Source organism: Arenibacter flavimaris, from assembly GCF_030291335.1.
Lineage (GTDB): Bacteria > Bacteroidota > Bacteroidia > Flavobacteriales > Flavobacteriaceae > Arenibacter.
On sequence record NZ_JASWIM010000003.1, the window covers coordinates 57,672 to 274,139 of the forward strand.

Annotated in this window: 192 protein-coding genes, 1 tRNA gene and 1 pseudogene (1 of these 194 cut by a window edge); 84 read left to right on the forward strand and 110 right to left on the reverse strand. The window is 40.4% G+C overall.

Features of this window, described 5'->3' with window-relative positions:
• The 4 genes in view from lptC to QSE00_RS03595 are tightly spaced (at most 38 nt apart) and all read right to left on the reverse strand, a layout consistent with a single transcriptional unit that may run on beyond the window.
• A protein-coding gene (gene lptC / locus QSE00_RS03580) for an LPS export ABC transporter periplasmic protein LptC (protein WP_110354635.1) crosses the window boundary here: on the reverse strand, window positions 1–452 show its 5' portion. The gene continues 163 nt to the left of window position 1, outside the view; the window shows 452 of its 615 coding nt (coding positions 1–452); its start codon is at window positions 450–452; its stop codon lies beyond the left edge, outside the window.
• A 1-nt stretch (window position 453) separates the two neighbouring features.
• Window positions 454–1,824, reverse strand: a complete 1,371-nt coding sequence (locus QSE00_RS03585; protein ID WP_110354634.1) for a tetratricopeptide repeat protein — start codon at window positions 1,822–1,824, stop codon at window positions 454–456.
• Window positions 1,825–1,862: 38 nt separating this feature from the next.
• Window positions 1,863–3,125 carry a hypothetical protein gene (locus QSE00_RS03590; RefSeq protein ID WP_110354633.1) on the reverse strand — a complete coding sequence of 421 codons (1,263 nt, stop codon included), beginning with the start codon at window positions 3,123–3,125 and terminating at the stop codon, window positions 1,863–1,865.
• A complete protein-coding gene (locus QSE00_RS03595) occupies window positions 3,126–3,854 on the reverse strand; it encodes a type III pantothenate kinase (RefSeq protein ID WP_110354632.1) in 729 nt (242 codons plus the stop codon).
• Between the two features lie 101 nt (window positions 3,855–3,955).
• On the opposite strand from QSE00_RS03595, the gene QSE00_RS03600 reads away from it, so the two are divergent.
• A tRNA-Phe gene (locus tag QSE00_RS03600) sits at window positions 3,956–4,028 on the forward strand.
• Between the two features lie 96 nt (window positions 4,029–4,124).
• Here the strand turns inward: QSE00_RS03600 and QSE00_RS03605 are convergent.
• From QSE00_RS03605 to QSE00_RS03640, 8 genes are all read right to left on the reverse strand, one after another.
• A complete protein-coding gene (locus QSE00_RS03605) occupies window positions 4,125–5,285 on the reverse strand; it encodes a sialidase family protein (RefSeq protein WP_286104887.1) in 1,161 nt (386 codons plus the stop codon).
• Window positions 5,286–5,352: 67 nt separating this feature from the next.
• A complete protein-coding gene (locus QSE00_RS03610; protein WP_286104888.1) occupies window positions 5,353–7,023 on the reverse strand; it encodes an FAD-dependent oxidoreductase in 1,671 nt (556 codons plus the stop codon).
• Window positions 7,024–7,063: 40 nt separating this feature from the next.
• On the reverse strand, window positions 7,064–8,788 hold the full coding sequence (locus tag QSE00_RS03615; protein ID WP_286104889.1) for an FAD-dependent oxidoreductase: 1,725 nt from the start codon (window positions 8,786–8,788) through the stop codon (window positions 7,064–7,066).
• A gap of 60 nt (window positions 8,789–8,848) precedes the next feature.
• Window positions 8,849–9,874, reverse strand: a complete 1,026-nt coding sequence (locus tag QSE00_RS03620; protein WP_286104890.1) for a metallophosphoesterase family protein — start codon at window positions 9,872–9,874, stop codon at window positions 8,849–8,851.
• A 109-nt stretch (window positions 9,875–9,983) separates the two neighbouring features.
• Window positions 9,984–11,294, reverse strand: a complete 1,311-nt coding sequence (locus QSE00_RS03625; RefSeq protein ID WP_110354630.1) for a TolC family protein — start codon at window positions 11,292–11,294, stop codon at window positions 9,984–9,986.
• 1 nt (window position 11,295) lies between these two features.
• Window positions 11,296–14,376, reverse strand: a complete 3,081-nt coding sequence (locus tag QSE00_RS03630; protein WP_286104892.1) for an efflux RND transporter permease subunit — start codon at window positions 14,374–14,376, stop codon at window positions 11,296–11,298.
• Window positions 14,373–15,455: an efflux RND transporter periplasmic adaptor subunit gene (locus QSE00_RS03635; RefSeq protein WP_286104893.1), complete on the reverse strand. Its 1,083-nt coding sequence runs from the start codon at window positions 15,453–15,455 to the stop codon at window positions 14,373–14,375. Before QSE00_RS03635 ends, QSE00_RS03630 begins: the two co-directional genes overlap by 4 nt.
• A 258-nt stretch (window positions 15,456–15,713) precedes the next feature.
• Window positions 15,714–17,264 carry a glycoside hydrolase family 32 protein gene (locus tag QSE00_RS03640; protein WP_286104895.1) on the reverse strand — a complete coding sequence of 517 codons (1,551 nt, stop codon included), beginning with the start codon at window positions 17,262–17,264 and terminating at the stop codon, window positions 15,714–15,716.
• Between the two features lie 364 nt (window positions 17,265–17,628).
• On the opposite strand from QSE00_RS03640, the gene QSE00_RS03645 reads away from it, so the two are divergent.
• Window positions 17,629–18,354, forward strand: a complete 726-nt coding sequence (locus QSE00_RS03645) for an energy transducer TonB (protein WP_110354626.1) — start codon at window positions 17,629–17,631, stop codon at window positions 18,352–18,354.
• Between the two features lie 56 nt (window positions 18,355–18,410).
• Here the strand turns inward: QSE00_RS03645 and QSE00_RS03650 are convergent, their stop codons facing one another.
• Entirely contained in the window at window positions 18,411–19,313 is a 903-nt protein-coding gene (locus QSE00_RS03650) for a metallophosphoesterase family protein (protein WP_286104896.1), read from the reverse strand.
• Window positions 19,314–19,521: 208 nt separating this feature from the next.
• Here QSE00_RS03650 and QSE00_RS03655 point away from each other — a divergent pair, with 208 nt between their 5' ends.
• Window positions 19,522–21,891 (forward strand): GAF domain-containing protein, encoded by a 2,370-nt coding sequence (locus QSE00_RS03655; RefSeq protein ID WP_286104897.1) that lies wholly within the window; start codon window positions 19,522–19,524, stop codon window positions 21,889–21,891.
• 17 nt (window positions 21,892–21,908) lie between these two features.
• On the opposite strand, the gene QSE00_RS03660 is transcribed toward QSE00_RS03655, so the two are convergent.
• Window positions 21,909–23,099 (reverse strand): Pycsar system effector family protein, encoded by a 1,191-nt coding sequence (locus QSE00_RS03660; RefSeq protein ID WP_110354623.1) that lies wholly within the window; start codon window positions 23,097–23,099, stop codon window positions 21,909–21,911.
• Window positions 23,100–23,153: 54 nt separating this feature from the next.
• Between QSE00_RS03660 and QSE00_RS03665 the strand changes: the two genes are divergently transcribed.
• Complete coding sequence (locus tag QSE00_RS03665; protein WP_286104898.1) at window positions 23,154–26,858, forward strand: metallophosphoesterase; 3,705 nt, start codon at window positions 23,154–23,156, stop codon at window positions 26,856–26,858.
• A gap of 28 nt (window positions 26,859–26,886) precedes the next feature.
• Here QSE00_RS03665 and QSE00_RS03670 read toward each other — a convergent pair whose 3' ends face one another.
• From QSE00_RS03670 to QSE00_RS03695, 6 genes are all read right to left on the reverse strand, one after another.
• The gene (locus QSE00_RS03670; RefSeq protein ID WP_110354621.1) at window positions 26,887–27,747 is read right to left on the reverse strand and encodes a hypothetical protein; all 861 of its coding nucleotides are present in this window, start codon (window positions 27,745–27,747) and stop codon (window positions 26,887–26,889) included.
• Window positions 27,748–27,813: 66 nt separating this feature from the next.
• Window positions 27,814–28,710 (reverse strand): AraC family transcriptional regulator, encoded by an 897-nt coding sequence (locus tag QSE00_RS03675; protein ID WP_286104899.1) that lies wholly within the window; start codon window positions 28,708–28,710, stop codon window positions 27,814–27,816.
• A 53-nt stretch (window positions 28,711–28,763) separates the two neighbouring features.
• Window positions 28,764–30,110: a vanadium-dependent haloperoxidase gene (locus tag QSE00_RS03680; RefSeq protein WP_286104900.1), complete on the reverse strand. Its 1,347-nt coding sequence runs from the start codon at window positions 30,108–30,110 to the stop codon at window positions 28,764–28,766.
• Window positions 30,111–30,190: 80 nt separating this feature from the next.
• A complete protein-coding gene (locus QSE00_RS03685; RefSeq protein WP_286104901.1) occupies window positions 30,191–33,439 on the reverse strand; it encodes a VCBS repeat-containing protein in 3,249 nt (1,082 codons plus the stop codon).
• Window positions 33,432–36,788, reverse strand: a complete 3,357-nt coding sequence (locus QSE00_RS03690) for a VCBS repeat-containing protein (protein ID WP_286104902.1) — start codon at window positions 36,786–36,788, stop codon at window positions 33,432–33,434. The genes QSE00_RS03685 and QSE00_RS03690 overlap by 8 nt, the downstream gene beginning before the upstream one ends.
• A gap of 48 nt (window positions 36,789–36,836) precedes the next feature.
• The gene (locus QSE00_RS03695) at window positions 36,837–37,187 is read right to left on the reverse strand and encodes a hypothetical protein (protein ID WP_286104903.1); all 351 of its coding nucleotides are present in this window, start codon (window positions 37,185–37,187) and stop codon (window positions 36,837–36,839) included.
• A 7-nt stretch (window positions 37,188–37,194) separates the two neighbouring features.
• Here QSE00_RS03695 and QSE00_RS03700 point away from each other — a divergent pair, with 7 nt between their 5' ends.
• The gene (locus QSE00_RS03700) at window positions 37,195–38,847 is read left to right on the forward strand and encodes a solute:sodium symporter family transporter (RefSeq protein ID WP_110354804.1); all 1,653 of its coding nucleotides are present in this window, start codon (window positions 37,195–37,197) and stop codon (window positions 38,845–38,847) included.
• 93 nt (window positions 38,848–38,940) lie between these two features.
• Here the strand turns inward: QSE00_RS03700 and QSE00_RS03705 are convergent, their stop codons facing one another.
• Entirely contained in the window at window positions 38,941–40,497 is a 1,557-nt protein-coding gene (locus tag QSE00_RS03705) for a RagB/SusD family nutrient uptake outer membrane protein (protein WP_286104904.1), read from the reverse strand.
• Between the two features lie 10 nt (window positions 40,498–40,507).
• A complete protein-coding gene (locus QSE00_RS03710) occupies window positions 40,508–43,636 on the reverse strand; it encodes a SusC/RagA family TonB-linked outer membrane protein (RefSeq protein WP_286104905.1) in 3,129 nt (1,042 codons plus the stop codon).
• 459 nt (window positions 43,637–44,095) lie between these two features.
• Here QSE00_RS03710 and QSE00_RS03715 point away from each other — a divergent pair, with 459 nt between their 5' ends.
• From QSE00_RS03715 to QSE00_RS03740, 6 genes are all read left to right on the forward strand, one after another.
• Window positions 44,096–45,115 (forward strand): LacI family DNA-binding transcriptional regulator, encoded by a 1,020-nt coding sequence (locus tag QSE00_RS03715; protein WP_110354803.1) that lies wholly within the window; start codon window positions 44,096–44,098, stop codon window positions 45,113–45,115.
• Window positions 45,116–45,261: 146 nt separating this feature from the next.
• Window positions 45,262–45,915 (forward strand): beta-phosphoglucomutase, encoded by a 654-nt coding sequence (gene pgmB / locus QSE00_RS03720; RefSeq protein WP_286104906.1) that lies wholly within the window; start codon window positions 45,262–45,264, stop codon window positions 45,913–45,915.
• 110 nt (window positions 45,916–46,025) lie between these two features.
• The gene (locus tag QSE00_RS03725; RefSeq protein WP_110354613.1) at window positions 46,026–48,341 is read left to right on the forward strand and encodes a glycoside hydrolase family 65 protein; all 2,316 of its coding nucleotides are present in this window, start codon (window positions 46,026–46,028) and stop codon (window positions 48,339–48,341) included.
• Between the two features lie 207 nt (window positions 48,342–48,548).
• Window positions 48,549–50,339: an alpha-amylase family protein gene (locus QSE00_RS03730; RefSeq protein ID WP_286104907.1), complete on the forward strand. Its 1,791-nt coding sequence runs from the start codon at window positions 48,549–48,551 to the stop codon at window positions 50,337–50,339.
• Between the two features lie 80 nt (window positions 50,340–50,419).
• Window positions 50,420–51,109: a glycerophosphodiester phosphodiesterase gene (locus QSE00_RS03735; protein ID WP_258364752.1), complete on the forward strand. Its 690-nt coding sequence runs from the start codon at window positions 50,420–50,422 to the stop codon at window positions 51,107–51,109.
• Window positions 51,109–52,395: a BaiN/RdsA family NAD(P)/FAD-dependent oxidoreductase gene (locus QSE00_RS03740; RefSeq protein WP_110354610.1), complete on the forward strand. Its 1,287-nt coding sequence runs from the start codon at window positions 51,109–51,111 to the stop codon at window positions 52,393–52,395. Before QSE00_RS03735 ends, QSE00_RS03740 begins: the two co-directional genes overlap by 1 nt.
• Before the next feature lie 7 nt (window positions 52,396–52,402).
• Here QSE00_RS03740 and QSE00_RS03745 read toward each other — a convergent pair whose 3' ends face one another.
• Both QSE00_RS03745 and glpK read right to left on the reverse strand, forming a co-directional pair.
• The gene (locus tag QSE00_RS03745) at window positions 52,403–53,134 is read right to left on the reverse strand and encodes an MIP/aquaporin family protein (RefSeq protein ID WP_286104908.1); all 732 of its coding nucleotides are present in this window, start codon (window positions 53,132–53,134) and stop codon (window positions 52,403–52,405) included.
• A gap of 18 nt (window positions 53,135–53,152) precedes the next feature.
• Window positions 53,153–54,652, reverse strand: a complete 1,500-nt coding sequence (gene glpK, locus QSE00_RS03750; RefSeq protein WP_286104909.1) for a glycerol kinase GlpK — start codon at window positions 54,650–54,652, stop codon at window positions 53,153–53,155.
• 246 nt (window positions 54,653–54,898) lie between these two features.
• On the opposite strand from glpK, the gene QSE00_RS03755 reads away from it, so the two are divergent.
• A complete protein-coding gene (locus QSE00_RS03755) occupies window positions 54,899–55,453 on the forward strand; it encodes a DUF1697 domain-containing protein (RefSeq protein WP_181422799.1) in 555 nt (184 codons plus the stop codon).
• Between the two features lie 399 nt (window positions 55,454–55,852).
• On the opposite strand, the gene QSE00_RS03760 is transcribed toward QSE00_RS03755, so the two are convergent.
• On the reverse strand, window positions 55,853–56,326 hold the full coding sequence (locus QSE00_RS03760) for a TspO/MBR family protein (protein WP_286104910.1): 474 nt from the start codon (window positions 56,324–56,326) through the stop codon (window positions 55,853–55,855).
• Window positions 56,327–56,420: 94 nt separating this feature from the next.
• On the opposite strand from QSE00_RS03760, the gene QSE00_RS03765 reads away from it, so the two are divergent.
• From QSE00_RS03765 to QSE00_RS03820, 12 genes are all read left to right on the forward strand, one after another.
• Window positions 56,421–57,503, forward strand: coding sequence for a diphosphomevalonate decarboxylase (locus tag QSE00_RS03765; protein WP_110354604.1), 1,083 nt, complete (start codon window positions 56,421–56,423; stop codon window positions 57,501–57,503).
• A 117-nt stretch (window positions 57,504–57,620) separates the two neighbouring features.
• A complete protein-coding gene (locus QSE00_RS03770) occupies window positions 57,621–58,559 on the forward strand; it encodes a mevalonate kinase family protein (protein WP_286104911.1) in 939 nt (312 codons plus the stop codon).
• Window positions 58,560–58,570: 11 nt separating this feature from the next.
• Window positions 58,571–59,476, forward strand: a complete 906-nt coding sequence (locus tag QSE00_RS03775; RefSeq protein ID WP_110354602.1) for a geranylgeranylglycerol-phosphate geranylgeranyltransferase — start codon at window positions 58,571–58,573, stop codon at window positions 59,474–59,476.
• Window positions 59,477–59,550: 74 nt separating this feature from the next.
• A complete protein-coding gene (locus QSE00_RS03780) occupies window positions 59,551–60,393 on the forward strand; it encodes a pseudouridine synthase (RefSeq protein WP_110354601.1) in 843 nt (280 codons plus the stop codon).
• Between the two features lie 596 nt (window positions 60,394–60,989).
• On the forward strand, window positions 60,990–61,586 hold the full coding sequence (locus tag QSE00_RS03785; RefSeq protein ID WP_286104912.1) for a helix-turn-helix domain-containing protein: 597 nt from the start codon (window positions 60,990–60,992) through the stop codon (window positions 61,584–61,586).
• Window positions 61,587–62,033: 447 nt separating this feature from the next.
• Window positions 62,034–62,483 carry a GNAT family N-acetyltransferase gene (locus tag QSE00_RS03790; RefSeq protein WP_286104913.1) on the forward strand — a complete coding sequence of 150 codons (450 nt, stop codon included), beginning with the start codon at window positions 62,034–62,036 and terminating at the stop codon, window positions 62,481–62,483.
• A gap of 6 nt (window positions 62,484–62,489) precedes the next feature.
• Window positions 62,490–63,902 carry a BNR-4 repeat-containing protein gene (locus QSE00_RS03795; RefSeq protein ID WP_286104914.1) on the forward strand — a complete coding sequence of 471 codons (1,413 nt, stop codon included), beginning with the start codon at window positions 62,490–62,492 and terminating at the stop codon, window positions 63,900–63,902.
• A gap of 26 nt (window positions 63,903–63,928) precedes the next feature.
• Window positions 63,929–64,903, forward strand: a complete 975-nt coding sequence (locus QSE00_RS03800) for an NAD(P)-dependent alcohol dehydrogenase (protein ID WP_286104915.1) — start codon at window positions 63,929–63,931, stop codon at window positions 64,901–64,903.
• A 12-nt stretch (window positions 64,904–64,915) separates the two neighbouring features.
• Window positions 64,916–65,452 carry a Crp/Fnr family transcriptional regulator gene (locus QSE00_RS03805; RefSeq protein ID WP_110354596.1) on the forward strand — a complete coding sequence of 179 codons (537 nt, stop codon included), beginning with the start codon at window positions 64,916–64,918 and terminating at the stop codon, window positions 65,450–65,452.
• A gap of 58 nt (window positions 65,453–65,510) precedes the next feature.
• Complete coding sequence (locus QSE00_RS03810) at window positions 65,511–66,071, forward strand: DinB family protein (protein ID WP_353477435.1); 561 nt, start codon at window positions 65,511–65,513, stop codon at window positions 66,069–66,071.
• A gap of 867 nt (window positions 66,072–66,938) precedes the next feature.
• Window positions 66,939–67,514 (forward strand): DJ-1/PfpI family protein, encoded by a 576-nt coding sequence (locus tag QSE00_RS03815; RefSeq protein WP_110354594.1) that lies wholly within the window; start codon window positions 66,939–66,941, stop codon window positions 67,512–67,514.
• A 150-nt stretch (window positions 67,515–67,664) separates the two neighbouring features.
• A complete protein-coding gene (locus QSE00_RS03820) occupies window positions 67,665–68,465 on the forward strand; it encodes a penicillin-binding transpeptidase domain-containing protein (protein ID WP_286104917.1) in 801 nt (266 codons plus the stop codon).
• A gap of 82 nt (window positions 68,466–68,547) precedes the next feature.
• Here the strand turns inward: QSE00_RS03820 and QSE00_RS03825 are convergent, their stop codons facing one another.
• A complete protein-coding gene (locus QSE00_RS03825) occupies window positions 68,548–69,534 on the reverse strand; it encodes a metallophosphoesterase family protein (protein WP_286104918.1) in 987 nt (328 codons plus the stop codon).
• A 487-nt stretch (window positions 69,535–70,021) separates the two neighbouring features.
• On the opposite strand from QSE00_RS03825, the gene aqpZ reads away from it, so the two are divergent.
• Complete coding sequence (gene aqpZ, locus QSE00_RS03830) at window positions 70,022–70,711, forward strand: aquaporin Z (protein ID WP_110354592.1); 690 nt, start codon at window positions 70,022–70,024, stop codon at window positions 70,709–70,711.
• Window positions 70,712–70,902: 191 nt separating this feature from the next.
• Here aqpZ and argH read toward each other — a convergent pair whose 3' ends face one another.
• From argH to QSE00_RS03925, 19 genes are all read right to left on the reverse strand, one after another.
• On the reverse strand, window positions 70,903–72,183 hold the full coding sequence (gene argH, locus QSE00_RS03835; RefSeq protein WP_110354591.1) for an argininosuccinate lyase: 1,281 nt from the start codon (window positions 72,181–72,183) through the stop codon (window positions 70,903–70,905).
• A gap of 156 nt (window positions 72,184–72,339) precedes the next feature.
• Window positions 72,340–73,407 (reverse strand): M20 family metallo-hydrolase, encoded by a 1,068-nt coding sequence (locus QSE00_RS03840; protein ID WP_286104919.1) that lies wholly within the window; start codon window positions 73,405–73,407, stop codon window positions 72,340–72,342.
• A 2-nt stretch (window positions 73,408–73,409) separates the two neighbouring features.
• On the reverse strand, window positions 73,410–74,189 hold the full coding sequence (gene argB, locus QSE00_RS03845; protein WP_110354589.1) for an acetylglutamate kinase: 780 nt from the start codon (window positions 74,187–74,189) through the stop codon (window positions 73,410–73,412).
• 206 nt (window positions 74,190–74,395) lie between these two features.
• Entirely contained in the window at window positions 74,396–74,524 is a 129-nt protein-coding gene (locus tag QSE00_RS03850) for a hypothetical protein (protein WP_286104921.1), read from the reverse strand.
• Between the two features lie 19 nt (window positions 74,525–74,543).
• Window positions 74,544–75,488, reverse strand: a complete 945-nt coding sequence (locus QSE00_RS03855; protein ID WP_110354588.1) for a Rossmann-fold NAD(P)-binding domain-containing protein — start codon at window positions 75,486–75,488, stop codon at window positions 74,544–74,546.
• 4 nt (window positions 75,489–75,492) lie between these two features.
• On the reverse strand, window positions 75,493–76,254 hold the full coding sequence (gene proB, locus QSE00_RS03860) for a glutamate 5-kinase (RefSeq protein WP_110354587.1): 762 nt from the start codon (window positions 76,252–76,254) through the stop codon (window positions 75,493–75,495).
• 35 nt (window positions 76,255–76,289) lie between these two features.
• The gene (locus QSE00_RS03865) at window positions 76,290–77,486 is read right to left on the reverse strand and encodes a glutamate-5-semialdehyde dehydrogenase (RefSeq protein WP_110354586.1); all 1,197 of its coding nucleotides are present in this window, start codon (window positions 77,484–77,486) and stop codon (window positions 76,290–76,292) included.
• On the reverse strand, window positions 77,483–78,610 hold the full coding sequence (locus tag QSE00_RS03870) for an aspartate aminotransferase family protein (protein WP_286104923.1): 1,128 nt from the start codon (window positions 78,608–78,610) through the stop codon (window positions 77,483–77,485). The genes QSE00_RS03865 and QSE00_RS03870 overlap by 4 nt, the downstream gene beginning before the upstream one ends.
• Window positions 78,611–78,669: 59 nt before the next feature.
• Complete coding sequence (proC, locus tag QSE00_RS03875) at window positions 78,670–79,464, reverse strand: pyrroline-5-carboxylate reductase (RefSeq protein ID WP_110354584.1); 795 nt, start codon at window positions 79,462–79,464, stop codon at window positions 78,670–78,672.
• A 108-nt stretch (window positions 79,465–79,572) separates the two neighbouring features.
• On the reverse strand, window positions 79,573–80,547 hold the full coding sequence (gene argC, locus QSE00_RS03880; RefSeq protein ID WP_110354583.1) for an N-acetyl-gamma-glutamyl-phosphate reductase: 975 nt from the start codon (window positions 80,545–80,547) through the stop codon (window positions 79,573–79,575).
• On the reverse strand, window positions 80,540–81,730 hold the full coding sequence (gene argG, locus QSE00_RS03885) for an argininosuccinate synthase (protein WP_110354582.1): 1,191 nt from the start codon (window positions 81,728–81,730) through the stop codon (window positions 80,540–80,542). The genes argC and argG overlap by 8 nt, the downstream gene beginning before the upstream one ends.
• Window positions 81,731–81,773: 43 nt before the next feature.
• Window positions 81,774–82,403, reverse strand: a complete 630-nt coding sequence (locus QSE00_RS03890) for a GNAT family N-acetyltransferase (protein WP_286104924.1) — start codon at window positions 82,401–82,403, stop codon at window positions 81,774–81,776.
• Between the two features lie 217 nt (window positions 82,404–82,620).
• A complete protein-coding gene (gene mptB, locus QSE00_RS03895) occupies window positions 82,621–84,006 on the reverse strand; it encodes a polyprenol phosphomannose-dependent alpha 1,6 mannosyltransferase MptB (protein WP_353477436.1) in 1,386 nt (461 codons plus the stop codon).
• A 265-nt stretch (window positions 84,007–84,271) separates the two neighbouring features.
• Window positions 84,272–85,756: a cellulose synthase family protein gene (locus QSE00_RS03900; RefSeq protein ID WP_110354579.1), complete on the reverse strand. Its 1,485-nt coding sequence runs from the start codon at window positions 85,754–85,756 to the stop codon at window positions 84,272–84,274.
• Between the two features lies 1 nt (window position 85,757).
• Complete coding sequence (locus QSE00_RS03905) at window positions 85,758–86,447, reverse strand: glycosyltransferase family 2 protein (protein ID WP_286104925.1); 690 nt, start codon at window positions 86,445–86,447, stop codon at window positions 85,758–85,760.
• Window positions 86,448–86,581: 134 nt separating this feature from the next.
• Window positions 86,582–88,162 carry a 4Fe-4S binding protein gene (locus tag QSE00_RS03910; protein WP_286104926.1) on the reverse strand — a complete coding sequence of 527 codons (1,581 nt, stop codon included), beginning with the start codon at window positions 88,160–88,162 and terminating at the stop codon, window positions 86,582–86,584.
• A gap of 9 nt (window positions 88,163–88,171) precedes the next feature.
• The gene (locus tag QSE00_RS03915; RefSeq protein ID WP_110354576.1) at window positions 88,172–89,518 is read right to left on the reverse strand and encodes an NAD(P)/FAD-dependent oxidoreductase; all 1,347 of its coding nucleotides are present in this window, start codon (window positions 89,516–89,518) and stop codon (window positions 88,172–88,174) included.
• 167 nt (window positions 89,519–89,685) lie between these two features.
• On the reverse strand, window positions 89,686–90,732 hold the full coding sequence (locus tag QSE00_RS03920; protein WP_110354575.1) for a sensor histidine kinase: 1,047 nt from the start codon (window positions 90,730–90,732) through the stop codon (window positions 89,686–89,688).
• Complete coding sequence (locus QSE00_RS03925; RefSeq protein ID WP_110354801.1) at window positions 90,732–91,418, reverse strand: response regulator transcription factor; 687 nt, start codon at window positions 91,416–91,418, stop codon at window positions 90,732–90,734. The genes QSE00_RS03920 and QSE00_RS03925 overlap by 1 nt, the downstream gene beginning before the upstream one ends.
• Before the next feature lie 326 nt (window positions 91,419–91,744).
• Between QSE00_RS03925 and QSE00_RS03930 the strand changes: the two genes are divergently transcribed.
• From QSE00_RS03930 to QSE00_RS03950, 5 genes are all read left to right on the forward strand, one after another.
• Entirely contained in the window at window positions 91,745–93,163 is a 1,419-nt protein-coding gene (locus QSE00_RS03930; protein WP_110354800.1) for a hypothetical protein, read from the forward strand.
• A gap of 94 nt (window positions 93,164–93,257) precedes the next feature.
• On the forward strand, window positions 93,258–96,086 hold the full coding sequence (locus QSE00_RS03935; RefSeq protein ID WP_286104927.1) for a TonB-dependent receptor: 2,829 nt from the start codon (window positions 93,258–93,260) through the stop codon (window positions 96,084–96,086).
• Between the two features lie 170 nt (window positions 96,087–96,256).
• On the forward strand, window positions 96,257–96,574 hold the full coding sequence (locus QSE00_RS03940) for a T9SS type A sorting domain-containing protein (protein ID WP_110354573.1): 318 nt from the start codon (window positions 96,257–96,259) through the stop codon (window positions 96,572–96,574).
• Between the two features lie 182 nt (window positions 96,575–96,756).
• A complete protein-coding gene (locus QSE00_RS03945; RefSeq protein WP_110354572.1) occupies window positions 96,757–97,080 on the forward strand; it encodes a T9SS type A sorting domain-containing protein in 324 nt (107 codons plus the stop codon).
• Window positions 97,081–98,810: 1,730 nt separating this feature from the next.
• On the forward strand, window positions 98,811–99,788 hold the full coding sequence (locus QSE00_RS03950) for a long-chain-fatty-acid--protein ligase (protein WP_286104928.1): 978 nt from the start codon (window positions 98,811–98,813) through the stop codon (window positions 99,786–99,788).
• Here the strand turns inward: QSE00_RS03950 and QSE00_RS03955 are convergent.
• From QSE00_RS03955 to tyrS, 4 genes are all read right to left on the reverse strand, one after another.
• On the reverse strand, window positions 99,783–100,313 hold the full coding sequence (locus QSE00_RS03955; protein WP_286104929.1) for a hypothetical protein: 531 nt from the start codon (window positions 100,311–100,313) through the stop codon (window positions 99,783–99,785). The two genes, QSE00_RS03950 and QSE00_RS03955, sit on opposite strands and share 6 nt — an antisense overlap.
• Before the next feature lie 69 nt (window positions 100,314–100,382).
• Window positions 100,383–100,589 carry a helix-turn-helix domain-containing protein gene (locus tag QSE00_RS03960; RefSeq protein ID WP_286104930.1) on the reverse strand — a complete coding sequence of 69 codons (207 nt, stop codon included), beginning with the start codon at window positions 100,587–100,589 and terminating at the stop codon, window positions 100,383–100,385.
• Between the two features lie 2 nt (window positions 100,590–100,591).
• Window positions 100,592–101,176: a DUF2975 domain-containing protein gene (locus QSE00_RS03965; RefSeq protein ID WP_286104931.1), complete on the reverse strand. Its 585-nt coding sequence runs from the start codon at window positions 101,174–101,176 to the stop codon at window positions 100,592–100,594.
• A 97-nt stretch (window positions 101,177–101,273) separates the two neighbouring features.
• Window positions 101,274–102,569, reverse strand: a complete 1,296-nt coding sequence (tyrS, locus tag QSE00_RS03970) for a tyrosine--tRNA ligase (protein ID WP_286104932.1) — start codon at window positions 102,567–102,569, stop codon at window positions 101,274–101,276.
• Between the two features lie 105 nt (window positions 102,570–102,674).
• Between tyrS and QSE00_RS03975 the strand changes: the two genes are divergently transcribed.
• Entirely contained in the window at window positions 102,675–103,682 is a 1,008-nt protein-coding gene (locus QSE00_RS03975) for an NAD-dependent epimerase/dehydratase family protein (protein ID WP_286104933.1), read from the forward strand.
• Here QSE00_RS03975 and QSE00_RS03980 read toward each other — a convergent pair.
• Genes QSE00_RS03980 through QSE00_RS03990 form a run of 3 tightly spaced genes read right to left on the reverse strand, consistent with a single transcriptional unit; the run spans window position 103,663 to window position 106,162 of the window.
• On the reverse strand, window positions 103,663–104,091 hold the full coding sequence (locus QSE00_RS03980) for a DUF4296 domain-containing protein (RefSeq protein WP_286104934.1): 429 nt from the start codon (window positions 104,089–104,091) through the stop codon (window positions 103,663–103,665). The two genes, QSE00_RS03975 and QSE00_RS03980, sit on opposite strands and share 20 nt — an antisense overlap.
• Entirely contained in the window at window positions 104,091–105,431 is a 1,341-nt protein-coding gene (locus tag QSE00_RS03985; protein ID WP_286104935.1) for a dihydroorotase, read from the reverse strand. Before QSE00_RS03985 ends, QSE00_RS03980 begins: the two co-directional genes overlap by 1 nt.
• 2 nt (window positions 105,432–105,433) lie before the next feature.
• On the reverse strand, window positions 105,434–106,162 hold the full coding sequence (locus tag QSE00_RS03990; RefSeq protein ID WP_110354565.1) for a polyprenol monophosphomannose synthase: 729 nt from the start codon (window positions 106,160–106,162) through the stop codon (window positions 105,434–105,436).
• A 544-nt stretch (window positions 106,163–106,706) separates the two neighbouring features.
• Between QSE00_RS03990 and QSE00_RS03995 the strand changes: the two genes are divergently transcribed.
• Both QSE00_RS03995 and QSE00_RS04000 read left to right on the forward strand, forming a co-directional pair.
• Entirely contained in the window at window positions 106,707–107,372 is a 666-nt protein-coding gene (locus tag QSE00_RS03995; RefSeq protein WP_110354564.1) for a DUF4271 domain-containing protein, read from the forward strand.
• Entirely contained in the window at window positions 107,369–108,115 is a 747-nt protein-coding gene (locus QSE00_RS04000; RefSeq protein WP_110354563.1) for a uroporphyrinogen-III synthase, read from the forward strand. The genes QSE00_RS03995 and QSE00_RS04000 overlap by 4 nt, the downstream gene beginning before the upstream one ends.
• Before the next feature lie 72 nt (window positions 108,116–108,187).
• Here QSE00_RS04000 and pckA read toward each other — a convergent pair whose 3' ends face one another.
• Window positions 108,188–109,804, reverse strand: a complete 1,617-nt coding sequence (gene pckA / locus QSE00_RS04005; protein ID WP_286104936.1) for a phosphoenolpyruvate carboxykinase (ATP) — start codon at window positions 109,802–109,804, stop codon at window positions 108,188–108,190.
• 51 nt (window positions 109,805–109,855) lie between these two features.
• Window positions 109,856–110,248 carry a DUF423 domain-containing protein gene (locus QSE00_RS04010; RefSeq protein ID WP_110354561.1) on the reverse strand — a complete coding sequence of 131 codons (393 nt, stop codon included), beginning with the start codon at window positions 110,246–110,248 and terminating at the stop codon, window positions 109,856–109,858.
• 77 nt (window positions 110,249–110,325) lie between these two features.
• On the opposite strand from QSE00_RS04010, the gene QSE00_RS04015 reads away from it, so the two are divergent.
• Together QSE00_RS04015 and QSE00_RS04020 are read left to right on the forward strand one after the other, a co-directional pair.
• The gene (locus QSE00_RS04015) at window positions 110,326–111,699 is read left to right on the forward strand and encodes a saccharopine dehydrogenase family protein (RefSeq protein WP_286104937.1); all 1,374 of its coding nucleotides are present in this window, start codon (window positions 110,326–110,328) and stop codon (window positions 111,697–111,699) included.
• A gap of 48 nt (window positions 111,700–111,747) precedes the next feature.
• A complete protein-coding gene (locus QSE00_RS04020) occupies window positions 111,748–112,218 on the forward strand; it encodes an Lrp/AsnC ligand binding domain-containing protein (protein WP_286104939.1) in 471 nt (156 codons plus the stop codon).
• 46 nt (window positions 112,219–112,264) lie between these two features.
• Here QSE00_RS04020 and QSE00_RS04025 read toward each other — a convergent pair whose 3' ends face one another.
• From QSE00_RS04025 to QSE00_RS04035, 3 genes are all read right to left on the reverse strand, one after another.
• On the reverse strand, window positions 112,265–112,960 hold the full coding sequence (locus QSE00_RS04025; protein ID WP_110354558.1) for a zinc metallopeptidase: 696 nt from the start codon (window positions 112,958–112,960) through the stop codon (window positions 112,265–112,267).
• Between the two features lie 154 nt (window positions 112,961–113,114).
• The gene (locus QSE00_RS04030; protein ID WP_286104940.1) at window positions 113,115–113,369 is read right to left on the reverse strand and encodes a SemiSWEET family sugar transporter; all 255 of its coding nucleotides are present in this window, start codon (window positions 113,367–113,369) and stop codon (window positions 113,115–113,117) included.
• Between the two features lie 90 nt (window positions 113,370–113,459).
• Window positions 113,460–116,870, reverse strand: a complete 3,411-nt coding sequence (locus QSE00_RS04035; RefSeq protein WP_286104941.1) for a leucine--tRNA ligase — start codon at window positions 116,868–116,870, stop codon at window positions 113,460–113,462.
• 212 nt (window positions 116,871–117,082) lie between these two features.
• On the opposite strand from QSE00_RS04035, the gene QSE00_RS04040 reads away from it, so the two are divergent.
• The 6 genes from QSE00_RS04040 to QSE00_RS04065 all read left to right on the forward strand — a co-directional run bounded on the left by QSE00_RS04040 (window position 117,083) and on the right by QSE00_RS04065 (window position 122,549).
• On the forward strand, window positions 117,083–118,960 hold the full coding sequence (locus QSE00_RS04040) for a T9SS type B sorting domain-containing protein (protein WP_286104942.1): 1,878 nt from the start codon (window positions 117,083–117,085) through the stop codon (window positions 118,958–118,960).
• A 135-nt stretch (window positions 118,961–119,095) separates the two neighbouring features.
• Complete coding sequence (locus tag QSE00_RS04045) at window positions 119,096–119,974, forward strand: cell division protein FtsX (protein WP_110354554.1); 879 nt, start codon at window positions 119,096–119,098, stop codon at window positions 119,972–119,974.
• A 9-nt stretch (window positions 119,975–119,983) separates the two neighbouring features.
• The gene (locus QSE00_RS04050) at window positions 119,984–120,250 is read left to right on the forward strand and encodes a DUF3098 domain-containing protein (protein WP_110354553.1); all 267 of its coding nucleotides are present in this window, start codon (window positions 119,984–119,986) and stop codon (window positions 120,248–120,250) included.
• A 3-nt stretch (window positions 120,251–120,253) separates the two neighbouring features.
• Window positions 120,254–121,039, forward strand: coding sequence for an undecaprenyl-diphosphate phosphatase (locus tag QSE00_RS04055; RefSeq protein WP_110354552.1), 786 nt, complete (start codon window positions 120,254–120,256; stop codon window positions 121,037–121,039).
• Entirely contained in the window at window positions 121,039–121,734 is a 696-nt protein-coding gene (gene truB / locus QSE00_RS04060) for a tRNA pseudouridine(55) synthase TruB (protein WP_110354551.1), read from the forward strand. Before QSE00_RS04055 ends, truB begins: the two co-directional genes overlap by 1 nt.
• A gap of 77 nt (window positions 121,735–121,811) precedes the next feature.
• Entirely contained in the window at window positions 121,812–122,549 is a 738-nt protein-coding gene (locus QSE00_RS04065; RefSeq protein ID WP_286104943.1) for a hypothetical protein, read from the forward strand.
• Here QSE00_RS04065 and QSE00_RS04070 read toward each other — a convergent pair.
• Together QSE00_RS04070 and QSE00_RS04075 are read right to left on the reverse strand one after the other, a co-directional pair.
• Window positions 122,526–123,149, reverse strand: a complete 624-nt coding sequence (locus QSE00_RS04070; protein ID WP_110354799.1) for a thioredoxin family protein — start codon at window positions 123,147–123,149, stop codon at window positions 122,526–122,528. The two genes, QSE00_RS04065 and QSE00_RS04070, sit on opposite strands and share 24 nt — an antisense overlap.
• Window positions 123,150–123,268: 119 nt before the next feature.
• Window positions 123,269–124,204 (reverse strand): YitT family protein, encoded by a 936-nt coding sequence (locus QSE00_RS04075; protein ID WP_110354549.1) that lies wholly within the window; start codon window positions 124,202–124,204, stop codon window positions 123,269–123,271.
• Window positions 124,205–124,450: 246 nt separating this feature from the next.
• Here QSE00_RS04075 and QSE00_RS04080 point away from each other — a divergent pair, with 246 nt between their 5' ends.
• From QSE00_RS04080 to QSE00_RS04105, 6 genes are all read left to right on the forward strand, one after another.
• Complete coding sequence (locus tag QSE00_RS04080) at window positions 124,451–124,954, forward strand: rhodanese-like domain-containing protein (protein ID WP_110354798.1); 504 nt, start codon at window positions 124,451–124,453, stop codon at window positions 124,952–124,954.
• A gap of 168 nt (window positions 124,955–125,122) precedes the next feature.
• Entirely contained in the window at window positions 125,123–125,734 is a 612-nt protein-coding gene (locus tag QSE00_RS04085; protein WP_286104944.1) for a TIGR04282 family arsenosugar biosynthesis glycosyltransferase, read from the forward strand.
• 6 nt (window positions 125,735–125,740) lie between these two features.
• A complete protein-coding gene (locus tag QSE00_RS04090) occupies window positions 125,741–126,556 on the forward strand; it encodes a purine-nucleoside phosphorylase (protein ID WP_286104945.1) in 816 nt (271 codons plus the stop codon).
• 60 nt (window positions 126,557–126,616) lie between these two features.
• Window positions 126,617–127,582: an arsenosugar biosynthesis arsenite methyltransferase ArsM gene (gene arsM, locus QSE00_RS04095; RefSeq protein ID WP_286104946.1), complete on the forward strand. Its 966-nt coding sequence runs from the start codon at window positions 126,617–126,619 to the stop codon at window positions 127,580–127,582.
• Window positions 127,583–127,643: 61 nt separating this feature from the next.
• Complete coding sequence (locus QSE00_RS04100) at window positions 127,644–128,399, forward strand: DUF547 domain-containing protein (RefSeq protein WP_286104947.1); 756 nt, start codon at window positions 127,644–127,646, stop codon at window positions 128,397–128,399.
• Window positions 128,386–129,093: a TIGR04283 family arsenosugar biosynthesis glycosyltransferase gene (locus tag QSE00_RS04105; RefSeq protein WP_286104948.1), complete on the forward strand. Its 708-nt coding sequence runs from the start codon at window positions 128,386–128,388 to the stop codon at window positions 129,091–129,093. The genes QSE00_RS04100 and QSE00_RS04105 overlap by 14 nt, the downstream gene beginning before the upstream one ends.
• Here the strand turns inward: QSE00_RS04105 and QSE00_RS04110 are convergent.
• Both QSE00_RS04110 and QSE00_RS04115 read right to left on the reverse strand, forming a co-directional pair.
• Window positions 129,090–130,136: an N-acetylmuramoyl-L-alanine amidase family protein gene (locus QSE00_RS04110; protein WP_353477437.1), complete on the reverse strand. Its 1,047-nt coding sequence runs from the start codon at window positions 130,134–130,136 to the stop codon at window positions 129,090–129,092. The two genes, QSE00_RS04105 and QSE00_RS04110, sit on opposite strands and share 4 nt — an antisense overlap.
• Window positions 130,137–130,289: 153 nt before the next feature.
• On the reverse strand, window positions 130,290–131,291 hold the full coding sequence (locus QSE00_RS04115) for a glycoside hydrolase family 113 (protein WP_286104949.1): 1,002 nt from the start codon (window positions 131,289–131,291) through the stop codon (window positions 130,290–130,292).
• 205 nt (window positions 131,292–131,496) lie between these two features.
• On the opposite strand from QSE00_RS04115, the gene trmB reads away from it, so the two are divergent.
• The 7 genes from trmB (at window position 131,497) to QSE00_RS04150 (ending at window position 136,217) form a co-directional block, all read left to right on the forward strand.
• Window positions 131,497–132,168, forward strand: coding sequence for a tRNA (guanosine(46)-N7)-methyltransferase TrmB (trmB, locus tag QSE00_RS04120; RefSeq protein ID WP_110354541.1), 672 nt, complete (start codon window positions 131,497–131,499; stop codon window positions 132,166–132,168).
• Between the two features lie 3 nt (window positions 132,169–132,171).
• Window positions 132,172–132,801, forward strand: a complete 630-nt coding sequence (locus QSE00_RS04125; protein ID WP_110354540.1) for a LysE family transporter — start codon at window positions 132,172–132,174, stop codon at window positions 132,799–132,801.
• Window positions 132,801–133,145, forward strand: coding sequence for an MGMT family protein (locus QSE00_RS04130; RefSeq protein ID WP_110354539.1), 345 nt, complete (start codon window positions 132,801–132,803; stop codon window positions 133,143–133,145). The genes QSE00_RS04125 and QSE00_RS04130 overlap by 1 nt, the downstream gene beginning before the upstream one ends.
• A gap of 157 nt (window positions 133,146–133,302) precedes the next feature.
• Complete coding sequence (locus tag QSE00_RS04135) at window positions 133,303–134,445, forward strand: Mrp/NBP35 family ATP-binding protein (RefSeq protein WP_110354538.1); 1,143 nt, start codon at window positions 133,303–133,305, stop codon at window positions 134,443–134,445.
• A gap of 2 nt (window positions 134,446–134,447) precedes the next feature.
• Window positions 134,448–134,690 carry a NifU family protein gene (locus tag QSE00_RS04140; protein ID WP_072860500.1) on the forward strand — a complete coding sequence of 81 codons (243 nt, stop codon included), beginning with the start codon at window positions 134,448–134,450 and terminating at the stop codon, window positions 134,688–134,690.
• 68 nt (window positions 134,691–134,758) lie between these two features.
• A complete protein-coding gene (locus QSE00_RS04145; RefSeq protein WP_286104950.1) occupies window positions 134,759–135,817 on the forward strand; it encodes an NAD(P)/FAD-dependent oxidoreductase in 1,059 nt (352 codons plus the stop codon).
• 70 nt (window positions 135,818–135,887) lie between these two features.
• Window positions 135,888–136,217: a 2Fe-2S iron-sulfur cluster-binding family protein gene (locus QSE00_RS04150; protein ID WP_110354536.1), complete on the forward strand. Its 330-nt coding sequence runs from the start codon at window positions 135,888–135,890 to the stop codon at window positions 136,215–136,217.
• Between the two features lie 51 nt (window positions 136,218–136,268).
• Here the strand turns inward: QSE00_RS04150 and QSE00_RS04155 are convergent, their stop codons facing one another.
• The 7 genes from QSE00_RS04155 to QSE00_RS04185 all read right to left on the reverse strand — a co-directional run bounded on the left by QSE00_RS04155 (window position 136,269) and on the right by QSE00_RS04185 (window position 144,867).
• Entirely contained in the window at window positions 136,269–138,059 is a 1,791-nt protein-coding gene (locus QSE00_RS04155) for a glycoside hydrolase family 9 protein (protein WP_286104951.1), read from the reverse strand.
• Between the two features lie 43 nt (window positions 138,060–138,102).
• Window positions 138,103–138,885 carry a polysaccharide deacetylase family protein gene (locus QSE00_RS04160; RefSeq protein ID WP_286104952.1) on the reverse strand — a complete coding sequence of 261 codons (783 nt, stop codon included), beginning with the start codon at window positions 138,883–138,885 and terminating at the stop codon, window positions 138,103–138,105.
• A gap of 18 nt (window positions 138,886–138,903) precedes the next feature.
• Window positions 138,904–140,640: an ABC transporter ATP-binding protein gene (locus tag QSE00_RS04165; protein ID WP_110354533.1), complete on the reverse strand. Its 1,737-nt coding sequence runs from the start codon at window positions 140,638–140,640 to the stop codon at window positions 138,904–138,906.
• A gap of 172 nt (window positions 140,641–140,812) precedes the next feature.
• Window positions 140,813–141,673 carry an SGNH/GDSL hydrolase family protein gene (locus tag QSE00_RS04170; protein WP_286104953.1) on the reverse strand — a complete coding sequence of 287 codons (861 nt, stop codon included), beginning with the start codon at window positions 141,671–141,673 and terminating at the stop codon, window positions 140,813–140,815.
• 494 nt (window positions 141,674–142,167) lie between these two features.
• Window positions 142,168–142,809 (reverse strand): hypothetical protein, encoded by a 642-nt coding sequence (locus QSE00_RS04175; RefSeq protein ID WP_286104954.1) that lies wholly within the window; start codon window positions 142,807–142,809, stop codon window positions 142,168–142,170.
• A gap of 142 nt (window positions 142,810–142,951) precedes the next feature.
• A complete protein-coding gene (locus QSE00_RS04180; protein WP_286104955.1) occupies window positions 142,952–143,326 on the reverse strand; it encodes a DUF779 domain-containing protein in 375 nt (124 codons plus the stop codon).
• 17 nt (window positions 143,327–143,343) lie between these two features.
• Window positions 143,344–144,867, reverse strand: coding sequence for an aldehyde dehydrogenase family protein (locus QSE00_RS04185; protein ID WP_110354529.1), 1,524 nt, complete (start codon window positions 144,865–144,867; stop codon window positions 143,344–143,346).
• Between the two features lie 247 nt (window positions 144,868–145,114).
• On the opposite strand from QSE00_RS04185, the gene QSE00_RS04190 reads away from it, so the two are divergent.
• Window positions 145,115–146,032, forward strand: coding sequence for an AraC family transcriptional regulator (locus tag QSE00_RS04190; protein WP_286104956.1), 918 nt, complete (start codon window positions 145,115–145,117; stop codon window positions 146,030–146,032).
• Window positions 146,033–146,054: 22 nt separating this feature from the next.
• Here QSE00_RS04190 and QSE00_RS04195 read toward each other — a convergent pair whose 3' ends face one another.
• From QSE00_RS04195 to QSE00_RS04210, 4 genes are all read right to left on the reverse strand, one after another.
• Window positions 146,055–147,119, reverse strand: coding sequence for a dipeptidase (locus QSE00_RS04195; protein ID WP_286104957.1), 1,065 nt, complete (start codon window positions 147,117–147,119; stop codon window positions 146,055–146,057).
• Between the two features lie 63 nt (window positions 147,120–147,182).
• The gene (locus QSE00_RS04200; protein WP_286104958.1) at window positions 147,183–148,292 is read right to left on the reverse strand and encodes a D-TA family PLP-dependent enzyme; all 1,110 of its coding nucleotides are present in this window, start codon (window positions 148,290–148,292) and stop codon (window positions 147,183–147,185) included.
• A gap of 19 nt (window positions 148,293–148,311) precedes the next feature.
• Window positions 148,312–148,776, reverse strand: coding sequence for a RidA family protein (locus tag QSE00_RS04205; RefSeq protein ID WP_110354525.1), 465 nt, complete (start codon window positions 148,774–148,776; stop codon window positions 148,312–148,314).
• A 14-nt stretch (window positions 148,777–148,790) separates the two neighbouring features.
• Window positions 148,791–150,098 carry a gluconate:H+ symporter gene (locus QSE00_RS04210; RefSeq protein ID WP_286104959.1) on the reverse strand — a complete coding sequence of 436 codons (1,308 nt, stop codon included), beginning with the start codon at window positions 150,096–150,098 and terminating at the stop codon, window positions 148,791–148,793.
• 541 nt (window positions 150,099–150,639) lie between these two features.
• Between QSE00_RS04210 and QSE00_RS04215 the strand changes: the two genes are divergently transcribed.
• The 3 genes from QSE00_RS04215 (at window position 150,640) to QSE00_RS04225 (ending at window position 152,576) form a co-directional block, all read left to right on the forward strand.
• The gene (locus tag QSE00_RS04215) at window positions 150,640–151,395 is read left to right on the forward strand and encodes a slipin family protein (RefSeq protein WP_110354523.1); all 756 of its coding nucleotides are present in this window, start codon (window positions 150,640–150,642) and stop codon (window positions 151,393–151,395) included.
• Window positions 151,396–151,456: 61 nt separating this feature from the next.
• Window positions 151,457–152,020, forward strand: a complete 564-nt coding sequence (locus QSE00_RS04220; RefSeq protein WP_286104960.1) for a DNA-3-methyladenine glycosylase I — start codon at window positions 151,457–151,459, stop codon at window positions 152,018–152,020.
• A complete protein-coding gene (locus tag QSE00_RS04225; protein WP_286104961.1) occupies window positions 152,010–152,576 on the forward strand; it encodes a hypothetical protein in 567 nt (188 codons plus the stop codon). The genes QSE00_RS04220 and QSE00_RS04225 overlap by 11 nt, the downstream gene beginning before the upstream one ends.
• Window positions 152,577–152,599: 23 nt before the next feature.
• Here the strand turns inward: QSE00_RS04225 and aat are convergent, their stop codons facing one another.
• The 3 genes from aat to QSE00_RS04240 form a co-directional block, all read right to left on the reverse strand.
• Window positions 152,600–153,235, reverse strand: a complete 636-nt coding sequence (gene aat, locus QSE00_RS04230) for a leucyl/phenylalanyl-tRNA--protein transferase (RefSeq protein WP_110354520.1) — start codon at window positions 153,233–153,235, stop codon at window positions 152,600–152,602.
• 132 nt (window positions 153,236–153,367) lie between these two features.
• Window positions 153,368–153,745 (reverse strand): DUF3127 domain-containing protein, encoded by a 378-nt coding sequence (locus QSE00_RS04235; RefSeq protein ID WP_286104962.1) that lies wholly within the window; start codon window positions 153,743–153,745, stop codon window positions 153,368–153,370.
• Window positions 153,746–153,944: 199 nt separating this feature from the next.
• Window positions 153,945–154,835 carry a flavin reductase family protein gene (locus QSE00_RS04240; RefSeq protein WP_459076831.1) on the reverse strand — a complete coding sequence of 297 codons (891 nt, stop codon included), beginning with the start codon at window positions 154,833–154,835 and terminating at the stop codon, window positions 153,945–153,947.
• Between the two features lie 109 nt (window positions 154,836–154,944).
• Here QSE00_RS04240 and QSE00_RS04245 point away from each other — a divergent pair, with 109 nt between their 5' ends.
• Window positions 154,945–156,093, forward strand: coding sequence for a sensor histidine kinase (locus tag QSE00_RS04245; protein WP_110354518.1), 1,149 nt, complete (start codon window positions 154,945–154,947; stop codon window positions 156,091–156,093).
• 4 nt (window positions 156,094–156,097) lie between these two features.
• On the forward strand, window positions 156,098–156,448 hold the full coding sequence (locus QSE00_RS04250) for a hypothetical protein (RefSeq protein ID WP_286104963.1): 351 nt from the start codon (window positions 156,098–156,100) through the stop codon (window positions 156,446–156,448).
• On the opposite strand, the gene QSE00_RS04255 is transcribed toward QSE00_RS04250, so the two are convergent.
• Together QSE00_RS04255 and greA are read right to left on the reverse strand one after the other, a co-directional pair.
• Complete coding sequence (locus tag QSE00_RS04255) at window positions 156,441–156,833, reverse strand: HIT family protein (RefSeq protein ID WP_286104964.1); 393 nt, start codon at window positions 156,831–156,833, stop codon at window positions 156,441–156,443. The two genes, QSE00_RS04250 and QSE00_RS04255, sit on opposite strands and share 8 nt — an antisense overlap.
• A 361-nt stretch (window positions 156,834–157,194) precedes the next feature.
• On the reverse strand, window positions 157,195–157,668 hold the full coding sequence (gene greA, locus QSE00_RS04260; protein WP_110354516.1) for a transcription elongation factor GreA: 474 nt from the start codon (window positions 157,666–157,668) through the stop codon (window positions 157,195–157,197).
• A 111-nt stretch (window positions 157,669–157,779) separates the two neighbouring features.
• Here greA and QSE00_RS04265 point away from each other — a divergent pair, with 111 nt between their 5' ends.
• Window positions 157,780–158,217, forward strand: coding sequence for a Rieske (2Fe-2S) protein (locus QSE00_RS04265; protein WP_286104965.1), 438 nt, complete (start codon window positions 157,780–157,782; stop codon window positions 158,215–158,217).
• Window positions 158,218–158,222: 5 nt separating this feature from the next.
• Here the strand turns inward: QSE00_RS04265 and QSE00_RS04270 are convergent, their stop codons facing one another.
• Entirely contained in the window at window positions 158,223–159,212 is a 990-nt protein-coding gene (locus QSE00_RS04270) for a Gfo/Idh/MocA family protein (RefSeq protein WP_286104966.1), read from the reverse strand.
• Between the two features lie 453 nt (window positions 159,213–159,665).
• On the opposite strand from QSE00_RS04270, the gene QSE00_RS04275 reads away from it, so the two are divergent.
• The 3 genes from QSE00_RS04275 to QSE00_RS04285 all read left to right on the forward strand — a co-directional run bounded on the left by QSE00_RS04275 (window position 159,666) and on the right by QSE00_RS04285 (window position 162,846).
• Window positions 159,666–160,262 carry a 3-keto-disaccharide hydrolase gene (locus QSE00_RS04275; protein WP_110354513.1) on the forward strand — a complete coding sequence of 199 codons (597 nt, stop codon included), beginning with the start codon at window positions 159,666–159,668 and terminating at the stop codon, window positions 160,260–160,262.
• Between the two features lie 49 nt (window positions 160,263–160,311).
• Window positions 160,312–161,406 (forward strand): DUF6807 domain-containing protein, encoded by a 1,095-nt coding sequence (locus tag QSE00_RS04280; protein WP_220020846.1) that lies wholly within the window; start codon window positions 160,312–160,314, stop codon window positions 161,404–161,406.
• 63 nt (window positions 161,407–161,469) lie between these two features.
• Complete coding sequence (locus QSE00_RS04285; RefSeq protein ID WP_110354512.1) at window positions 161,470–162,846, forward strand: Gfo/Idh/MocA family protein; 1,377 nt, start codon at window positions 161,470–161,472, stop codon at window positions 162,844–162,846.
• 143 nt (window positions 162,847–162,989) lie between these two features.
• Here the strand turns inward: QSE00_RS04285 and QSE00_RS04290 are convergent, their stop codons facing one another.
• Entirely contained in the window at window positions 162,990–165,161 is a 2,172-nt protein-coding gene (locus QSE00_RS04290) for a TonB-dependent receptor (RefSeq protein WP_286104967.1), read from the reverse strand.
• 328 nt (window positions 165,162–165,489) lie between these two features.
• On the opposite strand from QSE00_RS04290, the gene QSE00_RS04295 reads away from it, so the two are divergent.
• Window positions 165,490–167,961: a hybrid sensor histidine kinase/response regulator gene (locus QSE00_RS04295; protein ID WP_286104968.1), complete on the forward strand. Its 2,472-nt coding sequence runs from the start codon at window positions 165,490–165,492 to the stop codon at window positions 167,959–167,961.
• Here the strand turns inward: QSE00_RS04295 and QSE00_RS04300 are convergent.
• The 8 genes from QSE00_RS04300 to QSE00_RS04335 form a co-directional block, all read right to left on the reverse strand.
• Entirely contained in the window at window positions 167,936–169,294 is a 1,359-nt protein-coding gene (locus QSE00_RS04300) for a sigma-54-dependent transcriptional regulator (protein WP_286104969.1), read from the reverse strand. The two genes, QSE00_RS04295 and QSE00_RS04300, sit on opposite strands and share 26 nt — an antisense overlap.
• Window positions 169,295–169,444: 150 nt before the next feature.
• The gene (locus tag QSE00_RS04305; RefSeq protein ID WP_110354794.1) at window positions 169,445–169,747 is read right to left on the reverse strand and encodes a hypothetical protein; all 303 of its coding nucleotides are present in this window, start codon (window positions 169,745–169,747) and stop codon (window positions 169,445–169,447) included.
• A gap of 376 nt (window positions 169,748–170,123) precedes the next feature.
• A complete protein-coding gene (locus QSE00_RS04310; protein WP_286104970.1) occupies window positions 170,124–170,426 on the reverse strand; it encodes a hypothetical protein in 303 nt (100 codons plus the stop codon).
• Between the two features lie 418 nt (window positions 170,427–170,844).
• Window positions 170,845–171,156: a hypothetical protein gene (locus tag QSE00_RS04315; protein ID WP_258364749.1), complete on the reverse strand. Its 312-nt coding sequence runs from the start codon at window positions 171,154–171,156 to the stop codon at window positions 170,845–170,847.
• A gap of 275 nt (window positions 171,157–171,431) precedes the next feature.
• Window positions 171,432–172,970, reverse strand: a complete 1,539-nt coding sequence (locus tag QSE00_RS04320; protein WP_110354507.1) for a DUF4301 family protein — start codon at window positions 172,968–172,970, stop codon at window positions 171,432–171,434.
• The gene (locus QSE00_RS04325) at window positions 172,970–173,533 is read right to left on the reverse strand and encodes an AAA family ATPase (protein ID WP_110354506.1); all 564 of its coding nucleotides are present in this window, start codon (window positions 173,531–173,533) and stop codon (window positions 172,970–172,972) included. Before QSE00_RS04325 ends, QSE00_RS04320 begins: the two co-directional genes overlap by 1 nt.
• Window positions 173,488–174,126 (reverse strand): nicotinamide riboside transporter PnuC, encoded by a 639-nt coding sequence (pnuC, locus tag QSE00_RS04330; RefSeq protein ID WP_110354505.1) that lies wholly within the window; start codon window positions 174,124–174,126, stop codon window positions 173,488–173,490. The genes QSE00_RS04325 and pnuC overlap by 46 nt, the downstream gene beginning before the upstream one ends.
• Window positions 174,127–174,462: 336 nt before the next feature.
• Window positions 174,463–175,095, reverse strand: coding sequence for a 4'-phosphopantetheinyl transferase family protein (locus QSE00_RS04335; protein ID WP_110354504.1), 633 nt, complete (start codon window positions 175,093–175,095; stop codon window positions 174,463–174,465).
• 188 nt (window positions 175,096–175,283) lie between these two features.
• Here QSE00_RS04335 and ahcY point away from each other — a divergent pair, with 188 nt between their 5' ends.
• Entirely contained in the window at window positions 175,284–176,600 is a 1,317-nt protein-coding gene (ahcY, locus tag QSE00_RS04340) for an adenosylhomocysteinase (RefSeq protein WP_110354502.1), read from the forward strand.
• Window positions 176,601–176,708: 108 nt separating this feature from the next.
• Window positions 176,709–177,812, forward strand: coding sequence for an SDR family oxidoreductase (locus QSE00_RS04345; RefSeq protein ID WP_110354501.1), 1,104 nt, complete (start codon window positions 176,709–176,711; stop codon window positions 177,810–177,812).
• Between the two features lie 838 nt (window positions 177,813–178,650).
• On the opposite strand, the gene rpmA is transcribed toward QSE00_RS04345, so the two are convergent.
• From rpmA to QSE00_RS04360, 3 genes are all read right to left on the reverse strand, one after another.
• Window positions 178,651–178,911 carry a 50S ribosomal protein L27 gene (gene rpmA, locus QSE00_RS04350; RefSeq protein WP_110354500.1) on the reverse strand — a complete coding sequence of 87 codons (261 nt, stop codon included), beginning with the start codon at window positions 178,909–178,911 and terminating at the stop codon, window positions 178,651–178,653.
• 24 nt (window positions 178,912–178,935) lie between these two features.
• Window positions 178,936–179,469, reverse strand: coding sequence for a 50S ribosomal protein L21 (gene rplU, locus QSE00_RS04355; protein WP_286104971.1), 534 nt, complete (start codon window positions 179,467–179,469; stop codon window positions 178,936–178,938).
• A 101-nt stretch (window positions 179,470–179,570) separates the two neighbouring features.
• Window positions 179,571–180,026: a DUF4199 domain-containing protein gene (locus QSE00_RS04360; protein WP_110354498.1), complete on the reverse strand. Its 456-nt coding sequence runs from the start codon at window positions 180,024–180,026 to the stop codon at window positions 179,571–179,573.
• A gap of 1,076 nt (window positions 180,027–181,102) precedes the next feature.
• Between QSE00_RS04360 and QSE00_RS04365 the strand changes: the two genes are divergently transcribed.
• A complete protein-coding gene (locus QSE00_RS04365) occupies window positions 181,103–181,522 on the forward strand; it encodes a hypothetical protein (RefSeq protein ID WP_258364748.1) in 420 nt (139 codons plus the stop codon).
• Between the two features lie 7 nt (window positions 181,523–181,529).
• On the opposite strand, the gene gldD is transcribed toward QSE00_RS04365, so the two are convergent.
• From gldD to mutY, 4 genes are read right to left on the reverse strand one after another with little or no spacing between them, the layout of a single operon-like run.
• Window positions 181,530–182,084 carry a gliding motility lipoprotein GldD gene (gldD, locus tag QSE00_RS04370; protein ID WP_110354497.1) on the reverse strand — a complete coding sequence of 185 codons (555 nt, stop codon included), beginning with the start codon at window positions 182,082–182,084 and terminating at the stop codon, window positions 181,530–181,532.
• The gene (locus QSE00_RS04375) at window positions 182,074–183,402 is read right to left on the reverse strand and encodes a gliding motility-associated protein GldE (RefSeq protein WP_110354496.1); all 1,329 of its coding nucleotides are present in this window, start codon (window positions 183,400–183,402) and stop codon (window positions 182,074–182,076) included. The genes gldD and QSE00_RS04375 overlap by 11 nt, the downstream gene beginning before the upstream one ends.
• A 25-nt stretch (window positions 183,403–183,427) precedes the next feature.
• Window positions 183,428–183,895, reverse strand: coding sequence for a single-stranded DNA-binding protein (locus tag QSE00_RS04380; RefSeq protein WP_110354495.1), 468 nt, complete (start codon window positions 183,893–183,895; stop codon window positions 183,428–183,430).
• Window positions 183,896–183,919: 24 nt separating this feature from the next.
• Window positions 183,920–184,957, reverse strand: a complete 1,038-nt coding sequence (mutY, locus tag QSE00_RS04385) for an A/G-specific adenine glycosylase (protein WP_286104972.1) — start codon at window positions 184,955–184,957, stop codon at window positions 183,920–183,922.
• Window positions 184,958–185,087: 130 nt separating this feature from the next.
• On the opposite strand from mutY, the gene QSE00_RS04390 reads away from it, so the two are divergent.
• Window positions 185,088–185,378 carry an HU family DNA-binding protein gene (locus QSE00_RS04390; RefSeq protein ID WP_031445631.1) on the forward strand — a complete coding sequence of 97 codons (291 nt, stop codon included), beginning with the start codon at window positions 185,088–185,090 and terminating at the stop codon, window positions 185,376–185,378.
• 271 nt (window positions 185,379–185,649) lie between these two features.
• Complete coding sequence (locus tag QSE00_RS04395; protein WP_110354493.1) at window positions 185,650–187,197, forward strand: Rne/Rng family ribonuclease; 1,548 nt, start codon at window positions 185,650–185,652, stop codon at window positions 187,195–187,197.
• A 740-nt stretch (window positions 187,198–187,937) separates the two neighbouring features.
• Here QSE00_RS04395 and QSE00_RS04400 read toward each other — a convergent pair.
• Window positions 187,938–188,876 (reverse strand): 3-keto-disaccharide hydrolase, encoded by a 939-nt coding sequence (locus tag QSE00_RS04400; RefSeq protein WP_286104974.1) that lies wholly within the window; start codon window positions 188,874–188,876, stop codon window positions 187,938–187,940.
• A gap of 214 nt (window positions 188,877–189,090) precedes the next feature.
• Here QSE00_RS04400 and QSE00_RS04405 point away from each other — a divergent pair, with 214 nt between their 5' ends.
• Window positions 189,091–189,573: a regulatory protein RecX gene (locus QSE00_RS04405; RefSeq protein WP_110354491.1), complete on the forward strand. Its 483-nt coding sequence runs from the start codon at window positions 189,091–189,093 to the stop codon at window positions 189,571–189,573.
• A gap of 194 nt (window positions 189,574–189,767) precedes the next feature.
• Here QSE00_RS04405 and QSE00_RS04410 read toward each other — a convergent pair whose 3' ends face one another.
• The 3 genes from QSE00_RS04410 to bioB all read right to left on the reverse strand — a co-directional run bounded on the left by QSE00_RS04410 (window position 189,768) and on the right by bioB (window position 192,357).
• Window positions 189,768–190,277: a DUF6646 family protein gene (locus QSE00_RS04410; RefSeq protein ID WP_353477439.1), complete on the reverse strand. Its 510-nt coding sequence runs from the start codon at window positions 190,275–190,277 to the stop codon at window positions 189,768–189,770.
• Between the two features lie 52 nt (window positions 190,278–190,329).
• Window positions 190,330–191,187, reverse strand: coding sequence for a cupin-like domain-containing protein (locus QSE00_RS04415; RefSeq protein WP_110354489.1), 858 nt, complete (start codon window positions 191,185–191,187; stop codon window positions 190,330–190,332).
• 75 nt (window positions 191,188–191,262) lie between these two features.
• Window positions 191,263–192,357, reverse strand: a complete 1,095-nt coding sequence (bioB, locus tag QSE00_RS04420; protein WP_286104976.1) for a biotin synthase BioB — start codon at window positions 192,355–192,357, stop codon at window positions 191,263–191,265.
• Between the two features lie 563 nt (window positions 192,358–192,920).
• Here bioB and QSE00_RS04425 point away from each other — a divergent pair.
• A complete protein-coding gene (locus QSE00_RS04425; protein WP_181422797.1) occupies window positions 192,921–193,088 on the forward strand; it encodes a hypothetical protein in 168 nt (55 codons plus the stop codon).
• On the forward strand, window positions 193,088–193,378 hold the full coding sequence (locus QSE00_RS04430; protein ID WP_110354487.1) for a type II toxin-antitoxin system RelE/ParE family toxin: 291 nt from the start codon (window positions 193,088–193,090) through the stop codon (window positions 193,376–193,378). The genes QSE00_RS04425 and QSE00_RS04430 overlap by 1 nt, the downstream gene beginning before the upstream one ends.
• A gap of 200 nt (window positions 193,379–193,578) precedes the next feature.
• On the opposite strand, the gene QSE00_RS04435 is transcribed toward QSE00_RS04430, so the two are convergent.
• The 5 genes from QSE00_RS04435 to QSE00_RS04455 form a co-directional block, all read right to left on the reverse strand.
• Window positions 193,579–194,748 (reverse strand): beta-ketoacyl synthase N-terminal-like domain-containing protein, encoded by a 1,170-nt coding sequence (locus QSE00_RS04435; protein WP_286104977.1) that lies wholly within the window; start codon window positions 194,746–194,748, stop codon window positions 193,579–193,581.
• Between the two features lie 3 nt (window positions 194,749–194,751).
• A complete protein-coding gene (bioA, locus tag QSE00_RS04440) occupies window positions 194,752–196,020 on the reverse strand; it encodes an adenosylmethionine--8-amino-7-oxononanoate transaminase (protein ID WP_286104978.1) in 1,269 nt (422 codons plus the stop codon).
• Between the two features lie 139 nt (window positions 196,021–196,159).
• Window positions 196,160–196,771 (reverse strand): dethiobiotin synthase, encoded by a 612-nt coding sequence (gene bioD / locus QSE00_RS04445; RefSeq protein WP_110354484.1) that lies wholly within the window; start codon window positions 196,769–196,771, stop codon window positions 196,160–196,162.
• A gap of 213 nt (window positions 196,772–196,984) precedes the next feature.
• Window positions 196,985–197,275 (reverse strand): putative signal transducing protein, encoded by a 291-nt coding sequence (locus tag QSE00_RS04450; protein WP_286104979.1) that lies wholly within the window; start codon window positions 197,273–197,275, stop codon window positions 196,985–196,987.
• Window positions 197,276–197,278: 3 nt separating this feature from the next.
• Window positions 197,279–198,430, reverse strand: coding sequence for an aminotransferase class I/II-fold pyridoxal phosphate-dependent enzyme (locus tag QSE00_RS04455; RefSeq protein WP_286104980.1), 1,152 nt, complete (start codon window positions 198,428–198,430; stop codon window positions 197,279–197,281).
• A gap of 129 nt (window positions 198,431–198,559) precedes the next feature.
• Between QSE00_RS04455 and QSE00_RS04460 the strand changes: the two genes are divergently transcribed.
• The 8 genes from QSE00_RS04460 (at window position 198,560) to QSE00_RS04495 (ending at window position 206,358) form a co-directional block, all read left to right on the forward strand.
• A complete protein-coding gene (locus QSE00_RS04460) occupies window positions 198,560–200,368 on the forward strand; it encodes a M61 family metallopeptidase (RefSeq protein WP_286104981.1) in 1,809 nt (602 codons plus the stop codon).
• Entirely contained in the window at window positions 200,369–200,902 is a 534-nt protein-coding gene (locus QSE00_RS04465) for a GNAT family N-acetyltransferase (RefSeq protein ID WP_286104982.1), read from the forward strand. It begins immediately after the preceding gene.
• Window positions 200,903–201,062: 160 nt separating this feature from the next.
• Entirely contained in the window at window positions 201,063–201,308 is a 246-nt protein-coding gene (locus tag QSE00_RS04470; RefSeq protein WP_110354480.1) for a ribbon-helix-helix domain-containing protein, read from the forward strand.
• The gene (locus QSE00_RS04475; RefSeq protein ID WP_286104983.1) at window positions 201,295–201,585 is read left to right on the forward strand and encodes a type II toxin-antitoxin system RelE/ParE family toxin; all 291 of its coding nucleotides are present in this window, start codon (window positions 201,295–201,297) and stop codon (window positions 201,583–201,585) included. The genes QSE00_RS04470 and QSE00_RS04475 overlap by 14 nt, the downstream gene beginning before the upstream one ends.
• A gap of 251 nt (window positions 201,586–201,836) precedes the next feature.
• On the forward strand, window positions 201,837–203,489 hold the full coding sequence (locus QSE00_RS04480) for a hypothetical protein (protein ID WP_286104984.1): 1,653 nt from the start codon (window positions 201,837–201,839) through the stop codon (window positions 203,487–203,489).
• Between the two features lie 96 nt (window positions 203,490–203,585).
• The gene (locus tag QSE00_RS04485; protein WP_286104985.1) at window positions 203,586–203,885 is read left to right on the forward strand and encodes a type II toxin-antitoxin system RelE/ParE family toxin; all 300 of its coding nucleotides are present in this window, start codon (window positions 203,586–203,588) and stop codon (window positions 203,883–203,885) included.
• Window positions 203,886–203,888: 3 nt separating this feature from the next.
• Complete coding sequence (locus tag QSE00_RS04490; protein ID WP_286104986.1) at window positions 203,889–204,173, forward strand: addiction module antidote protein; 285 nt, start codon at window positions 203,889–203,891, stop codon at window positions 204,171–204,173.
• Window positions 204,174–205,248: 1,075 nt separating this feature from the next.
• Complete coding sequence (locus tag QSE00_RS04495; protein ID WP_286104987.1) at window positions 205,249–206,358, forward strand: nucleoside hydrolase-like domain-containing protein; 1,110 nt, start codon at window positions 205,249–205,251, stop codon at window positions 206,356–206,358.
• A 499-nt stretch (window positions 206,359–206,857) separates the two neighbouring features.
• On the opposite strand, the gene QSE00_RS04500 is transcribed toward QSE00_RS04495, so the two are convergent.
• The 5 genes and pseudogenes from QSE00_RS04500 to QSE00_RS04520 form a co-directional block, all read right to left on the reverse strand.
• Window positions 206,858–208,306, reverse strand: coding sequence for an ATP-binding protein (locus tag QSE00_RS04500; protein ID WP_286104988.1), 1,449 nt, complete (start codon window positions 208,304–208,306; stop codon window positions 206,858–206,860).
• 187 nt (window positions 208,307–208,493) lie between these two features.
• Complete coding sequence (locus tag QSE00_RS04505) at window positions 208,494–208,760, reverse strand: hypothetical protein (protein WP_286104989.1); 267 nt, start codon at window positions 208,758–208,760, stop codon at window positions 208,494–208,496.
• A gap of 198 nt (window positions 208,761–208,958) precedes the next feature.
• Complete coding sequence (locus tag QSE00_RS04510) at window positions 208,959–209,393, reverse strand: SRPBCC domain-containing protein (protein ID WP_286104990.1); 435 nt, start codon at window positions 209,391–209,393, stop codon at window positions 208,959–208,961.
• Window positions 209,394–209,397: 4 nt separating this feature from the next.
• On the reverse strand, window positions 209,398–209,808 hold the full coding sequence (locus QSE00_RS04515; protein ID WP_286104991.1) for a RidA family protein: 411 nt from the start codon (window positions 209,806–209,808) through the stop codon (window positions 209,398–209,400).
• A gap of 695 nt (window positions 209,809–210,503) precedes the next feature.
• A pseudogene (locus tag QSE00_RS04520) lies at window positions 210,504–210,641 on the reverse strand (type II toxin-antitoxin system ParD family antitoxin); the annotation flags it as partial.
• A 164-nt stretch (window positions 210,642–210,805) separates the two neighbouring features.
• Here QSE00_RS04520 and QSE00_RS04525 point away from each other — a divergent pair.
• The 3 genes from QSE00_RS04525 (at window position 210,806) to QSE00_RS04535 (ending at window position 213,143) form a co-directional block, all read left to right on the forward strand.
• Complete coding sequence (locus QSE00_RS04525) at window positions 210,806–211,117, forward strand: type II toxin-antitoxin system TacA family antitoxin (RefSeq protein WP_286104992.1); 312 nt, start codon at window positions 210,806–210,808, stop codon at window positions 211,115–211,117.
• The gene (locus tag QSE00_RS04530; RefSeq protein ID WP_286104994.1) at window positions 211,080–211,580 is read left to right on the forward strand and encodes a GNAT family N-acetyltransferase; all 501 of its coding nucleotides are present in this window, start codon (window positions 211,080–211,082) and stop codon (window positions 211,578–211,580) included. Before QSE00_RS04525 ends, QSE00_RS04530 begins: the two co-directional genes overlap by 38 nt.
• Window positions 211,581–211,895: 315 nt before the next feature.
• Entirely contained in the window at window positions 211,896–213,143 is a 1,248-nt protein-coding gene (locus QSE00_RS04535) for a DoxX family protein (protein WP_286104995.1), read from the forward strand.
• Window positions 213,144–213,693: 550 nt separating this feature from the next.
• On the opposite strand, the gene QSE00_RS04540 is transcribed toward QSE00_RS04535, so the two are convergent.
• The gene (locus QSE00_RS04540) at window positions 213,694–214,788 is read right to left on the reverse strand and encodes a serine hydrolase domain-containing protein (protein WP_286104996.1); all 1,095 of its coding nucleotides are present in this window, start codon (window positions 214,786–214,788) and stop codon (window positions 213,694–213,696) included.
• Window positions 214,789–215,995: 1,207 nt separating this feature from the next.
• On the reverse strand, window positions 215,996–216,340 hold the full coding sequence (locus QSE00_RS04545) for a hypothetical protein (protein WP_286104997.1): 345 nt from the start codon (window positions 216,338–216,340) through the stop codon (window positions 215,996–215,998).
• Window positions 216,341–216,468: the final 128 nt, after the last annotated feature.

The following is a 216,468-nucleotide window of genomic DNA, read 5'->3' on the forward strand; positions in this document are numbered from 1 at the left end:
TTGGCCCTATCCCAATATAATTGTGGTGCTTCCAGTTTTTTACCATCACTGGATTCCATCACCACATTACCTTGCAAATCTATTAAATTAGTACTGGAATAAATAATTCCATAATCTGCCGTAACCGTACTCTTTTCACCTTTTTCGTCAAAAAATTCCAAAACAAGTCCCTCGGGAAATGTTGTATAGGGAAAAGGCTGGTTATCAAACTCATTGCTGACCGGGCTTTTTAACACGGCAACAATATGTGCGGCAACTACCCCTTCATTTTTTTCAAGCTCATCGGTCTCCGTATAAGTTAGGGTAAAGTCCTCTGCAACCGCACTTGGAAATATCTTTTTAATTGCCTCGTCCCCAACTCTCTTATAATTATCGGCACAGGAAAAAAAAAGCATTGCCATAGATAAAACTATGGCAATGCTCCTTAAATTATATAAATTTCTTTTTTTCATCTTATAGGTTGGGCACTTTTACACTACCACCTACCCAACATGAGAAACTTACTGTTTTACCGGCCATACCGGAGTTAAATATATCCGTTTTGGACGGTGCCTTGGCTCTGTAACTTGCAGCAGCCTGACTTGCCCTGCCACTTAGGGCCGGATCCACACGACCTGCCTGTCGGGCCAAATCTTCAGCCTTCCAGTAGATAGCCCTTTTCTCGAAAGGGGTACTACCACATTCATTGGCACTACTGGCATACAAACTGGCAATCAACAAATAAGCCTTACCGTTGGAAGGATTGGCATCTATTGCTTTTTGCGCATAACTCCTAGCCGTAGACTTACTACCTCTTCTGTAGCTAGTAGCTATTTTATATGCGATGTTGGATTTTTTCTTGGAATCGGTTTCCAGCTCCAATGCCTTGTTAAAATCTGCAATGGCCCCACTGGTATCACCGGCATTATTCTTAAGTGCCCCACCATACATATATGCACTGGCTGATGGCTCCAAAGCCAACTGCACTTCAAAAAGTTGTTTGAACAATGGATCTTCAGTACACTCTTTACTGTACATTCTTCCTACAGCTCTCTTAATCCAGGTTATATCTCCTTTTTTAGATTCAAAATTCTTTTTGTACAAAGGAATTAAGTTTTCACAATTGGCCAAAGCACCCAATTTGCTATCAATACTTTCAGCTATTTTACCATAACTTTCAGAATAACTATTATAAGAGCTCAATTGTTTTTTCTCTTTTGAAGTCAAGGTACCCGCATCTTCTTTAGGAAGAAGTTTGGTTATAACCTCTGTAAGCTTTTCATTTTCTTCTTCAATTTTTTCGGTAATATTGTCATATTTCTCAAAAACTTCCTCCAAATCCCTTTTACCGGCACTGTTTAGATCTACCAAGCTGGAGAAATATAAGTATAGCGCCTTAGGGTTTTTAAAATTGGCCTTATCCTCTGTAAAAGCCTTGTCTAGTTGAGTATAGATTTCCTCATCGGTAATCATTTTTTCATCATACTTCAACAAAACCTTATCTATAATGGTCTCGGCAAGGTCTGTCTTGGCAGGGAAGTATTTTGCCCTATTATCATATAACTCTATTAAGGCCGTGATATTGGCCGTCTTATCTGCACCGGTAGATTTCCCTAACCTATCCTTTAATATTCGTTCCCCATATAAAATATTGGCCCAATTTAAGGTAGGACAATTTTCGTATACCATTTTCCATGGTGTATAGGCAGCCTCATAATTCTTAACTTTCACATGTTCGGTGTAAATGGAAAGATTGGTCATACACTCCGGATTTTGAGCTTGGGAAAGCCCTAAACCCACATATCCCATGGCGGCAATCGCTGTGATGTAGAGTTTCTTTTTCATCTGTCTGTTTATTTTTAAGGTGGTTAAAGTAATAATTTTTAATTAATTTTTCTCGGTATGAACCATTTATCGTTTAATGATAGGCCCACATTAACTTTGAAATAATTTTCCTCAACCAAGTCCCCATATTTGGTTCCTCTTTTTCCAAGTTCAAAGCCAAGGTTAATATTTGAAAGATTACGTCCCAGTGGTAAACCTATTCCAAAAGTTATGCCAAAATCATTAATCTCCTTATTATCTACCACTATTCCCGATTTGGAGGCCTTTGCTCCGGCCCTATAGGTAACCCTTTTCAAATAACTTGTAAATGAAGTGTAATCGGGGATATAATATCCTCCAAGCCGGTAAGTCTGGGCATTTTTGTATTCCAAATTACTGGAAGGCGAAAGCTCGTTCTCAAAAGAGCTCAATCCCTGAAAACTGTACTCGGCCCCCAAGAACCACTTTCTATCCTGGCCATAACCTAACCCCAATGTGGCGGTGGTTGGGATCTGCACCCCTGTACGCGCCAAACCCTGCGCTTCCAAATCCACTTCCAAAACTTCAATATCCCTACCACTAACAGTGGAAAAGGAACCTATGGTCCTAGTATTTTCGGAAACCAAATTGGCCTGGGTGTTTATTACAAGGCTGGTAAAAAGAGTATGTTTTTCGTCGATGGTCGGTGTAAAACTAGCTCCAAAATTAAAGTCGAAGCCCTTTATTCTAGATTCTATCCTATTGAAAGACCCTAACTGCACATCTTCAATAGTCTGATAGCTATTGGTATTCTGGTTCCCAAAATTAAAATTACTGGTAACTCCTATACTTAGGTTTTTGAAAAGTTCATATCCAACAGAGATATACACCCGGTTTAACCCTCCTTCACCGTTAAACGATTCCAATACCGATCCTTGGGAAGAAGTTCTTTCGGATTGAAAATTGTACCCTACGGATGAGTAGGGCATAATACCAAAGCCAAAACCAAAGCCCTTGCCCAGATTAAACCCTAAAGACAAATAGTCCAAATTTGAGATAGAGGCATTTTCCTTTAGATCATTACTTTCAAACCTGTAATTTTTTCGGGACATCCCTGCAGTATAGGTCGTCAACCTCAGCTTACTATATGCAGCGGGGTTATTAAGGCTAATGTGAATACTATCCGTATAAACACTCAACCCGCCCATCATTTGATTCTCCACTGTGCCTGTAGCCCTTAAATCCCCAACACCAAAATAGGAATAAGGGGAAGCAGTACTATTCTGAGCATATATGCTTACCGAAGTTATGCATAAAATTGCAATAATAATATTTTTGATCATCTAGCGCTTGTTGTATTCTAACAAATGGTATAACCCCAACAGGAGAAATTTAGAATGCGCAAATATGGTATTTTTTAATCGTTTTGACAAAAATTGAGCATCACCTCCTGTTAAAATAACTGTTAAATTGACAAATCTACCCCGATATTGATCAATAACCCCATCAATTTCATTGCAAATACCGTTGACTACACCACTATGCATGCTTGTTTCAGTAGTGTTTCCAATAAAATCCACAATGGCTTTTTTTTTCAACAAAGGCAATTTGGAAGTTTGTTCGTGCATGGCCTTGTATCTCATGGTTATTCCCGGTGATATGGCTCCGCCCAAATATTCTCCGTAGTCGTTAACTACATCATAGGTAACACAAGTGCCCGCATCTATGACCAAGGTGTTTCCTTTAGGGTTATGATAAAAGGCTGCTGTAGCCAGGGCAATCCGGTCTACACCTAAGGTCTGGGGAGTGGCATAGGAATTTTTAAAAGGGGTTTTGGAGGTGGAACTAAGGACATGAACTTTACAAAAGACGCATAACATGGCTATTTCCTCATGGCCAATTGCTCCTACGTTGGAAACAATGGCATTTTGTATGAGAAAGTACTCGGAAAAAATTGATTTCACATTTTTTGCAAAATCTGCCATTGGAATTTTTCGATAGGAAATGATTTTATCACTATCGAAAACCGCCATTTTTATTAGGGTATTACCCACATCTACAATCAAGTTCATACTGTAAAGATCAAAAAACTTAAAAAAACAAAAGCCTTTTTTTTCATTTTTGTTTGTATATCCTAAATTTGAATTTATATTTGCACCCGCTTACAGCGTTTGGTGCCTTAGCTCAGTTGGTAGAGCAATGGACTGAAAATCCATGTGTCCCTGGTTCGATTCCTGGAGGCACCACCTCAAAAGCCCTTGATTATCAAGGGCTTTTTTATTTTATCGTCTTTTTCAACTTTTCGTCAACCTTTGCTCTCCAATAGATCTGTCTTAAGGGCATTACTCCCCAAGGAGTTCCCTTATATTTACTGTCTCCCATATGATTCCCTGATAGGCACTGTCCCGCCCACCTTCGTACAAAATACCAAGACTTTCCCCATCCCTAGCTGTTAAATCCGAATAAGCCGAAGGGCCTGGGAATATTTGTTTTTCAATGGGCCAAGATTTTCCATCATCGCTACTAAGCCTCAGCGTCATATTTATTCTATTTTTAATATCGGCCGGATTGGTGAAAAGGATATAAACCTGACCCATAAAATCAAATCGCAAGGTACTGGCCTGACAAATTGGTTCTATCAAAGACTCATGATGGTACATATCCTTCCACGATTCCCCTCCGTCATCGCTATAGGCAAGTTGTCTGCTGCTCATCTGCCGATCATAATTACGCATATTGAGCAGGAGTCTGTGATCGGAAAGTTCCACTACCTCACATTCGTTTACCTGATCAAGGGGAGTACTTCCTCCCAACTCCCAGGTAGCACCGTGATCATCGGAAAAAATGGTATGTGAATAATACTTTTTGGTTACCGCCTCAATATGATCACTGGCTATCACCAACCTATCCTTATACTTGCCTCCAAGAATTTGAATACCCGACCCTGGTCCTGTAGCATACCATGTCCAATTGGGTAGTTTTACATCGGTAGTGATTTCCACAGGCCTACTCCAACTCTTACCGTCATTTTCAGATTTTAGCACAAATACCCTACGAGTGTCCTTGCTCTTTTGGGCTATAATTTCCGATTCATGGTCTTCTCCCAAATTCCAGGTAGACAATAAAAAAATATCCCCTGTTGTACGATCTACTACAGGTGAAGGGTTTCCGCAGGTATTTCCTTCATCGTGCCACAGTACTTCCAATTTACCCCAAGTTTCACCTCCATCTGTTGACCGCTTCATTACCAAATCGATACTTCCGGTATCGCTACAGCCATTTTTCCTACCCTCCGCAAAAGCCAAGATAGCACCCTTTACCGTAGTGACCACCGCAGGAATCCGAAAACACTGATAACCTTCTTTTCCTCCTTCAAAAATATAATTCAACATTTTTCCTCCCTCTTTTTCCCCTTTTGGGGTTTGGGAAGCAAGAGGAAATGTCAGAAGACCTACAATAGCGAATATAGAGGCATGCTTTAAAAATAATTTGGAATAAGTCATTTTGTTATTTCATTAATTTGGAGAAATTACTATTATAATTTTATACTACCATAAATATAAGACAACATCATTCCACAATTTGACCCTTAGCCTGCAAAACGTCTTTAAGCTTATGGTAATCAACATCCTGAACAGCAGTATTTTCATCAATTGCCAACACGGCCGCAGCAGCAGCCGATTGACCCAAAATCATAAATACAGGTTCCATTCTAATAGAGCCAAAGGCGATATGGCTCGAAGAAACGCAAACCGGCACCAGGAGGTTCTTACATTCTTCCTTCTTTGGCACCAAAGATCCATAAGAAATGGTGTAAGGACCATTGGTCCCCACCCCTATATCCCCTTCATTCTGTACAAAGCCCTCAGGTGTTACATAGCGTTGTACATTATGTGAATCCATGGTATAAGATCCCAAACCGATCGGATTGGGAGTGGGACTTTTCTTTAAAAGCTCCTTCTCTGTCATGACAAACTCCCCGACCATACGCCTGGCCTCCCTTACATATATCTGATGTGGCCAGTGGTCATTATCTATAAATTCATCCTTGGCCAAACCCCATTTTTGCATTTCGGTCCGTATATCTTCCGGTACCCTAGGGTCATTGGCAACAAACCAGAGCAATCCCTTTTGATAATTTTCATGCTCCTTTATGATCTCATTTCTTCTTTCATAAGTGGCCTCCGGATAGTCGTAATTCATACCAATGTTATCACTACTAAAAGGACCGTGGTTATTGGTATCGGTTTTGTGGTTTGGTATGGGATCAAACTTTTCGAACCAATCCTTTCTTCCCGTTTCCAAGACCCGGGCCAGGAGTTCATAATTCAAGGAATCGTAATCTTCTGGTTTTGGAAAAGGAATCCTATTTTCAGGATGATCTGTCATACACATTCTAAAACAATAGGCTTGGATCTTATCATCACCGCTGTGCCTTTCACCAGGATTCTCTCCTGACACCTTGGGCAAAAGACCACTGCTAGGGTCTCCTGGAACTACATAAGGGGAAATGTCCGATCGGAACCAATGCTTATGGTGCAAGACCCCGGTCTGCACCCCATTCCATTCTTCCCCATAAACTTCCCTGCCTTCCCTGCCCACATGATAACTAACGCCTGCTGCGGCCATTAGATCCCCTTCATAGGTAGTGTCCAAGAACATTTTACCTGAATACGTTTTTCCTGATAGGGTGGTAATTAAAACTATGTTTCCATCCTTCATCTTTACCCCGTTTTCCCTATCCAACCATTCATCACGATCTACCCTGATCTGTTCTTCCCGTACCAACTCCTCAAATACCTTTTCCGCCACATGTGGTTCAAAGATCCACATGGTCCTGTTCTCCCCGTCCATGGCAGGGGTACCTTGACCCTTATTGCCATATTCCTCTTTTTCTTGCCAGACCCAGGCCTCTTCCGTATTGTAATGTTGCCAGACCCTATGGTAGAACTCCCTGGCCAGCCCACCTATAACACTCTTATCCCCTGTGTCGGTAAAGCCCAGCCCACCCGAGGACAGTCCCCCCAAATGGGTATCGGGCGACACCACAACAACCGATTTCCCGGACCGCTTTGCTTCCACCGCCGCGGAAATAGCCGCGGAAGTACCACCGTAAATAATGATATCTGCCGTAGCTACCGTGCTACTCTTTTCTACGGACTGTTTGCACCCTGTGAGTCCAATCATTCCAACAAATACCAGGATAAGGGTAAAATTAAAAGGCTGTCTTTTTTGCTTCATTTTTTTGGTTGTTGAACTGGGTCTAGTGGGAAATTACAACTTATTTTATTCTTTGACCATCTTTAAGGAGTTGCTCCTTTAGTTTGGCATAGCGCACATCCTGAACATGGGTATTGCCATCTATGGCCAGAGCTGCTGCTGTAGCCGCCGATTGCCCCAGGACCATAAATACCGGCTCCATACGGATAGATCCAAAGGCAATGTGTGTGGAACTTACACAGACCGGTACAATTAGGTTGGTACATTCTTCCTTTTTGGGCACCAAGGACCTGTAGCTAATGGGATAGGGCTTAAAGCCATGTGCCTCTACATTGCCCTCATTTTGAACAAAACCATTGGCATCCACATATCGCTGTACATTATGGGAATCCATACCATAGGCGGCCAATCCTATGGCATCCTCGGCCACTACCAATGCCTCACAATTTTTTTGGGTCATCACGTAATCACTGATCATCCTCCTGGCTTCCCGTACATAAAGTTGTTGCTGCCACCCATCGGCCCTTTCAAATTCATCCTTGGTAGTACCCCATCTGGAAGCTTCTTCACGCACTTCTTCCGGAATTCTTGGATGATTGGCCAGAGTCCACATAAGCCCCATCTGGTAGTTCCTATGCTCCTCTATGATCTTTTCACGTTCCGCATAGGAGGCCTCTGGATAGTCATAGTTCCTGCCGATATAATCGGTAGAAAAGCCAAACTTGTTGTTCGTATCCGTTTTTCTATTGGGCATACTTGAGTTTATCCAAGGCAATAACGAACTTCCATAGCCATACATCTCCCTAATGGGACCCTTTCTGGCCTCGTAATTACGAAAAAGCAGTTCATAATTGACCTCATCATAATTTGCTGGCTTTTGGAAGGGGATGCGGTTTTCCGGATGATCGGTCAGGCACATCCTAAAGCAGTAGGCCTGAATCTTTTTATCGCCTTCGCCCTCCAAACCCGGTTTTTCATTGACATTTGGTAAAAGGCCACTTGTAGGATCCCCTTTTATGACATAGGGATCCACCCCGGGAATAAAATTGTGGTTGAAGGCATTTTTTGAAACAAGCCCAGTCAAGGAGGTATTTATGCTGTTGGCCTGTACCCCGTTCAAGGTCTCCCCATATTGCTCGTTGCTTTCCCTGCCCACGGCATAGGAAACCCCGGCAGAAGCCATAAGATCCCCTTCATAAGTGGTGTCCAAATACACCTTCCCCTTAAAGGTCTTGCCGCTTTCCATGGTGATCGACTCAATTTTGCCATCTACTTTTTTGACCCCCGTTTCCCGGTTCAACCGTTCGTTGTATACCATTTTTATTTTCTCATTGTCCATCAAGGCCCTATATACTTCAAGAGCTGCCGAAGGTTCAAAGGTCCACATGGTCGGTTCCCCCTCTTCGGTACGGGTCTGACCTCCATCCTTGTACTCCGATCTCCTCTCCCATTTCCAATTTTTGGGATTGTCGTAATATTTTTTGATGTTCTCATAAAATTCCCTGGAAATCCCACCAATGGCCTGCTTGTTCCCAATATCTGTCTGGCCAAGGCCCCCAGTGGTAAGACCTCCTATACGATTGGTAGGTTCTATAAGCACTACGGACTTGCCCATTCTACTACTCTGCAGGGCAGCGGCTACACCTGCGGAAGTTCCGCCATAAATAACAATATCGTATTTCTTGGTCTGACCATTTGCCATTAAAGTCACAAATCCCAGAGACAGACATAGGATTAACCTAATAGCATAATTTTTTACGTTCAATTGATGATAGATTCCAAACATTCTTTCTTTTTAACTATTATACATTCACTCTTCAAAACTTTAATTGCGATAATTTGAATCCTAAAAAATAAGAGACCGATCCTTTGGTTCCAAGGGCATAAAATTTACATCCAAATATCCTCCACTGGCATTATCATCGCTTACTATTTGAGGTTTTCCCTTTAGCGATTCCAATGAAAATCGATGAATATGTCCTGAAAATATACCCATGAGATTTGGTGCCGAAAACACTGCCTTATGAAAATTAAAGGTCGTCTTGGAATGTCCCGATTCTGGCCACCTAAGTCGTCCTTCCAACTCAAAATTTCTATCGGAAAAAGCTCCCCAATCCGGATTACCGCATCCAAAACCAATGGATTTCCCTGGAGCGTACATAGGTATATGCACCAAAAGTATCAAAGGAACATTGCTGGCAACATGTTCTTTAAAAAAATTCAACTGTTCCTTACTTATTTGATAGGTAGAATTGTCAATGGCCAAGAATCGAATTCCTTTGACATCATATGCCGCCATTAATGGATGATTGCCTTGATACAAGGAAAGCAATCTTTTATTTATCCATGTGTCCCTTAAATCTTCCAATGGACCTTCCATACCCTCATAATGCCAATCATGATTGCCAGCAACATAGATATAAGGAATACCCACTTCTTTAAGTTTAGCTGTTACCCATTCTATGGCTGCTTCGGATGGAAAACTAAAAATATCACCGATCAGGGTAATTAAGTCCGCTTGGGACTCCTTAGCAAAATTCAAGGCTGCCTCAAATGCCAATTCAGGGTTGATCAATTCCCCTGTTTTAAAATGCTTGGTCTGATTATAGGCTTTGGCCATACGCCCACTGTACCTCTTGTATGGAATTCCGCGATCATCGTCCCTAAAAAGATGGGTGTCGGCTATATGTACAATTTTTACGGGCTCTTTAATGGCATCCGAAAAAAACTGAAGTTTGTTTTCCTCTACCGTAACACAAAATTGAATGTCTTTTTCTGAGGAATTTGTGGTTGTTCCACTTGTTGAATACTTAGTTAGTCCCAACCCAATGGATGCTGAGGCGGCATTTTTGAAAAATAATCGGCGTTTCATCTGTTCATGTTTGTTGTTTACAAAAAACGAAATAAGCAAGGACGCCCCACTTAACCCAAATCTTGTGTTAAAATAGGACCAATAACCCTGGCCCCCGAATTTAAGAAAATTACAAGACTAAATTCCCTGCAAGCTGCTTAAGGATAATTTCTGACAACTTTGCCTGAAATTTGGCATTGCTATGGCGCACCTTTGCATTGATATAATTTAATTGGGCCGTCCTAAATTCAATGGTTGGGATGATACCGATTCTATATTTTTCCACAGTAATTTCCATATTCTCCTGTGCAATTGCCTCATTTTTTCCTTCCAATTCAATTAGGCTAATATTGGTCAGGTAGGTTTGATAGGTAGTGTTTACCACGGACATTAATTCCTGTTTTCGTTGGGCAATGGCCACCTCCGCATTTTCAATTTGAATCTTGGCTATTTTCTCATTGCGATTTTGATTAAATCCGTCGAAGACATTTAGACTTGCACCAAAACCATAGTTCCACCCTCTTGAATTTGAACTTGTAGTAAATCCCAAACTGGATTCCGAGCGTCCAAAATTATACCCAGTGCTTGCAAAGATTGTTGGGTAACGCAAGGCCTTGGTCTGTTTTAATTCCAATTCACTGATTCTCTTATTGATCAATTCTACTTGTATAGCTGGATTTTCCTTCTCTACTAGGGTTTCCAGTTCAGGCAACACCAATCCTTGGTCTACAAAAATTTCTGTGACTACCTCAAAATCAATTTTCAAATCCCTGGCGAGATACTGGTTCAATTTAACTTTTGTATTCACATATAATTCCTTCTGCCGTTGCATCAAGGTTTCATCCGTATTTAGATCCACCTGGGCATTCAACACCTCCAACTTGGAAGCTTTTCCTATTGTGAAACGGTTATATGCCAGATCAACCCGTTGTTTCGAAATAATAATGGTGCTATCCAATGCCATGAGTTGCTGTTTCTGCTGCACCAGGTCAAAATAAGTAATCATAACCTCACCCACCTTGTTAAGAATAACCTGTTTTAATTGGGCCTCCCCTAATTTATGGGTTTCCTTAAGTTGCTCATAGTCCGCGAACATCCTTAGCCCATCAAACAGCGTCCAGTCCATGGCCACACCATAGTTGAGGCTATTGTTCTTGGCATTATCCCTTTCCACCACGTTTCCGTCGGACCGGGTCTGAGTCAGATTTTGAATGCTATTATTGTCTGTTAGATTAAGCTTAACTTGAGGAAGCATCCCTGCATTGGCGGGACTTACAGAAATCCCATCTATTTGTAGTTCATTGGACGCAATCTTAATTTGATAATTGTTTTCCAATGCAATTTGTACGGCTTCCTCAACCCTAAGAATCTCCTGTGCACCCATTAAACTGGTTAAACCAAAGAAGGCAAAAAGTATGGCGGCGTAATTATAGTTGTTCATGTTAATGGGCTTCTAAGGCTTTAAACTCCGGATGCTGCTTTCTCTCCCTAGACCACAAGAAGTACAAAGCTGGAATAACAAATAAAGTTAGTACCAAAGAGAACATGGTTCCTCCAATTATAACTACCCCCATACCGATACGACTGGCAGAGGCAGCCCCTAAAGAAAGTGCAATTGGCATGGCTCCTAGGGCAATGGTTAGACTGGTCATAAGAATGGGCCGCAACCGGGATTCCGAGGCTTTTAAAATGGCCTCCATTTTAGACATACCCTCCTCCCTAAGTTGGTTGGCGAATTCCACGATTAAAATTCCGTTTTTGGTAACCAGGCCAATGAGCATAATGGTGCCTATTTGGCTGAAAATATTCCAAGTCTGTCCAAAAAGCCACAAGGAGAACATGGCCCCGGCTACCGCCATTGGAACCGTTAAAATTATAATTATAGGGTCTATAAAACTTTCAAATTGGGCGGCCAATATGAGAAAGATAAGCAAGAGGGCAAGACCGAATGCAAACAAGGTATTGGAACTGCTCTCTACAAAATCTCTGGATTCACCTCCTAAATCCGTAGTAAAGCTATCATCCAGTACTTTCTCCCTTATTTCTTCCATGGCATCTATGCCATCACTTAGACTCTTTCCTGGTGCCAAATTTGCAGAGACTGTTGCCGACATATACCTATTGTTGTGAAACAATTGGGGCGGACTACTGTGTTCCGTGGTCGATACCAGATTGTCCAATTGAATCAACAGGCCATCACTATTTTTTACAAAAATGGAAGTAAGGTCCAATGGGGCGTCTCGGTCCTTTTTATCGAATTGGCCTATAACCTGATATTGTTTCCCGTTCATTAAAAAATACCCAAACCTTTGACCGCTGAGGGACAATTGCAATGTTTGCGCTACATCCAAAACGGATACGCCCAGACTTTCCGCTTTTTCCCTATTGATGGTAACATAAAGTTCGGGCTTATCAAATTTCAGGTTTACGTCTGTAAAGGAAAAGGTTTCGTTTTTTTCGGCTTCCTGCATAAACTCAGGAATCTTCTCCTCCAGCTTTTTAAAATTTTGGGCTTGGATAATATACTGTATAGGAGGGCCTCCACGCCGATTTACAGCTATGGTGGGCCTTTCGGATACATTGGATTTGCCACCCACATAAGATTTGGCCCATATAGCAAGATCATCTGCAATTTCCTTTTGTGATCGATCCCGTTCCGTTGGGTCTACCAGAGCAATATTTGCTCTTCCGCTGTTCACGGCAGATGTACCAAAACCGGGAGACGTAAGTACCAAACTCACTTTCTTTTCCGGAACAGAATCGTTAATTAGATCGGTGATGTCATCCATTAAACGATCCATATATTCATAAGATGATCCTTCAGGGGCAGTTACACTGAGCCGAATAAAACTACGGTCGTCATAAGGCGCCGTTTCCTTTTGGAGTAGGCCATAGAAAAGGGCAATAAGCCCAATACATGCCAACAATATTGGAAAACTCAACAATTTTCTTTTCATAAAAACACGAAGTGAAGCCGCATAGGATTCATTCATTTTTACAAAATACCGTTCCGTAAAATTGTAAAATTTTGAATGGCTCTGCTTACCGGGTTTAATTAGATAGGCATTGAGCATTGGGGTCAGGGTCAGGGAAACAAATGCCGACACCAGTACTGCCGCTCCCAGGACAACCCCAAATTCCCTAAATAATCTCCCTACAAAACCTTCCAGAAAAATAACAGGAAGAAAAACCGCTGCGAGGGTAATGGATATTGAAATGACCGCAAAGAAAATTTCGTTGGATCCTTTTATAGCTGCCTCGATCGGACTCATCCCGGCCTCCACCTTTTTATATATATTTTCGGTTACCACAATTCCGTCGTCTACAACGAGCCCTGTAGCAAGCACGATGGCCAAAAGCGTTAGGACATTGATAGAAAATCCGAACAACCACATAATAAAGAATGTGGCTATCAAGGATACCGGTATATCCACCAATGGGCGTAGTGCCATTGACCAATTTCTAAAAAATAGGTAAATGACCAGGATAACCAAGATAATGGATATTAAAAGTGTTTCAGCAACCTCTGTAACCGCCTTTCTAACAAATACAGTGTCATCTATTACAATGTTTAATTTGAAACCTTCGGGCAGATCCTTTTTAAGCTTTTCGTACTCAAGGTAAAATCTATCGGCAATTTCAAGGTAATTTGTACCCGGCTGTGGCACTACCGCGATAGCGACCATGGGCTGACCTGAATCGCTCATCTTGGTTTCCATGTTCTCGCCCTCCAAAGAGGCCTTGCCTATATCGCTTAGCCGCACCAATTTTTCGCCATCGGCCCTGATAATAATATTGTTGAAACCGTCCTCAGTATTTAGGTTACCAATGGTTTTTACCGTTATTTCGGTATTATCACCTGTTAATTTGCCCGATGGCAGCTCTACGTTCTGGGCCAACAAGGCTTGGCGCACATCCGCAACCGTTAGACCGTAGGACGCCAGTTTAAAAGGGTCTATCCACAAACGCATTGCATACCGGCGCTGTCCCCATATTTGAACACTGCTTACCCCTGGTATGGTCTCTATTCTTTGGGATATCACATTTTCGGCATAATCCGAAAGTTCCAGTATGTTTTTTCCATCGCTCTGAATGGTCATCGAAAGAATTCTATCCGCATCGGCATCCGATTTTGAAACTACTGGAGGCGCATCCAGATCATCGGGCAGACTTCGTACGGCTTGTGAAACCTTATCGCGGACATCGTTGGCTGCATCTTCCAGGTTTTTATCAAGATTGAACTCTATACTTATGGAACTGGACCCCTGAATACTGGAGGATGTAAGGTTTCTTATACCGTCAATTGAATTAATAGCCTTTTCCAAGGGTTCGGTAATCTGCGATTCTATAATATCGGCATTTGCCCCTGAATAATTTGTACGAACCGATACTTGAGCTGGATCTATGGAAGGGAATTCCCGTACACCCAAATAATTGAAGCCAATAATTCCAAATAGAATTATTGTAAGATTCATCACTATAGTTAGTACCGGACGCTTTATGCTTATGGTTGATAGATTCATTGTGCCACAGTCATTGGTTCGTTTTCCTTTAACAGTACTTTTACGGGCGAACCATTCTTCAAGGCCATTACACCATACGTTAAGACAGTATCCCCAGCCTTTAACCCAGATACGATTCTTACAGAACTTCCCGTCCTAGCTCCTATTTCCACATCCATCTCCTTGGCCAGGCCATTCTCCACAATAAATATTTTCTTGCCATTCTGAACTGGAATCAAAGATTCACTGGGCACCAATAAGGCATCATTCACCGTTTCCAAGGGCAGTATTACATTGGCAAAAGCGCCTGGAAAAAGTTTACCCCCAGGATTTTCGGCCGTTGCCCTCATTTTTAAGGTTCTTGTGGCAACCTCTACTTCTGGTTCAATCGCATATATTTTTGCACTATATTCTTCCCTGAAATTGGCCGTTGTGAAAGTGAAGGAAGTACCCACTTTTATTTGTGCGGCGTATTTTTCAGGAATGGAAAACGTAATCTTTAGCTGGTCGGTATTCACCAATTTGGCTACGGCAGTTTCCGGACTAACATAGGTCCCTTTCGAAATGGAACGAAGTCCTATTATACCAGAAAACGGGGCACGAACCGTTGCTTTTGATAATTGTGCGGATATCAATTCCGATTCTGCACTGGCGGATTGGAAATCGGCGCTTGCAATATCATATTCCTCTTGGCTTATGGCCTGCTTTTCCAACAGAAGCTTTGCCCGTCTTTCATTTTCTGCGGCCAGTTTTTGGGCGGTCCGTACTTTGGACAATTGAGCCTGCAATTCAATATCGTTCACCCGGAACAACACCTGCCCTTGAGAAACCTTGCTACCTTCCACAAAATTGATGCTTTCAACAACACCGGACACCTCACTTCGTATCTCAATTTGCTCATTGGCCTCCAAGGTACCCGAAAGGGAAATATTATCATTAAACACTTGGGGACGAAGAATCATTCCAGAAACCATTGGGACCGTTCTATTGGTGGCCGCACTACTTGATTTACCTGCCTCACTATTTTGCATAATACGATAGGTTATCAAACCTCCCAAGCCAATTAGCATTATAGTATAAACGATGTATTTTATTTTCATAATTTTCTGGAGATAACAACCAATTGCAAAAACATTAACAAGACTCTAACAAATCTAATTCTTATGACTTATTTTTAAGAATAGTTAAACTTTATTTAACAGTGATTAACATAAAATCAAATAATTGTCCCTGATGTTTCCTATAAAACAAAAAAACACAAGGCGTGTTTATGATTAATAACAAGCGTTATTTCAAATCTATAAATATTGATATCATAGGCCAAAGGAAGGATCGGCACGGGAGTACTTTATGTGCCCCTACCAGATAGACTTTAAGGGGCTTATTGTAAATTCATCCAATTCCAATTCCATATCCGTTGGATTGGAGATCATCAAGGTCCGGTAAAATTCGTTTGGAAAGATCTGGGAGGTCATTACATATTGCCCACCGTTTATAAAAATTTCCACCGAGGACCAATCCATCAGGATACGTACTTCATAATCTTCACTAGGCATATCGGGGATTGGCATAGTCTGAACATTTTGGGCAAAATCCCCATCAAAATCAACTTTTCCAGATCGGGACCTATCTAAAATAAATTGTTGATTTTCAGCATCCAGGATCACATTAAAATTCTCGCCCAAACTATTTTGAAAGTCCAGCCTGAACGCTTTTGAACTGGTCTTGAATTTTACTTCGGAACTATCAAAATGATCAAAAGTTAGCGACTTATCCGATTGGGCATCTATAAAGATATCAACTTGGGTCCCTGAATCCCTGATTTTATCGACACTTTGCAGTGGATAGTTGAACAATTGAAACCCATCATTTATTTGGTGCAGACTAAGTTTTCTGGGCAGCGTCATGGCACTACGCCATTTTTCAGTAGGAGTCTCTTGGGCGTAGGCCCAATTGCTCATCCAACCAATAAAAATTCGGTCATTGTTGGGTGCATTGTTATAGGTTACCCCTGCATAATTATCCGCACCCCAATCTATCCATTTATGTTCCTTTTGGTCGCTAGTAAATACCCTACCATCAAAATCCCCAACAAAATATTGGGTTCCACTGCCTCCGTTGGGAGCCCCTGGGTTAATGCTGATCAGGAGTACCCATTTTTCCAAGTCAGTGCCTTCCACCTTTAATGGAAATAAATCCGGACATTCCCAAACTCCACCATGAGCGCCTTGTTCCTTCCCAAACTCACTCACCTTCTCCCAATCCTTTAGATCCGGGGATTGCCAAATTTGGAGATGGTCTCCCGCCACCAATAACATGGTCCAATTGCCCGTTTTATTATTCCAAAAGACTTTGGGATCTCTAAAATCCCTTATTCCTTCATTTTCTATAACGGGATTACCTTCATATTTAGACCAAGTTTCCCCATTATCCAAACTATAGGCAATCCCCTGGGTCTGAAAGTCATCTTTACCCGCTTTTTCACCTACCAGATCGTGATAGGTAAATACGGCCACCAAGGGAGGATTGCCCAAACTACCTAAACCGGAAGAATTATCGGTATCCACCACAGCACTTCCCGAGAAAATATAGCCGTGCTCATCAGGGAATAAAGCTATCGGCTTATTTTCCCAATACACCATATCCTTGCTTATTGCATGACCCCAATGCATGGGACCCCAAACAATATCTTCAGGATAATATTGATAAAATAGATGGTACACGCCTTGATTGTACACCAAACCATTAGGATCGTTCATCCATTTTTCCGCTGGTGTAAAATGAAATTGCGGACGATGGGCATCCTGATAAAGTCCCAATTCGGCCTCATCAACTATCACCGACCTTACCTTGTTCTCACCCTTGCACGACAAAAGTGCCAATCCCAAAACAACCCAAAACAACTTCATATTATATTTTTTCAATGCTACATTTTCATTAAAAATAACGAAAATATGCCCAACCTGAAACGTTCACTTCACAAATTTGTTCCCAGTACCCAACAAGGTGCCCGTTGGCACATGCAATCGCAAGTTGGGATAATTATTATTCCTGAGAAATGGTGAAAAATTTCTTCGTGACCAATTATCCAAGGCTTATTAAAACTCCCTATGGCCCAGGCAAAATAAAATAGCCTCTTAATAAGGGTCCATTTCACCCTTCGAACAATTCATTCAGCTACGAAAAATTGTATAGAAAAATATTGGCACAACTGATATAAGTCATATGAATTTACCTAATTACTGGTTAACTTATGTATTAAAATACTGTGTCATGGAACCAAAAAAATATCCTAGGGCAGATTTAAACAGAAAAAGTGGACTTTTCTTTGTAATTGGCCTTGTAATAGTACTATTTGTAGTATGGCGGGCGTTGGAGTTAAAAACGTACCCCAAAGAAAATACAGCCATTGAGCAGTTGACTGTAACAGATTATTTGGAGGAAAAAGTACCTGTTGTAGAAACCTCAAACTTACCTCCGCCCCCGCCCCCACCAGCAGCCCCAGAAGTTATTGAAATTGTAGAGGATGTGGCAGAAATAGAGGAAACGGTGATTCAAAGTACAGAAATAAATCAGGAAACAATAGTAGAGGAGGTTACCTTAATGGTCGAAGATATAGCAGTAGTGGAGGAAGAAGAGGAAGATATTGAAGTGCCCTTCGCCGTGATAGAAAACGTTCCCGTTTTTCCTGGATGTAAGGAAACCTCCAACGAAGCCCAGAAAGCTTGCTTTCAGAAAAAAATTCAAGAGCACATTATGAAACAATTTACCTATCCCGATGTTGCAGTGGAATTGGGTATTGAAGGCAAGGTATATGTACAATTTATTATAGACAATACCGGTTATATAACGAATATTAAAACCCGGGGGCCTGACAAAATGTTGGAAAAGGAAGCCCACCGGATAATAGCCGCCTTACCACAAATGACACCTGGCAAGCAAAGGGGAAGGGCTGTTAAGGTTCCCTATACAATCCCAATTACCTTTAGGCTACAATAATTGGGACATAGAACCTACCTTTATTTTATACACTAAATTCTATGGGAATAGATAGTTTAAGATTTCTCCATGGCATAATTGCTCAACTGTTGTGGTCCTTCCAGTAAAACCCTGACGATCTGCAAAGTTCCGTCATCCTTGGTAGCGATTTCCCATTTAATAAGGGCGATGGTCCCTTTCTGAATTTCCAGCCCTGTAATGCTACGGGGATGTACACAGCTTCCGTCATTAAAAAACGGAATATCGCCAGGGACGGGAAAACGTGGCCTGTGGGTATGGCCCACTATGGTCAACAACCCGTTATGCGCCACGATCCATTTTTTTATACGCCTTTCAATTTTGATAAGTTCCTTGTAATTTTTGGCAGGACTCGTAGGGTCCGCAATGCCCCATACCTGCAAAGGTTTCCAAAGTACACGTACCAGGAATCTGCCCCAACGCCAAAAGGTATAGTTCCACCAATCTGCCTGATGCCCATGGGTCAATAATAATTCTTGCCCGCTAACTTTATGTTTTAAAACTATAGCCTCGTGATAGTTAATATCCTCAAACAATTCCTTGTTGCAATCATCAATAGGTTCAAAATAGTATGACAAGTTGCTCTTTACATAAGCCGGGTCCTTGTATACCATGTCATGATTCCCCCATATCATATGGAGCCTTTTTTCCAAATGGAACTGCTTCAAAAGTTTATAAACATTTTTATGTGCCGCAAAAATGGAATCAAAGGAAAGATTTTCCCAAAGCTCATCACCGTCCCCCAATTCACAATACGTAAAGCCCTCATTAAGATAATGCCTTAATGCATGAAAATAAATATTTCGATTATTGGCAAATTCGTCCGCGAAACTACTATCGCCCCTATGGCAATCACTAAACATTATAATTTTGGAAGTATCGTCAAAAGGCAGGATTTTGGCATTCTTGTAGGCCCTGGATAATCTGGTAAATGAGGACATTTCTTTTTATATTAAGTTAAATATTTTATAGGTCTAGGAGGTCGGGATTACTCAAAACAACCTTGTGTATATTCCCAGAAAATTCATCCATCGGGAATTAAAAGGTTAAATATCCTAAAAAAAGAAGTCTTTTCCATAATTCACCAAAAAATGAAAGTAAGCATTTTCTTTTGTAATTTTACGTTCAATACTTGGACTAACAATAGCAATGAAGGGATTCACGGATAAAATATCACCGCTGGAACATCACATAAGCTTCGACAAATTGTTGAAGCAATATGATGAAATGGCAGAAAGCGAGGATTTATTTTCAGCCTCCAAAGCCAAGTATATATTAAATGCACAGGCACCTTTTCCTGAACTACGCAATGGTTTCACGGACATGTCGCTATTGGAAAAACACAAAGAAGTCATACAAATTATTTTACAGGATTTGTTTTCCTCGGTGCTTACCAACAATGAAATAAAAACAGCTACCACCCCTTATACCAACATCACCTTTAATTCCAGCAAACGTTTTGAACAAATTTTGGAAGCGGCAGGACCAAATTTTGCCCCGGAAATTAGGAACCAGGAAGAAGAAGTAAGTTATATCATGGCCTGTGTGGTAATCCTCAACTTTTATTACGGGTTTAAGTTCGATTTTAAAAGGCCGTTTTTTTATGATATTCCGGATGCCAAGGGAGTAATGAGACATTACAGGATTTTGTACAATGCCGATTTCATAGAAATCATACCCAATGGCAAGCCCCCTAAAATAACCGAGAAAGACGCCAATGAGCTTTTGGAGAATATAGAACATGTAGAACTCTGGAAACAAAAAATTCCACCCAACAGTTTCATCAGTAAGGGTTTCGTAATATCGAACATGTTCGATGTTACCGCGGAACATTCCATTTCGGAAATTAAATCGAGCCTCATAATCAATGACAAAAGTGAAGGTAACTTCATTATGGGAGTGGAGAACACCTTCAAATCGCTGTTTGGGATGCCCAATATGCGCATTGGTTTTTCCATTTATAATCCCCTTAAAAAGCAGTTTGAGGTTGTCCCTATAATGGGTATGCGAAGCTTTATTTTACAAAATAAATTGGTTGAGACCTGCAATGAATCCCTTTGTCAGGAATCCTATCGGAAACTCATTGATCAAAATAACTACTTTGTAATATCGGATGTAGATAAACATTATAAACTCTCTGGGGGCATGCCCCCTTACAAGGGTCTATATGAACAAAAGATTAAAAGTGCCCTTTTGGCACCCATTGCCAAGGAAGGTCAATTATTGGGGGTGTTGGAATTGGTCTCGGACAAGGCTAACGACTTTAATAGTGTTAGTGCCAAGAAATTGGATGACGTGGTCCCCTATATTGTTTCAGCGGTGTTGCGGTCCCATGAAGAGGAAGAAAATTTAATCGATGCGGTTATCCAGAACGAATGTACTTCGGTACATCCTTCCGTGTACTGGAAATTTAAGGAAGAGGCAAAGCGCTTTATAAAAGAAGACCAAGAAGGGTTGCAACCTTCCTTTAAAGAAATTGTCTTTGATGAAGTATATCCTTTGTACGGGCAGGTAGATATCCAAAACTCCTCTCAAGAAAGAAATTCCGCTATTCAAAGGGACCTCATGATCCAGTTGTCGGAAATTAAAAATATAATGACCGAGGTTTGGAAAAAATATAAATTGCCCATTTATGAAGAACTTATGTTCAGGGTGGACAACCACATTGATGAAATCAAAGAAATCCTACATACCAATAGCGAGCAAGCCATTTTCGATTTTGTAAAAGAAGAAATAAACCCTGTGTTCGCCCATATCAAAAAATCCGATACCAAAATTCAAAATCTAATTGCTTCCTATGAGGATAAAATAGATGTGACAACCGGTTCCTATTACGACCATAGAAAAAATTATGATCAAAGCGTTATGCTGATCAACAAAAAGTTGGCATCGGTGATAGACAGCAAACAGGAAGAGGCGCAAGATATGTATCCCCATTATTTTGAGCGGTACAAGACCGATGGCGTTGAACACAACATGTACATAGGTGATTCAATAACGGGAGAAAGGGCGTTCGATATACTATACCTCAACAATCTCCGATTATGGCAGTTGCAGGTTATCTGCGAAATGGAAAACAAGCATTACGACCTTAAATCCAAGTTACAGGTACAATTGAATGTGGCATCACTTATTCTGGTATATAACGGTTCATTATCCATTCGTTTTAGAATGGATGAAAAACGATTTGACGTAGACGGCACCTACAATGCCAGGTACGAGATTATAAAAAAACGAATTGATAAATCCTTCATTAAGGGTACCAATGAAAGATTGACCCAAGCGGGCAAAATTGCTATAGTTTATTCCCAGAAAAAGGATGAATTGGAATACCTACGTTATATTAAATTCCTAAAATCCAAAGGTTATTTTAGCGGAAAGGTAGAAATAGTTGAATTGGAAGGGCTTCAAGGGGTTTCGGGCCTAAAGGCCATTAGGGCTTCAATTCTGTACAAGTCCCACATAGAAAAGGGCAGAACCTATACCTACGAAGACTTAATGCAAGAGTTGAACAAGTAAGCCATTCTACTGTTTTGTCATATACCACGATCCGGGCCAAAGTACTTAAAAGCAACGACAAAGGCAATCACTGAAATAATCATTCCCAATATAAAAATAGAATAGGTCCATCTCAGGATCTTGTACTTTCTGTTCAAAACCAGTCCTAGATAATACAAATCTTTGGTCAAGGAGGAATAGATGTAATCCTTGTCCTGTACCAACTCGTTGATAGCCCATTGGTAATCCTCTAACTTCATTTTGTGAAAATTACCAAAGAACAATAAGTTTACTTTGCGTTGCCTTACATCTTCTTTGGTAAATTCACCTTGAGTAACATTGGGACGTGTGGCAAGAACAGCAAGTACCATGGACACTACACCAAAAACAACAAAGATTAAGGTAGGGTAGATTAGGTAATTATTGGAAGGATTATCCAGTTTGGTAATAAGATTGGATAACACCAAAGAAATAATAATGGCATTTACGGAAAGAAGGATATTGGCTTTGGTGTCAGCAATATCACTGAGCATTAAGTGATTTTTTAAAGTTACGCGAAACAAGGTCTGTATTCCCCTATCTGGACTTTCACTTTTATATTTAGCCTTTAATTTTTCTTTTTTGGCTAAATTTTCCTCCGCTTTTTTCCCTTTAATGAGCCTCCTAATATTCTTATTCTTTTCCTCTTGCCAATTCTGAAGGGCATAATCCGTATAAAATCGCTGTTCCGTTTGGAACATCTTTAGGTTTGCGTCACGCCAATCCTTTTGCGTATAGGTTGCCAACCCTAACATATCCAATTCTTCCCGTAGTAACTCCGAAGTTTCCATATAGCTCTTTTTCGCAAAATGGGAACAATCGGCATCCCTAATAATTTCCTCCAGTAGGTTTTGGGGCTCATAGAACCTCTTGGTTGCCATAATAAGGCCACAAATACCTTCTATCTTCTTCTTATCATAATTCTGGCTTGATAAAAACTCCCGGGCTATGCCACAACTAGTCTCCTCGTGATTCTCCGAACCTTTGGTATAGCCAGTATCATGTAACCAAGCTGCCAATAATAGCATTTCGGTTTCCTCCTCCCCCAAATTATAAAAATTCAATAATTCTTTAGTACTTTTAACAACCCGCTGGGTATGACTCAAATTGTGATATAAATAACTGGTGTCTAATTTATTAGCTAATAGATCGACAACAAAATTTTCAGTTTTCTTGAGGATTTCCGACATAAGAGTGAATTATAGTCCACAAATTACAAAATTTTGATTTCTAAACAGATGTACATGAGGAAACATTCCCTAATAATAGTAATACTTTTTCTATTGGTTGGCTGCGCCACATATAAAACAAAATATACGGAAGATGCCATTGGAAGGAATATTTCCAGCAACAGCGAATTACTACATACTTTTTATCTGATCGGGGATGCTGGGAAATCTGCCATGGATGACAAGAGCGAAGCTCTACAAGCTTTTCAAATAGCCTTAAAAAAGGCCAACAAGAATAGTACTGCACTCTTCTTGGGCGATAATATCTACCCTGCCGGAATGCCCAAAAAGGATTCCAGCAAAGCCTATCTGGAAGCTAAAAACAACATGGATGCACAACTGGAGACCTTGGCCCAATTTAAGGGGAACCCTATATTCATTCCTGGAAACCATGATTGGTACAGTGAAGGTTTGGAAGGCTTGGAAAGGCAACAAAAATATATTCAGAAAAAATTGGATAGCAAAGAGGTCTTTTTTCCTGAAGATGGGTGTCCTATAGAGAAAATAAACATCAATGACAAAATTGTCCTCATAGCCATTGATACGGAATGGTACTTGACCAATTGGGACAAACACCCCAATATGAACGACAAATGCGATATAAAGGATAGGGAAACATTTTTTGAGGAATTGGAAAGTCTTATCAAAAAAAACAGGGACAAGACTACCATTTTGGCCTTACATCATCCCATGTTCAGCTACGGGCCCCACGGCGGACAGTATTCGGCCAAACTTCATTTAAACCCTGCAGGCGGAAAATTTCCCTTCCCTGTTCTGGGTTCCTTTGCAAACCTAATTAGAAAAACCAGTGGTGCCTCCTATGCCGATCTACAGAATAAGAGATATATGGAATTAAGAAATCGTCTGGTCACCATAGCACAGTATTCGCAGAAAGTAATATTGACATCGGGACACGAACATACACTTCAATATATAGTGGAGGACAACACCCCCCAGATCATAAGTGGTTCAGGGGCCAAAGAAGGGGCTACCAGATTATTGAACGGCTCTAAATTCTCTACAGGAAGAATGGGTTTTGCAGAATTAAAGGTGTACAATGATGGCTCTTCCGAAGTAAATTATTTTGGAGTCGGGGAAAATAATAATCCCGACCTTCTATTTTCCACCCAGGTACTTCCCCCGGATAGAAAAGAGAATTACGTGTTTAACGAAAAAGATTTCCCAAAGGAGGTAAAAGCATCTGTTTACTCCAAGCAAGCCATTAAAAAAAGTAAATTTTTCAAAACTATTTGGGGCGATAGGTATAGGGATTACTACGCTAAGGAAGTGAATGCCCCTAGCCTTAGGCTGGATACTATGTACGGAGGGTTAAAACCTGTCCGTAAAGGCGGGGGCAACCAATCCAAATCCTTGAGATTATCCGATAAAAATGGGAAGGAATACGTAATGAGGGCCGTTAAAAAGAGTGCCGAGGTGTACCTACAGGCTATGGCTTTTAAAGAAAAATATGTAATTGGGGAATTCAAGGGAACTTATACGGAAGATCTTCTAATGGATTTTTATACCGGGGCCCTGCCGTATGGCCTTCTTACCGTGGGAGAACTTTCAGATGCAATAGATCTCTACCATACCAACCCCCAATTGTACTACATCCCAAAACAACAGGCCTTAGCAGAATTTAATGGGGAATTTGGGGATGAACTTTACATATTGGAAGAACAGGTAGGCGATGGTCATGGGGATTTGGGCAGTTTTGGTTATGCCAATAAAATTGAAAGTACCTGGGACATGATCGATAAAATTAAACGGGACGAAAAATATGTAGTCAATACTGATAGATACTTAAGGACCCGCTTGTTCGATATGGTAATGGGTGATTGGGATAGGCATGACGATCAATGGCGTTGGGGCGAAGTCAAGGATAAGGAAACGGGGAAGATAATTTTTGAGGCCATCCCTAGGGATAGGGACCAGGTGTATTCCATTTGGGGAGATGGGGCCCTGATGGGTATTGCCACAAGAATAATCCCAGCCCTACAAATGATGGAAGGTTTTAATAATGACATAAGAAATGTGGAGGCCTTTAACAAGAGTGCCTACGGACTGGATGTAACCTTATTGGCCGAAACCACAAAAGCAGATTGGGAAAAGGAGGTCCGTTTTATTCAGCAAAACCTAACCCCCGCTGCAATAGACAAAGCATTTAGGGCCATGCCCCAAGAAATCTTGGATGAAAATATTCTTGACTTAAAAAATATACTTATAGCCAGGATCAAGAACCTTCCGAAAATTGCAGATGATTACTTTTTGGCACTTAACAAATATGTTGTCATAAAAGGTACCGATAAGGACGATTGGTTCGAAATTAAAAATTTGTCCCAGCAAGAAGTGGAGATCAAGGCTTTTAGAAACATAGACGAAAAAAAAGCTAAGCTATTCTTTCATAAGAAATTCAACCACAGTATCACCAAGGAAATCTGGATTTACGGCCTGGATGACGATGATATTTTTGAAGTGGTCGGTACCAAGGGCAACAAGATCAAAATTAGACTTATCGGCGGACAAAACAACGATGTTTATGATATCACCGAGGGCAGCAATACTTGGATTTACGACCATAGATCCAAAAAAAACACGTTTAAGAATATTAAGGGAGCAAGGCTAAGACTTACCAACGATTACGAAACCAACACTTATCAACCGCTTAAGCTTAGGAACAGCACACGTCAGATAATACCTACCCTTGGATTTAATCCTGATGATGGAATGAAATTAGGTTTTAACGCTACCAACACCTTTTATGGATTACGACAAAACCCTTTTACAACCCAACACAATTACAATGCTGCCTATTATTTTGCCACCAACGGTTTCGAATTGGGCTACAAAGGAGAGTTTGCACACATTTTGGATAACTGGAATTTGGAATTGGCTGCCCGTTTTACCAGCCCCAATTTTAGCATTAACTTTTTTGGAATCGGGAATGAGACCGAAAATTTCGACGACACTTTGGAGATGGATTACAATAGGGTGAAAATTCAAAACCTACGTTTTTCGCCCTCCTTGATTTGGCGAGGACAGCTAGGGGCAAAATTCAGAACTGGCATTTCCTTGGAAAGTCTGGAAGTGGAAGAAACTGAAGATAGGTTTGTGAACACCTTCTACCAAGCCAATGGAGAAGAGAACAGAAACAGTTTTATTGGAGTAGATGCGGAATACAACTATGAAAATTTAGACAATGCCGCCTTCCCTACCATAGGAATGGCCACGGGATTACAGATGGGATACAAGGCCAGTTTGGAGAACAAGGGGCAGGCCTATGCCTATATTGTTCCATGTCTTTCCTTTGATCATAAATTAGTATCCAATGGCAAATTGGTCCTCGCCACTAGATGGAAAGCCCATTTTAATTTAGGGAACGATTACGAATTTTACCAAGCAGCCAGCATTGGCGGGATAGATGGGCTAAGAGGTTTTAGAAATCAACGATTTTCCGGCAAGACCAGTTATTACCAAAACACAGACTTAAGATATAGCCTTAAAAGTCTAAAAACAGGATTATTACCTGTTACCGTGGGGATATATGGTGGTTTTGATTATGGCAGGGTCTGGACCCCCAACGAAAATTCCGATCTATGGCACACCTCATACGGCGGAGGGGTTTTTCTTAACGGCGCGGATGTGATGACAGCAAGGGTAGCCTTGTTCAACAGTGTTGACGGCCCAAGATTTTCCTTCGGCCTTGGTTTTGGGTTCTAATGCAGTACTGTAAGTTTTTGCAATCGGTTTAGTTGTCCAACACAAAAGAATATAAATTTCTTCCAGTTTTCCCTGACTCCTCATCCGATAGCAGTATGGTGCCGTTATTGATAAAAGAAACGGATTCCAATTGCGTATAGACACCCAAGTCTATTGTTTTTAGCGTCCCACTATCAAAGAAATTATCCAAAACAAAATCTGTAAACACCCATAAAGTGCCATTGCCCAACAACACTATGGTCTTACCATCAGGAGAAATGTCGGCAGAGGTTATCTGCCCGTTTACTTTTCCTTTTGGAGGAACAAACGACCCTAAATATTGGGCTTTGTGTTTACCTTCCTCTGCAGGTACTTTGTACAATAAAGCTTCCCCGTTAAAAGGTTGCGTCCTATTCTTGGTTACGATATAGAAGTTGCTATCGCAATAAAAAAATGACTCTGCATCAAAGAGCAATTTGCTCTTTTTTGGAGGAAAGTCTTTTTGTTCAGGATAATTAAATTCAATCTTTACCGCTTCAATATTATCTCCCTCCTCGGCATTGGGATCGGGAATTTTATAAATGGCCAAATTCTTCCTGTCGTTGCTATTATTGCCAAAATCCCCTATAAATACATTGCCGTTTTCATCCCTAGCCATATCTTCCCAATCGTGATTTTTGGCATTCTTAACTTTTAATTCCCTTATTAGATCTCCCTCATAATTCACTTGATAAATTTTATCCGGATTACCTCTATCCAGGACGAACCAAACCGTTGAATCCTTGGCAGGGACCATACCCGAATTCTCCGTTAATTTATGGGGAAGTTTGGTTACATAGGTCAATTGTCCATAATTACTGGCACAGCTAACCATGGTTCCCCAAAGCAACAGTAACAGGTATTTTTTCATCCCAATAAAAATTTAATTATTTTGGTGGGCAGCCAGCATTTTAATCCTGCTCATCCTTATTTCCTTTTATTCTTTGAGGGGCATATAAATTTCGGCTATCCAGTCCAGTTCGTTTCCCCCAAAATTTGGATTGCTAAAAAATACTTCAACAGGTCTTTCCCACACCTCCATTCCTTTCCTTTTGGCGTAGTCCAATAAGGCGTACCATGCACGGTCAGAAGTAATATAATTTCCGTTATAAGTAGCTTTTAGCCCCCTTACTCCCTCAAATTTCTTATATTTTATTAAATCATTTTCCGGTAGGCTATCACTTTTGATAATTGGATAACAAAAATTATAGGAAACGCTGTCTACCTTTCTATTCCAGTTGGTAATTTCCAAAAATGGCCTACCATTTAATTCCACATTATTATCTACAAGCACAGTACTTAAAATGGGATAATTTTGCATCATTCCCTTTGCTTTTCCCAACTGTGAAACCTTTATTGGGATATAGGCACAATAGGTATCGGGAAGATGTTGTACAGAATCCAAAACGGTAACCTTAAATCTTTCCAAATGCTCCTTTAGCATATTGTTGAAGTCCAAAATGGTACTTTTGGTCCTTTTTTCAAAACCCGTATCGAAAAACGGAATTTTAATTCTATTCGCCACGCTATGATCTACATCCTTTATAAATACCTTTAACTTTGTGATAGAATCATTAAGTGGAGTTATTTTCCATTGATATTGAAATATAGAATCATTGAACTTTAATTGCTGATCAATATTCAAAAAATCCTGCTCCTGTAATAGCACAGTATTTTTATTGGTCTTGCCCCATAATTTTATACTCTGATTAATGGTACCGGGAAAGGTCTTGGATATAATGGATACCGAATAGTCATAAGGCTTTACAAACAGATACCAGAGCAATGGCCCCAGAAGAAGGAAAGCTGCGAAATAAACAATTTTGTTTCTCACTAATTGTAATTTTTTAAACCTGCAAAAAATTGCTGTGAACCGAGTCGAAAAAACTACTTGGACACCAAAGCTTTGTTCCCGGTCATTTCCAGTTTATTTACAATAAATTTGCCCAAATCCCTACCTTGTCCTACTCCTACTTCCACTGCTGCCCTATAATGAATACCTCCGTACATTCTACTTATGGCGGCTTCATCTGCAGCCTGGTTAAAGGAGGTAAAACTTCTTATAGGGAGGCCATAGGGTATTTCGGTATCGTCGTCAAACGCAAAACTATCCCCAAAAATACTTGTCAAGGCAGTAGCTGCCGCTCCTGAGACCACAGAATGTCCACTGGTGTACTCTGGAAATGGTGGTGTTTGCAACACTGGTGCCCAGTTTTCATCTATATACTGATTTATCACGGTTTCCGGACGTATTAAATTAGAGCGATATTTTTCGTCCCAACAGCTTATAAAGGCATCTGCTATGGCCATTGAAGTTTTGGTATAGGCAAATACTGTTTTGTCAAAATCCGAGTTTGTTTTCTCACAAGCAATTTTGGTAATCCCGATCCAATGGGCCCCTGGGGTAATCTTTTTGGTTGCGAACATTAAATGGCCCCTGGTCACTGAGACATAGGGATTACAATCCCAAAATTTTGCAATGGCTATCTCTTCCGAACTATCCCCCTTGGCGGTAATCTCTTGACTAATATCATACACCTCCTTTACTTCCCTGTAAAAATCAGATTCTTTATCCATGGAAAATACCGGAGGTGGAGCGGGCACAAATTGATTGGCCGAGTCGATAACAAAGGGCCTTATTTTACTCCAATGAGGCTCTATACCATCCATATATGCAGGCGGGGTGGGCTGCCAACGTGAATCATCGTCGGTATTAATGGTAAACTTGGGCATGGTTCTGGTCTGCTTGTAATTATCCTTGTCCAACCAATCCCCAATATGCTTTGCCACGGCCAAACCATATTCCTCCGAGTTCTTAAACATTGTCAAGTTTTTATCTTGCCAATTTGCATACAAACTATCTCTATGTACCTCCATCTTATCCTCGGAAAATATTAAACGCTTGCTAATTTCCATATGTGCAATTAGGGCCGCCATTTGATAATTGATAGGCTTATCCTCCGCTGGGAGCGGTATGGGGGTCAAATCGGTTACCTGCCCTACCAATGATTTATAATCACTATTGTTAAGGGCCACAATTTCATAGGCCGCTATATTGGGGTAGGCGAAAATTCTACTAGCTACCGGGGGTGAAAAAATATCGTGGATCATAACCTCCGTAACCTTATGGATAGACCCATGGAGATCTTGGGATGTAATAACTATTGGCTCCTCTTTTTCGTTACACGATATGACAACTGCAAATAATAGAAATAATCTTAAAAATAGTTTCATTTTAACTTTTTTGTCCATATAATACATAGATTGCTATTAATCCAAGGCCCACATAAAAAGGGATAGACCAATTTAAATTTTTATTCCCCAAATTCATACACCTGGGCCTTATCATTATTAAAAGTAACCAGGAGGTAGGTTTTACCGTTTAAATCTATCGTATTCAAATGTCTAACGGATTTAAGTTCCAATTCAAGGCCCAATTTATTACCCAAAATTACATTATTTTTATCCTTTATCAAGGCTCCGGAGAAAGAATCCAACCTCCCGTGATATGGCTTGATCCCAAAATAGTTCCCAGCTGCCAGAATTTCCGTATTCCCATCTTTATCAAAATCATACTCTATAAAGGCCTTTATTGGTGCAAGCTGTAATTCCGATTTGAAGGGAACAAATGAATATTTCCCTCCATTATTCTCTAAATATCCGGATTCTAGCGTATTTACTTCCAGAACGTCACAATTGGCAAGGGAATTTTTGTCTAGTATATTTTCTATAGATGTTCCTGCAAAGGATTTATAGGTCAAAAATTTCTTTCGTAAGCCAACCATTTGGGCCGATAATTCGTCCAATCCTTCCAAGGGATAATATTTGCCGTTTTTTTCAGTAGCTACGATAGTTTCTGTACTTCCATTCTGGTCAAAATCCGAATAGAACATTTTCATTGGATATTTATCCGAAGCCTTAAATTTGGTATTGTTCCCCCAATTCCCCAGTAAATAATCCAAGTCTCCGTCCTTATCGATATCAAAGGGTATTATACATTCCCAGAGTCCATTATAAGTTCGGTCCAAAAGTGAAACTTCCATTAATTGTCCTTTGTTGTTCTTAAAGAATTTTGGAGACATCCATTCCCCAACTACTATTAAATCCAAGACCCCGTCATTGTCAAAATCGGTCCAGACGGCATCGGTGACCATCCCTACCTTTTGCAGTTCCTTATTTTCTACCGCGGTGAACCTACCTTTGTCATTCCTTAACAAAAAGGAATTGGGGATATTACCAAAATCATTGGTTATGGCATTATTGCCAATAAACAAATCCAAATCCCCGTCATTGTCAAAATCACCTTCCCGTATTATGGCTGCATTTTCAAAATATCGGGGCAACATACCAGGCTCAAAACCTGTAGTGGTTTGAATGTAATAACTATCTGCCAAAGGAGGCATTTCGTCATAAAAATCCCCGCCTCCGGTTCCTATGGCAAGATCGGCCATCCCATCATTGTCCAGGTCGGCTATTACTGCAGTGACATCCTCCTTTATGGAATCGTTGGCAATAGTCGCTATTCTTTTTTCCAAATAGGTAGTATCGCCTTGTAAATATATTCTGGAGGGAATGTATTTGGACCCACCAAAGAAAATATCTTTTTTCCCATCGTTATTTAAGTCTCCAATGGCCAATGCCGGACCACGATCTGAGATTTGATAGGGAATCAATTTTTGCCTGTTGATATCCAGATAATTATCTTCCACATGAGTGAAATTTATTCCCAAGTTATCATCAAGCTTATTGAACATCTTCTTGGAAGAAGGCTTAAGGGAACTATAATTGAAGGGTTTTGTGTTTTCTGGGGAAATAACCAAGGTCTGATTGGTGGCCACTTCTTTTAAGACTTGAAAGGTTCTATTTGGCCAAATTATTTTTAGGGAATCTATTCTAATCTCCTCCCCAAAACCGAAATGGATTATAGGTTCGGAAGAGGCCTGGAATCCCCGAACGGTATAGAGTTCCTTGTACTGCAATTTCCCATTTACATAGGCAAAAGCTTTGGTGCCTATACCAAATTTGTTCTGCGCTGTATAATTAAACCTAAGCTTTAAATAATTGGCCTTGGTATCCGTTTTGTTGATGTACAGTGCCACTGCAGTATTAAGCGTATTGGTTACCAGATCCAAATCCCCATCATTGTCCAAATCGGCCATGGCCGTTGCGCCTGAAATTAGGGTATCCTTGACTGCCCAAATACCGGACATATCCTTATACTTCATATCCTCACCGCCTTTAAAAACATAATTATGCGTTACTCCGGAAGGCATCATATCTATGGCCTGCTGGTCCACAAGTTTGGTATTGTTGAGCTTATTTTTTATTTGTTCGTCCGAAGCGAATTTTATAAAATCCAGATCGTTGGGTCTTTTGGGTATACCATTGGAAATAAAAATATCCTGTTCCCCATCTTGGTCATAATCGCCGAAAAGTGCACTCCAACTCCAATCTGTAGCCGCAATTCCGCTTTGTATCGCTGTTTCGGAATAAGGTGCGTCATGCTGGTTTACAAACAACATGTTCCTGGAATACTGATAATGGTACCCAAAACGGGCTACCCGCAATATTTGGGTTTGGGTGAGATCATCGCCTTCGGAAGACTTCAGTACCTTTTCATCTTCAGGAAGCATATCCAAAGAAATGATATCTGGCCAACCATCATGGTTAATATCTGCTACGTCATTGCCCATGGAAAATTTGGTGGTATGTCCAAAAAAACTGCGCAATTGTTCTGAAAATGTACCGTCGCCATTGTTCGTGTAATAATAATCATCCTCATGAAAATCGTTCCCAACATAGATATCCGGATATCCATCCTGATTAAAATCGGCTATGGCAATGCCCAGTCCATATCCATTGGCGCCACCGTAAATACCTGCTTCTTCGCTAACATCTACAAAAACACCTCCATCATTCCGCAGTAGCCTGTCCCCAGACTGTGTATTTCTCTTTTTCCTTACTTCGGCCTTTCCGTAAGATTCTTGGGTATGTACGGCATGATTGAGTAGGTACATATCCAAATCCCCGTCCAAATCATAATCCAACAAGGCCGCGGAACTACTATACGTATCAAAATCCAATCCAAATTCGGCGGAGCTTTCCGTAAAAGTAGTATCCCCATTATTTATATAAAGCTCATTATGTCCATTAAAGCCATTAATCCCCACTACCGCACAGACGTAAATATCCATAAAACCGTCCCCATTTATATCGCCCATGATTGCTCCGGTATTCCAGGTACTTTCCCCAGCAATACCGGCAGTATCCGTAATTTCCCTAAATTTTAGGTTGCCCTCGTTAAGGTATAATTTATTCTCAACTTGGTTCCCGGAAAGAAAAATATCGGGCAATTCGTCCCCATTGATATCCCCAATAGCCACTCCACCTCCATTGTAGAAATACAGATAGTCCAGAATATTCAGGTCATCGGTTTCGGTAACGGTATTCTGAAAGTGGATCCCCGTTTCACTGGGCGATGGATTCCTAAAAATTTCACCCTCCTTTGGTCCACAACCCAAGAGGACTACGGCGACGAAAACATATAAATTACATCTACTCATCCAGCGCAAAAACTTTTGGTTTGTTATCATTAATGGCGGCTATTATGAACCGTTTGCCATGGCTATCCTGAAACTGTTCAATATGCTTCACTTCCTCTTTTATTAAAAACCCGCTTTCATCGTACGATTGCCATTTAAAATCCAATTTTTCATTTCCCAAAAGTACACTCCCAAAATGGGCATCCAGGCGAGAATATTGAGGCTTGAATTCAAAATTATTACCGCCCATAATAAGGTCTACATAGCCATCACCATTAACATCTGTGCAGGTGATTCCACAAACACAGGACAATTGTACACGTCCCGGTAATTTTTTGATGGTAAATTCCCCTCCCCCTTCATTTATTGCTATTACCGATTCCTGTATGGTACCTTCCTTTACTATGGATTTATTGAAAGTTTCGTCAGAAAACAATTCCCCTATCGTTCTTTTCGCATATTCCGAAGCTTTGAGGTTTTGTTTTTTCAAGGCCACCATTTGGGTCGTCAACTCCTTTTTTTGATGAATGGGGTAATCCTTGCCCTCAAAATTGCGAGTGGTAATTTGTTCAATGGTCCCATTATTATCAAAATCATTGACCCATAACTTCATTGGATTTTTCATGGAACAGGAATAGGGTACATTGCTCCCCTGATTTCCCAAAATCAAATCATAATCCCCATCATTGTCCAGGTCTTCTGCACTCACCACATTCCACCATCCGGTTAAACTATCCAATACAGTATTCATCTTGGACATTCTCTTACCGGAGTTCTTATAGATTACCGGTCTTCCCCAATCGGCTACGGTTATTAAATCTTTCTTCTGGTCACCATCCATATCTACCCAAATAGCATCCGTAACCATACCTGCCTGTTTGGTATCGTAAGCTAGACGTTCGGTAGCGTCCGTAAAAGTACCATCTCCGTTATTCTCCAGGAATAAATGGTCAGGATCCAAGCCATAGTTTCCTACAACACTCCTAGACCCAATAAATACGTCCATATCCCCATCATTATCAAAATCGTGGGGTGTAATTACGGCAATATTCTTAAAGGTACTGGGCAAAATTTCAGAGGAAGCTTCAAACCTTCCTTGACCATTATTAATATAGAGTCTTGCCCTATAGAGTTTCTCATCACCCACCTGATTTCCCCCATTACCTACCATAAGGTCCATATCACCATCACCGTCTACATCCAAAAAGGCTGCCGCTGTATCCTCAAGTGCCATATCCTTTTCAAAGGCCTTTTGAAGGGCAGTAGTTAATCTTCCATTGCCATTATGTAGATAGAGTACCCCGGCCTGATTGGCTCCGCCCCCTATAAAAATATCCTCATTACCATCAGCATTTACGTCGGCCACTGCCAAAGCCGGTCCTTCTTGGGATAGCATTTTGGAGATCAGCCCTTCGTAATCAAAATCATTGTAATTATTCTCTTTGTGCACTAAAAGCTTGGAATTGCTCAATTCTTTAAAAAGTGGGTTGGCAATGCTTTTATTATTCGGAACAAATATTTCCTGTGCCTCGGAATTTTTAAGGGTCAGGAACTGATTGGTTTTAATATCGCTGAATTTTTGCGTACGGTCGTCGGGCCAAACCACCTGTAGGGAATCAATGGTGTTATTCTTGCCAAGGCCTATGGTCATTATATAATCCACCGAGGATTGAAACCCTCTGGAAGGCATTAATTCCTGTACTATTACCTGCTTGTCAAAGTAAAGCTTCACGGTAGCTCCAATGGCAAATTTATTCCCATCCTTACCCTCAAACTTTAATTTAAGATAATTGTTCCCTGATTTTTTTTCGCTGTGGTTCTCATATACAAAGGCCTCCATATTAACATTGTTGACCACAATATCCAGATCACCATCATTATCCAAATCACCATATGCCGCTCCATTGGACATACTGGGCAATTCCAGTCCCCAATTTTTGGTTTCATTGGAAAAGGTAATGTCTCCATTGTTCCTATAAGCGTAATTAGGCTGGGGAGCAATGGGCATTTTAGCTATAATGGAATCTATGGATTGTTTCTCTCCTGTGAGTGCCATTTCCTGGATAATTTCATTGGCAAAAAAGTCAACAAAATCCAAGTCTGTCAAATCGTGGTTTATACCATTGGTTATGTAAATATCCTTTAGACCATCATTATCCATATCGAACAAGAGTCCGGCCCAACTCCAATCAGTCTTGGCCACCCCACTGTAATAAGCCACTTCGGAAAACGAATTGTTTCCATTATTCAACTGCAAGGTATTTTGAATATACTGTTGGTAAAAATCCTTGCTCTGTTTTAATTTAAAGACGTTGTAGCCTTCAAACTCCATAACCGATTTCACCCTTTGGTCCCCTTCCGGCAGCATGTCCGTAATAAAGATATCCGCATATCCGTCATTGTTTATATCGGCCATGTCTATACCCATTGCCGACAAACTAAGATGGGAGGTCCATTGTTCAATTTCCTCCTTAAAGGTGCCATCTTTTTGATTTATGTAGAGGTAATCCCTTTCGTAAAAATCATTTGAAACGTAGATATCCGGATATAGATCCCCATTAATATCACTGACCATTACCCCCAGTCCAAAGCCAATTAAACTTCCATAAATACCGGCCTTTTCACTTACATCCACGAAACTGCCGTTGTCATTTCTAAGAAGCATATCACCTACGCCTTTAAAGATATCCGGAACCCCTGCCCAATCCTGGGCCCTTACCTCACGTTGTTCCGCATAACCCAGACTACTTACGGGCACATTACTGTTATTCAGGATATAAGCATCCAGATCCCCGTCCTTATCATAGTCAAAAAACGTGGCATGGGTAGAAAATCCGGTCTTAGCCAAATTATATTCGGCTGCCTTCTCTGTAAAAGTAAGATCGCCATTATTGATATAGAGGTCATTATCATGGTTATTTCCCTCCATGTTACCCGCATTGCTAACATAAAGGTCCAATAATCCGTCGTTATTAATATCCACCATAGTTACCCCTGTAGACCAAGGTTTATTACCTTGCACACCTGCTTTTTCGGAAATATCCTCAAATTGGAGACCTCCTTTGTTCAAATAAAGCTTATTGGGAACCATGTTCCCGGTAAGGTATATATCGGGCAGACCATCGTTATTAATGTCGCCAATCGCCACTCCGCCGCCATTGTAAAAATTTCTATACTTAAAAATATTAAAGTTTTTCTGGTTTACTACCTCGTTAACAAAGTCGATTCCTGTTTTTTCGGAGGCCAATAAGGTGAATAAGGTATCCTCATTAAATTTGCCTTCTTTATCCATTTCCTTTTTGGGAGAACAAGACCCCAACAATAACACTCCCAATAAAATAAGGTTACCCCTTATCATAAATTTCCCCATATATCTTTGTGATTATTTTGAGACAGTCTTAAAATCCATTAAATGAATTTAAGCCCTTTTACTGTTTTTAATTTCAAACCATTTACCGATATTTTTTCCAGCCTGCCACGAAAGGTATGTTCCAAACTGCACAAGGCTTTTTTGAACCTCCATTCCCATGATTAAAAATCGCAATGGAAGCTGGTATCCGAAGGAAAAAACCACCCTTTGATATTCAAGGACAAGATAACTAAAGTTCAATAAATTACAGGTGTAGGCACTGTTAATAATTGATATTTTTTTGCTCTTTGCCGATAGAATTTTGATACACCCCCTAGGTGTTTTTGTGATAAAGTAAATATACATGCCAGATATTATAAATAATCCAATATATTTAGCCCTACAATCTATTAAATACAATCATAAAATGTTAGGAATTCTTTCTTTCGTAGGCTTTACCCTATTAGTGGCCCTAATTGCCTATTTGGCTACCCGAAAAACTGATGAAAGTTCCTCCGACGGCTACTTTTTGGGTGGTCGAAGTCTCACCGCTGGAGTAATCGCTGGTTCTTTACTTTTAACAAATCTTTCCACGGAACAAATAGTAGGTCTTAACGGCAGTGCCTATACCGATGGCCTATCGGTAATGGCCTGGGAGACATTGGCAGCAATTGCCATGGTAGTTACGGCGGTTTTTCTATTGCCAAGATATTTAAAGGGGGGGCTTACCACCATTCCCCAATTTTTGGCAAAAAGATTTGATGTAACTACCAAGACCATCACTTCAGGCCTGTTTTTAACTGGCTATGTGGTAGTACTTTTACCCGTTATTTTATATTCAGGATCGGTGGCCATCAGTGGTATGTTCAATGTTCCCGAACTTTTGGGCGTATCCGAAACTTCGGCCTTGGTAATTTGTATTTGGGGGATAGGAATCATAGGTTCCATATATGCGGTTTTTGGAGGTTTAAAGGCGGTGGCCGTTTCTGACAGTATTAATGCTGTTGGCCTAATCATTGGTGGAATCCTAATACCTATTTTTGGATTGATGGCCATTGGGGACGGCAATATGTTTACAGGTCTTGACAATTTAATTACATCGGATGCCGCACGATTTGACTCTACCGGTGAAGCGGGACAGGAAGTACCATTTTCAACCATTTTCACTGGGATGATGTTGGTACAACTTTTTTATTGGGGCACCAACCAACAAATTATACAAAGGGCCTTGGGGGCCAAAAATTTGGCCGAGGGCCAGAAGGGATTATTATTGGCCTCTTTTCTTAAGATTCTGGGACCCTTAATTTTAGTATTGCCAGGAATGATCGCCTATTATTATTTTGACGGCGGTTTGGCTTCAAGTGACCTTGCCTATCCAGAATTGGTCCGTGCCGTGTTGCCAAAACCTTTGGTCGGTTTTTTTGCAGCTGTATTGTTCGGGGCTATTTTAAGTTCCTTTAACAGTGTGCTCAACAGTTCGGTTACCTTGTTCGGAATTGATATATACAAACAGCACATAAATAAGGAGGCCTCTGAAAAAATAGTGGTTAAATACGGAAAGATTTTTGGCATTTGTTTGGCTTTGGCTGCCATGTTCATTGCTCCAATGATAGCCAATGCCGGAAGTTTGTTCAATTACCTGCAGGAGATAAACGGCATATACAGTATTCCAATTTTCACCATTATTGTAGTGGGGTATTTAACCAAGAGGGTCCCAGCCATTGCTGCTAAAATTGGCATCTTTTCCGGATCATTGTTATACATTCTAAGTCAGTTTGTTCTCAAGGGCCAGTTCGTAGAAAGTGCCTTGGAATCGGCCAAGGCCTCTGGCATTACGGACCCTGCCGCCTTGAAATTAATAGAAGCCGATGCGTATCCACACTTTTTGCACATCATGGCCATTCTGTTTGTAACCAATGCAGCCATCATGCTTCTAATTGGAAAGTTGTATCCTAGAAAAGAAGCCTTTGAATTGGAATACACCCAACAGGTTTCCATTGAACCTTATAAATATGTAAACCATATTGGGATTGCCATTTGTATTATAGTTGTTGGGATTTATATTTATTTTGCCAAATAATTATCATAACAATAGGGCTGAAACCTTTACCACATAAAAAGAGGGCTGTTCACTTGAACAGCCCTCTTTTATAAAAAAACCTAAACTAAATTTTTAATATCCCGGGTTCTGTACCAAATTAGGATTGGAAAGCAGTGCGGTTTCCGGTATTGGGAAAAGATTCATATTGGGATCCCCACTTACCTCCTTTAAGCCCCAAGGAGCCGTAAATTTATCAAATCGAACCAAATCGTTCCTTCTCCAAAATTCTATATAAAGCTCCCTTCCGCGCTCGGCCAGTAGTACGTCCTCCGTAACACTGGGCAAATCAGGGGTATTGGTCCTAGCTTGACGCAATTCATTGACCATTGAAGTAACATCCTCCCCCATACGCATCATGGCCTCGGCCTTCATCAAGTGGGCGTCGGAATATCTAAAAAGAATTTGGTGCTTTCTAAAGGAGTTAATTTCTCCCCCGTCATTTGGGTGGTATTTAAGAATTCTGACACCGTCAGCTTCGCCATTTCCTACCAAAGAGGTCAACTCTTTTTTCAATATTAGATCGCCTCCCTGCCTATTTTTCAATTTAGTACCGTCTTCATTGTACTGTTGATTGATTAAAAAGCCATACCCAAGACCTAAATTAATATTATCGGCATTGGAAGCATCCGGTACCCAACCTCTTCTTTCTTCCTGGCCATCGCCCACATAATTGCTATTGGGATCACCTTCAAAAGAGTCATAGAATTCGGCCAAGGTAGAAAATCCGTTCCAACCACCACCTGTATTATCGGGTGAGTTCATGTTGTAATGCAGACTATTCCAAATCCTCCCCCCAATATCACTGTTCAAATAGAAAATAGTCTCAATATCATCAGAGGATTCGAATATTTGAAAATACCCCGTCTCTATCCCAAAGCCCAAATCCGCTATATCGTCAACAGCATCTATTACCTTTTGCATATTGGCATTATCAACTGCACTACCATTATAGATATGGGAGTTTAAATATAATTTGGCCATAAGAAAATTAGCCGCCGCCTTTGTAGCAGTTCCCGTATTGGCAGTACCTGGGCTACCATCGGGCAAGCCCGGCAATGCTGCCAATAAATCTGACTCCACAAAGCTAAAAGCCTCACTCCTGGCCAATACCTTTGGATTAACTTCAGGGCCTTCATCCACTTCCCTAAAGGGAACGGATCCAAAAAAGTCCATTAAAAAAAACATATTGAAGGCCCTTAGATATTTGGCTTCCGCCATTACTGCGGCATCCGGATTACTCTCTATAATCTCCGAAGCCCTAAATACATTCTGATTTAAATTGTTCCAGGCATTTTTAATAAACAAATGCGCAGGGGTCCAAGTATGGGTATGCAACTGTCTCCAGATCCCATTATCGCCCCAGTCGGTTCCACGTGTGGGTATCAACAGCTCATCCGTAGTAACTTCGGACATTGCGTACATGTTTTCCTGAGATGCAAAATCGCCCCCCACTTTGTTATAAAGGTCACTAAGAGAGGAGGCCGGATTGGCCACTGGTGTAAAACCGCCACCGGTTGCCTTACTAATTATCGAATCCGTTTCTTCTATCTCCAGATTGGTACAGGCAACAAGACCTACCAGTACAAATACGGAGCCGAAAACGGGTTTCATATATTTTTGAATGTTCATAATGCTATGATTAAAAAGTTACGTTAAATCCTAATGTGTATGTTCTTGGTCTTGGAAAGGCGCTATAATCGATACCCGCTATAGGCAGACCATTTAATAGGGCAGCACTGGCCGGCGCCACACTTACCTCCGGATCAAGACCGGAATAATCCGTAATCACAAAAAGGTTCTGGCCTGTAAGACTAAGTCTCATTGACTTGAACAAGCCTTCTTTTAAAGGAACATTATAGGAAATGGATGCCGTTTGCAATCTTACAAAATCTCCTTTTTCCAAAAATCTGGTAGACACCGAAGCTTCGGCAAATCTACCTTCCTGTCCTGCCAAGTCCACCACATTCTGTGTTACATTATTACCACTTCCAATAGCACCTCCCGTAAAAAAGGCGTTGGCGGTATTATTGTAGATATAGTTACCAAATTGCCCATTGAAATACATAGAGGCAGACCAGTTTCTGTAACTGGCAGAGGTAGAGAAACCGCCCGTAAAATCCGGTAGGGCACTCTTACCTACAAACTGTTGATTATCCACACCACCCTCGTGCACAGGATTTCCACTGGCATCGAAACCGGTAAACTCCCTCAAATAAAAGGAATACAAAGGTTGTCCAGAGGCAAGGCGTTGGGCAAAAGCGTTGGACAGACCGGCACCCCGAATGGTCCCCGCTGCAATTTCCCCATCAAAATCGGTAATTTCATTTTTATTGTAGGCCACGTTAAAACCAGCGGTCCAGTCGAAATCCTCTCCTTGCAGAATATCATAATTCAAGGAGAACTCAGCCCCCTGGTTCAACACAATGGCATCCAAATTTTGGAAAAAGGTGGGTTGCGGAGAAGGCTGTGCTGCCTCAATATTAAGGAGTAAATCCCTAGTTTCCTTACGATACACATCTACCGAACCGCTAAAACGATCATTGGCAAACCCAAAATCCAAACCTACATTATATTGGGTAGTTTCCTCCCATTTTAAATCTGGGTTGGCAAATTCCACGGTTGTAATTCCAGGTACGTTAACGTCTCCACCATCACTAATATTGGGATCCCCATTTATGGCTGTGGAATATCGTTCCCTTCTCGCGAACCTTCCATACCCCAGTCCATCCTGGTTTCCGGTAATACCATAGCTCAACCTAAGTTTTAAGGTAGACATAGCATCTCCCATAAAATCTTCTTCATTGATCTTCCAAGCAAAAGCAGCAGAGGGAAAAATACCATATCGGTTATTTTCACCAAAACGCGATGAACCGTCGGCCCTTACCGTTGCAGTGAACAAATATTTATTTGCTATACTGTAATTGGCCCTGGCAAAAAAGGATTGTAACTCATCCGTATTGTCAAAAGTATTGGTGAAAATTGATTTCACAGGAATACTTACTTCCCCCAACAATTCAGTATCCGGTTCTGGATCTGAAAAAAGTCTGTTCACAAATAGATCGGCATCTCCCCCGGATGAGTAACCATACTGCTGGTATGAGCCTGTAATCATGGATTCGATCTTGCTCGCGGCATCGGTTAAATTCCTGGCCATAGAGTTTAAATTGGTTGTGGAATAACCCCAACCTTCCACATTTCTTCCTTTGGTATTGAAATCCTGATATGAGAAACCTCCCAAAACATCCAATACCGAATTATCGAACTCTTTTTTGTATGTCAAGGTAAGTTCCAACAATCGATTCTCCAAATCGAGGTCATTTAAGGTACCTCTACCATTACCGCCGGCACCACGGCCCACATTAAAGGATTTACTGCCCAATTCCGCTTCACGGGTAGAATTGGATTTATCGTAACCTACAGTAGCCTTGGCCGTTAAGTCTTGTACAATATCATATGAGGCCGAAAAATTGACCAGAAAACGATCGGTATAGGTTAAACTTTGCCAGTTCTCCAACAAGTTTAATGGGTTGATCCTATCCCCAGGATTAAACGTACTATTGGCTGGCCAGGTAGGATTGGCGGAATAAGCGGCACCCAACATATCCCCTGTAGATCCAGCACTACCACTTAATGGCGGCGCCTCATCATTTACTCTTGAAAGAGTAGTCTGCAAATCCAACCTCAATTTATCGTCAAATACTCTTTGGGAAAGATTAATTCTACCTGTGACCCTTTCCTGAGAAGATTTTGGTACAATCCCAAATTGTTTACCATAATTAAACGTGGCCCTTACGTTGCCCGATCCATAATTTTGGGAGTAGGCTAGGTTGTTATTGGTCGAGGATGAGTTTCTGGTTACCAATGATTGCCAATCCGTATCATTCCCTAAATCCGTTGCACTACCACCAAAGGCAGAAACAGCGGACAGGAATTCGCTCCTGTTCAACAAATCAAAATCATTGGCCGGTGATGAAAAACTTAGATCGGAAGAAAACTCCCAAGTACCTCCCTGTGCCCCGCCTTTACCACTCTTGGTAGTAATAATAACCACCCCATTGGCACCTCTGGAACCATAAATGGCGGTTGATGACGCATCCTTTAAGATACTCATACTTTCAATATCATTTGGATTCAAAAAGCTAAGTGGATTCCTAGCAGAACTAGATCCTACCCCTATATCCGTACCTTCAGAAGAACTACCTCCAGAAGGAAGGGGAACACCATCTACCACAAATAAGGGATCATTATTGGATCTTACCGAAGAAGTACCCCTTATCCTAATGGCAACACCAGAACCTGGTTCACCACTTCCTTGGGAAATTTGAACCCCAGCGGTTTTACCCTGGATCAATTGTTCGGGAGAAGAAATAACCCCTCCGTTAAAGTCCTCGGAAGTTACGGCCGAAACCGCACCGGTGGCGTCCTTTACAGTAGTGGTACCATAACCAATGATAACTACTTCGGCCAATGCCTGGGCATCCTCTTCCATCATAATATCAATAGTGGTCTGGTTACCTACCACCACCTCCTGTGTTTTATAGCCGATATAGCTAAAAACAAGGATGGAACCCGCATCCACATCACTAATGGTGAAAATCCCATCAAAATCCGTTTGTGCGCCATTGGTTGTTCCCTTGACCACTACACTGGCTCCCGGTAAGGGGCCACTAGCATCAGATACCGTACCTGATACTTCTTGAGCTGAAGCTAATCCAAAACACAAAAATGTTCCAAATAGCAAAAAGCTTTTAAGTAATTTAAGCTTCATACATCGTTAGTTTTAATTGAGTTAAAATTTGTTAGTTGTAATTGAGTTGAAAAAAGATATTTAAGTTTAATATTTCTTAAAATATTCCAATATATATGCGAATGTAAATAATAAAATACCTATTTATTGACATATCTCCATATTTAACGCCTAAAATGCAACTAAAACGTTTTCGTTAATTTACGTTAATTATAAGATGGCGTTAAACGGTCGAGTATCGGTTTCGGCATTTTTTACACTGTCCAACCCAATTCGTTTGTACGAAAATACATCATTTTTTTGTTTTGATGGTATTTTGATAAAAATATATACTTTTTAAACAATTCTTGAAAATAGATTTCACTCCTAACTTGAATATACTATTTTTACAGCCTGTCATTTAATAATCCAATTTGTGCCTAAACAGTACAATTGCTTTTATATTTTTAGTAGTATATTCACTTGAAAAAATATTCACCTTTGAAAAGAAAAATCACCCTCAAACACATTGCAAGGGAATTAGGGGTTTCCATTTCTACGGTTTCCAAAGCATTAAAAAATAGCGAGGAAATTGGATCGGACACCAAAGAGAAGGTCCAGGCTTTTGCTAAACTATACAATTACAAGCCAAACAATATTGCAATCAGTTTAAAAAATAAGCGCACTAAGAATATTGGGGTGATAATTCCGGACATCGTACATCATTTTTTCACCACAGTTTTCCGGGGAATTGAAAATTACGCCAATGCCAAAGGCTATAATGTTATTGTCTGTGTCTCGGACGAATCTTTCGACCGGGAGGTCATAAATATGGAATTGCTTGCCAATGGGAGTATAGACGGTTTTATTATGGCCATTTCCTCGGGCACTCAATTGAAGAACGACTACAACCATTTAAAGGAAGTTACGGAACAGGGCATACCCTTGGTTTTATTTGATCGTGTTGCCGAAGATATAAAATGCGACAAGGTAATTATCAATGACAGAAAGGGCGCTTATAATGCAGTAACCAAATTCATAAAAGACGGTAGAAAAAGAATAGCCCTGATTACCACGGAGGAATATATAAGTGTAAGCAGGGAAAGGGCTACAGGCTACAGGGATGCCTTATTGGACAATGGAATGGAATACAACGAAAATCTGATATTAAAATTCCCTTCCATGGAAATCAATGAACAGCTTATTGAGGATTTCTTTGCAAGGGAAAAAGTAGACGCTGTGTTGAGTGTAAACGAAATATTTGCCATTCACAGTATGCGCTACGTACAGGGAAAAGGTCTGAAAATTCCTGAGGATATTTCCTTTATAGGTTTTACAGACGGACTTCTATCCAAATACGCCTCTCCTGGCTTAACTGCTATTGCCCAACACGGTGAACAGATGGGAGAAATAGCGGCAGAAATACTAATTGAAAAGGTAGAAAATCATATGGAGGAGGAAACCTATGTAACAAGGGTTTTGGAACCCACCTTGATAGAGCGCGGATCCACTTTTAATTAGGAGTTGATCCACTTCATCTCAGGGACAAACTTGAGCCATTGCATAAGATTTCCTTCTTCCCAATACTACCACCTACAGAGTTGCTTTTCCAACAATAAATTCCCCGTTTTAAAGATTGGCCAAATTTTAATTAATATCTTAAACCTATGAAGAAAACCGGATTTATATTTGATTTGGATGGTGTTATTGTGGATACTGCCAAATATCATTACCTAGCTTGGAGAAAATTGGCCAACGAATTGGGATTTGAATTTACCCAAGAACAAAATGAACAATTTAAAGGGGTAAGTCGCAAAAGATGCCTGGAAATCCTATTGGAAATTGGGAACATAAAGGCATCCCAAGAACAGTTCAACCGATGGTTGATAGAGAAGAATGAGGATTATTTGTCCCTTATAGAAGAAATGGACGAATCGGAAATCTTACCAGATGTCCAAAAAGTACTGCAGTTTCTAAGAAAGTACCACATACCAATGGCATTGGGCTCTGCCAGTAAAAATGCCCGTCCAATTTTGGAAAAAGTAAACTTAACGGATTATTTTAAAGTCATTGTGGACGGTAACCAGGTAACCAAAGCCAAGCCAGATCCCGAAGTATTTTTGTTGGCCGCCGAGCAGATGGGCGTACGACCCAAGGAATGTGTAGTGTTTGAAGATGCTGTGGCCGGTATAGAGGCCGCCAACAATGCGGGAATGTTGAGCATTGGGATCGGGGAAAAAAAAGTGCTTTCAGAGGCAAAATTTGTTTTTGCAAATTTCACGGAAATAGATGATAAATTCCTAAAACGCTTAATAGGATAAACTCCTTGGCGAACATTGATAATAATTATTTAAATTGGCATCTATCTTTCCATTTGGAATCTGATATTTATCATCAAAACCCCATTGCGATAACCTAGAAACACTAGCAAATGAACCAAGATTATATAAAGCCGGATAACTGGTCTATCATAGAAGAAGGATTTGAAAGGGAAAGAGTAAAATCCTCGGAAAGTTTATTCAGTTTGGGAAATGGTGCCATGGGCCAACGCGCCAATTTTGAGGAAAAATATACCGGCCCCACTTTTCAAGGAAGTTATATTGGAGGGGTATATTACCCGGACAAAACACGTGTGGGCTGGTGGAAGAACGGTTATCCAGAATATTTTGCCAAGGTATTGAACGCCCCTAACTGGATTGGGATCAATGTTCTCATTAACGGGGTAAATTTGGATCTGAATACCTGTAAAAACATACAGAGCTTTCGCAGGGAATTAAATATGCAGGAAGGTTGGTATTCCAGGAGTTTTATTGCTACACTACAAAATGACGCCGAAATTGAGGTAAGGATTATCCGCTTCCTAAGTTTGGATTATGATGAAGTAGGTGCCATAAAATATGAAATCAAGTCCATTAACCAGGATTGCTCCGTTGCCTTTCATCCCTATCTTGATAGTGGCATCACCAATGAGGACACCAATTGGGACGACCAATTTTGGAACACTACAGAGGTCACAACAAATGGTTTCCAAGCCTTTATCGAGGCACATACCATGAAGACCAACTTTGCTACCTGTACTTTTATGGAATCCAAATTGTACCATAATAATACATTGGTCATTGAAAAACCTTTGGATGCTTTATCCGATACTAGCGTAGTACATCATTTTAAAAAGGACATTAAAAAAGGGGACATCCTTTCACTCATCAAATTTGGCGGATATACGGTGTCTACAAACCATAAGGCCAACGAACTGAAATCGGCTGCCAAAAAGGTTTTGCAAAAGGTAACCGAAATAGGCTTTGAGCCTCTGTTGGAGCTACAAAAAAAATCATGGTCCAAAATATGGGAAATGAGCGATATTACCATTGAAGGGGATGTTAAGGCACAACAGGGAATTCGCTTCAATATTTTTCATTTAAACCAAACTTACTTGGGCAAAGATTCCAGGCTCAATATTGGCCCCAAGGGGTTCACAGGGGAAAAATACGGCGGTAGTACCTATTGGGATACCGAGGCCTACTGTATTCCCTTTTATATGGCCACCAAGAATAAAAAAGTGGCAAGGAACCTCTTGACCTATAGGTACAACCATTTGGAAAAGGCCATTGAAAATGCCCGAAAATTAGGTTTTGTAAATGGTGCCGCCCTATATCCCATGGTAACCATGAATGGGGAAGAGTGTCATAACGAATGGGAAATAACCTTTGAGGAAATTCATCGCAATGGCGCTATTGCCTTTGCCATCTACAATTATTACCGATTTACAAGCGATTATACCTATATCCCGGAAATGGGATTGGAGGTTTTAATCGGGATTGCCCGCTTTTGGCATCAAAGAGCCACATTTTCTACCCAAAAGAACCAATATGTAATTTTAGGGGTCACTGGTCCCAATGAATATGAAAACAATGTAAACAATAACTTTTACACCAACTATATTGCCAAATGGTGCATTAACTATACACTTCAGGAGCTGCAAAAAGTCAAGGACGGCTATCCGGATGATTATCATAGAATTATAGGGGTAACCAAACTTTCGGAAAATGAGACGAAGGCCTGGGCCAAGGTGGCCAAAAAAATGTACTTCCCCTTTGATGAAAAATTGGGTATTTATTTACAACAAGATGGCTTTTTGGACAAGGAACTGATCCCTGTCAAGGAATTAAACCCCAAAGAACGTCCCATAAACCAAAAATGGAGTTGGGACAGGATCTTAAGGTCGCCCTACATTAAACAGGCAGATACCCTTCAAGGGTTTTATTTCTTTGAAGACCATTTTACTACAGAAGAATTGGAAAGGCATTTCGATTTTTACGAACCCTATACCGTCCATGAATCTTCCTTATCCCCATGCGTACACAGTATTCAGGCGGCCAAACTGAACAGAATGGACCAGGCCTATGCTTTTTATCTCCGTACTTCCCGATTGGATTTGGACGATTATAATAAGGAAGTAAAGGAAGGATTGCACATTACTTCCATGGCCGGTACCTGGATGAGCATAGTGGAAGGTTTTGGGGGTATGCGGATATTGGAAGACAAACTATCCTTTACCCCAAGAATACCAAAACAATGGAAATCCTACTCCTTCAAGGTTAATTTCAGAAATAGAATTCTAAAGGTTAAGGTTACCGAAAACGAAACCACATTTGACCTGGAAGGCACGGATGAAATGTCTATTCGGGTAAACGGAAAACGAGTGGTTTTAACCGCTGGCAAGAAAACCCATTTCCAGATCAACTAAATATTCACTAATAACAGCAAACCCAAAACAATTGGAAGATGAAAGAGTTGGTTCATTAATTTAAAAACCCTAAAAGTTAACCAAATGTTACGCCCAAAATAAAAATTTTGAAAAAATAGCCTCTAAATCCAAAAACAAGTACCATTATTGCACCGTAAAGCCAAGCAATACATAGTTAGGCCTTTTGTTCCGAAAAGAAAGCACCAAATGAAAGAGACCACTGAAATTCGAAAAACAGTAGTTTACCAAGTATTTACCAGATTGTTCGGAAATACCAATACCACCAATAAGCCTTGGGGGACCATAGAGGAAAATGGTGTGGGCAAATTTAGCGACTTTACGGAAAAGGCCCTAAAAGAAATAAAGGGTCTGGGGGTAAGCCATATTTGGTATACGGGTATTCCCCATCACGCCCTCATAAGGGATTATACCGCTTACAACATTTCCAATGACGACCCGGATATAGTTAAGGGCAGGGCGGGTTCGCCATATGCCGTAAAGGATTATTACAGTGTTAGCCCAGATTTGGCCAATGACCCCAACCATAGAAATTTGGAGTTCAAGGAGCTGTTGGACAGGAGTCACAAAGCAGGTCTAAGGGTTATCATTGATATCGTTCCCAACCATATTGCCCGAAAATATGAAGGTAAAAACAATCCGAAAGGGGTGGTGGATTTTGGAATCAACGACGACACCACTGTAGTCTATGCCAAGGACAACAATTTTTATTACAATCCCGGGGAATCTTTCTCTGTCCCGGATTGGCGGGATGGCTACTTACCCTTGGGAGGGGAAAAAACTAACATGGCCGATGGTAAATTTGTTGAATCCCCCGCAAAATGGACTGGAAATGGATCCCGTTTGTCCAAACCCGATTTTAATGATTGGTATGAGACCGTAAAAATTAATTATGGAATTAGTCCGGACGGACACAGGGATTTTGCAACCTTGCCAGAAGATTTTGGCCATAAACATTTTTCCGAACATTTTGAATTCTGGAAAAATCAAGCCGTTCCCGATTCCTGGATAAAATTTAGGGATATTGCCCTCTTTTGGTTAGATCAGGGAGTGGACGGGTTTCGTTATGATATGGCCGAAATGGTTCCCGTAGAATTCTGGAGCTTTATGAATTCGTCCATAAAAATGAAAAATCCTGAGGCGTTTTTAATGGCAGAGGTCTACAACCCCAACCTTTACAGGGAGTATATCTTTAAAGGGAAAATGGACTACCTCTATGACAAGGTTGAGTTCTATGACTCCTTAAAACATATCATGCAGGGCCATGGGTGGACAGACCATATACCTGTAGTCCAAAACGGACTCATGGATATTGAACATCAAATGCTTCACTTTCTGGAGAATCATGACGAGCTGCGTATTGCCTCTCCGGAATTTTTGGGTAATGCCGAAAAAGCCAAGCCTGGCATGGTGGTTTCCGCTACTATAAGTACCTCACCCACCATGATCTACTTTGGGCAGGAAGTAGGTGAACCAGCCAGTGAAAGTCCTGGATTTGGATCTCCAGGTAGAACCTCCATCTTCGATTATGTTGGGGTTCCCCATTTTCAACGCTGGGTTAACAATAAGAAATTTGACGGAGGCCAATTAGCCCCAAATGAAAAAGAGTTAAGGACATTTTACAGGAACTTGCTCAATTTCACCATTAACAGTAGCGCTTTAATGGGAAAATACAAGGATATTCATTTTTATAACAAAGATCATACAGAATATTATAATCATCGGGTTTTATCCTTTGTTAGATGGTCTAAGAACGAAAAACTCATAATTATTGCTAATTTTGATAGTGGCCAGGCTTTTGGATTTGATCTAAAGCTGCCAAGGGAAGTCATCAGGGAATGGGGGCTACAAAATATTACCTACCCTGTAAAAGACCAATTGTTCAAGAAAAAGGAGTTATCCTTACATGTAGAAAACGAAATTGGCCATATAAGAATAGATATACAACCCTTGGAATCCTTAATTTTAAGTTTAAATTAAATTTATAGCATTGCATTATGAAAACACCATCATTAGTTGGCTCTTTTTTCTTGTTTCTATTAATTATAAGTTGTGACAATATGAATAAACCCTTGGTTATTGGCCACAGAGGTGCCATGGGGCATGAAACGGAAAACACCTTGGCATCCATTCAAAAAGCAATAGATCTGGGTGTTGACATGATTGAAATTGATGTATTTAAAATAAAAAGCGGTGAAACAGTAGTCTTCCACGATAAGGATGTGGAAAGACTTACGGATAGTATTGGGAATATCGAAGATTATAATTTTGAAGACCTACAGAAATTAACTTTGATAGGCAACCATAAAATACCAACTTTACAGGAGGTTCTAAATGTAATAGACAAAAAAGTTCAGTTAAATATTGAGCTCAAAGGGTCCAATACAGCCGATAGGGTAAACTTTATAATAAACTACTACATAAAGGAAAAGGGTTGGTCCATGGATAAATTTATAATCTCCAGCTTCAAATGGGAGGAACTTAAGACCATGCGTGCTCTGAATGCGGAAGTCCCCATTGCCATCCTTATAAGCGGTGATCCATTAAAAGCCTTGGATATTGCCCAAGAATTGCACGCCGCGGCCATTAATCCGTATTTTGAGGACCTCACTTTGGAGAACGTCAATGAAATTAAAAAGGCCGGATTCAAAATTTATCCCTGGACGGTAAATGAACCAGAAGAAATTGAAGCTGTAGAGAGATTGGGAGTGGATGGCATAATCACCAATTATCCAGAACGCATCAATTAATGTTCGATGTTATTGTGTTAGGAGGTGGTGCCGCAGGTTTCTATGGTGCCATTCATATAATGGAACGCAATCCCAAGTTAAGGGTAGCCATTTTGGAACGCGGCAAAGAGGTACTGACCAAGGTAAAAGTATCCGGGGGAGGGCGATGTAACGTTACCCATGCCGAATTTGACCCCAAAGAACTTACCAAGAATTATCCCAGGGGAGAAAGGGAATTGGTGGGGCCATTTCACACTTATTGCACTGGAGATACCATGTCTTTTTTTGAAAAAAGGGGTGTGGCATTGAACATTGAAGCCGATGGAAGAATGTTCCCCTCCTCCAATTCTTCCCAAACCATTATAGATTGTTTTCTTAAAGAAACCGACCGTTTGGGAATCAAAGTCCTTAAGAACAGTTCCATTGTGGGGATAACATCGCAGTACGAAAATGTGGAAAAAGGGAATTACCCCTGGGAAATCAAAACAATTCGCAACACCTACCAAGCCAAAAAAATATTGGTTGCCACGGGCAGCAATCCCAAAATTTGGGATCTTTTAAAACAAATGGGACATACAATAATTCCCCCTGTTCCCTCACTTTTCACTTTTAATATTAAGGATGAAAGAATAACTGGAATACAAGGTGTTAGCACCAATGCCAATATCAAAATAATTCCTTCCCAGGTCAACAACAGCAAATTTAAGTCGGCCTTAAAAAAATATTCCATCCAGCCCTCCGATCTGGAATCCGAAGGCCCTCTATTAATTACACATTGGGGAATGAGCGGTCCGGGCATCCTAAGGTTATCTGCCTGGGGGGCACGGATATTGAATGATTTGAATTATAAGTTTTCAATTCAAATAAACTGGCTACCTGCCTATCATGAGGAAGGCCTACAGAGACAACTTCAACAAATCAAGGAGGTTGAAGGCAAGAAAACCATACTGCGCACCAAAGCTTTTGACATACCAAAACGGTTGTGGGGCAGTATGGTTAGGGCAGCGCAAATTTCGGACACCGATAAATGGGCCGATATCTCCAAAATACAACTACAAAACTTAGCAAAGCAATTAACGGGTTCGGTATTCAGGGTAGATGGAAAAAGTACGTTTAAGGAGGAATTTGTTACTGCCGGTGGGGTGCACTTAAAGGAAATAAATTTTAAAACCTATGAAAGTAAAATTTTACCCGGACTCTATTTTGCCGGGGAAGTGTTAAATGTGGATGCCATTACGGGCGGCTTTAACTTTCAAAATGCCTGGACAGGGGCCTATATTGCCGCTCAGGCAATTGCCAAACATTAATGATGGGCTAACTACCCAACAATATCATTAGCAAGGCCGCCGAAATTGCCCCGATCACTGGTCCTACAATGGGAATCCAGGCATAACCCCAGTCGCTCCCACCCTTTCCCTTAATAGGCATTATAGCGTGCATTATTCGTGGACCCAGATCTCTGGCCGGGTTTATGGCATAACCCGTGGTACCTCCCAAGGAAAGCCCAATTACCCACACCAAAAATGCAACGGGCAGGGCTCCCAAAGACCCTAGTCCAATAACGGTATCCGTATCGGTTATTGAGGCATCGGTAAAATAGAGCACTACAAACACCAAGGTAAAAGTACCTACTATTTCACTAAATAGATTATTAATGGGATTTCTTATGGCGGGAGCTGTACAAAATACCGCTTTTTTAGTGTCCTGGTCCTCAGTTGCATCAAAATGATCTTTGTAGAAGAGCCAAACGACCAAGGCACCCAACATGGCCCCTATAAATTGTCCCAAGGCATAAGTGGGCACCAAAGCCCATTCAAATCTTTCGGCCATAGCAAGGCCTATGCTTACGGCCGGATTTAAATGTGCCCCGCTATAGGGTGCGGCCACTGCCACCCCAACGTATACGGCCAGACCCCAAGCAGTGGTAATGACCATCCAGCCCGAATCGTTGGATTTGGTTTTGTTCAGGATTACATTGGCAACAACCCCGCCCCCCAAGAGGATCAGGAAAAAAGTACCTATAATTTCAGCAATAAAAGGAGTCATAGTTGGTTGGTTTTATATTTAATCGTTTAGTTTGGACCAATATTCTACAGCATCAATGGCCCTGTACCAGCCTTTAATATTTTTCTCTATTTCTTTTCTCTCGGTTGTGGGATCAAAATTTACATCAGTTTGCCAAATTTCCTGTATCTCTTCCAAACTTTCCCAAAATCCGACCGCCAAACCTGCCAAATAAGCTGCTCCCATAACCGTTGTCTCTATCACTTTTGGCCGTACGGTGGAAGTATTCAACACATCGGCCTGAAACTGCATCAATAAATTATTGACCGTAGCGCCCCCATCGACCCTTAATTCTTTTATGGAAATTTTAGAATCGGCCTCCATCGCCTTTAAGACATCCATGGTCTGAAATGCAATTGATTCCAGAGATGCCCTGGCAATATGGGCATCCGTACTCCCTCTTGTGAGCCCAAAAATCGTTCCCTGCGCATGTTGGTTCCAGTAGGGCGCGCCCAAGCCTGCAAAGGCAGGTACAAAATAAACCCCATCGGTACTCTCTACAGAACCGGCCAATTTCTCCACATCTTCGGACCGTTTTATAATTTTTAAGCTATCCCTCAACCATTGTACAACGGCACCAGCAATAAAAATACTTCCTTCCAGGGCATATTGGGTTTTGCCATTTATGGTCCATGCTACCGTGGTTAGAAGGTTATTTTCAGAAACAATGGGTTTTTCCCCAATGTTCATTAGCATAAAACAACCCGTTCCATAGGTATTTTTAACCATGCCAGGTTTTGTGCACATTTGGCCGAATAATGCCGCCTGTTGATCACCTGCGATTCCGGCAATAGGTATTTTACTTGCAAAGAAATTTGGATTGGTATTACCATATACCTCACTGGACTGTTTCACTTTGGGCAACATACTCCTTGGAATGGTAAAAAGCTCCAATAACTCATCATCCCATTCCAAGGTGTTTATATTGAAAAGCAATGTTCTGGATGCATTGGTAACATCCGTGATATGAAGTTCCCCCTTGGTCATATTCCAAATTAACCAAGAATCTATGGTCCCCATAACCAAGTCTCCTGCTTCCGCCCTTTCCCTGGCCCCTTCCACATTATCCAAAATCCATTTCACCTTGGTTCCCGAAAAGTAGGAGTCGATGACCAAACCGGTTTTTTCCCTTATAAGTTTGGATTTTCCCTGGCCCTTTAATTCATCGCAATAGTTGGAGGTCCTTTTATCCTGCCAAACAATGGCATTATACACAGGCTTTCCTGTGTTCCTATCCCAAACTACTACCGTTTCCCTTTGGTTCGTTATCCCGATTGCAGCTATATCCGCTCCGTAAATTCCCTTTTTTGTGGTGGACTCTGCTGCGGTGCTCACCTGGGAGGACCAAATTTCCAAGGGGTCGTGCTCTACCCATCCCGGTTTTGGAAAATATTGCGTAAACTCCTTTTGGGCGACCGAAATTATATTGCCTTTTTTATCAAAAACAACGGAACGGGAGCTCGTGGTACCTTGATCCAACGCTAGTATATATTTTTCCATAAGGGTGGTATATTTTTAAAATGGGTATCAAGATAACAAAATATGGGCACTAATTTTGAAAAATTAATAATCAGGTTCCCAAGATTATAACAATAATCCCTGCTCCCTTGCATACCTCCAGGTTTACTTATAATCAGTCTTAAATTATCGCATCCAAAGAAGAAATTAATTGATAATAAAACATAATTATTTCCACAGAGCACTTTTATTCTTAATTTTATGAGCCTCTCCCAATACTGGACCACCATGACGACGTATATTATTTTACTAAGGGGAATCAATGTTGGCGGCCACAAGAAAGTTTTAATGTCCAATTTAAGGGCCATGCTCCATGATCTGGATTTTAAAATGGTAAGAACCTACATACAAAGCGGCAATATTGTTTTAAAAAGTGATGTAGATTCGAACACAGAAGTATCACAAATAATCAAAGAGGGTATCTGCGACACCTTTGGCTATGATGTTCCCGTATTGGCCAGGACATACATAGAATGGAAAAAAATTATGGAGCAATCCCCTTATGATGAACCTAACGACTTGAAAACTAAAAAATGGTACTATGTACTGTTACAGGAAACTCCCAAGCTTGCATTGATCAATAGTTTGCAACAAGAACAATTCAACAACGAACGGTTTATAATTTCCCATAGTTGTGTCTACCTATGCACGGACCAAGGTTATGGCAAAACAAAATGCGATAATAATTTTTTTGAAAAAAAACTTAAAGTGCAGGCTACTACCAGAAATCACAGGACCATGATGAAGTTGTTGGAAATGGGGGAACAAATTAGTAAACAGTAATCAGTAATCAGTAATTAAATAATCCTTCTCAAAAGTTTTGTGCGAATTAGAAATAGCTAGAGTAAACTGCCCAAAAGTTCGGGTCTGTTCATTTTTTGCATCGCCCAAATGCGTAGCATTCATGAATACCATTAAATATCAATAGACCAGCCGATGAATAAAAACGACCAGGGCCTCATAACCAAGGTGCGGTGTACCTTGGTTATGAGGAGCCAGTTGTATCCGAGGCCAGGCTGATTCTTTTTCCGTCGTAGAGATGATATGGCCGTAAAGAATTATTGAAGCCTTGGAAATAATTTAGGCCATGGCATCGGTCCATAAAATCCCGAGATTTTAGGGACCACCTAGTGAAGAAGGGTCTTTTCTCTTACCACTTTCAATATAAGGCTAAGAAAAAAATTAATTCAATTCCCAAATCTTATAATTCAGGGCCGTGGCAAAACACACCCACAGTAGATAAGGAATCAATAAATAGGCTGCAGTCGTGCTCACCACCTTAAACCATTTTATGGTAAAGATCAACAATATTAACAAGGTGAGAATAACGAGTAAGGCGGCGAACGGATTCTTAAATCCAAAGAAAATTATACTCCATAGCGCATTGAACAACAACTGTATCCCGAAATGGTACAAGGCCGTTTTTACCCAAATATGATAAAACCCCTTTGCCCAGACAATCCCCGCTGCAACCCCCATCATTATATAAAGTACGGTCCAGACTGGGGCAAAAATCCAATTAGGCGGATTAAAACTTGGTTTATTCAGTTCCAAAAACCAACTATTTACCGAGGATTGCGTTGCAAAACTTGATAAAAACCCAATGGTTAAACATACGGCTACTGAAATTGTGATATAGGTAAGTTGCTTTTTCAAAGGTTGGTTGTTTACGCCCTAAATTAACAATTTATTTTAACAGGATCTATAGTAAAACCACTTAAAAGCTATCTTTGTACAAATTGATTGCAATATGACCGATAAAGACTTTATACCTTCCTCTTATACTACAGACAAAATGGAAGGAAAAGTTACTTATAAATCGCCCAGTAATATTGCCTTGGTAAAATACTGGGGGAAAAAGGAACATCAGATTCCCGCCAACCCATCCATCAGCTTTACCCTGGACACTTGCGCTACCACAACAACCATTACCTACAAAAAATTAAAAAATAAGGCCTTGGACTTTTCTTTTGACCTTTTTTTTGACGGGAAGCCCAAAGAAGATTTTAAACCAAAAATAAATACGTTCTTAAAGAGGACGGAGCCCTATCTGCCCTTCTTAAAAGCCTATCATTTTACGATAGAAACTTCCAATTCCTTTCCCCACAGCAGTGGTATTGCCTCATCGGCCAGTGGCATGTCTGCCCTAGCACTTTGCCTTATACAACTGGAAAGGGAGTTAAATCCAACAATGAACCCTGATTTCTTTAAAAAGAAAGCCTCTTTTATAGCCCGATTGGGATCTGGAAGCGCTTGCCGTAGTATTGAAGGGGATTTAATGCAGTGGGGGGCACATAAGGACACCTTGGACAGCACCGATCTTTATGCCATAAAATATCCCTATAAAGTGCATCCGATTTTTAAGAATTATCAGGATACCATTCTTTTGGTAGACAAGGGATCCAAACAGGTAAGCAGTAGCCTTGGCCATAATTTAATGCACGATCATCCTTTTGCGGAACAACGGTTCGACCAAGCGCATAAAAATCTGTCTAAATTAAAAAGGATTTTTGAAGAAGGAAATTTATTGGAGTTTATTAAAATCGTAGAAAGCGAAGCACTGACCTTGCATGCCATGATGATGACCAGTATGCCCTATTTTATGTTGATGAAGCCCAACACCCTGGAGATCATTAATAAAATATGGACCTTTAGGGAATCGTCCAAAACCCACCTCTGTTTTACATTGGATGCTGGGGCCAATGTGCATGTGCTATATCCGGAAAGCGAAAAAGAAGAAGTTTATCAATTTATTAATAATGAGTTGGTTGTATATTGCGAAAACGGGCAGTATATTTGCGATCAAATTGGAAAAGGGGCAAGAAAGCTATAATTTTCAAACGGAAAGTGAATAATTAATTGTGGGATATTACGTTAATCATTCAGTTGCATCTTTTGTTATTTTAATGTCTTTGAAAGAATTTAAATTATTTATAGTTATCTTAAAGAAATGAAAGGACCGCTATTTTACTCTAAAATTTTACTTTTTGGGGAATATGGAATCATAAAGGATTCCAAAGGGCTTTCCATACCCTATAATTTTTTTAAGGGAGCTCTAAAATCAAAAAACAAGAATTCTGAGGCGGCAAAGAAGTCGAACGCCAGCCTTAGGGCCTTTGCAGAATATTTAAAAGACCTGCAGCAGAAAGACCATGAATTGGTGACTTTTGACCTGAAGGCCTTGAATAAGGATATAGCCGACGGAATGTATTTTGACAGTTCCATTCCGCAAGGATACGGCGTAGGTAGTAGCGGCGCCTTGGTGGCGGCCATTTACGATAAATATGCCATTGAAAAAATTACCGTATTAGAGAATCTTACAAGGGAAAAATTATTAAAACTGAAGACCATTTTCGGAAAAATGGAATCATTTTTCCATGGTAAATCCTCCGGATTGGACCCCTTGAACAGCTATTTAAGTCTGCCAATACTCATAAATTCCAAGGACAATATAGAATCTACCAGCATTCCGTCACAAAATTTGGATGGCAAGGGTGCTGTATTCCTTTTGGACAGTGGTAGCACTGGGGAAACTGCTCCGATGGTACATTTGTTTATGGAGCAAATGAAACACGAAGGTTTTCGGGCGATGCTAAAGGATCAGTTTATTAAGCACACCGATGCTTGTGTGGAAGATTTTATAAATGGGAACGTAAAATCCCTGTTTGGGAATTTAAAGCAGTTGTCCCATGTAGTCCTGGATAATTTTAAGCCTATGATCCCCGTGGAATTCCACAAACTATGGAAGCAGGGGATAGATACCAATGACTATTATCTAAAACTCTGTGGCTCTGGCGGCGGTGGCTATATTTTGGGATTTACCGAAGACTTCAACAAGGCAAAAAAGGCCCTGAAAGGCTATAATTTGGAAGTGGTTTATAACTTCTAAATCCAACCCCTATGCTTAGTAGAAAAAACAAGCTCTTGCTATTAAAGTTCCTGAGCCTGTTTTCTGTGGTCAGAGGTTACAACATTCTTATGATTACCTTGGCACAGTACTTGGCCTCCATTTATATTTTAGCTCCCCATTTACCACTGCGAAAAGTTGTTTTTGATGGCAACCTATTCGTTATTGTTCTCAGTTCGGCCTTGGTAATCGCAGCAGGTTATATCATCAATAATTTTTACGATGCGGAAAAAGACCTGATCAATAAACCTCGTAAGAGTATGCTGGATCGTTTGGTTAGTCAGCGCACCAAACTCACCACCTATTTTGTGCTGAATTTTCTTTCCGTATTCTTTGCCAGTTATGTCTCCTTTAGGGCCGTAGTGTTCTTTTCGGCCTATATTTTTGGAATATGGTTTTATTCCCACAAGTTAAAGAAGGTCCCTTTTTTGGGAAATTTCGTTTCGGCCACCCTGGCCATTGCCCCCTTTTTTGCTGTTTTTGTGTATTACAAGAATTTTGATACCGTAATTTTTGTCCATGCACTTTTTCTTTTCCTGTTGATATTGGCCCGGGAAATGATCAAAGACCTGGAAAACATGGCAGGGGATATGGCCCAGAACTACAAGACCATTCCCATATTGTACGGAGCAAAATTTTCCAAGACCTGTATCGCTATTTTGATCGGCCTAACGTTGCTCCCCTCCTACCTTCTGATAGAATATTTTGATGTGGGCTATATGTACCTTTATTTTATAGGCTGTATTTTTTTGTTGATGGGATTTCTAGTCCTTTTGGTAAAATCGAACAGCAAAAAACACTATGTATGGCTGCACAATATTCTAAAACTGATCATCATACTGGGAGTATTCAGTATTTTATTGATCAATATAGATCTGGTATTGAATAGAATTCTCTAAGAATTACTAATAACCCCTACAATATCCTATACATACGATTTCCTTTGCTACCTTTGCAATAAATTATAGTACATATGAGTAGGTCAGATTCCAATAATGACAAGAAAGCATCAGGAAGACAAGGGGGCACTTTTAGAAAAAAGAGCCATGCACGGGGCAATGCGCCTATAAGAAAGAGAACGGAAGCAAAACCACCTTCCGACCCCAATGTAATGCGTTTAAATCGTTATGTAGCCAACTCTGGCGTATGTTCACGTAGGGATGCCGATATTTATATCTCTGCAGGAAACGTCACCGTAAACGGCAAGCCAATTACCGAAATGGGCTACAAGGTAAAACTGACCGATGAAGTAAAGTTTGACGGCCGTTTGCTAAATCCCGAGAAAAAGGAATACGTACTACTGAACAAACCCAAGGATTTTGTTACCTCGCCAAAGGATGAGCACGGAAAAAGAACGGTAGCCTCCCTTATTTCCAATGCTTCCAAATCCAAACTCTCGGTGGTAGGGAGAATGGACAAGAACACCACTGGTTTACTGTTATTTACGAATGATGGGGAAATGACAAAGCGACTTACAAAACCGAAAAACGGACTTCGCAAAATATATCATGTTGAGCTGAACAAAAACCTAAGGGGCGAAGACCTTATTAAGATCAAGGAAGGCATATCTATAGACGACAGCGTGGTTAGGGTAGATGATGTTAGTTTTATTGAAAATGCCCCTAAACGAGAGGTAGGAATAGAACTTAAAAGTACCCGTAACAAAATTGTGAGGCGTATTTTTGAAGAACTGGAATACGAGGTCGTAAAATTGGATAGGGTAGTCTATGCCGGACTCACCAAAAAAGATCTTCCCCGTGGACACTGGAGACATCTTACCGAACAGGAAGTCATTAATCTGGGGATGATCAAATAAGGCTTAAAAATCTTTTGCCTTTCATTAACAACTGGCTTAGTTATCTTATTTGGACACATCCCTTTTTTAAAGGAGAGTATTGTTTCGTCACGACAGTACCCACACTGCCAATCCACTTAGTATGACAGAGTCCGTTTTTCATGGACCCCCGACGCCTATCGGGAGAGAAGTCGCACACCATTGGTTCCTCCCCCTATCCCCCTCAACAAACCTATCCTTAAATAGAATATTAGAACTAAAGTATTACCAATACTTTGGTCAATGCAGCAATGTCTTGAGCCTTCAATCCCTACTGTCTTCTCCTCCTCTAGTCGGAGAAGCCACCTTGTCCTCCGGCGGAAAACGCGGGACAGGCTTAGCCAAGGGAAGGAGCCTGTTCTTAACGTTACTGCAAGTTTAATAAGACTCGGTTTTATAATAAGTGATACAAAGATTGAATTTGATTATTTTTGGATTATACAGAAATATAATTATCCATTCCCGTTTACTGCCCCTGGAATAAGGGGTTGACATTAATGACGCAAACATGTCGTATAGGAGACGTTATTGAAACTGGCAACCTGAATTACTTTTACATCAAACAAAAATCATAATAAGTGAGCAATTTGAGTTTATCACAGCGAGTTAAGGAACTGAGGTGTAGAAAAGGGATGTCCCAAGAATTACTGGCCGAAGAATCCGGTTTGAGTCTAAGGACTGTTCAAAGAATAGAGAATAGCGAATCTGCACCTAGAGGGGATACACTAAAAAGACTGGCACTAGCATTGGATACTTCTCCCGATGAAATGTTGGATTGGACAATTCTCGAGGACAAAGGATATTTGACACTTATGAGTTTATCGGCATTGGGATTTTTATTCTTTCCAATTTTAGGGATTATTCTTCCCCTAATTTTTTGGATCCTGAAAAAGGATAAATATAAGGGTGTAAGTGAACTAGGCATGTCTATTTTAAATTTCGAAATTACCTGGTGCCTACTTCTTTTCTCCTATTTTATTATACTATTTTCTGGATTTTTAGGCGTAATAATGGGGTATTTTGGGACCATCGTAGGACCGGCAAGTCTCTTAAAATTATATATTCCGGTAATAGTCCTATACATCTATAATATTACCATAATAATTGTAAACGCCATCAAAGTGTTTAAGAACAAAAGACCTCGCTATATACCTGCCCTTAAAATATTCAAATAATGCAAATATCCAAAAACTTAACAACCTTTGATCTGCTAGGCAAAGTGAGACTATTTTTTCTTTTGTAATAGGAGCTTCCTTCATCATCATAGCTCCTTTTCTACCTATAGGCAGGCTCCCAACGACCAATTCTTTTAGCTCCCCTCTTGGAACGAAGAGGGGAATGAATTGTGCAAAGTCTTGCCACTTCGCACTTCATAAACCCATTCACGTAAAACAACTAGCTTTGCGTTTCAATCCCTTCCGTCTTCTCTTCCTATAGTCGGAGAAGCCACCTTGTCCTCCCGCGAAAAACGCAAGACAGGCTTCGCCAAGGGAAGGAGCTATTGTTTTGTCATCCCCATATCAATCTTGAATTTTAAACAAATAATAGGTAGTAAAAAGGAATTGTTATCTTAGGCTATTATAGGGACTTTATTCCTCAAAGCAAGGTCTATTAAAGAAACAATGATCAAAAAAATAACCCATTCAGAAATTTCCAATGCGGAAAAACTCCACACGCTTTTTCAAGAATCCTACCGCATCGAGGCAGACTTACTGGGGGTCTCGGATTTTCCTCCTTTGCAAAGGACTACTTCCGATTTTCAAAATAGGAACACCCAATTTTATGGTGTATGGAAAGGTGAAGTTTTGGCTGCTGCAGTTGAAATAAACCAACTTAAAAATACGCTTGAAATCTGTAGCCTGGTAGTACATCCAAAATATTTTAGGCAGGGAATTGCCCGTAAGCTCTTATTGTTCGTGGAAGATTATGACAATTCTGAGACCCTTATTGTAGAAACTGGTTGGGCCAATGCCCCAGCAATAAACTTATATGAGAAGTTTGGGTTTCAAGAGACAGGTGAATATATTGGTCCGGGGGGCATCAAAAAAAAATGCTTTAGTAAAACAAAATAGGAAAAAATGCAACGTATTAAAGCTCAAACGAACTTCAACTTAATGCCCCTTCTTTTTATTATTTTTTTTGCTGGAAATGCCTTTGGACAAAGCTTGACCAATACAAAAATCAACGGCTACAGGGGCATTTGGTTCCAATTAAATCAGAAGTACGAGTATGGAGACAAATACTCAGGAGCATTAGGAACCTACACCGCAAAACATGTTCCCCTAGCCATATACGCCCCCGAAGTTAAAAAAACCTTTTTTGTATATGGGGGAACACCCTCTGCAGACCAACGTCACCTGCTCTGTATGATCGGGGAGTTCGACCATAAAACGGGAATGGTCTCACGACCCACCATAGTCTATGACAAAAATGGGGTAGACGACCCACATGACAATCCCTCCATATTGCTAGATGGCGCTGGTTACATTTGGGTGTTTATCAGTGGGCGGGGTGCTAAAAGACCAGGTTATAAATACAAAAGTAAGACGCCCTATTCCATTAAGGAATTTGTACAGATTACGGAAGAGGAAATGACCTACCCACAACCCCGGTATACCAATTTTGGCTTCTTTCAATTTTTCACAAAATACACCGGCGTACGCCAACTCTATTTTGAAACCAGCAAGGACGGCATCTCTTGGACCAATGATAAATTGCTTGCCGCCATCCCTGAAATGGAAGGTGAAAAATCTGGGCATTACCAGACCAGCGACCTATATGACGGCAAGGTGCTAGGAACGTTTTTTAACCGACACCCCAATGGAAATGTGGACAAAAGGACGGATCTATACTATATACAATCGGGCGACTTTGGCGCCACATGGACAACCGTTGATGGCGTAAAAACACCTCTTCCGGTGATAGACCTGAACAGTCGCTCCAAAGTGATGGATTACGCCTCCCAGGAAAAAAATGTGTACCTAAAAGATATGGGCTTTGATGCCATGGGTAATCCAACCTGCCTATATATTAGAAGTAATGGCCACGAACCCGGTCCTGTGAGCGCTCCGTACGAGTGGTGTATTACCAAATGGAACGGCACGGAATGGCAAACTACCGTGGTAACTACCTCGGACCATAATTATGATATGGGGAGTCTCTTTATAACCCAAGACGATTGGAAGATTGTTGGACCTACCGAAAAAGGGGACCAGGATTGGGGCGTAGGTGGGGAACTGGCCATTTGGCAATCCAAGGATAAGGGAGAAACATGGGAAAAGGTAAAAGCCATAACAGAGCATAGTCCCTTTAGCCATTCCTATGTACGAAGACCCGTAAATTATAAAGACCCATTTTGTTTTTTCTGGGCCGATGGAGACTCGCACCAGTTCAGCAAATCCGAACTTTATTTTGGAAATTTTGAAGGTGACATTTGGAAAATGCCCTATAACATGACCGAAGATTATGAAATGCCCATTAAGATCAAATGATTAAATTAGGACATCAATAGAACCCAATGAAAACTATTACATGTAAATCCTATGGTCCGCCCGAAAAGGTGGTTAAGATAACCGAAATTGCACTCCCCTCCCCTAAGGACAATGAGGTACTAATAAAGATCCATGCCACTAGCGTAAACGATTACGACTGGAGCCTAGTCAGGGGAAAACCCTATTTGTACCGATTATTATTTGGCCTGTTTAAACCTAAGCATGGCCTTTTGGGAATGGAATTATCGGGTACCGTTGCTGCTCTGGGGGCTAAGGCCACAAAATTCAAGGTCGGGGATATGGTCATGGGCGACACCTCTAATTTTGGCTTTGGCACCTTTGCAGAATATATCAACATTGACGAAAAGGCGGTCATCCGGAAACCCGAGGCCCTAAGTTTTGAGGAAGCAGCAGCCATTCCACATGCCTCCTGTCTGGCGTTACAGGCCCTAAAGGACATAGGGCACATAAAAAAGGGACAAAAAATTCTGATCAACGGTGGCGGTGGTGGCGTGGGTACTATTGGGCTACAGTTGGCCAAACTCCATAATTGTGAAGTAACCGGAGTGGATTCCCAAGAAAAACTGCCCATGATGACCTCCCTAGGGTTTGATCAGGTAATCGACTATAAAAAGACAAATTTCACTAGGATTGGGAAACGGTATGACCTCATCCTGGATTGTAAGTCCAACAAAGCTTCTCTTTCCTATCTCAAAGCCTTAAATCGCAAGGGGCGGTATGTAAGTATAGGCGGCAGCCCTTTCAATCTTATTGGATTGTTACTATGGGGTAAACTGGTTCCCCTGTTCAGCACTAAAAGATTAAAGATACTCGCCCTAAAATCAAATATTGGGTTGGATTATATCTGTGACCTGATAGTACAGCAGAAAATTCGATGCCATATAGATGGCCCATATCCCTTGGAAGATGCAGGGCGCTTGATCCAGTATTTTGGCGAGGGAAAACATAAAGGGAAAATTGTTATGAGCATTAAAACCTAATCAGCTAGACATATGAATCCCATTACCCACCTAAAGGAACAAATAGACCGGAAAGGTTTATGGAGCTCAGATCTGGAATTGGGCCGGAACGAATATGTAAAAGTACAGGGGAGCTTGGACACCAACCTCTACTGGGTAGCAAAGGGGAGTTTAAGAATTTTTGTGGTATCGGAAAATGAGGAACACACCATCAGATTTGGCTATAAAGACAACTTTATAGCTGCCTTGGATTCCTTTCTAAATGAAAAGCCTTCCGACTTGTATATACAGGCACTAAAAAAAACCAAACTAAAAGTCATTGGCAAATCGGCCTTCACCAATTATATTAAATCCTCTCCTGAAAATATGGAAAAATGGCAACTTATTTTAGAGCAATTGGTATTGCAACAGATGGAAAGGGAGCGGGATATTTTAACCGTGTCTCCCGTGGAACGGTATAGGAGAGTCCTAATGCGCAGTCCCCAACTCTTTCAGGAAATACCCAGCAAATACATAGCCTCCTATTTACGAATGACCCCTGAAACACTTTCCAGGATTAAAAAATCTTAATCTCAATCAATGTTTTAAATGCTAAAAGCAGCGAATTTTGCCCTAAAAAACAATGGAAATGACCTCTAAGGATTTATTACAGGATTTATTGGAGCGTACCCAGGAAAACAAAAGCAAGGTCGAGCACTTTAAAACCTTGCCATTGGAAACCTTGAATTGGAAAGCCTCTCCTGAGAGTTGGAGTATTTTGGAATGTTTGGAACACTTAAACCGGTATGGGGATTTTTATATTCCTGAAATTGAAAAACAGCTAAAAACCTCCCAACATCGACCTTCCGAAACATTCAAAAGCGGCTGGTTGGGCAATTATTTTGCCAAGACCATGCTCCCCAAGAAAAAGCTGAACAAGATGAAAACTTTTAAGTCCATGGATCCCATAGGCAGTAATCTTAACATGGACACGATCGAGAAGTTTTTGGACCAACAACAGGTTATGTTCAACCTATTGAACAATTCCAATGAAGTAAACCTCATCAAGACCAAAACGGGCATTTCCATTTCAAAATGGATCAAGCTTAGATTGGGCGATACGTTTAGGGTGGTCATCTATCACAATCAGAGACACTTGGCCCAAGCGGAAAGAGCATTAAAGGAGGCTGGTAGGCTGTCATCTGTTTAAATTAATCTATCGCATTAGGTCTTGACTGCATCTTCCCGTGGCACTTCATAAACCCTTTCGCGAAAACATCTAGCTTTTCGTTCCAATCCCTTTCGTTTCCTGTTTTCATGGCGAACAATGTGTAGCAATCTGTTTTTTGAGGAAAGAGATTGCTTTGTCGCCAAAGCTCCCTCGCAATGACGTATTAGTTTTAGCTCCCATCTTGGAACGAAGAGGGGAATGAATTTCCTGTCTTAAGGCAGGAAAGAAAGGGGAGCCTGCCTTGGCGTCAGGCAGGTTTGAAATCCCTAGCTTTTTCGTAAATCTCTCATTTGGTTATTACCAAAGTCTTGGGCTTCCCGAACCATCCGTCTTCGCTTATGGCGAAGCCACCTCCCTTTGGCTAAAGGGAGGAGCTTTTTATTTACTCCCCGCTGCTGGCGCAAGCTTCACGCTGAGCAAAGCCTCCTGACATAGCACTTCATAAAACCTTTCGTATAAAACACCTAGCCTTGAGTTTCAATCCCTTCCGTCTTCTCCTCCTTTGGTCGGAGAATCCACCTTCCCTTGCCAAGGGAAGGAGCTCTTGTTTTTTCATCCCCACATGAACCTTGAACCTTGACCACAGTGACCCTATAATGCCAACAAAACAACAAAAATGTATTAAAAGAAGGTTAATTTTTGAAAAACCAAATGATTTTAAATACTTCAAAAACAGTGCATTACCCACTTATACCAAACTCTTAGGAAAATAACTATGACTTATGCAAACCAAATATTTACTAACTTGAAGGGTGAATTTTAAGTACAGGGCAACCAGCCTTCTTCCTTAGGATTTTAAACACCAATTAAACAGCACAAATAAATTTTTAACCATAAATAATAACAATGAAAAAAGTATTGTTTTTAACTGGAGATTTCACTGAAGATTATGAAACCATGGTTCCATTTCAAATGCTGGAAATGGTCGGATACACGGTACATACCGTTTGCCCGGACAAGAAAAAGGGGGACATCGTTAAAACGGCCATACACGACTTTGAGGGCGACCAGACCTACACTGAAAAGCCTGGTCATAATTTTGCCTTGAACTACAGCTTTGTAGATGTGAATGCGTCCGACTATGATGGTTTGGTGATTGCAGGAGGAAGGGCTCCTGAATATTTGCGATTGAACAAAAAGGTGCTCGAAATAGTACAACACTTTTTCAACACCAACAAACCTGTTGCCGCCATCTGCCATGGCATTCAAATTTTAACTGCTGCAGGAGTTGTAAAAGGAAGAAAACTCACGGCCTATCCAGCAGTGGGGCCGGAAGTAACCTTGGCTGGAGGGGAATTTCAATCCATTCCCGTAGATGGGGCCTTTGTAGATGGCAACTTGGTTACCTCCCCCGCCTGGCCTGCACATCCTAGTTTTATAAGGGAATTTTTAAAAGTGATGGGCGCTAAGATCCAATTGTAAAGAATATAAAAAATGGTGACCTAGATCCAAAGTATTTAGGACCTGTCGTATGCTGAATATCCAATAGGCCCACTTAAATAAGTGGGCCTTGCGGATTTAAGAAAATGAGTGTACAAAATCCCTTTCAACACATTTATTTATAAGGAAATAATGAAGAGAATAGTATTTGTGGCCGCTGTTTTAAATTGCAGTTTTTTCTATTTGTTCAGCCAAGAGGACCTGTCCAAACCTTTTAGCGACTGCAATATAAAAGGAAGTACAACAATTTATGATTACCATGCCAAAAAATGGATTTCAAGTGATATTGAGGACAGCCACAAAGGCACTTTGCCCGCTTCCACTTTTAAAATCATCAACACCTTGATCGCCTTAGAGACGGGGGTGGTTAAAACTGAAAATGACATAATTAATTGGCCGGGGGCCACGGATACCATTAAATACGGTTATCGCCCCAATATTTATCACAATATGTCCATGAAAGAGGCATTTACAACCTCGGCGGGCTGGGTATATGTTGAGTTGGCAAAAAAAATTGGAAAAGAAAAATACAAGCCATATTTGCAGGCCTCCAATTATGGCAACACCGACCTGTCCATAAACGATGACGATTTCTGGAATTTTGGAAATTTGGCCATTTCCCCAGCCAATCAAGTAGCTATTTTAATTGGGGTATATGAAGAAACCCTACCCTTTAAAAAGACTTCCTTTCAGATCCTAAAAGATATGATAGTCCAAGAGCAGACGGCAGATTATACATTACGGGCCAAGACTGGTTGGACCAGGGACGGCGGTAAAGATACCGGTTGGTGGGTAGGTTATTTGGAACGAAGTGATAATGTTTATTTTTTCGCTACCAGATTGATCAAAAATAGGGCCGATAAAAATCCCGATTTTGGCGCCTGTAGAAAAGAAATCACCAAGAACATCCTTCGGCAATTGAATATGTTATAATAAATCTCTCATGATAGCCATTGGGACGCTCAACCTGAAATTTTATGGTCATTGCGGGAGGGTAGGGGGGAGTTCCACCCATCTATTCCACAAATGAATCTGGCCAAGTGCAGGGATAGACTTTTTTGCCGTTAACCTCCCGTATCCAAGTGTCAAAGCTACGTTTCCCCTCTTTTAAAACAATTATTCTTCCACCTTCTATAGGAGCTTTGTTATAGGTTTTTGTTTTGGTAACCCTACCATATGCCAAGGCCATATTGTAATGCACCCCAATGTAATCGTTATTGTGATCATGACCTACAAAAGTGCCCATGACATCCTTGGCTTCCAACATGGCGGCAAACATACCCGTATTAATTTCCGGACCACATTCCTGTTCTTTGCGTTTCCCTATGGCCTTTACTTTTTTGTTCTTCCATGCCTGGTAATACTCAGGTAACGGAATATGAAAAAAGGCAATGGCCGGTAAGGGTCGGTTGTTGTTTAATTGGGTGAATTCCCTGCTTTTTTCCTTGTACCAGCTTACTTGACTATTATCAAACCAGCCCCACCCATCCACTTCAGGTTTTAAGGTACTGTAGGCATTGGAATCCATGACATAAATAAGCGCTTTGTTCTTATTATCGGTACTGCGAACAGGATAAACAAAGTTGGAGTGGCCATAAGTCTCTCCCTGGTCATTGTTTAGACAGTAATTTAAATTCTGAAGAAAGTCGGCCACTTCTTTCCTTGAAAGATCGGCTTGGGAATCGTGATTTCCCAGGGTAACGATCCATGGCATTTTGGCTTCGGTAAAAATAGCTTCAAATTCTTTATAAGTCTTTTCCGGATTGCCATCGGTAGCTACATCGCCCGTTAAGACTACTAAATCCGGTTTTTCTATGGCCATGATTTTTTTAATGGTGGTAAAGGCATCCACGTTTTTACCACTCTCTACATTAACATGGGTATCCGTAAACTGCAGCACTTTAAACTCCTTGTTCCCATTAAAGTATAATTGGGAAATGTCTTGGGACTGTACAGAGGGAGATAAAAATAGTGCAAACAATAAAATAAATCTGAACTTCATAGGTACTGATAGTAATTGTGGTTAACAGTTTACAATAATAAGAAAGTAATTTCCGCTGTGCAAAGTCTCCTGCTGTGCAAAGTCTCCTGACTTCGCACTTCACAAGCCCTATCTCACTAAACAACCATGCTTGAACTTACAATCCCTTCCGTCTTCTCCTCCTATTGTCGGAGAATCCACCTTCCCTTACTAAGGGAAGGAGCTCTTTTTTTCCGTATTAGTTCGTAGATCAACTGCCAGCTTTGCTAAGTCTCCTGACTTCACACTTTATAAATCCTTTCGTTCAAAATATTTAACCTGCTGTGCAAAGTCTCCTGACTTCGCACTTTATAAATCCTTTCGTTCAAAATATCTAAGCCTGGACTTACAAGCCATTTTAGATATTCCTAAACCTTATTATTTGAAAATTAGAGTGTTAAATAAAAAAGGAGCGCAAGTATTTGTTATATTAGGGATATCAATTGTAACCACCAAAACAAAATAAAGTATGAAAAAATTAGTCGCAGAATTTATTGGAACCTTATGGTTAGTATTAGGAGGGTGTGGAAGTGCTGTATTGGCCGCTGCCTATCCGGAATTGGGAATTGGCTTCGTAGGCGTAGCCATGGCCTTTGGATTAACCGTACTTACCATGGCCTATGCCATTGGGCATATTTCGGGATGTCATTTAAATCCGGCCGTATCCATTGGACTATGGATAGGCGGCAGGTTCGACAAAAAAGAACTGCTTCCCTATATTGTGGCCCAGGTTCTGGGGGGAATTGCAGGAGCCAGTATTTTATATCTTATTGCCAGCGGAAAAGCCGGATTTGAAATTGGAGGGTTTGCCGCCAATGGATATGGGGATCATTCTCCGGACGGTTATAATATGATGTCCGCCTTAATTACGGAAGTTGTTATGACCTTTATGTTCTTGATCATCATCTTGGGAGCTACGCACTCCAAAGCCCCTAAGGGTTTTGCGGGACTGGCCATAGGTTTGGGCTTGACGCTCATACATTTAATAAGCATCCCGGTAACCAATACTTCGGTAAACCCAGCAAGAAGTACTAGTCAGGCTATATTTGCAGGGGACTGGGCCATGGGCCAACTATGGTTATTTTGGGTGGCCCCAATAGTAGGTGCCATTTTAGCTGGATTGGTGTACAAGTATATTTCTCCTGAAAAAACAGCTTAGCACATTTTCTGCCAAGTAGGTGTTAACCTTTTTAAAGTAAAAAAGATAGAATGAATAGGTGAGTTGCTCCCGGTAGAAATATCGGGACAGTTCACTTGATTTTGGCAATCCCTGTTTTGCAAAGTTTCCGCTGTGCTAAGTCTCCCGACTTCGCACTTTATAACCCTATCTCACTAACAACTGTTCACTGTTTAAGAAATCTTGTCCATTTTCTTTCTGATCTCTGCCAGGCATAGATTGCCAAAACTGCCTTCATGGGTGTGTCTAATATCTCTTTTGGGCGTAAATGTACCCTCATTGATCTCCTTGCCCATTTTCTTATAGGCATCACGGAAAGGCGTGCCGGTCAATACCAGTTCGTTCAAGGTATCCACACTAAACAGGTAGTCGTATTTGGGATCGTCCAAAATATTTTCGTTTACCCGTATTTCCTTTAAACTAAAGGTCATTATTTCCAAACAGGCCTTTAAGTCCTGTATGGCTGGTACGATCACCTCTTTTACCAATTGCAGGTCCCGGTGATAGCCACTGGGAAGGTTGTTGGTAATCAAGATCAATTGGTTGGGTACGGTCTGGAGTCGGTTACACTTACCGCGTACCAGCTCAAACACATCCGGATTTTTCTTATGGGGCATTATACTGGACCCTGTGGTTAGCTCATCTGGAAAAGAGACAAAATTAAAGTTCTGGCTCATATACAGGCAAATGTCCATCGCCATTTTAGACAGGGTGGCGGCAATGCTGCCCATCCCAAAGGCGGCTGCCTTTTCTACTTTGCCACGGCCCATTTGGGCGGCCACCACATTGTATTTCATAGTTTCAAAGCCCATTTCTTCTGTAGTAAAACTGCGGTCTATAGGGAAGGAACTTCCATAACCCGCGGCACTACCCAAGGGGTTTTGGTCCGCTACCTTATAGGCGGCATCCACAAAATAAAGATCGTCTACCAAACTTTCGGCATAGGCGGAAAACCAGAGTCCAAAAGAAGATGGCATAGCTACCTGTAAATGGGTATAGCCGGGCAACATCACATTCTTGTGCTTGTCTGCCAAGTTCAAGAGCAGGTGGAACAACTCCTTGGTCTGATCTTTAATCTCTGTTAATTCGTTCTTTAGGTACAAATGCATGGCCACCAAAACCTGATCGTTCCTGGAACGTGCAGTGTGAATCTTTTTACCTGCATCGCCCAACCTAAGGGTGAGAAGGAATTCAATTTTGGAATGCATATCCTCAAAACTGTCCTCTATGGTAAAGGTGCCGTTTTCTATGGTCTTGGCTATATTGTCCAGCTCATGTACCAAGGATTCGGTTTCCTTAAGGGTCAACAGACCAATTTTGCCCAGCATTTTGGCATGTGCCTTGGAGGCGATTACGTCGTATTTTGCCAAAAGCAAATCCAGTTCCCTATCATTGCCCACCGTAAAATGGTCTATTTTCTTGTCGGTGCTAAATCCTTTGTCCCAAAGTTTCATTTGTCGTTTTTATTTATTTTTTTAAAGGTCAAATGTAGTTCGCCTTTAAACCTCTCTTATAAATAAACAGGTTCGTTCCGGCTCGGTTCATTTGATATTTTTTTATTGTTTTTTTTATAGGTCAATTACAATGAACAAACCAACATTGTTTATTGTTTATTGTTTCAAAAATCCTTGCAAGATCTTAATATACAAATCTATTCCCTCTTCTACTTCCGCCACATAAATAAATTCGTCAGCAGAGTGACTACGGGTGCTATCGCCAGGCCCCAATTTTAAGGACTGACAATAGAGGGCCGCCTGATCGGATAGGGTTGGGGAGCCGTAGCTACTTCTGCCCAAGGCCAAGCCCGACTGTACCAAAGCGTGATCCTTATTGATCGAGGATGAGTTTAGTCGTAACGAACGGGGCTTTACCTCACAGGGTGCTTCGGCAGTAAGTATGTCCGCTATTTCCTTGTTAGAATAGCAATCGTTTACCCGTACATCGATCACCAGATCCACATGACCAGGCACAACGTTGTGCTGGTTACCGGCATTCATCTGGGTTACCGTAAGCTTTACCTCGCCGAGCACTTCCGATACCTTTGGAAACTTATAATCCTTAAACCACTGCAATACTTCAATGGTATTGTAAATGGCATTATTATCGTTGGGGTGGGCGGCATGGGAGGGCGTTCCACTTACCTTGCCTTCAAACACCACCAAACCTTTTTCGGCAATGGCCAAATTCATCAGGGTAGGTTCCCCCACTATGGCCACATCAATTTTTGGTAGGATCGGCAACATACTGTTAAGACCGTTGGGACCGGAGCTTTCCTCTTCCGCAGAGGCCACGATCACTACATTATGGCTCAGGTTTTCCTGAGCGTAAAAATAGGTAAAGGTAGCGATCAGGGATACCAGGCATCCGCCGGCATCGTTACTGCCCAGTCCAAACAATTTTCCGTCCTCAATATGTGGATGAAAGGGATCTTTGGTATAGGCCGAATTGGGTTTTACCGTATCGTGATGGGAGTTGAGCAGCAGCAAAGGCTTGCTCTCGTCATAGTATTTGTTAAAGGCATATATATTGTTCTTCTCCCTTTTAAAAGGGATGTCGAAATGTGTAAACCATGCCTCAATGGCATCTGCCGTCTTATCTTCTTCGGAGGAAAACGACTGAATTGAAATCAATTTCTGTAACAGCTCAATAGCCTTTTCCGTAAGTTTTTGTTGATCCATGTTTATAAGGTAATAGTGGTAAATAAGGTAGCATTAGGGTTTAACATATCCAAGTCCCCAATACAGACCTTGCCCACATTTTTATGAAGCGCATGAAAGCAATTTTCCAATTTTGGCAGCATGCCATCCGCTATAATCTTCTTTTCCAATAATTCTTGGTAATTCTTAGGCTCCAGGTGTTTTACCACAGAGGTTTCGTCTGCAATATCCATCAACACCCCTTTCTTTTCAAAACAATAGTAGAGGGTGGTGTCATAATCCCCGCTCATTCCAATGGCCACTTCCGAAGCAATGGTATCGGCATTGGTGTTCAGCAACTGCCCTTCTTTGTTATGCGTGATGGCACAGAACACTGGAACAAATTTGGCCTGCAACAATTTGCCGATAGCCGCTGCATTTACTTCCTCTACATCTCCCGCAAATCCGTAATCGATTTGCCGTACCGGTCTTTTCACGGCCCGGATGGTATTGCCATCGGCCCCACTAAGCCCTATGGCGTTGGTACCTCTGGCCTGCAATTGGGCCACTATATTTTTATTGGCCAATCCACCATAGACCATGGTAATTACTTTTAGTCCCTCTTCATCGGTAATGCGTCTTCCTCCCACCAATTTGGATTCTATCCCCAATTTTTCAGCGATCTGGGTAGCCAGTTTGCCCCCGCCGTGGACCAATATTTTAGGTCCTTGCATAGCGGCAAAGGAATCTAGGAATTTGTTGAGTTCCACTTCGTTCTCAATAACGTTCCCTCCAATTTTTATTATCGATAGTTTTTGTTTCATGTCTTTTTATACTTCCTGCTTAGGTCTCTGTTTTTTCTGACCAGCTGTTTCAGTCCTTTCATTGAGGTCTCTACTCCGCTGTTGTGCAAAGTCTCCCGACTTCGCACTTTATAACCCTATCACACTAAACAACTAGTCTCTTGTTACCATTCAAAGTCTACTTCTCGGTATAATTTTATTTCGTTTCACTACATAAAATCATCTACCTACGTTTTCCATCCCTTCCGTCCTCTCCTCCTATCGTCGGAGAAGCCACCTTCCCTTGCCAAGGGAAGGAACCCTTTCTTATCGTCATTGTTCGATTGCCATTGTTCACTACCCAACTGTTTACTCATTACTGATAACTGTTCACTTTTAACCCTCCAAGCTCTCCAGCAACTTCTTCAGCACAATTTGTGCGGAATAGGTCCTATTATTGGCCTGTTGTATGGTCAAGGAATTATTGCCATCCAAAACCTCATCGGCTACCACTACATTACGTCTTACCGGTAAACAATGCATAAACTTGGCTTTGCCCAACTTTTTATTGGTCATGGTCCAATCCCTGTCCTGACTCACCACCTTCCCATAATCCTGGTAGCTGCTCCAGTTTTTTACATAAACAAAATCGGCATCTTCCAAGGCCTTGTCCTGATCGTACTCTATTTTGGTGCCCTTGGTCACCTCCGGATTTAAATCATATCCTTTGGGATGGGTAATTACAAAATCGGCATCCTGCAAATGCATCATTTCCACAAAGGAATTGGCCACCGCATGCGGCAATGCCTTCGGGTGTGGTGCCCAGGACAGGACCACTTTGGGTCTCTTCTTGGTGTTATTCTCTGCCAAGGTTATGGCATCTGCCAACGCCTGTAATGGGTGGCCCACAGAGCTTTCCATATTCACCACCGGAATACCGGCGTATTTTTTAAAACCGTTCATGACCACTTCTGCCTCATCCTGCTCCTTATCGGTCAAGGAGGCAAAGGCCCTAATGGCGACTATATCACAATATTGTGCCACTACCTGGGCCGCTTCCTTAATGTGTTCGGAGGTACCTTGGTCCATGATGGTACCATCTCCGTACTCCAAAGCCCATCCTTCACTTCCAAAGTTCATCACAATAACCTCCATCCCCAAGTTCATGGCCGCTTTTTGTGTACTTAAACGGGTTCTAAGGCTGTTATTGAAAAATAATAAACATATGGTCTTAGCCTGTCCCAAGGCTTTGAATTGAAGCGGATTCGCCTTTAATGATCTAGCTTCTTCTACCCATTGCGGTAGGGAATCGATATCTTTTAAGGATAAATAGTGTTGCATTTCTTTATTTTATGGTTGTAAAAGCAGTTTTGTTTTCTAGGGCATCAATAATAAAATTGTCCTTTAGGCCGTTCACGATCCAGGTTTCCACATGGGCCTGTCTGGCTATGTTGGCCGCCTCTATCTTGGATTCCATTCCCCCGGTACCATGGGAAGATTTGGAGCTACTGACCTCCTTTTGCAGCTCTATCAAATCGCCCACTAGTCGAATGGTTTCGGGCTTCTTATTAATGAACGATTCCTTGGTGTATATACCATTGGTATTGGTTGCAATGATCAACAGATCTGCCTTCATCAAGGCTGCGGTCAATGCTGCTAATTTATCATTGTCCCCAAATTGGATCTCATCGGTAGCTACCGTATCGTTCTCATTGATAATGGGAATAAAATTATTGGCCACCAGTACATTGATGGTATTGCAGATGTTTTCTTTGGAAACTTCCTTTTCAAAATCGGAATAGGACAAGAGACATTGGGAGGTAAACAAGCCCAATTCCCTAAAATTCTCTTGAAAAATTCGCATTAAATGGGGCTGACCAATGGAGGCCAAAGCTTGTTTAACGGTTATTTCCTGTCCGTTGTGTTCCAGTTTTACAAACTGTTTGGCAGCGGCTATGGCCCCCGAACTTACGATGATGAATTCGTAACTATCCTTTAGTTTCGCAATCTGCCTCCCTATATCCTCAATTTTCCCCCTGGAAATATGGTCCGTTTCCTTGGTGAGGGTGTTGGATCCTATTTTTAATAATATTCTTTTCTTCTGCATGTGCTTTTTTTTAGACCTAATGAAAGGTCCGGCTACTATCTTATTTGACCATCCCCCTTAATATACCATTTGTTGGTCACCAAATGTTGTAGCCCTATGGGGCCCCTTTGGTGCAATTTATCCGTGCTAATGGCCAATTCACCGCCCAGGCCAAATTGTCCACCATCGGTAAAACGGGTGGAAACATTGTGATATACCGCTGCGGAATCCACGGAATTCATAAAAAAATCGGCTCCTTGTTCTTCTTCGGTTACGATTACCGAGGAATGACCTCCACCATAGGTATTGATCTTTTCAACCGCTTCCTCCGTGCTTCCCACTTCCCCTATAAGGATCTTATAATCCAAAAATTCTTCATACCAGCTGTCCTCTGCAATAATCTCCGTAGTATCCACTGTACTGGCAAGGCTACTATCAACCAAGACCTCTACTTTTTTCACTTTTAATTCTGCTATCAAATCTTTTATAAATGCCTCCTTGTTGGGCAGTGCGCTATCTATCAATACCTTGTCCAAGGCATTACAGGCCGAGATCTTTGTGGTCTTGGCATTTAAGATAATAGACATAGCCTTTTTAAGGTCGGCCTTGGGGTGCACATAGAGGAAGTTATTTCCCCTTCCGCTGACGATTACGGGACAGGTGGCGTGTTTTTTGGTAAAAGCGATCAGTTTTTCCCCTCCTCTAGGAACTATAAGGTCTAACTTTTGGGTCGGTTTTTCCAAAAATGCTTGGGTCTGCGCCCGATCAAATTCCAAATAAGTGACCCAATCCTTGGAAATACCGTGTTGCTCCAAAGATTTATGCCAAAAATTGACCAATACCAAATTGCTTTGTAGCGATTCCTTTCCGCCTTTCAATAAAATTCTGTTACCGGATTTAAAGGCAATGGCTGCTGCCTCTATGGTAACATCGGGCCTGGACTCATAAATTATAAGAACGGTTCCAAAAGGGGCCGTTTTATTGCTTACGCGCATCCCATTGTCGTGGATGAAATTAAAACGTTCCAAACCCAAGGGATCATCCTGTCCCGCCAACTGCCGCAAGGATAGGATCATGCCATCTATTTTGGCTTCGTCCACCTTGAGCCGGTCATACATCGCCAAATCATCGCCATTATAGGCCTCGAGGTCTTTTTTATTGACCTCAAGGATAGTTTTTCGTTCCCCATCGATAAGCTGTGCCATGGTATTGAGCACCGCATTTCTTTGGGATATGTCTAAATTTAAACTCATGCCAATTCCTTTTTTAGGGCATCAAAAAATTGATCCAAATTTTCTTTGGTAATATTCAATGCAGGTAATACTCTCAAAACGTGTTTGTCACTGGCGCCACCGGTGAACATATGCTGATTATGGATAAGCTTCTTGCGTAGCTCCGCTACTTCAAAATCGAATTCCAGCCCCAGCATAAGACCCATTCCCTTTACCCTTTTTACTTGTGGAATGCTGGCCGCCTTTTCCTTAAAATACTCAAAAAGGTCCGCGGCATTTTCAATTAAATTCTCATTTTCGATCACTTCCAAAACCGCCAATCCAGCGGCACAGGCCAAATGATTCCCGCCAAAAGTGGTTCCCAACATTCCGTAAGAAGCTTTAATGCTCTCGTGGATAAGCACCCCGCCAATAGGAAATCCGTTCCCCATTCCCTTGGCTACCGTAATAATATCCGGTTTAATCCCGTAATGCTGAAAGGCAAAGAACTTACCACTTCTTCCATAACCACATTGCACCTCATCTGCTATAAGCAAGGCACCATTTTCCTTACAAAGTGCGGCTATATTTTGATAAAATTCTTGGGAAGGCCGATCTAGACCCCCTACCCCTTGAATGGTTTCTATAATTACACAACAGACATCCCCTTTTGAAATCTCAGTTTTAAAAGTGGCCAAATCCTCGAAAGGAAGTATGGTTACTTTTTGTTGCTTGTTGATAGGTGCGTTTATTTTTTCATTATCGGTAGCGGCCACAGCGGCAGAAGTCCTTCCATGGAATCCATGTTTAAAGGATATTACACGCGACTTACCTGTTTGGAACGATGCCAACTTTAGGGCATTTTCGTTGGCCTCCGCCCCTGAATTGCACAGGAAAAGGTTGTAATCTTCACAAGCGGAAAGTTCCCCTAATTTATGCGCCAAGGCTTCTTGGACGGGGTTCTGTACGGCATTGCTATAAAAACCGATCTTATCCAACTGATCCTTCAATCTTTTTACATAATGTGGATGGGAATGTCCAATCGAAATTACAGCATGTCCTCCGTAAAAATCCAAATACTCCTGTCCTTTGTCATCGGTGACTACGATTCCCTGTGCCGAAACGGGAGTAACCTTATATAATGGGTATACATCAAATAATTCCATCTTCTATATTGTATTATGAACCTCCATTGTCTTATAACCTTGTAGGTTTACGATAGAGGTTATCCTTTTTTTATTTCGTTTATCTTGTCAAATGAGGCCACTATTCCCCTGATCAGGGAGGAGCTTAATCCTTGGTGTTCCATTTCGTTCAATCCGGAAATAGTACATCCCCTTGGGGTGGTAACCTTATCTATTTCATTTTCTGGGTGACTGTCAGATTCTATCAACAAACTGGCAGCCCCGTTACAGGTATGCATGGCCAATTCCTGTGCTTCCTTGGCATCGAATCCCAATTGAATGGCCCCTTGTGTGGTAGCTCTTATCAATCGCATCCAAAACGCAATTCCACTGGCACAAATAACGGTAGCGGCCTGCATCTGGTCTTCCGGAATTTGCATGGAATGCCCCATACGGTTAAAGATGGCCTTGGCCAGGTCTACCCTTTTGGCCCCTTTCTCATTGCTGCAGATACAGGTCATGGATTTCCCCACGGAAATAGCTGTATTGGGCATGGCTCGAATAATATAATGATCTGGCCCTATAACTTCTTCCATTCGGGCAATACTAAAACCGGTAATGGTTGAAATAATAACATGTTTCTCCGTAAGGATGTCCTTCACCTCTCCCAATATTTTTACAAATTGGCCAGGCTGTACCGCAAAAATCAGGATATCGGATTTGGCCACCGCCTCCCTATTATCCGTAGTAGTGGTGACAATTCCATAATTTTCAATCTCCTTAAGTCCATTAAGACTTCTCTTGGTCAGGACCATGGAAGTGGCCCCATTGGTGCTCAAAATACCTTTGGCTATGGATAGACCTAAATTACCTGCTCCAATAATAGCTATTTTCATTCCTTATTTGTTATTTGTTTCATTCCCTAAACCAAGAGAATCCAATGGTTGATCAATTTGTTTGTCGGTCGGTCATAATATCACCATCAACCCCAGGGGGCAACGATTTTAAAATACGCCTGCTTTCAACTGCAGGCCTTCCGTTTCCTTAAATCCGAACGCCAAGTTCATGTTCTGCACTGCCTGCCCTGATGCCCCTTTCAATAGATTGTCTATGGCAGAGGTGATCAGCAGTATATTGTTATGCTTGTGCAAATGAATATGACATTGGTTGGTATTCACCACCTGTTTTAGGTTGATGTCCTCCTCTGTTACCTGGGTAAAGGCCGCATCCTTGTAAAACTCCCTGTACAGTTCATAGGCTTCTTCCAAACTCCCATCAAATTCGGTATAGGCCGTGGCCAATATCCCTCGGGTAAAATTCCCCCTATTGGGAAGAAAAAATAGTTCCCCGGTATTTTCCTGAAGACTGTGCAAGCTTTCATTAATTTCCCCTAGGTGCTGGTGCGTGAAGGGCTTGTACCAGGATACGTTATTGTTCCTCCAGCTAAAATGTGAGGTTGCCGAAAGGCTAACTCCTGCCCCTGTACTTCCAGTAACAGCATTGATATGTACCGGTTTATCCAACTTATGGGCTTTTGCCAACGGCAATAACCCCAACTGAATAGAGGTAGCAAAGCAACCTGGATTGGCAATATAGTTCGCTTTTTTTATTTCTTCCTTTTTTAGTTCCGGCAAGCCGTAGACAAAAGCCTTTCCATCCAGAACGGCATCGGCCTCCAACCTAAAATCATTACTTAAATCAATGATTCTTGTGTCCTTGGAAAACTCGTTTTCCTTTAAAAAACTCGTGGAATTGCCATGACCCAGACAAAGAAATACGACATCCACATCTTTGTTTACCTTTCCTGTAAAAACCAAATCGGTAACCCCCAACAGGTCTGGATGTGCCGTGGTAATCTTTTTACCTGCCCTTGTAGTACTAAAAACAAAATCTATGGTTGTATTAGGGTGGTTCAGGAGAATTCTAATGAGTTCCCCACCAGTATATCCTGACCCTCCTATAATTCCTACCTTAATCATTATGCTGGTTTACGTGATTATATATTTTTCCCGAATTGGAAAGTATCTTAATAAATCCTTTGGCATCATCTGCAGTCCATCCTTTGTTCATCTCTCCATAACTACCAAAAGAGGCGTTCATCAAATCGTGCGAAGAGGATATCCCGTCCAATTCAAATCGATAAGGGTGCAGGCTTACAAAGACATCACCACTAACGTTCTTTTGGGTATCGGTCAGGAAGGCCTCAATATTTCGCATTACCTCATCCAAATAATTTCCTTCATGCAACAACATACCATAGAAATTGCCCTGCATTTCCTTCTGATACTGTTGCCATTTGGTAAGGGTATGTTTTTCCAATAAATGGTGGGCTTTGATAATGATCAGGGAAGCAGGTGCCTCAAACCCTACCCTACCTTTAATTCCAATAATAGTATCGCCAACGTGTATATCCCTACCAATGGCATATTTGGAAGCTATTGCCTCCAATTTTATGATGTTGTTCACCGGGGTATCGTTATCGCCATCCACAGCAATTAATTCCCCCTTGTGGAAAGTAAGTTTCAACTGGGTGGGTTCCGTCTCCTGCAATTGGCTTGGATAAGCAGAGTCCGGTAAGGATTTGTGCGAGGTAAGTGTTTCCTCACCCCCTACGGAAGTTCCCCACAAACCTCTATTGATAGAGTATTTTGCCTTCTCCCATGGGTAATCTACCCCATTCTGTTTCAAATATTCAATTTCTACCTCCCGGGCCAATTTATTATCGCGAATGGGGGTAATAATTTCAATTTCCGGTGCAATGATCTGGAAGATCATATCAAACCTAACCTGATCGTTCCCGGCCCCTGTACTACCGTGGGCTATATATTTGGCACCTACTTTTTTGGCGTAATTAACAATTTCAATGGCCTGAACAATTCGCTCCGCACTAACCGATAAGGGATAGGTATTGTTCTTTAAAACATTTCCGAAAATTAAATACTTTACTACTTTTTCATAAAAGGTGTTTACAGCATCTATGGAAGTGTAGGTAGTAGCCCCCAATTCCAAGGCTTTTTTGTGAATGCTCTCTATTTCCTCCTTTGAAAACCCACCGGTATTTACACTAACGGCATGTACTTCAAAACCTTGATCCTTTGACAAATACTTTGCGCAATAGGAAGTGTCCAATCCACCACTATATGCTAATACTAATTTTTTCATGCTAAACTTATCTTATTGTTATATTCACAGTAGTATTGATCCACTACTTTGTTTTCTTATTCAGGAACAGACTTTCCTTTATACTTTTTAATCGTTGAAAAGCCTTGGAATTCAATTTTTCCTTCGGCTCCTGTTTAATCTCCTTGACTTTGGTTTCGGGGTCGTACAACATTCCGGTACAAAGGCACATTTTTTGTTCTGTCCTAGTAAGGATATCGAAATTTTTACAGGTCTGACAGCCCTTCCAAAACTCTGGATCAGTGGTAAGTTCCGAAAAAGTTACCGGTTTATAGCCCAGTTCATAGTTCATCTTCATCACTGCCAAGCCTGTAGTAATCCCAAATATTTTGGCATCGGGAAACTTACTTCTGGAAAGGTTGAAAATCTCCTTTTTTATTTGCTTGGCCAAACCCTGATTCCTGTAATCCGGATGTACTATAAGGCCCGAATTGGCTACAAATTTTTCATGTCCCCATACCTCAATATAACAGAATCCTGCAAATTTATCGCCGTCCAAGGCAATAATGGCATTGCCATTATGCAGTCTTTTTTGAATATATTCAGGAGTACGCTTGGCAATCCCGGTGCCGCGCACTTTGGCCGATTCCGCAATGGTATCACAGATGATCTCGGCATATTTAAAATGGGAATCGTTAGCAATAACAATCTTCATTGAATGTTGCTTTTAAAATTAAAATTATAATTTATTTTTTTTGAGAGGGAAATGGACTCACCTATTTCCATAAAAGAAGCGCACCCTTACGGGCGACGACGTGTAGGCGTAAATGAATATGCAAGGTTGGAAACCCTGTTTACGTTTAGTATGTAATATAAGTTATTCATTCTACCATCAAAAGTACAAATAAAAATGAATTTATGTGATTGATGTGCTAATTTTTACTAAATAGTATCTTTTTGTTATGTAATCTAACAATTTCATAAAACATAAATCCATATACTGCAATATATTCAACGGCCAACAGCCAATAATTCTCCCTAAACCCTTCATTGGAATAGGCCCAGTAGCTCAATACGATACTCAGGGACCAAACCATAGGGAACCTAAACTCTGTAAACAAGCTTAAAGTCAATAAGAAAATAATATACCATGGATGCACCGTTGCGGACAAAAAATAATATAAGGTAAGCACCCACAACATAGAGGTCAGCAAACTTGACATCTTTTTATTGTTCCTAAAAAACGTAAACAGGGCTACTGAGGCAATAACGATTATCGGGGTAATCTTTCCATAATCCTTGATAAGTTCCCAAGGCTTGACATCGAAATTTAGGGCCACTTTCTTTATGGCGTTGTACAGCCCTGCATTGAATTCAAAATTGGAGAACCACAGCCCTACCGTCTGCAAGTAATTATTTGCAAATTCCTGGGAATAGAACGGGAGTATTAAAAGGACCGTTGTTAAACCCACAACCGCATAGAATGGAATACTTTTCTTAAACCCGAAATACTTTAAGAACAAGGGCAGAAATAGCAATGGGACCAATTTAATAGAGATGGATAGCGCGTATACAACAGCTGCCAACAACCATTTCTTATTGAAGAGAAGACAAATAGCCCAGACAAAAAAGAACAACATCACCCCTTCAAAATGCAGATTCCCCGTTAGTTCCAAAACAACCAAGGGATTTAAGAAATACCAAAAGATCAGATGGGTGGATTTATTAAGCTTTTGCAGTAATTTTCGACCGAAATACAGGATTCCCAAATCGGCCAAAATTATAATGGTTCTCATGACCAATACGCTGCCCACTATACTCTTTCCCGACAACCAGGTGGACAACGCAAAAATAAACTGATTCAATGGAGGATAATTACTGTAATTTGATGCACTGAGGCTGCCCATGCCACTCACCAATTCTGCGGCATTGTGCATGAGGTGGCCGTTTTGAATTATCAAGTCCTTAGGAAGATGAAGGTAGGGACTTATCCCAATATTGATCAATTGCCCGTCCCAGATAAATCTATAAAAATCCTGTGAAAGATTAGGTTCTGCAAAAAGTAGCAACAACCGGAAAAGTGTCCCGGAAATAGCCAGAAACTTAAAGTTCCATTTTTCAAATTGTATCAGCTTATAGCATAAAAAAAACAACCCCAAATAAAGACTCAGCAGCTTCATAAAATCGGGCCGGTCCAAATGGTAACCAAAGGAAATATAGAAGAGGATGCTAAGCAGCACCATTAAAATTGGAATCCTATGGAGTTTCCAATAAGAAATGGCCCTTTGGATCATGGTCGTCTGGTGGTTTTTGGTCACTTTATTAATTCAGCAATCTCCCAAATTTAAATGAAATTATCAAATAACTATACTTCCAATTTTGATTTTGGCAATAGAAAGCTGATTTTTTTAAAATTCAGGAATGACGACAAACAAGATCATTGCTCCAACATCGGCGCAAAAGAAATCCTATTTATTTCTTAACTAAGGGTTTAGGAACATAAATCCGATGAATAATTTCAAAAGTAAAAAAGCCCTTTCTTTAACAAGAACAGGGCTTTTGAAAAACGTTTATAAATATTATTTATGCCCTTGCCATAAGGGATTTGAAGAATACATAACCGAAGCCCAAAAATAACATAAAGTGAAATGGGAAAAGTCCAAAATCATTCAAAGGAATGGCACTGTACATTCCAAAAAGGAAGTAAAGCATTAAGGCCGCTTCCAAAATCATATTGGGAGAAAGCTTGGTAGCCAGATATTTATTCCCCTTCCAGCTGTCCTTTATACTGTTCAAATTAAATTTTGGGGTCCTGACAAACTCAGATCTTTTACCCATATGACCTTCCAGGACTGCAATGGAGTTGTGCAATGAAAATCCAAGGGCCACAGAGAAAAAGGTAAAAAAGATTTTTATATAGTCTACAAAATTATCAAAACTACTACCCTGTATACTCTTATAGGTAAACCAATAACAAACGAAAAGGATAATAGTACTTAAAATAAAAAACTTGGTGGCTTCAAAAATCCACCCCAAGTGATCATAAGTATTTTTAATGTACATCATGGGAATGCTCAGCAATGCCACCAAAAATACACAAAGGAACATGGAGCTATTCAACAAGTGCATCACCCCGTGAAATTTGGTCTTGAACGAGATGTTCTTAGCGGAAATAACACTCCAAACCGTTTTTCTAAAGTTTTCGGCCCCACCTTTGTTCCAACGAAATTGCTGGGAACGGGCAGCACTGATTACTACAGGAAGTTCTGCAGGCGTCTCTACATCCTCCAAATATTTAAATTTCCAATTCTTTAATTGGGCACGGTAGCTAAGATCCAAGTCCTCGGTCAGGGTATCTCCTTCCCAATTTCCGGCATCCAAAATACATTCTTTTCTCCAAATACCTGCCGTACCATTAAAGTTTATAAAATGGCCCTTGGCATTACGTCCTACCTGTTCCAACGTAAAGTGGGCATCCAAAGCAAAAGCCTGTATACGGGTCAGAGTAGAATATTCCCTATTGATATGTCCCCATCTTGTCTGAACAACACCAATTTCCCTATCTTTAAAATAAATAACGGTTTTCTTTAACCAATCACTGGAAGGCAAGAAATCTGCATCGAAAATGGCAATAAATTCTCCTTTAGCCTTATCCAGTCCTTCTTTTAAAGCACCTGCCTTATAGCCTTGCCTATTGGACCTTCTAATATGTTGTATATCCAAGCCAGTCTCCTGAAGGGCTTTTATTCTCTTGGCAGTGTCCAGTACGGATTCGTCCGTTGAATCGTCCAATACCTGAATTTCCAATTTACTCAAAGGATATTCTATTTTCGAAATATTGTCCAACAAACGCTCCACTACGTATTCCTCATTATAAATTGGAAGTTGTATGGTTACAAATGGTATTTCTTTTGGATCCAATAAATTGAATTTTGGAGCCTCCTTATTTCTCCTTTTATAACCCAGATAGTTGACCAATAAATTAAGCTGGGCCAAGCTATAAAAAAATATTAATAATAAGGATATACTGTAAATCGCAATGATAAAGTAAGTAATTGTTAGTCCCATTTTATTTTAAACTATATTTAAATATCCAACCCAGGATTTTTATGCCTGCAAATATACTACCTTTTACAGTACCTGATACTTTTGATATGCCAATTCTTTTTTTATAACGCACTGGTACTTCGGTATATGTAAACTCTTTTTTTAGAACTTTCAACTGCATTTCCACGGTCCATCCGTAAGTCTTATCCTCCATTTCCAACGCCAAAAGCTTATTGTACTTTATGGCCCTAAACGGACCCAAATCAGTATAAGAAGCTCCAAAGAACCATTTCATTAAAGTGGTGGCCAATGCATTGCCAAAAACCTGTTGTGGCGTCATGGATCCTTCTTCCCTCAGGCTCTTTGTTCTGGCACCGATAACAAAATCCAAATTGTTTTCCAGTATAGGCTTTACCACTTTGGAGAGTTCCTCGGGATAATCCGAATAGTCTCCGTCCATAAATACGATAATATCGGGTGTTTTGGATTGTTTGGAAATATAATTAATTCCCCTTAGGCAGGCATAGCCATATCCCATCCTATCCTCGGTGAGGACAGTGGCCCCGGCCTCCTTGGCATTAAGGGCCGTATCGTCTGTAGAATTATTGTTTACAACAATTATTTCAGAAACAATTTTAGGAATTTCCTTTATAACGTTCGCAATGGAATCAGCTTCATTATAGGCAGGGATAATTACTTTTATATCGGTCATTAGCGTAGTTGAAGGGTCATTCTTATTTATCCATGGTTACCCATTGTTTTGATAGCGCAAAGGTATCAATACTTTGATCAATCCATGGAGCTACCCCAAGGTTTGCAACAATTATTTCTACCTCCACCAAATGCCTATTTATTATTGACCAACTCCATTAGATCAACATCGTTCCCCAAAAGCACTTCCGTGGGATTTATTCTTCCCTTGAGCGGTCCATTTTCCAATTTTAAGACCCCCCTAGGACAAACGGCGGAACAAATGCCACAGCCCACACAGCTGGACCTGACAATGTTTTCACCTTTTTGGGCGTATGCCCTGACGTCTATGCCCTGCTCACAATAGGTAGAACAATTGCCACAGGAGATACATTGACCGCCGTTGGTGGTAATCCTAAAGCGCGATTTGAACCGCTGTACAAATCCCAAATAGGCCGCCAAGGGACAACCAAACCTACACCATACCCTATTCCCAAAAATGGGGTAAAATCCGGTACCGATTACTCCTGCAAAAAATGCTCCGATCAGAAGACTATAGGTATTTTGCACACTTTGTGTTTTTAAACCCAAGACGGTGCCAGACTCGGTGAAGAAACTGTAGAGTGTCATCATGGTCATTCCCACGGCAAAGACCAATACCCCGTGCACCAACCATCTTTCCACTTTCCAAGAAAAAAGCGACTTGCTCGAATGCTGTCTATAGGGATCTCCCAGAGTCTCTGCCAATCCACCACAACCACAGACCCAGGAACAGTACCATCGCTTTCCAAAAAAGTAGACCATAACGGGCACAATTACCAAAGTAAGCACTATGCCCCAAACTAAAATAAAAAGTCCTATACCCCCACTGTTCAATAAGGATTTTAAATTCCATTGGAAGAAGAAATCATAGTCTAACGGAAATGCATTTTTAAAATCGTAATACGGCATCTGCAGCCGTACCATTATTTCTGGAATAAGAAAGGCAAAGACAATTTGAAAGAACAATACAGAGGTGGTCCGTACCATCTGGTACATATTGTACCTGTATTTAATATACATTCTTACGGCCATAACCGTCATTACCGTACAATACATAAAGCCGTACACAAACCAATGTCCGGCAGGATTTCCACTTAGAAACCCACTGATAGGATCCACTAGGTAAGTCCAATTTACGGCAAATTCCGAGCGGAAATAAAGTACCAAATAAAAGGAAACCAGAAAAACGAAGACCAACCAGGCAATCCATCCCCTATTGGTGGCATTTTCATGGTAGATCCCATTATTTTTTATTCCCTTTTGCCCTAACAAAACCACATTGGGAACAATAAAAAGTAAAGCCCCTATAATTCCCAGACCAAAGGTCAGAAACCACATTAATCCCTTGTTTTCCACTATAAACCCACTCCCAGAGGCCTTGCCCACCGTGGCAGCCAAATCATGCGGCCCCGTATAGATAATCTTTTTATATTCCTTGTTTTTTCTATGTTGTGCATTGGCGGCCTCCAGTGCCTGAGTTATTTTGGGCGATAATGAAAGCATTCCTTGAAACTGTTTGCCAACCACATTTTCTTGCATCCGGTCTATAAAAAATTCGCTTGAAATTCCTTTTTCCCGAATTATTTGATCCATTGTCGCAGGGGTCACCTTAAATTCCCCGATAAAGGGTAGAATGGTAAATACGGTAAGGACTATCAAAAAAATGAAGAGTCCTATTTTTTTTATTATTTGCATCTTAAGACTTTATACGTTGCTAAAAATTCGTTTCCAACTTTTCTTTTTGGGCCTTATGTTCGTACCATAATGGGAGTTATAGCAGGATATAATGGCTTGCTCATATTCCGCGTAGAATTCAGGGTCAAAATTGGCATCCTTTAAATATTCCAACACATAGGATACACTTCTTTTCTCTGTAAGCCATCGGTCCAAAATCTCGTGGCGCATTCGAATTCCAAAGGTATTGATCCCCAAAAACAGTTTAGTATCCCTGTGGAAGGCGATGGTGACACATATTTTCTCCTTGGGATGCCGCCAATGAAAATGCTGTTCATGGTCTTTTTTGGCTCTTTCGCTAAATACCCATCCATAAGTTTGATACTCTATATCCAAAAATTTTGCGGAATTGAACCAATGGCCAGGATTATAGGCCGTTTTGTTACCGCAAATTGTCTGGGCCAACGTTTCCCCCATCATTCTTCCCGTATACCAAACGGCCTCCACCGGCCTGCGGTTGCCTATGGATTCATGTTGTTCGGCACAGTCCCCTATAGCATAGACATCGGTTATATTGGTTTCCAAGAAGTTATTGACCTTTACTCCTTTACCTAGCTCAATTCCAGAGCCTTTTAGAAAATCAATGTTTGGAGCAACCCCTGCGGTTAGCCCCACCACCGTACATGGGATCATCTCCCCCTTATCCGTAACCACTGCCTTTGCCCAACCATTTTCATCCGCAATAATCTCCTTTAGATTGGTGCCCAATTTTAGATCTATATGATGTTCCAAAATGTGTTCATTGATCATTTGGGATTCACCTTCGGGCAGGACTCCGTTCCAAAAGCTGTCCTCACGGACTAAAAAAGTAACAGGGATATCCCTACTCCTAAGCATTTCCGCCAATTCGATCCCGATTAATCCGCCCCCAACGATTACTGCCCTCTTACAAACTTCATTGTTTGGCGCATTGGTCTCCAACAATTCCAAATCCTGTTTGGAATACAATCCCTGTACCCCCTTCAAATCCTGTCCTGGCCACCCAAACTTATTGGGTTTGGAACCTGTGGCAATAATGAGTTTATCATATCCCATTTCCTCGGAACCATTTAATATTAGCTTTTTATTGGCCGTATCTACTTGGGTTACATAACCATGAACCAGATTCAATCGGTTTTTTTTCCAGAACCAATTTTCGTAAGGCTGGGTATGCTCAAACTTCATATGGCCCATATAAACATACATCAAAGCCGTTCTAGAGAAAAAATAATCGCTCTCAGCTGAAATAATGGTGATTTTTTTGTCGGATAGTTTTCGGATATGGCGCGCCGCCGTAATACCGGAGATTCCATTACCAATAATAACAATATGTTCCATAAGGTTTAGGTTGATAACTATTAGGTCGTATCTAAAGATAATAACTTAATCGTTCCCCATTAATTTAGAATTATTCAAGGTAACGGTAAATTGCTTTAATGAAGTCATTGGAAAGGACCAGAGGTTGGCATTGAATAGAGAAATCCGTACAATAGTGCCGCTCAGGATTATTTGGTGGTCTTTTCCAAAGTAAAAGAAAATTCGGACCCTATATCGATTACACTTTCCACATAGATCTTCTCATTGTGGGCCTCTATGATATGTTTTACAATTGCCAATCCCAAGCCAGACCCACCTTCGGCCCTACTCCCACTTTTATCGACCCTGTAAAATCTTTCGAAAATTCGGGCAAGGTTTTGTTTGGAAATGCCCTCACCATTGTCGGTCACCCGGATAATCACCTTATTTTTGATTAAATTCTCCACACTCACTTCGGTAGTACCGTTCTGCTGCCCATATTTAATGGAATTGACCACCAAATTTGTAATGACCTGTTGTATTTTTTCCTTATCGGCCTTAACAAAGATTGGATCCTTATAATCCATGTCAAAGGTCAGGGTAATATTCTTTTTAGCGGCTTTCATTTCCAAAAGCTCAAAAACATTCTGCACCAGTTCCAAAATATCAAATTCCTCTATCTCCAAATTTAGGTCCCCAACTTCCAATTTGGTTATAAGATCCAAATCCTTAACAATGTAGATAAGTCGCTCTACCCCCTTATTGGCGCGTTGAAGATACTTTTTCCTAAGACTTTTATCGTCCATAGCACCATCCAAGAGGGTTAAAATATAGCCCTGGACCGTAAATAATGGTGTTTTTAATTCATGGGAAACGTTACCCAAAAAATCCTTTCTATATTCCTCCCGGATTTTTAAGGTATCTATTTCAATTTTTTTGTCCTTGGCAAACTTCTCTATTTCATCAGTCAGGGACCGCATATCCGTTGTAATGGTCTTGGGAGCCAAAGAGGTGGACTCCAAGAGGGATACATCATTATAAATACGCTCTATGTTACGGTAGATAAATTTTTCTATCCTTAATTGTACTACAAGAAATGAAATAAAGGAAGAAGTTACCAAAATAACCGCAAGGAGTTGCCAATCCATGGAACCACTGTTCCACAAAAATATTCCCAGGACTGTAGTTAAGATAAATGAAATTAGAATTGTAGTACGTAGGGCAAACCTATATGATTTTTTAATCCTCGTTACCATTATAGTACAAACTTATACCCTACCCCTTTTACCGTTTTAAAATGATCATCCCCAATTTTTTCTCGAAGTTTTCTAATATGTACGTCAATGGTCCTACCACCAACAACCACTTCATTGCCCCATACCTTATCCAGGATTACCTCCCTTTTAAAAACCTTGTTCGGCTTGGAGGTCAATAACGCCAGGAGTTCAAACTCTTTTCTGGGAAGAACAATCTCCTCTCCCTTGTTAACAATTTTATATTCCTCCCTATTTATGGTAATCTCCCCAACGTTAAAGATATCTTCTACCTCCTGCTCCTCATTCTTTAACCTTCTTAGCAAAGCCTTTACTTTGCTCACCAAAACCTTAGGCTTAATGGGCTTGGTAATATAATCGTCCGCACCTGCATCGAAACCGGCCATTTGCGAATAGTCTTCGCCCCTAGCGGTGAGGAATGTAATCAAGGTATTTTCCAAACCTTCGGTACGCCTAATAATTTCACAGGCTTCAATACCGTCCATTTCTGGCATCATTACGTCTAAAATAATTAAGTGGGGCTTCTTCTTTTTTGCCTTTGAAACCCCCTCCATACCATTTTTTGCAGTAATAACCTCATACCCCTCGGCAGACAAGTTATAACTTACAATTTCTAGAATATCCGGTTCATCATCCACCAAAAGTATCTTAATGTCCTTTTTTTTCATGCCATATTTTTTTTGTCCATAAACGGTCATCTGCAACCTATTCCCTTTGGAAGCGGAGGTTACTGTGGTCTATCACAACCCTTAACAGGAACCAATTTAACCATGCCCATTTAGCCTTAATATTTATTGGTTATCCGCGCCAAAAGTAAAGATAATACTATTACACCAAACCACTTAACACGGATTTAATATAGTAACATTTAGATAACATTAAGCCAACAAACTATTAATCTGAGGGTAACGCGACTTTTACAGTTGGGTCATTTATTTGCCATGTTTAAATAAAACAAGTGAACTCAAAAATGAAACCGAAAAATTCAATTGAAATGAAAAAACTATTATTATCCGCATTGGCCATAGGTGCCTTAGCATTTACGTCCTGTAGTAATGATGATGAACCGCCAATAGCTGAAACAGTAGCTACCTGTAATGACGGAATTCAAAACCAGGGAGAAACTGGTGTTGATTGCGGCGGACCTAATTGTCAGCCATGTACAGAAGCAACGGCTACTTGTGAGGATGGCATCCAGAACGGAGATGAGACAGGCGTGGACATAGGTGGTTCATGTGCCGAAATTATTACAGTTTCTGGAGAAATAAGCACCGACACTACTTGGTCTGCAGACAATATATATCTATTGGCAGGCAAAGTTGTTATTGGAATAGGGAAAACCTTGACCATTGAGCCAGGCACTATCATTAAAGGCAAGCCGGGTTCAGGATCTTTGGCATCTGCTCTGATTGTCCAAAGAGGATCTACCATTATGGCCAACGGTACGGCCGATAAGCCAATTATATTTACAGCCGAGGCAGACAATATAGGTGTTGGACAGGCAGCTGGAACCAATTTGGACTCCAATCAAAGAGGACTATGGGGCGGACTAATTGTTTTGGGAAGAGCTACCGGTTCTTTCAAAGGCGATGTAACAGAGGTACAGATTGAAGGTATACCTGCCGATGACACTTTTGGACTTTACGGTCCTGGGGATGCCTTGGACGATGATGACAGTTCAGGAGAATTGGAATATATCTCCATTCGCCATGGTGGTGCTTTGATCGGGGAAGGAAACGAAATCAACGGCCTTACCTTAGGTTCAGTGGGTCGTGGCACCAAGATCGAAAATATTGAAGTTGTTGCCAATGTTGATGATGGTATCGAATTTTTTGGAGGAACTGTAAACACAAAGAATCTATTGGTTTGGGCCCAGGGCGATGATGCTTTGGATATTGACCAAGCTTATTCCGGAACTATAGACAATGCGGTAGTAATATCAGGTGAGGCTTCAGACCATGCTTTTGAAATTGACGGTCCGGAAGGTTCCATCAACGGTTCCTTCACCCTGCAAAACGCCACTATTTTTGGCAGTTCAACGGCCGCCGATGGTGAGTATGCGGATTACAGAAGTAATGCTATGGGAACCACCAAGAATATCTACGCCCTTGGATTCCAAGATGGAAAAGATGTGGAATTGGACGCCAATGATGTGGCCCAAAACTTCTTGGACGGCGAATTAAAATTCGAAGCCTGGCAAATTGTAGGTTTCAACAACAGTATTTTCGCTGAAAAAGTTAAAAAAGATGACGACGGAAACGAAGTGGAATCTAAAATAATCCTTGATCCAACTTTTACGGAAAGAGCTGCAGACTGGACCACACAAGTTACCGATGGTGCCCAGACGGTAGGTGCGGACCTGACGGTATTTTCCTGGACCTATGCAAGTGCTAAAGCTGGTTTGGGTTTCTAACAGAAACTATACACCCCTTTAAAACAACAATCAATTGCTCGCCCAAACATAATGGCGGGCATTTGGTTTATTACGATTTAACTATCAATTACTTATGAGATATTCACTTAGACTTTCAACTTTTACTTTTTTTATTTTTCAACTCATTTTTTCACAAACGGGCGAGGTAACGGGATCATTGATCGATGCAGATTTTCAAGACCCTGTACCCTTTGCCAACATTTTAGTTAAAGGTACCACCATAGGTACCACCTCAGATTTTGATGGCAATTACAAACTTACCCTTGAGGAGGGAAGCCACACCCTTACTTTTTCATTCCTTGGTTATAAAACTGTAGAAATTACCGATGTTCTCATTAAAGCGAACGAAGTAACCAACGTAAATGTTACCATGGAAACCCTGGCCGAAGGCCTTGATGAAGTGGTGGTATCCGTAAGCGTTAAAAAAAATACGGAAACTGCTGTTTTGGGTATACAGAAAAAAGCCGTTAACCTTTTGGACGGACTATCGGCCGAAGCCTTTAAAAAATCAGGCTCCAGCGATGTTGCCAGCGCCATAAAATCTGTGCCTGGCGTATCTGTTCAAGGCGGTAAATATGTTTATGTAAGGGGGCTTGGGGATAGGTATACCAAATCTATTCTGAACGGAGTGGACATTCCCGGTCTGGACCCAGATAGAAATACTATTCAGTTGGACATTTTTCCTACCAACATCATAGACAATATATTGGTACTTAAATCGGCTTCCGCAGATTTACCTGCAGATTTTACTGGTGGCATCGTGAATATCGTAACCAAGGACTACCCCACAAAAAAGGAACACAGTATTTCCCTTAGCGGAAGTTACAATCCCGATATGCACTTTAACGAAAACTATTTGGACTACAAGGGCAGTTCTACAGATTTCCTAGGATTCGACAATGGTAACCGCGCTGTTCCCATTAACCGGAATCAGGATATTCCCAACACTTTTGAGTACAATCCATTATTAACGGCAATTACCAAAAAGTTTAATCCTGTGCTCTCGGCAATGAAAGCAAATAGTGCCATGGACTATAGTTTTGGGTTTACTACGGGCAATCAATACAATGTTGGCGAAGGTGAGAATAGATTGGGCTTTTTGGCTTCCCTATCCTATAAAAATACCACTACCTTCTATGAAGGGGCGGAAAACAATTTCTATAGGAGAAATGCGGACACCTCCGTATTTGAACTGGAAACCGATAGGACGCAAACAGGGGATTTAGGCAGAAATAATGTTTTGGTCAGCGGTTTGTTAGGGACTTCCTTTAAAACCGGGAAATCCAAATACAAACTAAACATACTCCACTTACAGAACGGGGAGTCTACGGCCGGTTATTTTAGTCAGACCCTTAATTTTTCAGACTTTGTGAATTTCTCAAAAGATAACTTGGAATATACACAACGTTCCATCACCAACGCATTGCTGAGCGGAATACACTCCAGCGAAGATGCTTCATGGACTACGGAATGGGCACTTTCCCCTACGCTATCCAAAATTCAGGACAAAGATATCAGAACAACATCATTTAGGGTAGAGGACGGAGTTTATTCCATTCCACAGAACAACCAGCCAAAAAGAATCTGGAGGGATTTGGAAGAAATAAATGCAGTTGCCAAATTGGATCTTACCAAAAAATATGATTTTCTGGAAAAAGACGCCAAATTAAAATTTGGTGCCTATGGTTCCTACAAGAATAGGAATTTTGGCATATTGAACTTTGAGATCGAGAACAATGGATCCACTACCAAGTTCAATGGTATTGCAGACAACATCCTTTTGGAAGAAAACCTTTGGACCGTCAACAACAATTCCGGTTCCTATATTGACCCGGACATCTCGGTGGCCGAACCGGCCAACACCTACGAGGCTGCCCAACAAAATATAGCAGGTTATGTATCCAACGAGTTTAAACTGGGACAAAAATTAAGAACTATCCTTGGTGTTAGGGTGGAGAAGTTCGAATCCAAATATACCGGAGAGGACAACAAGGACATCAATGACCCTGAAAAGATTATCTATGATAATGAAACCATCATAGATAAGTTTGATCTTTTTCCCACAGCCAATTTAATCTATGAACTTACAGAAGATGTCAATTTAAGGGGATCCTATTCCCGCACTACCGCAAGACCTTCTTTTAAGGAAGCTTCCATTGCCAAGATCTTTGACCCATTATCCAACAACACCTTCATAGGTAATATTGATTTGGATCCTACTTACATCAACAATTTCGATTTTAGGGTTGAATGGTTTGGTGAAAGTGCAGAGATGATCGCATTGAGCAGTTTTTACAAAAAATTCACCGACCCCATTGAACTTACGTACTTTGAATCTTCATCCGATAACTTTACCCCACAAAACTTGGGTGATGCGGACGTAATTGGATTGGAATTTGAACTAAGGAAAAATTTAGGGTTCCTTGCAGCAGCACTTCAAAATTTTAGTCTAAACGTAAATACCTCCATCATTAAATCTACCCAAGTTTATAGCGAAAGCGAGCGTACTTTAAGAACACTGGGACTAAGGGATGGGGAAACCTTGGGCAATGACCGGGAACTACAGGGACAATCCCCATTCCTTATCAATTCCGGTTTAAATTACGAAGGTGCCGAAAACGGTGTTCAAATGGGAATGAACTACAATGTTCAGGGAAAAACATTACAGGTGGTTGGTAACGGATTTGTACCGGATGTGTATACCATGCCCTTTCACAATTTAAACTTTAACTTCTCCAAAAGCTTTGGCGAAAACCAAAATCAGAGCCTAAGTTTTAAAATAAGCAATATCTTGGGCGATGACGTGGAAAGCGAGTATGAATCCTTCAAGGCGCAAAATCAGACTTTCTCCAAAAGAAGCCCCGGAAGGTCATTCTCCATAGGATACAATATAAAATTCTAAAAAGTTTATTTCCATTTTGAAAAAAAAGAGGTCGAGTTCCATGTTTTTTAACATATAATTCGGCCTCTTTTTGCATTTCATCGAATTTTTGAGTATAAATTTAGCTCCCGACAATGTGCTGCACCTAAAATTCTTACATTTACGGTATATTATTTGTTGTTAAAGTTTCTATGAAGCAACTCTACTTAGTTATAGCCTTACTCTTTATCTCTATTTCCTTTGGACAGGAACCCAAAGGAAATGCTGGGGGTGGGGATATTCCTGGGTTTAAGATATATCCCAATCCTGTTACCAATGGCAGGGTGTATATTAGCACTTCCCTGAACGCTCCTAAACAGATTTTAATTTTCGATATTTTTGGATCCAAGGTACTGGAAACCACTATTATTGGTTCGGAATTGAATGTCAACGATTTGGATGCTGGTGTCTATATGCTCAGGGTCAACGAAAAAAACAAAATAGCTACGAGAAAGTTGATTATAAAATAGCCTTTCCCAAATTAACAACAGCTCAATACTTCCTTAATCACCTCATTTTCAGGTCTTATTATCCCAATACAACTATTAAAAAAGGGTTACACATACAAAAAACACCCTTTTGCAACATTTATTACCACTTATTGCCGTGTTTACCTACATTTACTGTATTGATCCCAAATCAATGCTAACCTATGAAAATATTTTACACCCTACTGTTCGTGGTATTTTCTATGGCCGTTTCTGCACAGGAATTCGTTGAAGAACCTGCAGACAGAAATGCCCCGGCCAATACGTTTAAATTATACCCTAATCCGGCATATCAGGAGGTAGTTTATATTACCACTAAACATAATGGAATAAAGGACGTTGTAATCTATGATGTTTTTGGAACCATTGTCTTGGAAGACCGGATAAGCAATACGCTTTTAAATATATCCAAATTGGCACCGGGAGTTTATGTCTTACAAATTACCGAAGACAGGGTTAAGATGACCAGAAAATTGGTCGTGAAATAAGCCTTTCAGAAGGTACATTCTTCTTTCTACACCCTTCCCTAATATAACTATTTAAACGTCCAATAGTAGGAATACGGGAAGGGAGAATTAAATCTATACCAATAAAAGGTATTAAACCTCAGGGCAAGCCTGTCTGCCAAAAAAGGCGGGATTAGTTCAACTTGCAATTTTAAGTGCGTCCTCCTGACTTCTCAAAATTGAGTTTCACTAATAGGAATCGACCCTAGGGGCGAGGTATTGTACATGGATCCCGCCGAAAAGGGCGGGATTAGTTCAACTTGCAATTTTAAGTGCGTCCTCCTGACTTCTTAAAATTGAGTTTCACTAATAAAGACACTGCATTTTGGCTTGGTTTTCCGCAAGGGATCCCGGAGCGTATTTTGACGTTCATGAAAGGTAAAAAGTGTCTTGAAAAGGAGCTATTTTAGCGCGCCAAAAAGGGGGGGGATCCAATCTGTTTTCCCTATTTTTATATACGGCTTATATACGGCTTATCTATGGCTTATCTACGAGGGAAGATATTACCCATGTTCCGTTAAATTTTTTTCTTAAGCGGCTATTCAAAAAATGATTCGAAAAAGCATCCATAAAATAAAAGGTATTAAACCTAGATCCCGCCGGAAAAGGCGGGATTAGTTCAACTTGCAATTTTAAGTGCGTCTTACCGACTTCCCAAAATTGAGTTTCACTAATAGGAATCGACCCTAGGGGCGAGGTATTGTACATGGATCCCGCCGAAAAGTGCGGGATTAGTTCAACTTGCAATTTTAAGTGCGTCCTCCTGACTTCTTAAAATTGAGTTTCACTAATAAAGACACTGCATTTTGGCTTGGTTTTCCGCAAGGGATCCCGGAGCGTATTTTGACGTTCATGAAAGGTAAAAAGTGTCTTGAAAAGGAGCTATTTTAGCGCGCCAAAAAGGGGTGGATATAGCCTTTTTTTCCCTATTTTCATATACGGCCTATATACGGCTTATCTATGGCTTATCTACGGCTTATCCCCGGACAAGACATTAACCCAAGTTCCGCTGAGTTTTTTTCCTGCCCTGCTATTCAAAAAATGATTCGAAAAAGCATCCATAAAATAAAAGGTATTAAACCTAGATCCCGCCGAAAAGGGCGGGATTAGTTCAACTTGCAATTTTAAGTGCGTCCTCCTGACTTCTTAAAATTGAGTTTCACTAATAGGAATCGACCCTAGGGGCGAGGTATTGTACATGGATCCCGCCGGAAAAGGCGGGATTAGTTCAACTTGCAATTTTAAGTGCGTCCTCCTGACTTCTTAAAATTGAGTTTCACTAATAAAGACACTGCATTTTGGCTTGGTTTTCCGCAAGGGATCCCGGAGCGTATTTTGACGTTCATGAAAGGTAAAAAGTGTCTTGAAAAGGAGCTATTTTAGCGCGCCAAAAAGGGGTGGATATAGCCTTTTTTTCCCTATTTTCATATACGGCCTATATACGGCTTATCTATGGCTTATCTACGAGGGAAGATATTACCCATGTTCCGTTAAATTTTTTTCTTAAGCGGCTATTCAAAAAATGATTCGAAAAAGCATCCATAAAATAAAAGGTATTGAACCTAGATCCCGCCGGAAAAGGCGGGATTAGTTCAACTTGCAATTTTAAGTGCGTCCTCCTGACTTCTTAAAATTGAGTTTCACTAATAAAACCATAAAATAAGGTTTCCACTATGTTGTTATCATTACTTTTGTAGTAGTTGATTTACAATATGCCTCTCGAAAATATTTTTACAATTTCAACGGAAGAAGAGTTCAATGCCCTGGCATTGAAGACATTTCAGGTCCAATTTCGCGAAAACTTGGTGTACAGGGAATTTTGTCGACATCTAGGAAAAAGTGTGTCCTCCGTTAAAACTATTGAAGATATTCCCTTTCTACCGATAGAATTTTTTAAATCCAAAAAAGTAATTTGCGGTTCATTTGAGCCCCGGATAACCTTTACCAGCAGTGGCACTACAGGAAGCGAAGTAAGCAAGCATTATGTAAAAAGTGTTGAGCTGTATGAGAATAGTTATCTATCCGCCTTCAGACAGTTTTATGGGGAAATAGAGGACTATTGTGTATTGGCCTTATTGCCCTCCTATCTGGAAAGGGAGGGATCTTCCTTAATCTATATGGCCAACGATCTCATCAATAAAAGTAGACATCCGGAAAGTGGCTTTTATTTGGATGATATTGACCGTTTACAAAAGACCATGGTCGACCTGGATGGCCATAACACCAAAATATTACTGCTGGGTGTTTCCTTTGCACTATTGGATATGGCCGAAAGATTCCAATTAAATCTAAAGAATACCATTGTCATGGAAACCGGAGGCATGAAGGGACGAAAAAAGGAATTGATCCGGGAGGAATTGCACCAACTCTTAAAAAAAGGGTTTGGGGTGCCGACTATCCATTCGGAATATGGAATGACAGAGTTATTGTCCCAAGCCTATTCCCAAGGCAATGGCCGTTTCCTTTCCCCTAAATGGATGAAAGTCTTGACAAGAGAAACCGAAGACCCTTTAAGCTTGCAGAAAGAGGGTAGAACGGGAGGTGTAAATATCATAGACCTGGCCAACATACACTCCTGCAGCTTCATTGCCACCCAGGATTTGGGCAAGGTACATACCGACGGAAGTTTTGAAATATTGGGCAGGTTTGACCATTCCGATATTAGAGGCTGCAATTTAATGGTATTATAAACCCAAGATCTTGGCATCCACAAAAAAGGTAGTGGCTATGTTTATTTCATAATCCGACGACAAAAACTCATCGGTTACCGTTTTTAGCCTTAAGGTATAAGTATCCTTTTTAATATATTCCTTTAAATCCTCAGCCGTGGTAACCAATTCCAACTGTTCCCCGGCAGTGGCCGATACGTCTTCGTTCCAAGCTATTTTAATCTCCGGCAAATCTTCTGCGGACATATAAATAATAATCGATTCCAAAAAACTGAAATCCTCCCCTTCAGGAGCCTCAACCGTCATCACCAATTTCTTCAGGACAATTTCTTCTATTAGATCCTTTCTAGTATCATTCACCTCAAATTCTGCAGATGAATTGGTCTCTTTTTCAGGGGTAAAGATATCAAAAGGCAAATCCACCCCTGTTGTTGAAGGTATTACCACCGTCTGATCATAATCCATATCAAATTTGGTAAGCTCGTCCAATTTATCACAAGAACTAAAAAGTCCCACCAAGGCAAACAACATAAAATACTTCTTCATAATATCCAATTGTATTGGACTAACGAAAATATATAGGATTTATTGAGTAATAGCCAGGACTAAATCGCCCTATTCTTCGTTATATTCCAAAATATCACCCGGTTGACAAGCCAAAACTTGGCAAATGGCATCCAAGGTTGAAAACCTGATTGCCCTTGCCTTCCCGTTTTTTAGTATTGATATATTTGCCATAGTCAACCCCACCCTTTCCGAAAGCTCGGTAACCGACATCTTTCTTTTCGCCAACATAACATCCAGATTTATAATTATGGCCATTTCTAAACGGTGAGTTCATTATCCTCTGACAACTGATTACCTTCCTTAAAGATCTCAGCCATCACAAAAGCCAATAACATTAGAACTAATGGCAAAAAGGCTATACTTATAATGCTTATCCGACCTTGTTCAAAACCAAATACAGAAACACTAAATAAGAGAAACAGGACAAAAAAGTATTTACCCAATCTTATGAAAGACCTTACATTCCCTATTTTAAAAGTTTGAATTTTTTTAACCGACTCTACCACCATTTCAAACTCCTTAAAACTTAGGAATACCAAAACTAGAATGATGGAATATTTAATAAACAGCATAAATAGTGAGCCAGTAGTTAATTTATCCAATGTAAATACTTTATCATCCTCTGGAGCCACCTCTCCATCAAGTCGCCATTTGTTCTTGGTAGTAATACCCAACCCAGGGCTTTCATCTATATTTATCTGAAAGTCCATGGCATTATAACTATCGCGATCCACTTGAATATAAATCAATAAGGTGCTCATAGCCAAGAAAAGTAAAACACAAAGTATTTTGCAAAACCTGCATAGGAGAATTACCACATTGAGCAATCTATTTTTTGTCATAATCCTTATATTAAATCTTCTTGAAAATTAATATAAAAATATCGATAAACAATATATAATTATCATTTATCAACAAATGTTTTCATTTGTGGAACTATTAGGCGATTACCAGCACAAAATAATTCTTCTTCCCGCGCTGCAACAAAACAAATTTATTGTTGATCAGATCTTCTGAAGAAATGATATAATCCTCTTTGACTTTTTCCTTATTAACGGAAATGGAATTTTGTTTCAATTCGCGCCTAGCTTCCCCATTCGAAGCTAAAAAACCTGTTTTCGCCGCCAAGGCCGCAATCATATCCAGGCCATTGTTTATGTCCTCTTTGGATACCTCCGCCTGTGGTACACCTTCAAACACTTCCAAAAATGTCTTTTCATTAAGCTTTTTCAAATCGCTCGAGGTAGATTTTCCAAAGAGGATGTCACTTGCCTTTACGGCATTGTCCAAATCTTCCCGGGAATGTACCATTACCGTAACCTCATCGGCCAAACGCTTTTGAAGGACCCTTAAATGCGGGGCTTCATGGTGGGTTTTTACCAAATTTTCTATTTCGTCCTTTGGTAAAAAGGTGAAAATTTTAATATATTTTTCGGCATCCCCATCCGAGGTGTTCAGCCAATATTGATAAAATTTATAAGGAGATGTTCTTTCCGGATCCAACCAAATATTCCCCCCTTCAGATTTCCCAAATTTGGTGCCATCGGCCTTTGTAATCAATGGACAGGTAAGGGCAAATCCCTTTCCGCCTCCTATTCTACGAATAAGTTCCGTACCTGTGGTAATATTTCCCCATTGATCACTACCCCCCATTTGCAGGGTACAATTATACTCTTTGTACAGGTGTAAAAAATCATACCCCTGAACCAATTGATAGGTAAATTCGGTAAAGGACATTCCTTCCTTGGCTTCGGCCGATAAACGTTTTTTTACAGAATCCTTGGCCATCATATAATTTACCGTAATGTGCTTTCCTACATCCCGTATAAATTCCAAAAAGGAAAAACCCTTCATCCAATCATAGTTGTTTACCAGTACGGCACTGTTATCCTTTCCGTTATTAAAATCCAAAAAACGGGAAAGTTGTGCTTTTATGCCGGCCTGGTTATGTGCCAAAGTGGCCTCATCCAAAAGGTTCCGCTCTGTAGATTTTCCAGAGGGATCACCGATCATACCGGTTGCCCCACCGATCAACGCATAAGGCTTATGGCCTGCCAACTGAAAATGGCGAAGCATCATAACGCCAACCAAATGTCCAATATGTAGTGAGTCTGCTGTTGGGTCTATGCCCACATAGGCCGATTGCATCCCACTTAACAAATGTTCTTCCGTACCGGGCATTGCATCGTGCAACATTCCTCTCCAAGTTAATTCTTCTACAAAGTTCGTAGTCATGCTTAAGATCTTCTAATTCAATAATTGTGGCAAATATAAAATAATAGGTTGTTTAACTCCTCCCATAAACGGAATAAATTGGAGGCAATTGAGTAAATTAGCGCTATGATTTTAGTTACAGGAGGAACAGGTTTGGTAGGAGCGCACCTTCTTTTGCACTTATTGCAAACAGGTGCCACGGTAAAAGCCATCCATAGAGAAAAGAGCAACCTAAGGGAGGTTGAAAAGGTATTTGGATATTACACCGACCAAGCGCAGGAACTGTTTCAAAAAATTGAATGGGTAAAGGCCGATCTCACGGACCTACCTGCCCTGGAAATAGCTTTTGAAAACGTGACCCATGTTTATCATTGTGCGGCCTTAATTTCTTTTAACCCCAATGACTATGACCTATTGCGCTCGGTAAATTATGAAGGCACCAAAAATATTGTCAATCTTTGTATTGCCAAGGGTGTTAAAAAGTTGTGCTATACCAGTTCTATTGGCGCCATAGGGAGAACAGTAGGTAACCAAGAGGCTACTGAAGAAACGGATTGGACCAGCCAACAAAGCAATGTATACGCCATTACCAAGATGGATGCCGAACTGGAAGTTTGGAGGGGAGCACAGGAAAACGTTCCTGTGGTTATTGTAAACCCAGGGGTTATTTTAGGGCCTGGATTCTGGGAAACGGGAACCGGAGTTTTATTTAAAACCGCTTATAAGGCCCGTAAATATTATCCGCCGGGAGGAACCGGTTTCGTTACGGTCAGTGATGTAGTCAAGGTCATGACGCAGTTAATGCAGTCTTCCATAATCAATGAAAAGTTTATCCTCGTGGCCCAAAATCTGACCTACCAAGAAATGCTAACAATGATTACAAAGGCCTTTGGCAAACCAGCCCCAAGCAGGGTAATCAAATTTTGGCAATTAGAGGTGTTTAGGAGATTGGATTGGCTTAGAAATATTTTCTGGAACAGCGGAAGAAAACTTACCAAAAATTCGATTCAATCTTTGCGTAAAAACCAATTGTTCAGTGCGGACAAGATCCAAAAACAATTAGGGCACTCCTTTGAAGCCTTGGACAGCGCCATTGAGCTATCCTGCAAAAAATTTATGGAAGAGAATCCTTAGAACCCACTGGCTTTTTTTTAGTATTGGGATTCAACTTTTCTTTAGCCTCCTTTATAGAATCTTGTTTCTGCTGCCTTTTTTCTTCAAAGAACTTTTCATCCCGCTCCAATCTATCCTTTACCTTCGTATAGATGGCCTCGTACTCAGTAGGAATGGAGGCATAATACGTATCACTTTTTACAAATTGAACACTGTCTATCCCATACTTGTTATAGATATAGGCCATAGGCTGTATATCATATTCGTTTAAAGTGCTTTCATTTATTATTTTTCCGGCATTTAATAATGCCACGTCGTATAAAATGGTGGCCATTTTATCTTCCGGGATAAGGTTTTCCGGTTTCTCCACTACCTTTTCATTACATGAAAGCAGCAACCCCAGGAAAATAACAATTACATATTTTAGCATTAGTCTCTATTAAAAGTTAACCTCATGGCTTTTCGCTCTTGCGAAAAATTACCATTCCCATAGGCCAAATGGCCATTTACAAAAGTATGGGTTATCCTGGATTTGAACGAATTTCCTTCAAAAGGGGACCATCCACATTTATAGGCTATATTTTCCTTGGTCACTTTCCAGGAATCATTAAGATCCAAGACCACCAAATCGGCATAATATCCCTCCCGAATAAAACCACGTTTTTTTATCTGGAACAATTTAGCCGGATTATGGCACATTTTCTCCACAATTTTCTCCAAGCTTATCTGTCCACTATGAAACCTCTCCAACATTGCCGGCAAGGCATGTTGCACCAAAGGGCCTCCAGAGGGAGCGGAAGTGTACACATTGTTCTTTTCCTCCAAGGTATGCGGTGCATGGTCCGTGGCAATAACATCTATTCGATCGTCCAATAAAGCCTCCCAAAGTTGTCTCCTGTCCGTTGCCGTTTTAACGGCTGGATTCCATTTAATTAAGGTTCCCTTGGCATCGTAGTCCTCATCCGAAAACCAAAGATGGTGAATACAGACCTCAGCTGTAATTTTTTTATCCTCTAGCGGGATATCATTCCTAAAAAGCTCCGTTTCCTTTCCAGTGGAAAGGTGAAAAACGTGAAATCTTGCCCCAGTTTTTTTGGCCAAGGCAATGGCCCTGGAAGAAGAAAGATAACAGGCTTCGGCACTTCTGATCAAAGGATGGTATTTTAAAGGGATATCGTCTCCAAACTGCTCTTTATATTTGGCCAGGTTGGCCTTAATTGTGGACTCATCCTCGCAATGTGCAGAAATGACCATCTCGGTATTCCTAAATATTTTTTCGATCACCTCTTCATTGTCTACCAACATATTCCCCGTAGAGGAACCTAAAAAGAGTTTAATCCCGGAACAGGCTTTCTTGTCCAATTTCTTGATCTCTTCCAAATTATCATTGGTTCCTCCGAATAAAAAAGAGTAATTGGCAAAGGCAGAATTTCTCGCTATTTCAAACTTATCCTCCAAAGCCTCAATGGTAGTAGTTTGCGGATTGGTGTTGGGCTGTTCCATAAAGGAAGTTATTCCGCCGGCTACCGCTGCCCTACTTTCCGTAGCAATGGTACCCTTATGGGTGAGACCGGGCTCCCTAAAATGTACTTGATCGTCTATGGCCCCCGGTATAACATACTTGCCTTTCAAATCCATTACCTTCACTGCGCCCTCCGATGAAATCCGATCCTCGATTTTTAGAATAAGCTCATCCTCCAGCAGTATATCGGCAGGGAATATTCTATTGTCGTTAACGACCGTAGCGTTTTTTAAAAGTATTCTTCCCATCTTTAAAACTTCTTTTTGTGAAACAAACTTCGCAACTTCATCTGCAGTACCCCAAACACGGCTTCATTGATAATGGAAGCGCTCATTTTGGATTTCCCCCTGATTCTATCGGTAAAAATAATAGGCACCTCCTGAATTTTATACTTTTGAAGATGGGCCCTGAACTTCATTTCTATTTGAAACGCATAGCCAATAAATTTAATGGAATCCAAATTGATGGTTTCCAAGACCTTTCTCCTATAACAAACAAATCCGGCCGTAGGATCGTCTACCTTCATACCTGTTATCAACTTAACGTAAAAGGAGGCTCCATAGGACAACAATATTCTGTGCAAGGGCCAATTTACCACATTGATTCCCTTTTTGTACCGCGACCCTACGGCCACGTCCGCCCCATCCATACATGCCTGTCGCAGTCTTATAAGATCTGCAGGGGCATGCGAGAAATCGGCATCCATCTCAAAAATATATTCATATTTTTTTTCTATGGCCCATTTAAAACCGTGGATATAGGCTGTTCCCAAGCCAAATTTATCCTGTCTTACCTCTAAAAATAGTTTATTAAAACATTGATCCTGCAGAGCTTTTACCGCTTCAGCTGTGCCGTCCGGCGAATTATCATCTACAACCAGTATATGAAAATCCTGCTCCAAAGCAAAGACGGAATGAATAATGAGCTCAATGTTTTCAATTTCATTGAAGGTAGGAATAATGACCAAGCTATCCGCCATCTTAGGTATTGCAATTTTAGCAAAAATAGTATTTTAAAAACTGTAGGGAAATATCAGGGAAGTTTTATGATTTTTTTAAAGATTACATTTAGGGACAAATGTATGGTTTTGACCTCCGTTTGGAGCACCTGGACAAGACCTTTGCAATTCTACCGAAAAAATAGGCCAGATTGGATTATATTTGATGCGTGACCAATGACCAAGTGTTTTTAAAAGGGGAAAGAGTTCCTATAAACCCAATGGCATTGGCCTTCACGGGCTTATTTCACAGCCTGAAATGGTTTCTTATCTTTTTCCATGGATTTGGCTCTAAAAAAGCTTAGGTTTGGACTGATTTATCCAATCGCCCTGAAAAATGGCAAGTATCCCGAGTCCGGCCCATAGGATTCTATTATTTGGCCAATGGCACTAAAGGAGCCCAAATGTACGTTGTTAACAATAATGCCGCCAAAGCATAGGGCCATGCGTAACATGAAGATCGGGAGGGATATTTTGAAATTTGATTTTTTTGGATATATCGGGAAATAAAAACTAGACCGTATAAATGGAAGCAATATTAAGAAATGTGCATACCGTAGATTGGATAACCATTATCCTATTTTCCAGTATTTTTTTTATGGTGCTTGCCAAAACCATTTTTTATAGCCGTTTCCTCAACTATATCATCCTACCTTTCAACAACAAATATATCTTCCTTTACCAAAAGAAAGACAAACTCTTTAATTGGTTTAGTATTATTTTCAGCATTTTCCAATTGCTTAATTTTTCCCTTTTCCTGTATTTTACCTATATAATTTTTTTTAAGATTCCAGAAGAGCAACAGTTTGTTGCATACGGCATTATTTTTATAACGCTTTTATTATTTTTTACCATAAAGATTCTCCTGCAACTGGGCAACGGTATAATTTTCAATATCAATAAGATCATTTCCGAGATAATTTTTAAAAAACTCTCCTACCTTAACTATAGTGGTATTGTAATGTTATTTGCCAATCTTCTATTAAATTATGTTTTCAAGGAATCAAAAGCAGTTATTTTTATAAGTCTTTTATTGGTATTCCTAATAAACGTCATTGGTTGGATAACAACATTGAGAAATCATCAAAAATTCATCGCCAGTAATTTTGTGTATTTTATTTTGTACCTTTGCGCTCTTGAAATAGCTCCAATTATTATAGTTGGAAACTATCTAATAGATCGAAACCTATGAAAGTAAAAACGATTTTGGTTTCACAGCCAGAACCCAAGATGGAAAATTCTCCCTACTCCAAACTTATTGATAAGGAGAAAATAAAGGTAGATTTTAGACCTTTTATCCACGTGGAAGGTGTTGATGCAAAAATGGTCCGACAACAAAAAATTGACCTTAAAAATTTTACCGCCATTATACTCACCAGTAGGAATGCGGTGGATCATTTTTTTAGGATTGCGGAGGAAATGAGGTTTAAGGTACCAGATACCATGAAATATTTTTGTCAATCAGAGGCAGTAGCCTACTATTTACAAAAGTACGTTGTATACCGTAAGCGTAAAATTTATGTTGGGAAAATGAATTTTCCAGATTTAAATTCTTTGTTCAAGAAATATAAGGACGAAAAATTTTTATTGCCATCCTCAGATGTTCTTAAACCGATAGTTCCCGAAACTTTGAATAGTCTGGGAATAGATTGGACCAGGGGCATATTTTACAAAACTGTAATTAGTGATCTTTCCGATTTAAGGGATGTGTACTATGATGTATTGGTATTCTTTAGTCCGTCCGGAATAGAATCATTGCTAAAGAATTTCCCTGATTTTAAGCAGAACGAAACCAGAATAGCTGTATTTGGAAATTCAACGGTCAAAGCGGCCACGGAAGCGGGCCTAAGAATAGATATTCAGGCTCCCACCCCGGAAACGCCGTCCATGACCATGGCACTACAGAGGTACATTACTAGTGTAAACAAGAAGTAATTATTGCCAAAGAAGTAATTGGGCAATACACCATTATTAAAAACCCCGAGGCAAGCCTCGGGGTTTTTTCTTTTAGAATGCATATCGTTGCGGCCCTCCACGCCGTATTTCCTCATTGGCATAGGCCTCAAATTTTTTAAAGTTTTCCCGAAAGGCATTGGTTAATTTAAAGGCCGTTTTGTAATAGGCCTTGTCATTATTCCAGGTTGCCCGTGGACTTAACACACTGGTGGGAACTCCTGGGCATTCCCTAGGCTGTGCCACACCAAAAACGGAGTGGATGTGGTATTTATCATAACTGTACAATCCCAATTCGCCACTTAAGGCCGCATGGATCATCGCCCTGGTATATTTCAATTTCATTCTGGTACCCACCCCATAAGGGCCACCGGTCCAGCCAGTATTTACCAACCAAACGTTTACCCCTGCATCCAACATTTTTTTACTGAGCATTTCTGCGTATTTCGTAGGGTGCAATGGCATGAACGGTGCACCAAAACAAGCAGAAAAACTGGGTACTGGCTCCACCACCCCTGCCTCGGTACCGGCCACCTTGGCCGTATATCCGGAAATAAAATGATAGGCAGCCTGACTGGGGGTCAGTTTGGAAATAGGGGGCAATACCCCAAAGGCATCCGCAGTTAAAAAGAAAATATTCCTCGGATTCTTACCAATGGACGGCACCTGTATATTGTCTATATTATAAATGGGATAACTTACCCTGGTATTTTGGGTAATGGAGGTATTTGCAAAGTCTACAACCCCATTGGCATCCAGGATCACATTCTCCAAGAGCGCCCCTTTCTTTATAGCTCCGTAAATTTCAGGCTCATTTTCTTCCGAAAGATTAATGACTTTGGCGTAACACCCTCCCTCAAAATTAAAAACGGTATTCTCCTTGGTCCACCCATGTTCATCATCCCCTATCAATTTTCTATGTGGATCCGCCGATAAGGTAGTCTTACCAGTACCTGAAAGTCCGAAAAAGATAGCAGTGTCCCCATCCTCGCCTACATTGGCCGAACAATGCATGGGAAGGCAATTCTTAAATACTGGAAGTATAAAATTCAATGCCGAGAATATTCCCTTTTTAATTTCCCCGGTATATCCGGTTCCTCCTATCAATACAATTTTTCGAGTAAAATTCAAAATAGCAAAATTATGCTGTCTTGTCCCGTCCTCCTTTGCATTGGCCATAAACCCGGGTGCATTGATTACCGTCCATTCCGGATCAAAATCGATCAACTCCTCTTCCGTAGGCCTTAAGAACATATTATAGGCAAACATATTGGACCATGGGTATTCTGTGATGACCCTAATGTTCATCCTATAATCATCGTCGGCACAGGCAAAGCAATCCCTTACATAAAGCTCCCTTTTATTAAGATAGTTGATAACCTTGTCGTAAAGGGCATCAAACTTTTCACTTTCAAAGGGTATATTCACATTTCCCCACCAAATTTTATCGGCCGTAATATCATCCTTAACAATAAACCTGTCCATTGGGGACCTGCCTGTAAATTCTCCCGTATCAATAGCCAAAGCTCCTGTAGACGAGGTGGTGCCCATTCCTTTTTCCACGGTAATTTCATGTAGCCTTGAAGGTGATAATTGATAATGGATTTTTGTATTGGCTATACCATACGTCTCCAGCGCAATCGATTTAGTTGAGGGTGTTGATGAATTCATAATAGTTAAGTTTTATTAGAAAAATATAAGTGCTCTATGAGCTTGTTAGTTTCAATTTGATGGCTTTTGATTTAGAACCCTTATGCCCAAAAGTAGCCATCCCGTCACTAGGAGGACACCTCCGAGCGGAGTCAATAACGCCAATTTCTTGAAGTCAAAACTAAACAATTCATTAAGGGCCAATAAGTAAATTGAAAAAGAGAAACATACCACTCCAGCCACGATAAAATAATAAACTGTCTTTTTGCGTTCGTTTATCAATACGTTGCAACCGCCCAAAATCATAAGGAACAAGGCATGGTACATCTGGTATCTGACTCCGGTTTCAAAGGTTTCTATGGCTTTGGCGTCAATCATTTTTTCCAAACCATGTGCCCCAAAAGCCCCCAAAAGAACGGCTGTTAGACCAAAAAATACACCTGTACCGAAAATTGTTTTGTTCATAACTTTAAAGGTCTTATTTCTTACAAATATAACAATTTGATACCTTAGTAACCGTAAAATTGAAAAGCAAAAAACCAATGCGTCGAAAAATACTTGTTGTGGGCAGCGGAAAATCCACTGCATATTTGTTGGATTATTTATTGCAAAAAGCGGAGGCTGAAAATTTACATATTACTATATGCGACCTAAATCCGGAAGCCCTTCCTGAGAGAATAAAATTAGACCCCTCCTGCACAGTATTTAAATTGGATATCTTCAATGATAGGGAAAGAAGTAAGGTCATAGAGCAGTCGGATATTGTCATATCCATGCTCCCTGCCCGCTTTCATATCAAGGTAGCCGTGGATTGCATTCAATTTTCAAAACATTTGGTTACTGCCTCCTATATCAGCGATGACATATTGGCGTTGGACCAACAGGCCAAGGAAAAAGGTCTAGTTTTTATGAATGAAATTGGTTTGGATCCCGGTATAGACCACATGAGCGCCATGCAGGTAATAGATAATATTAGGAAACGCGGCGGTAAAATAATTCTCTTCGAATCTTTCACTGGAGGATTGGTAGCCCCGGAAAGCGACAACAACCTGTGGAACTATAAATTTACTTGGAACCCCAGAAATGTTGTACTGGCCGGCCAGGGGGGTGTGGCAAAATTTATTCAGGAAGGCACCTACAAATACATTCCCTATCACAAGCTATTTAGAAGGACCGAATTCCTGGATGTAGAGGGTTACGGGAAGTTTGAAGTGTACGCCAATAGGGACTCTCTAAAATACAGGGAAGCCTATGGCCTGGACAATGTGCTAACCCTCTATAGGGGTACTATGAGAAGGGTGGGCTTTTCCAAGGCGTGGAATATGTTCGTCCAATTGGGCATGACCGATGACAGCTATACCATTGAGAATTCAGAAGGAATGTCTTACCGCGAATTTGTGAACCTATTTCTACCCTATTCCCCTACCAATACGGTAGAACTAAAACTGAGGCATTATCTTAAAATAGATCAGGACGATATAATGTGGGAAAAATTAATGGAATTGCGCTTATTTGATTCGAATAGGAAAATTGAATTAAAAAACGCTACCCCCGCACAAATTTTACAAAAAATTTTGGAGGACAGCTGGACCTTGGGCCATACGGACAAGGATATGATTGTTATGTACCATAAATTTGGGTACGAGCTTCATGGAAAAAAAGAACAGATAGATTCCAATACAGTGGTTATCGGGGAAGACAGGACCTATACTGCAATGGCCAAAACCGTTGGGTTACCGGTAGCCATGGCCACCTTGTTGATATTAAACAAAAAAATCACTACCCCTGGGGTACAATTACCATTAAGACAGGAGGTCTACGAACCTATATTAAAGCAACTTAAAAGCTATGGAATCCACTTTAAGGAGTACCAGGTCCCTTACCTGGGTTATAATCCAGATTCTGTTGCTAGTTAAGATGTAAAACCATTTTGGTATCTTTATATTGAATTTGAAGTATAGACCATGAAATCCAATAACGAAAACATAAAAATTGATGGTATCGACAAAAAGATACTTAGATTTTTAATGGCCGATGCCAGAAAACCAGTTCTGGAAATTGCCAGAAAAATTGGAATTTCAGGTGCCGCCATTCATCAGAGGTTACGAAAATTGGAAGCTTCAGGCCTTATAGCAGGCTCTAAATTTATTATTAACCCCAAAGTTTTGGGATACACCACCATGGCCTATATTGGTATTTATTTGGACAAGGCCATGAGCAATCCATTGGCCGTAAAGGAACTTGAAAAAATCCCCGAGGTTTTGGAATGCCATTATACTACCGGAAACTGGTCCATTCTAATAAAGGTACTATGTAGGGACAACGAACATCTTATGCATGTACTCAATAGGGATATACAACAGATTGAAGGGGTTTCCAGAACAGAGACCTTCATTTCTTTGGACCAACAAATAGACCGACAAATAACGATATAAAAAAAGGACATCAAAAGATGCCCTTTTTATTGATTTATCACAAGTCCTAGTCCCTACTTCCCAGAACCTGCATGGCCCAATACACCAAAGTGGCCAAAGATCCTATAGCTGCAACCAAGTAGGTCCTGGCAGCCCATTTTAAGGCATCCTCAGATCCTTTGTATTCCTCCTGGGTTACCATATTCTTGTTCTTTAACCAAGCAAGGGCGCGATTACTGGCATCGTATTCAACAGGTAAGGTAATAAAGCTGAACAAGGTTGCGAGTCCCATCATTATTAGACCTGCCACGGCTACCCAATATCCAAGGCCAACTCCCGCTGCAGCTCCCAACATAATTCCACCAAAAACCACCCACATGGACATTCCCGAGGTAACACTTACCACCGGTACCAATTTGGATCGCAGGGTCAACCATTCATACGCCGTAGCATGTTGAACCGCATGTCCACATTCGTGGGCCGCAACCGCTGCTGCCGAAGCGTTTCTTTGGCTATAGACCCCTTCACTTAAATTCACCGTTTTGTTTACCGGATTGTAATGGTCTGTTAACATTCCCGGGGTAGAAATTACCTTCACATCGGTTATTCCATGGTCCGCCAACATTTTTTCCGCAATCTCGGCACCGCTCATACCATTGCGCAGATGCACTTTGGAATAGAACTTAAATTTACTTTTTAGCTTATTACTAACCAACCAACTTACCAGAGCTATGGCTCCCAGTAATATATAATACATCATCATAACAATTCTCTTTTAAATTAATCCAATATACTAAAGTTTTTATTTCTTAATATACAGTAATCCATTCTTTTCTAAATAATCAAAAACCCGGCCAAATTACACACACCTTAACAGGACAGCATAAAGGCATATTTATCTGACAATTTGTCCCTACCTACTTATATTTCAACTTAAGGACTATCATAATAAATAGTAACACCGCGGTAATGAAATTGGCCAAGATCATGGGCACACTTTCATGGTAAATACCATATATCAACCAAAGGACCACCCCAAGGAACATAGCCAAGTACATGGTAAGTGAAATATCTTTGGTAGATTTATTGGCCCAGGTCTTTTGTACCTGTGGTACAATGGAATAGGTAGTAAGCACGGCCGCTACCAAACCCATGATTTCGATGTTTTCCATTCCGCTAGATACAATTTTATGGACAGCCCCACATAGTGAAATTAAGTCCAAAATATTCCCAAAACAAACTTAACCTTTGGAACAATCCACTTATCCCACTATATTGACAATTTTACCCGGTACCACGATCACCTTTTTAGGGGTACGGCCCTGTAGTTGTTCCTGGGTCTTATCGTGGGCCATAACTGCTGCCTCTATATCCTCTTTGGAGAGATCTGCAGGCAACTCCAATTTAAAGCGCATTTTCCCATTAAACGAAATAGGGTATTCCTTACTGCTTTCCACCAAATACTTCCCTTCAAATTTAGGAAAGGGTGCAGTGGCAATAGAGGTAGTGTATCCCAATTTACTCCAAAGCTCTTCCGCTATATGGGGCGCATAGGGAGAAACCAAAATGGCCAATGGTTCCAATATCTCCCTACTATTGCATTTTTGGGCAGACAATTCGTTCACGGCGATCATAAAGGTAGAAACAGAGGTGTTAAAAGAAAAATGCTCTATGTCCTCTTCCACCTTCTTGATGGTCTTGTGCAACGTCTTTAAATTATCTGCGGTAGGTTGGGCATCGGTAACTAAAAAAGCCCCGTCACTTCCCCCGTGGAACAAACGCCACATTTTCTTAAGAAAACTGTGAACCCCGGTAATACCTGCGGTATTCCAAGGCTTGGATTGCTCCAAAGGGCCTAGGAACATCTCGTACAGACGCAGGGAATCCGCCCCGTACTCCTGGCAGATGCTATCCGGACTCACCACATTGTATTTGGATTTGGACATTTTTTCTACCTCCCGACCTACAATGTACTTCCCGTCCTCTAGAACAAATTTCGCATCTTCATACTCTGGCCTCCATTTTTTAAATGCTTCAATATCCAGTTCATCTGATGCATTTAAAAGAGAAACATCTGCATGTATTAAGGCTATATCAGAACTCCTAAATCTTCCATTATGAAAAGAATCTGGTATATAATCACCTAAAACATCAATTACAAGATTATTATCTAAACTGTACTCTTCAGAATTTAACCATTTGTAATATTTTTTAGAAACTATCAGTGTAACTTGATCATTATTCTCACTCTTAGAATCCCATTCCTCAGAATCTCCAGTATACCAATTCAAGACATATCTATATACAAAAGCACTCGTACCCGTAATCATCCCCTGATTGATCAGTTTTTTGGCAAATTCCGGCTTTGGCACTATCCCCTTATCAAACAAAAACTTTTGCCAAAATCGGCTGTACAGCAAATGTCCCGTGGCATGCTCGCTTCCTCCTATATATAAATCCACATCCTGCCAGTAATTAATGGCTTCTTGCGAAAAGACTTCCTCCTTATTATTCGGATCCATATATCGGTTAAAATAATACGAGCTTCCCGCCCAACCCGGCATGGTATTCAGCTCCAATGGGAATACGGTTTTATGATCTATTAGTTCATTGCCAACAACTGCCGACTTCTTTATGTCCCAGGCCCAAACCGTAGCATTCCCCAAAGGCGGTTCACCGGTTTCAGTTGGCAGGTATTTTTCAACTTCGGGCAACACTATAGGTAAATGTTCGGCACCGATCATTTGGGGCATCCCGTCCACATAATATACCGGAAAGGGCTCTCCCCAATAGCGTTGCCGACTAAACACGGCATCGCGCAACCTATAGTTGATCTTTCCTTTCCCCTGTTCCAATTTCTCCAATTCAAAAATAACGCGTTTAACGGCCTTTTTATAGGAGAGTCCATTTAAAAAATCGGAATTGGCAATAACCGTCTTTTCCTTATCGGCAAAGGCCTCTTCGGAAATATCCACACCCTCAAAAATATTTGGAATGGGAATCTTGAAATGCTTTGCAAAATCGTAATCGCGCTGATCTCCACAGGGAACGGACATTACCGCCCCGGTACCGTAGCCTGCCAAAACATAGTCGCCTATCCAAATAGGAATAGGCTCTTTGCTAAATGGGTGTTCTGCATAAGCTCCTGTAAAAGCTCCCGTAATAGTCTTTACATCGGCCATACGATCGCGCTCACTGCGTTTGGCCGTAGCCGCTATATAGGCCTCTACTTCCTCCTTTTGCTCAGAGGTGGTTATTTTGGCAACCAATTCGTGCTCTGGAGCCAGGGTCATAAAACTCACCCCAAAAATGGTATCTGGTCTGGTGGTGAAAACCGAAATTTCCATATCTTTCGTATTGACCTCCCCCCTGCCCCCTCCCAAGGAGGGGGAGCTAAGTGACTTCTCGATTTTTAAAATTACTTCATCAATATTATTGAGGACTTCATAATTAGTAAATCTTATTACGGTGTAGCCTTTTTTCTGCTCCAACAACAATTGCCTTTCGGCATCCTTGTTCAACTGATATTGGTGAATTTCTCCATCAACCTCCACGATCAATTCCTTTTCAAGGCAAACGAAATCAACTATATATCTAGAAATTGGATGCTGCCTCCTAAATTTCGAATTCAAATTTCTATTTCTTAGAGCTTCCCATAGTAAAGCTTCAGCCTTTGTGGGATTCTTACGCATTTCTTGAGCCCTTTCCAATAAAACTCCGTAAATGTCAGAATCGGCCGTATGAAATTTTGGTGAAGACGTATCCGCCCCCCCTCCTTGGGAGGGGGCAGGGGGGAGGACCCTAAACGTAACTTCCGCTCCCTCGGACCTACCGATCCAATTGGTTTGTGAGTCCTTTAGGGGTTGGGGCCAATCTACCATAGCCAAATCGTCCAACAACCGCTGGGCATAGGCAGAAATGCGCATGCTCCACTGCGTCATTTTTTTGCGGACAACCGGATGTCCGCCACGTTCCGAAACCCCGTTGACCATCTCGTCATTTGCCAAAACCGTTCCCAAGGCCGGACACCAATTAACCTCGGTCTCCGCCAAATATGTCAACCTATATTGCAATAAAACTTCCTGTTGTTCCTTTGCCGTAAAGGCCTTCCAATCGGCTGCTGAAAATACTGCAACATCGTCATCACAAACAGCATTTACACTTTGGTTTCCCTCTTTTTCAAAAATAGCGATGAGACTGGAAATATCTTCCGCCCTATCGGCATCCTTGTTGTACCAGGAATTAAAAAGTTGGATAAAGATCCACTGTGTCCATTTGTAATAATTGGGATCGGAGGTACGAACTTCCCGGCTCCAATCGAAAGAAAAACCAATTTTATCCAACTGCTCCCTATATCTGTTGATATTGGTCTCCGTTGTTATGGCAGGATGCTGCCCTGTCTGAATGGCATATTGCTCCGCAGGCAAGCCAAAGGAATCATACCCCATAGGATGCAATACATTAAAACCTTTGTGCCTTTTGTAGCGCGCATAAATATCGCTGGCGATATAGCCCAAAGGATGTCCTACATGTAAACCGGCACCGGAAGGATAGGGAAACATATCCAGCACATAAAACTTTTCCTTTTGGGAATCGTTTTCTGCTTTAAAGGTTTGGTTTTCCGCCCAAAATTTTTGCCACTTTTCTTCAATTTTCCTGAAATCGTAAGTCATTCTATCTTGTTTGTCTTAATATCCAGCGCACCAAGGGTACACGCTCCATTAATTTTATGCTCGGCAAAAATAAGTTTAATCTATGAAAGCAAAAAGATATTATCTACTTACCTACTATGGCAACTAACCACAACACTGTATTCCCCTTTGCCATTATTTACAAATACACCTACCATCGCAAAAGGTTACTTCAAAATATATATCTTTAAAACGTGATTAAAATATTATGGCGCCTTGGTTCGCGCATTCTTCTATTATACCTCCTTTGTTCCACTACCGCAAAGGCCCAATTTGGATTTTGTACCGGAAACACCGGTGACCCTATCTTTACGGAAACTTTTGGTGAAGGGCTTTTTTACGGACCACCTTTGGCAAACGGAAGTACTTCCTACCAATATGTTGGCGGTTCCCCAATAGACGGTAGTTATACGATCTCCAATGCCACCCCTTTTTACAATTGGCACAATATTAGTGACCACACCCCGAACGATACCAATGGAAAGTCTTTTGTGGTTAATGCCGATTACACCCCAGGGGAATTCTTTAAACGAAAGGTAGCAGGACTCTGTGAAAACACCTCCTACGAATTCTCCTCATGGCTTATTAATTTATTACCTGCCTCCGGATGCAACGGGAACGGAATCCCAATAAATGTGAAATTTCAAATTTGGGATGACACGGAAACCAACTTGTTGGCCTCGGGAGACACTGGAAACATACATGGAACAGAGACCCCCATATGGCGCCAATACGGTCTGGTATTTCAAACTTTGCCCTCACAGACATCGGTAGTACTAAAAATGCTGAACAACGGCGTTGGCGGTTGTGGAAACGATCTTGCCATAGACGACATTGTTTTTAAATCTTGTGGCGATTATATTGAGCTTACGGATGCCCAGAACAAGGGCTATCTTACACAATGTGAAACAGCGCCTGCCACTAACATACAACTTACCGCCACCCCTGACTTTTCCATTTACAACACTCATGCCTACCAATGGCAACAGAGCTCGGACAGGGTTAATTGGACGGACCTTTCAGGGGAAAACAGTGCCACCTACACCTCGGCACTTCTGACCAGCTCCACCTATTTTAGAGTTAAAATGGCCGAAGATGCCATTAACTTGGCCAATTCCCTATGCAGTACCATTTCGGATGTTTACGAGGTTCTAATAGTTCCCCAACCCGATCCCCCACAAAGTGATGGCGACATTCTAAGCTGTGTGGACCAGAACAGGGCATTATCGGTCTCCGTCCCGGAATATATTCAAGTAGACTGGTACGACGCTCCCATTGGAGGTAATCTTTTGCTATCCAATAGCAACACCTACACCCCCCAAGTGTCCGGCACCTATTATGCCGAGGCTGTATCTACCTTGGCAAATTGTTATGCAGACCAGAGAACAGCTATCAGCATGACTTTATTCGACTTGCCAGAAGTAAGCGATGAGACCCTTAGTTTCTGTGAAAATACCACCACCACCCTTTCTGCCAAAATCAGCAATATGGCCTATGAATGGAATACAGGTGAAACAACCGAAAGTATCAATGTAACCGCTCCCGGAATTTATACTGTCAAAGTAACCAATGCCAACGGATGCTCCAGTATAAAAACAATTAGCCTGCAACAGATTGATGCCCCAAAAATCCAAACCGCTGTTTCCGAGGAGTACACCATCTCCATATTGACCGAAAACAGTGGGGAATTTGAATTTTCGTTGGATGGTTTTAACTACCAAAACGCAAACGTATTTAATAATACGGAAGGGGGATTGTATACGCTATATGTACGGGAACGGAACAATTGTGGCATTGCCACCTTGGCCTATATACACCTGGTGATACCCAAATTCTTTACGCCCAATGGGGATGGCATCAATGACCTTTTTAAAATTAACGGCCTGGAAAAATTTAATTTTTCAAAAATGAGCTTGTTCGATCGCTATGGCAACCTCATAAAAACCTCTCTAAACAGTCCGTTTGAATGGGACGGAACCTTTAATGGAAAATCCTTGCCGGCATCCGACTATTGGTTCCAAATTACAATAAACGACACCATTAAAAAAGGGCATTTTACATTAAAAAGATAATCCATTATGCAAAATGAAGACCTTGGTGGCCAAAGCATCACTTAACTTTCAACTGTACCTAAATAAAGGAGGAAAGAGGGCTCTTTTATTTCTAATTCAATTTACTTTCCTATTTTTACATATTGATTTTCAACTATGAGTACATCTTTTGAACGTTTTCAAAAAAGAAAGCTTATTTCCTCTTATTTCTCAGTAGTCCTAAGTATTGGCCTAGTCCTTTTTTTATTGGGCATATTGGGGCTTTTGGTTTTGAACACCAAAAAACTGGCCGATCATTTTAAGGAGCAGATCACCATATCGGTCTTTCTTAAGGACAATGCCAAAGAAGTGGAGGTTGACCAATTGCAAAAAAGTTTGGCCATGGCCGAATATACCAAAAGGGCCACCTATGTTTCCAAAGAAGAGGCGGCAGAACAACACAGTCAGGAAATTGGAGAGAATTTTTTGGATTTCCTGGGGTATAACCCCCTTAAAAATTCCATTGACGTGCAACTTAAGGCCGATTATGTGTCTACGGAAAAGATTGCCGAAATAGCAGAGGAAATTTCAAGCAGGGACTATATTGAAGAAGTAAGCTACGACAAACCTTTGATTTCCCTTTTAAACGATAATGTAAAAAAAATAAGCTTCTGGATATTGGTCGCCAGTGGTGTTTTTACCTTTATCGCCGTGTTATTGATAAACAGTTCCATTAGACTTTCCATTTACTCCAAGCGATTTATCATAAAGACCATGCAGATGGTTGGGGCCACTAAAACGTTTATCCGTAAACCTTTTATTTGGACCAACATAAAATTGGGGGTCCTTGGAGCTGTGCTGGCATTAATTGCTTTGGGCTTTGTCATCTACTATGTAAATATCAATTTCCCGGAACTCAACCTTTTTCAAGACCCGACAATTCTCATATTCCTTTTTGCAAGTGTCTTTCTTTTAGGAGTTTTGATTTCTTATATAAGTACATTTTTTGCAACACAACGTTTCTTAAATCTTAGAACAGACGATTTATATTATTAACTTTGCGGCATGAGTAAAAAACAAAACAATAATCAAGCACAAAAGCCTAGACAGGAATTTATTTTCCAGAAAAAAAATTACCTATTTATGTTTGTTGGTTTGGCCTTTATTAGCCTAGGATTTATCCTCATGAGCGGTGGAGGAAGTGACGATCCCAATGTGTTTAATCCTGAAATTTATAATTTCAGAAGAATACGCTTGGCCCCAACATTGGTATTGATCGGGCTAGGGATAGAAGTTTACGCCATTCTGTTGAATCCGCATAAGAAAAGATAAATTTTGGACATATTTGAGGCTATTATTCTTGCCATTATTGAAGGTATAACCGAGTATTTACCGGTTTCCTCAACTGGACACATGATCATTACATCTTCCTTTTTTGGTATTGCCCAGGAAGATTTCACCAAATTGTTTACTATCGTTATTCAATTGGGCACTATACTTTCTGTAGTGGTTCTATACTTTAAAAGATTCTTTCAAAGCATTGATTTTTATTATAAACTTTTAGTCGCCTTTATTCCAGCAGTGGTATTAGGTTTACTTTTAAGTGATGTCATAGACGCCTTACTGGAAAGTCCCATTGTAGTAGCCGTTTCCTTGGTTATAGGAGGGTTCATCCTGTTAAAGGTGGATGACTGGTTCGGAAATTCGGAGAACACCGACATTTCATATGCCACGGCCTTTAAGATTGGACTCTTTCAGTGTTTGGCAATGATTCCAGGAGTCTCTAGAAGTGGCGCCAGCATTGTTGGGGGTATGACCCAAAAATTATCCAGGACAGCGGCAGCAGAATTCTCTTTCTTTCTGGCCTTGCCTACCATGCTTGGTGCTACCCTTAAAAAGAGTTATGACTATTACCAGGCAGGCTTTACCCTAACGTCCGAACAAATAAATTTATTGATTATAGGCAATGTAGTAGGGTTTGTTGTGGCACTTTTCGCCATTAAGACCTTTATTGGGTATTTGAGCAAACATGGCTTTAAGGTTTTTGGCTACTACAGAATAGTAGTGGGTATCGCCATTATTATCATACATTATTTTATTAGTCCGCTAACGGTAATGTAATGACTAAGGAAGACTTTTTAGAGGGGCAGGTATTGCTGATAGACAAACCGCTTGGTTGGTCATCCTTTCAAGCAGTTAATTCCTTAAAATGGAAAATAAGAAAGAAATTTCAGCTAAAAAAAATTAAGATAGGCCACGCTGGCACCCTAGACCCGTTGGCGACAGGATTATTACTTGTCTGTACGGGAAAATCCACTAAAACCATTAACGAACTTCAGGGCCAGGAAAAAGAGTATACCGGTACTATAACCTTGGGTGGAACAACCCCATCCTATGATTTGGAAACGGAGATAGACGAACACTTCCCCATAGATCATATTACCAAGGAATTGATCCACAGTACCACTGCCCAATTTATTGGGGATATAGAACAAATTCCGCCCGTTTTCTCTGCACTAAAAAAAGACGGGAAAAGACTATATGAATACGCAAGGGAAGGGAAGGAAGTAGAGATTAAAAAAAGAGGGGTCACAATTACCGAATTTGAAATTACCTCTATTGAGCTACCAACGGTACACTTCAGAGTGGTCTGCAGTAAAGGGACATATATTAGGTCTTTGGCACATGATTTTGGAAAAGCCTTGCAATCCGGAGCACATTTATCCTCCTTGAAAAGAACCAAAATAGGGGATTACAACGTAAATAAAGCCATAACCCCCGAGGAATTTGGTAACTTACTGCAAATCGACCGTTAAACTTCGATATTAAAAGTGGTAACCCAACCGTTCGTCGATAATTTGAAATATTTTTGATAAAACGTGGTTATATCACTATGCATCTGAACCGAAAGCAACTTTCTTTTTTAATAACATTCTTTTCCATGGCCTTGGTGGTACTAGGTTTGTACAACATCCACCTGGGGCAGGAAGAAAAGGAAGAATATGTTATTGAATTAAGTTTGTTGGAAGAGGAAGATCTGGAAAAGCAAATTGAGGAAGATTTAAAAGAAATGGAGGAAATGGCCAAGGCCGATCCCGTTAAAAGTCATATGGCCTATAACGAAGCCAATAAACCAAGTTTTGGAAATCCTGAGCCTCTAAAAACATTGGAGGAAATAATGGAAGAACAGGAGTTATCCTCTGATAGTGACGATCCTACGGACTATCTAAGTTCCAACTCCGAATACGCCGCAAGGGTAAAAGAATTGGCCAAGAGAAGAAGGGAAAAACAAGAATTATTGGGAGAAAAGGAAGCTAGTAAGGAAGTAATGACCAACAATTTGGCAAAGAGAAAGACTTCCATATCCTACTCCTTGGTAGACAGAAGACATTCCAGCCTTCCCATACCTATTTACACCTGTATAGAAGGAGGTAAGGTAGTCATTAATATTAAGGTAGACCCATTGGGAAAAGTGATAGAGGCCGACGTAAACAAAAAAAGTTCCAGTACCCTCAATGGTTGTCTAGTGGAAAATGCCATTGAATATGCCTTAAAGTCCAAATTTAATACCGGAGTAAAAGCAGAACAAATGGGCACCATTACCTATCTATTCCAAGGAAAGCAACGATAATAGGTCGCTCACCGTATTTTGCCCTTTATCCTTATTATACCAAAGTTGTAGATCCTGTTTAAATTCTGCCGTCAACTTCCCATGGGTATGTTTGTAATCCTGCACCATTCCTTTGGCAATGGAGGGTCGGGAACCCCATTCCCCAATAACCTTTCCCGTAGTGTCCGCAATGGAAATCAATTTAGGAATGGCCATGGCCCCATTGGTCAAAAACTGCTCCATTAGTGCCGGATTTTCATCACGTAATAGTAGCCTTAAAGATATATTCCTATTTAAAACCGCCATCTTATTCATTACAGGGAGTGTTTGGGCGGCATCGCCACACCAACTTTCAGTAAGCACCAACCAGGTAATTTTTTTATCAATCGCTTTAATTTTGGCTTCGGAAACAGCATCGATCTTAATAGTCTTGTCCAAACGTTTCATCCTTTGATCGTTAAGACGTGTATAGTTAACAAGTTCTTCACTTTGTACGGGTCCCGTAGATTTTCCTTCTAGGGCTAATTTGGCAACCATTTGTCTGTAATCCCCATAACCCATAGCAGTCTTTAAACCACCCTGAACCAATTCCTCTTTCGTTTTCCGTATTGTTTGTTCCATAAACATTTACACTATTTATCCCCAAAATTAGCCCTTCTTAGGGCAGCAATCGGTAACAATAGTTACATTGGTAGTATTACTTTCGCAATACTTACAAATCTGTTGTACAATGAAAGATTTTAGTGGTTCAAAGCCCGTTTTTTGATCATCCCCCCTTTGGTATCATTTATACTATTCATAACAACAAAGGCATTAGGGTCTATCTTTTCCAGTTCCGTATTCAATTTACTAATCTCCAATCTGGTAATTACCGCATAAATAATGTCGTACTCATTGTGTGCGCCACTTTTACCATATCCGCCATGACCTTTGTATATGGTAAGCCCCCTACCCAATTTTTCAGTAATCATAAGTCTAATCTCCTCACTACGGGCAGAAATAATGGTAACCCCCGTATATTCCTCGATCCCATCCACCACAAAATCCAAAGTTTTAGAGGCCGATAAATAGGTCAACATAGAATAAAGAGCAGTCTCCAAGGAGAGGAAATAAGCAGCTGCCAAGAATATTATTATATTTATTACAATGATATTATCCCCAATTTTGGTTCTCAATTTCCTACTCAGGTAAATAGCGAGTACCTCGGTGCCATCCAAAACACCGCCTCCCCTAATGGAAAGACCTATTCCGGCCCCCAGGAAGAATCCGCCAAAAACTGCTACCAAGAGTTTGTCCTCGGTGACTTCTGGGAAGTGTACCGTGGCCAAAACTATGGCCAAGCCAATAATCGCAAATGAGGCTTTCATGGCAAATTGTTTGCCTATTACCTTAAAACCAAGAAATATAAATGGAATATTTACAAGAATAATCAATATATATAAGGGCATAGACGAGATTTCCGAGATCAAAAGTGAAATTCCCGTCGCCCCACCATCAATAAAGCTATTGGGCAACAAAAAACTCTCCAAGCCAAAAGCTGCAGAAAATATCCCGGCTATTATAAACAGGGCATCACGTATATCTGCAAAAATCCCAACCCTAAACCTTCTGGATTTTTTCCAATAAAAATACATATTGGATCTAAAATCATGACTCTTTTTCTTTTTATCGGGCATATTTTAATATTAAAATAAGATTTACTAATTGCATAGACAGCCTATAAAAGCGGCTGCCAAAAAATATTTTCCAAGTATAATAGAGAACAACTTGCACAATTAAGGAACCGTGAAATTAAATAATCAAATTTTAATAATGGAGATCCCTTCGGTCATAAATGAAACAAAATTTGTTGTCCATTGGCTATGGTGGCTAAAGGTTATGACACCAATACACTATCTTTACCCTGTTATTTATGTCTGCCAATGAAATATCCAATCCATATTATCATAAGCCTTTTTTGCCTTTACGGACTGAGGGGGCAAAGTGACATAGACCTGACATTGAAGAGGTTGAATAATAATAGTGTGCCCTATATTGGGGCAGAAAGATTACTGGGGAACAAGGAGTTTCTCCTTTTGGACGCTAGGGAAAAAGTGGAATTTGAGATAAGCCATATAGCAAATGCAATCTGGGTAGGCGATAAGATTTTTGATGGGGACAAAATTTCTGCCATCATTCCCAACAAGAATAGACCCATCGTAGTTTATTGCTCCATAGGAATTCGCTCTGAAGTTTTTGGGGAAAAGCTTTTAAAAAAAGGCTATACAGAAGTCTACAACCTTTATGGCGGTATTTTCCAATGGAAAAACATGGGCTTTCCTGTTTATGATACCATTGGTCAAGAAACGGATAGAGTACATGCATATAACAAGCAATGGGGCAGGATGTTGAACAATGCCACCAAAGTATACAAACAAAAAAAATGAAAGCTAAAGGCTGATATTGCCAATAAACCAATCTGTTTTAATGGGTTGGTTAAGGACATGGAGTTCCACCCATTTATCAATTTCTTACCTACAATTACGTAATGAATACAAAGCTATAACGACCATAAGACCAAGTCCATCAAATTAGAAAGATATTTAAAAGCCAAAATGAACCACCCCAAACCCTTACTTATCATATTTACACGTAATCCTGAACTTGGCCGGTGCAAAACCAGATTGGCGGCAACGGTGGGCGACGAAACTGCCCTTAACATTTATAAATTTTTACTTGACCATACCAAGAATATGACCAAGGGCTTAAATATGGCCAAGTGGGTGTACTATTCCGATAACATTTGGGAAAATGATATTTGGGATACCTCCATTTATGAAAAAAAAGTACAATCCGGTAAGGACTTGGGCGAGCGTATGTCCAATGCCTTTAAAGATGGATTTAATGCAGGCCATGAAAAAATTGTTATTATCGGCAGTGATATGTACGATCTAAGCGAAAACGATTTGTTGGAAGCTTTTCAAATCTTGGACCATCATGGGTACGTAATAGGTCCGGCCATTGATGGCGGCTATTACCTGTTGGGGATGAAAGTCTTGAACCCCTCACTATTTAAAGATAAAACATGGGGCACCGACACAGTATTGAAGGCCACCTTGCAGGATTTGCACAATGAAAACTACAGCCTTTTGGGGCCTAAAAATGATATAGACTATTTTGAGGATATCAAGGACATTGAAATCTTCCAAACCTTTTTAAAAAATTGAAATTATATGACGGGTAAACTACTTAAGGAATCTACTGATTATCTATTTGGCAAAGGATTTGAAGCCCCTGAAATTGGCATTGTACTCGGTACAGGTTTGGGCAAACTGGCAGATGAAATTGAAAATCCCATAGAAGCGCATTACAACCATATACCCTATTTTCCTCTGGCTACCGTAGAATTCCATTCCGGCAAATTGATCTATGGAACCTTGGAAGGCAAAAAAGTTGTAGTGATGCAGGGAAGGTTTCACTTTTACGAAGGATACGATCTTTTGGACGTTACCTACCCTATTCGCGTAATGCATATGTTAGGGATAAAAAACTTATTTATATCCAATGCTGCAGGAGCCATAAATCCCGATTTTAAAAAAGGGGACCTCATGCTAATCGAGGACCATATTAACCTTCAAGGAGGGTCTCCCCTAGCATTTAAAAATGTAAGCCAATTTGGGGATCGTTTTACGGATATGAGCGAACCATACGACATTCCAATGCGCCAAAGTTTGGAAAAAATAGCCGAAAAGGAAAATATAAACCTACAGAAGGGAGTTTACGCCTCCGTTGTAGGACCTCAACTGGAAACGAAGGCGGAATACCGAATGCTGAAAATTATCGGTGCCGATGCCGTAGGAATGAGCACTGTGCCAGAGGTAATCGTTGCCAACCACCTGAAATTACCTGTAGTGGCAGTATCGGTGCTAACGGACGAGTGCGACCCGGACAATCTTAAACCTGTCAACATTTCCGAAATAATTGCTATTGCAGGGAAAACAGAACCAAAAATGATAAAATTATTTAGGGAATTAATCAAAGCAATATAATTTTTGAAGTAGTGGGTAGTGAAATTACAAACCCGAAGACCAACTATTAAGCATATACACATGAGTTATTTAGAAGCAACCAATGAATTATATAAGAATGCCGCATTGACCCCCGATGTTGGATTGTGCTGCACCACTAATCCTATTTGGCAATTCCCTGGCTTGTCCGTCCCAATAATTATGCAAGAGATGAATTACGGGTGTGGAAGTACGGTTTCTGCCCAGGATTTGGTAAACAATCCAAAGGTACTATATGTGGGTGTTGGAGGCGGAATGGAGCTGTTGCAGTTTTCATATTTCTCCAGACAAACGGGCGGCGTAACCGGAGTAGATGTTGTAGATGAAATGTTGGAAGCCTCAAAAGAAAATTTCAAAATTGCCGAACGGGAGAACCCATGGTTTAAGAGCGAGTTTGTAAACCTTGTGAAAGGGGATGCCCTCCACCTACCCATTGAGGACAAAAGTATAGATGTTGCGGCACAGAACTGCCTATTTAACATCTTTAAGACAGAAGACCTGAAGAAGGCTGTTTCTGAGATGTATCGCGTTTTAAAACCACATGGCAGATTGGTTATGAGCGATCCCATATGTGAACAGCCTATGAACGAAACCCTTCGCAACGATGACCGATTAAGGGCCCTGTGCTTAAGTGGAAGTATCCCGTTGAAAGAGTATATAAAGGTATTAACGGATGCCGGTTTCGGAACCATTGAAATAAGGGCGCGAAAATCATACCGCGTTCTCTCTCCCAATCACTATCCTACGGATGAGTTGATCTTTATTGAATCTATTGAAATAGCTGCGATAAAAGATCCCATGCCCCAAGATGGCCCCTGTGTTTTTACAGGAAAAACAGCCATTTATTACGGGAATGAAGAATATTTTGATGATAAAAACGGCCATGTGCTAATGCAAAACCAACCCTTGGCGGTATGTGACAAAACCGCAGCCGCACTCAAAAAAAGCAACACCGAAATCCATATAAGCAACAGTACTTGGCATTATAATGGCGGTGGTTGCTGCTAATTATACCCATCTTGTAAGGTTTATACAGCTAAGCGCACTAATTAGAGGTAAATAAAAAACCATGCACCTTAAATCAACATTATTACTGATCCTGTTTCTAACGGAAAGTGTTGTTAATTTTGTGCCTACCCCAAGGTATGTGGAAAATATTGCCGTAGATATTGTTCCACAACTAGATCATTCCAAATGGGATGGATTACTCAAAAAGTATGTAGACGATAGGGGGAATGTTGACTACAACAGCTTTGCCAAGGATATTTCGGAGCTGCAAAATTACTTGGATCATTTAGCCAAGGACCGTCCAATGGATATGGCTCCCAAACCAGAAAAGCTGGCTTATTACATTAACCTCTACAATGCCGCTACGGTGAAGCTGATATTGGATAATTATCCTACCAAAAGTATTAAGGACATCAAAAATCCATGGGGAAAGGATATTGTGCAAATGGGAGGTGAAAAAGTTTCCTTGGGCGATCTGGAACACAAAATATTGCGCAAAATGGATGAACCGCGAATTCATTTTGCCATTAATTGTGCCTCTTATTCCTGCCCCAAATTATTGAACAAAGCCTTTACTGCCAACAACCTTGAAATTTTGCTGGAACGGACGGCCAAGGATTTTATCAATGATCCACAAAGGAATGTGCTAACAAAAGAAAAAGCCTCCCTGTCGCAAATTTTTAACTGGTACAAAAAAGATTTTACCAAAAATGGTTCCTTGATAGATTATCTGAACAAGTATGCCGCCCAAAAATTGACATCCAATACCAAAATAAGTTATTTGAACTACAATTGGGGATTAAATGAAATTGAGTAATTCCACAAACCTTAGCATAATAATTCCAACCTTAAATGAAGCCGCCCAAATTGGTAATTTGTTGGCGTATTTAAAAGCGAATAGTAGCCCTGGAAATATCAAGGAAATAATTGTAGTGGATGGTGGCAGTACGGACGGCACCCCGAGATTGGCAAAAACTTTGGGTGCCAAGACAATAACCTCAGAGAGGGGGCGTGCCAAACAAATGAACAAAGGTGCGGAATTGGCCACGGGCCATGTACTTTACTTTCTACATGCCGACACCTACCCGCCCAAAAATTTTGACCTTTACATCCTAAAGGCAATACACCTCAATATGTCTTCTGGTTGTTTTAGGATGAAGTTCGATACCTCTAAAAATTTTTTACGGTTCTTCGCCTGGTTCAGCAGGATAAATAGCCGGCTATGTAGGGGAGGTGATCAGTCCTTATTTATTTCCAAGGCCCTATTCCATAGGTCGGGTGGCTTTAATGAAGAGTATATCATCTACGAGGATACGGAATTTATTAGCCGCCTATACAAAATATCAAAATTCCAGGTATTACCACAACCTGTGGTAACTTCGGCCAGAAAATATGAACAGATTGGCACCTTAAAATTACAGTATCACTTTGGGATAATCCACCTGAAGAATTTACTGGGTGTTGGTCCCGAACAATTGTACCGATATTACAAGAAAAATATTACCTCTTAATTTTTATTGTCAAAATCCAACAACACCCCTTCCGATATCCATTTGGCCAGGGCTTGTCTATTGTCCGGATCTAGGATGCGCCTTTGGTCCTTTTTGCTCTTAATATTCCCAACCTCTATATAGGCCATGGCAGGTAAGGTATTCTTCACCAAATACAATCCACTACGATCGGCAAAGGTTCCCTCATAATTCCTGTTAGGCTGATATTGTCTGTATTTTTTTAAAAAAGTTTCATGGATGCTTTCCGCCAAACGTTTACCGTTCATACTGTTCTCATGATGATAGAAAAACACGTCTATATTCTGTCCCCTGCTTCGGCTATCTACATGGGTCACTAATAGCCGCTGGTATTTTCCCATATTTTCCAAATAGAGTTTGTTCACCACATCAACACGCTGTTTTAAACGCATTAATTGGTTCAATGGAATTTCCTCGTTAGGATATACCACCTCATCCCTATCTATTTCCAAGATCCGCTGATCCCTTATTCCATCATTGGAATCCCGCACTATAATGTAGGTCTTGGCCCCATGGGATATAAGCTCCTTGGCCAAACGAAGCGTAATATCGTAGGCATATTCGTCCTCTGCAATAATTTTGCCATCATATTTTTCAACAGCTCCGGGATCCGGCCCGCCATGACCAGATATCAAATAATATACGGCACCCTGTAACTTATTACTTTTTATTTCCGTGGCGGCATAATCCTTACCAAAAATATCATCGTTGAGGATATTGGAAACGGCCTTGATTTCAGTAGCCTTTTTTGCAACGGTTTCCTCTATGGGCACTGTATCTACGGGCACAGGGGGTATAATATACTCCCTTCCTTCGTACAAATGAATACTATCCCTTAAATTATCTTGATTAAGGTCTACAAAATGCCCGTAGTGCCTCACCGGATTCATCCCTTGCTTCCTAAGAATGGAATAAATACCATCCCCCTTTTCAGCAATTACGGTTTTAACCGCCGTTTGGGCAATTAAAGGGAGTCCTATTAACCCCACCATCCACGATAAAATAAAAGTTCTTTTGGCAGACACGGTACATATTTTGTACAAATATTATCAAAAATACTGCCATATTCCAAAAACAATCCATAATGATGGAATACTTGTATTGTGCAAACCAGGAATTTAGGCCACTACAATGCAACACAACAACAAAATGAAGACCTATTAAAATAGGTATGGGGCTTAATGAATCTTGTAAAAACTCTTAATCACCTCTTGTGCCGGTTTATTCTGAGGAGTAAATCGATTGTCATTTACCCCTCCCGCCGTTTCATGATCAATGAACCATTTCCAAACAAATCCGCCTGCAAACCAATCTTCTTTCCAAAATTCTTCAAAAATGGCCTTGGTTGCGTTGGTTTGGGCCTCAAGGTTTACATCGTCCTGACTATGGTCTACCAACCAAGGTTTTTTGGCGGTATAATTATTGCTCCTATAACCGTATTCAGTGAAGATAATGGGTTTGTTCTTTGCCACGGACAAAGATCTTATTTTCTCTTTGTGCGGTTGCCACCCCTTTCTTAATTGTTCCACTGTTGGGGTTTTTTCATCACTCAACGGGAAGTAGGCATCTATCCCGATAAAATCCAGATCCTCCCAAAAAGGGGTTCTGCCATATTCGTCCCAATTGGCCGCATAGGTAAGTTTTCCTTTATAAACACTCCTTATTTTTTTGATCAGTTGGGTCCAATACCCAGGTCTGTGACTTACAAATTGCTCCAACTCCGTCCCAATACAAAACGCATCGGCATTTGTTTCCTGGGCCAGGGAAACATATGCCATTATGAATTTCTCATAAGACTCCTCCAGAAGTTGCCAATTTTCTTCCGAATCCATTTTTAAATTACCCGTAAATGCTCCTCTGGAAATCCAAATCTGGGGTTTCAACATTACTTTTAAACCATTCTGATGTAAGATGTCTATGTATTGTCTGGCTCCGGTCCTTGTTTCCCCGAACCACTGCCTTGAGGTATCGAAAATTATTTCTGGGGAATCCGCATCCCTGATAAAGCCAAAGGGCATAACTGCCGCACATTTGGCATTTACATTCCTAACGGCATCCACGTGTTCTTGGGCTACCATATCTCTAGAGGCTACAAAACTCACGCCATTGAATTTCTCCATTGCCTGGCCACTACAGCCAAGTTGCAATAACAATAAGAAAAGAAGACCTAATTTTTGCATTTACAATTTGATTATAGCTCTAAATTAATCCTTTTCAGGCTCATAATAAAGAATAGCAGGTGAATCCGTACTAAATATGTGGGTACTGCCAACACATTTTAAGTCTCCCTTTTAATTCCGATAACATTGAACAACGAACGGTCCGTTCCTAAGAAACAAATTTAGATTTCATTAGCTTTGCCAAAATTTAAATTATAAAACTACCGTGGGAAGTAAGAATAAGCTGAAGCGATTCAAAGAGAATGAAACTTTCAAGAATGTAATTCAACCCTCTAGGGAAGAAATTACCAAAGGTTCGTTTTCTTTAAAGGGAAAATGGAATGAATTTTTCGGCAATGACAATCCTTTGGTTTTGGAATTGGGCTGTGGCAAAGGCGAGTATACCATTGGAATGGCCAGACAAAATAAAAACAAAAACTTCATTGGAATAGATATCAAGGGAGCCCGCTTTTGGCGTGGTGCCAAAACTGCCATTGAAGAGAATGTATCCAACGCCGCCTTTTTAAGAACCCAAATAGAATTGATCGACGGGCTTTTTGCTCCTGAAGAAGTTTCTGAAATCTGGATTACCTTTCCAGACCCCCAAATAAAATATAAACGTACCAAGCACCGACTTACCAACGAAGTTTTCTTGGATAAGTATAAATTAATTCTAAAGGAAGATGGTGTAATGAATCTCAAGACCGATAGTGAATTTATGCACGGCTATACCCTAGGCCTATTACATGGCAAAGGTTATGAAGTGCTCTATGCCAATCACGACATCTACAAAAATGAAGGGAGCCCCAAAGAAGTGTTGGAAATACAAACTTTCTATGAAAAACAGTATCTTGAAAAAGGAAAACCGATCACCTATATCAAATTTAGAATAAGGTAAACCATGGAGCATTTACTTACCCTTTTTTTTGCCACTTTTTCAGCTGCCTTCATGGCCACAGTCCCACCAGGCCTATTAAATATGAACGCCGCCAAGATCAGTGTGGAGAAAGGTAAGACCAATGGTATTATTTTTAGTCTGGGAGTTTCTACCATGATCATTATTCAGGCCTATATTTCTGTGCTGATTTCCAAATTTCTATTCAAAAACCCGGAGATCATAGACCTGCTTTTAAAAATAGCCCTTATTGTCTTCGCTTTTTTTGCCGTTTACTTCTTTGTCAAAGCCAAGAAAAAAAAACTACAAAGGCCCAAAATAGTCAAGGTAAGTAAGAAAAATAGCTTCTTTAAAGGAATATTGCTGGCAGCGGTAAACCTTTTGACCATTCCGTACTACAGCGGACTGAATGCCATGTGGAACGCCTCGGGATGGATACAATTTCAATTCCGGGATATAGCTACCTTTATTCTTGCTGCGGGATGCGGTACCTTTACGGTACTCTATTTGTACACGGTCTATTTTACAAAATTGGAAACCAAGAACAATCGGTTTTCAAAAAATTCCAATTACATCTTAAGTGCCCTAATGTTGTTACTTTTAGTGATTACGCTAATTCGAATATTTTATACCTGATGAAACCAGAAAATGAGAACTTTTTTGAAAAAGTGTACACAGTGGCCAGGCAAATACCATTTGGGCGGGTTACTTCCTATGGTGCCATTGCCAAATATTTAGGAACTGCAAGAAGCGCTAGGATGGTGGGATGGGCCATGAACGGCGCCCACAAAATTGGGGATATCCCAGCCCATAGGGTTGTTAACAGAAAAGGGTTATTGACCGGGAAACATCATTTTGAAGGCACCAATCTAATGCAGCAGTTATTGGAAAATGAGGGGATAAAAGTGGTGGATAACCAAATCGTGAATTTCGAAGTCCATTTCTGGGATCCCTGGCAGGAACTAAAACAATTTTCCTGATTGAAATTGCCCGTATTTTTGCCTTTATCCCATTATATAGAATATACTTATTGCCTTATTTTACTTTTCAATTCCCTTCCTTCCTAATCTCGCTCCTAAGCCCTATCTTTGTAATTTAGAATCAGTTTTAATAATGACTGAATAAGAATGGTTTAGGATGAAATTAGACAAGAAAGACATACTTAAGGCCCTTGAGAACATCACTGTCCCCGGAGAAGGACAAAATATGGTGGAAAGTGGTGCCGTTAAAAATATTATGGTTTTTGGGGATGAGGTAGTTGTAGATATTACCATTTCCAACCCGAGCTTACAGGCGCGAAAGAAAACCGAAGTTGAAATTCTCAAGGTGATACATGAGAAGGTGTACAACAAGGCCAAAATTACCGTCAATGTAAAGGTGGATGCCCCCGCTGCCAAGCCTAAGGTTAATGAAATAAAGGGAAAACCCGTCCCAGGGATCAAAAATATTATTGCTGTTGCTTCAGGAAAAGGAGGGGTAGGAAAATCCACGGTCACCGCAAATTTGGCAGTAACCCTAGCTAAAATGGGATTTAAGGTGGGCCTATTGGATGCGGACATTTATGGTCCATCCATGCCCATCATGTTCGATGTTGCCCAAGAAAAACCTTTGGCCGTAAATATTGAAGGGAAATCCAAAATGAAGCCGATAGAAAATTATGGCGTAAAACTCTTGTCCATTGGTTTTTTCACCCAACCGAATCAGGCAGTAATCTGGAGAGGCCCTATGGCCGCCAAGGCACTCAATCAAATGATTTTTGATGCCCATTGGGGGGAATTGGATTTTATGTTGCTGGATCTTCCTCCAGGGACAGGGGATATACATTTAAGCATTATGCAATCCTTACCAATAACAGGGGCAGTGGTCGTAAGTACCCCGCAGGAAGTGGCCTTGGCCGATGCTCGAAAGGGAGTGGCCATGTTCCAACAAGATTCCATAAATGTACCGGTATTGGGAATCGTAGAAAATATGGCGTATTTTACACCAGAGGAATTACCCAACAACAAATATTATATTTTTGGCAAAGAAGGTGCCAAGCATTTGTCCGACGACTTAAACGTTCCTTTTTTAGGGGAGATTCCCTTGGTACAAAGTATTAGGGAGGCAGGTGATGTAGGAAGGCCGGCGGCACTTCAAACGGCAACCTCAATTGAAACCGCTTTTGAGGAAATTACAAAAAATGTAGTTCGGGAAGTGGTGGATAGAAACAAAAGTTTACCTCCAACGGAGGCTATTAAAATAACTACAATGGCAGGTTGTTCGGCTGTTAAAAAGAAGTAATTATGACATCGATTGAACTTAAAAATAATGTTGAAAAAGCCTTGGAGGAAATCCGTCCTTTTTTGCAAAGTGATGGTGGGGACATTTCCCTAATTTCCATAGACAACGATAACTCGGTTAAGGTAAAATTGGAAGGGGCCTGTGTTGGCTGTTCGGTTAACCAAATGACCCTAAAAAGCGGTGTGGAAATGACCATAAAAAAATATGCCCCACAAATACAGGAGGTCATTAATGTGGTGCAATAAGCTGACTTTTATCATAATCCAATACCAATTCCTTTTTTAGCTTTGTAGCTATTTTAAGTTTTTCTTCCATGATTAAAACAGATATTCTGATTATAGGTGCCGGCCCAACCGGTCTTTTTGCAGTTTTTGAAGCAGGCCTATTACAGCTTAAATGTCATTTAATTGACGCATTGCCACAGGCTGGTGGGCAGTGTTCCGAAATTTACCCTAAGAAGCCTATTTACGATATCCCAGGATTCCCAGAAGTGTTGGCAGGCGATCTGGTAAACAACCTTATGGAACAGATAAAAGCGTTCCAACCTGGATTTACTTTGGGGGAACGGGCCAATACCATTGAAAAATTGGAAGATGGCACTTTTTTGGTTACCACCAACAAGGGTACCAAGCACAATGCCCCCATCGTGGCAATTGCCGGAGGTCTTGGTAGTTTTGAGCCCAGAAAACCCCTGATAGATAAAATAAAGGATTATGAGGACAAGGGGGTTGCCTATTTTATAAAAGACCCGGAAGTATATCGTAACAAGAAGGTGCTTATTGCCGGGGGCGGAGATTCTGCCCTGGACTGGAGTATCTTTTTGGCCGATGTAGCTTCGGAAGTAAACTTGGTACACAGAAGAAATGAGTTTAGAGGTGCTTTGGATTCTGTAGAGAAGGTACAGTCCTTAAAAAATCTTGGAAAAATAAACCTTATTACCCCTGCAGAAGTGGTAGGCCTTAAGGGATCCGGAAAATTAGAGGCCGTGGTAATCAATAAATCCGGGGATGAAGATGAAGAAATCACCAAAGAAATAGATCATTTTATCCCTTTGTTCGGACTGTCGCCCAAACTGGGGCCCATTGCCGATTGGGGATTGGAAATTGAAAAGAATGCCATAAAAGTGGACACCTTCGATTATCAGACCAACATTCCAGGTATATATGCCATTGGGGACGTAAATACGTATCCCGGAAAACTAAAATTGATCCTTTGCGGCTTTCACGAGGCAACCCTAATGTGCCAGAGTGCCTATCAGCGTATTTTCCCGGACAAAAAATATGTTATGAAATATACCACCGTTGGCGGTGTATCCGGTTTTGATGGCAGCAAAAAAGAAGCCCCTAAGGCAGTAGTAAAGGCCATTGATTAAAAAAAACAACCAAATCCTAAAGTAAATCCCTTAAATTTGCTGGCTATTAGCAAAAAAGAATATTTCTGGCATGAGCGATGTTAAAATAAAAATTAAGGACAGGGATGGGGTTGTTCACGAGGTAGACGCACCCACGGACATGAATATGAATCTAATGGAAATAGTACGTTCCTACGAACTTGCCCCAGAGGGAACCATTGGTATATGTGGGGGCATGGCCATGTGCGCATCCTGCCAGTGCTATATAGAGTCTGACCACCAATTGCCCGAAATGTCCGATGATGAGGACGCCATGCTTGCCGAAGCTTTCAACGTAAAGAATAACAGCCGTTTGGGTTGCCAGATCCATATTACAGAAGATTTGGAAGGCCTGGAAGTGGAATTGGCCCCTGAGAGCTAAAAGGCAATCACCTGCTTTTGATTGAACCACCTTTTTCCCTAAAACCTAAGACTAATTTTTGTTTTGGTCCGCCCAATGGGCCATCATAATTATGGAGCCGGCAGTACCATCCATGGTAGGTTCATTGGTAGAATAGTCACCAATATCATCATGGTACACCACAAACTCATTTTGAAAGGCTTCAAATTCATCCGGATTATCCATACGTAAGCCCTTTAAGGAATTAAAAATCGAGGCATAGACCGGACCGTCCACCAAACCTCCAGCAACTTCCTTTCCGGTCAGTGCCCATGTACTGGTATGCACATCCATAGGATACTCCCCAGTTTCCGGCATCTTGGTAAACATAGAAGTTCCCCATGGATTTCTACCAAAAAGCCAATCCCTTTGTTCCACCAAAAATTGATGGTAACTTTTATCCCCGGTCATTTTTTCATAGAGAATCCCCTGGGTAATTAAACTGCTGAGCAAATTATTGGAGCACCAGATAAATGGGACCCCAATATTATAGGCATTTTTGGACGCCCTCTTCAAATTATCCTCCAAACCACTTTTGTAGTAGGCAGCCAACGTATTTTGAAAATTTTCATCCACCAGATCATGTAGGGCAAAATGGCCCAAATTAACAAATGGATAATATTCATAATGCCCCACCGAATCCTTGGGCATCCACGATATCGTATTCGCCTTTAGGGCATACTCCTTGGCCTCTTTCAAATAGCTACTGTTTCCCGTACTTTTGTAAAGCTCTGCAGCTCCCCATTCCATATCGTCCGCCCAGGTCTTCTCTGAATATCTATACGGGGCGCCATAGGAGTTCCCCTGTTGAAAACCTTCCTTCTCCTTTCCCAAACGATATAAGGATTTGGCAGCCTCCAAACAGTTTTGCGCAAAAACGGAATCCTTTACATCCCGTAACCAAATTCTTGAGGCCAAGGCCAGCGCCGCGGCTGAGCGTCCTGCCAAATTAGAAACACCACTGGCCTCACTTTTATATTTGTTAAGACCTTGTGGTTCCCCAGTCGCAAAATATGCCACCCTATAACTATTTTTGCCCCAGCCGTAGTCCGAGCTGTCCTCATCAGGCATTTTCCACCCAATATGATCGCGATCATCTGCAATTTGATGTATCAATTGATCGGTATCGGGGTGCAATTTTAAAATCCAATCCAAACCCCACTTGGCCTCATCCAAAACATCCGCAATACCATTGGGCCGTGGTTGACCTAAGGCGTTTACCCGGTCTTCAAAAGTATCGGGGTATAATTCATAGGCCATCAACATATGGGCCGTGGCATAACTTCCGGTTATTAGATATTTAAGCTGATCTCCTGCATCATGCCAACCTCCGGAAGCATCCACAAAGGTTCCTTCGGGCATAGGGCCATAGGCCGAACGCCCGTCCCTTTGATGGCATACCATATCAAAATAAGGATTATAGCCGCAACGTTGTTGACGCATAAACCCTAACAATACCTCAGATTTTTGCTTATAAACATCATTCCCTATCTTAAAAAGTTCTGATCGAGAATTGGATTTTTTTGCCTTTATAAAGTAAGTCCCCTTGACGGTTACATGTGAAAAATCCAGTTCATAATAACTCTTAAAAGTCCCCCAACCCTTCTGTTTGGATTTAATTGGCCTTAATGTAGCTACCACCTTGTTCTTATCATCTATCAACTGGAACACTTCGTTTACCCTGGTATTTGAAAAAACAATTGCCTTTTTGTGTTCATCCAATAAATACCCCAACTGATTTATTCTAATAAACGGGCCTTGGGGAATTTCGTTTCCCATAAGGAATTGCCCTATGGACAATAACAAAAAGATGAATTGTTTCATAGAATAGGAAGATTATAAAACTTAAAGATAAAAAAATTGATTCTTAATTACCATCAAGTAAACGCTCAATCCGCTGCAATTGATAGCCCCTTTTTTTCAAATGTTTGATCAAGGGTTCCAAATAATGATAAAGCTTGTCCGTACGGGAGGTATCCGTACCGATATGCATCAAGAGCAAAAATCCATTTAGACCAGTACTGTTTTGTTCTTCATATTGTACTATATTTTGGATAATTTCTGTACTGGATCTATAATTTTTCATTTCAGGGGTAGTATAATCTGCATGTGACAGGGTTCCATGGGTCATATTTACCAATATAAGCCCCATATTCCCTGTCCATTTGGCAATGCTATCGTTGTACCACTCATAAGGTGGAAGAAAATAGCGGGCATTCTCTTTCCCTATACCAAATACTTTCATCTTCCCATAATTAGCCAGTAGATCCTGTTTAAATTCCTCTTGTGAAACCAATAGGCTGTCCCGTTGTGTCCAATCACAATACAAAAGATGTTTATTGGAATGTGCGCCCAAATAATGTCCATCACTATATAACTTTTTGATCGTTCGGGTAAATTTTGGATTACTATAAAAGTTTCCTGTAAAAAAGAAGGAGGCCAATACCTGTTCCTTTTTAAGGATCCTTCGTATGTGCTTGGCACCATCTCCAAATTGATCCCCTGTAAATACTAGGGATAAGGCCGGATGTGTACTATCCCCCCTTACCAAGGCCCCATCTATATAAGAATATTTTTCCGATTTCAGTCCTTGACCATTGCCAACCAGAATACCTCCGGTTAAAAATAAAGAAAACAAGCACCTTCTCATCGCCTGGACCATTTTTTACTAAATCCTCGCTTGGTAAGTAAATAGGTTGTAATATCTACCTTCTTTTGCAATAAGCTCATCGTGGGTTCCCTTTTCAGCAATACGACCATTTTCTATGACGAGAATTTGATCGGCTTTCCTTATGGTACTCAATCTATGGGCGATGACAAAGGTTGTCCTTCCCTCGGTCAGGGTGGCCAAACTTTTTTGAATAAGGGCTTCACTTTCCGTATCCAGATTGGAAGTAGCTTCGTCCAAAATCAAAATTTTAGGATTGGCCAAGACCGCCCTGGCTATTGCAATACGTTGCCGCTGTCCACCGGAAAGTTTCACTCCCCGTTCCCCGATCAGCGTGTCCAATCCCTTATCAAACCTATCTGTAAATTCGTCCACATAGGCTGCTTTCACGGCCATAATAACTTCTTCCTCCGATGCATTGGGCCTTGGGAACATTATATTTTCCCTAATGGTACCTTCAAACAAAAATTCATCTTGTAGTACAACCCCCAAATTCTGGCGATAACTTCTCAGATCAACTTTGGAAAGATCTTGATTATCCACTGTAATGGTTCCTGATAAGGGATTTAAAAAGGTTGCCGCCAAACCGGCTATAGTGGATTTCCCGGAACCGGAACTACCCACCAGCGCAACCACATCACCGGACTTAACCTCAAAACTAACGCTATGCAATACTTCATTATCCTCCTCATAGGCGAAGGAAACCTCCTTAAAGGCTATATCCCCCTTTATTTCTTCAAGAACAATTGTTCTTTCCCCTTCATTGGCTTCCGGTATCATATTCATTAATTCTTCCGTACGGTCCAGACCTGCAAGCGCTTCGGTAAGCTGACTCCCTATATTGCTCATTTGTACAATGGGGGCGATCATGATACCCAAAACAAAGGTGAAGGACAGGAATTCTCCAAGACTCAATCCTTCATACATAATTTTATAACCCCCGATCCCCATAATTCCTGTGGTAGCAATCCCGATTAAAAAAGTTGCCGAACTGGTCATAAAAGCAGTTGCCGTAAGGCTCTTTTTTACATTTTGGAACAACAGTTCCACTCCATTCTCGAAGACCTTGGTCTCCTGCTCCTCCGCATTAAAGCCTTTGATTACCCTTATACCTCCGAGTGTTTCGGTAAGCCTACCCGTAACCTCAGCATTTATTTTTCCCCGATTTCTAAAAATAGGTCTTATAATCTTGAATGCCTTTAAAGCAATGAAGGCAAAAATGGCCAATGGAATAAAGGTAAAGAAGGTCATTGACGGACTAATCCATAACATGTAGACCAAGGCACCTATGGCCGTAATACTCCCCCCTACCAATTGGACCAATCCTGTCCCAATAAGGTTTCGAACCCCTTCCACGTCGGACATTATACGAGAGACCAAAGCCCCCGATTTGGTATTATCAAAAAAACGGATCGGGAGTGAAAGCACTTTTTTTTGCACCTGTGCCCTAAGCTCCGAGATAAGGTATTGTGCTTGCACACTCAATATTTTTGTCAACAAAAATGAAGTTACGGCCCGCACCAAAATAGATAGTATTACCAACCCTACCAATATTTTGAGCATATCCATATCCTTGTTTGGAATAACATCGTCCATAAAATATTTTAGGGAAATAGGACCTACAAAATTTGCAGCATTACTTATTACGATCAACAGCAGACCAATAAGTACCAAATTGCGACGTGGCCAAATTATTGTTTTAAAGGCGGTAAGAATACTTACTTTTTTATTGGGCATTATATAGTTTATTTTGATTTTGGGAATTATAAGGTATAAATGTAATTAAAGTTATTGGTAGGCGAACCATGAAACTTTCCATGTTATTACATAATTATGGTACACAGCTAGCATCACAAAAGAACGAATAACCCAGGATATGATTGCAAATCCCAATGGTTGGGAATTATCATTAATCAAAGATAGGAAGTACAACTGGGTATAGTTTATCCACAAATCGCTTATAAGTTTCGCCTGATGGATGCAGGCCATCCCCTGCTACTAAATTGGGATTGGACAATCCATTTCGTGTTATATCCGTAATATTAATAAATGACACCCCCATTTGAAGGGCCGTTGCTTCCGCAAAGGCATTGTATTCATCAATTTCTTTGGAAATTTTGTCAGTATTTCTGCCTTCCCCAAAAGGGGTATAGGCATAATCCGGAATGGAAACAACTACAACATTTTTTGGATTGCCATAGGCCAAAGCCATTGCAGCTTCCAATAATAAAGGAAACTCTTGGGTATATACCCTAAATGGCTTGCCTTGATATTGGTTATTGACCCCAATTAAAAGGGTTACCAAATCATAGGAAGGCAATTGGGCTCCCTTCTTAACTGCATCCAGTAAATTATCCGTGCGCCATCCGGTGACGGCAATAATCTCTGTATTGACCTTAACCTTAAGTCCCTGCTCCAATCTAGTCTTTAACTGAATGGGGAAGCTTACAGCACTTTCTACACTTGCGCCAATGGTATAGCTATCTCCCAAGGCCAAATAGTTATAAATGTCCCATTTATTTAAATGAGGTCCAGGCATATCATCAGGGACGGCAACAGTGGACCCAGGTTCCATTAGCAGGTCTATGGAGGGCCCATCGGTAGGTATGTCCCTTTCTTGGGAACAACTGAAGAAAATTATGGCAAATAAAAATAGTAAACTACCTCGGGGCAAGCCCGCGAGGCATTCGTAGGAAACGATCTTTAATTTTCCAGGCAAGCCTCGGGGTATTATACCCTTTGGCGGTGCCAATAAAGTCAACCACATCATTCAGTTTTTACATTGTTTAGAAAAAAAATGGCACTGAGGTTTTCAGTAATTCGAACAACCCAAATTCGTTATAATCCCGCGGCCTCCATCCCAAAAAAACTGGAATGGGTTTAAAAGGGTAGATGCAGTAAAGTCACCGGACCATTAAGTTGGAAGGTCAATAAAAGGTATTAAACCTCTGGGCAAGCCTGTCTGCCGACAAAGGCAGGCCCTGAACCCAATAATGGGAATCGACCCTAGGGTCGAGGTATGGAACCTAGATCCCGCCAAAAAAGGTGGGATTAGTTCAATTTGCAATTTTAAGTGCGTCTTACCGTCTTCTCTAAATTGAGTTTCACTAATGAAATACCAATTTAAAACGGTGGAATCAGTTCTTGTTCCGTTTATAATCCCTAAGCATCCTTAAGGTATACGGGATTAAAATAAGCAAGAGGTTAATAATCAACAAATAGTAATATCCTTTCATATGGGCCAGTGTTTGATAATCCTATGGGTTATTCCTTTATGATTATTATGGTGGCTTTGGACCCAGTGGATAAATTCCACATATTGGAATGTATCATTTTACCTTCATCATCATATACATTAACTTGCGCCGTATTGGGTCCTGAAGTACCTTGGTTCAATGCCTCGAAATCTATTCTATTAAAACCCTTCTGTAAATCGAGATTAATTCCTTTAAAGGATCCGGTTAAAAAAATATTGGGTTCCACCACCTTATCGTTGAGCAATATTCTTACCCTATCACCATCAACATATTCATGGTCCCGGCAAACAATACCTACGAACTTGCCATTGCTTTTAATATCCCCCAAATACATATTCCCAAAAAACGTAGAAGAGCCTTCCTTTTCTTTTTCACCAATTTTGGGATCTATTTTTAGACCATAACCAGCCTGTACCAGTTCCCTATCCGGGAGCATCTTAATATTTCTAGCGGTAAGGGAGTCCCTGAGATTGGTAGTGGGCTTTAAGGTAATAATGGACGGCATTTTCAAAGCTGTCCCCTGATTTGGATTTTCCCTAACCCCTTTGTCCCCTTCTATTTTAAGTGGATTGGTGGTGGGAAGATCTGTTTGGGACATACCCAACTGCGAAATTAAAAATAGAATGCAAAATATATATACTATTCTCATATAACGATTTAAGGTACTTATCAGTTACAAAAATATCAAATACCTTGCCATGTGTCACTAAATTGCTGTTAAATTCATAGTATAATAAAAAACCGGTTTAAGTAACCCTTAAACCGGCATTGACATTTTTTGGAAGTTATCCCTAATTGGCAACCGTATCTACTGACTCCAATTGGGCAAGCTCGTCCTCCGTAAATAAACGGGACATCGTAACGAATCGCAATCCCAGCGGTATTTCCAAGGAAAAACTTGAGCCACGGCCCTTGGTGACATCTATCGTCAATTGGGTATGTTTCCAATATTCAAATTGATCCTTGGACATATAAAAAGGACAGTTTGCAATAGCCCCCAAACAAACATCGGTTTCATTTAGCATTAATTCCCCTTTTGAAAAACACATGGGCGATGACCCATCGCAACAACCTCCACTTTGATGGAACATGAGCTCACCATGTTGGGACTTTAGTTGCTCCAATACCTGCCTTGCCCTATCTGAAATCAATACCCTATTTACCATATCCTTCTACTAATTTCTTAAAAGAATCCAAGTGCTTTTTTATCGTATGAAATAAGCATGTTTTTGGTCTGCCTGTAGTGGTTCAACATCATTTTATGGGTTTCCCGACCAATTCCCGATTTCTTATAACCACCAAAAGGGGCATGTGCTGGATAGGTATGATAGCTATTTACCCATACCCTTCCGGCTTTGATGGCTCTTGCTACCTTATAAGCTTGGTGGGTGTCCCTTGTCCATACGCCAGCTCCCAGTCCATATAAGGTGTCATTGGCTATCTCAATGGCCTCGGCCTCATCCTTAAAGGTTGTTAGGCACACCACAGGACCAAAGATCTCTTCCTGAAAGACCCTCATTTTATTGTTTCCCTTTAAAATGGTAGGTTGAATGTAGTAACCCCCTTCCAAACCTTCATTATAGGCCGCATTACCCCCTGTAAGTACTTCACAACCCTCCTCTTTTCCAATTTTGATATAATTCAGAATTTTTTCATATTGATCATTGGAAGCTTGGGCCCCCATCATGGTTTCAGGATCTAGCGGATGTCCCAACCTTATTTTGTTGGTACGTGCCACAACCCGCTCAATAAATTTATCATAAATACTTTCCTGTACCAATATACGTGATGGTGAGGTACACACTTCACCTTGATTGAAGGCAAACATTGCGGCTCCCTCCAAACATTTATCGAAGAATTCATCATCTGCCTCCATAATACTTTCAAAAAACACATTGGGCGATTTACCCCCCAATTCCAAAGTAACAGGGATTATGTTTTTGGAGGCATACTGCATAATAAGTTGCCCAGTCGTTGTCTCGCCTGTAAAAGCAATCTTATTAATTCTAGGGTTGGAAGCCAAGGGTTTTCCCGCCTCAATTCCAAATCCGTTTACCACATTAAGAACACCTGCCGGCAATACATTTTCTATTAGCTCCATTAACACTAAAATACCCACTGGGGTTTGTTCTGCCGGTTTCAAAACTACACAGTTTCCTGCTGCCAGTGCAGGTGCCACCTTCCAAGCGGCCATAAGTAGTGGAAAGTTCCAAGGTATAATTTGCCCAACTACCCCTAAAGGCTCCGGAATGTTTAGCGAAACCGTATTGGCATCCAGCTCACTGGCAGTACCTTCCTCCGCTCTTATGACCCCTGCAAAATATCTGAAATGATCTATGGCCAAAGGTAGGTCGGCTGCCATGGTTTCCCTGATGGGCTTACCATTATCCCAGGTTTCGGCCCGTGCCAAAACTTCCAAATTTTGCTCCATAATATCCGCAATCTTCAATAACAAATTGCTCCTGGACGCCGCTGAGGAGTTGTTCCATTCCGGGGCTATAGCCCATGCTGCATCCAATGCCAGTTCAATATCCTCTGCAGTGGATCGTGCTATTTTCGTAAAACTATTGCCATCCACAGGTGAAATATTATCAAAATACTCCCCTTTGGTGGGCGACACCCATTTACCCCCAATGAAGTTTTCATACTGACTTTTAAATACTGGTCTTTCAACCCTATTCTGTGTTGTGGTCTTTACATTTCCCATGATATTATATTTTTAATTAACAATGATTATTATTTCGCCAATCGTTGTTGGCAGTGCCATATTTTGAGCTAAGTGGCTTGTTTTCAAATGTATGAAGCGCTTTTGTTAAAATCCTGAACCATTCTATCAATATCATGAACGATCCTATCAATAATTGACTATATCCCAATTTGGTGGGATTAATTTTGTATTTTTATTAAAATAGCCTCATTGAATCACAATTAATGACAATTTAAACAAGTCAGGAATGCAGCTGTCCAACGCGTACTTTAATAATAGGAGATTGGAAACTTTGGTCGAGAATCAAACCACTTATACCTTGAACAATGCTGCCATGCACGTTTTTGAAACCCATCAGCAGGCGGAACAGGTATTGCTCCAGTTTGACCAGCCCGTCTTGGCAAGTATGTTAAGCGGCAAGAAAATTATGCACCTCAGGGACCATGAGTCATTTAACTTCTTACCCGGTGAGTCGCTTATACTCCCTTCCAAAGAAGTAATGTGCATTGACTTTCCCGAAGCAAAGGCTACGAACCCTACCCGTTGTCTCGCCATGGCCATTTCTGAAGATAAAATTATGCAGATGCTGAGGGTAATGAATGAAACCATGCCCAAAATGGATGGCAAGGAATGGGCTTTGATGGATTATAATTTTCATTTCACCAATGATATAGGCCTCTATCAAATTTTACAGCGGTTGCTCTTTCTATTTACAGAGAACCATCCGTCCAAAGACCTTTTTGTGGACAATATGCTAAGTGAATTGATCGTGCGGATATTACAGAGCAATGAGCGCAAAATTTACACGGAACAAACACTGGAGATCAACAACAATAGTAGGTTAGGATATATAGTCTCCTTTATAAGGGAAAACATATACCAGCCCCTAAGTATTGAAACATTGAGCAAAAAGGCCCATATGAGCGAGTCGCATTTTTACAGGGTCTTTAAAAATGAACTTGGCATTTCTCCTGTAGAATTTATTAATAATGAACGAATTAAACTGGCGGTTAGCCTTTTACAGGATCCAAAACGCACTATAAAAGAAGTATTCTTGGAGTGCGGCTTTGAAAGTAGATCATATTTTAACCGTGTATTTAAGAGAAAAAAAAATGTGTCCCCAGGTGAATATCAGGCCAATGTGGTTCGAAAAAAGAGCTATTAAACTTAACAAAACCACCAGTTAATCAGCCCCACACCTTTCTTAAAAACCGAATAAAATTATTGCTCATTATATTTTCAATATCCATTTCCGAATACCCCTTTCCCAATAGTAGTCCAGGGATCTTCTGAAGGTCTGCGATGGTATTTAGGTCGGTAGGACATTGCTCTTTTCCAAAGCCTCCATCCAGATCTGTCCCAATACCAACGTGCAGGGAATTACCGGCCAACTGACAAATATGGTCTATGTTGTTGACCATTTGATCCAAAGTAACACCCATTTCTTTTGGGGTGGAAATACCCCTCACCCAATTGGGGACCATCATCCAGGCATCCAGGGCCATTCCAATAACGCCTTCCCTACCAATAAGTTCCATTAATTGTTCATCTGAAAATTGTCTGTTATGGTCTACAAATTTTCTGCAATTGTTGTGGCTTGCCCATACCGGACCATTGTAAACCTTCATTGTTTCCCAAAAACTAAGATCGCATAAATGGGTAGCATCCAAAATTAGGTTCAATCGCTCTATTTCTTTTAATAGCGCCTTACCTTTATGTCCAATGCCCCCTACCGAATCGGTACCATGGGCATAGGTCCCCGGTCCATAATGTGCGGGGCCAATAGCCCTGAGTCCCTGTTCGTAGGAACGTTCCAAATGGTCCAAGGTCATTATGGAATCGGCTCCTTCCAAACTAAGTATATAGCCAATGGGATTTTTGCCTTTGTCCGTCTTCCATAAATCCAAATGCGCCTCCAGCTCGGCCAAATTCCTAATTTGGACCATTTCCCCTACTTCCTCCATAGCCCTGTACCAAGCCAACTGTCCCTGGGTCTGTGCCCAGGCCTGATGGGGAGAGTTCCATCCGGGCATGGGGTTTTCCTTCTTTACATATCTTGCTATTTGGGTGGCCACGCACAATCCAATATTCCCATTGCGCATAGCATCTAAAGACACTGTATTTTTCGCTCTGTCCGGTTTATCGGTCATGCCCTTTTCACTCTCCCTAATATCGGCTACACTATTTGTTAGATCCCTGTTCCATTCAAGGGCGTTCATAGCCAGATCCAAATGGGCATCAAATACGAACATATTTTAAAATTTATCCCAACTGTAGGCCCAACCTATAATTATTGGGCCTTTTATAGGAGCGGTTTATATATTAATTCTAAGATTTCTTGCGGCGATCTGCCAGGCGCCGGTTATGCTTCCTTCAACAACGGTAAGCACTTCCTTATATTTGGCTACGGTTGGACAAATATGTACCGGTATAGCATAGGTGACACCCCCTACTTCAAAAATTTCATCATTGGGGCACTGTACGATCAAATGCTCTTCGCTCTGCCCTATCTGGGTACAACCTTCCCCTTCCAATAACAGCACTCTTGGAAAATTCATCTCTGAAGCCAGGTGTTTATGTCCCAAATCGAAACAGACTAATTTAGTGTTTGGCTTACTGATAACCCTCGTGATTAAAACAGCGGCCGGAAGAAACTTCATGTCCTTATAGGAGGCATTATACCCAGCATCCCATAAAAGTGTAGTTCCCGGGCTAGTTTCCACCCCTTCTCGTTTTAAATGAATGGGAAAGGTTGGCGTACCACCGGCCACAATGGTAGGAATGGAGTAACCTTGTGCCTCCAAAGAACTTTTCAAATCAAAAACCACTACGAAGTCTTCATTGCATTTCTTCTCCCTTTCAAGCAGGTCTTTATTGAGGATATGCCCATCGTATACATGTAATCCCAAGGCCTGCAAGTTTGGTTCGTCATAAATTTTTTTATACAATTCCACAGCATCCGCATTGGGCGGAATACCCGATCTGTTCATTCCATTGTTTATATCCAACCAAAGTGAAACCCGGATACCTTTGGCCCTGGCGGTTTCAGCAATTTTTTCAACCATTTGGGCATTATCGACAATTGCTGAAAAAGTACTGTTGGGAAATTCCGACATTAGGCTAAAAAATCGGTTTATATTGGGACCTACCGGTTGTAAAGCAAGTAGTACGTCCGCTGCACCACAATGTCCCAAGAGTTCGGCCTCGGCAATAGTAGCACATTTAAATTTCTTAATGCCATGCTTTAACTGTAGCTGAACGATCTCTGCCGTTTTATGTGTTTTTATATGTGGTCTTAGGTTGCGGGTACCACCGGCCATGGCTATCATGGTCTTTATATTTTTTTCTATCCGATCCGGATAAACCAAAAGGGCAGGGGTAACTATATCCTCCGGGTCCATAATTCTATACCATTCCTTGTTCATTCCAGCATTGTATTTAACATCAATGAAGCTCAAACATAGCCTCAACCTCTACGGGTATATTATCGGGTAGCATCATCCCGACAGCACTGCGCACGCCAATGCCATTTTCCTTCCCGAAAACATCGGCCATCAATTCACTAAAGCCATTTATTACAAAGGGTTGTTTTGCAAAATCCGGGGTTGAATTTACCATTCCCAATACCTTTACTACCCGTTTTATTTTGTCCAAACTGCCAAAATGTGTCATAATCGTTGAGAGCATAGTAAGGCCTACCTGCCTCGCAGCCAGTTTTGCCTCATCGGCATTCATATCAAAACCAGCTACCCCGATCATTAAGGAGCCATCATTTTGTATTGGGCCCTGTCCCGAAACATATAAAAACTTATCTACCACCAAAATAGGTCTATATACTCCGGCCGGTTTCGGGGCTGGAGGAAAAACCAATCCCAATTCCTTAATTCTTTCTGTGGTTGTACTACTCATAAATAATTTTTGGATTAAACAAACAAACTTAAAATCATCACGCCTATCAACCCCATTACTCCCACAGTGGTTTCCATAACCGTCCATGTTTTTAGGGTGTCCTTTATGGATAGGTTAAAATATTCCTTGAACAACCAGAATCCCCCATCATTTACATGGGAAAGCATTAAACTCCCGGACCCAATGGCGAGCACCATTAATTCCGGACTTACCCCTGTAGTGCTTATCAGGGGCATTACAATACCTGCAGTGGTTAATCCGGCAACGGTTGCCGAACCCACACATACCCTAGCCACAAACCAGGCCAACAAGAGTGGCGATACACTGGAGTCCTTTAAACTTTCTGCTATATATAAACTTACACCACTGTCTATTAAAACCTCCTTTAGCGCTCCTGCTCCTGCGATTATTAGAAGTACCATGGTAATTCCAGAAATAGAGCTGGACATAGACCCCATAATGTCGGCCATCCGTTTGCCCCTGGCCAAGCCCAAGGTATAAATTGCCACCAATACGGAAATCAACATTGCTATTACAGGATTTCCCAAAAAGTTTACAAAAGGCATAAATCCATAATCCTTAGGAAATAATAGATCTGCTATGGTGGAAAACATTATTAAAATAATGGGGAGCAAGGCCGTAAAAATACTGGTGTTTATCCCTGGCATTTCCTCTTCAGTTAAAACTGTGGGGTTAACAAAATCCTTTAAGGGAGTGGCCTTGACATTTTTAATGGTACGCGAAAACCATGGTCCGGCAACCGTAATGGCCGGGATAGCAATGATAATACCGTATAAAAGTGTTTTTCCCAAATCGGCATTGAACATAGCGGTTATGGCCGTTGGGGCAGGGTGTGGCGGGAGATAGCCATGTGTTACGGACAAGGAAGCTATCATTGGTAGGCCCACATACAAAAGTGGCAATCCAGTAGAGGCCGTAATCGTAAAAATCAAAGGGATCAATATCACAAAGCCAACCTCATAGAACAATGGAATACCCACAATAAATCCGGTAAGCACCAAAGCCCATTGAATATTTTTAATCCCAAATTTGGCCACCAATTTGGTCGTTATCTGTTGGGCTGCCCCGCTATCTGCCACCAGCTTGCCCAACATGGCTCCCAACCCCAAAATCATTACCAAGAAACCAAGGGTATTGCCTATTCCATGTTCAATGGATTTTACAACCTGGTCCAAATCCATTCCTTCCGCCATTCCCACGGCAAGAGATACAATTATAAATGCAATAAAGGCATTCAGTTTAAATTTGGCAATGAGTAAAAAGAGGAGTATTAATCCGAGTACAACTATAAGTAAAGGCATAGTAATGGTTTGGCGGTTAATTGTATACAATTCCTAAATATACTATATCATCCAAAAAAATTAATGTCCTTTTTGATAATTAATTAAAACTTATACAAAAATCCTATAGAATAGGTATTGTACAAATCCGAAAAACTAAAGAATTTTGTTTCTTTTGATAGGTTTTGTGAACATTTAACTGCTGTCATTTCCAAAAGCAATCCCGGTAACCCGTACAAGACTACCCATATTACCTAAAACAACGGGGCTTACCAGAAGATAGAAGGCAATATCGTAGTTTCAAGTATACCTGAGCACTATAAATAATGTTCCAAAAAAGAAGAACTAGGTACAACCTTTATTTGCAAATCAATTTTAGGAAACTATTATTTTCACCTGCCCCGTAATTTTCGTAACTTTCAGTAAATCTGCCCCTTACAGAATTGGAGTTTTATAATCTTTTTCTGATGTTGACAATGGACCGAGAAATAAGCAACTAATTTTCCATTCCGTCCGAATACTTTTTTTAAGAGTTAATTACAAATTTTAATCCACGATAATCATGGCACCACCTTTCATTCTCAGTATTATTACCGTACTATTCCTATTGGCCGGCATACGGGTAGTCTTCGAATACAAAAGAGCATTAAAATTTAGGTTTGGCAAATATGTAAAGACCTTACAACCTGGTTTCAGGTGGATTATTCCCATTGTGGAGACCATACAGGTTGTGGATATACGGGTAATCACGATCAATATTGTTTCCCAGGAAGTAATGACCGAGGACAATGTTCCCTGTAGCATAGATGGAGTTGTTTTCTTTAAAATAAAAAATCCTGAAAAAGCTGTTTTGGAAGTGGAGGAATACCGCTTTGCCATTACCCAATTGGCCCAAGCCGCCTTAAGGGATGTTTGTGGTAAGGTTGAACTGGACACTATCCTTTCCAAACGTGAGGAAATGGGAAAAAACATCAAGGCCATTGTTGAATTGGAGACTAAGGAATGGGGCATTGAAATTATCGATGTTAAAATCAAGGACATTCAACTACCGGAAAACATGAAGCGTATGATGGCCAACCAAGCAGAAGCCGAAAGGTCCCGTAGGGCGCGAATTATCCTGGCCCTTGCCGAGGAACAGGCAGCGGGCAAATTATTGGAAGCAGGTAAATTGATCGATCAATCGCCTTCCGCCATAAAGCTAAGGTTATACCAAACCCTTTCCAATATAGCGGCAGAAAAGAATTCCACCATCCTATTTCCCTTCCCGGAAGAGGTTTTGCCAAGAAACCCAGTAAAAAAATCCAAAAACAAAAAGTAGGTAAATCCCATTATTAAAATCAAGGTTTCTTTATCTTTAAAAAAAAGTTTGAATATTAAAAATGGAAAAACATAGATGTGGCTGGTGTAAGGGCGATGCCCTATACGAAAAGTACCACGACGAAGAATGGGGAGTCCCTATAAAGGATGATGAACTGTTATTTGAATTTTTGATCTTGGAAACCTTCCAGGCAGGATTAAGCTGGATTACCATTTTGAGAAAAAGGGAAAATTTCAGACAGGCGTTTGATCATTTTGATTACAAAAAAATAGCTAAATACGGGGAATCCAAAATTGACTCCTTGTTGCAGGATACCGGGATAATCAGGAACAAGCTGAAGATAAGGGCCACTATTACCAACGCCCAGGCATATATAGCCCTTCAAAAGGAATTTGGTAGTTTTAGTAATTATATCTGGGGATTTGTCAACGGCCAACCTATTAAGAACAGTCATAGGGACTATAAAAATGCCCCGGCCAATACCCCTTTGTCCGATGCCATAAGTAAAGATTTAAAAAAACGCGGTTTCAAATTTGTTGGGAGTACCGTAATTTATGCCCATATGCAGGCCACCGGTATGGTAAATGACCATGAGATAAATTGTTTTAGATATAATGAAGTATAGCTATATTGCCTTGGTGTTATTAATGATGCTCGGCCCAACATGTTTTTCCCAAACAAAATTGGAACGGGAGCATCGCATAAAAAAATCACAATTTCCTTCCATAAACAAGGACAACCTACCCATGGAGAGTGCCAGATACATAAGGTACTATCGAGAAGTTGATTCTTCCAAGATTACCTATATCCTAAAATTTAGGATAAAAAAAATGCACTATCATATCGATTTCAACGAAAAGGGAGCCATTCAAAATACGGGGTTCACAGTTAAGGAAGTTGATATCCCAACCGATACATATGCCCATATAGACTCATATTTAAGGGAGAATTTTAAAAACATTAGAATTAAATATATCCAACAACGTTACCCGGGAACCTCAAAAAATATACTGAAAAATACTTTTCAAAACTTGATATTGCCCAGCAACACTTATAGACTTATGTTTCGTGGAAAAAAAGTGGATAAAAAAGAAGACTTTATAGCAATTTTCGATGCCGAGGGAAATTTAACAAATATTGCAGTTGCCTTACCTGCCAACTATGACCGCGTTTTATATTGAAAGCGTAAAAAGTAATTTACGGACTAACCTTTTAAAATTTTGATGAATTGCTTTCTAGGGATTTCTTTTGCGCCAAGACTTTCCAAATGGGTAGTGTACACCTGACAGTCGATTAACCTATACTCCTTTTGCTGCAACTCTTTGGCCAGACATATAAAAGCGTATTTGGAAGCGTTACTGGTTTTGCTGAACATACTTTCCCCACAAAATACGTTTCCAAGGTCTATTCCATAAAGCCCTCCTACCAAAAGATCGTTTTCCCATACTTCCATAGACTTTGCAATTCCCATTTGATATAAGCGCAAGTATGCGCTTTTCATTTCCGGGGTTATCCAAGTTCCTTCCTGACCTTTGCGTTTTATAGCAGAGCAGGAATCAATAACCTTTTCAAATTGGGTATTCCATGAAATTGTAAATCTATTGGATTTTATAACCTGCCGCATACTTTTAGAAATCCTAATTTCGTTTGGAAAAAGTACCATCCGAGGATCTGGACTCCACCAAAGAATCATGGAATCTTCATTGAACCATGGAAATATCCCATTCCGATATGCCAAGAGCAATCGCTCCGGGGACAAATCGCCCCCCACTGCCAACAATCCGTCATCATCGGCATTTTCTACATCGGGAAACAGTAAGCGATGATTAAGGAAAAACATTTTGAAATTGATTTATAGCCCTAAAATTAAGAAAACCCATTCGGTTACAAACTGAATAGGTTTTCCTTATATTGAAAATACACCCTCCAAAAAAAGGGTGCAATTCTGCTGCACATGATTTTTAGGCCCTAATTAGAAAGGCAAATCGTCATGATCATCGTTATTTACATCATCCGCTGGTTCAAAAGCTTCCATTGGCGGCACAGGAGGCATTCCAGGAGCATTTGCTTCATCCTGTAAACTTTCTATTCTCCAACCTTGTATGGAATTGAAATATTTGGTCTCCCCCTGTGGGTTCACCCATTCCCGACCTCTCAGATTAATACTTATTTTTACCGCATGGCCAGCTGCATAATTATTTAAAAGGTCGCATTTATCCTGTACAAACTCCACCATTATATGTTGTGGATACTGCTCCTCCGTAGTCACCACTACTTCCCTCTTTCTAAATCCGTTGCTCCCAAAGGTTTGGGTCTCACCTACCATTTTAATTTTCCCTTGTACTTCCATTTTGCTATTTATATAATTCTACTTTCAATTCTTTTCTTGTCAATATTAAGCATTTTGATCAGGAACACCTAAAACAAAATATCACATCTTCGTTATTAGCGGTTATGCTCTTAAAATATTACTTGTCCTCAATCTACTTTGCTTCCCACAATTACTTCAATAAAAACAAATAAATGATAAAAATCCAATATTAATTCTACTATGAGGGTATCTCCGCCAATAAAACCTTCCATGCAGAAAGCACATCCTTAGCCTTTAACAGCTCTTGGGCCTTTGTATGGAGCAACCTTATATTACCCGAACTCAGAATAGACCTTAAATTCACGTTATTATCAACGTACTGTCCCACCTCCTCCCGGGATGGTAATTTTTCTATATTGCCCAACATTCCCAAATCATTGCCAGTAAGTACATTGCTCAACCGAATATGTTCAGGGATTTGGTCAACGCCAATTCCCAAGTTGGAAACTGGTTTGGGCACTTCAAACAATCCCATATTGGCCCTGCTGTACCAATTGCCCCCCATCCGGGCTACCTGATCTATCTTATATTGATCAATGACCCCATTTTCATCCAAGATATCGGCATCTATATGTATTTTTAGCACTTCCGAAAAAATTAGATTACCTGCACCGCCCTCGTTTCCCAGAGGTTCCACTTTAATTACCTTGCACTCAAACTGCACTGGTGATTCAGCCACCCTAAAAGGTTTTACCAAATCTGAAGGCAACATGCTTAGACCGGACTTGATAAATTCGTTCTCGCCCTCCTTGTACTCCGTACTTGCCAGAGACATTTGTTGCACCATGTCATAGTTCACTACATTTATGACCACCTCCATATTGTTCAACACATTCTCCAAGGTATGTTTAGTGCTATTGTCCCTGACCCTTCGGGAGGGAGAAAAAATCAAAATAGGCGGATTGGAACCAAAGACATTAAAAAAACTAAAGGGGGATAAATTAGGTCTCCCTTTACCATCAACGGTACTGGCAAAAGCAATAGGCCTTGGCCCAACACTACCCAATAAATACCCATGCAATCTAGCGGTGGATACTTCTGAAACCGTGATGGAAACCATTTTTTTCATAGCATGCAAAGGTACATAAAATGTAGGCAAAATGAAATAAAGAGGGAGATATCAAAATAGAATATCTTTGTCCAAATTACGTTATATTTAAGTATAATTTTATAGATGGATGGATTTTAGTCCTAAAAAGAAAACTTCGAACCTTCTGCTATTAATAGCCTCCTTTGCTATTGTGAGCTTAATACTGTGGAACACCAACAGTTTTTTTAAGAAGTTTAAAGAAGAGGAACGTCATAAAATGGAAATTTGGGCTACGGCACAATCTGAATTTCTGTCCCTTCCCGTTGACGCCGATCCAGGGAATCTTCACATCAAAATATTTCAGAACAATACCTCCACCCCCATGATACTGGTAAACAAGGACAGTACCATAAAAGTGAACAATATGCCCGGGGTCCAGAAAACCGATACTACTTTCATCCACGGAAAAATAAATAGATTCAAAGCGGAAAACAAACCTATCTCCATCGAGTACAAGGGAGAAAACTTGGCCACCTTATATTACGGCAATTCCGAAGTGCTTACCAAGTTAAAATATTACCCAATTGCCCTTTTATTGATCATCTTCCTTTTTGGCACAGTAATCTATTTTTTGTTCAGGACCAATAAAACTTCCGAACAAAATAAACTTTGGGCCGGTATGGCCAAAGAAACAGCACACCAGATTGGTACCCCCCTTTCCTCACTCTTGGGATGGAACGAATTATTGAGATCCGAAAATATTAACCCGGAAATTACCAAGGAAATTGAAAAGGATATTAGCCGATTGGAAACCATAACGGAACGTTTTTCAAAAATTGGATCCCTACCCATACTGAATGAGCACGATATTGTTGAAGAAACTAAAAATGCATTTGATTATTTAAAATTAAGAAGTTCCAAACTCATCCGGTTTTCGTTCAATTCACAAGTGGACCGTGTACCAGTGCTCTTGAACAAGGCTTTATACAATTGGACCATTGAAAACTTGGTAAAAAATGGTATTGATGCCATGAGGGGAAAGGGTAATATTGCCATTGAGATAGTTCCTAACGGCAACTGGGTCAAGGTCTTAATTTCAGATACGGGCAGTGGTATACCAAAAAAGAATTTTCAGACTATATTTAATCCAGGGGTGACCTCAAAAAAAAGGGGGTGGGGCCTGGGGCTCTCCTTGGTAAAAAGAATTGTGGAAGAATACCATAAAGGGAAAATTAAAGTACTGACCTCCACTAAGGAGGGCACTATAATGCAAATTACATTTAAAGTTAAAAATTAAGGTGATGGCAAAGGAGAAATTAGTAGTAATTAAGGAAGCGGATTTAACGAACAATTGTCCCGAATGTTTTAACCAGGAGTTAAAATTGACCTTTTATCAAAGGCATACCTATGGCCGACTATATGACCGGACCACCAAGGACATCACCCACGAAATAAAATGCAAAAAATGCAATTCCATGATCTATCCGGTTGCCTGGACAGAGGACATAGAACGGGTATATGATTACTACCAAAAAATGATTGCACCAGACCGTGCCTCCATACGCTTCACCACCTTGTTTTATGTGCTAACCCTGCTACTTATAGTGGTCGTTGCTGCCGGTATTTATATTGCCCTGGAAGGGATTATTTAATATTGGACTTGATTTTTTCCGCTATCTCCGTAAAATCCTTGGGGGTCAGCGAGGCCTTGTGCTGAAAAGTAGCATCGCGCATTCCATTTAAAGGAATTAAATGTACGTGTACATGGGGAACTTCCAAGCCAATTACGGTTAAACCAACCCTGTTACAAGGAATACTGGCTTCAATGGCCAAGCCTATTTTCCGGGAAAAGGCCATGAGCCCCAAATAGGTTTGCTCATCCAGGTCCAAAAGTTTGTCCACCTCTTTTTTGGGGACGCATAAAGTGTGCCCCGGCGCATTGGGATTAATATCCAAAAAGGCATAATAATTGTCGTCCTCGGCAATTTTATAGGACGGAATCTCTCCGTTGATAATTTTGGTAAATATTGATGACATATTTCTGAAATAAAAGGTATTAAACCTAAGGGCAGGCCTGCCTGCCGTCAAAGGCAGGCCCCGAACCCAATAATAGGAATCGACCCTAGGGTCGAGGTATTGAACCTAGATCCCGCCGAAAAAGGCGGGATTAGATCAACTTGCAATTTTAAGTGCGTCTTACCGACTTCCCAAAATTGGGTTTCACTAATAAAATCAACTTAAAAGATAGGCAAATATTTTAAAATATGTACCCTAACCTGTTCTTTGCCTTCCTTGACCAACTTTACTGCTGCTAATGTAGCCACAGACAAAAGTCATAAAACACAAGGCCTCAATTAAATAAATCAACTGAGGCCCCTTCTTTGTTATTTAAAATCATCTATCTGGAAATTTCCAAAATTTCAAATTTCAATGTCCCATTGGGAACGGTAATTTCCGCTGTATCTCCTACTTTTTTACCCAGTAGCCCCTTACCTATTGGCGAACTCACAGAAATTTTTGACGTCTTGAGATCTGCTTCACTTTCTGCTACAAGAGTATATTTCATTTCCATTCCGTTATTCAAATTCTTCAATTTAACGGTAGAGAGTACCAGCACCTTGGAGGTATCAAGTTGTGATTCATCTATTAACCTTGCATTGGCCAAAGTCTCTTCCATCTTGGAGATTTTCATCTCCAACAAACCTTGTGCCTCCTTGGCGGCATCATATTCGGCATTTTCGGATAGATCCCCCTTATCCCTGGCCTCACCAATTGCCTGGGAAGCCTTTGGGCGCTCAACATCCTTTAGATAATTAAGTTCCTCTCTCAATTTTTTTAGCCCTTCTGCTGTATAATAAGATACCTTACTCATAAGTTCTACATTAAATAAATAGGAAAATCCTCTTTTTTTAAAGAGGATTTAAGACAAATATACATAAATTTTGTTCAATTTTGTTCAAGTTATTTAAATAGGCACAGCCATATGAAACGCATATTGGGAATATTACTTTTCTTTTTTTTCTTGTCCTGCGACAAGAACTCTACCAATAGAAATCCGTACCTACAGGAGATTAGCTTTAGGTTTGATCTTAATTTGAACCTACCTTCTTACAGCGCCTTGACCAATACGGGTAGTGCCATCTATGTGAGTAACGCAGCAGTGGGCACCAGAGGTGCATTTGTTATCAATACCGGATTTAATTCCTTCATGGCCTGGGAGGCCAGCTGTCCCAACCATGCCCCGAACGACTGTTCCACAATGTCATTGGAGGGCCAATTGGTGACCTGCTCCTGTGAAGGTTATAAATACAATTTGTTTACCGGACAATTAATGAACAGGCCGGACGATGGCAAGACTTATCACGACCTGCTATTTTACCGTGCCACCTATAGCGGTAATTCAGTGATCATCTCCAATTGACTCCTTTAGAGCTGCCCTAAGATTTTGTCCATTACCCAACTGGTGTGCAACCCAGATAGTCCTGTAGAAGGATGTTCCCCGTTTTCCAGCAAATGCATCCGTATATTTTCCACATGAAACTGTTGCACATGCTTAGGATGATCTATAAAGAGATTTATTGTTCCGTTTGCATTGGTCAAGATAATATCCTCTTCATTAAATACGGAGAATACTATTTTACCCTCGCTGCCAATAATCTCCACTTTATCCTCCCTATCGGAGGTGCCAAAATTCCAACTGCCTTCCCCTGTAACTCCATTTTTATATATCCAACAAGCCGCGATGGCATCTTTTGCGGTATATAGACCTTGTTGGTTGGTGCTTACCCCAAAGACATTTTCAATATCCCCAAGATAATAGGAAAACAAGTCCAACCCGTGGCTGGCCAGATCATCAAAATAGCCCCCGGGCGCAATTTCACCATCGGTTCTCCAATTGTACGTTTTTGCCAGATCTTCCTTACTCGGAGGCTTGGAAAGGTGCCAACGGATATGTCTTACAGCTCCAATCGCACCATTGCTTAACCATTCCTTAATTTTTAAAAACCTTGGCAAGGAACGCCTATAATAAGCCACAAAAAGAGGCAATTCCCTTTCCCTGAAAACATTGTACATCTCTAAGCTATCCGCATAACTGGGCGCCATGGGTTTCTCCACACAACATGGCTTGCCGGCTTTGGCTACCATTAAGGCATAATGTTTATGGGTGTCCGGGGGCGTTGCAATGTACACAGCATCTACCTCTGGATCCAGAATCAAATCCTCCGCCTTGGCATAAAATTTTGGGACACCATGTCTCTTGGCATAGTCCTTCGCCTTTTCCTCATCCCTGCGCATTACGGCTATCAATTGAAAATCTTTGGTCTGTTGATAAGGTGGCCCGCTTTTTACCTCGGTAACAGCTCCGCAACCAATTATACCCCAACGAAGAGGCTTCGTATACTTGCTTTTGCTCATTGTCTAAAAATTATAGGTTATGGTTACTTACTGTATTCACAAAAATAACAGTTAAAAAACGAATGAAACAACCCCAATATAAGAATTGCCGTAATGCCTTAAAAATCACCCAATATTTTAAAAACCAAATCCAATTGATAATTTCCCAATGGTATCTTATGGAATACCGGTTTAATTGTCCAGGATAAAAGACAAGGCCTTAGGTTCTTTTCTACTAAGACGATGCTTAACTTCACAATTCTTAACTCTACTTAATGGTATTTTACCATTACTTAGGTTTCCTATAAATTTTGGCAGTTAAAATTGGAATTTGACATAGTTTTTAAATAGTTTTATAAAAAAACGCTGCCACATTAACGATAGTTTAATGTAATGCTCAATAAATTAAGAACTCTTTTAGGTAGTCATTGACCGCATTCCAATTTATAGAATCACCGTTAAAACCATAATTAAATGAAAACAAAAATTATTTATACGTTTCTTATAGTCAGTTTTATTACGTTAAACATGTTCGCACAGGACCCGGTTCTTAAAAGTGCTTTTAACGGAAAAAATCTCAAAGGGTGGGTTGTTCCGGAAAACAACATATGGTGGTCCGTGGAAAACGGAGTATTACGGGCCAAAAGTGGTCCTGACAAAAAGGGATCCATATTGTGGACGGACAAGGAATATACCGATTTTGTGTTAGAAACCGATTTTAGATACGAGGAAGGAACTGTAGATACTGGAATCTTCATCAGGAACGATTCGCAACAAATACAGATGGGCATTTCGGGCTCTTTAAAGCGCGATATGACCGGCTCTCCCTATATTGCGGGAAAAGGATATCCCATAGAGGCCCAAAATGTCAAGGAAATCCTAAAGCCCAACGACTGGAACACCATAAAAGTGATAGCCATTGCGGGATATTATGAAGTATGGCTCAATAACAAACACGTTATGAGCTACACCTCTGACAATTATGTTAAAACCGGCCCCATAGGATTGCAATTACACCCCAACACAGAGATGACCACCAGCTTCCGAAACATCAAAATTGGAAAAATGTAGTGGAATTATCACCACCTGAAACTAATTAATCCAATACCGATCAACAAGTATGAACACACCAACACTACTTCTTAAATCGGGCTTATACAGTGTTATGGCCCTACTCTTTATGGTTTCCTGTAAGCAGGCCAAGTCCAACAAAACGACCGATAGCGATTTACAAACCAAGGCGGAAAAAAGAATAAAACTGGTTCGAAACGACCAAGAAAAAAAGGTGGATGTCTTTATTGATGGCAATCTATTTACCTCCTATATCTATCCTACCAACATTAAAAAACCGGTACTATATCCCCTAATTACCCCCAAGGGCACCAAGATTACCAGAAAATATCCCTTGGAGCCGTCTGTGGGAGAAAGGGTGGACCATCCCCATCACGTAGGAGTGTGGTTTAATTACGGCGATGTGAACGGATTGGACTTTTGGAACAATTCAGATTCCATAAAGGTTGAAAAAAGAGGAAGTTACGGCACCATTCTTCACAAGGAAATACTGGGCACTGAAGACGGGAACGAGGAAGCGAGCCTAAAGGTGGCCATGGATTGGGTTTCTAACGAAGGAAAGGTTTTGCTCAAAGAAAATACCACTTTTATTTTTAGAGGTGACCACGACGAATACTCCATAGATCGTATCACCAACCTTAGTGCTCCCAATGAAAAAGTAATATTTAAGGACAATAAGGAAGGAGTCTTGGGCATAAGGGTAACACGCGAATTGGAGCACCCCTCGGACAAGCCAGATATTTTTACCGATTCCAATGGAATCCCCACCGGTGTCCCCGTCCTAAACAATGAAGGTGTAAATGGGAATTACATTAACAGCGAGAATATTGAAGGGAACGACTGTTGGGGAAAAAGATCCAATTGGGTAAATTTAAGATCCAATATTGGCGATGAAAAAATATCCCTGGCAATATTGGACCACACTTCCAATGCCGGTTATCCTACCTATTGGCATACGCGTGGTTATGGCCTTTTTGCTGCCAATCCCCTAGGACAGGAAGTCTTTAGTGATGGCAAGGAAGCGTTAAACCTAAGTCTGGATCAAGGGGAGGATATAACCTTTAAACATCGAATTATTGTTGCCAGTAAAAATTTGGAAAAGACCCAATTGGATTCCGAATTTGACAAATTTTCAAATCAATAGTTCGCCATTTGGCTTATCAAAAAATAAAAAAACAATCATCAATACTATTTATAAAATATAATTATGGACAACAGAAGAGACTTTATTAAAAAAACTACCCTTGCCAGTACCGGTGTTGTTGTTGGTGCATCTGCCTTTTCCGCAAAATCTTACGGAAATATTCTGGGTGCCAATGACCGCGTGGTCCTGGGATCAATTGGCGTAAGGGGTCGTGGAAGTAATTTGTTGGAAAATTTTTCGGAGATGTACGATGATGGAGTGCGAATTAAAACCGTTTGTGATGTAGATTCAGCCGTTTTGGGCGACAATGTAAAAACGGCTACCAAGAATCAAAAAGGCAATAAACCCGGTACCGAAGAGGATATGCGACGTGTTTTTGACGACAAGGAAATAGATGCCGTAGTAGTAGCAGTCCCCAATCATTGGCATGCCCTGGCCACCATCTGGGCCTGCCAGGCCGGAAAACATGTGTATGTTGAAAAACCTAGCTCCCATAATGTATGGGAAGGGAGAAAAATGGTAGAGGCCGCACGAAAATATAATAGGGTAGTACAGGTAGGGTTCCAAAACAGGTCCATAAGCAATGTAATGCAGGCCATGGACTTCCTGCATCGCGGTGGCATTGGGGACGTATTTTTATCCCGAGGCACCTGTTTTAAACCTAGGGATTCCTTCGGTATTTCCCCAGATAGTGTATCCCCATCCACCTTGAATTATGATCTTTGGCTGGGACCGGCCACCTATAGACCTTACAATGAAAAAAAGGGGCACTATAATTGGCATTGGCACTGGGACACGGGCAATGGTGACACAGGCAACCAAGGGCCACATCAGTTTGATATAGCCCGATGGGGTCTCAATAAAAAAGTGCATCCTGTTAAAGTTCAGTCCATGGGAGGTATTTTTGGATTTACACCTCAGGAATGTTCCCAAGAAACGCCAAACACCCAAACTTCTGTATTTGAATATGAAGATGGAAAAATATTGGAATTTGAAACCAGGGGCAGATATACCAATCATGAAGCCAATTTGGGCGTCAAAATCGGTAATTTGTTTTACGGCACGGAAGGCTGGATGGAAGTAAATGGTTCTACCTGGAAAGCATACAGAGGCAAGGAAACTGAGCCTTTTGCAGGTTCGGAAATGGCCGGTAGCGCTGCCGTTGGTGGCGACACCTCTTTTTTGACCGCCCCTGATAGCAAAGGGCATTATGGTAACTTTATTGATGGAGTCCGTTCAGGAAACCGTCATATTTTAAATTGCGATATTGAAACTGGGCATATGTCCACAGTTCTACCGTTGATCGCCAATATAGCATATCGGCTTGGGGATACTTTAAAATTTAATGGGGAATTCGAAAAATTTATAAATAACGAGGAAGCTGACCTCATGCTTACCAGAAAGTACAGGTATCCATATATAGTACCGGAAAATGTATAATTTTTGGATTCTGCAATAATCATAGTTATTCCTTATATAAAAGACTATTTACAATTAAAAGAAATATATAAACAAACCCCTATGTTAGCTGAACAAGCCAACATAGGGGTTTTTAAGTTGCCTAATAAAACAGTAACCCGTACCTAGAAGCTTATGGATGCCCCAAGAAGGAAATTAATCCCTGCCTGCGGATAGTATCCAGCACCTTCATAAGTGGTAACGGTTCCAGGCACTGTATAATCATCGTCAAAAGTATAGAAGTATCCATTGGACACATATAAGGAATCAAATATATTATTGACCAATCCAGACAGGACTATGCTCTTAACAAAACCGTTGGTGTTGATTTCATACTGCACATTGAAATCGGTTTGCGAATATGAATCCAACTTAGACCCTTCGGAATCTATATTGCCCATATACTGCTCTCCAACAAACTTGGTCAACAAGCTTAATTGGACATTTTCCTTAGGCTGATAGGTTAAAACGTTCCCTACAATAATATCTGGCGAAAAGGAAATATGGGTATCCCCCAGTTCTTGAAGCTCCCCATCCCGTTGAAACACAAAATCCCTGTTCCTATTTTTACTCAATGCCACATTGGGACGTATTTTAAATTGATTCCCCAAGGCTATGGTAGCATCTACCTCCAAGCCTAAGCGATAACTATCCCCTACATTGGCCCGTAAAGGAGCCCCAACATCATTTAACTCGCCGGTTAGCACCAACTGATCCTTATAGCCCATAAAGTACACATTGGTGTTCAACTGTACATCTGGAGTAATATAGCGCCAACCCAGCTCATAATCGTTCAACTTCTCAGGCTTGGGACTACCACTTTCATAATCGTTTCTATTGGGTTCACGATTGGCCCTGGCATATGAGAGGTAGAAATTATTGTTCATGTTTAGATCGTAGGTAATCCCAAGCTTGGGATTGAAAAAATCAAAGGTATCATCAACAAGGCCGGTGTCTTCCCCATTGGCCTTATAACCTATTGTCCTATATTGCAAATCTCCATAAGCACTCCATTGGTCGCTAAACTTGTAATTGGCCTTGGCAAAAAGATTTAAATCTGTTTTGGTGGAACTGTTATCATAATACCTATCTTCAAAATTCTTATTGTTGGAAAAACGGGCCCAAATAATTTCCCCAAAATGACTTCCTTCATATTTGTTCCAACCTCCGCCAAGAATTAAATTCAAACTTTCTTTATCATAATTTGCAGAAAAAGTTGTGCCGTAAAAATCATTGACCAGCCAGCGTCTTCGTATTAGATCGGTCTTATCCACTTCTTCCCCATCAACCGTTATAGGTTCAATTCCATAGGTACTAAAGTCATCTTCTTCCTTATATTGCTCAAAATACCCCCTCCCCTTGGTAAAATGGAAGGCCAGATTGGTATTCCAGTAATTTGAAATTTGTTCGTTCCAATGCAATTGAAAATGGTTTTGCCTATAATTATCCACTTCGTTCTTATAAAACTGGGTGTTTCCGTTTTCATCGGTATAGATTCCTGCAGAATTAAATGTTCTGTCAGACTCCAATGTAGCAGCATCTATCCCGTTCCAAGCTTGATAAGTAATCTCATGGCCACCGAACAGCAATGCCTTCACCAAGGTATTGTCATCAATATATGACCCTTGTAAGAAGTAGGAATCCAATTCGGAGGAAGCCCTATCAATGTAACCATCGGAAGTTATCCTGGACAAACGACCGGCAATTTCCACATGATCGTTCAATAAACCGGTACTAAATTTCAAATTATTCCTAAGGGTTCCAAAACTACCTAAGGAAGAAGAAATCTGACCAAAAGCTTCATTGGAAACGGCATCGGTAAGTAAATTTAAACTGGCGCCAAAGGCTCCCGATCCATTAGTTGACGTCCCTACCCCACGCTGCAGTTGCAAGCTTTCTGTGGAAGAGGCAAAATCGGGCATGTTTACCCAAAAAGAACCATGGGATTCCGCATCGTTGTAAGGAATTCCATTAATGGTAACATTAACACGTGTACCATCACTACCGCGAACCCGGATACCTGTGTATCCCACACCTGCCCCAGCATCCGAAGTGGTAACCACAGCTGGAAGAAAATTCATTAGAATAGGAATATCCTGTCCTAAGTTTCTGGGTTTGATCTGTTCCTTGGTCAAGTTGGTGAAGGTTACCGGAGATTGCTTGGTTACCCTAACTGCGGATACCAATACCTCATCCAAGGTAATTTCTTTTCCTTCCAAAGAATCTTTGGGTTTCTCTTGGCCAATAGCCAAAAGCGTTGTCGCTACCATAGCGACCGTTGTGAACATAGTTTTCATCCGTAATACATTTGTTACGAATAAAAGGGGCTATTATTCTTGTTAAAAATTGATTTTTGTTTTTTTCCGATTACAAAATTGCATCGAAAATAAAACGTTGGAAATTCCAAAACGCGATTTTCGCATCCCTTGGCAGCATTACCTGCCCAGGTTCCTTGGGTATAATCTCAGCCTGACCTAACAAGCACCCCTTTGAGACGGGCGCAAATTTACATACCACCAATCTAATTTCATAATAAAAAGAGATAAATAATTAACTATTATTTATAGACCAACCGGACTTGAAATCCGTACATTAGGATAACAGCTGTAAAAACTGGTATTATTAATGAATAAAACAAAGAACAAATTTACCTTTAAAATCATGTTCAGCTACCTAATGCTCGGGATTTTGACCCTTGTAGTGGCCTATTTTATATTTTCTGAAATAAAGGTATTTGTATCTACGGACACCGCCACGGAAAACGATGCCAAATTACTTAAAACCGGTTCCCTTCTTACAGACCTATATGAGGCGGAGAGTCTCTCTAAATTGGCCCTCCAAAAAAAGACCCCAAAAAGCTTTACGGCCTATGCCCAAAAAATAGATTCCATTTTTGTCACCATAGACTCGCTAAAACTCCTAACGGATAGTGACTATCAAAAAGGAATGCTGGATAGTGTTCAAGGACTTCTTAAAAAAAAGGTATTCAACAGCAACGAACTCCTAAGATTAAAAAGAAAAAGTGAAGCCAACAATTCTATAGACAATGCCTTAAAGGAATTCAGTAAAATAGAGGAGTCTCTTGGAAAAATAACTCCGGAGAGCCTTAATCCCAACTATTTGGACCTGCCCCCGGATGCACAGAATACAATAAAAAAATGGGCCGAATACCTTAGTGAAAATGTCCCAAAAGACACCAATAACGTTCAAGTTTCACAGCAGGTAGATTCAGTATTAACAGTATCCAAGTCGCTTTTGGCCGAGGCCAAACAGAGCAACACCAAAAACCTCCGCTCGGTAGCGCAGAAAGAATATCAATTAAGCAGGGCCGATCTGGAAATTTCACAACAGCTTAGAAGTATTATTTCTGCCTTTGAACAGGAAGTAATCACCAAATCCTATAATGACAACCTCAAAAAACAAACTGCCCTAAAAAGAAGCCTACGTGTAGCAGGTTTTGCAAGCTTACTTGGTTTAGCGATTGTGGGACTTTTTACTTTTTTGATCACCAAAGATTATTGGAAAGTACAATTATATAGGCAACAATTGGAAAAGGAAAAGAAATTTTCAGAATCCCTTTTAAAGAGTCGGGAGCAATTGATTTCTACGGTCAGCCATGACCTTCGCACCCCCTTAAATACCATTACCGGTTATTCCGAACTTATGGAAAGTACCGGTCTTACCGGCAAACAGGTTTCTTATTTAAAGAATGTAAAATCCGCGTCAAAATATGTGGATAGCTTAGTAAACGATCTATTGGATTTTTCCAAATTGGAGGCAGGAAAAATTAAAATAGAGAAGACGGCATTTATACTCTCGGACCTTATCCGTGAAACTTCCGAAAACCTCAAGGAAATTCATTTAAAGAAACCCTTGGAACTCATTGTAAATATAGATGGTAAATTGAACAATCCCGTTTTGGGGGATCCTTTTCGGATAAGACAAATATTGACCAACCTTATCGGCAATGCCTATAAATTTACCAATGAAGGTTTCGTAAAAATTGATGCTAAGGTAATAAGCGAGGCAAACGGGAACTACCACATCTTAATTCAGGTTGCAGATTCCGGCATAGGAATTAAAAAAGAGAAACAAGAACACATTTTTAAAGAGTTCACCCAAGCGGAGGACCACATGGATAAGAAATATGGTGGCTATGGACTAGGACTCACTATCTCAAAGAAACTCACCGAACTTTTGGGAGGAGCAATAAGTCTTCAGAGCGAGGAGAATAAAGGAAGTACATTTTCGGTTGAAATTCCACTGGAAATATCAACAAAACCTTTGAATACTCCCACGAAAATTGAAATAAACCCAAGGGTCAAGTTAGCCCTCCTTATCATTGATGACGACCCTGCTATGCTTAAACTGCTCAAGGAAGTCTGTCAACATTTGGGTTTCGCAACCCATATCTACAATAATTTTTATGAAATTTCAAAACGCGGGGAGCTGCCCTACGACATGGTTTTGACCGACATACAAATGCCGAACATTACGGGTTTTGAAGTCTTGGGAGAGTTACAAAACGGCACCTATTCACATTATGCCGGACAACCAGTAGTAGCCATGACCGGCAGAAAGGATTTGGGCAAGGAGGAGTATCATAAAGCAGGTTTTACGGATATACTACAAAAGCCCTTTACCAAGGAAGCTTTGGTAAAGGTAATTTCCGCCTTGTTTCCCAAGGTGATTCAGCAAAATACCGAGAAAAAGATCAAACCAAATATTACCTCCGGCTCCATCTTATTCCATTTAGGGGTCATCTCTTCCTTTTTAGGTGATGATGAGGAGGGAATAGCCGATGTTTTACGGACCTTTATTACCGACACCGAAACCAATATGGAAAAATTGAAATGGGCGGTAGAGGCTATGGACTACGGGCAGATCAACAATATATCACACCGAATGCTACCTATGTTCCGCCAATTGAATAGTACCGAAATTATTCCCATCTTGGAACAACTGGAAATTTTGGAAATAGGCCAAATACCACCTAAAATACTAAAGCAGACCTACAGGGACCTTCTTAATAAGTCCACCGTATTGATCCTGGCCATTAAATCGTATTTGACTACAAGTCCAAATTATAGTGATTAATTTTATTATAGAGCGTTTTTCTCGTAATCTGGAGCAATTTGGCCGCTTTGGACTTATTGAAATTTGATTGCTTTAAGGCCTTTACTATTTGTTCCTTCTCATAATCCGCCTTGGAAAAGTTATCAACTTTGACATTGTTTTCCTTGCTCCGATATACTTCTTTAGGCAGGGCACCTTTCTCCACCAAATCCCCGCTTGTCAACAAAACCGCCCTTTTTATCACATTCTGTAATTCCCGTAGATTTCCGGGCCAATGATATTGCTTAAATATATCCTCCACATCCTCAGAAAAACCTTTTACCTTTTTTCCTAGGGATTGGTTGGCCTTTCTCAAAAAGAAATCTGCGAAAAGTGGCAGGTCCTCATAACGTTCCTCCAAAGAAGGTATTTCCACAGAAAATTCGTTGATCCTGTGAAAAAGATCTTCCCTAAAACTACCGTTTTCAACAGCCTCTGTCAAGTCTTCGTTAGTGGCCGTCACAATTCGGATATCTACCTCTATCTCCTTGTTGCTGCCTACTCTTTTAATTTTTCTTTCCTGTAAGGCCCTTAACAACTGTATTTGGTTTTCATAAGAGAGATTCCCTATTTCATCCAAAAACAAAGTACCACCGTTGGCGGCTTCAAAATGCCCCTTCTTATCCTCCACGGCTCCGGTAAAGCTACCTTTAACATGCCCAAAAAATTCACTGGTCGCTATTTCTTTGGGAATGGCTCCACAGTCTACCGCCACAAAATTGTGTGCCGTCCGTTTGCTATTGTCGTGAATGGCCCTTGCCGTAACTTCCTTTCCAGTTCCACTTTCCCCTGTAATTAGAACGGACATGTCCGTTGGGGCCACCAACTTAATGTACTCGTGCAATTTTTTGGAAGCTTCACTTATGCCAACGACAACCCTATAGTCCTGGGTCCCATCTTCCCCACTTTCAACCTTAAGGCTTTCTTTTGGGGTATTATCCAGCTGCAGCTTGGTCTCTTGGCTTAAGGCGCTTTTAATCTGCATTAAAATTTCCTCAGGAGTAAAGGGTTTGGAAATATAGTCGTAGGCCCCTTTTTTCATGGCCTCCACGGCAGAACCTACCTCCGCATAACCCGTCATTACAATAACCTGTGTCTTTGGATTTACCTCCTTGATATCGGACAACAATTGCAGCCCGTCATAATTGGGGAGCCGTAAATCTGTCAGCACTAGGTTATAGGCGCTTGCCTTGAATTTGGTTTTGGCATCCTGTGCCGTAAAACTAACGTCTACATCGTATCCGTTTCTAATCAGGAATTTTTGAAGCATTTGACAAAAAGCGGCGTCATCTTCAATGATAAGGAGTTTGGGCATACCTTTCTTTTACAATTTACATTGGATAGTAAAAATACCATAAGAAAGTTAGTTGCCTTTAAAAATTTTCATAAAAAAGAAGGGGGATTGTTTAAAACAATCCCCCTCTTACCAAACCTACTTGATACAAAACAAATAATTCAGGTTTTACTATAGTTCTATCCAGTTACCATCTTTATCTGCATACAAGGTTCCTGTAGTACCGTCTTCCAAGGTTACTTCCAACTTATATTGCTCCTGCTTGTTCACATAAGCCTTACTGATGGTCCCAGAAGGATATTCCTTGGAAACAGCTGTTGTAACCGCTTCAGGTAAATCACTTGCCTCTATTTCAGAGAAGTCGTCCTGAGCTATTGCGGTCTGTGTTGCTTCAAGAGCTACGTTCCCTCCGCCATTGGCAAATGCGGTTAGACTTCCGAATGATAATACTGCTACAAAAAATAATTTTTTCATGATTTTCATTTTAATAGTTAAACTTGTTATACCTATTGAAAATATGATACCAAAATAAAATTCGCGCCAGATTTAAACACAAACAACTGTTTTTTAAATGATTACAAAATACACTAGAAATTAAGACCTGTGTAATTTTGTATATCGTTCTTTTTTATTGGGTAAAAACTAAACACTCCGTCTTCCACATCCTGTTTAAATCCACAAAGAGAATTCTTAAGCCTGTGACCCCCTTCGTAAAGCCGTCAATCAAATGAATAGAGCTAATTTGAATATGGGAATTGGCCTTTTAAGGTTCCCGAAACAAAAAATGGAATCGTTAAGACGATCCCATTTTTTTCATTGGTCATACCAATAATATCTATACAAACCTTTACTATCTTTCAATCCAATCCCCATCCTTATCTGCATATATAGTACCTCTCTTGCCTTCCTTCAAAGTTATATCCAACCTAAATTGTTGGGAATTATTCACGTAGGCCCTACCTATTACAGCAGAAGGATAATAAGTATCTATTGCCTTTATCACTGCTTCGGGCAGTTCTGCCCTACTTATTTCGGAGAACTTATCTTGGGCTACGCTCATTTCCATAACAGCCCCCTTTACTACTTTGTTCTCCTGTGCACAGGCGGTTAAACTTGTTATTGATAATGCAATTCCAAAAAATAGCTTTCTCATGATTCCAATTTTATAATTATACCATTACCAAATGAAAAAACGATACCAAAATCAATACAACATTTCATTTAACTCATTATCAATAACTTAAAGAAGTAATACTATAGTAATGATACTGTGTAATACTGGGTATGCAGCCTTTCAATTGTGTTAAAAATACACACCTTCGCTATTGGGTAAATGAGAGGGCAGTACCCTGAAAATACTTGAAAAGAACCTTATAGGCCTAAAAACACAATAAGCTTAATATAGCATAGGTTATCACTATAATGGAAACTATAATTGGCAGCAGTAACACCCTTCTTCCTCTATAAAACTAAAGAGTTTGGAGGCGCTGGTTCCCTTATAAACGCAAAAGGGCCACCTTACGGTAGCCCTTTTAACCCAACATAATTATACAATTCTCTTTTTCAACGTCTTACATATCAATCCAGTTACCTTCGGCATCAGCGTATAATTCGGAATTGGTTCCGTCCGAAAAAGTAACCTCCAATTTATATTCAGCTTCCTCATTTACATATGCCTTGTTTATCACAGCACCTGCATGATCTTTTTCCAAGGCTTTTCTGATGGTATCCGGCAATTGATCAAGGTCTATTTCAGTAAATTCTTGAGCAATTATTACTTCCATAATCCCATCGTGAAATATTGGAGGGGATGCCAAAACTGGACTTAGACTTCCCATTGCCAACGCTGTGGCGAAAACCAGGCTTTTCATATCGTTTTTCATATCTCTTGTGTTTTGTGTAAATACTAATTTTTTTCTCACAGAACAAAGAAGGAAAATTGTGCCAACTTATATATTTAAACAATTACATTTTCAATATGTTTAAAATCAGATGTTTACGGTATTGTTGCCATCTATGGGGAATGTATAATTATGTATAGCATCCCAAAAAGTGTATAAAAATTATACACTTTTTGGGTACAATACCTGATATATGTTTACAATGGAAAACCAGCTAGACAAAAAATGGATGATAATCCAAAATGTTGACCGCAAATCTATTTTACCTGGTGGGCAGGTTTCTGAAGGTCGTTTACCGTTTTTACAGGATTGAAAGTCACCAAGGGGACCTCAACAAAAATAGTATTCCAAAAGGCCATGGCACCGTTCCACAGACCTGGAAGCTCCAAAGCCTTTAGGTCCTTGCCCTCCTTGGTTTTTTGCGTAATGAATCCTTGCTTGGCATCTACAAAATTGAGCAAATTATATTTCTCTCCCTTATAATTTCTGACCCCACAGACCAAATCTACCGGGTTAAAATGGGTAGAATTCTTTAGGATTTCAACCTGTTCAGGATTATCCATATCTACTTGTGCAGATTCAATGATTTGTAATGAAATATGATCATGGGCATCCTTTATCCAAAATGGACCACCCCCTGGCTCGCCTTCATTCTTGACCATACCGCAAATGCGAATGGGACGATTGATTTTATCCTTTAAAATTTCTATTTGCTGCCCAATACTAAACCCCCCGAATTTATCTGAAAAACGAACATTTAAATCCCGTTCCAAAAACAATTTTATAGTTTCCAAAATTTCGGAAGTTAAATTGTCCCCATCCAATATTTTGGCATATTCAAAAGCTTTGCCTTGTAATTCCAAAAGCAGTCCGGCCAATATCTTTTTACTTTTGGCAACCTCGTTGGAGAATCTGGGAACCACCACATTATCGATATTCTTAATAAAAATAATATCCGCATCCTGCTCGTTAAGGTTCTCTATCAATGAGCCATGACCAGCTGGTCTAAACAACAGTGAACCATCGGAATTCCTGAACGGCTTATTGTCCAATGTAACCGCGATAGTGTCTGTTGAGGGTTTCTGGAAAGAGTAATTTACGGTAAAGGAGGTTTTGGTATCCTTGGACACCCGCTCTCCGGCAGTCTTAAATTCCTTGTTAAACATTTCTCCATGCTGCTCAGAAATGGTAAAATGTAGATTTGCCTCGTTATTCACCTGTGCATAGGCAACTGCCTCTTTTAAATGTTCTTCGAAAGGCGTAGCTGTATATTGGCCATAGTCATGAAAGGGTAAAAGTCCTTTTGGGTAAAATCCGAAATTCAATCCTTCCGACAATAGCATCTCCTGCACAAAAAAGTACTTTTCCTCATCCTTGGAGCTTGTTCTACCAGCTATACGATTTTGAATAAGGGAATAAAATGCGAATTTTTTGTACCCATCAAAAAAGGCTTTAACATCCTTATCCTTGGTCCTGTCCAAATAGGCGTCAAATTTTTCAGCTTTGGGATCATAAGTGTCCAAAAAATTGAACATAGCCTTGAACATTCGGGATGCAGCACCTGAAGCCGGCACAAATTTCAGAAGGGATTTCTTCTTTTTTGCCTCCTCAAATTTCTTTATAAACTTTTGCTCCTCAGCCTCCGAAAATTTAGAAATTCCATCGGATACCACTGCGGCCTTTTCCAATCTCACAAAAGGAATCCCCTCTTTAAATGTTTCAATTTGACCAAGAACTTTTTCCTTAGAAATACCTTTTTTTTCTAATTGTTTTTTGTCTGCTTCCGTTAATTCCATTATTTTCTCAGTAATTGATTAATATAGTTCCGGGCCGTTCTAAGCCTTGTTTTTTTATCACCCTTTAAGATAATAAAATTCCTGTTATATTTTTCCAAAGTATCCTTGAAATATAGAAACATTCGTTCACGATCATTGGGTTTATCCCTTAAGTCATCCTTTTCCCACGGAATGTCTATATAGGTCAGAAAATAAATATCGTAACTATTCTGTAGCGCGTAAGTTTCCAAAATTGGATCACAGTACCCCAAATAATAAGCTTCGGAATATACCTTGGTCTCCAAAAGATCGGTGTCGCATATTAATAATTCATTTGCTTTTTTGGTCAAGGAATTTTCCAATTTTATCTGGCCCTCTGCAATGGGCAATAAATCCTTGGGTTCACAGGTTTTCTTCTCATTATCCCATTTTTTCTGAAGGTAATCGCGTGCATATTCAGGTACCCAAACAGTATTGTAATGAGTGGCCAACTCTTGGGACAAGGTGGTCTTCCCGGTAGATTCGGGACCAAATAAAACTACTTTAACAATACTTGAGGGCTCTTGTTTAAACTTTTCTTCCATGCAAGGTATCCGAAAATCGCAATAATAGTGAACAATAAATATTGCAGAGATGTAAATATAAGTCCTTTATAAAGATATAATGGAACCGATATTACATCGCCAATGATCCAATATACCCAATTTTCAAGTTTTTTCTTAGCCATAAGCCACATTCCTACAAAGAATATAGCCGTCGTAAAGGTATCCACATAAGCTGTCCAATTATCCAACCTATCAAATACTACGTATACCAAAACAACGAATATAACGGTAGACCCGAATAAAACAGCTGACCATTTTTTCTCCAGGGCAGTCGTTGTTGTTATGGGAATAAAATGGGTCTCATCTATCTTTCTAGTCCAAATATACCATCCGTAGACACTCATGGCAAAATAATAGGCATTGATCAACATATCTCCCAATAACCCAAAAACCAAAAGAATATAAACGAACAGCCCTGTGCTTAGGATTCCTGTAGGGAAAACCAAAATATTCTCGCGCATGGAGTACCAAACACTTAAAAATCCGAAAAACACCCCTACCATTTCCAAAATTATCAAATGGGTGGAAGTGTCCTGGTACTGGGCAAAAATCCAATCAAAAATGGGGCTCATAATTACTCGGGTCAGATTTAACAATTTTCAACATTATACAACTCTTTTCCAACCACTCCAATGAGGATCCATTTCCAGTTAAAACGGCTCTTATAGCTGATCGTATTGCCTATAAGTCTTTACGCCCAAAGTACTTGCCATAATATAAGGTCCAGATTTCAAGTTTTTACAAAATTAACTTTTCCATTAAAAGACTTGGAATTTATCTAGAAAAAATATTTCCGAATTGGCAGATGTATTACATTGATTACCAAATAGGACAATTGACCAAACCCAAGAAAAAGAAGCTGCAATATTGGATTGGGAAACAGCGCCAACAGCGCATTTTAAAGGCCCCTAATTTTTAACGGCGTACACACAGGTATAACCTTCGAATTCCAAAAATTTAATATCGTAATGGGAGGTTTTTCCCTTATAAAGAATGGTGCCCGTAGTCTCCGTGTCCGACAATGAAAAATCCGTAATATCAATATGGTGCAAAAAACTAAGTCCATGTTGTGCATATATCTTGTACAAGGATTCCTTGGCACCCCAAACAATGGTAAGCTTTCTAATTAAGGCTTCTGCATTTGCAACAGTTTTATACTCCTCCAAAGGAGTATACTTGTTGGCTATCCTTAGAATTTTTTCACGTTGCATTTCAATATCGATTCCCACCTCTTTGGTATCCGAAATTATAATTCCAGTGAATTCGTGCGAATGTGTAATGGAGATGAACTTGCCATCGGTTAAATGGGGTTTGCCGGCATCATCGTAAAATAGATCATGATCCACATAGCCCTCCACCCCCATTAAATGTCTAATGCTCAAAAACCCCCTTCTGTGCAATTCGGACTTCATTCCCATCATACGTTTTTGGCAATGGGGCGTTAGTACAATTCCTTCAGAAAGCTGGGTTTCCGTTTCTTCAACCTTCCAAATCAAGAGCTTGGAGTTGTCTCCAACGGTTATTGTTTTATAAAGAGGCATTAGATTATTTAAGTTATTACTACCTTTGCAAATGCAAATTATAAGAAAATTGTTCTATTACTAAAATAAAAATAAAAAAGGAGAAGGAATAGGCTAATCGAAGATATTCTTCATTTATATTATTTTTAATCCAATCCTCCAGTTTATTTGAAGACGAATACGAACAATTAACAATAACAAAAAAGTTTATGAGTACTAAAACCATTCCATACATACCCTATAAGGTAAAAGATATTGGCTTAGCCAAATGGGGAAGAAAAGAAATTGAACTTGCGGAAGCCGAAATGCCAGGCCTAATGTCCTTAAGGGAAGAATACGGAAAAGAACAGCCCCTTAAAGGCGCCCGTATAGCCGGGTGTTTGCATATGACTATACAAACAGCGGTGCTTATTGAGACTTTAGTAGCTTTGGGCGCAGATGTAACTTGGAGTTCCTGTAATATTTTCTCTACCCAAGATCAGGCGGCTGCTGCTATTGCGGCAGCCGGAGTACCCGTTTATGCCTGGAAGGGAATGAGCGAAGAAGAATTTAATTGGGCCATTGAACAGACCTTATTTTTCGGTGAAGATCGCCAACCCTTAAACATGATCTTGGATGACGGCGGCGACCTTACCAATATGGTATTGGACAAATACCCAGAATTGGCTTCAGGTATCAAGGGCCTTTCCGAAGAGACTACCACTGGTGTCCATAGATTATATGAGAGGGTAAAAAAGGGAACCTTACCAATGCCGGCCATTAATGTCAACGATTCTGTTACCAAATCCAAATTCGACAACAAATACGGTTGTAGGGAAAGTGCAGTAGACGCTATTAGAAGGGCTACAGATACCATGCTTGCGGGCAAAAGGGTTGTAGTTGCAGGATATGGCGATGTAGGGAAGGGCACGGCAGCTTCTTTCAAAGGTGCAGGTTCCATTGTTACGGTTACCGAAATTGATCCTATTTGTGCCCTTCAGGCAGCAATGGACGGATTTGAGGTAAAGAGAATGGATACTGTCATTGGAAATGCAGATATCGTAATAACCACTACTGGAAATAAGGATATTATACAGTCGCAGCATTTTAAAGCGATGAAGGACAAAATCATCGTTTGTAATATTGGCCATTTCGACAATGAAATAGACATGGCTTGGTTGAACAAAAATTACGGACATACCAAGGATGAAATAAAACCACAAGTAGATAAATACACGCTTGACGGAAAGGATATAATTGTTTTGGCCGAAGGTAGATTGGTAAACTTGGGATGTGCTACCGGACATCCAAGTTTTGTAATGAGCAACTCGTTCACCAACCAAACCTTAGCTCAAATGGAACTTTGGAACCATAGTGACAAATACAAGAATGATGTGTATATGCTTCCAAAACATTTGGATGAAAAAGTAGCAGCGTTGCACCTATCCCGATTGGGAGTAGAATTGGAAACTTTAAGACCGGAACAGGCTGAATATATTGGGGTAACCGTTCAGGGACCATTTAAGCCCGACTATTACAGGTACTAATTGCAATCCCATTTGGAAGATTCCAAAAACTATTTTAATACAAAACCAAAATCCTTATCACAGTCAAAGAGATAAGGATTTTGATTTTTTAATTCCTACACCAACCTAATGAACATACTCATAACCGGAGCAACCGGAACCTTAGGTTCTAGAGTATTATTTTCTATTTTGGAGCTTCGCTTTCAAAGTATTGAAACCATTTATCTTCCTGTACGCAGGAAAACTACGGTTAGCCCTGAACAACGTATCAAAAATGTAGTAACCAGTGAATTCGCAACAGATTTTGTAAAGAAGAACCTTGCCGATGTCTTAAAAAAAATAGTCACGGTAGATGCGGAAGAATTATTAAATCCTACGTCCTTTCTAGGAAACACCAAATTGGATTATTTTATACACTCGGCCGGGCTCGTCAATTTATCTACGGATCCCGCCGCCAAAGAGGAAATATTCAGTCAAAATTTAGAGTTTACCAAAGAAATATTCAATGCATACCGCAGTAGCATTGTAAAATTCGTTTTTATTAGTACTGCATTTGCGGCAGGAAATATGGCCGGAATAATGCACAATGATTATACCCAAATAAAAAATGGCGACTATCGCAACCATTACGAAGCCTCCAAACACGCTTCTGAGAAATTCCTATTAAAAGCCGGGGAAGAAAACAATATTCCCATTCAAATATTGCGGCCCAGCGTTCTGGGGGGAAATATTAATGAGAGCCCACATTATTTTATATCAAAATACATGGTTTTTTACCTTTTTGCCAAGTTTTTTCACAATAGCAATTCCATGGATGCCATACGTATTACCACCAATACGGCTACAGGCTTAAATATTATTCCTACAGACTATGCTGCCCAGGTAATAGCCATGGTAATTTCTACTGAAATTCAACAATTGAACATTGTTAACTCCAAAGAGACGAATATGAAAAAAGGCATTTCCAAAATTTTAAAGGTCGTAGGTTTCTCTAATTTTAGTTTTACCGAGAATCAAATTAATACCTCAACAGGATTTTCCTCAAAATTGGAAGAGTATTACTATAAGACCATTGGGCTGCACTTACACCCTTATATGACCTCTAAACCCAATGAATGGGATACGCGCCTATTGGAAAGTATTTTACCCATCCCCAACTACAACCTTGTGGATTATTTATCGGAAACCGTATCATATGCAAAGCTGAACAACTTTCGGAGCCAGCCCTGGTAGGATTTAACAGCCTAGGGACGATTAAAAATGCAAAAAGTCGCCATGGGACGTAATAAATCATAATTGCACATCCAGCAAAGGGATCAATCCCAAAAGTTGTGTGTAAATTAGAAAAAGAAATAATTTACTATCTAATTTTTGTGTCCTGTTCATTTTTTGCATCGCCCAAATGCGTAGCATTCATGAATACCATTAAAAATCAATAGACCAGCCGATGAATAAAAAACGACCAGGGCCTACTAACCAAGGTACGGGGTACCTTGTGGTTAGGAGGAGCCAGCTGTAGCCATGGCCAAGCTGATTTTAAATTTCTTTAAATCTACGCACTTTCCACGGCCCCGGCGTCCAATGTGAAAACCACTTGATTTAAGACGAAATCGAAGATTCACGAAAACCTATAAAAAACCTGTCTGCCTAAGGCAGGTCATAATAACCACTTAAGTAAATTGAAAATAGGCCGGTCCTTACGTTCCGTCAACCCTCCTGTGAGATAAGTCATTTCCGTTATTAAAAACCTTTGGGTATTGCCCTCAAGGTCTATCGTTTGGTCGTTCTTCTTCCGTCGTGGAGATGGCATGGCCGTTAAGAATTATTGAAGCCTTGGAAATAATTTAATCATTGGTTTTACTAAATTGCTCCTATTAATAAAAACTATATATCAAAAAAAACACGACTGATCAAATTAATCCCTTTTTTTCATAAACACAAAAATTGTTCTTGATCCGTAATAAATCATAATTGCACATCCAGCAAAGACTAAAAAATATCTTTAAATAAGTAAAACAAAAAACCCTCTTTGTTTCCAAAGAGGGTTCCTAAATCTTAAAAGATTTTCTTTTTAGGCTTCAAATGGTTCAATAGAAACATAAGATTTACCTCCAGCTTTCTTTTGGAACTTTACAAGACCATCTACCTTTGCATGCAAAGTATGATCTTTTCCAGCGTAAACATTCTCACCTGGGTTATGCCTGGTACCACGTTGTCTTACAATGATGTTTCCTGCAATGGCAGCTTGTCCACCATAAATCTTAACGCCCAAGCGTTTTGATTCTGATTCCCTACCGTTTTTAGAACTACCTACACCTTTCTTATGTGCCATGATATATAGTTTTTATTCTTGTTATTAACTTAAAGCGGCAATTAATTCTGCTTTTTTCATTGAAGAATAACCTTCAACTCCCTTAGCTTTTGCCAATTCCCTTAACTCAGCAACCGTGTTTTTACTCAAATCCTCGGTAGCTTTAGCTTCCACCTTCTTTGGAGCTTCCGCCTTTACCGCTGCTTTTTTAGCGACAGGCTTGGCTTCTTTTTTTGGTTGCGCCTTCTTCTCGGATTTTTTGGCTCCAGAGGTAATGATACCTTCTATTACCAATTCGGTCAAATATTGACGGTGACCGTTTTTCTTTTTGTAACCCTTACGTCTTTTCTTTTTAAAGACAATTACCTTATCACCTTTTAGGTGCTTAATGACTTTAGCCTCAACAGCGGCTCCGTCTATAGCTGGGGCGCCAATTGTAATGTTACTACCATCTTCCAACAAAAGAACGTTATCAAAGGTTACTTTGCTACCTTCTTCGTCTTGCAAACGGTGAACATACACTTTTTGGTCTTTCGCAACTTTAAATTGCTGCCCTGCTATCTCTACAATTGCGTACATAGCTTGTGTTATTTATAAAATTTAAGAACAAGCCTAATATTTACTTAGGCGGGTGCAAATATACTCCTAAATCCTTAATCCACAAGTGATTTTTAAGATTTTTAAACCGATTTCCTTTTGAGGTTGTTGGAGGTCTTGAATAATTGCATAAATGAAAGGGTCAATACCAAGGAAGTTGCAAAGCCCATGATGGCAACAGTAAAGAACACAATGCCCTCTGAAGTATTATAATCCCTGAACCAAACCGTGGAGAGCTCCTCCAAAAACCCCAGATTTATCTCCGTAGCATAAAAGGCAAAAAAAATGGTGAAAATCAATGTACCCACAAACCCGGTAACAATCCCCGCAGTAAAACCTGTGCCATAATTAAAGGAAGGCCCTTCCTTGACCCTAAAGTATTTAATGGCCTCATATATTCCGAATCCCGTTATTACACCATTAAAAAGACTATAAAAAATATTGGTGTGGAGGTTAAAAAGGGACAGTAACAAGAAATAGGCAATTAATGAGCCGCTAACAGCTATGCCAAACCTAATAGGAAGTGCAAATTGTTTCATTGTATAGAATTTTTAGGTTATGGATTTAATTTACAGAATTTTAATGATTTATACACGAAAATTAACATGGAATTATTTGAATGCCCACATTTGCCTATGAAACCAATCGCAAAGACGGATAATAGTACCCAAATTTCCCGGATTTCGCCGAAAAGGGCGGGATTAGTTCAACTTGCAATTTTAAGTGCGCCTTACAGACTTCCCAAAATTGAGTTTCACTAATAAAAGGAATCGACCCCAAGGTCGAGGTAGTGGACCTGGATCCCGCCGAAAAGGGCGGGATTAGTTCAACTTGCAATTTTAAGTGCGCCTTACAGACTTCTCAAAATTGAGTTTCACTAATAAAGACACTGCATTTTGGCTTCGTTTTCCGCAAGGGATCCCGGAGCGTATTTTGACGTCCATGAAAGGTAAAAAGTGTCTTGAAACGGAGCTATTTTAGCGCGCCAAAAAGGGATGGATCCAACCTGTTTTTCCCTATTTTCATATACGGCTTATATACGGCTTATCTATGGCTTATCTACGGCTTATCCCCGGACAGGACATTAACCCATGTTCCGCTGAATTTTTTTCCCTAGCCCGGCTATTCAAAAAAGGCGTCCATAAAATAAAAGGTAGTGGACCTGGATCCCGCCGAAAAGGGCGGGATTAGTTCAACTTACAATTTTAAGTGCGCCTTACAGACTTCCCAAAATTGAGTTTCACTAATAAAAGGTATCGACCCCAGGGTCGAGGCAGTGGACCTGGATCCCGCCGAAAAGGGCGGGATTAGTTCAACTTGCAATTTTAAGTGCGTCTTGCAGACTTCTTAAAATTGAGTTTCACTAATAAATTTGGGATCAATAGGAATATGGACGGTTATTGGATCCATTACATAGCAACAGATACAGTATGCAACACAAACCCCTTCAATTTTCATGGGAATGGTATTTAAATCGTTTATAAAACGTTCATAATTCAGTATCTTTGGCAACCTAAAATGTACTGATCTGGACCATGTGAAAAACAATTGGCCCCATTAAATATTAACTTAACAGGCTTCTTTGGCCAGCTGTAACAGCAATAAACCTTACCCGATGACAAAAAAAAAATTAATCCTTATGCTATCCGTTCTAATTGCGGTAGCCTACTCCTGTAAAGATCAAAACAATGATAATTCACAGATGAAAAACGTAATGGCCATTCATGATGAGGTAATGCCCAAAATGGGGACCATAGGTAAATTAGTGTCGCAATTGGACGAAAAAATTACTAATGATGCCTCTTCTGACGACTATGTAGCTGCCAGGGAGGAATTAAAGGTGGCACACAAAGCTATGATGGACTGGATGAAGGGTTTTGGCGATCGTTTTGATGGCGACGAAATACTCAACGGAAAAGCATTGACGGAAGAAAAACAAAAATGGCTGGATGAGGAAGAGTCAAAGGTGAAAGCCCTTAAGGATCAAATAAATTCCAGCATTGGGCAGGCAGAAGAATTATTGAAAGACAATTAGGGGATTGCTATCCCTTCCAACGTAATGATTCAATAATTTTGCGAATATCCTTTTGAAGGTGTACTGCTGCAGGCAAAATAGAGTCATAATTCGGCTTGGCATAAAAATACAATGACCCGGTTACAAAGTGTTTTGTACTATCCGTTACATAAAACTGGGATTGGGAGGCTGCATTACCCTTTACTTCGTAATACATTCCATAAACCTTATGGGGTTCATTGACCACAGGTTCCTCATAAATGCCGTCGGCCTTTACAACATGCTCGTAGCTCAGTTTTTGGGCATCGGTAAGCAGTTTGTCCAAATTGCCCTTCACTGCCTTATAATTAATAAAAATAGAGCCTTTCATAAGGGGGTAGTCCAATGTAAAGGAAGTATTGGACTCGGATTTTAATCTGGCCATTTCATTGTACTTGACAGAAAAGTGTTCTGTTTCCAACATCCCTTCCTTTCCTGAAGGATATTCCAATCTAAGCATAGCCTTTGGTTTGGGCAAAACATCGTCCTTACAGGCCGACACAAGACATAGCAAAAAAATAAGAAGTACGGGATTATGCTTCATGTGGCAATGTAATTTTTATTTGTTTCAAACGTTTTTTATCCAGGCTCTCCACAACAAACTGATAATCCTTAAACCTTACCACTTCGCCTCTTTTGGGAAAGCTTCCGGCTATTTCCAGGACAAAACCTGCAACCGTTTCAGATTCCCCTTTTTTCTCCTCAAAATCATCCTCATCCTCAATCTTGGCTACCCTATAAAAATCCTTCAAAGCTGTTTTGCCATCAAAGACATAGTTAAAATCGTCCAGCTTAGAGAAAATTAGGTCCTCATCGTCAAACTCATCACTAATATCCCCTACTATTTCCTCTATAATGTCTTCGAGGGTCACTATTCCGGAAGTGCCGCCATATTCATCCACCACAATGGCCAAATGATTTTTTTTAGACTGGAAATCCAGCAACAAATTGTCCAATTTTTTGTTCTCGGGAACAAAATAGGGCTCCCTGATCAGGGACATCCAATTAAAGGTTTTTCGATCGATGTAAGGCAGGAGGTCCTTAACATAAAGTACGCCCAACACGTTGTCCATATTTTGGGAAAAAACCGGTATTCTGGAATACCCATGGGTTTTTATCTCCGCCAAGACTTCCGTAAATTTCATTTCCTCATTAAGGGCAAAAATATCGATTCTTGGGCGCATCACCTGTTTGGTATCCGTATTTCCAAAGGAAACGATCCCCTCCAGTATTTTTTGTTCTTCTACCGTGGTATCGCCCTCCGAAGTGAGTTCCAAGGCCTGGGACAAATGGCCTACGTTAAGATTGGATTTCTGTTTGCCCAATTTATTGTAAAGGTATATGGTTGCCGACCTCATCGGTAAACTTAAAGGCGAAAATAGAAAATCCAAGACCTTTAATGGAAAAGCCATAAAAAAGGCAAAGGTAAATCTATTGCGGTTTGCGTATACTTTGGGTAAAATCTCCCCAAACATCAATATTAAGAAGGTAACCACTACTACCTCCAAGAGAAAGCGTACCGGCACAAGTCCCAAGATAACATATGTAATGTTAGAGAAAATGGTGTCGCCAATATTATTGAACAACAATACCACGCCAATATTTATGGCATTGTTTGCAATTAAAATAGTTGCCAAAAGTTTTTTGGGACGATCCAGAAGTGTAACTATGATTTTCCCTTTGGCCGTCTTTTTTTCCCCTATCCCGTTGACATCGGTTTGGGATAGTCCAAAAAAAGCGACTTCGGCCCCGGAAATAAGGGCGGAAAAAGACAACAAAATAAAAAGGAATGCGATTTTAAAAGCAAAACCGCTATCGATTGCAATAAAATTCAATAATAAACTAAGGGGGTCTGGGTCCAATAGTCAGTTTTTAAATTTAATTAGATTAGAATGGTAAATCATCTTCCTCTTCAGCTCCGTTGTTACTTAACGGCTCATTGGCCTTATTTGTTGTGGCAGATGCACCCTGCTGTGGTTGATTTTGGCTACTTGATTGGGCGTTGGCCATACTTTCTTTTTTCGTGGTCAAGAAAGTAAAATCCTGAACATGCACCTCGGTTGTATACCTGGTATTGCCATCTTCCCCTTGCCATTGACGGTTTTTAAGTCGGCCCTCCACATAAATCTTATCCCCTTTACTCAGGTATTTTTCGCAGATTTCAGCGGCCTTGTTCCGCACCACAATATTATGCCAATCCGTGTTGGTTACCCTTTCCCCAGTCTGCTTATTGGTATAGGTCTCATTGGTAGCCAATGGGAATCTCCCTATACAGTTACCACCTTCAAAAAAGTGAATTTTAACCTCATCTCCCAAATGCCCGATCAGCATTACCTTATTTAGTGTTCCGCTCATAACTCAAAGTAAAGTTCAAAAGTACTAAATTTTAAACGTTTTTATAAAATCTGCAATTAAAACTGGAACAGGATATTTATGAAGTTCAGCTATTTGTATGCCATTCTCAAGTTTGGATTCAAAGGTGATGATCCAAAACCTAGTATGCAAATGTTGGTGTGAAAGTTTATGAACTATTTCACTTTTATTATAAAGGTAAATTTCCGAGGGCTCCTCCAAGGCTACCAATTCCTTTAAATTCCCTTCAACTTCTCCCTGGCCAATATACTTTTCGGTTTCCATTAAAGGAAATTCATATAAATTTTGCCAAATTCCCTTTCCTTTGCGCTGCTGCAATAAAGTCTGCCCGTCTTCGTCTACCAATACCAGGTAATTAAAATAACGTTTGCGGATCTTGTTCTTTTTTATTTTTACCGGCAGTACACCTACTTTATTTGCCGCAAAGGCAACACAGCCACTTTGCAAGGGACATTGACCACAATCCGGACTCTGCGGAGTGCATTGCAGGGCCCCAAATTCCATTATACCCTGATTGTAGTCCCTTATGTTATTGGGGTCCATAATTTTTTTGGCCAATTCCTTGAAGTACAAAATGCCTTCCGAACTGTTTATGGGCAAGTCTATACCAAAATATCTGGCCAAGACCCTATGGACATTTCCATCCACCACTGCCTCTGGTCTATCAAAACAAATAGAGGCTATTGCCGAGGCCGTATAATCGCCAATACCTTTCAATTGCAACAGCTCCTTATAAGTGTTTGGAAATTTTCCATTATATTTTTGCGTAATTATTTTTGCGGTGGCATGTAAGTTTCTGGCCCTGGAATAATACCCCAAACCTTGCCACAACTTAAGCACCTGCTCTTCGGGTGCCGCGGCCAAATCCTGTACTTGGGGAAAAACCTCCACAAACTTCAAATAATAAGGTATACCTTGGGCTACGCGGGTCTGTTGAAGCATAATTTCCGACAGCCAAATACGGTAGGGCTCATTGGTACTACGCCAAGGAAGAAGCCTTTTATTTAGTTCGTACCACTCTAAAATAATTCTGGAAAAGTTCATTTACTTGGGCCTAATTTACAAAAGTAATGGTTTACCAACTTAAAATTAAGTTCCTTAGCAATGAAAGATTGAATTTAATTCATATATTTGCATCCCGAAAAAAAATTCTTTAGAAATTTATTTAGTTAAAATGACGAAAGCGGAAATTGTAACGAAAATCTCAGAAAAACTGGGAATTGAAAAAGGAGATGTACAAGCAACTGTGGAATCTTTCATGGATGAGGTTAAAACATCTTTAGAAAGCGGAGACAACGTATACTTAAGAGGTTTCGGCAGTTTTATCATTAAAACAAGAGCTGAAAAAACAGGTAGGAACATATCCAAAAATACTACCATTAAAATCCCCGCACACAACATCCCAGCCTTTAAACCGGCCAAGGTTTTTGTAGAAGGTGTAAAAAGTAATGTACAAGTCAAATAAAATATTATTAATCTTAAAAAGTAGACCTCTATGCCTAGTGGTAAAAAAAGAAAAAGACATAAGGTAGCTACCCACAAGCGTAAAAAACGCCGGAGAGCTAACCGACACAAGAAAAAGTAGTTGTAACGACTACTTTTTCCTTTTATACGTTCCTTGACATAGAAATTCACAAAAGAATTTCGACGGGTTTATACAACCTGTACAAATTATTGTTTAATCATTTGTCCCCACTTGTTATAAAGAGTGGCGGGATGAATATAAATTAATTCAGGTGAATAGAGAATTAATCGTAAGATCTAGTTCCAATGCCGTTGATTTTGCCTTGCTAAAGGATGGAAAACTCACTGAATTACACAAAGAAGAAGACAGTAACGACTTTGCCGTTGGCGATATTTTAATTGCCAAGGTAAGAAAACCGGTAACTGGACTAAACGCAGCCTTCGTAAATGTAGGGTATGAGAAAGATGCCTTTCTACATTACCACGATTTGGGGCCGCAACTAGCTTCTATGTTGAAATTCATTAAAAAAGTTAGCACTGGAAAACTTAAGGACTACTCTTTAAGTAATTTTCAGTTTGAAGAAGATATTGACAAAAATGGTAGCATCACCGATGTTATTAAAGCCAATCAATCCTTACTCGTACAAATAGTAAAGGAACCCATTTCCACAAAAGGACCACGAATAAGCTCTGAACTTTCCATAGCTGGCCGTTACTTGGTCATGGTCCCTTTTTCCGACCGCGTTTCAGTTTCTCAAAAAATTGAAAGCAAAGAAGAAAAAGATAGGTTAAAAAGACTCGTAAGGAGTATTAAACCAAAAGGGTTTGGCGTTATTATCCGAACAGTAGCAGAAGGCAAAAAAGTAGCAGAACTAGACAAAGACTTGCAGAATTTACTGAACAAATGGTCAGTAATGTGCAATAAGATCCAAAGAGCACCGCATCCATCCAAAGTTTTGGTAGAGCTTACAAGGGCTTCTTCCATTCTTAGGGATGTTTTTAACGACTCCTTTACAGGAATCCATGTAGATGACGAAACGCTTTTTGAGCAAGTAAAAGATTATGTGCATGAGATTGCACCGGAAAAAGAATCTATTGTAAAATTGTATAGTTCCAATGTTCCCATCTTTGAAAAATTTGGGATAGAAAGACAAATTAAAACTTCATTCGGCCGTACAGCTTCCATGAGCAAAGGTGCCTATTTAATTATTGAACACACCGAAGCACTTCACGTCATAGACGTTAACAGCGGTAACCGTTCCAATAAGGCCAAGAATCAGGAAGACACAGCCCTAGAAGTAAATTTATTGGCCGCCTCTGAAATCGCAAGGCAATTACGCCTTAGGGATATGGGAGGAATCATCGTGGTAGACTTTATCGATATGGGTAAAGGCGAACACAGAAGACGCCTTTTTGACCACCTCAGGGATGAGATGAAAGACGACAGGGCCAAACACAAAATACTACCCCCAAGTAAGTTTGGACTTATACAAATTACAAGACAACGGGTCAGGCCCGAAATGAACATTAAAACAAGTGAGGAGAACCCCAATGGCTCCGGTCAGGAGGTAGAGGCCCCAATTGTTTTGATCGACAAGATAAATGCAGATCTGGAAAAACTCTTAAAAGGTCCGGCAAAGGACAATGGGATTATTTTAAACATCCATCCATTTATTGCCGCCTATATAACCAAAGGGTTTCCATCCATTCGTTCCAAATGGTTTTTGGAACACAAAAGATGGATTAAGATTCAACCCAGGGATGCCTATACGTATCTTGAGTATCGTTTTAAGAACAAAGACGGTAAAACCATATACTAAACAAAAAGCGACTTCCAAAACGGAGTCGCTTTTTTTGTTTTAATATTTATTGATTATGGTTGTACGTTTAGGTGTCAATAAAAACATTGGAACAGGATTGTTTACAGCTTGGCTAACGCCAGACTATTTGGAGTAAAATTATCCTAAGAACCATTTACCACTATAAAATTATTCTTTCATTTTACTCAATTGGTTGTTATTGTTTTTTATCGGATTTCGTGAATCTTCGATTTAGTTCATTATTTTTTATTTTATAATAAGGCAATGAATAAAACGAAACAAAAGAAAAGACACTCCTTCATTATGTGTCCCCAAAAATCTTGGGATTTTTGTGACCGGTGGCCCGGCCTAAATTATTTCCAAGGCTTCAATAATTCTTCACGGCCACGCCTCCTACACTACAGAAGGAGATCGGCCCACAAGACGCTATTTACTTCTAAGGCAAAAGTTTTCAGTAGATAAAAAGGCTTTGTTGTTTTCCAAATCTTAAAATTCAACCCAGGGATGCCTATACGTATCTTGAGTATCGTTTTAAGAACAAAGACGGTAAAACCATATACTAAACAAAAAGCGACTTCCAAAACGGAGTCGCTTTTTTTGTTTATAAAACTATTATTGCCTCACCCAGAACTGCTAAAAAAAGCAGTTCTGACCTCTCCAAAGGAGAGGTAAAAAAATCCCCGAATTAGAAACATCGGGGATTTAATTCATTGTAAGCTGCTTTTCTTTACAACTTCAAATTACTTAATCCTGGGAGTAACAATTATATTCCTAAATTCTATAGGACCGTGATCCCCCTGAAAGTACAAAGGTCCCGGCTCCCCTTCCTTACTGTCCAAAGCCCCTCCGGTTATACCAGGGATAATTTGATCACTGATCACCGTTGTTCCATTGGCTACCACAGTTACCCTTCTCCCGATCAAGGTAATATCGTATTCCTGCCATTCACCAGCTGCTTTGGCCACTACCTCATTAGGGGTAAGGAAGCCATATACGCCACTGTATTCCACATCCGAAGGCTCTGCCCCCTTACTGTCTGTAATCTGCACCTCATAGCGTCCTCTTAAATAAACCCCACTATTACTTCCCTTGGGATACTTGAACTCCAAATGCAATTTAAAATCGCGGAACTTTTGTTCCGAAACCAAATTGGACCCAGATCTAGGACTTTTTAACACCCCTGATTCCACTATCCACTGGTTTTCCCCCATGGCCTGCCACCCAGACAGATCCTTGCCGTTGAACAACTTAATGGGCTTGCCCCACTTAGGATTTTTGGTATACTCCAATTTAGGGGCGCGAGTAGCCACCCAATTATAAGTTTTTCCGTTGGTGTATAACATGGTGCCCTTTAGGACATCACCGGTCATGCTTCCTTCAAACTCCATATAACTATTACCGTCTTCCCATTGCGGGGGAATGGCAAAACTAAATTTTCCATCCTGCATTTTTACCTCAGAAATTGGCCTGGCACTACCCATGGCATAAACAAACCTACCTACCAAGGTTCGGGAACCGGAATGACGGATTTCCAACCATGAAGGAAGCTCTTCCCCTTCCTGGGAAATAACCATATCCCAACGCCCCTCTATGGGGTTAATTTGCTGGGCCATGGACAAAGTAGTACAAGCCAGTAGTAGGCTTAAGGCTACCACACACATCTTAAATTTATTATTCATTTTAGAGATTGTTTTATGAGTTGTAAATATAATTACAATATACCTACTTCACCAATTAACAATCCTAAAATAATACCACTTATAGCCTTGGGGCTTTAAGGTTTTCAATAAAATAACGGCCTTGATTTACCAATTCCACAAACCAACGTATATTTACAGTAATTATCCACCGAATTGGCAGGAGCAATAATACATCCAGATTGTTATTTACCCAATGATAATTCCAAAAAATTCCTATACCGTAGACGAAGCCACCAAGAAATTGGAAGGATATTGCGCCTATCAGGACCGTTGCCATAAAGAGGTGATTTCCAAGTTACGGGAAATGAATATGATTCCCGAAGCCATAGACGTGGTTGTAGGACATCTTATTAGAGAAAATTACCTCAACGAGGAACGCTTTGCCCGAAGCTTTGCCCGGGGCAAATTCAATATAAAAAAGTGGGGAAAAAATAGAATTGAAAATGAATTGAAGTACAGGGAAGTCTCCAAATATAATATAAGGTTGGCCATGGAGGAAATAGACTCCAAAGAATATTTAAAAACCTTTAATGCCCTTGCCAAAAAACGCTTGGCAGAAATAAGGGAAAAAGACCTACAAAAACGGAGAAAAAAACTGGCCGACTATCTTTTGTACCGCGGGTGGGAAAGTGGCATGGTGTACGAAAAAGTATATGAACTGGTTCCCAATACATAAAAGGTATTCAAACTCAAGGCAGGCCTGTCTGTGGCTGACATAGGCAGGCCCTGAACCTTTATCCCGCCGAAAAGGGCGGGATTAGTTCAACTTGCAATTTTAAGTGCGTCCTACCGACTTCCCAAAATTGAGTTTCACTAATAAAAATAGACCTTTGGCCCCCTCCTTTAGGAAAGGGCCAAGGATCTTATATTTTAATTAAGATTAAAAGAGGCCCCAATGGTGAATACAAACTGATTGTGCAGTTTTTCAGCCGGTGTTAGGGTATCCGTATTATACTTTGCCAGTGGGGCGTTTAATTCGGAAAATACACCAAAGCCATCGCTAAAAAAGTAGCGGATACCCAAATGACCTCCAAAATTTTTAAGACTTAAGTCCAACCCCGGATAAATATCCACATTGTCCCCCAATTGAAAAACACTGCCCAAATTGGCATTGAATCTTGCCTTTAGGTCTATTCTGTCCCCAAAATCGGCATCGATCAATTCTACCACCCCCAATACATAGGAAGACGCCAGGCCAATTGAAAAGTTCTCGCCCAAACCGTAATCATACGTCAATACAATTCCGGTACCATTTTCCTGAAAATTGATCCCTATCTGAAATTTCATATCTTCCTTACCCTCAAAAGCCTGTGCACTAACAGAGGACACGGTCAAAACAAATACCAACCCAAGCAATAATTTTCTCATAATTAACTTCATAATAGATTTTATTTAAAGGGGACAAAGATATTCCTTTCCTTAGATAATACGCTTAGGACAACTGTTTATTTGTCCTTTCTATGGCCTGTTCATTTTTCCAGTCTATCCACTCCTGACCTTTTAATTTTCGCATAATATTATCGTAATAGCGCATCACCAATACATTGTAGAACGCCCTTCCCAAATTCACCGGATTTCTTGCCATTGCCCTTAAGCTCATAGAAAAACCCGGGCTTATATATTTCATGTAGTGCCAATACCCTTCGGGCATATACAACACCTCCCCATGTTCCAGACGGGTTTTATACCCTGAGGCGTGTTTTAATGCGGGCCACTTTTCATAATCGGGATTGGAAAAATCTATGCTCTCATGGGTAATCAACGAATGTGGCACCTTATACAGGTATTTGTTTTCGGACTGGGGGAATAGAATAATCTCCTTTATTCCTGCGAAATGGAAATGGAAGATATTGGCAAGATCAATATCGTAGTGCATAAAGGTATGGGAATCGGCACCACCAAAAAAAAGCATGGGCAACCCCTTCATTAGGTTAAGACCAAAATCAGGGAACGTGTAATCCTTTTGAAGCTCTGGAACTTCCTTAAGAATATTCCATAAAAAAATGCGATATTTTGTAGGCTCCCTTTGCAAGAGGTCCAGGTAATCGGACATTTTCATGGTAGCATGGGGCTCGTTAAATCCGTCCTCATGATGTACCGGCCGGTCATCATAAAGTGGAACAATTTTGTTGCCGGCCACCTGCCTCATATATTCAAAATTCCATTTGGAATAGGCTGGCCATTCTTCAATGCACTTTTCCAGTACCACTGGTCTCTGTGGTCTAAAATAGTCATTGAGAAACTCTTCTTTGGAAATATTAGCTACCCTTGGAATCTCCTTTAAGTTCAATCTAGTCTGGTTGTTTAAGCTAACAAAGTTAAAAAACCTAAAATAAGTTACCTTACAATTTTTTCCAACAAAGGATTACTCTGTAAGATTGGCCTTCTTTTTAGCGGCCTCGTTCCTGTCTATAGTATGGCCTGGCCTGGTCCATTTTGGCTTTTCGCCTTTGGCTTCGTACCGGGAATCCTCGGCTTCCACGGTTTTTGGCTGGGAAACCTTGGTGAAAGCTTTTTGTGGGTTTAGCCCCAAAAGTTTAAACATAGCCATATCCTCGTTAACGTCCGGATTAGGGGTTGTCAACAATTTATCCCCGGCAAAAATAGAGTTGGCACCTGCAAAGAAACACATAGCCTGACCTTCCCTGCTCATTTGCGTACGCCCTGCGGACAAACGGACCTGGGTTTCCGGCATAATAATTCTAGTAGTGGCTACCATACGCACCATATCCCAAATAGGTATGGGAGGTAGGTCTGCCATAGGGGTACCTTCAACTGCCACCAAAGCATTGATCGGCACGGATTCCGGTTGTGGGTCCAAAGTGGAAAGAGCCACCAACATACCTGCCCTATCCTCCAAAGCTTCTCCCATACCTATAATACCACCGCTACAAACGGTAACATTACTCTTACGTACGTTGTCTATAGTATCCAAACGATCCTTAAACGCACGTGTAGAGATTACATCTTTATAGTAGTCCTCGGAAGTATCCAAATTATGGTTATAGGCATAGAGTCCGGCTTCCGCCAAGCGATGCGCCTGGTTCTCGGTAATCATTCCCAAGGTACAGCAAACTTCCATGTCCAACTTGTTAATGGTACGCACCATCTCCAACACCTGGTCAAACTCGGGTCCGTCCTTAACATTTCTCCATGCAGCCCCCATACACACCCGTGAACTTCCGGCTGTTTTGGCACGCAAGGCTTGGGCCTTCACTTGGGAAACGCTCATAAGATCATTGCCCTCCACCTTCGTATGATAACGAGCGGCCTGCGGACAGTATCCACAATCCTCGGGGCAGCCCCCCGTTTTAATGGACAACAAGGTAGACACCTGCACCGTATTGGGATCATGGTTTTCCCTGTGCACGGTGGCCGCCTCGTAAAGGAGCTCCATAAACGGTTTATTGTAAATATCCAGTATTTCCTGTTTGGTCCAGTTATGTCTTACTTCGCTCATACTTTTTAGTTCTTGGGGCTTCCCCCGACTTCCTTCTCCTGTAAGGTGTAGACCTACAAGGTCGTGAAGACCTTGCAGGTCCTCCTTGTAGGTGTTAAAGGAAGTCGGGGTCGGGCTTTTCGCTATATCTTTTTCAGTTTACCTTCGCCAGGCTCGGTAAACACAAAAAGGATGCCGCTGCAATCCCTAAGCCAACATCGATTTAAGCGTCAAAAATAACCTATAATCTGCAGAAATTGCAAAATTCCATTCCTAAATTCATAGATAATGCTATTTAATAAGGGCTAAAAAAAACTTTGATAAGTTATAAACGGACTATCCAGGTAGTTGACAAACTATTCTATCCCTTAATAAAAGGAATTATGGTCTACCTATAATAATACGCACCGCTTTACCCCTAAAGTCAACTGCATTCTCCATTACTTTGTTTATCTCAATGGAAAGAAACTTTTGGAACTTATATTGTATCTTTACTTTAAGCAATAAGAAATTATTATGGCAAGCATCGATTTAAGAAATACGGTCCGGGAGTATATAGATAAGGCAGACATAAGGCTTTAAAAATGATTAAAGCAATGGCGGAAAGCTATCAAAATGACGAGCAGGAGCTAACTTTAAGCGAAGAACAATATCAAATGATCGATAAGCGTAAGGAAGCCCATGTCAATGAAGAAAGTAATACATTAACTTGGGAACAAGTTAAACAAAATGCCAGAAATGCTGCACAGTAATGGCATATAGTTTAGAGGTTATAAACGATGCCAACCTAGAAATTATTGAAGCCTATCCCTATTACGAGGAAAAAAGAATTGGTTTAGGCGAGGAATTCTTGGAACATTCGGATTTCTATTTTGAACGAATTATAGCCAACCCTAAAAGCTTTCCCCAAAAACGTAAACCTTACAGAGAAGCATTTTTAAAACGCTTTCCCTTCTTAGTTATATATGAAATCATTAATAATAAAGTGATAGTTTATTCAATCTTCAATACTTGGCAAAATCCCAAAAAAAAGAAGAAATAATTCTAGTTGCGTGCCAATTCATAGTCATCCGTAGAATTTATAATGAATACTTCTCCTAAGGGTTTGGCACAATAGATTTTTATTGGCACCGCCAAAGGGTATAATACCCCGAGGCTTGCCTGGAAAATTAAAAATCGTTTCCTACGAATGCCTCGCGGGCTTGCCCCGAGGTAGTTTACTCCTTCTGTTTGCTTCTACAATTAAATCTTACCCAAAAGAATACTCACCGCATTCCCACCAAAGCCCACTGCGTTTACCATTATCCTATTGATCTGTTTTGGAACGGCATCGTGCTTCACATATGGCACTCCTATAAACTCTTGGTACTGCAACATCAACACTGCCAATTCCAAACTCAACATTCCCGAGGCACCAAAAGAATGTCCAAGCTTCCATTTATTGGTGGTCAAAGCCGGCATGTCTTTTCCAAATATTTTTTTAATGGCCGCTACTTCGGACAAATCGCCTTTTATGGTTCCGGGAGCATGCAATACCACCACATCCACCTCCTTGGGATCTATCCCCTCCAAAGCCATTTTCATAGATCTTTGAAAACAGACCGCATCGGAGGAAATGCTAATATTGTGTTCCAATATTTCGGTAGCGTATCCCAAGCCTTCAATACGGGCAAGGGCATTTTGGATATTGCCTTTCTCCAAACAGGCCATGGAGGCCGCTTCGCCCAAAACCATGCTGTTCTGTTTCTTGTCCAGGTCCAAAGCTTTACAGGGAAACCCTTTCGATTCGCTCGGATCATACCTGGAATACACCTTTAAGGCCTTCATCTGTGCAATGGTAAAGGGTGTTAAGGGCGCCTCGCTACCTCCCACCAAAAATTTATTGGCCATGCCACTTTTAAGCCACGCCACCCCGTTCAGCAGGGAATGCAGGGCAGTGGAACAAGTAATGGAATGTGATATTTCCGGGCCTTGGGTCTGTAAATCATGGGCCACCCAGGAAGAAATATTTCCTAAAGTCGTAGTAGGCGAGGACAAGGTAGAAGCCTCTCCATTTTGGATAAATTCGCTATGGTATTGTTCAAAAAGTCCCGTAGCACCCCTCGAAGATCCAATGTTTACTCCAAAATTGCCATCCTTCCAACCCGCTTGGGCTATAGCTTCCCTAGAGGCATATATGGCATATAGTACAGAAGGATCCAAGTTTTTATACTTGGAATCCGAATTTTTTAAATCTAAAATCTTTATTTGTGCATCCTCCGTTAAGGCTGATCCCCAAGCCGCTACCGTGCCATAGTTTTTCTGTTGTAAAAAATGGTCTGGACGTTTATAATTTTCCCAGGCCTCCTTCAAGGAAGTGCCCAAAGGGGAGATAGACGATAAGGCCGTGATATAAATAGGTTGGTTCTGCATGGGTTAAAAAGAATTAAGAACTTCCTTTATACTGTTGTAGATTTTTTGCATTTGCTCCCTAGTGGTGATATAGGGCGCCAAAATGTAAATAGTGTTGCCTAGAGGTCGAAGAAAAACACCCGAATCCATAAAATGCTTAAACAGTTTATCCCTAACATTACCATAGCGTTCCATGGTAATATTGAGGTCCAGCGCATAGATTATCCCTGTTTGCCTGGTAGCTGCTACTTTGGGATGATCCTTTATTTCGGCATCGAACCCTTGATGCCATTGTATTATTTTACCAATGTTTTTTTGAATCACATCCGAGGTCAGCAATTCAATTCCCGCCAAGGCCGCGGCACAGGCCAAGGGATTAGCGGTATAGGTATGGCCGTGAAATAGCCCCTTTGCAATATCATCGCTATAAAAGGCATCGTACACCTCCTGGGTACAACTGGTCACCGCCATGGGCAGCATTCCCGCCGTAAGAGCCTTGGACATACATATGATATCTGGCTTCACCTCCATATAATCGGAGGCAAAATGTTTTCCGGTCTTCCCGAAGCCCGTCATCACCTCATCGGCAATAGCCAATACGTTATGGGATTTTATCACTTTCAGAATTTTCTCCAAATGTTCTGCCTTGTGCATTTTCATGGCTGCCGCACCCTGCACCAAGGGTTCGTAGATAAATCCGGCAATGGCATCCAGATTTAGGGTATTTTCCAATTCCTGCAATAGATTCCCAATATTGTCATCCGTTGGAACAGGAATCCGTTTTACATCAATAAAATAATCCTCAAAAGGGCCGTTATATACGGACAAACTGGAGACGGACATCGCCCCGAAAGTATCCCCGTGAAAACCATCGTCAAAAGCCAAAAGAACAGCACGCTTCTGCCCTTTATTATGATGATACTGTAAGGCCATTTTTATCCCAATTTCGGTTGATGTGGAACCGTTATCGGAAAAAAACAATTTTTCCTGATTGGAAGGGAGCAAAGTGATCAACGCCTCCGAAAGCGCAATGGCCGGTTCATGGGTAAATCCACTAAAGACCACCTGATCAAGTTGTTGCATTTGTTGGTAGACCTTAGCTATTATGGCATCATTACAATGTCCGTACATACAGGTGTACCACGAGGAAATTCCATCTATATATTCCTTGCCCTGCTCATCGTACAATACTGCCCCTTTCGCTTTAACAATGCCAAGCATTTTGGGGTGCAGTTTATGTTGTGTAAGCGGGTGCCAAAGGTGCTTTTGATCTCTTTCCGAAAGACTTTTCACTTGGATATCCTTTTTAAATAGAAGTACAAAGATGGGGAATAATGACTAAAAACACTATCCCGATCCCAATTCATTTTTGGGGGATAATCAGACCATAATCCCTATTGGAAATTAGAAAATATTTTATCGTCCAACGATATTACAAAGCCATTAAGGCAGGACGCAGTTCTTCTGCGTATTTCCTAACAACCTCCTTGGTCAAGGAAGCTTCCTGACCAATTCTCCCCAAGACAGGGACTCCTGTAATTTTAGTAATAATATCCTCAGAGGCGGTGTTGGGTTCCCCATTAAAAAGTACGGCAACATCATAGCCCTTTAGCAAGAGCCATTTAATGGTCAGAAGGGAATGATTAATGCTTCCCAAATAATGCTTCACCACAACTATAACATGATACGTTGGCATAATAATATCCAATATGGTATCGGAATCATTTAGGGGAACCAATACCCCACCTGCACCTTCTATTACCAAATGGTTCTCCGTTTTGGGCTCCGTTATTTTATTGTGGTCTATATAAACCCCTTCCAAAGCAGCGGCCGCATGTGGACTAATGGGCGCTTTTAGGGAGTAATTGCTTTTATGTATTACCGTTTTGGTATTTGAAATTAATTTGGAAATTGTTTCGCTATCAGAATCGTCCCCAGTCTGAACGGGTTTCCAGTAATCTGCCTGCAAGGCTTCGGCCATAACTGCCGAGGCGATTGTCTTTCCTACATCTGTTGATATTCCTGTTACAAAAAATTGTTTCATTCTAGCTTGGTTCTGTTATAAACTCACAATTTAGACATTTATACTTTCTTTTTTCAAAAAATGGAAAAAGTTTATAAAAAATCCCTTTCCTGTTATAATAAAAGGTATTAAACCTCAGGGCAGGCCCTGAACCCAGATCCCGCCGAAAAGGGCGGGATTAGTTCAACTTGCAATTTTAAGTGCGTCCTACCGCCTTCTCAAAATTGAGTTTCACTAATAAATCTCCATTCTCTGAGCATTGCAATTGGGACAACTCCTTAAATTTCCTTGGTCATCCATAGCATAGGCCCTAACTTCATTATAGATTTCCGTAGCCTTTTCCTTATCTGAATAATACACCTGTAGCTTCACTCCGCCTATGGCATTGCTGATGAGGGGGTCGGAATTGAGGGTGTTCTCATCCCTTAGAAATACAGGGATACCATCGGACTCCAACCGTCCTTTTAGTATTTGAACATCGGCTACAAACTCAAAGGCAGCTATGGTATAAAATTCTGGGGTCATGTGCTAATCAAATAAATTGGCCAATATTAAAAGTACGTCCTCAATTTCATTTTCGGTATTAAAACTGTGCAAACAAAATCGCAATCGCTCCTGACCTTTTGGTACGGTAGGGGAAAGAATGGGTTTTACATCATAACCCTTTTCCTGCAACCGTAGCGACCATTTTTTTACCTTTTCATTACCTTCCACCAAACAACAATGCACCGCCGAATTACTGGGAATAAAAAAGGGTTTTAGGTCATGCTGCTTCAATTGATCCTTAAAAAAGTTGATATTCTGTCTAAGTTGCATTTGCCTCACACCTGACGTGGGCAAATGTTCGCAAGCCGCTAATATCGTTGCCAAGGAATGCGGCGGCATACCCGTAGTATAAATAAAACTGCGTGCAAAATTCACCAAATAACTTTTAAGGGCATGGCTTCCCAATATTGCTGCGCCATGACAGCCCATGGCCTTGCCAAAGGTGACGATCCTGGCAAATACTTTATCCTGCACTGCCAGCTCATTTAACAAGCCCTCCCCCCTTTTGCCAAATACCCCAACAGCATGGGCTTCATCCACCACCAAATAGACCCCTTTGGAAGCACACAATTCGGCCAATGACTTTAAATCCGGAGTATCCCCATCCATGGAAAAAACAGATTCCGTAACCACATAAATATCGGAATCTACATTTCTTTCCTGCACTCGGTCTATATGGCTACCAAGAACTTCCAAGCGGTTGTGCTTAAACTTATAGCTTTTGGCAAGGCCCATCCCAATACCATCCCGGATACTGGCATGGGAGAGCTCGTCATAAAAAACAATGTCTGTACGCTGTGGCACGGCACTAAAGAATCCTATGTTGGCATCATATCCGGAATTGAAGACCAATGCCGAATCGGAACCAAAAAAATCCGCCAACAAAACTTCCAACTCACCATAAAGCCCTTTATTACCCGTTAACAGCCTGGATCCTGTAGCCCCATTGCCTGTGATTCCTCTCTTTTCCAATATACTGGAGGCATTTTTAAAAATGGTCTCGTTTTGGGCAAACCCCAAATAATCATTGGAGGAAAAATCGATCAAACCATTTGGCAAGGGCAATTTCCTAAGGGCGTTACCGGCCTGTCTTTTGGCGAGTTTAGCTGTTAATTTATTTGGTAATTCCGTCATAATACAAATGTAGCATATCCTGTATTTATATAGTATATTCGTTTATACAAAGCCCTATAAATATAATAATACGGAATCTTGTCCTTGGCCAGGTTCCACATCAATAAAAACGTACCGAAATCAGATTGTATGAAAATCAATATTCTAAGCCTCCTTATTATAAGCTGTTGTATAAGCCTGCAAGGTCAGAGCAACAGCTACTCCATTTCCTTTGAAAATGCCGTTCATCACGAAGCTGAAATTACGGCCACATTTCCTTCCCTGGATCCCGGCCCACTTTCGGTACATATGGGCCGCTCTTCCCCTGGACGCTATGCCTTACACGAATTTGCAAAAAATGTATATAATTTTAAGGCAACGGACAGCCAAGGAAAACCCTTGGACATCCATAGACCCAATCCCTACCAATGGGAAATCAGCGGCCATGACGGGGAGGTAAAGATAAGTTATACCCTTTTTGCCAATCGTGGCGACGGCACCTATGCACAAATAGACGAGACCCATGCCCATTTAAATATCCCGGCCACCTTTGTGTATGTGCCCAGTTTAAGCGATCGTAAAATAGAGGTGGACTTTAGGATACGGGAGGACCTAAACTGGAAGGTAGCTACCCAAATGCCCAAGGTTACCGGCAATATCTATATGGCGCCCAACCTACAGTACTTTATGGACAGCCCCACTGAAATTAGTGATTTCGACATGCGCCAATTTACCGTGGACAATAATGGCCATCAACAAACCATAGCATTTGTCTTGCACCACAACGGTACGGAGGCGGAGCTGGACACCTATTTTGAACAGGTTAAAAAAGTGGTTTTGGCCGAAAAGGAGGTGTTTGGCGAGCTACCCAACTACGATTTCGATACTTATACTTTCTTGGCCTGCTATATCCCCCATGCTTCCGGCGATGGAATGGAACATAGAAATTCTACCATTCTTACCGATACTGAAGGTTTGGCCGAAGGGAGTATGAAGAACAATATAGGCACCGTTGCCCATGAATTCTTTCACTGTTGGAACGTGGAACGCATACGCCCCAAGTCCCTGGAGCCCTTCAATTTTGGGCAGGCCAACATGAGCGGGGAGCTCTGGTTTGCGGAAGGTTTCACCAGTTATTATACCAATTTTATCCTTTGTCGTGCCGGAATCATCACCCCTGAAGAGTATATTGAGGGACTTACAGGCACTTTCAACTATGTTTGGAACTCTCCGGCCAGGAAGTTCTTTAACCCGATAGAAATGAGTTATCAGGCACCCTTTGTGGACGCTGCCACCTCTGTTGACCCCGTGAACAGGGAAAATACCTTTATTTCCTATTATTCCTATGGCAGTGTTTTGGGATTGGCCCTTGACCTATCGTTGCGACAAAACAAACTGAACTTGGATGATTTTATGAAATTAGTGTGGCATACCTATGGTAAAAAGGAAGTTCCCTACACACTGCAAGACCTACGTGAAACCTTGGTACAGTACGCCGGTAAGGAATTTGGCAATCGTTTTTTTGATCGATATATCCATAACAGTGAAATGCCCAATTATGAAGAGTTGTTCAACACAGTTGGCGTAGTGCTAAAACGAGCTACTGACAAACCCTATTTTGGGGCCAGTGTGGGTATCAACCAATTTGGTGCAGGCATAGTTCAAAGGAACACTCCAAAAGGGAGTCCGGCTTACAAGGCCGGGTTGGATTTTGGAGACGTAATTACCGCCGTAAACAATACTCCCCTGACGTCCAACCAGAAATTTGGGGAGCTAATGGCACAATATAAGGTAGGGGACAGTATAAAAATAGCCTACACCCGATTTGGAAGTCCAAAATCAACCACCGTTGTTCTTTCAGCGAACCCAACCTATACCATACAGTTAACGGAGAAGGATGGAGGCAAACCCAGTAAACAAGTGATAAAAAATAGAAAGGATTGGCTAAAATTGGATTAAATGGACATAAAATTCAAACGCTGCAATACAAAAACCGAATTGCGGCAAATCCTGGACCTGCAACAAAAGAACCATTTACAAAATATAAATGTAGATGAGAAGCAAAAAGAAGGCTTTGTTACCGTGTCACATACTTTGGAACTCCTCACCGAAATGAATGCTGCCTGCCCCCATATCATTGCCAAGGACCAAGATAAGGTGGTGGGCTATGCGCTTTGCATGCATCCCCGGTTTGGTAACGACATAGAGGTCCTAAAACCAATGTTTAAGGAAATAAACTCCGTAATACCCAAAGGGGACCCCTATATGGTCATGGGGCAAATCTGTATAGACAAGGAATACCGGCGAAAGGGTATTTTTAGAAAGTTGTACGAAACCATGAAGAACTCCCTGCAACCAGAATTTACCAGTATCGTTACCGAGGTAGATGCCACCAACCTCCGTTCATTGGAAGCCCATTACGCGGTGGGATTTGAGGAACTAATAACCTACCATGCCGGAGGGCAGGATTGGAAGTTGATTGTTTTAGGGTAAGATTTTGCGGAATAAAATGACTTAGGCACTAGCCTGTCTAACCGTCAGGCAAGGATAACGCCCTCGCCTGAGGAAAGGTTCATGTCCTAAGCTAGGCGTGATAATTTAGAAACTTGTATTTGATTCGTTTTTGGTGTATTTTTACACCAAAATAAAAACTATGTCTAGACAAAGTATTACATTCACAGAACCTAACGATGAATGGTTAAAAAAACAAGTAGACAATAAGGAGTACTCTAGCAAAAGTGAACTGGTCAATGATTTGATCAGACAAGCCCGAAAACAACATGTCCAAATAGACTGGATCAGAACTAAATTAGAAAAAGCTGAGAACAGCGGATTTACTGAAGATAGTAAGGAGCAAATACTGGAGGAATCAAAGTCCCTACTTCGTGGCCAATTATAAATTAAGCAACTCTGCCAGAGAGGATTTAATACGAATTCATCAATACGGAGTGAGAAAATTTGGTGTTGAACAAGCTGACCAATACTACTATTCATTTTTCGAGTATTTTGACATTATTGCCCAACTACCTTTTTCATTTGAAGCAGTTGATTTTATCAAAGAAGGCTATAGACGCTGTGTTTACCGTTCAGATAGTATTTATTACAGAGTAAATGATGACATTGTTGAAATCATGGCCATTATTGGAAGGCAAGATTTGAACAATATGCCACTCTAACCTCCGTTAGCGCGGATTAAATAGTTTTTTCTCCACAAATTCCTTTACTGGCTCAACCCTGTCCAAATCGTCAGGCTCATATGTCCACCATTATTAAATAGTAACTCAAATTACTTAACCGGTATTTCCAAGAAACAGGGGAACAACTAAATCTCCTCGACAATGCACACCTCGCTGATTAATGCCAAGTTTTTATATATTTATAAGGTCAGCTGGATTTTTTTCAACTTAATGACCCAAAGCATGTTCCCATGATGAAATATTCCGTGTTATTGTTCCTTTTTTTTTCATGTTCAATGTTGACATATGGGCAGGTAGAAAACCCCTTTAAAAATGTAGTTATCACCTCCATAAAGAAAAAAACGCAAGTAAAAACCGATAAAAAGGGGCAATTGCATGTAAATGTATCCCCAAAAAATGTCCTTAAATTTAAAGGGCTTGGATGGGTGCGCTATAGTGATTTCGGCGCCACTGGTGATGGCAAAACGGATGATATGGACGCCATTGCCGCCACTCATGCCTTTGCCAATCTACACAACCTTATGGTGAAAGCAGACCAAGGTTTCACCTACTATATAGGAGGAAAGGAACGTACTGCAGAAATCCGAACCAACACCGATTTTGGAACAGCAGCCTTTATCATTGATGATACCCAAGTCCAAAACCACAAGGCCTCTGTTTTTAAGGTAGCTTCCAACCTGCAGCCCTTTAAACCCGACGGAATAACATCACTTAAAAGAAACCAGCAAAAAATTGACGTCCTTTTGCCCCAATCCTGTCTTATCACGGTCACGAATTCCAATGTAAGGCATTATATCCGTTATGGGCTAAACCAAGACAATGGCTCCCAACAAACGGATATCTTTGTTGTTGACAAAAACGGAAATGTTGATTTGGATGCCCCGATTATTTGGGATTTCGACCAGATTACAAATGTGACCGCCATACCTTTGGACACCACAACACTGTATATTAGGGGCGGCCTATTCACCACCATTGCCAACAAGGCCGAATCCAAGTACAATTATTATAGCAGGAACATATTGGTCACCCGTTCCAATGTAGTAATCGATGGGCTAGAGCACCATGTTATTGGGGAAGGGGAACATGGCGCGCCCTATGGCGGCTTTATCAATATCCGTGACTGTGCCTATGTAAAGGTAAAGAACACCCTTCTTACCGGACGTAAAACCTATCGTACTATTGGCTCGGCAGGAAAACCGGTATCCATGGGCTCGTATGACCTTCTGGTAAACCGTGGCCTCAATGTATCATTTGAAAACTGCCGACAGACCAATGATATTAATGACAACACCTTTTGGGGTATAATGAGCTCCAACTATTCCAAGAACTTGGTCTATGACCATTGTATTCTTTCCCGCTTCGACGCCCATAAGGGAGTTGCCAATGCCACAATCCTAAACTCCACCCTAGGACATATGGGAATCAATGCCATTGGCAGCGGTGTCTTGACTGTGGAAAACAGCACTATCCGAGGTAATACCCTGATTAATTTGCGCTCGGATTATGGCAGTACATGGCAGGGGGAAATAGTGATCCGAAACTGTATTTTTGTACCCAAGGGAGATAAGCGCTCCAGTGTCAATATAATTGGAGGTTCGTACTCTGGGCAGCATAATTTTGGCTACACCTGTTATATGCCCGAAAGAATTACCATTGAAAACCTACACATAGATGACAGCAACTATCTGGAGGGATATGAAGGGCCTGCCATTTTTAAAGATTTCAATGAAGAAATGACGGACGATTCATATCAGGAAAAATTTCCCTACATCAGGACCAATGAGATTATCCTTAAGGATGTAACCTGCACAAGCGGCAAGGACTTGATAATAAGTAAAAATCCGTTTATGTTCAAGGATGTCAAGGTGAATACTTTTTAAGGTAAAGTGCAATATCTCACACAAGTCTAAAATTCCTAAAATTTATACCCAATTAAAATAAATAATTTACATTTGTATCCAGGTAGATACATTTTTATGTACTTTATTGAAAAAACAATCGAATTTGATAAGTGGCTCAGAAAGTTAAAAGACCTGAAAGGCAGGGCCAAGATTCTGTTTAGAATACAGAAACTTGAAAGGGACGAACACTTTGGAGATTGTAAACCTGTCGGTGGCGGAATTAGAGAATTACGAGTGAATTTCGCAAAAGGATACAGGGTTTACTTCATAGAAAAAGATGGAAAAATAATTGTTCTACTCATTGGTGGAGATAAGTCGACTCAACAGAAAGACATAAAAAAAGCAAAAGAAATCTGGATCAAATTAAATAAATAAAAAATGGAAACTTCAAAATTTGACATAGCGGATTATTTGGACAGCAAAGAAATGATTGCCGAGTATCTCAATACTGTTTTAGAAGAAGGAGATAATGCAGATGTGATTAATGCCATTGGAGACATTGCAAAAGCCATTGGAATGACCAAGATATCAGAAGAAACTGGATTAAGTAGACCGAGTTTGTACAAAGCCTTATCAGATGGTTCCAAGCCTCAATTTGCTACGATTATGAAGGTTTTGAAAGCTATTGGAGGACAAATTCAGGTACATCCTTTATCTACCTAAAAAGATAACCCCCGCTAGCGCGATCGTCCATCTCGTGCCATTCCCAATAAGCCCCCGCTAGTTCGGGCAAGCCCGCCCCAATGGCCCTTATGGATCAGGAACAATTGTTGGGTTTATGCAAATATTGTTATGGAAAAAATAGCTTCATAATAGGTATTGAACCTAGATCCCGCCGAAAAAGGCGGGATTAGTTCAACTTGCAATTTTAAGTGCGTCTTACCGAGGACCATGCTTAATTGTTGTGTTTCTGCAAAAATTGGGATTGAGATGATTTTTTGTGTGTTTTTTGTTTGATTTTGTCTCTATTTGTTGGGCATAATCGAATGAAACTTTTATTATAATCATTCTTTCATTTTCTTTGCTTGTCCAAAGAAAACGAAACAAAAGAAAAGACCCTTCTTCACTATGTGGCCCCTAAAATCGTTGGATTTTTGGGACCGATGCCATGGCCTAAATTATTTCCAAGGCTTCAATAATTCTTTACGGCCATGTCATCTCCACTACGGAAGAAGACCGACTTAACTACGGACTTCAAGGACAATATTCAACGGTATTCAATAATGGTCAATGATTTATTGACACTATATAGGTTGACGGAACAAAGGAACGGCCTATTTTGTTTTAGTAGTAAATCAAGAGGTTTTAACACCGGGTGTAGGTAGGCGTCCAGAACATTTCACCTTAGTGAAAGCGGCCTGGACGCTGCGGCCGTGCAAAGTCCGTAGATTTCAAGAAAAGAAAAATCGGCCTAGCCACGGCTACAGCTGGCTCCTCTTAACTAAGTTATGTCGTACCTTATTTAAAATGCCCTGGTCGTTTTTTATTCATCGGCTGGTCTATTGATTTTTAATGGTATTCATGAATGCTACGCATTTGGGCGATGCAAAAAATGAACAGAACACGAACTCTGGGATAGTCTATCATATCTTTATCCAATTCACGCCAACTTTTGGGATTGATCCCTTACCGACTTCTTAAAATTGAGTTTCACTAATAAACAGTTACAATTAAATTCTTATCTTAAAAGCCCAAAGACTGGAACCTAAAGGCAGCTACTACTAAAAATTGGACCATAATGGACGAGTGCACAGGCCTCATAAAACAGATGAAAATGATTGGGATATATTTGGATAAGTTATATAGCCTACTATTGTTAACAACCATCTTGTTTGCCTGCAATCAAAATACAGCCCAAAATGGAACCTTTGATGTCATCATTGATACCGACCTGGGAGGCGACCCCGATGACATTCAATCATTGTACAGAGCTGTGCATTATTCTGATATAATTAAGATAAAAGGTATTATAGCAACGCCCAATTCGGATATTGATCATCACCCTTGGGACACCATAGAACATACGGGGCTCATTGAGAATTGGATAAAAAGGATAGACGTTGAACATATACGTAAAAACGGTTACAGCCAATTAATGCAGGAAAAAGATTTGCTCAGCATCATAAAATCCGGTGCAAAAAAACCAAAAGGCCCTTCGGACAATAATAGTACAGAAGGTTCCGAATGGATCATTAAAACAGCTCGGGATTATACGAAGGATAATCCACTTTGGATATTGGTCTGGGGTAGTTTAACAACAACTGCCCAGGCACTTTACGATGCCCCAGACATTGCCGACAAAATAAGGATTTACTATATCAGTTCTTCAAATACCCTGCATGATCCCATAAGCAGGGATTATGTATACAATTTCATGGAAAAGAAATACCCTGAATTATGGTGGATTGAAAACGGGATTCTTCCAAGGGGCAAACATGAAACATTCCGCGGTGTTTATCAGTCCGGAATTCAGGATGGAGAATGGTCCTATACCAAATTCACCGATATCAATATTAGGAATCACGGTTCAAACCACGATGGCCTGTTTCAAGAAAAATGTGGCGATGTCTTTCCTGTGGCCAATTATCCCAAAAACAGTTTAAAGGAAGGAGATAGTCCTTCATTGTTATATTTGATTTCTCCGGTAATTGGTGGTACGGGAAACGTTGATGACCCCACCCAAGAAAGTTGGGGCGGACAGTTTAGGCATTTCGAAAAAAGTACCTACCCCAATTATTATATTGATCTTGACAAATCTCCATCAGACTGCCAAATGACTATAGGGAAATGGCGCTATAGTGTAATGAATGATTGGAAGCAACGGTGGGACAGATATGACAAGAAGTGATGGGAGCAATACTTCTGCGCGATAGTTTATAGGATATTTTAAAAATCCTGTTTTCCAACGATTGCCATTATTTCATCTAGGCTATCTTTACCTTGTAGTAAATACTGTCAGAGCCACATACACAGCGTCTATACTAGTTGCGCAAAGTCTCCTGCCTTTGCGCCTTTACAACCAAAACTATCATAATTGGGAAAAACTATGTTTAGAGCAGCAAAAGAATCACGTTCTGCCCATAATGGCATATAATTTCACACAACTGCTAGCTTGGAATAAAATTAACGGCCCAGTTGCGCAAAGTCCCTGCCTTTGCGCCTTTACAACCAAAAACTATCATAATTGGGAAAAACCATGTTTAGAGCAGCAAAAGAATCACGTTCTGCCCATAATGGCATATAATTTCACACAACTGCTAGCTTGGAATAAAATTAACGGTTTGTGTATGGTGTCGTAGCATCCCGAAGGGTGCTATGCACTAAACATAGTGTTGTGCTTTCGTTTTTTAATTTTTATTTCTCATTTTTAATGTAATCTCTCCAATATTGTATGCATATATGGAAGCAGGTAGAAAAGTGAATTTTAGCCCTTGTATTTCCTTCATTCCTAATTGATCAATTGAAGTAACAACTGCCGATTCAAATTTATTTGTTTCACAAAATTTAATTAAACTTTTTAATTCTTGAGGTTTGTCGAAATATCTATTACTCCATTTAATTTCAACTCCCCAAACTGGCTTATAACTTTTATCATCTACCAAGACAAGGTCAACTTCACCTTCGTTTCTGCCTTCTTTCCACCTAGCATAGGTTAAGTCTAGTTGCTCCCTGTGCATCCATTGTGAAAGAATTGCTGTTTCTACCATGTTTCCCATTTCTTGGTCTGTTTCACTTATCGGGGAAAATAATGCAGTGCGAAGGGATGGGTTGGTAAGATATACTTTGAAGCTTGTTATTCTTTTTAATCTTTTTGCATTGACTCCAACCTTATTTAATACTTTAATTAGGAATGCTGCTTCTAAATATTCTAAATATTTTTTTAATGTATCTTTTTGAATTCCACTTTCCCGAGACATTGTCTCATATGAGAATTCGTTTCCTGTATTATACGCTATGTATGTAAAAAATCTGTTTAATTCTTGAACATCTTTGATTCCATACAAGCTTGGCAAATCTCTAATAAGAACTTTGTCTACAATGTCGTTTTTAACGTATCGACCCATATCTCCTTGTATTTTTTCAGATAATACAACCTCTGGGTATCCTCCAAAATTTAAATAATGGAGAAATTCTTTATTTAATGCTTTTGAATCATGAGTTAAGCAATACTTTATATCCTTGTTTCCATATTGAATATCACCTTCAAAAATTAAATGGTCTAATTTCTTCAAATAGATATATTCTTGAAATGTTAATGGAGGTAATAGAAAATCAGTAAATCTGCCCGCTCCGCTCTCCGTACTGTGCCATTTCAAAGCTGCGGCTGCTGAGCCAGAAACAATGAATTTAGTTTCAGGGTATGAGTCAACCAATATTTTTAAATGTCTTTCCCAGTCTTTCAAGTATTGTATTTCATCAAAAAAGACATAACAACCATTAAGATTTTCAAGAGTTAAAGAATCTTTGCATAGAGTTAAAACGTCCTCTAAGCTTAAATTGACGTAAATCGGGTTGTCAATTCCGATAAAGAATAGTTTATGAGGGTTTGTTCCTTCTTTCAATAAGTTTTCAATGCAATGAAATAGCATTACTGTTTTACCAACCCTTCTAGGGCCCATGAGAACTAACGCCCTTTTAATACTCCTTTCAAGAACGAATGGATAAAAGAGGTCAAAATATAGTCTCTTGGACATTGAGCTATATGTATTCGGGATCTCTTTAGTAATCCACCATGGATTTTCATATCGAAGGCGTTCAATAATCTTTTCTGTCGGAATAAGGTTTAGTATTGCCATGTTTTCATCTTAATACAACAAATATATGCAAAATAAACAGATTTAAAACCATCTATTTAAACAAATAATGCATTTTTAGAACCTTTATAGAAGTAGAGAACTGCTAATTCGACAGTAGAATCATATTTTTAATGAAGCACAACGGGAGTCTGCGCATCAACCCCATTTTTCATAAAAATAACAACTTCTAGGTTAGTTTAAGCGGATTGCGGAAAGTTTTGTCGTACCATAAATTTGGGACCTGAAAATTCAGGATATGGCCCAGTAGGCTTAAATGGTCCTTAATTGGATGATATATGGCCAATAATAGAAGGCCAAGCCCCTTGAGCCTGTTCTTTAGCTCTTTTGGGCCAAGTATGGACATAAGTCTTTTAAGGTTGTAACAGACTATGATAAGGTTGACCCTGTTGCGCAAAGTCTCCTGCCTTTGCGCTTTTACAACCAAAACTATCATAATTGGGAAAAAACTATGTTTAGAGCAGCAAAAGAATCACGTTCTGCCCATAATGGCATATAATTTCACACAAGTGCAAGCCTGCCATAAAATTAACGTTCCGTGTATATGAAAAGTAGGCAGTTAAGAAGCACGAAACTTTCGGTTAAGCATAAATTTTGATACGAGCCAAACTCCTAGAATTAAGCACTAAATCGCCTATTTTTTATATACATTGTTACCTGCTGGCTTTTTTATTTCAGTTCCTATTTTATTCATTATTTCATTCCAATGTTCTTTCATTTCTGCTCTCTGTTGAGAATTCAATAATTTCTCGTGGTGAATTGCAACTGTTGTCTTTTCTTGATTTCCAATTACTCTAATTTGAATTGTTGACATATTCTCCCAATTTTTCGGTTTCCAATTCAGTCGAATATGGGAATTTGCTTTAAAAACACGGACAAGGCCTGTTATGCCATTTTCAGTTTCGTATTCTTTTTTAATTTCAAGTTCATTTTTCAATTTACCCAACCAAATTTTTAATCCATTTTTGGAAAATAAAAAGTCCCAAACATTTTCAGTCGAAACAGGAAAAGTTTTCCTTATTCCGAATTGAAATCCTACGTCTCTGGTTTTTCCGAGTTGATTTTCCATTTTCTTATTTTTCAGGTTTAAATGCGATAGCATCAATTTCAAGTAAAAATTCGGGATTTATTAGTCCTGCAACATACAAAACTGTAATAATCGGTGGGTTTGGGTTTTGTCCTAAAAATTTCTGCGAAACTTGAAATGCACCAAAAGCATTCTGCCCTTGAACAATGTGAATGTTTAATTTCACTAAACTCTCAAAATTTACTCCACAAGATTTAAGAGCAATTTCAAGGTTTTTCATTACTTGCTCGGTTTGTTGTAAAATATCATTTTTCCCTACAATTTCTCCATTTCCGTTTACTGCATTTTGTCCACCGATATAAATTGTCTTTCCGTTTCCTTCAGTCGTTATGATTTGAGAAAATGCAGGATTTTTAATTAATCCATCCGGATTTATATGTTCCATTTTATTCTTCATTGTTCGTTATTTTTCAGCTTGCAGGTAAACAATTGAATATAGTTACTAGTGCTTATATTGCTATTATAGATCTAATTTAACAAATCTTTTTTGTTGCCTAATTATTAATTTAATGGCTTATAGCTCTGCTGATCCCTACCCTATTTTGTGGGGTCTGGCTATCGTTCGTTTGCATAATTTCATGGAACTAAAGAAAAACAATTCCTTGAAAAGTTTGTTGCGGGTAACCGTAGTTTGGGATTTTTCTAGTTTCTATTTTTTATAATGGCACAATTGGTCCGAAATGCATGGCACATTAAACTAAGGTATCAACCAAGACAATGAAGGAAGAATATCGAGCTGTAGGCCAACAAGTGTATGCAGCTCCCCAGTTGCGCAAAGTCTCCTGCCTTTGCGCCTTTACAACCAAAAACTATCATAATTGGGAAAAACTATGTATAGAGCAGCAAAAGAATCACGTTCTGCCCATAATAGAATTATGATCCCTACATTTCATCAATAATAATTAATTACTATACCTGGCCTAAAATTATACGTCTAGGCTATAATTTCGTTGTTACGACATCTGCAAGAGCTGTGTGCGGGTAGGTGTGCCGGCTCGCAGACTTTACCACTTATGAAATCAGACTGATTGGTGGTTTCTATTTTTGTTTTTTGCAAGATGCCGCAATGAATTATAGCCAATAATGTGTGTATTTTTCTTCTTCTAAAAGTCTTAATCCTGCACGTATAACTTCGCTAACATTTTTAAATCGACCGACTTTTATTCGGCTTTGAACAAAATGATCGAAATAATTTCCGAGTGATATAGTTGTGTTTTTATTCCTTTTGATACTATTTGACTCAAATATGCCAAAAATTGGTATTGTCGGCAAATTACGCACAACGTTAAGCTTATGATTCCGATCCCGAAAAATTCTAACGGATTGGCAGCAAGTTGAACTGGTTGTAAAAGAAATTATTTGTTTTGTACGGTTTTATTCCGTACATTTGAAAAATGAAATCAAAGATTGCAAGATTTGATACCCGTTGGACTACGGAACAGAAAGAAATGTTCGAGCATGCATCTTCCATTGGTGGCTTTCGCTCTCTTTCAGAATTTGTATTCTTCGCTGTGCAACAGCGCGCTGAGGAAATTATAGAAAAACACGAACAAATTATATCGAGCAGAAGGGATCAAGAAATCTTCGCCAACGCTCTTCTCAACCCACCTAGTCCAAATTCCAAATTAAAAAGAGCAGCGAAACGATATATGGAATTAATTGAATCTGATGGGGTACGAAACAAGGCCGTTAAAGTCAAATCATAATCGAAATGCATTCGATTGTGGCCATGACTTGTTAAACAATTACCTCAAAAGACAAGCAAACCAAGACGTTAAACGAAATCTTTCAATTTGTTTTGTTCTAACGGATGAATCCGAAATTGTTAAAGGTTATTATACTCTTTCAAATACTTCAATAAATAGAAAGTACCTTCCTGGGTCAGTCACGAAAAAATTGCCGATTAGTTACGATGAATTACCGGCTACATTGCTTGGAAGGCTTGCTATAGATAAATCTGAAAAGGGTAAAGGATTTGGTGAATTATTGCTTATAGATGCACTGAAACGATCACATGATGTCGCTTATGATAGTCTTGGTTCACTAGCAGTTATAGTAGATCCAATAAACGAAAAAGCTAAAGCATTCTATGAAAAATACGGGTTTATTGATTTACCTGATTGCGGTAAAATGTTTCTTCCTATGAAAACAATTGGACAATTATTTTAAAAAAGCCAGCTGCCAATAATTAATTGCTGACCCAGTTGCGCAAAGTCTCCTGCCTTTGCGCCTTTACAACCAAAAACTATCATAATTGGGAAAAACCATGTTTAGAGCAGCAAAAGAATCACGTTCTGCCCATAATGGCATATAATTTCACACAAGTGCAAGCCTGCCATAAAATTAACGGCTCGAATATGCATAGTGCAGGATTTCATGGCACTTCACAATCAAACAGCTACATTGTTTATTAAGTGCTCTTAAGCTCAAATTTACCAAATCGCCCCGCATTACGTATATTTATTGTTAGGTAGAATTATCGAAATGGTAACAAAAAATAAAATATTACTAAGGTTTTTAGTCCTTTTCGTTGTCTTTTTGACAGTTCCTTTTCCATTAAACACATCTCCTAAATTAGAGTTCATTTCAGAGTCCATTCTGAAATTTTATCAAAAAATCATCTCTTGGATTGGGGAGAATATTTTTAGTCTAGAGAGTTCTTTTTCAATAACCCAAACTGGAAGTGGAGATAAGACGTTTGATTATTTACTTCTTTTATTTCTTTTGATTATCGCAGTTTTTGGAACTATTATTTGGTCGATTGCAGATAAAAAAAACAGGAGCTATGAAAAATTGAATTATTGGTTTCTTGTTCTTACGAGATACTATCTAGGCTATATTATGATTTATTATGGTCTTTTTAAAATATTACCAATACAATTTGGGGAAATTAGCTTTTGGAAAATGCTACAACCATATGGAGAATCCTCGCCAATGGGTTTAGCGTGGACTTTTCTTGGACATTCGAAAGGATATAGCCTTTTTATGGGCCTATCGGAATTCATTGGTGGTATTTTACTTTTCCACAAAAGAACAAAACTATTAGGTGCGCTAATTTTGATACCCGTAATAGTAAACATTGTAGCCGTAAATTTCTTTTTTGATGTGCCAGTTAAACTATTTTCATCTGTGTTACTTTTAATGGCCTTTATAGTGGTAGCTCCAGACTTCAAGCGATTATTAAATCTTATAATTTTTAACAAGCCTTCATATCCCACAAACTTCGCCAGTCCATTTCAAACAAAAAAATGGGTCTTATTGACCAATATTGTTAAGTGGCTTTTTGTTCTTTTCATACTTTACAACACTATTGACTTAACAACAGGCATATATAAAACAAGACAAAACAAACCTGAATTATACGGACTATATGAAGTTACAACCTTTGTCAGTAATCAAGACACTATCCAACCACTTTTAACGGATGACAAAAGATGGCGTTACATTTTTTTCGAATATCCAAATACCATTCAATTTTCCAGAATGAACAAATCACGATATGGACTTAAATCTGAGGTAGACACATTAAAAAAACAAATAAAACTGACTGAATTTAATGATTCGACTCAAGTCTATTTATTGGAATTCGAAAAAACGGATTCGACTTTAAACATCAGCGGTATATTTCGAAAGGATACTATTTTTTGCAAAACTAAGCGATTGGACCGAAAGGATTTTAGACTTACTTCTAGAGGGTTCAATTGGATTAACGAACGCCCATATAACCGGTAAAATAACTATGCCCTACCCTATTTTGTGGGGTCTGGCTATCGTTCGTTTGCATAATTTCATGGAACTAAAGAAAAACAATTCTATGGGAAGTTGGTTGCGGGTAACCGTAGTTTGAGATTTTTCTAGTTTCTATTTTTTATAATCGCACAATTGGTCCGAAATGCATGGCACATTAAACTAAGGTATCAACCAAGACAATGAAGAAAGAATATCGAGCTGTGTAGTCTTACCCATTGGAATTGGCACAGGCCAACAAGGTAGTGCAGCTCTCCGCCATTGCCTACAACCTGAAAACCCTCCTGAACGGCACGGGCAGGAGTATCTGAAATTTATAGAAAAACGCACTAAAAGTGGGGTAGGCAAGGCCGCCTTGTCGGTTTTTATAAAAACCGGACAGCATAAGCTGCAAAGATGGTTTCTATGCCCTGCAAAAACAATGATCTGTTCGGGTGCTTAAAAAACAAAACCACCTTAAAAAGCGGTTATCGAGGACGTTGTTTTAATAATTACGGGCTTGTGCAACGGTTACTGTTGTTACCCTTTGTTTTTCTTAATTTTCTCCTATGAATGGTGGTAATAAGATATCCGTCATTGCTTTAAAAGGTAGTTTGTCATCTTGGGAGTTATAAGCACTACCTGTAAAAACTGCTATCAAATCTAATTCAGGGAAAACAAAAATATATTGCCCTCCGTTTCCAGTTGCTGTTTTAGAAACATATATTCTTTCGTTTACTCTAAAAGGAATATTCCACCATAAATAACCGTAATCAATTCCAGTAATCTTTATTTTTGACGTCGTTGATTCTAATATCCATTTTTCTGATACGAGTTGTTTATCATTCCACTTCCCGTTGTTTAGTATTAGTTGTCCGATTTTTGCCATATCTCGGGAAGTCATATACAATCTCTTTCCAGAAGGAATTATTTCTTTTTTGGAAGTATGTCCCCAAGATACATTGCTAATATTTAAGGGTTCGAATAAGTACTGTTCAGCAAACTTGTCAATTGTCATTCCTGAAGCTTGACTTATTATTTCTGCAACCAAAATTGCACCCATAGAACAGTAATTTGAAACTGTTCCTGGTTCATTTACCATCGGTAGGTTAAGTGTATATTGAAGCCAATCTTTCTTTTTAGATACTTTATCTTCCTGTCCTTTTGATTTTTTGTCCCAATCGTTACAATCAAGTCCACTTGACATTGTTAATAGGTCTTTGATTGTAATTTTTTCTTTTCTATCGTCTATATTCTTCTTTGGCACTGGACTTTTAAGGTATTTTGAAATCGGGTCGTTAACATTATCGATAAATCTTTTGTCGATTGCAATTCCCAATAAAATCGACCTTATGCTTTTCGTAGTAGAACGAAGGTCATGTTTTTGGTCTAAGGTTTGCCCATTTAAATATTCCTCAATAATAATTTGGTTATCTATTATCAATAATACGCTTTGGATTTTGTTTTCATTATTATTCAATTGATTGAACATCTTATAAATCAAAGTTGTATCAATATTTTGTGATTTCAGGTCGTTTGTTTTCCATCCATCGCCAATATTCTTTGGCTCTGAATATAAATAATCATTTTGCCCGAAGCAAAACCCGTTAAGGAATAAAGTTATGATTATTAATGTTGCTATGTTTTTCATAATAAAGGGTAACATTATAGGATTAAATCATGTAAGCCAACTAGTGTTTATATTCCTCTTATAGGTCTAATTTAGTAAATCTTTTTAGATAGCCTGGTTTTATTTAATGGTTTAAGGCTCAGCTGATCCCTACCCTATTCTGCGGGGTTTCGTTGTCATTGGTTTGCATATTTTTTAGTGGAACTAAAGAAAAACAATTCTTTTAAAAGTAAGTTGCGGGAAACCGTAATTTGGGATGTTTCTAGTTTCTATTTTTTGAGAATGGCACAATTGGTCCGAAATGCATGGCACATTAAACTAAGGTATCAACCAAGACAATGAAAGAAGAATATCGAGCTGTGTAGTCTTACCCATTGGAATTGGCACAGGCCAACAAGGCAGTGCAGCTCTCCGCCATTGCCTACAACCTGAAAACCCTCCTGAACGGCACGGGCAGGAGTATCTGAAATTTATAGAAAAACGCACTAAAAGTGGGGTAGGCAAGGCCGCCTTGTCGGTTTTTATAAAAACCGGACAGCATAAGCTGCAAAGATGGTTTCTATGCCCTGCAAAAACAATGATCTGTTCGGGTGCTTAAAAAAAAAACCACCTTAAAAAGCGGTTATCGAGGTCGTTGTTTTAATAGTGACGGGGTTGTGCAACGGTTACCGGTGTTGAACGTATTGCTTCGTCAACCAATTTACTGTCCACAAAACTGCTCAAAACTGATAATTTTACTATTGTTTAGTTTCCAGATATGGCAACCCGCCCTTCAAGAAATGCTGGCCGCAGAGCCGCTAAAATTCAAAGAGGAGAAGCCACCATTGCTCAAAGGGAAGTGCCCCATCTGCAAAAAGGGAAAATTGGTCACCGTTATGACTTTCGACGGGCGTGGCCCTCCCCAATGCTGGAAGGAATTACTGACGTTTACGGATCAACTATAGGAACTACTTGCAAACCGCGGGGCAGAAGCACTATGCCTTAAGGTAAATGCTAAACCAAAAAGAGACAGGACTGTTCGCCAAACTGGTGAAAAAGTTGGATTTAGGTCACTAGAAAAAAGTTGAAGTTCAAAGGCCAACACAAAACAACGGCAAGTCTGCCAAAATAAAACTCCAGGACAAACACAAAAAAGAAGGCTTTCCCCATAGGGAGGAAACGGATCCGTCAACAAGATATTCAGCCCTGGCCTATCGGCGGGCCGAATACTTAGTTATTGGCAAACGTTTTATTCCACTTTTAATAAATCTCTAAAATCTTTTTCCAATTTTTTTCTAGCTTCTGGTATCTCATCTTTTACAGATTTATAAGCCGCTATCATTTTTTTTCTGGATTCTATGACAGTTTTTCTATCATAAACATCAACTCCAATTCCTTCATAAAATTTATGTTCGTTATAATCCCAAAACGCCTGATGAAAATGTTTTAAAAGGTCATCAATAATTTTACAAGTTTGTTCATTAAAATATATTTTATTTTTTTGGTAAAAGGAGTTAAATAAGTTGAAACATTCACTTGCTTTCTCCGTCAATTCTTTTTCAAATTCTTTAAAATCTTTTTCAGTTTGCTTCACCGGATTGTATCCCTCCGAGCAACTGCGTCTTTTATGACGTGATGTGGCTTTTTACCTTTGGCATAAACTATTTGAGTTATGACAAAAAAGGATAATGCTTTGCGGATGCGTAAATTGGTAAAGGAGTT

Bases quoted from the DNA above. Each gene is read 5' to 3' on its own strand.
- QSE00_RS04275 (WP_110354513.1), top strand. From the start codon at position 159,666: ATGAAAACAAAAATTATTTATACGTTTCTTATAGTCAGTTTTATTACG.
- QSE00_RS03930 (WP_110354800.1), top strand. From the start codon at position 91,745: ATGAAAAAACTATTATTATCCGCATTGGCCATAGGTGCCTTAGCATTT.
- QSE00_RS04085 (WP_286104944.1), top strand. From the start codon at position 125,123: ATGAACCACCCCAAACCCTTACTTATCATATTTACACGTAATCCTGAA.
- QSE00_RS04190 (WP_286104956.1), top strand. From the start codon at position 145,115: ATGCAGCTGTCCAACGCGTACTTTAATAATAGGAGATTGGAAACTTTG.
- proC (WP_110354584.1), bottom strand. From the start codon at position 79,464: ATGAAAATAGCTATTATTGGAGCAGGTAATTTAGGTCTATCCATAGCC.
- QSE00_RS04325 (WP_110354506.1), bottom strand. From the start codon at position 173,533: ATGGAAGAAAAGTTTAAACAAGAGCCCTCAAGTATTGTTAAAGTAGTT.
- QSE00_RS04080 (WP_110354798.1), top strand. From the start codon at position 124,451: ATGAAATATCCAATCCATATTATCATAAGCCTTTTTTGCCTTTACGGA.
- QSE00_RS04540 (WP_286104996.1), bottom strand. From the start codon at position 214,788: ATGAAAAACATAGCAACATTAATAATCATAACTTTATTCCTTAACGGG.
- gldD (WP_110354497.1), bottom strand. From the start codon at position 182,084: ATGAAGCATAATCCCGTACTTCTTATTTTTTTGCTATGTCTTGTGTCG.
- QSE00_RS04400 (WP_286104974.1), bottom strand. From the start codon at position 188,876: ATGAATAATAAATTTAAGATGTGTGTGGTAGCCTTAAGCCTACTACTG.
- QSE00_RS03955 (WP_286104929.1), bottom strand. From the start codon at position 100,313: ATGAAGAAGTATTTTATGTTGTTTGCCTTGGTGGGACTTTTTAGTTCT.
- QSE00_RS03605 (WP_286104887.1), bottom strand. From the start codon at position 5,285: ATGACTTATTCCAAATTATTTTTAAAGCATGCCTCTATATTCGCTATT.
- QSE00_RS04505 (WP_286104989.1), bottom strand. From the start codon at position 208,760: ATGATAGTTTTGGTTGTAAAAGCGCAAAGGCAGGAGACTTTGCGCAAC.
- QSE00_RS04515 (WP_286104991.1), bottom strand. From the start codon at position 209,808: ATGAAGAATAAAATGGAACATATAAATCCGGATGGATTAATTAAAAAT.
- QSE00_RS03960 (WP_286104930.1), bottom strand. From the start codon at position 100,589: ATGGCCATAATTATAAATCTGGATGTTATGTTGGCGAAAAGAAAGATG.
- QSE00_RS03620 (WP_286104890.1), bottom strand. From the start codon at position 9,874: ATGAAACGCCGATTATTTTTCAAAAATGCCGCCTCAGCATCCATTGGG.
- QSE00_RS03825 (WP_286104918.1), bottom strand. From the start codon at position 69,534: ATGAAGTTCAGATTTATTTTATTGTTTGCACTATTTTTATCTCCCTCT.
- QSE00_RS03815 (WP_110354594.1), top strand. From the start codon at position 66,939: ATGAAAAAAGTATTGTTTTTAACTGGAGATTTCACTGAAGATTATGAA.
- QSE00_RS04000 (WP_110354563.1), top strand. From the start codon at position 107,369: ATGAAAGTAAAAACGATTTTGGTTTCACAGCCAGAACCCAAGATGGAA.
- QSE00_RS03990 (WP_110354565.1), bottom strand. From the start codon at position 106,162: ATGGCGGATAGCTTGGTCATTATTCCTACCTTCAATGAAATTGAAAAC.
- QSE00_RS03905 (WP_286104925.1), bottom strand. From the start codon at position 86,447: ATGACCGATATAAAAGTAATTATCCCTGCCTATAATGAAGCTGATTCC.
- aat (WP_110354520.1), bottom strand. From the start codon at position 153,235: ATGTTTTTCCTTAATCATCGCTTACTGTTTCCCGATGTAGAAAATGCC.
- proB (WP_110354587.1), bottom strand. From the start codon at position 76,254: ATGCAGAAGAAAAGAATATTATTAAAAATAGGATCCAACACCCTCACC.
- QSE00_RS04450 (WP_286104979.1), bottom strand. From the start codon at position 197,275: ATGACCCCAGAATTTTATACCATAGCTGCCTTTGAGTTTGTAGCCGAT.
- QSE00_RS03755 (WP_181422799.1), top strand. From the start codon at position 54,899: ATGACGACGTATATTATTTTACTAAGGGGAATCAATGTTGGCGGCCAC.
- QSE00_RS04015 (WP_286104937.1), top strand. From the start codon at position 110,326: ATGCGTCGAAAAATACTTGTTGTGGGCAGCGGAAAATCCACTGCATAT.
- argH (WP_110354591.1), bottom strand. From the start codon at position 72,183: ATGAAACTTTGGGACAAAGGATTTAGCACCGACAAGAAAATAGACCAT.
- pgmB (WP_286104906.1), top strand. From the start codon at position 45,262: ATGAAGAAAACCGGATTTATATTTGATTTGGATGGTGTTATTGTGGAT.
- QSE00_RS04160 (WP_286104952.1), bottom strand. From the start codon at position 138,885: ATGAGAAGGTGCTTGTTTTCTTTATTTTTAACCGGAGGTATTCTGGTT.
- QSE00_RS03770 (WP_286104911.1), top strand. From the start codon at position 57,621: ATGAAAGGACCGCTATTTTACTCTAAAATTTTACTTTTTGGGGAATAT.
- bioB (WP_286104976.1), bottom strand. From the start codon at position 192,357: ATGAGCGAAGTAAGACATAACTGGACCAAACAGGAAATACTGGATATT.
- QSE00_RS04295 (WP_286104968.1), top strand. From the start codon at position 165,490: ATGAATAAAACAAAGAACAAATTTACCTTTAAAATCATGTTCAGCTAC.
- QSE00_RS04185 (WP_110354529.1), bottom strand. From the start codon at position 144,867: ATGGGAAATGTAAAGACCACAACACAGAATAGGGTTGAAAGACCAGTA.
- QSE00_RS04485 (WP_286104985.1), top strand. From the start codon at position 203,586: ATGTACTTTATTGAAAAAACAATCGAATTTGATAAGTGGCTCAGAAAG.
- QSE00_RS03810 (WP_353477435.1), top strand. From the start codon at position 65,511: ATGACCTCTAAGGATTTATTACAGGATTTATTGGAGCGTACCCAGGAA.
- QSE00_RS03850 (WP_286104921.1), bottom strand. From the start codon at position 74,524: ATGAGTAAACAGTTGGGTAGTGAACAATGGCAATCGAACAATGACGAT.
- QSE00_RS03590 (WP_110354633.1), bottom strand. From the start codon at position 3,125: ATGATCAAAAATATTATTATTGCAATTTTATGCATAACTTCGGTAAGC.
- QSE00_RS04535 (WP_286104995.1), top strand. From the start codon at position 211,896: ATGGTAACAAAAAATAAAATATTACTAAGGTTTTTAGTCCTTTTCGTT.
- QSE00_RS04490 (WP_286104986.1), top strand. From the start codon at position 203,889: ATGGAAACTTCAAAATTTGACATAGCGGATTATTTGGACAGCAAAGAA.
- QSE00_RS03625 (WP_110354630.1), bottom strand. From the start codon at position 11,294: ATGAACAACTATAATTACGCCGCCATACTTTTTGCCTTCTTTGGTTTA.
- QSE00_RS04065 (WP_286104943.1), top strand. From the start codon at position 121,812: ATGCATCTGAACCGAAAGCAACTTTCTTTTTTAATAACATTCTTTTCC.
- QSE00_RS03865 (WP_110354586.1), bottom strand. From the start codon at position 77,486: ATGAGTTTAAATTTAGACATATCCCAAAGAAATGCGGTGCTCAATACC.
- QSE00_RS03645 (WP_110354626.1), top strand. From the start codon at position 17,629: ATGGAACCAAAAAAATATCCTAGGGCAGATTTAAACAGAAAAAGTGGA.
- rpmA (WP_110354500.1), bottom strand. From the start codon at position 178,911: ATGGCACATAAGAAAGGTGTAGGTAGTTCTAAAAACGGTAGGGAATCA.
- QSE00_RS03705 (WP_286104904.1), bottom strand. From the start codon at position 40,497: ATGAACATTCAAAAATATATGAAACCCGTTTTCGGCTCCGTATTTGTA.
- QSE00_RS03900 (WP_110354579.1), bottom strand. From the start codon at position 85,756: ATGGGACTAACAATTACTTACTTTATCATTGCGATTTACAGTATATCC.
- QSE00_RS03910 (WP_286104926.1), bottom strand. From the start codon at position 88,162: ATGCAAATAATAAAAAAAATAGGACTCTTCATTTTTTTGATAGTCCTT.
- QSE00_RS04495 (WP_286104987.1), top strand. From the start codon at position 205,249: ATGGACGAGTGCACAGGCCTCATAAAACAGATGAAAATGATTGGGATA.
- QSE00_RS04145 (WP_286104950.1), top strand. From the start codon at position 134,759: ATGATTAAAACAGATATTCTGATTATAGGTGCCGGCCCAACCGGTCTT.
- QSE00_RS04465 (WP_286104982.1), top strand. From the start codon at position 200,369: ATGGACATAAAATTCAAACGCTGCAATACAAAAACCGAATTGCGGCAA.
- tyrS (WP_286104932.1), bottom strand. From the start codon at position 102,569: ATGACTACGAACTTTGTAGAAGAATTAACTTGGAGAGGAATGTTGCAC.
- QSE00_RS03665 (WP_286104898.1), top strand. From the start codon at position 23,154: ATGAGGAAACATTCCCTAATAATAGTAATACTTTTTCTATTGGTTGGC.
- QSE00_RS04455 (WP_286104980.1), bottom strand. From the start codon at position 198,430: ATGACGGAATTACCAAATAAATTAACAGCTAAACTCGCCAAAAGACAG.
- QSE00_RS03700 (WP_110354804.1), top strand. From the start codon at position 37,195: ATGTTAGGAATTCTTTCTTTCGTAGGCTTTACCCTATTAGTGGCCCTA.
- QSE00_RS04265 (WP_286104965.1), top strand. From the start codon at position 157,780: ATGAAACGCATATTGGGAATATTACTTTTCTTTTTTTTCTTGTCCTGC.
- QSE00_RS03840 (WP_286104919.1), bottom strand. From the start codon at position 73,407: ATGGATCAACAAAAACTTACGGAAAAGGCTATTGAGCTGTTACAGAAA.
- QSE00_RS03890 (WP_286104924.1), bottom strand. From the start codon at position 82,403: ATGAAGATTGTTATTGCTAACGATTCCCATTTTAAATATGCCGAGATC.
- QSE00_RS04280 (WP_220020846.1), top strand. From the start codon at position 160,312: ATGAACACACCAACACTACTTCTTAAATCGGGCTTATACAGTGTTATG.
- QSE00_RS04025 (WP_110354558.1), bottom strand. From the start codon at position 112,960: ATGATGATGTATTATATATTACTGGGAGCCATAGCTCTGGTAAGTTGG.
- QSE00_RS04215 (WP_110354523.1), top strand. From the start codon at position 150,640: ATGGCACCACCTTTCATTCTCAGTATTATTACCGTACTATTCCTATTG.
- rplU (WP_286104971.1), bottom strand. From the start codon at position 179,469: ATGTACGCAATTGTAGAGATAGCAGGGCAGCAATTTAAAGTTGCGAAA.
- QSE00_RS04365 (WP_258364748.1), top strand. From the start codon at position 181,103: ATGACAAAAAAAAAATTAATCCTTATGCTATCCGTTCTAATTGCGGTA.
- argB (WP_110354589.1), bottom strand. From the start codon at position 74,189: ATGAAACAAAAACTATCGATAATAAAAATTGGAGGGAACGTTATTGAG.
- QSE00_RS04335 (WP_110354504.1), bottom strand. From the start codon at position 175,095: ATGCCTCTTTATAAAACAATAACCGTTGGAGACAACTCCAAGCTCTTG.
- QSE00_RS03595 (WP_110354632.1), bottom strand. From the start codon at position 3,854: ATGAACTTGATTGTAGATGTGGGTAATACCCTAATAAAAATGGCGGTT.
- QSE00_RS04270 (WP_286104966.1), bottom strand. From the start codon at position 159,212: ATGAGCAAAAGCAAGTATACGAAGCCTCTTCGTTGGGGTATAATTGGT.
- QSE00_RS04100 (WP_286104947.1), top strand. From the start codon at position 127,644: ATGCACCTTAAATCAACATTATTACTGATCCTGTTTCTAACGGAAAGT.
- QSE00_RS04345 (WP_110354501.1), top strand. From the start codon at position 176,709: ATGAACATACTCATAACCGGAGCAACCGGAACCTTAGGTTCTAGAGTA.
- QSE00_RS04090 (WP_286104945.1), top strand. From the start codon at position 125,741: ATGACGGGTAAACTACTTAAGGAATCTACTGATTATCTATTTGGCAAA.
- QSE00_RS04155 (WP_286104951.1), bottom strand. From the start codon at position 138,059: ATGAAACAATTCATCTTTTTGTTATTGTCCATAGGGCAATTCCTTATG.
- QSE00_RS03920 (WP_110354575.1), bottom strand. From the start codon at position 90,732: ATGGTAACGAGGATTAAAAAATCATATAGGTTTGCCCTACGTACTACA.
- QSE00_RS04165 (WP_110354533.1), bottom strand. From the start codon at position 140,640: ATGCCCAATAAAAAAGTAAGTATTCTTACCGCCTTTAAAACAATAATT.
- QSE00_RS04430 (WP_110354487.1), top strand. From the start codon at position 193,088: ATGGCATATAGTTTAGAGGTTATAAACGATGCCAACCTAGAAATTATT.
- argC (WP_110354583.1), bottom strand. From the start codon at position 80,547: ATGATTAAGGTAGGAATTATAGGAGGGTCAGGATATACTGGTGGGGAA.
- pnuC (WP_110354505.1), bottom strand. From the start codon at position 174,126: ATGAGCCCCATTTTTGATTGGATTTTTGCCCAGTACCAGGACACTTCC.
- glpK (WP_286104909.1), bottom strand. From the start codon at position 54,652: ATGGAAAAATATATACTAGCGTTGGATCAAGGTACCACGAGCTCCCGT.
- QSE00_RS04010 (WP_110354561.1), bottom strand. From the start codon at position 110,248: ATGAACAAAACAATTTTCGGTACAGGTGTATTTTTTGGTCTAACAGCC.
- QSE00_RS03800 (WP_286104915.1), top strand. From the start codon at position 63,929: ATGAAAACTATTACATGTAAATCCTATGGTCCGCCCGAAAAGGTGGTT.
- aqpZ (WP_110354592.1), top strand. From the start codon at position 70,022: ATGAAAAAATTAGTCGCAGAATTTATTGGAACCTTATGGTTAGTATTA.
- QSE00_RS04020 (WP_286104939.1), top strand. From the start codon at position 111,748: ATGAAATCCAATAACGAAAACATAAAAATTGATGGTATCGACAAAAAG.
- QSE00_RS04225 (WP_286104961.1), top strand. From the start codon at position 152,010: ATGAAGTATAGCTATATTGCCTTGGTGTTATTAATGATGCTCGGCCCA.
- QSE00_RS04170 (WP_286104953.1), bottom strand. From the start codon at position 141,673: ATGATGTGGTTGACTTTATTGGCACCGCCAAAGGGTATAATACCCCGA.
- QSE00_RS04305 (WP_110354794.1), bottom strand. From the start codon at position 169,747: ATGAAAAAATTATTTTTTGTAGCAGTATTATCATTCGGAAGTCTAACC.
- QSE00_RS04435 (WP_286104977.1), bottom strand. From the start codon at position 194,748: ATGCAGAACCAACCTATTTATATCACGGCCTTATCGTCTATCTCCCCT.
- QSE00_RS04425 (WP_181422797.1), top strand. From the start codon at position 192,921: ATGATTAAAGCAATGGCGGAAAGCTATCAAAATGACGAGCAGGAGCTA.
- QSE00_RS04205 (WP_110354525.1), bottom strand. From the start codon at position 148,776: ATGAGTAGTACAACCACAGAAAGAATTAAGGAATTGGGATTGGTTTTT.
- ahcY (WP_110354502.1), top strand. From the start codon at position 175,284: ATGAGTACTAAAACCATTCCATACATACCCTATAAGGTAAAAGATATT.
- QSE00_RS03915 (WP_110354576.1), bottom strand. From the start codon at position 89,518: ATGGAACATATTGTTATTATTGGTAATGGAATCTCCGGTATTACGGCG.
- QSE00_RS03995 (WP_110354564.1), top strand. From the start codon at position 106,707: ATGGAAGCAATATTAAGAAATGTGCATACCGTAGATTGGATAACCATT.
- QSE00_RS03790 (WP_286104913.1), top strand. From the start codon at position 62,034: ATGATCAAAAAAATAACCCATTCAGAAATTTCCAATGCGGAAAAACTC.
- QSE00_RS03775 (WP_110354602.1), top strand. From the start codon at position 58,571: ATGCTTAGTAGAAAAAACAAGCTCTTGCTATTAAAGTTCCTGAGCCTG.
- QSE00_RS03670 (WP_110354621.1), bottom strand. From the start codon at position 27,747: ATGAAAAAATACCTGTTACTGTTGCTTTGGGGAACCATGGTTAGCTGT.
- QSE00_RS04380 (WP_110354495.1), bottom strand. From the start codon at position 183,895: ATGAGCGGAACACTAAATAAGGTAATGCTGATCGGGCATTTGGGAGAT.
- QSE00_RS04290 (WP_286104967.1), bottom strand. From the start codon at position 165,161: ATGAAAACTATGTTCACAACGGTCGCTATGGTAGCGACAACGCTTTTG.
- QSE00_RS03805 (WP_110354596.1), top strand. From the start codon at position 64,916: ATGAATCCCATTACCCACCTAAAGGAACAAATAGACCGGAAAGGTTTA.
- QSE00_RS04130 (WP_110354539.1), top strand. From the start codon at position 132,801: ATGAAACCAGAAAATGAGAACTTTTTTGAAAAAGTGTACACAGTGGCC.
- QSE00_RS03640 (WP_286104895.1), bottom strand. From the start codon at position 17,264: ATGAAGTTGTTTTGGGTTGTTTTGGGATTGGCACTTTTGTCGTGCAAG.
- QSE00_RS04410 (WP_353477439.1), bottom strand. From the start codon at position 190,277: ATGAAGTTAATTATGAGAAAATTATTGCTTGGGTTGGTATTTGTTTTG.
- QSE00_RS04135 (WP_110354538.1), top strand. From the start codon at position 133,303: ATGAAATTAGACAAGAAAGACATACTTAAGGCCCTTGAGAACATCACT.
- QSE00_RS04050 (WP_110354553.1), top strand. From the start codon at position 119,984: ATGAGTAAAAAACAAAACAATAATCAAGCACAAAAGCCTAGACAGGAA.
- QSE00_RS04030 (WP_286104940.1), bottom strand. From the start codon at position 113,369: ATGGAAAACATCGAAATCATGGGTTTGGTAGCGGCCGTGCTTACTACC.
- QSE00_RS04405 (WP_110354491.1), top strand. From the start codon at position 189,091: ATGATAATTCCAAAAAATTCCTATACCGTAGACGAAGCCACCAAGAAA.
- QSE00_RS03985 (WP_286104935.1), bottom strand. From the start codon at position 105,431: ATGGGAAGAATACTTTTAAAAAACGCTACGGTCGTTAACGACAATAGA.
- QSE00_RS03740 (WP_110354610.1), top strand. From the start codon at position 51,109: ATGTTCGATGTTATTGTGTTAGGAGGTGGTGCCGCAGGTTTCTATGGT.
- QSE00_RS04220 (WP_286104960.1), top strand. From the start codon at position 151,457: ATGGAAAAACATAGATGTGGCTGGTGTAAGGGCGATGCCCTATACGAA.
- QSE00_RS03855 (WP_110354588.1), bottom strand. From the start codon at position 75,488: ATGCAACACTATTTATCCTTAAAAGATATCGATTCCCTACCGCAATGG.
- QSE00_RS04510 (WP_286104990.1), bottom strand. From the start codon at position 209,393: ATGGAAAATCAACTCGGAAAAACCAGAGACGTAGGATTTCAATTCGGA.
- QSE00_RS04180 (WP_286104955.1), bottom strand. From the start codon at position 143,326: ATGGTAAATAGGGTATTGATTTCAGATAGGGCAAGGCAGGTATTGGAG.
- QSE00_RS04140 (WP_072860500.1), top strand. From the start codon at position 134,448: ATGACATCGATTGAACTTAAAAATAATGTTGAAAAAGCCTTGGAGGAA.
- argG (WP_110354582.1), bottom strand. From the start codon at position 81,730: ATGAAAAAATTAGTATTAGCATATAGTGGTGGATTGGACACTTCCTAT.
- QSE00_RS03585 (WP_110354634.1), bottom strand. From the start codon at position 1,824: ATGAAAAAGAAACTCTACATCACAGCGATTGCCGCCATGGGATATGTG.
- QSE00_RS03925 (WP_110354801.1), bottom strand. From the start codon at position 91,418: ATGAAAAAAAAGGACATTAAGATACTTTTGGTGGATGATGAACCGGAT.
- QSE00_RS03745 (WP_286104908.1), bottom strand. From the start codon at position 53,134: ATGACTCCTTTTATTGCTGAAATTATAGGTACTTTTTTCCTGATCCTC.
- QSE00_RS04480 (WP_286104984.1), top strand. From the start codon at position 201,837: ATGATGAAATATTCCGTGTTATTGTTCCTTTTTTTTTCATGTTCAATG.
- QSE00_RS03870 (WP_286104923.1), bottom strand. From the start codon at position 78,610: ATGGAATTATTTGATGTATACCCATTATATAAGGTTACTCCCGTTTCG.
- QSE00_RS04460 (WP_286104981.1), top strand. From the start codon at position 198,560: ATGAAAATCAATATTCTAAGCCTCCTTATTATAAGCTGTTGTATAAGC.
- QSE00_RS04150 (WP_110354536.1), top strand. From the start codon at position 135,888: ATGAGCGATGTTAAAATAAAAATTAAGGACAGGGATGGGGTTGTTCAC.
- QSE00_RS03975 (WP_286104933.1), top strand. From the start codon at position 102,675: ATGATTTTAGTTACAGGAGGAACAGGTTTGGTAGGAGCGCACCTTCTT.
- QSE00_RS03635 (WP_286104893.1), bottom strand. From the start codon at position 15,455: ATGAAAATAAAATACATCGTTTATACTATAATGCTAATTGGCTTGGGA.
- arsM (WP_286104946.1), top strand. From the start codon at position 126,617: ATGAGTTATTTAGAAGCAACCAATGAATTATATAAGAATGCCGCATTG.
- QSE00_RS03980 (WP_286104934.1), bottom strand. From the start codon at position 104,091: ATGCTAAAATATGTAATTGTTATTTTCCTGGGGTTGCTGCTTTCATGT.
- QSE00_RS04285 (WP_110354512.1), top strand. From the start codon at position 161,470: ATGGACAACAGAAGAGACTTTATTAAAAAAACTACCCTTGCCAGTACC.
- QSE00_RS03940 (WP_110354573.1), top strand. From the start codon at position 96,257: ATGAAGCAACTCTACTTAGTTATAGCCTTACTCTTTATCTCTATTTCC.
- QSE00_RS04075 (WP_110354549.1), bottom strand. From the start codon at position 124,204: ATGCCCGATAAAAAGAAAAAGAGTCATGATTTTAGATCCAATATGTAT.
- QSE00_RS03965 (WP_286104931.1), bottom strand. From the start codon at position 101,176: ATGACAAAAAATAGATTGCTCAATGTGGTAATTCTCCTATGCAGGTTT.
- QSE00_RS03690 (WP_286104902.1), bottom strand. From the start codon at position 36,788: ATGGGGAAATTTATGATAAGGGGTAACCTTATTTTATTGGGAGTGTTA.
- QSE00_RS03725 (WP_110354613.1), top strand. From the start codon at position 46,026: ATGAACCAAGATTATATAAAGCCGGATAACTGGTCTATCATAGAAGAA.
- QSE00_RS04320 (WP_110354507.1), bottom strand. From the start codon at position 172,970: ATGGAATTAACGGAAGCAGACAAAAAACAATTAGAAAAAAAAGGTATT.
- QSE00_RS04125 (WP_110354540.1), top strand. From the start codon at position 132,172: ATGGAGCATTTACTTACCCTTTTTTTTGCCACTTTTTCAGCTGCCTTC.
- QSE00_RS04360 (WP_110354498.1), bottom strand. From the start codon at position 180,026: ATGAAACAATTTGCACTTCCTATTAGGTTTGGCATAGCTGTTAGCGGC.
- QSE00_RS03630 (WP_286104892.1), bottom strand. From the start codon at position 14,376: ATGAATCTATCAACCATAAGCATAAAGCGTCCGGTACTAACTATAGTG.
- QSE00_RS04390 (WP_031445631.1), top strand. From the start codon at position 185,088: ATGACGAAAGCGGAAATTGTAACGAAAATCTCAGAAAAACTGGGAATT.
- QSE00_RS04310 (WP_286104970.1), bottom strand. From the start codon at position 170,426: ATGAGAAAGCTATTTTTTGGAATTGCATTATCAATAACAAGTTTAACC.
- QSE00_RS03935 (WP_286104927.1), top strand. From the start codon at position 93,258: ATGAGATATTCACTTAGACTTTCAACTTTTACTTTTTTTATTTTTCAA.
- QSE00_RS04235 (WP_286104962.1), bottom strand. From the start codon at position 153,745: ATGGAAGTACAAGGGAAAATTAAAATGGTAGGTGAGACCCAAACCTTT.
- QSE00_RS04045 (WP_110354554.1), top strand. From the start codon at position 119,096: ATGAGTACATCTTTTGAACGTTTTCAAAAAAGAAAGCTTATTTCCTCT.
- QSE00_RS03945 (WP_110354572.1), top strand. From the start codon at position 96,757: ATGAAAATATTTTACACCCTACTGTTCGTGGTATTTTCTATGGCCGTT.
- QSE00_RS03730 (WP_286104907.1), top strand. From the start codon at position 48,549: ATGAAAGAGACCACTGAAATTCGAAAAACAGTAGTTTACCAAGTATTT.
- QSE00_RS04245 (WP_110354518.1), top strand. From the start codon at position 154,945: ATGGATTTTAGTCCTAAAAAGAAAACTTCGAACCTTCTGCTATTAATA.
- QSE00_RS03610 (WP_286104888.1), bottom strand. From the start codon at position 7,023: ATGAAGCAAAAAAGACAGCCTTTTAATTTTACCCTTATCCTGGTATTT.
- QSE00_RS04470 (WP_110354480.1), top strand. From the start codon at position 201,063: ATGTCTAGACAAAGTATTACATTCACAGAACCTAACGATGAATGGTTA.
- QSE00_RS04070 (WP_110354799.1), bottom strand. From the start codon at position 123,149: ATGGAACAAACAATACGGAAAACGAAAGAGGAATTGGTTCAGGGTGGT.
- QSE00_RS04250 (WP_286104963.1), top strand. From the start codon at position 156,098: ATGGCAAAGGAGAAATTAGTAGTAATTAAGGAAGCGGATTTAACGAAC.
- mutY (WP_286104972.1), bottom strand. From the start codon at position 184,957: ATGAACTTTTCCAGAATTATTTTAGAGTGGTACGAACTAAATAAAAGG.
- QSE00_RS03950 (WP_286104928.1), top strand. From the start codon at position 98,811: ATGCCTCTCGAAAATATTTTTACAATTTCAACGGAAGAAGAGTTCAAT.
- QSE00_RS04210 (WP_286104959.1), bottom strand. From the start codon at position 150,098: ATGCCTTTACTTATAGTTGTACTCGGATTAATACTCCTCTTTTTACTC.
- QSE00_RS04255 (WP_286104964.1), bottom strand. From the start codon at position 156,833: ATGTCATCAATATTTACCAAAATTATCAACGGAGAGATTCCGTCCTAT.
- QSE00_RS03650 (WP_286104896.1), bottom strand. From the start codon at position 19,313: ATGTCCTCATTTACCAGATTATCCAGGGCCTACAAGAATGCCAAAATC.
- greA (WP_110354516.1), bottom strand. From the start codon at position 157,668: ATGAGTAAGGTATCTTATTATACAGCAGAAGGGCTAAAAAAATTGAGA.
- QSE00_RS03680 (WP_286104900.1), bottom strand. From the start codon at position 30,110: ATGAAACTATTTTTAAGATTATTTCTATTATTTGCAGTTGTCATATCG.
- QSE00_RS03780 (WP_110354601.1), top strand. From the start codon at position 59,551: ATGAGTAGGTCAGATTCCAATAATGACAAGAAAGCATCAGGAAGACAA.
- QSE00_RS04195 (WP_286104957.1), bottom strand. From the start codon at position 147,119: ATGTTCGTATTTGATGCCCATTTGGATCTGGCTATGAACGCCCTTGAA.
- QSE00_RS04500 (WP_286104988.1), bottom strand. From the start codon at position 208,306: ATGGCAATACTAAACCTTATTCCGACAGAAAAGATTATTGAACGCCTT.
- QSE00_RS04115 (WP_286104949.1), bottom strand. From the start codon at position 131,291: ATGCAAAAATTAGGTCTTCTTTTCTTATTGTTATTGCAACTTGGCTGT.
- pckA (WP_286104936.1), bottom strand. From the start codon at position 109,804: ATGAATTCATCAACACCCTCAACTAAATCGATTGCGCTGGAGACGTAT.
- truB (WP_110354551.1), top strand. From the start codon at position 121,039: ATGACTAAGGAAGACTTTTTAGAGGGGCAGGTATTGCTGATAGACAAA.
- QSE00_RS03820 (WP_286104917.1), top strand. From the start codon at position 67,665: ATGAAGAGAATAGTATTTGTGGCCGCTGTTTTAAATTGCAGTTTTTTC.
- QSE00_RS04105 (WP_286104948.1), top strand. From the start codon at position 128,386: ATGAAATTGAGTAATTCCACAAACCTTAGCATAATAATTCCAACCTTA.
- QSE00_RS03685 (WP_286104901.1), bottom strand. From the start codon at position 33,439: ATGAGTAGATGTAATTTATATGTTTTCGTCGCCGTAGTCCTCTTGGGT.
- bioD (WP_110354484.1), bottom strand. From the start codon at position 196,771: ATGAAACAATTTTTTGTAACAGGAATATCAACAGATGTAGGAAAGACA.
- QSE00_RS03655 (WP_286104897.1), top strand. From the start codon at position 19,522: ATGAAGGGATTCACGGATAAAATATCACCGCTGGAACATCACATAAGC.
- QSE00_RS04525 (WP_286104992.1), top strand. From the start codon at position 210,806: ATGAAATCAAAGATTGCAAGATTTGATACCCGTTGGACTACGGAACAG.
- QSE00_RS04200 (WP_286104958.1), bottom strand. From the start codon at position 148,292: ATGAACAAGGAATGGTATAGAATTATGGACCCGGAGGATATAGTTACC.
- QSE00_RS03795 (WP_286104914.1), top strand. From the start codon at position 62,490: ATGCAACGTATTAAAGCTCAAACGAACTTCAACTTAATGCCCCTTCTT.
- QSE00_RS03660 (WP_110354623.1), bottom strand. From the start codon at position 23,099: ATGTCGGAAATCCTCAAGAAAACTGAAAATTTTGTTGTCGATCTATTA.
- QSE00_RS03710 (WP_286104905.1), bottom strand. From the start codon at position 43,636: ATGAAGCTTAAATTACTTAAAAGCTTTTTGCTATTTGGAACATTTTTG.
- QSE00_RS04240 (WP_459076831.1), bottom strand. From the start codon at position 154,835: ATGAAAAAAATGGTTTCCATCACGGTTTCAGAAGTATCCACCGCTAGA.
- QSE00_RS04530 (WP_286104994.1), top strand. From the start codon at position 211,080: ATGGGGTACGAAACAAGGCCGTTAAAGTCAAATCATAATCGAAATGCA.
- QSE00_RS03765 (WP_110354604.1), top strand. From the start codon at position 56,421: ATGACCGATAAAGACTTTATACCTTCCTCTTATACTACAGACAAAATG.
- QSE00_RS03615 (WP_286104889.1), bottom strand. From the start codon at position 8,788: ATGTTTGGAATCTATCATCAATTGAACGTAAAAAATTATGCTATTAGG.
- QSE00_RS03735 (WP_258364752.1), top strand. From the start codon at position 50,420: ATGAATAAACCCTTGGTTATTGGCCACAGAGGTGCCATGGGGCATGAA.
- QSE00_RS04300 (WP_286104969.1), bottom strand. From the start codon at position 169,294: ATGCCCAAACTCCTTATCATTGAAGATGACGCCGCTTTTTGTCAAATG.
- QSE00_RS04315 (WP_258364749.1), bottom strand. From the start codon at position 171,156: ATGAAAAACGATATGAAAAGCCTGGTTTTCGCCACAGCGTTGGCAATG.
- QSE00_RS04035 (WP_286104941.1), bottom strand. From the start codon at position 116,870: ATGACTTACGATTTCAGGAAAATTGAAGAAAAGTGGCAAAAATTTTGG.
- QSE00_RS04175 (WP_286104954.1), bottom strand. From the start codon at position 142,809: ATGAGAATAGTATATATATTTTGCATTCTATTTTTAATTTCGCAGTTG.